The following is a 230,686-nucleotide window of genomic DNA, read 5'->3' on the forward strand; positions in this document are numbered from 1 at the left end:
GGCCTGGGGGCTGGTGTAGCGCAACGTCAAAGTGATCAAGATAAAGCGATTGCCGACCTGCAACAAAATGGGGCCCAATCTTATAATAAATCCCTGATGGATATTATGGAGAAAGCGGCTGAAATTATGCAGCAAATCATCGGTGTGGGGTCGTCACTGGTCACGGTTCTTGCTGAAATACTCCGGGCATTAACGAGGTAAATATGGTGCAAGAAATAGAGCAATGGTTGCGTCGGCATCAGGTGTTTACTGAGCCTGCATATTTAGGGGAGACCGCCATATTACTTGGGCAACAGTTTATATTATCGCCTTACCTGGTGATCTATCGTATTGAGGCAAAAGAAATGATTATTTGTGAGTTCAGGCGCCTGACGCCCGGGCAACCTCGACCACAGCAATTGTTTCACTTACTGGGACTTTTACGCGGGATATTTGTGCATCACCCGCAGTTAACATGTTTAAAGATGTTGATAATCACCGACGTTCTGGATGAAAAAAAAGCCCTGCTACGCAGGAAATTATTGCGCATCCTGACAGTAATGGGAGCGACCTTTACACAGCTTGATGGCGATAACTGGACAGTTTTATCCGCCGAGCATCTTATCCAGCGACGTTTTTAAATGACCTTCCTGACGTAAATCATTATCACGTGAAAATAACAATCAATAGGTATGATGATGAAAGAAGATCAGAAAAATAAAATACCCGAAGACATTCTGAAACAGCTATTATCCGTTGATCCGGAAACCGTTTATGCCAGTGGTTACGCCTCATGGCAGGAGGGGGATTATTCGCGCGCCGTAATCGATTTTAGCTGGCTGGTGATGGCCCAGCCATGGAGTTGGCGTGCCCATATTGCATTGGCTGGCACCTGGATGATGCTTAAAGAATACACGACGGCCATTAATTTCTATGGACATGCTTTAATGCTGGATGCCAGCCATCCAGAACCGGTTTACCAAACGGGCGTCTGTCTCAAAATGATGGGGGAACCCGGGTTGGCGAGAGAGGCTTTTCAAACCGCAATCAAGATGAGTTATGCGGATGCCTCATGGAGTGAGATTCGCCAGAATGCGCAAATAATGGTTGATACTCTTATTGCTTAAATAACAGAACGAAATATGAAAATTCATATTCCGTCAGCGGCAAGTAATATAGTCGATGGTAATAGCTCTCCTTCCGATATACAAGCGAAGGAGGTATCGTTTCCTCCCCCTGAAATTCCAGCCCCAGGTACCCCCGCAGCCCCGGTGCTGCTTACGCCTGAACTAATAAGGCAGCAGAGGGATTATGCGATACATTTTATGCAATACACTATTCGTGCGCTGGGTGCGACAGTCGTGTTTGGGTTATCGGTTGCTGCAGCGGTAATTTCTGGCGGGGCAGGATTACCCATTGCTATTCTTGCGGGGGCGGCGCTCGTGATTGCTATTGGGGATGCTTGCTGTGCGTATCATAATTATCAATTGATATGTCAGCAAAAGGAGCCGTTACAAACCGCCAGTGATAGCGTTGCTCTTGTGGTCAGTGCGCTGGCCTTAAAATGTGGGGCAAGTCTTAACTGCGCTAACACCCTTGCTAATTGTCTTTCTTTATTAATACGTTCAGGAATCGCTATTTCTATGTTGGTTTTACCTCTACAGTTTCCACTGCCCGCCGCTGAAAATATTGCGGCCTCTTTGGACATGGGGAGTGTAATTACCTCCGTTAGCCTGACGGCGATAGGTGCGGTACTGGATTATTGCCTTGCCCGCCGCTCTGGCGACGATCGGGAAAATTCTGTTGATGAACTTCATGCCGATCCCAGTGTGTTATTGGCGGAACAAATGGCATCGCTCTGTCAATCTGCTACTACACCTGCATTAATGGACAGTTCTGGTCATACATCTCGGGGAGAACCATGAAACCTGTTAGCCCAAATGCTCAGGTAGGAGGGCAACGTCCTGTTTACGCGCCTGAGGAATCACCTCCATGTCCCTCATTGCCACATCCGGAAACCAATATAGAGAGTGGTAGAATAGGACCTCAACAAGGAAAAGAGCGGGTATTGGCCGGACTTGCGAAACGAGTGATAGAGTGTTTTCCAAAAGAAATTTTTAGTTGGCAAACGGTCATTTTGGGCGGACAGATTTTATGCTGTTCCGCTGGAATAGCATTAACAGTGCTAAGTGGTGGAGGCGCACCGCTCTTAGCCCTGGCGGGAATTGGCCTTGCTATTGCCATCGCGGATGTCGCCTGTCTTATCTACCATCATAAACATCATTTACCTATGGCTCACGACAGTATAGGCAATGCCGTTTTTTATATTGCTAATTGTTTCGTCAATCAACGCAAAAGTATGGCGATTGCTAAAGCCGTCTCCCTGGGCGGTAGATTAGTCTTAACCGCGACGGTAATGACGCATTCATACTGGAGTGGTAGTTTGGGACTACAGCCTCATTTATTAGAGCGTCTTAATGAGATTACCTACGGACTAATGGGTTTTACTCGCTTCGGTATGGATGGGATGGCAATGACCGGTATGCAGGTCAGCAGCCCATTATATCGTTTGCTGGCTCAGGTGACGCCAGAACAACGTGCGCCGGAGTAATCGTTTTCAGGTATATACCGGATGTTCATTGATTTCTAAATTTTGCTATGTTGCCAGTATCCTTACGATGTATTTATTTTAAGGAAAAGCATTATGGATATTGCACAATTAGTGGATATGCTCTCCCACATGGCGCACCAGGCAGGCCAGGCCATTAATGACAAAATGAATGGTAATGATTTGCTCAACCCAGAATCGATGATTAAAGCGCAATTTGCCTTACAGCAGTATTCTACATTTATTAATTACGAAAGTTCACTGATCAAAATGATCAAGGATATGCTTAGTGGAATCATTGCTAAAATCTGAAGTTATTAGCGACGATGTTCGACGGTTGCTGCTGGAAATCATGTTTGCGGGCGTTAACCATAGCCTGATTTCCCAGGTACATGCGATGTTACCAGCGCTAACGGTTATTGTTCCGGATAAAAAATTACAGTTGGTATGTCTGGCATTATTGTTGGCGGGTTTAAATGAGCCGCTAAAAGCCGCGAAAATTTTATCGGATATTGATTTGCCAGAGGCTATGGCGCTGCGTCTGTTATTTCCTGCACCAAATGAGGGGTTTGAAAATTGAATATTTCTGATATGAGCGTAGTGCCTGTAAGCACTCAATCTTATGTAAAGTCCTCTGCAGAACCGAGTCAGGAGCAAATTAATTTTTTTGAACAATTGCTGAAAGATGATGCATCCACCAGTAACGCCAGTGCTTTATTACCGCAGGTTATGTTGACCAGTCAAATGGATTATATGCAGTTAACGGTAGGCGTCGATTATCTTGCCAGAATATCAGGCGCAGCATCGCAAGCGCTTAATAAGCTGGATAGCATGACATGAAGGTTCAGCGTATAGTATTTCTTACTGTCCTTACGTTCTTTCTTACGGCATGTGATGTGGATCTTTATCGCTCATTGCCAGAAGATGAGGCGAATCAAATGCTGGCATTACTTATGCAGCATCATATTGATGCGGAAAAAAAACAGGAAGAGGATGGTGTAACCTTACGTGTCGAGCAGTCGCAGTTTATTAATGCGGTTGAGCTACTTAGACTTAACGGTTATCCGCATCGGCAGTTTACAACGGCGGATAAGATGTTTCCGGCTAATCAGTTAGTGGTATCACCCCAGGAAGAACAGCAGAAGATTAATTTTTTAAAAGAACAAAGAATTGAAGGAATGCTGAGTCAGATGGAGGGCGTAATTAATGCAAAAGTGACCATTGCGCTACCGACTTATGATGAGGGAAGTAACGCTTCTCCGAGCTCAGTTGCCGTATTTATAAAATATTCACCTCAGGTCAATATGGAGGCCTTTCGGGTAAAAATTAAAGATTTAATAGAAATGTCAATTCCTGGGTTGCAATACAGTAAGATTAGTATCTTGATGCAGCCTGCTGAATTCAGAATGGTACCTGATGTACCCGTGAAACAAACATTCTGGATTATGGACGTGATCAACGCCAATAAAGGGAAGGTGGAGAAGTGGTTGATGAAATACCCTTATCAGTTGATGTTATCGTTGACAGGACTGTTAATAGGAGTGGGCATCCTGATCGGCTATTTTTGCCTGAGACGCCGTTTTTGAGCCGACCTGATCCCGAGGTGTTGCAACTTTATCGTTATTTCTGGCAACCTGCTCGTTACGCTGTACCGGAATGGCTTGATAAGCTGGGTTTTCATCCTTCAAACTGCTGGCGTTATGGCGATCGGCCCGAGTTGGATCGTCTTCTTGACAGAGCGTTAAATAGACTAAGGGGAAGCTCTGTTATTCCAGCCTGTTTAAATGACAGGCAAAAACGGCAGGTTCGTCTTGCGCCGCGTATATCGGCATTTGCCTTTGGGCTGGGATTATTCAAACTCAGGTGCAGTGACTATTTTATGCTACCAGAGTATCGGCAATTGCTTCTACAGTGGTTTAGCGAGGATGAGATCTGGCAGCTATATGGTTGGTTGGGGCAAAGAGATGGCAAATTACTTCCTCCGCAAGTGATGCAACAAACTGCATTGCAGATCGGTACCGCCATTCTTAATCGGGAAGCGCATGACGATGCGGTTTTACATGCGCTATTAGTATTATTACCCCCTCCGCAGCGTATACTTTGGCCGAAGACTTCTCTTACCGAGATTATCTTCATGGAGCATTTGCTATGAGTTTCACTTCACTTCCACTGACGGAAATTAACCATAAGCTACCCGCTCGAAATATTATTGAGTCACAGTGGATAACATTACAATTAACTTTATTTGCACAAGAGCAACAAGCTAAGAGAGTTTCACATGCTATTGTGAGCTCCGCTTACCGTAAGGCTGAAAAAATCATCCGAGACGCCTATCGTTATCAGCGTGAACAGAAAGTTGAGCAGCAACAAGAACTAGCGTGGTTGCGTAAAAATACGCTGGAAAAAATGGAAGTGGAATGGCTGGAACAGCATGTAAAACATTTACAAGACGATGAAAATCAATTTCGTTCATTGGTCGATCAAGCAGAGCATCATATTAAAAATAGTATAGAACAGGTTCTGTTGGCCTGGTTCGACCAACAGTCGGTAGACAGTGTTATGTGCCATCGTCTGGCACGCCAGGCTACGGCTATGGCGGAAGAGGGAGCGCTTTATTTGCGTATTCATCCTGAAAAAGAGGCATTGATGCGTGAAACTTTTGGCAAGCGGTTTACGTTGATTATCGAGTCTGGTTTCTCTCCCGATCAGGCTGAACTCTCCTCAACACGATATGCCGTTGAATTTTCACTTTCTCGTCATTTCAACGCGTTACTGAAATGGTTACGTAATGGTGAAGATAAAGGAGGTAGCGATGAATATTAAAATTAATGAGATAAAAATGACGCCCCCTACAGCATTTACCCCTGGCCAGGTTATAGAGGAACAAGAGGTTATTTCGCCTTCAATGTTAGCTCTCCAAGAGTTACAGGAAACGACGGGGGCAGCGCTCTATGAGACGATGGAAGAAATAGGAATGGCGCTGAGTGGTAAACTGCGCGAAAGTTATAAATTCACTGATGCTGAGAAACTGGAGCGCAGACAGCAGGCTTTGCTGCGTTTGATAAAACAAATACAGGAGGATAATGGGGCAACGTTGCGTCCGCTTACCGAAGAGAATAGTGATCCTGATTTACAGAATGCGTATCAAATTATCGCTCTTGCAATGGCGCTTACTGCCGGCGGGTTGTCAAAAAAGAAAAAACGCGATTTGCAATCGCAACTGGATACGCTTACAGCGGAGGAGGGATGGGAACTTGCCGTTTTTAGTTTACTGGAACTTGGCGAAGTGGATACCGCTACGCTGTCCTCGCTGAAGCGTTTTATGCAACAGGCGATAGACAACGATGAAATGCCCTTATCGCAGTGGTTCAGACGCGTGGCAGACTGGCCGGATCGCTGTGAACGGGTTCGTATTTTGCTAAGAGCAATAGCCTTTGAACTTAGCATATGCATCGAACCCTCGGAGCAAAGTCGTTTGGCCGCAGCATTAGTACGCTTGCGTCGTTTGTTGTTATTCCTTGGCCTTGAAAAAGAGTGCCAGCGTGAGGAGTGGATTTGCCAGTTGCCGCCTAATACATTACTGCCGCTACTACTCGATATCATTTGTGAGCGCTGGCTTTTCAGTGATTGGTTGCTTGATAGACTTACCGCTATAGTTTCTTCATCGAAGATGTTCAATCGGTTACTCCAACAACTTGATGCGCAGTTTATGCTGATACCTGATAACTGTTTTAACGACGAAGATCAACGTGAACAAATTCTCGAAACGCTTCGTGAAGTAAAGGTAAATCAGGTTTTATTCTGATACCTGGCTTTCAATATTTAGGTAAATTGGCGTTCTGGCTCATCATGAGGCGGCAGGATGGATTGGGATCTCATTACTGAACGTAATATTCAGCTTTTTATTCAATTAGCAGGATTGGCTGAACGGCCTTTAGCAACCAATATGTTCTGGCGGCAAGGACAATATGAAACCTATCTAAACTATCATAACGGTCGTATTCACTTATGTCAGATACTCAAGCAAACCTTCTTAGACGAAGATCTGCTTTTTAAAGCCTTAACTCACTGGAAACCTGCAGCGTTCCAGGGTATTCCTCAGCGATTATTTTTGTTGCGCGACGGGCTTGCAATGAGCTGTTCTCCTCCTCTTTCCAGCTCCGCCGAGCTCTGGTTACGATTACATCATCGACAAATAAAATTTCTGGAGTCGCAATGCGTTCATGGTTAGGTGAGGGAACCAGGGCGCAACAGTGGCTCAGTGTATGCGCGGGTCGGCAGGATATGGTTCTGGCGACGGTGTTATTAATCGCTATTGTGATGATGCTGTTACCTTTGCCGACCTGGATGGTTGATATCCTGATTACTATCAACCTTATGTTTTCAGTGATCCTGCTCTTAATTGCTATTTATCTTAGTGACCCTCTCGATTTATCGGTATTTCCGTCTTTATTACTTATTACTACATTATATCGTTTGTCACTCACAATCAGCACATCACGGCTGGTACTGTTACAACATAATGCCGGTAATATTGTGGATGCTTTCGGTAAGTTTGTCGTAGGAGGAAATCTCACCGTTGGGTTGGTCGTATTTACCATCATTACTATCGTGCAGTTTATTGTCATTACAAAAGGTATCGAGAGGGTGGCGGAAGTTAGCGCACGTTTCTCGCTTGATGGGATGCCAGGCAAACAAATGAGTATCGATGGCGATTTGCGTGCCGGAGTTATCGATGCAGACCATGCCCGTACATTAAGACAGCACGTCCAGCAGGAAAGCCGCTTTCTCGGTGCGATGGACGGTGCGATGAAATTTGTTAAAGGCGATACGATTGCCGGTATTATTGTTGTTCTGGTGAACATTATCGGCGGTATTATTATCGCTATCGTACAATATGATATGTCGATGAGTGAGGCTGTTCACACTTATAGCGTACTGTCAATCGGAGATGGTTTATGTGGACAAATTCCATCGCTGCTGATTTCCCTTAGCGCGGGAATTATTGTCACCCGTGTTCCGGGTGAGAAACGCCAGAACCTGGCGACAGAGTTGAGTTCTCAAATTGCCAGACAACCTCAGTCGCTCATATTAACCGCTGTGGTTTTAATGCTCCTCGCTTTAATTCCTGGCTTTCCTTTTATTACTCTCGCTTTCTTTTCAGCGTTGTTAGCATTGCCAATTATCCTCATTCGCCGCAAAAAGACTGTGGTTTCCGCAAATGGCGTCGAAGCGCCGGAAAAAGATAGTATGGTTCCCGGCGCATGTCCTCTAATCTTACGTCTTACCCCGACGTTACATTCTGCCGACCTGATTCGTGATATTGACGCCATGAGATGGTTTTTATTTGAGGATACCGGCGTCCCTCTCCCTGAGGTGAATATTGAGGTTTTGCCTGAACCCACCGAAAAATTGACGGTACTGCTATATCAGGAACCCGTATTTAGTTTATCTATTCCCGCCCAGGCGGATTATTTATTGATAGGCGCGGACGCCAGTGTGGTGGGTGATAGCCAGACGTTACCGAACGGGATGGGGCAGATATGTTGGCTTACAAAAGACATGGCCCATAAGGCGCAAGGTTTTGGACTGGACGTTTTCGCGGGCAGCCAACGTATCTCTGCCTTATTAAAATGTGTCCTGCTTCGGCATATGGGAGAGTTTATTGGTGTTCAGGAAACGCGTTATCTAATGAATGCGATGGAAAAAAACTACTCTGAGCTGGTGAAAGAACTTCAGCGCCAGTTACCCATTAATAAAATCGCTGAAACTTTGCAGCGGCTTGTATCAGAGCGGGTTTCTATTAGAGATTTACGTCTTATTTTCGGCACCTTAATTGACTGGGCACCACGTGAAAAAGATGTCCTGATGTTGACAGAATATGTCCGTATCGCGCTTCGCCGTCATATTCTGCGTCGTCTTAATCCGGAAGGAAAACCGCTGCCGATTTTGCGGATCGGCGAAGGTATTGAGAACCTCGTGCGTGAATCCATTCGCCAGACGGCAATGGGGACCTATACTGCGCTGTCGTCTCGTCATAAGACGCAGATCCTGCAACTTATCGAGCAGGCGCTGAAGCAGTCAGCCAAATTATTCATTGTCACTTCTGTCGACACCCGACGTTTCTTGCGAAAAATTACAGAAGCCACCTTGTTCGACGTACCGATTTTGTCATGGCAGGAATTAGGAGAGGAGAGCCTTATACAAGTGGTAGAAAGTATTGACCTTAGCGAAGAGGAGTTGGCGGACAATGAAGAATGAATTGATGCAACGTCTGAGGCTGAAATATCCGCCCCCTGATGGTTATTGTCGATGGGGCCGAATTCAGGATGTCAGCGCAACGTTGTTAAATGCGTGGTTGCCTGGGGTATTTATGGGCGAGTTGTGCTGTATAAAGCCTGGAGAAGAACTTGCTGAAGTCGTGGGGATTAATGGCAGCAAAGCTTTGCTATCTCCTTTTACGAGTACTATCGGACTTCACTGCGGGCAGCAAGTGACGGCCTTAAGGCGACGCCATCAGGTTCCCGTGGGCGAAGCGTTATTAGGGCGAGTCATTGATGGCTTTGGTCGTCCCCTTGATGGCCGCGAACTGCCCGACGTCTGCTGGAAAGACTATGATGCAATGCCTCCTCCCGCAATGGTTCGACAGCCTATCACTCAACCATTAATGACGGGGATTCGCGCTATTGATAGCGTTGCGACCTGTGGCGAAGGGCAACGAGTGGGTATTTTTTCTGCTCCTGGCGTGGGGAAAAGCACGCTTCTGGCGATGCTGTGTAATGCGCCAGACGCAGACAGTAATGTTCTGGTGTTAATTGGTGAACGTGGACGAGAAGTCCGCGAGTTCATCGATTTTACACTGTCTGAAGAGACCCGAAAACGTTGTGTCATTGTTGTCGCAACCTCTGACAGACCCGCCTTAGAGCGCGTGAGGGCGCTGTTTGTGGCCACCACGATAGCAGAATTTTTTCGTGATAATGGAAAGCGAGTCGTCTTGCTTGCCGACTCACTGACGCGTTATGCCAGGGCCGCGCGGGAAATCGCACTGGCCGCCGGAGAGACCGCAGTTTCTGGAGAATATCCGCCAGGCGTATTTAGTGCATTGCCACGACTTTTAGAACGTACAGGAATGGGAGAAAAAGGCAGTATTACCGCATTTTATACGGTACTGGTGGAAAGCGATGATATGAATGAGCCGTTGGCGGATGAAGTCCGTTCACTGCTTGATGGACATATTGTGCTATCCCGACGGCTTGCAGAGAGGGGGCATTATCCTGCCATTGACGTGTTGGCAACGCTCAGCCGCGTTTTTCCAGTCGTTACCAGCCATGAGCATCGTCAACTGGCGGCGATATTGCGACGGCGCCTGGCGCTTTACCAGGAGGTTGAGCTGTTAATACGCATTGGGGAATACCAGCGAGGAGTTGATACTGATACTGACAAAGCCATTGATACCTATCCGGATATTTGCACATTTTTGCGACAAAGTAAGGATGAAGTATGCGGACCCGAGCTACTTATAGAAAAATTACACCAAATACTCACCGAGTGATCATGGAAACTTTGCTGGAGATAATCGCGCGGCGTGAAAAGCAATTACGCGGCAAACTTACCGTACTTGATCAGCAGCAACAGGCGATTATTACGGAACAGCAGATTTGCCAGACGCGCGCTTTAGCAGTGACTACCAGACTGAAAGAATTAATGGGCTGGCAAGGTACGTTATCTTGTCATTTATTGTTGGATAAGAAACAACAAATGGCCGGGCTATTCACTCAGGCGCAGAGCTTTTTGACGCAACGGCAGCAGTTAGAAAATCAGTATCAGCAGCTTGTCTCCCGGCGAAGCGAATTACAGAAGAATTTTAATGCGCTTATGAAAAAGAAAGAAAAAATTACTATGGTATTAAGCGATGCGTATTACCAAAGTTGAAGGAAGTCTAGGGTTGCCATGCCAGTCTTATCAGGATGATAACGAGGCGGAGGCGGAACGTATGGACTTTGAACAACTCATGCACCAGGCATTACCCATTGGTGAGAATAATCCTCCTGCAGCATTGAATAAGAACGTGGTTTTCACGCAACGTTATCGTGTTAGTGGCGGTTATCTTGACGGTGTAGAGTGTGAAGTATGTGAATCAGGGGGGCTAATCCAGTTAAGAATCAATGTCCCTCATCATGAAATTTACCGTTCGATGAAAGCGCTAAAGCAGTGGCTGGAGTCTCAGTTGCTGCATATGGGGTATATAATTTCCCTGGAGATATTCTATGTTAAGAATAGCGAATGAAGAGCGTCCGTGGGTGGAGATGCTTCCAACGCAAGGCGCTACCATTGGTGAGCTGACATTGAGTATGCAACAATATCCAGTACAGCAAGGGACATTATTTACCATAAATTATCATAATGAGCTGGGTAGGGTGTGGATTGCAGAACAATGCTGGCAGCGCTGGTGTGAAGGGTTAATTGGCACCGCTAATCGATCGGCTATCGATCCTGAATTGCTATATGGAATAGCTGAATGGGGGCTGGCGCCGTTATTGCAAGCCAGTGATGCCACCCTCTGTCAGAACGAACCGCCAACATCCTGCAGTAATCTACCACATCAGCTAGCGTTGCATATTAAATGGATAGTTGAAGAACATGAGTTCCATAGCATTATTTTTACATGGCCAACGGGTTTTTTGCGCAATATAGTCGGAGAGCTTTCTGCTGAGCGTCAACAGATTTATCCTGCTCCTCCTATTGTAGTCCCTGTATATTTAGGCTGGTGCCAGCTTACATTAATTGAACTTGAGTCTATCGAAATCGGCATGGGCGTTCGGATTCATTGCTTTGGCGACATCAGACTCGGTTTTTTTGCTATTCAACTACCAGGGGGAATCTACGCAAGGGTATTGCTGACAGAGGATAACACGATGAAATTTGACGAATTAGTCCAGGATATCGAAACGCTACTTGCGTCAGGGAGCCCAATGTCAAAGAGTGACGGAACGTCTTCAGTCGAACTTGAGCAGATACCACAACAGGTGCTCTTTGAGATCGGACGTGCGAGTCTGGAAATTGGACAATTACGGCAACTTAAAACGGGGGACGTTTTGCCTGTAGGTGGATGTTTTGCGCCAGAGGTGACGATAAGAGTAAATGACCGTATTATTGGGCAAGGTGAGTTGATTGCCTGTGGCAATGAATTTATGGTGCGTATTACACGTTGGTATCTTTCCAAAAATACAGCGTAAACCTGATAAGAAAAATAATATGCGAACAATATAATAGCGTTCCAGGTCGTGTCATGAGAGATACAGTATGTCTTTACCCGATTCGCCTTTGCAACTGATTGGTATATTGTTTCTGCTTTCAATACTGCCTCTCATTATCGTCATGGGAACCTCTTTCCTTAAACTGGCGGTGGTATTTTCGATTTTACGAAATGCTCTGGGTATTCAACAAGTTCCCCCAAATATCGCACTGTATGGCCTCGCGCTTGTACTTTCCTTATTCATTATGGGGCCGACGCTATTAGCTGTAAAAGAGCGCTGGCATCCGGTTCAGGTCGCTGGCGCTCCTTTCTGGACGTCGGAGTGGGACAGTAAAGCATTAGCGCCTTATCGACAGTTTTTGCAAAAAAACTCTGAAGAAAAGGAAGCCAATTATTTTCGGAATTTGATAAAACGAACCTGGCCTGAAGACATAAAAAGAAAGATAAAACCTGATTCTTTGCTCATATTAATTCCGGCATTTACGGTGAGTCAGTTAACGCAGGCGTTTCGGATTGGATTACTTATTTATCTTCCCTTTCTGGCTATTGACCTGCTTATTTCAAATATACTGCTGGCTATGGGGATGATGATGGTGTCGCCGATGACCATTTCATTGCCGTTTAAGCTGCTAATATTTTTACTGGCAGGCGGTTGGGATCTGACACTGGCGCAATTGGTACAGAGCTTTTCATGAATGATTCTGAATTGACGCAATTTGTAACGCAACTTTTATGGATCGTCCTGTTTACGTCTATGCCGGTGGTGTTGGTGGCATCGGTAGTTGGTGTCATCGTAAGCCTTGTTCAGGCCTTGACTCAAATACAGGACCAAACGCTACAGTTCATGATTAAATTATTGGCAATTGCAATAACCTTAATGGTCAGCTACCCATGGCTTAGCGGTATCCTGTTGAATTATACCCGGCAGATAATGTTACGAATTGGAGAGCATGGTTGAATGGCACAACAGGTAAATGAGTGGCTTATTGCATTGGCTGTGGCTTTTATTCGACCATTGAGCCTCTCTTTATTACTTCCCCTATTAAAAAGTGGCAGTTTAGGGTCCGCGCTTTTACGTAATGGCGTGCTTATGTCACTTACCTTTCCCATATTACCAATCATTTACCAGCAGAAGATTATGATGCATATTGGTAAAGATTACAGTTGGTTAGGGTTAGTCACCGGAGAGGTGATTATTGGTTTTTTAATTGGGTTTTGTGCGGCGGTTCCCTTTTGGGCCGTTGATATGGCGGGGTTTCTGCTTGATACTTTACGTGGCGCGACAATGGGTACGATATTCAATTCTACAATGGAAGCTGAAACCTCACTTTTTGGCTTGCTTTTCAGCCAGTTTTTGTGTGTTATTTTCTTTATAAGCGGCGGCATGGAGTTTATATTAAACATTCTGTATGAGTCATACCAATATTTACCACCGGGGCGTACTTTATTATTTGATCGGCAATTTTTAAAATATATCCAGGCAGAGTGGAGAACACTTTATCAATTATGCATCAGTTTTTCTGTTCCTGCCATAATATGTATGGTATTAGCCGATCTGGCTTTAGGTCTTTTAAATCGGTCGGCACAACAATTGAATGTATTTTTCTTCTCAATGCCGCTCAAAAGTATATTAGTTTTACTAACGCTCCTGATCTCATTCCCTTATGCTCTTCATCACTATTTGGTTGAAAGCGATAAATTTTATATTTATCTGAAAGACTGGTTCCCATCTGTATGAGCGAGAAAACAGAACAGCCTACAGAAAAGAAATTACGTGATGGCCGTAAGGAAGGGCAGGTCGTCAAAAGTATTGAAATAACATCATTATTTCAGCTGATTGCGCTTTATTTGTATTTTCATTTCTTTACTGAAAAGATGATTTTGATACTGATTGCGTCAATAACTTTCACATTACAATTAGTAAATAAACCATTTTCTTATGCATTAACGCAATTGACTCATGCTTTGATAGAGTCATTGACTTCTGCACTGCTGTTTCTGGGCGCTGGGGTAATAGTTGCTACTGTGGGTAGCGTGTTTCTTCAGGTGGGGGTGGTTATTGCCAGCAAGGCCATTGGTTTTAAAAGCGAGCATATAAATCCGGTAAGTAATTTTAAGCAGATATTCTCTTTACATAGCGTAGTGGAATTATGTAAATCCAGCCTAAAAGTTATCATGCTATCTCTTATCTTTGCCTTTTTCTTTTATTATTATGCCAGTACTTTTCGGGCACTACCGTACTGTGGGTTAGCCTGTGGCCTGCTTGTAGTTTCTTCTTTAATAAAATGGTTATGGGTAGGGGTGATGGCTTTTTATATCGTCGTTGGCATACTGGACTATTCTTTTCAATATTATAAGATTAGAAAAGATCTAAAAATGAGTAAAGATGACGTAAAACAGGAGCATAAAGATCTGGAGGGAGACCCTCAAATGAAGACACGGCGTCGGGAAATGCAGAGTGAAATACAAAGTGGGAGTTTAGCTCAATCTGTTAAACAATCTGTTGCGGTAGTGCGTAATCCAACGCATATTGCGGTTTGTCTTGGCTATCATCCCACCGATATGCCAATACCACGCGTTCTGGAAAAAGGTAGTGATGCTCAAGCTAACTATATTGTTAACATCGCTGAACGCAACTGCATCCCCGTTGTTGAAAATGTTGAGCTGGCCCGCTCATTATTTTTTGAAGTGGAACGTGGAGATAAAATTCCTGAAACGTTATTTGAACCCGTTGCAGCCTTGTTACGTATGGTGATGAAGATAGATTATGCGCATTCTACCGAAACACCATAAATGCCTTTGGTATGCTTCTTCAGGCCACTGCGAAGGTTAAGAGGGGTAATAGCGTATAGAGCAGCGCGTTGATTTGTTTGACGATAAAGATGAGAGACTGAAAATAATCGCGTTTAGCCTGACACAAGCACCAGATAGCGTATTATAAAATTAAACAAGATAATGGATTGGTGCGTCTGAATGGACTCGAACCATCGACCCCCACCATGTCAAGGTGGTGCTCTAACCAACTGAGCTACAGACGCATTAAAATGATGGTGCGTTCAATTGGACTCGAACCAACGACCCCCACCATGTCAAGGTGGTGCTCTAACCAACTGAGCTATGAACGCAACGTTGTAGGTGACAACGGGGACGAATATTAGCGTCACAACTGCAATGAGGCAAGAGGGAAATCGCAATTTTCTTCCTGAAATCACCTGATTGCGGTGGAAATATGCAACATGTCGAGAAAATAGCCGCCATGCGACGGCTATCGTCGTATTATCGCGCAGCGCGCTGCAAAATGATGGCGGACGGCTGACGTTGTAGATAGCGCATCCGTAGCATCATTAACACCGCCGCCGAGGTCAGGCCGATGATGAACCCCATCCAGAAGCCTGCCGGTCCCATACGATCCACCACCAGATCCGTTAACGCCAGGATATAACCGCTGGGTAAACCTAACACCCAGTAGGCGGTAAAGGTGATAAAAAAGATGGAACGCGTATCTTTATAACCGCGCAGAATACCGCTGCCGATAACCTGTATAGAGTCGGAAATCTGGTAAACCGCAGCGAGCAGCATTAATTGCGCGGCAAGCGCCACGACCTCAGGGTTGTCATTGTAGAGCAAAGCAATATGCTTACGCAGAGTAACGGTAAAGATCGCGGTAACCACAGCCATACAAATGCCGACGCCTAAACCGGTACGCGCTGCGGTTTGCGCATCCAGCGTTGAGCCCTGGCCCAGACGATAACCCACTCGAATCGTTACCGCCGCAGCCAGCGACATCGGCAGTACGAACATCAGCGAGCTAAAGTTAAGCGCAATCTGATGACCCGCGACATCCACAATACCTAATGGCGAAACCAGCAGCGCAACGACCGCAAACAACGTCACTTCAAAGAACAGCGCCAGCGCAATCGGCAACCCCAGTTGAATCAGGCGCTTCATGACGACGCTATCGGGTTTGCCAAAGCCTGTTTCATTACGAATATCACGCATTGAACGCGCGTGTTTAATGTAAGAAAGCATGGCGATAAACATCACCCAATAGACCGCCGCGGTCGCAACGCCGCAGCCGATACCGCCGAGTTCAGGCATACCAAAATGGCCATAGATAAAAATATAGTTCACCGGAATATTCACCAGCAGGCCCAAAAATCCCATCACCATACCCGGTTTGGTTTTGGCAAGACCTTCGCACTGGTTTCGCGCTACCTGAAAGAAAAGGTATCCTGGCGCGCCCCACAGTAGCGCGCGAAGATAACCCACGGCTTTATCGGCCAGCGCCGGATCAATATTATGCATAGAGCGGATAATGTATCCGGCATTCCACAGGACGATCATCACCAGCACGGAGACAAAGCCCGCCAGCCAGAACCCTTGTCGAACCTGATGCGCGATACGCTCACGACGGCCGGAGCCATTGAGTTGCGCAATCACAGGCGTCAAGGCCAGCAGTAAGCCGTGACCAAACAAAATGGCGGGAAGCCAGATAGAGGTGCCGATAGCGACGGCAGCCATGTCCGTAGCGCTATAGCCTCCTGCCATGACGGTATCGACGAATCCCATTGCGGTCTGTGCCACTTGCGCAAGGATCACCGGTATCGCTAACGCTAATAACTGACGCGCTTCACTGGTATACTTCTGCACGTATTCACCTTTTATTTTGTTGTTATATGAAAGACTAAAAAGCCGCCGTAGTGGCAGCCAAAAGAAATAGCAGGGGAAATTTCAGTCTATTGTAGCGGGGTATTACTATTTCTCCAGCGAAAAAACAGTTGTTAACGGCGCATTGCTGGCAAGCTGTTTTTCCACCTGCTATTGTGCTGAACAGTTCTGCTTTTATTTATTTCAGGAGTTGAAGATATGTTTACGGGGATCGTACAGGGTACCGCGAAACTGGTATCGATTGATGAAAAACCCAACTTTCGCACCCATGTGGTGACGTTACCGGACTACATGCTGGAGGGGCTGGAGACGGGGGCGTCGGTAGCGCATAACGGATGCTGTTTGACGGTGACTGAAATAAACGGCAACCAGATAAGCTTTGATCTGATGAAAGAAACGTTGCGCATCACCAATCTGGGCGCGTTGAGGGTAGGTGATGAGGTCAACGTAGAGCGCGCCGCCAAATTCAGCGATGAAATCGGTGGTCATCTGATGTCAGGGCATATTATTACGACGGCGGAGATCGCGAAAATCCTGACCTCCGAAAATAACCATCAGGTGTGGTTTAAAGTGCAGGATGCGTCCCTGATGAAGTATATCCTGTATAAAGGCTTTATCGGCGTCGACGGCATCAGTTTGACCGTCGGCGAGGTAACGCCAACGCGCTTCTGCGTGCATCTCATTCCGGAAACGCTGGAACGTACTACGCTTGGCAGAAAAAAACTGGGTGAGCGTGTGAATATCGAGATCGATCCGCAAACGCAGGCGGTTGTTGATACCGTAGAACGCGTACTGGCTGCACGAGAAAATGCGGTCAGAAATCAGGCCGACATTGGCTAACGGAAAATAAGATTCCCCCGCATGAAATGCGGGGGAGATGATTAGCGAGGAACGCGCAGACCGTTTTCAACGCCGCGCGTAAATACCACCTGCCAAAGCTGGATATCACGCGCGCGAAACGCACCCGCGCAGGCGTTGAGATAATAGCTGAACATACGTTTAAAGCGCTCGTTATAATTGCCCGCAATCTCTGGCCAGGCATTGATAAAGCGCTCATGCCACGCCATCAGAGTCGTGTCATAGTCGGCGCCAAAGTTATGCCAGTCTTCCATTACAAAGTGTGATTCGCTGGCCTCGGCGATTTGACGAACAGACGGCAAACAACCGTTGGGGAAAATATACTTATTGATCCACGGATCGACATTATGATCGGTTTTTTTAGAACCAATAGTATGGAGCAGGAAAAGACCATCCGGTTTTAAATTCCTGTCAACAACCTCAAAATAGGTGTTGTAGTTTTTTGGCCCGACATGTTCGAACATACCGACGGAGACGATTCGGTCAAACTGATCGTTAAGGTCGCGATAATCTTCCAGGAGAATGGAGACATCCAGACCTTCGCAACGCGTCTGCGCCATTTTTTGTTGTTCAGCGGAGATCGTTACGCCCACCACGCTAACGCCATAATGGGTCGCCATATATTGCGACAGGCCGCCCCAGCCGCAGCCGATATCCAGCACACGCATCCCCGGTTGTAGCTGTAGCTTTTCGCAAATTAATTTCAGCTTGGCTTGCTGTGCCGCTTCCAGCGTATCGGCATCTTTCCAGTAGGCGCAAGAATATTGCATATAGGGATCGAGCATACGGGAAAAAAGGTCATTACCAAGATCGTAATGTTCCTTGCCGACAATCCAGGCGCGTTTTTTACTTTGTAGATTAATCAGACGCGCGCCGAGGATACGGAGCGTATCTTTAACATGGTGGGGGAGTTGATTTTCAAGACCGGCACGTAAGACTTTGCTGAAGAAAATATCCAGACGCTCGCATTCCCACCAGCCATCCATGTAACTCTCACCTAACCCCAACGATCCTTCCTGAAGGACGCGTTTAAAAAAATCGGGATTCTTAACACGAATGTCAGACGGGGCGGAACCATTAATTGTAATATCCGCGCGACTTAACAATTCGTTGGCGATTCGGTACCAGTTATCATCCGGTACGCTGACTTCTTCTATACACGATGAACTCATAGTTTCTCCATCACTGGACGGTGATCAGAACCTTAAAACAGCGTAGACGCTTTTTTGGCTTTGTGAGAAATCCCACGGGCAATTCCGTGAGCCAGTTATCCGACGTAGAACAGAGGAAGGGAGGAACCCTTGCCGAAAAGGCCATCCATGGTGAATCGGGAACGCTCCGGTTCCCGTTAATGCCTAATAATTATCGTAATATAAACAACCGTGAATCAGTATAGGCCGCAATTTTTGATGATTCAACCGAAAATTGTTAGCGTGCTAATTACCAGCGGTTAACAAGCTTTTAGTGAGACTTGTCGTGGGCGACATTGGCATGGTGAAATTCGGCCTCAGCGCACTCTGCATGAGACTGCATTTTGTAACCTAACGCCGCCAGAACAACGGTAGAGAGCATTACGCTGGTGGTAGTCAGTAGCGGCGTGCTGATGAGCCATGAAACCACCAGGCTTGCCAGGAAACATAACCCCAGCTGCAGCGTATTTTGTAGCGCCGCAGCGCGCCCAGTGGCTTGAGGGAAAGGGCGTAACGCTTGCGCGACGACGATAGGGTAGATGGCGCCATTAGCAATCGCCATTACGCAGAAAGGAATCAGGATCTCCACCAGTGAGGCATTATTCAGAAGGCCCGCTCCCCAGGTGGCGATAACGCTCAGCGCGTACAGCCCTAACAGCCACGGAAGCAATTGGTAGCCCTGCCATTTTTGTAGCGCCGCGCGGCAACCATATCCGCCAATCAGAAAAGCGATGGTTTGCGGAACATAGCTCAGGCCAATCACTGCCGGGCTGTAACCCATCGCGCTGAGAATAAACGGCGACCCTGTTAGCCACGCAAAAAAGCTGGCGGAACAGGCGGCATAAATCAGCACATTACCGCGATAGGTTTTAGAGCGTAACAACGTCGCGAAAGTGAGTTTATCCTGTCCCTCGGTACGCGCTTTTACCGATGGTTTTAAGCGCAGCGCCGGCAACATCAGCAACAACGTAATCACGAACAGGGTGGCGAAAATCGCCTGCCATGAGAAATGCGTCAGTATCCAGCTTCCCAGTAAGGGCGCAAGCGCCGGGGATAATCCCACCAGTGGCATGATCGTGGCGAAGATACGGTTAATTTTTTGCGAAGGATAATAATCGGTCACCAGCGCTTGCCAGATTACCGTTGCCGCGCAAACGCCGACGGCCTGCACAAAGCGCAGCGTCAGCAGTGCTGCCGCGCTTTCTACCCACAGCATCCCCAGACTTCCAAGTGCAAAGATAGATAACCCCAGCAGTAAAATCGGTTTACGGCCATAACGATCCGATAGCGGTCCCCAGAGGAGTTGCGCGACGGCAAAGCCAGCTAAAAAAAGGCTGAGGCTGGCGCTGACAGCGGCGGCAGGCGTTTGTAAATCCGCCTGTATGGCGGCAAACGCGGGCAGGTACATGTCCGTAGCCAGAAATCCCAGCACGCTAAGACCGGCTAACCAGACTAAAAAACCTTTTCCAGGTTGCATATTTGTTTCTCTTTCTTATCAGACAGACATTGTCGCAGAGTGTAGGGAGTGAAATTACGGTTGTGAAACGTTAATATTTGTCCAGTGAATTCAAAATTTTTGTAGGCAAATTATGTGGTCGGAATACTCGCTTGAAGTGGTTGACGCCGTGGCGCGCAATGGCAGTTTTAGCGCGGCGGCGCAGGAACTGCACCGTGTGCCTTCAGCAGTCAGTTACACCGTTCGTCAGCTAGAGGAGTGGCTGGCCGTACCGCTTTTTGTACGACGTCACCGTGATGTTGAACTGACGCCTGCTGGCGTCTGGTTTTTAAAAGAAGGGCGTTCTGTTATCAAAAAAATGCAGATCACTCGCCAACAGTGTCAGCAAATTGCTAATGGCTGGCGCGGGCAGTTAGCTATTGCGGTGGACAATATCGTCAGACCAGAACGTACCCGGCAGATGATCGTCGATTTCTATCGCCATTTTGACGATGTGGAACTGCTGGTTTTTCAGGAGGTGTTTAACGGCGTCTGGGACGCGCTCTCCGACGGGCGTGTCGAACTGGCGATTGGGGCGACGCAGGCGATTCCGGTAGGGGGGCGTTACGCTTTTCGGGATATGGGGACCCTGAGCTGGAGCTGCGTAGTGGCAAGCGATCACCCGCTGGCGTCGATGCCTGGGCCGTTAAGCGATGATACCCTGCGCAACTGGCCGTCGCTGGTCAGGGAGGACACTTCGCGAACCTTACCGAAACGGATTACCTGGCTGCTGGATAACCAAAAAAGGGTCGTCGTACCGGACTGGGAGTCATCGGCAACCTGCCTGTCGGCAGGACTATGCGTGGGAATGGTGCCGACGCATTTTGCCCGACAGTGGATAGACAGCGGAAAATGGGTGGCGCTGACGTTAGAGAATCCGTTTCCCGATGCGGCCTGTTGCGTGACGTGGCAGCAAAACGAGGCCTCGCCCGCGCTGGCATGGCTGCTGGACTATTTGGGCGATAGCGAAACGTTGAATCGGGAGTGGCTTCGGGAGCCAGAAGAGGCTCCCGACTGCGGGGATTAACGCCGATAGTCGCGGAACGGGCCGTCAGCGACCGAGCGACGCTCAACCAGGCGTGGATGAACTTCAATAGACTGTGACTCTTCACGCTTATTGACGATGCGATCCAGTAGCATATTAAATGCGGTTTCGCCTAAAGAGTCTTTGGGCTGGTGAATCGTCGTCAGCGCCGGGGTAAAGTAACGGGCGTTACGCACATTGTCATAACCGATCACCGAAACATCCTGCGGTACGCGAAGCCCCATTTCGTCAGCCGCGCAAAGCGCGCCCATCGCCATAATATCGCCGCCGCAGAAAACGGCGGTAGGGCGATGTGACTGCGATAAGATTTGCTGCATCGCGTGGTAACCGGATTCCGGCTCGAAGTCGCCCTGAACAATCCAGTTGTCCGGCACGTTGATCAGCGCCTCCTCCATGGCTTTCATGAAGCCTGCCAGCCGGCCCGCGCCGGTGTTGCGCTCCAGCGGGCCGGGAATAACGCCGATATCCCGGTGGCCGCGCTCAACCAGATAACGACCCGCCATATAGCCGCCTGCAAAGGCGTTATCAATCACCGTGTCGGTAAAATCGGCCTTCGCCTCACCCCAGTCCATCACCACCATCGGAATATGGCGATACTCTTCCAGCATGGAAAGCAGAGGTTCTGGATACTCAGAACACATCACCAGCAGGCCATCCACGCGCTTTTGCGCCATCATGGACAGGTAGGCGCGCTGTTTTTCCAGGTTATTCCAGGCGTTGCCTAAAATCAGCGTATAGCCTTTCTGGAAACAGTTTTTTTCAACCGCCTCGATAATTTCGGCAAAATAGGCCGCTTCGCTGCTGGTCGCCAGTAAGCCTATCGACTTGGTATGGTTAACCTTCAGGCTACGCGCGACGGCGCTGGGAGAGTAGTGTAGCTCTTTAATTGCCGCCCAGACCGCGTTACGCGTTTCTTCAGCGACAAAACGCGTTTTGTTGATTACGTGTGATACAGTTGTAGTGGAAACGTTTGCTCGTTTCGCTACATCTTTAATTGTTGCCATTACATTTCACTCCAGACCCTCGCTAAGCTCCTGAGAAACGCCAGGTAAACGTTTGCCTACACACACCCTAATCGCAACATCAGGGTTGCGGCACGCCGGAAAAACGACACGGAACGTCAGGAAGGGGTCAATGGCCGTTACGCTAATTCAGTAAGCCTGGAATTTTGTCTGATCTTGAGGAAAAGGGGAAGCGTTAAAAACAGTTATCAATATAAAACATGAGAGATTTTTGTGCGGGAATGTGCAAAAATGCGCTATATCACTTTTTGTGTGGGAATAAAAAGGAGAAAACTTGATGAGTACCGACCTGAAATTTTCGTTGATTACTACGCTGATTGTTCTGGGCGTGATTGTCGCAGGTGGATTAACGGCCGCTCTGCACTGATTTCCTCTCTTCTGAGGGTGGGCGTCTCCTCTATTCTATCCCTCTCTAAAACGCAGAAGGCGTACCTTCTGCGTACTCAGACTTATGCGGCGAGATTTTTCGCAACAAATTCCCAGTTAACCAGCGCCCAGAAATGCTCCAGATAGTTTGGACGGGCGTTGCGGTAGTCGATGTAATACGCGTGTTCCCACACATCAACCGTCAGCAACGGCGTTGCATCCGTAGTCAGCGGCGTACCGGCATTTGAGGTAGAAACGATAGCCAGTTTGCCATCAGCGCTTTTTACCAGCCATGTCCATCCGGAACCAAAGTTTTTGATAGCGGCATCGGTGAACTGCGCTTTAAATTCCGCGAAGCTGCCAAAAGATGCCGCGATAGCATCAGCCAGTTTCCCGGTCGGTTCGCCGCCAGCGTTTGGCGCCAGGCAGTTCCAGTAGAAGGTGTGGTTCCACACCTGAGCGGCGTTATTAAAGATACCGCCTTCGGAGGCGCGCACGATCTCTTCCAGCGATTTGCCTTCAAACGCCGTGCCTTTGATCAAATTGTTAAGATTGGTCACGTAAGTCTGATGATGTTTGCCATAGTGATATTCCAGCGTCTCAGCAGAAATATGCGGCGCCAGAGCATCTTTGGCATACGGTAATGCAGGTAATTCGAACGACATTGCTTCTCTCCTTATTATTAATATTGCGCACGCACAATAACCCTGGTGCGCGTAAGGATAGGGTAGCAAATTGAGAGGTGGCGCAAAAGAAGAAGTTATCCTGTCGTTAAACGACAGGATAAAATATTAGCGAATTGTTTTAGGCGTCATCACCCGACGGGCGCCGACATAATGACGCTGCCAGTACTCTTCGTTCAGTGAGGTGATCTTAATTTCCTGACCGCTGCGCGGAGACTGGATAAACTTACCGTTGCCGACATAGACGCCAACGTGATCGGCGGTGCCGCGCCCCTGCGTACGGAAGAACACCAGATCGCCGTTTTTCAACTCGCTACGCTCAATGGGCGCCGCGTCACGCAGGTGATACATCTCATTCGCCGTTCGGGGGATACGGATCTTCACTAAATCTTTATAGGCATAATACACCAGACCGCTGCAATCAAAACCGGTGCGCGGCGACGCGCCTCCCCAGTGATACGGTTTACCAATCTGATTCATGAGCTTGGACATCGCGGTTTTCGTCGCTTTTTGTACTTTTGCACGATGCGCATCGGCAATAGAGACCGGCAATGTTCCTTTCCCCTTCACGCAGTGCGGCTTACGGCCTTTACGCGTCGTGCATTTTTCCGTTACGTCGAGGGCGGCGATTGACGTGGGCGCGGTTCTGTTACGACGATGCGTCGTATGACGAGATTTTGTGGAGGCGGTGGTACGTTTTGGCGTAGAAGCGGAAGAAAAACGGCTGGTTTTTGAGGTTTTTTTTACGTTTTTTTTGCTGGTTTTACTGATCTTTTTCGTTGTGCTTTTCTTTTTATCTGCCGTTTTCGTGACATGAGAAACAGCAGGCGTCGCTTTGGCTTGCCTGGAAGCATGGGCCATTGGCGTAAAAGGGAGAGTAGTAAAAAGTAAAGCACAGAGCGTGATCGAGATTTTGTTTATCCGCGCCACTGAGCAATCCTCTGTTAAAGGCAGGCGATTCATGCCTGCGTATGATTTACAAAACCTGATAATTCTAATCTACAAAAGCACAGATTGGTAATTGCTTTTGGTTTCTGAAGCTGTGTTTCGTTAACAGATGTAAAAAAAATAGCAATTAATGCTAAACACGAACGCGTTATCTACAAATCACAGCGTGGCAACCCGCTTAAAAGATATTTTGTATACAACTTATTCCCGCAGACGGTAAAATAATAAGGCATGATGAAAATGTTATTTTCCGTTGCCAGCCTGACCCGTTACAATGACAGGCTTCAGTCGTAAAAGTAGTTTAAGGAAGCGAGACAATGAGCACCACTATCGAAAAAATTCAGCGCCAGATCGCTGAAAACCCGATTCTCCTGTATATGAAAGGTTCACCGAAACTGCCAAGCTGTGGTTTCTCTGCGCAGGCCGTTCAGGCGCTTTCAGCCTGCGGGGAACGTTTTGCCTATGTTGATATCCTGCAAAACCCGGATATTCGCGCTGAATTACCGAAATACGCCAACTGGCCGACATTCCCACAACTGTGGGTGGACGGCGAGCTGGTCGGCGGGTGTGATATTGTGATTGAAATGTATCAGCGTGGTGAGTTGCAGCAGCTTATTAAAGAAACTGCGGCAAAATATAAAACTCAGGAGCCGGACGCAGAGTAATCTGTGAAAGGAGAAAGCGACCTGTAAAGGTCGCTTTTTTACTGCCATCGTGAGCAAGAGTGGCGTTGTTAGCCTCGTTATTTGTCCGTCGGCAAAGGTAACGGCCAGCCGCCCAGGCGCTTCCAGCGATTGACGATTTCACAAAACAGCACCGCTGTCCGCTCGGTATCATACAAAGCGGAATGGGCCTTTTCGCCGTCAAACTCCATACCTGCCGCCAGGCACGCTTTTGATAACACCGTTTGTCCCAGCGCCAGTCCGCTCAATGCCGCAGTATCAAAGGTGACGAACGGATGAAACGGGTTACGTTTCAGCGAGGCGCGCCCTGCGGCGGCCATCATAAAACTGTGATCAAAAGTGGCGTTATGCGCGACCATAATGGCGCGGCTACAACCGCTTTCTTTGATACCTTTACGCACCATTTTGAAAATAGCGTGTAGGGCCTCATATTCACTCACCGCGCCGCGTAGCGGGTTAGAGGGATCGATACCGTTAAACGCGAGCGCTTCCGGCTGTAAGTTGGCTCCAGCGAACGGTTCCACATGGAAATGCAGCGTCATGTCCGGCATCAGCCAGCCTTGTTCATCCATTTTCAGCGTGATGGCGGCGATTTCGAGCAGCGCATCGGTTTTAGCGTTAAATCCTGCAGTTTCAACGTCGATGACGACAGGATAAAAACCACGAAAACGGTCGCACAGACCGGAAAGTTGAGCGTTATCGGACATCTGAGTCTCTTAATACGAAAAAATGCAGCGCGTATTATGGCAAATTTTACGCCGGGATGCAGTAAAACAACGGGCGCAGTGACCTGCGCCCGGCGGGGGATCAGTTACCCAGACCGCGGCCTGCGTCTTTAGCTTCAATCAATTCGATTTTATAGCCATCCGGATCTTCAACGAAGGCGATGATGGTCGAACCGCCTTTTACCGGCCCCGCTTCACGGGTCACGTTGCCGCCGTTTTGACGAATGCGTTCACAGGCTTCAGCAGCATTGTCAACGCTCAGCGCGATATGCCCGTACGCATTGCCCATGTCGTAGCTCTCAACGCCCCAGTTATAGGTTAGTTCGATGACCGCTTCTTCCGTTTCCGGACCATATCCCACAAAGGCCAGCGAGTATTTGTATTCCGGATTCTCACTGGTACGCAGCAATTTCATGCCCAGAACGTTAGTGTAAAAAGCGATGGAACGCTGCAAATCGCCGACGCGCAGCATAGTATGCAATAAACGCATTTTCGTTGTCCTTAAAATAGTCAAGATATTCAAAGTATAGCGGCGATGTGAGGCCGCTATCAATGAAATTACAGAGTAGGGTAGTCAGTGTAGCCTTCCGCGCCGCCGCCATAAAAACTTTCGGGACGCTGTGGATTGAGTTTCGCTTTACATTGCAGACGCGCTACCAGATCCGGGTTAGCGATGTAATCGCGACCAAACGCCACGGCGTCAATCAGCCCTTTTTCGATCAGATCTTCCGCTTTTTCTGGCGTATAGGCGCCAGCGCCGATGATGGGACCGTGGAAACGTGCGCGCACTTTTTCACGGAACGCGTCGCTGTACGGTTCGCCGCCCGCCCAGTCTGGTTCAGACATATGCAGATAAGCAATGCCGCGTTTGCCTAACGCTTCAATCAGATAAAGGGCGTCAGCTTCTTCATTCGGGCCGTTATCGACATTCTGGAAAGTGCCGACAGGAGAAAGGCGGATGCCGATACGGTCCGCGCCCCATTCCTTAATGCCGGCATCAACCACCTCCAGCACCAGACGGGCGCGATTCTCTACGCTGCCGCCGTACTGATCGGTACGGTGATTAGAAGACGGTGAGAGGAACTGGTGCAGCAGATAACCGTGCGCGGAGTGCAGCTCCACCAGATCGAAGCCTGCCTCTCGGGCATTGGCGATAGCCTGGCGGAAATCGTTGACGATCCCGGGGATCTCGTGAGTATCCAGCGCGCGCGGCGTGGAAGTCTCTACGCGGATGGCCTGGCCGTTTTCGTCACGCAAAGAGGTGCGGGTTCCCGCATTGATAGCGGATGGCGCGACGGGCGCTTGTCCGCCTGGTTGCAGGCTGGCGTGTGAAATACGGCCCGTATGCCACAGTTGCACCGCCATATGGCCGCCCTGGGCATGGACTCCCTGAGTGATTTTTTTCCAGGCGGCGATCTGCTCATCGCTGTGTAATCCCGGTGCGCCGGCATAGCCTTTCGCCTGTGCGGAGATTTGTGTGGCTTCGCTAATGATCAATCCGGCGCTGGCGCGTTGACGGTAATATTCCGCCATTAACGGCGTAGGAATGTCGCCCGGTTCAATACTCCGCAAACGCGTCAAAGGCGCCATAAATACGCGATTTGTCGCCGTGATGGCACCCACCTTGAGGGGGGTAAACAGTTTTGCTGATGACATAGTGGCTCCTGATATAAGTAGACCGGTCGTCTTGTAATAAAGGAAATAAAAACGCCTGTTACTGCTCAGGCGTTGCAATGATGGTCTTAACATGCGCCAACGCATTTTCCAGCGGCGCGGCGCTACGGGATATTTTGGCCTGCAAATTGGCGCCCAGCCACAGGGCATAAAGTACCTGCGCCTGTGGCAACGGCTGGCCGGTGAAATGTAAACAGTGGCTATTACGGCCATCTTCCAGCGCGCGTGCAAGCAGTGCCATGATCTCCTGCGCCCCTTTATCCATCGTAGAGCGCATATCCTCCGACAGATCGCAGACCTCCGCTGACAGTTTCACCGTCAGGCAACCGCTGATGGCGCCTTGCTGGCAAAACTGCTTTAACGTTTCCTGATACCAGGCGAGAAGACGATCGCGATGATTACCGGGACCGGAGGTGAAGTGCGCCGTAAGACGCTGATGATAGCAGGCGTAATGTCGCTCAAGCATGGCGACGCCGAAGGCTTCTTTCGAGCGAAAGTAGTGATAAAACGACCCTTTAGGCACCTGGGCGGTTTTGAGCAACTCGCTAAGCCCCATGCCGGTAAAACCCCGTTGCATACAAAGCTGCTCGCCGGTGGCCAGCAGATGTTCGCGGGTATCGTGTTCGGTTTGCTTATTCATGACAGGCAGTGTAGTAGACCAGTCGGTCGACTGCAAGCAGAGTTGCCATAATGTCAGTTAGCGTCTTCAATAGTCATAAGCGCCAAACGTTGAGGAGGGGATGTGGCCGAGCAGTTGGAGTTTTTTCCTGTAGCAAGCCCATGTCGCGGTATCTGCCAGTCTGATGAGCGTGGCTTTTGTCGGGGCTGTATGCGCAGCCGCGACGAACGGTTTAACTGGCAAAAAATGAGCGATGCCGAGAAACAAAATGTACTGCGGCTTTGTCGCCAGCGTTTCTTGCGTAAAATACGCGCAAATAAGCCTCTCCCATCGGAAGATCCTCAACAACCTTCACTCTTTTAAACGCGGAATTGCGTATACTCAACCTCATTATTCTCTATGAGGAATCTGTTATGGTTCAGCGTGTCACCATCGCTCCACAAGGCCCGGAGTTTTCGCGTTTTGTCATGGGTTATTGGCGTTTGATGGACTGGAATATGTCCGCGCGTCAGTTAGTGAGTTTTATCGAAGAACATCTGGATTTGGGCGTCACTACCGTTGACCATGCGGACATTTATGGCGGTTATCAGTGCGAAGCGGCGTTTGGCGAGGCGCTAACGCTGGCGCCGCATTTGCGGGAAAAACTGCAAATCGTTACCAAATGCGGTATTGCGACCACCGCCAGAGCGGAAAATAGGCTCGGTCATTATATTACCGATCGCCGGCATATTATTCTGAGCGCCGAACAGTCATTAAAAAATCTGGCGACAGATTATCTGGATATGTTGTTAATTCACCGTCCCGATCCGTTAATGGATGCGGATGACGTCGCCGAGGCGTTTCAACATCTGCACCAAAGCGGCAAAGTACGCCATTTTGGCGTTTCTAATTTTACGCCAGCGCAATTTACGTTGCTGCAATCGCGCCTGCCGTTCACCCTGGCGACCAATCAGGTGGAGATCTCGCCGGTTCATCAGCCTTTGTTGCTGGACGGCACATTAGATCAATTACAGCAACTGCGTATTCGTCCGATGGCCTGGTCATGTCTTGGCGGCGGTCGGCTGTTTAATGATGAGGCTTATCAGCCGTTGCGCCAGGAACTTTCCGTTATCGCGCAAGAACTCAACGCCAGTTCTATTGAACAGGTGGTCTATGCCTGGATTTTACGTTTGCCGTCGCAGCCGCTGCCGATTATTGGCTCGGGTAAAATCGAACGCGTACGCGCCGCACTAGAAGCGGAAACGCTGTCATTGTCGCGTCAACAGTGGTTCCGAATCCGCAAGGCGGCACTGGGTTATGACGTGCCGTAATCGTCAACTCGTTGACTTTCCGTTCATGTTTTCGCCAGTGGTTTACACTTAACAGACGACCACATGTAACGGAGGTTTTATGAAGCGATTAAGTTTAGCGATGGTGACGCTGCTGGCCTGTGCGGGTGCGCAGGCCGCCAGCGAGAAAGTAGAGATGAACCTGGTGACGGCGCAAGGCGTAGGACAGTCTATCGGCACCGTCGTCATCGATGAAACCGAAGGCGGCTTAAAATTTACCCCACACCTTAAAGCGTTACCGCCGGGCGAGCATGGTTTTCACATTCATGCCAAAGATAGCTGCCAGCCCGCGATTAAAGACGGCAAAGCAGTTGCCGCAGAGGCCGCTGGTGGTCATCTGGACCCACAAAATACCGGCAAGCATGAAGGACCGGAAGGCCAGGGGCATCTGGGCGACCTCCCGGTGTTAGTCGTTAATAATGATGGTATCGCCACCGAACCGGTTACTGCGCCGCGTCTGAAGTCTCTTGATGAAGTGAAAGATAAAGCGCTCATGATCCATGTGGGCGGCGATAACATGTCCGATCAGCCGAAACCGCTCGGCGGCGGCGGAATGCGTTACGCCTGCGGCGTCATTAAATAACCCGGAGACAGTGTTCCCTGCGCTGGAGCCTGTTCCAGCTGCGACAGCGAACAGTGTAAACGCCAGATAATCGCCGCCAGCTCATGCGCGGCGGGCTGATGATGATGTGCGAGCGTGTCGCAGATACGCTGTAATTCCTGTAGCGTGACGGCAAGCGGGCGTTGCTGCACGCCGCGCTCGCTCATCACATCACGCAGCAGGGATATACAAATATCCCGCACCCGGGAAAGCGGATCGGAACGCGACTCCCAGGCGCGCAGCTGCCACACCACATGCGAGCAGTTCAGCAGTACCACTCCCCAACGTAATAACCACCGGCGCGCCAGCGCATCCTGGCTATTGCTGAGCTGACTGACGTGATGATAGGTCAGCGATTCAAACTCGCTTTCGCTATGGGAAGGATGACGGCTAAGCTGATCGACGAAATCCCGGCGTAGCGCGCGGATATGGCGGCGACTTTTTACGGCATCGGAACCGGGGCGCAAAATCGCAAACGCCAGCCAGGAAATCGCGACGCCGACGATCTTGGCGGTATTATCGTTAAGGAAGTCGGCGAAGTCGTACACCGGCGGATTGGTCACGGCGATGAATGAGCCCATAAAAACGATAAGCTGCCCCCACAGTCCCGCCAGCTTAGGCATCTGCAGTTTAAGCAGTTGCATCGTGACGAACAGCGGAAAAAGGAAAAGCAAGAATTGCCACAGATCGGTGATTTGCACCATCAGGCCAAATTTCACCACGAAGCTGAATAAGGACAGCAGCACTAAAGTTCGCATCAATAAGGTGAGCGACTTAAACGGCGTGGCGACGATGGAGTAGAGGACACAACTGATCGCCGCCAGGGTTAATGCGCCGGGCCCGGATTCCCATTGCGCGCCAATACTCCAGGCGCCAATCACCGTGAGCGTGCAAAAGGTACGCACGCCGCTCCAGATGGCCTCTGCGTTATCCGTATGCCGCGCAAGGCCGGGAGTGCGGCGGATATGGATTTGATCCACCGGCGCGCCGCTTTCGATCAGATATAACTGGCGGCTGCTGCGCAGATATAAGTGGCAAAAATAGCGTAATCGCTGCCAGAACGCGAGGTGACGATAATCCTGTTCATCCTGCGGGCGTAGCGGCGCAATAATCCGCGCCACGGTGTAGCTGTCCGCGCGCGGTTTCGCCAGCGCAGCTAAGAGTTGTTCAATAACTTCGCGGCTGTTTTCCGGCGGCGTCGGCCAGTTTAAAAGCATTCTACGCAGACTGGAGATCACGCTGGTTAGCCGTAATTGCTGGTGTAACAATGCATTTAGCAATGCATTCTGGCGGCGAAAACGGTAGTGACTCCAGAAGGCCTGAATACGCAGCAGGTTCATGGTCAGGATTTGCCCAATGACGCCCTCATGCGCGGAGCGGATGGCGTCGGTAGTCTCCGGCTGCCAAAGTAGACTGGCATGTTCCAGCAAGCGCGCATGCATGTTTTTCAACGCGGTGAGCAGGGCTGTGCCATCCGATGTGCTGGGCAGGATCATCATCATCATGCCGCCACAGAGGATGCCGACGATAACTTCACATACACGTGCCTGGGCGATATCCCACAACTGCGTGATTTCTACAATATTAACCATCGGGAACGCGATGATTGCCGCCGTGTAGCCGGACAACTGGAAAGCATAAGCGGCATTATTGGTAAAATGCGCGCAGGCCCAGGTACAAAAACCGATCCAGGCGGCCATGCTAAATAAGAACAACCAGGGTTCATTCAGCGTATGGCCGGCAATAATTAACGCGGCGGTCGCGCCGAGTAAACTCCCGGCAATACGCCCCAGACTTTTACTGATTACGCCGCCTACGGTCGGAAAGCTCACCACTGCGGCCGAAGTCATCGCCCAGTAGGGCTCATCCAGATTGAGATAATAAGCGAATGTCAGCGCGAGACACATAGCAATGGTATTGCGCAACGCGTAACGCCACTGGCCGGAGGTCGCTTTAAACCAGGGCGTATTTCGCAGGGCCGGCAGGGAGAGTTTCATTACCGCTGTCCAATGGCTACGCTGCAGGTAGTGCCGGAGACGAGCGTGATATCCTGCGGCAAAGCGTCAAATTCGATACGTACCGGTACGCGTTGCGCCAGACGTACCCACGGTACGTTGGGTTTGATATCGGGCACTAAACCGGAGTCACTTTCCACGCTTTGGTCGTAAATAGCGCGCCCGATACTGCCAACGTGACCCTGTAACTTAATATTGCCACTATACAGTGTTATTAATGCAGGCTCACCTTCGCGGATATGGCGTAGTTTGGTTTCTTCGAAATATCCCATTACATAAAATGAATGGCTATCTACCAGGGCGAAAAGCGGCTTACCGGTACTGGCATAATCACCGGTACGCGTGGAAAGGTTGGTCACCCAGCCGGATACCGGCGCTTTTACTTCCGTCTGGCTAAGCTGCCACTGCGCCTGTTTTAACGTCGCCAGTGCGACATCTACGTTGGCCTGCATCGCTTTAACATTCAGATTGGCGCTATCCAGATCTTCAGCAGAGATGTAGTTACGCGATAAATGTCGACGTCGGTCGGCTTCATTATTCGCTTTTGCCAGATCGGACTGCGCTTTGGCCAACTGCGCCTGCGCGTTAAGTTCTGCAATATGGAAGGGCGTTTTATCAATGACAAAAAGAACGTCCCCGGCGTTGACGAACTGATTATCTTTGATATTGAGTTGGGTAATGCTGCCAGAAACCTGTGGCGTTACGCTGACCTGTTCCGCGCGGATTTTACCATCGCGCGTCCACGGTGACTGCATATAGTAATTCCATAACCACCACGCGGCCAGAACGGCGACGACGGCGACAATGAGAGTAGAAAAATATTTTATTGTTTTTAAGGACATATTTACCACGCGATCAGTAAAACGAGGCCCAGACATACGCAAAGCGTAAAGAGGGAGAGATCCATTAACAGGGGATGCCAGATTTCATCAGAGTATATCCGGTCACGCAGGAGTCGGTGAATAAACAACCAGATAACGAACCCAAGCGCAAAGGCTTTAAAGAATGGCGGAAAGTAAACAGATGCTCCCAACATGAGATCTTGTAAGGGCAATCCTGTGGCGTTGAGTATACACTTCACAAGCAATGTTCCTTTGCGTCAGACATCGATGCTTTGGTTTTAGCCAAAACCGAAGCTACAGGTGCCAGGTGCGCACTATGTCTGAAAAAATGTCTATTGGTAAGCAAATTTAGCAATACATTTGTTTTGAGAATACAAATACTGCACACTATTCTAAAATCAGCATAATAACTTAGCAAGCTAATTATAAGGAGATGAAATTGGAATCGCCACTAGGTTCTGATCTGGCACGGTTAGTGCGCATTTGGCGTGCTCTGATTGACCATCGCCTCAAGCCTCTGGAATTGACGCAGACACATTGGGTCACGTTGCACAATATTCATCAATTGCCGCCTGACCAGTCGCAGATTCAATTGGCTAAAGCGATAGGCATTGAGCAGCCATCGCTGGTACGCACGTTGGATCAACTTGAAGATAAGGGGCTAATTTCGCGGCAAACCTGCGCCAGCGATCGTCGCGCTAAGCGCATTAAACTGACCGAAAAAGCGGAGCCGCTGATCGCTGAGATGGAAGCGGTCATTCATAAAACGCGCGGTGAAATTTTGGCTGGGATTTCTTCAGAGGAGATTGAGATTCTGATTAAACTTATCGCCAAGCTTGAACACAACATTATGGAATTGCACTCTCACGATTGAGGTGCAGGGGCATACGTGTGGCCATGTGACCACACGTAAAGCCTGGTTTAGCGTGGAGAGACAGTAACCTGGCTGCCATTGCTGGCCAGCACGACACGCTGACCTGCCGAGAAACGCGTATTTCCTTGTTTCTGCACAACCATAATGGTGTTGCCATCGTCTTTACGAATTTCCAGTTCCACACCCTGGGTTTTATTCATTGCGCTCTGGACGCCCTGGCCCGCTACGCCGCCAGCCACCGCGCCTGCCGCGGTCGCCAGTGAACGACCCGTACCGCCGCCGATAGTGTTGCCGAGGAATCCGCCCAACACCGCGCCGCCGATAGCGCCAATCACGTTAGAATCATCACCGCCCTGAATTTGAACCGGACGAACGTTAACGATAGTACCGTACGTTACATTCTGAACTTGTTTAGCCTCGGATGCGGTATAAACATCACCCGAAAGGCTATCATTGTTAACACACCCCGCTAAGGATAACCCCATCAGTGAAACGGCCAGTACACGTTTAATCATTTACCCATCTCCTGTTCTTCACGAAACGCTATTTCAGCATCCCTATAGCTAAATTATATGGCATTTATGCAGTTAAGGTCATATCTTCTGCCAAAAGAATGTAAAAATCATAATCAGAAGTTAATTAACTAATCTTAAACGAAGTGGGAAGCAAGAAAAGATAGGTCATTGATATCCGTGGACGGCACGGCAAAAAACGTGACGCGGGCATCGCATTGCAAAATACGTTATGCCGAGTGTTAAGGCTTAACCCAGCTTAATAAGGAAGAGGTATGAAATCGGGCCGTTTTATTGGCGTTATGTCCGGGACCAGCCTTGATGGCGTGGATGTTGTACTGGCGGCAATTGATGAAACCATGGTTGCGCAACAGGCAAGTCTCACCTGGCCCATTCCCGTTCATCTGAAAAAAGGCATTCTCGATATTTGCCAGGGACAACCGCTTACGCTCTCGCAACTCGGCCAGCTGGATACCCAGTTAGGCCGGCTTTTTGCACAGGCGGTTAATGCGCTGTTAGCGCAACAACGTTTGCAGCCGCGGGATATCGTCGCCATTGGTTGTCATGGGCAAACGGTCTGGCATGAGCCGACCGGCGAGGCCCCGCATACGCTGCAAATTGGCGATAATAATCACATCGTCGCCCATACGGGGATTACAGTGGTCGGCGATTTTCGGCGGCGGGATATTGCGCTGGGCGGACAAGGCGCGCCGCTGGTGCCCGCTTTCCATCACGCGCTGTTGGGACATCCGACGGAAAAACGTATGGTCCTGAATATCGGCGGCATCGCCAATTTATCTCTGCTTTTCCCCGGACAGGCGGTGCGCGGGTACGACACGGGGCCGGGTAATATGTTGATGGATGCGTGGATTTGGCGACAATGCGCGCAGCCCTACGACAAAGATGCGGCATGGGCGAAAGAAGGTCAGGTTATTCTTCCCTTGCTGCAAAAGATGTTGCGCGATCCGTACTTTGCTGCGTCGGCGCCCAAAAGTACAGGACGCGAATATTTCAACTATGGCTGGTTAGAACGTCATCTTACGGCTTTCCCTGGTGCAGACGCGCGCGATGTGCAGGCCACGCTGGCTGAGCTGACGGCAGTCTCCATCGCCCAACAGGTGCTGCTCAATGGCGGCTGCGAGCGGCTGATGGTCTGTGGCGGCGGAAGCCGGAATCCGTTAGTGATGGCCCGTCTGGCGGCGTTGTTGCCCGGTATCGAGGTTTCGACCACCGATAAGGCGGGGATTAGCGGCGATGATATGGAAGCGCTGGCCTTTGCCTGGCTTGCCTGGCGAACGCTCGCGGGCCTGCCGGGAAATTTACCTTCCGTGACGGGGGCTACAGAAGCCAGTGTTTTAGGCGCTATTTACCCGGCTAACCCAATAACTCAGAGTTAACTGAATTTTTCCCGGACTCTATATCGGTAAACTAGCAAGGTCAGGAAGGGGCGTTTGCCCTTCCAGAAGCAGGAGAGCTTTCGGGATATGCCTATGAAAAAGATCGCAATAATGTGTTTACCTGTGCTGCTGACCGGCTGTAGCGTTTATCAACAATTTGTTGAACGTATGCAAACGGATACGCTGGAATACCAGTGTGATGAGAAGCCGCTTACCGTTAAAGTCAATAACCCGCGTGAAGAGGTCAGTTTTGTTTATGACAATAAGCTGCTGACCCTGAAGCAAGGAATCTCGGCCTCGGGCGCGCGTTATACCGACGGGATTTATGTTTTCTGGTCGCAAGGCGAGAGCGCCACGGTCTATAAACGAGACAGAATTGTGCTTAATAACTGTCAGTTACAAAATCCGAAGCGTTGAGATTTTCAGTATGGGGGCGCACAATAGCGCCACCCACTGATTATTTCTGATCAACGCCATGTCTGATAACGACCAATTGCAGCAGATCGCGCATCTGCGCCGTGAATACACGAAAGGCGGCTTGCGTCGCCGCGATTTACCCGCTGAACCGTTAACCTTATTTGAGCGCTGGCTTGGGCAAGCGTGCGACGCCAGACTGGCCGATCCGACGGCAATGGTCGTGGCGACCGTAGATGACAAGGGGCAACCGTACCAGCGTATTGTATTGCTCAAGCATTATGATGAAAAAGGCCTGGTCTTTTATACCAACCTGGGAAGCCGCAAGGCGCATCAGATTGAGCACAATCCGCGTATCAGCCTGTTATTTCCCTGGCATATGCTTGAACGCCAGGTGATGGTGACAGGCAAAGCCGAGCGTCTCTCCACACTTGAGGTGGTGAGGTATTTCCACAGCCGTCCGCGCGACAGCCAGATCGGCGCATGGGTTTCTAAACAATCCAGCCGCATTTCCGCGCGCGGTATCCTCGAAAGCAAATTCCTGGAGCTCAAGCAGAAGTTTCAACAGGGCGAAGTGCCGTTACCCAGCTTCTGGGGTGGTTTTCGCGTGAGTATCGAACAGATGGAGTTCTGGCAGGGCGGCGAACATCGTCTGCACGATCGCTTTTTATACCAACGCGACGACGGCGCATGGAAAATCGACCGTCTTGCGCCCTAAAGATGCAAAAATCTTGTTTTAAGCACTGGTGCGGATGAATCCGCCGTTTTATGCTATGTCTCTTTCGCGTCTGGCGAAAAGTCGTGTACCGGCAAAGGTGCAGTCGTTTTATACATGGAGATTTTGATGGCAAGCAGTAACTTGATTAAACAATTGCAAGAGCGGGGGCTGGTAGCCCAGGTGACGGACGAAGACGCGTTGGCAGAGCGACTGGCGCAAGGCCCGATCGCGCTCTATTGCGGCTTCGATCCTACCGCTGACAGCTTGCATTTGGGGCATCTGGTTCCATTGTTATGCCTGAAACGCTTCCAGCAGGCAGGGCACAAACCTGTTGCGCTGGTAGGCGGCGCGACCGGTCTGATTGGCGACCCGAGCTTCAAAGCCGCCGAGCGTAAACTGAACACTGAAGAGACCGTTCAGGAGTGGGTGGCGAAAATTCGTAAACAGGTTGCCCCATTCCTGGACTTTGATTGCGGCGAAAACTCCGCCATCGCGGCCAATAACTATGACTGGTTCGGCAGCATGAATGTGCTGACTTTCCTGCGCGATATCGGTAAACATTTTTCCGTTAATCAGATGATCAACAAAGAAGCGGTGAAGCAGCGTCTGAACCGTGACGATCAGGGTATCTCTTTCACGGAGTTCTCTTATAACCTGCTACAGGGGTACGACTTCGCTTGTCTGAATAAACTGCACGGCGTTGCCTTACAGATTGGCGGTTCTGACCAGTGGGGGAACATCACTTCCGGTATCGACCTGACCCGTCGCCTGCACCAGAATCAGGTATTTGGTTTGACCGTTCCGCTGATCACCAAAGCTGACGGCACGAAATTCGGTAAAACCGAAGGCGGCGCTGTCTGGCTGGATCCGAAGAAAACCAGTCCGTACAAATTCTACCAGTTCTGGATTAACACCGCAGATGCCGATGTTTATCGCTTCCTGAAATTCTTCACTTTTATGGACATTGAAGAGATCAATGCCCTGGAAGAAGAAGATAAAAACAGCGGGAAAGCGCCGCGCGCGCAGTATGTGCTGGCCGAGCAGGTGACGCGCCTGGTTCATGGTGAAGAGGGGCTGGTCGCGGCGAAACGGATCACTGAATGTCTGTTCAGCGGTTCACTGAGCGCGCTGAGCGAAGCTGACTTTGAGCAGTTGGCGCAGGACGGCGTACCGATGGTTGAAATGGAAAAAGGCGCCGACCTGATGCAGGCGCTGGTAGACGCCGAGCTCCAGCCGTCACGTGGTCAGGCGCGTAAGACTATCGCCTCCAACGCTGTCACTATCAATGGTGAAAAACAATCCGATCCTGAATACATCTTTAACGATGAGGACCGTCTGTTTGGCCGCTATACCTTATTACGTCGCGGCAAAAAGAACTATTGTCTGATTTGCTGGAAATAAGGCATTAAGTAACAGGGAGTGAGAAATCACTCCCTTATTTTTGATGTTCAGGTAAAAAAATGAAGAATATCCTCGCTATCCAGTCCCATGTTGTTTTCGGACATGCGGGCAACAGCGCCGCCGAATTTCCCATGCGCCGTCTTGGCGCGAATGTTTGGCCGCTGAATACCGTTCAGTTTTCTAACCACACGCAATATGGTAAATGGACCGGCTGTGTCATGCCGCCCAGCCATCTGACTGAGATTGTCCAGGGGATTGCGGACATTGGCCAGTTAGCGCACTGCGACGCCGTACTTAGCGGTTACCTGGGATCTGCCGAGCAGGGAGAACACATTCTCGGTATTGTGCGCCAGGTTAAAGCGGCAAATCCGCAGGCAAAATATTTCTGCGATCCCGTGATGGGGCATCCGGAAAAGGGCTGTATCGTGGCGCCTGGCGTCGCAGAGTTCCATGTGCGTTATGCGCTACCCGCCAGCGATATTATCGCGCCTAACCTGATTGAACTGGAAATTCTCAGCAAACATAGCGTGAATAGTGTGGATGACGCCGTGCAGGCGGCGCGCGAACTGATTGCTCAGGGGCCAGAAATTGTACTGGTAAAACATCTCGCCCGCGCCGGTTACAGTTCAGAACGCTTTGAAATGCTGCTGGTGACAGCGCAGGAAGCCTGGCATATTAGCCGTCCGCTGGTGGATTTCGGCTCACGTCAGCCGGTTGGCGTTGGCGATGTCACCAGTGGTTTATTGCTGGTCAAACTTTTGCAGGGCGCGACGTTGCAGCAGGCGCTGGAGCACGTTACGGCGGCAGTCTATGAGATTATGATCGCCACCAAAACGATGCAGGAGTACGAACTGCAGGTCGTGGCGGCCCAGGACAGGATCGCTAACCCTGAACATTACTTTAGCGCAACGCGGCTGTAATTATTGCTGCTAAAAAGAGGCCGGATGGCGGTACAGCGAGCTATCCGGCAACATGACATTAATTCAGTCCTTCCGCTTTAAGCGCTGCCGCAACGGTCGGTCTTTTTGCGACACGCTGCATATAACTTTCAATATGCGTTAACCCGTCCATATTCAGTTTTACGCCATAGGCCCAACGCAATACGGTAAACAGATAAGCGTCTGCAATGGTAAAACGCTGGCCGCAAATCCACTGGTCGTCTGAAAGCGACTCATCCACATACTGCAATTTCTTTTCCAGACCGGCGCGAACGGCGGGTTTAAGTGTTTCCGGCGTGTCAGGGCGGAACAGAGGGGTAAAGCCTTTATGCAGTTCCGTTGCAATATAGTTGAGCCATTCCAGCGTATGATAGCGAGCAAGACTACTTACCGGCGCCAGAAGCTGGCGGTCGGGAACGCTGTCGGCGAGATACTGCATAATGGCGACGCCTTCAGTCAACAGTGTGCCGTCATCCAGCAGCAGAGCCGGAACCTGTCCTTTAGGGTTGACTGCCAGGTAATCATCACCATTTTCCAGGCGTTTTTTTGCGAGATCGACGCCATCAAGCGTAAAGTCTTTGCCAATTTCGCGCAGGGTAATATGGGAAGCAAGAGAGCAGGCACCCGGTTTGTAGAACAGTTTCATCGGTAACTCCTTTTTGCTGAGGTTTAAAGTATGGTAGTGCGGGGACGAGCAAAAAAAAAGCCGCTAACGCACAGTTAGCGGCCTGAATGTTGTTTCCCGGAAAATTAAACTGTAGCGGCTTTAGAGCCTTTTTCAGCGGTATCATCGTCCTGGGTCATACGGTTCAGCTTAGGCGCTGTCAGCAGCATCAGGACGGCGATAACGGCGGTTGCTATGCCAATCTGCATAAATACGCGACCATAGACTTCCAGGGACATCAGCGGGTCAGTCACGTCGCTCGGCACAGCCATCAGGTTGGCGACATAACCGCCGATGATGTTAGCGCCTGCCGTTGTCAGGAACCAGCTACCCATGATGAAACCCATCAGACGCTGCGGAACCAACTGTGCGACCATTGCCAGTCCCAGACCGGAGATCATCAGCTCACCGATACTTTGCAGGCCGTAGCTCGCGATCAGCCAGTTTACGGATACGATGCCGGCATCGTTCGCAAATTTGGCGCCCAGCGGCAGAATCAGGAACGCGCCGGAACACAGCACCATACCAATGGCGAATTTCATCGGCATCGGCAGCGTATCGCCCATCCTGTTATAGATAGCGGCCAGAATCGGGCTGCCGATAATGATCCAGAATGGGTTCAGCGCCTGATACTGTTCCGGTTCGAACGCGATACCGAGAATAGAGTGCTCGACGTTACGAATGGCAAAGAAGTTCAGCGACGTCGGCATCTGGCTGTACAGTACGAAGAAGATAATCGCCTGCAGCATCAAAATAAAGGCGACGATCATTTTACGGCGAGCCGCGCCGTGCATGGAAAACGCTTCTTTACCGAAGATAATGACGATGCCAAGAGCGATTACGCCCAGCACCATACGCGCGATATCCTGGTTGTGCAGCAGCCAGGTGGCGACCGCAATCAGAACGACAATACCCACGATTGTCAGCAGCAGATTACGGAAGTTGATCGGTTCAAAGTCGGGTTTGGAACCGTAGCTTTTCACCCAGCGCTGGCAGAAAGCAAAGTTAACGACGGTTATCAGCATACCGACGACGCTAAGCGCAAACGCGGTGCTCCAGCCATAACGCGCCGCCAGCCACGGCGTCGCCAGCATAGAGAAGAAGGAGCCGATGTTGACGGACATATAATACATCGTAAATGCGCCGTCGAGACGCGGATCGTCCTTCGCGTAACAGGTAGACAGCAGGGAAGACGGGTTAGCTTTAAACAGACCGTTACCCACAGCGATAGCCGCCATGCCCATATAGACGATGCCAGCGTCATGACCAGACCATGCGACCAGCGCATAACCGATAGCCAGCACCACGGCACCCAGCATAATAACGCGTTTGGTGCCCAGAATTTTATCACCTAACCAACCGCCAATGGCGACCAGGCCGTACACCAGCGCACTGAAGGAAGAGAAAAGGGTGATGGAATCCGCTTCTGACATACCCAGTTGTTTTACCAGGTAGACGGCCATAATGCCTTGCAGGCCGTAATAACCAAAACGCTCCCATAACTCTATCGAGAAGATGAGATAGAACGCCTTCGGTTGTTTGAAAGCGTTCAAACTGACGCTTTCAGTTGGTTTTTTGTTTGCAGTAGACACTTTTACCTCTTTTTACGCCCCGTATTAACAGGGATTGTCTGGCGCGTGATGAGTCAGACTCATCCGTCCGATTGTTATATTGGAGGGGAAACGGCAGGTAATGTTCACTATCTTTCCTCTCCAGACAAGAGCTTTGTAATAATCTGTTACATATAACTCTTCTGGTTGAATCGTCCGATGTCAGAAATGTTATCCAGCGTTAAATTTCTTCATTTGAAGAATGGCAGATTTTTACACTGCAAAAAGGCCATTGGTTTGGGTGAAAGGCGATATCTTCTGCTATTTAAGGTGAAAAGCAGTGATATAGGCCATTATCTGAAAAAATGGCAGAGTAATATTTTGTAGTGAAAACAGGGCGTCAGTCTATCCGGTTGTAAATGTAACCTTAGATGTCATTAAATTTCACATGAAGTTATCAAAGTGATCCTGATCACGGATAGATAGAAATTTTTGCGATTAAAAAAATGATTAACCTGACGTGGAGGGAAAACGAAAGCACATTACATCAGAAAAAGGACAGAGACTGGAATGATTGATGGCTAAAATAGATCCAGGCCGCAGGTGGGAGCGCGCTGGCGTGACGGACGCGCTCCGGGCATATCAAATATCGACTTTTTCTTTGTATTCGCAAAGGTCTTCAATGAGGCAGGAGCCGCAGCGGGGTTTTCGGGCGATACAGGTATAGCGGCCATGCAAAATTAACCAGTGATGGCAGTCCACTTTGAACTCATTCGGCACCACTTTCAGTAATTTCTCTTCTACCTGCTCGACATTTTTACCCGGTGCGAACTGTGTTCGGTTGCATACACGAAATATATGCGTATCAACGGCGATGGTCGGCCAGCCGAAGGCGGTATTTAGCACCACGTTAGCGGTTTTACGCCCCACGCCGGGAAGCGCTTCCAGCGCCGCCCGATCCTCCGGCACTTCGCCATTATGCTTGTCCAGTAAAATACGGCAGGTCTTAATCACGTTTTCCGCTTTACTGTTAAATAAACCGATGGTTTTGATATAGGATTTCACGCCTTCTACGCCCAGTTCCAGCATCGCGGCTGGCGTATTGGCGACCGGGTAAAGTTTGGCGGTAGCCTTGTTCACGCTGACGTCGGTTGCTTGCGCGGAAAGCAACACGGCAATCAGCAACTCAAACGGCGACGTGAAATTGAGTTCCGTTGTGGGGTGCGGATTGTTGTCGCGCAGGCGCGTCAGAATTTCCAGCCTTTTTGCTTTGTTCATCAGACTTTCCCTGTTTCACCTGCCGGAACAGCGGAAGGCGCGGTTTCGGCGCGGCGTTTCTTCATTTTTTCATCAATAAGATATTTTACCGCCAGCATGAGCCCCAGGCCGATAAACGCGCCTGGCGGCAGCATCGCCAGCAGGAAAGGCGAGTCGGTGTGAAATATCTCGACCCGTAATACTTTTGCCCAGCCTCCCAGCAGGCTATCCGCGCCATCGAAAAGCGTACCATTCCCGAGGATCTCGCGCAGCGAACCCAGCACGAACATCGCGCCTGTCGCGCCCATGCCGATGGAAAAACCGTCCAACGCGGAAAGCCACGGTCCTTTTTTCGCGGCAAACGCTTCGGCGCGACCGACAACAATGCAGTTCGTTACAATCAGCGGAATAAAAATCCCTAAAGACTGATATAAACCGAACGCATACGCATTGATCAGCATCTGTACTGCGCTTACCACCGAGGCAATGATCATAACGTAAATCGGGATACGGATTTCTGCCGGCGTCCAGCGACGTAGTGCGGATACCGTAAGGTTGGTCAGCGTTAATACCAGCGTTGTGGCCAGACCCAGCCCCAGAGCGTTGGTTGCCGTAGACGTCACCGCCAGTAAAGGGCACAGGCCAAGTAGCTGCACCAGAGCAGAGTTATTTTTCCATAACCCCTGAACAACAATGTCTTTTATTTCGCTCATGGCTATTCTCCACAGGCGGTTAAATGGGGGAGCTGAGCGGGCAGTGATTCGGCGTACAGCCCGGCGCGTTTAACCGCATTCACCACGGCGCGCGGCGTTATTGTCGCCCCGGTAAATTGATCAAAATCACCGCCATCTTTTTTCACCGCCCAGTGCGTATCATTTTCACCGCTGATGGTTTTACCGCTAAAGTGGGTAATCCAGTCAGACAAACGGCGCTCAATTTTATCACCTAACCCTGGCGTCTCATGATGTTCCGTCACGCGCGTCCCCAGGACGGTACCGTTGAAATCTGCACCAACAATAAGCTGGATAGCGCCGGAATAGCCATCTGGCGCGGTGGCCTCAATGATGGCTGCTACGGGTTTATCATCCTTGCGAGCGATAAAAACACGATGTGTGCCTTTGCCGAGGGCGGGCGCATCGACCAGATAACAGCTATCTTGCAGATTATTATTGTAACGATCTGGCGGCAATACCTGATCGAACAGGGCATGCTGTTGTTGCAGCGCTTGTTCGTGGATGGTTGATTTTGTCATCTGATTAATCACCGCAGTCAATCCCGTAGAACCTGCGGCAAAAAGCGCCAGCGTAATACCGTGTTTACGAATCGTTTTCAGCATGGTTTATCCTTTGCGATGTCCATAGACGCGGGGGCGCGTGTAGTAGTCGATCAGAGGAACCGTGATATTCGCCAACAGGACAGCAAAAGCAACGCCGTCCGGATAGCCGCCGAAGCTACGAATCAGCCACACTAATACCCCAGCCAGCGCGCCGAAAATTAAACGTCCACGGTTGGTCGTGGAGGCGGTAACCGGATCCGTCAAGATAAAAAATGCGCCCAGCATGGTGGCGCCTGACAGCAGATGAAGCTGCGGCGAGGCCAGCGTAGCGGGCGAAAAAAGCCAACCTAACGCGGCGCATAGCGCCAGCGTCAGTAGAAAACTGACCGGGATATGCCAGCGGATAGCTTTTTGCCACAGCAGGAATACGCCGCCGACAAGCCAGGCGAGGTTAACCCACTGCCAGCCCACGCCGGCCAGAGCGCCGCTGTATATCGGGTACTGCATAATTTGCTCAACGGAGTGCCCGGCGCGCAAGGACGTTTTAAACGTATCCAGCGGCGTCGCCTGGCTGATACCGTCAATACCAATACGTAGCAGTGTCATATCGCCGCCGCTGGCGGTATGCCCGGTAAAAATCATCCGCAACGTGTCCAGCATATCGGGCGTTGTTGCGGCTATTTCATAAGGCGGCAACCAGCTTGTCATTTGCACCGGAAAGGAGATTAAGAGCACCACGTAACCGATCATTGCCGGATTAAAGGGGTTTTGTCCCAGCCCGCCATATAACTGTTTAGCGATAATAATGGCGAATCCGGTTCCCAGCACGACCATCCACCAGGGCGCGAGCGGAGGGATGCTGACCGCCAGCAAAAGCCCCGTCAATAACGCGGAATAATCCTGTAGGTGACTGGCGACCGGTTGTTTGCGCAGTCTAAGGACAATGGCTTCCGCGACGAGCGCCGTGATGGCAGCCAGAACGATCTGGAAAAGCGTTCCCCAACCAAAAAACCACGTCTGCGCGGCAATCCCCGGCAGAGCGGCGATTAATACCAGCAACATGATTCGCGATGTCTGGCGCTGGTTATGGGTATAAGGCGAGCTTGCGATTCTGAATACCATTTAATCCTCGTTAACTACCTGCTGCTGTGCTGCTTTTTTTGCCTGAACGCGGGCGATCGCCGCAGCAACCGCGGCTTTACGCGGGTCGGCCGGTTCGACAGGTTCGCTTCCGGCCTGCTGCTCCTGCTTGCTGGCTTTGGCGCGGGCGATGGCCGCTTCCACTGCGGCTTTGCGCGGATCGACCGGTTCGGCAGGTTCGCTTCCGGCCTGCTGCTCCTGCTTACGGGCTTTGGCGCGGGCGATAGCCGCTTCCACTGCGGCTTTACGCGGATCGACCGGTTCGGCAGGTTCGCTTCCGGCCTGCTGCTCCTGCTTGCGGGCTTTGGCGCGGGCGATAGCCGCCTCCACCGCGGCTTTGCGCGGATCGACCGCTTTGGCAGGTTCGCTTCCGGCCTGCTGCTCCTGCTTACGGGCTTTGGCGCGAGCGATAGCCGCCTCCACCGCGGCTTTACGCGGATCGACCGGTTCGGCAGGTTCGCTTCCGGCCTGCTGCTCCTGCTTACGGGCTTTGGCGCGGGCGATGGCTGCCTCCACTGCAGCTTTACGCGGGTCGTCGCCGGGTATCGCGCTGTCAGCCATCGGATGAGTGGCTTGTTTAGCGCGCGCTTGCGCTTTACGCGCTTCACGGGCCGCGATGACGGCGCTATTGTCTGGCAGACTACCCGCCTGAATAACCACCGGTTGCGTGGCCTGCGCCTGTTTCTCTTTTACCCGCGCCAGCGCAGCGGCAATGGCATCCTGATCTTTTGCCGCTGGTTGTACCGCTGCGCTCTTGTGACGTGCAAGGCGGGCGGCTTTTTCGCGCTCCAGTCTTGCCTGACGAGCCTCAAAACGTGCTTTGGCTTCGGCGGCGCGTTTTTCTTCAAGCCTGATCGCATTAATCTCCGCTTTTTCCTGACGGAAATATTGGACGAGCGGAATATTACTGGGGCAGACCCAGGCGCAGGCGCCGCATTCTATACAATCAGCAATATGGTGAGCGGTAGCCTTGTCATGCTGCTGCCCTTTGCTGAACCAATAAAGCTGCTGCGGTAAAAGGTCGGCAGGGCAAGCGTCAGCGCAAGCGCTGCAACGAATACAGCTTTTCTCTTCCTGAGGCGCTCCCATTTCAGTCACGGATGGCGCCAGCAGGCAGTTGGTGATTTTTACGACCGGTACGTCAAGCCAGGGAAGGGTGAATCCCATCAACGGGCCGCCCATGATGACCATCTGGTCAGCAGAAGGGCAGAACCCGGCATCGTTAAGCAAATGACGAACGGGAGTGCCGAGCCGCGCCCAGACGTTACCCGGGCGGCTTACCGCGTCACCCGTTAAGGTGACGACGCGTTCTGTGATCGGTTCGCCGTCAATCACGGCGCGTTTAACGGCATACGCCGTACCGACGTTTTGCATCAGCACGCCAATATCAGAGGAGCGCCCGCCGTGGGGAACCTGTTTTCCCGTCAGTATTTGGGTGAGCTGTTTTGCGCCGCCGGAAGGGTATTTGGTTGGGATCACACGTAACGAAATATCGTGGGCGTCAGCCAGTACGGCACGCAGCATGGAAATAGCCTGCGGTTTGTTATCTTCAATGCCGATTAAAACCTCACGCGGTTGCAGAATATGCGCCAAGATGCGAATACCTTCCACAATCTGCGCGGCGCAGTCCTGCATCAGACGATCGTCCGCCGTAATGTAAGGTTCGCACTCTGCGGCATTGATAATAAGCGTGGTGATTTTATCGCCGCCGCCCTGCAATTTAACGCCGGTGGGAAACCCTGCGCCGCCAAGCCCGGCAACGCCATACTGATGAATGCGTTCAATGAGCGCTTCACGGCTGTGGGCGCGGTAATCAGACCAGCCCTCGCGTTCAATCCAGCGGTCTTCGCCGTCGGCATCAATGATGACGCTTAACTCCGCCAGCGCCGAAGGATGTGCCGTCGAGTGGGGGGCAATAGCGATAACCGTCCCGGAGGTGGGCGCGTGTACCGGCAGCATTCTCCCACGTCCACGGGTAAGCGCCTGGCCGCGTAGCACGCGATCGCCGACGCTAACGCACAGCTCGCCCTCAGCGCCAATGTGCTGTTTTAAAGGGATAACAAAGCGCGGCGCTAAAGGCACCTGGCGCAGCGGCGTGCCGTTTGACTGGGTCTTCATCTCGGGCGGATGAATACCACCGTCGAAATCCCAGATTTTATCTTTTCTGAAAGCGGAAAATAGTTTAAGCATGTTGTTCCACGGGAATGATGCGAACGGGAATGGTGTTCAAATCCCATTTCCAACTGTCGGGCGTCTCATTCACCGGACGTAATTCGATGCAGTGCGTCGGACACGGATCGACGCACAGATTACAGCCAGTACAGAGATCGCTCATGACCGTGTGCATGGCGCGCGTTGCGCCAACGATGGCGTCAACCGGGCAGGCCTGAATGCATTTTGTGCAGCCAATGCAGTTATTTTCATCAATAACTGCCAGCATACGTACTGGCGCGGCCTGCTGTTCTTCACCATCGCATGGTTGCGGCTCTACGTTTAGCAGCTCTGCCATTTTCAGCATGACGGCTTCGCCGCCGGGCGCGCAACGATTGATTTTCTCGCCCTGGAGACCCACGGCTTCGGCGTAGGGGCGGCAGCCGGGATAGCCGCACTGACCACACTGGCTCTGCGGCAAAATCGCATCGATTTTTTCAACAACCGGATCATCTTCAACCGCGAATCGGCGGGAGGCATAACCCAGAATGGCGCCGAACACCAGGCCCAGAAGGGTCAGGGCGCCAACGGCAATCCAGATAGTATTCATTACAACTTCACCAAACCACTAAAGCCCATAAAGGCCAAAGACATTAATCCTGCGGTAATCAATGCTATCGCGTTACCACGAAAAGGGGCGGGCACATCCGCCACGGCAAGGCGTTCGCGGATGGCGGCGAACAGAACCATCACTAATGAAAAACCGACGGCGGCGGAAAATCCGTACAGCGCCGACTGAAGAAAGTGATGACCGAGATTAATATTCAGTAACGCTACGCCCAGAACCGCACAGTTAGTGGTAATCAGTGGTAAGAAGATGCCTAACAAGCGGTATAACGCCGGGCTGGTTTTCCGTACAACCATTTCGGTAAATTGCACGACCACAGCAATGACGAGGATAAAGGCCAGCGTCCGCAGATAAATCAGATCCAGCGGAATAAGTATCCAGGTGTCGATAAGCCAGGCGCATATCGACGCCAGCGTCATGACAAAGGTCGTCGCGAGGCCCATCCCCATGGCGGTTTCCAGTTTTTTGGATACGCCCATAAAGGGACAAAGGCCCAGGAATTTGACCAGTACAAAGTTATTGACCAGTACAGTTCCGACAAAGAGCAGCAGGTAATCAGTCATGTTTCGGCCTGAAATAAAAAAGCCGCCTATTATCTGTCAAACTACCACAGGCGACAACAGGTTAACTGTAGGGTTATTACGGATTAACAAACGTTGTTTTAACGCGCGCTGAACGTTTGAGATAAGGCACAATGAGCGCCGTCGCCAACAGTGGGAAGAGTAACTGACGCACGGCAAAGGCATCTGAGACGGGCGAAAAGGCAAATGCTTTAACCGCCAGTAACACCGACACCAGCAGCCAGATAATGTAATGCTTCGGCACGCAGCGTCTGCGCTTGAAGAATGCGATCGTCAACCACAGGGTATAGTACCACATGGCGATAGCGGTAATAAATGAAATGCCCCATAGCAGTAAATTACCGGTTTCCTGTCCGCTAAGCGTCTTGAACGTTTGCGGTGTGGCAAGCGCCATAACGTAGAGTAATAACGCCAGCGAGGCGCTCAACAACGCGACTAACAGCCAGGCTAACGGGCCAAGAAGCCAGCCTCCAATTCGTTGTGGCGGTGTTGTAGTCATATCTTCTCCGGGGTTACGCGCATTAACGGCCATGCCGCTCATTTTGGGGCAAATATTATAAGGTTTTTGATGTTAAACGCTACTTTCTTTATTGCACATAGCGCCAGACGGATTGCGGAACCTGACCTACATCAAACAGGCGTCCTCCGGAAACCAGTTCGGCACGGCGGTGATCTGCAGCGCGATACATATTAACAATGTCCATGTCATCAGTAAGGGTATAGTTAAGGTGGTCGAACAGTTTTTCCAGACTTTCGAGCGAACTAATTTTGCGGAATTTTAATAGATAATCCTGAACAGTCATATAAAGTTGATCCATATTTAATATAATGCCAACGGAGTAGTCACTGATAAAAAATAAACAAAACCGCACCAGTGAGAGGTCAGGGGTGCAGGTAAAAAGGGAATATTCTTACCGGTAAAGAGTCAGGCGCCACAGGGCGCCTGGGGCGAAAGGTTAACGCGCTTTCCTACAACAGGCAATAAACGTCAGACCAGATAGGACATATTTCGTTTTTTTTGCCGGTTTTTGACTTTCTTTGCACGCCCCGGGGCGCCGCTGACCGTACCACGCGAAAATGCCTTTACATTATCTGACGCTTACTTCTTCTGAACGGAAGCCGTGGGCTCTGGTGGTTGGTAATTGTCAATATGGTTGGCAATACCTAAAAGAATGACTGAGATAACGAGAACTATCCACCCAGTTAATTCAATAAGACGATTCATTATTGACGACATTTGCTTTGATTTATCCATAAACACAGGGGGTAAATGTTACTTTCCTGGCGAACGGTCGGCAAGAGGGAAGCAAACGATTTCAGCCTCTGTTCTGTAACAAGTTAATCATTTGATGCTACGTTGATGGTCAGGACGCTATTGCGGCTAATCGCACGATGGTGTGGAATAGCGATATCTAAAACCGGAGGCAGTGAGATGAATGACAAAATCCGCGTTGGGTTAATCGGTTATGGCTACGCCAGTAAAACCTTTCATGCGCCCTTAATTATGGGAACGCCAGGGCTAGAGCTTGCGGCGGTATCCAGCAGCGATGAAACAAAAGTGAAAGCAGATTGGCCGGCGGTTTCCGTGGTCTCTGAGCCCCGACATTTATTTAACGATCCGCATATCGACCTGATCGTGATCCCAACGCCCAACGATACCCATTTCCCGCTGGCGAAAGCTGCGCTGGAAGCCGGTAAGCATGTGGTGGTTGATAAACCCTTTACCGTGACACTGTCACAGGCGCGAGAATTGGATGCGCTTGCGCGGAGCACTGGCCGGGTGCTTTCCGTCTTCCACAACCGACGCTGGGACAGCGATTTTTTGACGCTGAAAGCCTTGTTGGCGGATGGCGTGCTCGGCGAGGTGTCCTTGTTTGAATCCCACTTTGATCGCTTCCGTCCCCAGGTGCGCGACCGCTGGCGCGAGCAAGGCGGGCCGGGAAGTGGTATCTGGTACGATCTGGCACCGCACTTGTTGGATCAGGCCATTCAACTTTTTGGCCTGCCGGTCAGCATGACGGTGGATTTAGCGCAGCTGCGTCCGGGTGCGCAATCTACAGATTATTTCCACGCGATTTTATCCTACCCCCAGCGCCGCGTGATTTTGCACGGTACGATGCTGGCCGCGGCGGAATCCGCGCGATACATCGTTCATGGTTCGCGCGGTAGCTATGTAAAATATGGCCTCGATCCCCAGGAAGAACGGTTAAAAAACGGCGAGCGTTTACCGCAGGAAGACTGGGGATACGACATGCGTGACGGCGTATTGACCCTGGTTGAGGGAGAGACGCGCAAAGAAGAGAACTGGCTTACGTTGCCGGGTAACTATCCGGCATATTATGCCGCCATCCGCGATGCGTTAAACGGTAACGGTGAAAATCCCGTGCCGGCAAGCCAGGCGATTCAAATTATGGAGTTGATTGAACTGGGCATGGAATCGGCAAAACATCGCGCGACGCTGTGTCTTGCCTGAGATGTCGCATTTCTCCGCCTGTGATAGCATTAAACCGCAGGCGGAGAGAGGACGTTAGCATCAATAAAGCAATCTTACGCCGCGGCCACTTTTTCGCGCAGCGCACGTTTTTCGTCATCGCTCAGAAAGGCGATTTCCAGACCGTTAATCTGCGCCTGGCGAATCTGTTCGCGGCTCAATCCTGCCGCTGGCGCGGCGACGTGATATTCATGGATAATATCTACGCCCTGAACAGCCGGATCGTCCGTATTAAGACTGGCGAGAACGCCATGCTCAAGGAAGGTTTTGAGCGGATGGTCTGCCAGCGATGCGACGGTACTGGTCTGAATATTCGAGGTCAGACAGGATTCAATACCGATACGCTGCTGTGCAAGAAAATCCATTAACGCGCGATCTTCGACAGCTTTTACGCCATGTCCGATACGTTCGGCCCCCAGTTCGCGAATCGCCTGCCAGATACTTTCCGGCCCTGCGGCTTCGCCAGCGTGAACGGTAATATGCCAGCCCGCATCGCGCGCCCGATTAAAGTGCGACAAAAACAGACTGCCGGGAAAGCCCAGCTCATCACCGGCTAAATCCAGCGCGGTGATTTTTTCTCTGTGCGCCAGCAGCGCATCAAGCTCCTGTAAACATGCCGCCTCGCCGAAGGTACGGCTCATAATGCCAATGAGTCGCGCCTCGACGCCAAACGTGTTACAGCCGTCGCGTACTCCGTCGATAACGGCTTCAACCACGCCTGCGATCGGTAACTGATGCGCCATCGCCATATAGCCGGGCGAAAAGCGAAGCTCGACGTAATGCAGGCCGTTACGTGCGGCATCTTCAATATTTTCAAAGGCCACACGGCGGCAGGCGTCAAGCGATGCCAGGACTTTTACCCCCCAATCGAGCTTCGTGAGAAAGCTTACTAAATCGGGTTCGGTTGAGGTGACCTGGACATGCGGAATCAGCGTTTCCAGCGTTTGGGCGGGAAGGGCGATGTTGAACTGCCGACCAAGATCCAGAATTGTTTGGGCGCGAATGTTGCCATCAAGGTGGCGGTGGATGTCAGTCAAAGGAAGCGTAATATCAATCATGGGCGCACTCAATTTTTAATAAAAGTGCGCACCATTATACTACAGATTGATAATGCTCTGGAAATTTTGCAAAAACGGAGTCATTACGTTGCAACTTCGCGAGAGCGCGGGAGAAATTTTGTATCATTCTCTTTAACGCGCCCCGGTTAGCTCACGGGGGCCGTCTCTGTTATCGCCTCTCAGGATAAAGGGTCAACCCCCCGCTTGTAGACAGTATCAGCGAACGGTGCGGATAGCGTTAATCAATCCGTTGACGCCTTTTTCAAGTTTCAGGCGAGGGCATCCGGCATTCAGACGCACAAATCCCCGGCCTTCTGCGCCATAGGTATCGCCGGGCATAATGGCGACTTTCTCCTGATGAATGAGCGTGTGCTGTAATTTTTGATCGTCAATGCCGAGTGGACGGAGATCAATCCAGGCCAGATAGGTCGATGGCGGCGCTTGCCAGTTCAACGTCGGAAAGGCGCCATTCAGCGCCTGCTCAATATAGCGCATATTAGCCGCCAGCGAGGCGCGTAACGCATCCAGCCACGGCGCGCCGTGCTGATACGCGGCAATATGCGCCGTGAGTGAGAGCACTGCTGGCGAAGAGAGGCCGTCGCGCCCTTTTAAGGCGGCCAGGTAGCGTTCACGGCTTTCACTATTTTCAATGATTCCATAAGCGCCGGTTAATGCCGGAATGTTGAAGCTTTTCGAGCCGGAGGAGAGCAGCGCCCAGTCTCCGCGCGCGACATTGCTCCAGGGAATATGCGGCTGGTTTCCCCATACCATATCCATGTGAATTTCATCGGAAATCACCCGTACGCCATGGCGCTCGCACAGCGTTGACATCGTTTCCAGCTCGTCACGCGTCCACACTTTACCGGTGGGATTTTGCGGACTGCACAGCAGCAGGATTTTGCTTTCCGGACGCGCCAGCGCCGCCTCCAGTTTGGCCATATCGCAATACCAGGCGTTGCCTTCTTTCTCCAGCGGGACGGGAGTGACGATGCGATGGTTGCCTTCAATCGCTTTATAAAAAGCATCGTAAGCGGGGGTATGAACTACCACGCCATCGCCTTCGTTGGACCACTGGCGGATAAGCGCGGACGCCATATAGATAACGGAGGGGCCGTATACGAGGGAGTGGGCATCTATCGTGGTCTGATGGCGTGTCGCAAACCAGTGGGTAATCGCCCCTAAAAACGCCTCATTTTTCCAGCGGCTATAGCCCAGCACACCGTGGGAAAGGCGCTGGTTTAGCGCCTCCAGGATACACGGCGCGGTGGCAAAATCCATATCCGAGATCGTAAAGGGGAGCAGATCGGCTTCGCCAAAACGATCGGCGACATAATCCCACTGCGTACACCATGTCCCGCGACGGTCAACTTCCTGTGAAAAATCGAACATATCTCTTCCTTATGCCTGAACGGTATTCATCAGACCAACCATTTCATCTTTTACCGACTGAACCTGCGGGCCGATAACCACCTGCAAATTATGCTGATTGAGCTGTACGACGCCTATCGCACGATTGTCCTTCAATGCCTGGACATCGACAAGCGACATATCTTTCACGGACAGACGTAGGCGGGTGATGCAGTTGTCCAGACTCACGATGTTTTCCGTGCCGCCTAATGCCGCCAGGATAGCAGGCACGTTGTAGCCGGATTTTCCTGGCGCGCCAGCGATCGCTTTTTCAATGCTGGTGGCGATCTCCGCTTCGCGCCCCGGTGTTTTGAGGTTAAAGCGTGTAATGGCGAAGCGGAAAATGAGGTAGTAAACCGCAAACCAAATCGCCGCCACTACCGGAACCAGATACCATTTTGTTGACAGACCATGCAGGATGCCAAACACCACAAAGTCAATAATATTGCCATCCGTATTGCCGATAGTGACGCCGAGAATAGCCATGATGGTGAAGCCCAGCCCGGTCAGCAGAGCATGAATAACGTACAGCACTGGCGCTACGAACAGGAACAGGAATTCCAGCGGCTCCGTTGTACCGCCGACAACGCAGGCGATTAAACCGGAAATCAATAATCCTTTAATTTTAGGGCGGTTTTCTGGACGGGCACAGTGGTACATTGCCAGCGCGGCGCCCGGCAACCCACCGAGAAACGCCGGCATTTTGCCTTGCGATAAGAAACGAGTGGCGCTTTCAGAGAAGCCGTGCGTCGTTGGGCAACTGAGTTGGGCCTGGAAAATAGTCAATGCGCCGCTCACGGTATGCCCGCATACCTCTTGCGTACCCCCCGCCTCGGTGAAGCGAATCAGCGCTACCAGAATATGGTGCAGACCAAAAGGCAACAGCAGGCGCTCGCCGGTGCCGAAAATCATCGGTCCAAAGTCGCCGGCGCTATTGATGATATGACCCAGTCCACTAATTCCCATCGCAAAAACCGGCCAGACGAGCGGGATAACCAGGCCGACAAGCCCCATCACAACGGCGGAAACGATAGGTACAAAACGCGTACCGCCGAAAAAAGCCAGCGCATCCGGCAAACGAATGGTATGAAACCGTTCATGCAGCATCCAGACAATAATACCAGCGATAACGGCGCCGAGGATGCCGGTATCGATAGAGGGGATGCCCAGAATATTTTGTACGTTATTGGCTTTCAGCACCGCCGCATCGGTGGTCGGCAGAATGCCTTTTGCCGTGAGCCAGAAGTTGACTGCAAGGTTCATGACCGCATAACCGACAAACCCGGCAAACGCGGCGACGCCTTTGTTTTCCCGCGCCAGACCGAGCGGAATCGCGATACAAAACATCACCGGCAGGAAGCTAAAGGCAAAAGAACCTACTTTACTCATCCAGGTGAAGATAGGCTGTAGCAAGGGATTACCCAGCACGGGGAGCAGGGTGATAACGTCGTGGCTACTGAGCGAGCTGCCGATACCGAGCATAATGCCGCAGAACGAGAGCAAGGCGACGGGCAACATAAACGTTTTGCCCAGTTGCTGGAAAAATTCCCATAGCGTTATTTTTGGCGTGGTTTTCGTCGTCATCTAACGACTCCTTGTTAATAAAGGCCGGTGTCAGGTTATGATGGCGAAAAGATGAAACGTTTTATCAAATTTTAGTGCGGCATTAATCACATTACTGACCGATAATAACGCGTATAAAGATAACGGATAGGTAAAACGTTTTATCTGTCAGATTCTGGAGCGATTTGTTGACATGGCTATCGCCAAAAAAATCACTATCCACGATGTTGCGCTGGCGGCTGGTGTGTCGGTGAGCACCGTTTCCTTAGTGCTGAGCGGCAAGGGGCGAATATCGGCCGCGACCGGCGAGCGCGTGAACGCGGCAATTGAACAACTGGGTTTTGTGCGTAACCGCCAGGCGTCCGCGCTGCGTGGCGGGCAAAGCGGCGTTATCGGTTTGATCGTGCGTGATTTATCGGCACCCTTTTATGCCGAATTGACCGCCGGGTTAACGGAAGCGCTGGAAGCGCAAGGCCGTATGGTTTTTCTCCTGCACGGGGGGAAAGATGGCGAACAGCTAAATCAGCGTTTTACCATGCTGCTTAATCAGGGCGTGGATGGCATGGTGATCGCCGGTGCGGCGGGTAGTAGCGAAGCGCTGAGAGCGCAGGCCGACGCACAAGGAATTCCGGTGGTGTTTGCGTCACGCGCCAGCTATCTTGATGATGCGGATACCGTTCGGCCTGACAACATGCAGGCGGCGCAGCTCCTGACGGAGTACCTTATTCGTCAGGGCCATCAGCGCATCGCCTGGCTGGGAGGACAAAGCGCATCTTTAACCCGTGCGGAGCGCGTGGGCGGCTATTGTGCGACGTTGTTAAAATACGGTCTACCGTTTCACAGCGAGTGGGTCGTGGAATGCGCTTCCAGTCAGAAACAGGCAGCAGAAAGCATTACTGCGCTGTTGCGATACAATCCGACCATTAGCGCTGTCGTTTGTTACAACGAAACCATTGCGATGGGGGCGTGGTTTGGCCTACTGAGAGCCGGACGACAGAGTGGCGAGAGCGGTGTCGATCGTTATTTCGAGCAGCAGGTGTCGCTGGCGGCGTTTGCTGATGTGGCGGAGAACGCCCTCGACGACCTGCCGATTATCTGGGCCAGTACGCCGGCGCGAGAAATAGGCTATACCCTGGCCGAACGAATATTGCAGCGTATTGCTCACGACGAGCACCATGTGCGGAGTCAAACGATAGCCGCTCGCCTGGTAACGCAAAAGTAGAGGCTGCGCGTCGTTCGGCGCAGACCGGGTGCAGCGTCGCGACACCCGGCAAGGCGATTATTGTTGAGGCAGCGCCGGAACGTCCGGAACGGAAAGCGCCGGCATTCCAAACAGGCCGACAAAGTCTTCCAACGGCATTTTTTGTCCGTTGAGCGTGATCTGGCCATTGGCGTACTGCAAACTGGAGGCGATAGTATTATCCTTCAGCGTTGTCAGTCGGAACATCTGACCCATTGCGGACAGCCCCTGCACCTGCTGTTTTGCCAGTTTTTCCGCATCATCCTGCTGATAGCCTTCCAGTTTTGCTATCTGCGTCATAAACTCGACCGCCATGTCCATCGGAATTGCCAGTTTCGCATCCAGCGATTTCACGGAGCGGTCGACTTCCTGCGCCAGCGTTTGTGGTTGTGCCGTTGTGGTTGCCGGATCTTTGAGGAACAGCGACAGATTCAGCGTGGTTTCCCCTTTGGCGTTTTTCCAGCTAAGCGGCGCCAGAGTCAGTACCGGATCGCCTTTTAACAGCACGGGGAGAGCGCTAAAGAACGCTTCAGTGACTTTTTGCTGATAAAGCTCAGGATTCTGCGCCACGTCCGGCTGATTCAACAGCGCCTGCGTTTGCGCATGATATTGCTGACTAAACTGGTGCCAGGCTTCGCCGTCGATTTGACCGACTTTCAGCGTTAATTTACCGCTGCCCAAATCCTGATTCTGCACTTTCAGGCTGTTAAGCGAGTAATCCAACTGGCTGTTAATGGTTTTTCCGTCGTTGACGAGATCGGACTTGCCGGCAATTTCCATCCCTTCCAGCACCGCCATCTCTTTACCCTCAATGGCGATGGACAGTTTATCCAGCGTTAACTTTTGGTCGCCTACACGCTCGCCAAAGCTTGCCAGCTTACTGGTACCGTCTGTTTTCAAATTATTAAAGGTGAGTTGGACCTTCTGATTATATTCGTTAACGGCATCGACCAGGCCGCTCTGCGCTTCGCCCGACAGCGAAACCACATTACCGTCTTTATCGGCGTTAAGCTGGAACTCGCCGCCGCTAAAGGCGACCTTTTCACCGGCATTCTCGTAGTTTAACGGCTTGAGAGAGATATCGGAGCGGGTATCGCCGCCATAACCAATGCGGGTATTGATAACAAAGGGCGCGTCGCCTTTCGCGATATCAAAGAGGGGTTTTGCCGCATCGTTATTCACCAGAGTGGTTTTTACCGACGCCATAGAAGGGATCAGATTGAGCGTTTTGAGCTGGGCGAGCGGGAAGGGACCATGTGAAACGGACTCGTCCAGCACAATGCTTTGCCCGGGTTTCAACCAAGTAGTGTCTGCGCCGGCAACCGGTTTGACAACCAGTTGCAGATGGCTACTGAACACGCCACGCTGGTAGTTTTGATAACTTAATTCGACACCGGCCTCCGGCGCAGTACGCTTGAGCTGTTCATTGGCCTGAGTCACCATTTCTGAAAGATGGTTCTCCAGCTTTTTCCCCGTATACCAGGCGCCGCCTGTCCAGACGATGCCAAGTGCAATTACTACACCTGCAGCTACCAGTGTTTTTTTCATATCAATTGTCCATAAAAATGAAACCAGGCGGATTAAACCGCCTGGAGGAGTTTTACGTCTGTTATAAGCTTAGCAAGAGTTGTTAAAAAATTCAGTACGTTGCTACAGCTTGTTATAAACACGCGCTAAACGGCCTGTGCCGCTGGCGTTAACCGGAGACTCATCCGCGCCGATAAAGGCCGATTCACCCGGCTTCAGTACCAGACGCTGTTCATCTTTACGTAACACCGCCTCACCCTCAACGCAGAACAGAATCGCGGCGCTGTGTTGGCCGATGCTCGTCTCCTGAAGCGCCAGGTCGTGCAGTGAAAAAGCAAAATCGTCAACCGGAATTGGGAAGTCCAGCTCCGCGCCGCTTTTTACCGGGGCAGTCAGCAACTCGCTGGCAGGCTTAGGTTCGAACTTCACGTTCGCGACCAGCTCAGGGATGTCGATATATTTTGGCGTAAGGCCAGCGCGCAGAACGTTATCGGAGTTCGCCATGACTTCCAGCGCAACGCCCTGCAGATAAGCGTGAGGCGTTTCGGCAAACAGGAACATCGCTTCGCCGGGATTCAGTTTGACCACATTCAGCAACAAAGGAGAGAAAAGCCCGCTGTCGTCAGGATAATACTCTGAAATCACGCGGATCGTTTGCCACGGTTCGCCTTGCTGGCTGTTAAGCGCCGCTTTGAGTACGGCTAACGCGCGGGATTTTTCTTCGCCTTGCATATTCAACAGGCTGGCGAAAAGCTGGCTCAGACGTTCAGCGTTTGGCGCCTGCAAAAAGTGGGCGATAGCGGAATGCGCGCCAGCGACAGGTTGCAGTAAAGAGACAATGTCAGAAAATTCGCGGAACGCGTTCATCGCCAGGAAAGGCGTCAGGGCAAAAACCAGCTCTGGTTTATGGTTAGGATCTTTATAGTTCCGCTCTGCGGCATCCATGGGGATACCCGCCGCATTTTCTTTCGCGAAACCGATTTCGGAGTTGCGTTTATTCGGGTGCACCTGAATAGAGAGCGGCTGCGCGGCGCACAGTACTTTAAACAGAAACGGCAGTTCGCCGAAATGGTTGGCTACCGCTTCGCCCAGCATGGCGGTTTTATTCTTTTCGATGGCGTCACGCAGGGAGACGGTTTCGCCGTTGGCGGTGGTGATTCGCGAGCTGCTTTTGGGATGCGCGCCCATCCAGAGTTCAGCCATTGGCTGCTGCTGCGGATTGGCGATGCCATAAAGTTCCGTTAACGCAGTTTTACTTCCCCAGGCATAGTTTTGCACTGAGTTAATGAGTTTTTGCATTATCAAGCCCTGTTTCAATGTGGAGATCAATGGGAGGTATTAAACCAAGAAACCCGCATGAAGTAACCTCCGGGCGTAAAAAGTCGTACTTGTCTCAGTTTTTGTTAAAAAATTGTGTAGGATAGTGTTACTCGCTTTGAGTCGGGCAATGGAACACCTGCCCAGAGAATAACCATACCGAGCGGTAAGTGAGAGCACAATGTCAAACAAACCCTTCTTTTATCAAGACCCTTTTCCCCTCAAAAAGGACGATACCGAGTACTACTTGTTGACCAGCGAACATGTTTCCGTCGCCGAATTCGAAGGACAAGAGATCCTGAAAGTCGCGCCGGAAGCGCTAACGCTGTTGGCGCGTCAGGCCTTCCACGATGCGTCTTTTATGCTACGTCCCGCGCATCAGCAGCAGGTGGCGGATATTCTGCGCGATCCGCAGGCCAGTGAAAACGACAAATATGTCGCGCTGCAATTCCTGCGAAACTCCGATATCGCGGCCAAGGGCGTGTTGCCCACCTGCCAGGATACCGGTACGGCCATTATTGTCGGCAAAAAAGGCCAACGCGTCTGGACTGGCGGAGGTGATGAAGCGGCGCTGGCTCGCGGCGTATATAACACCTATATCGAAGATAACCTGCGCTATTCGCAAAACGCGGCGCTGGATATGTACAAAGAGGTCAATACCGGTACTAACCTGCCGGCGCAGATCGATCTCTACAGCGTCGATGGCGATGAATATAAATTCCTCTGTATCGCTAAAGGCGGCGGATCGGCGAATAAAACCTACCTCTATCAGGAGACAAAAGCGCTTCTGACGCCGGGTAAGCTTAAAAATTATCTCGTCGATAAGATGCGTACGCTGGGCACCGCCGCCTGTCCGCCGTATCACATTGCGTTTGTCATTGGCGGCACCTCGGCGGAAGCGAACCTGAAGACCGTTAAGCTGGCCTCGGCAAAATACTATGATGCGCTACCGACCGAAGGCAATGAACACGGGCAGGCCTTCCGCGATATTGAACTGGAAAAAGAATTGTTGCTTGAGGCGCAAAATCTTGGCTTAGGCGCGCAGTTCGGCGGCAAATATTTCGCTCACGATATTCGTGTCATCCGATTGCCGCGCCACGGGGCATCGTGTCCGGTAGGTATGGGCGTGTCCTGCTCCGCGGATCGAAACATTAAAGCGAAGATCAACCGGGAAGGGATCTGGATCGAGAAGCTGGAGCGCAATCCCGGTAAATATATTCCTGAGGCGCTGCGCCAGGCGGGAGAGGGCGAGGCGGTGCGCGTTGATCTTAACCGTCCCATGAGCGAGATACTGCAACAACTGTCGCAGTATCCGGTATCAACGCGCCTGTCGCTGAACGGCACGATTATTGTGGGCCGCGACATCGCGCACGCTAAACTGAAAGAACGGATGGACAGAGGCGAAGGTTTGCCGCAGTACATCAAAGATCATCCTATCTATTATGCGGGGCCGGCAAAAACGCCGGAAGGGTACGCCTCCGGGTCGCTTGGGCCGACTACCGCAGGACGGATGGACTCTTATGTTGATCAACTCCAGTCGCAGGGCGGCAGTATGATCATGCTGGCGAAAGGCAACCGCAGCCAGCAGGTGACCGATGCCTGTAAGAAACATGGCGGCTTCTACCTGGGCAGTATCGGCGGCCCGGCAGCCGTTCTGGCGCAGGGCAGTATCAAGCGCCTGGAGTGCGTGGAATATCCTGAACTGGGTATGGAGGCTATCTGGAAAATTGAAGTGGAGGATTTTCCGGCCTTTATTCTGGTGGATGATAAAGGTAACGATTTCTTCCAGCAGATTCAGTCATCGCAGTGCGCGCGCTGCGTTAAGTAATGTCGCCGCCCTGCGGGGCGGTAACATGATTCGCTATTTTGCCGGAGAACGGCGCAAGCGCCTTATCCGGTCTACACCGTTGTGTTGTTATCGTTAATACTCATAAGACCGCAAACATGTGAGCAATATCGACACATGATCTCATCAACTTGAGTAAGGAGCAGGTAATGGTAACGGTACGCCGCGAGAAAGATTCAATGGGCGCGATTGAAGTCCCGGCAGATAAACTGTGGGGGGCGCAGACTCAACGTTCGCTGGAGCATTTTCGGATTTCCACGGAGAAAATGCCCGTCTCGCTCATTCACGCTCTGGCGTTGACCAAGCGCGCCGCTGCGAAGGTCAACCAGGACTTAGGGTTGTTGGCGGCGGAAAAAGCCAGCGCGATTATCCAGGCGGCTGATGAAGTGCTGGCGGGAAAACATGCTGATGAGTTTCCGCTGGCGATTTGGCAGACCGGGTCCGGTACGCAAAGCAACATGAATATGAATGAAGTGTTAGCGAACCGCGCCAGTGAAATTTTGGGCGGCGTTCGCGGTATGGAGCGCAAGGTGCATCCCAATGATGACGTCAATAAGAGTCAAAGCTCAAACGATGTGTTCCCAACCGCCATGCACGTGGCGGCGTTACTGGCGTTACGCGAACACCTCATCCCGCAATTATCCGCATTAACGGATACGCTTCGCGATAAATCCCACGCTTTCGCCGATATTGTCAAAATTGGCCGTACTCACCTGCAGGACGCGACGCCGCTCACCTTAGGCCAGGAGATTTCCGGTTGGGTAGCCATGCTGGAACATAACCTCAGACACATTGAGCACAGTTTACCGCACGTCGCGGAACTGGCGCTCGGCGGAACCGCAGTAGGGACAGGGCTTAATACTCACCCGGAATATGCCCGGCGCGTGGCCGAGGAACTGGCGACGATTACCGCAGCGCCGTTTGTTACCGCCCCGAATAAATTCGAAGCGCTGGCGACCTGTGACGCGTTGGTACAGGCGCATGGTGCATTAAAAGGACTGGCGGCCTCGCTGATGAAAATCGCCAACGATGTTCGCTGGCTGGCGTCCGGCCCGCGCTGCGGCATTGGCGAGATTGCTATCCCGGAGAATGAGCCAGGCAGTTCCATTATGCCTGGTAAAGTGAATCCGACCCAGTGTGAAGCGGTAACGATGCTATGTTGCCAGGTGATGGGTAACGATGTGGCCATCAATATGGGGGGCGCATCGGGCAACTTTGAGCTCAACGTCTATCGTCCGATGGTTATCCATAATTTTCTGCAAACGGTGCGCCTGCTGGCCGATGGCATGGCGAGCTTCAATCAACACTGTGCGTCAGGAATCGAGCCAAACCGCGAGCGTATTACGCAGTTGCTGAATGAGTCGCTGATGCTGGTCACTGCGCTCAATACGCACATCGGTTACGATAAAGCGGCGGAGATTGCGAAGAAGGCGCATAAAGAAGGGCTGACGCTCAAAGCCTCAGCCGTGGCATTAGGATACCTTAGCGACGAGGAGTTCGACGCCTGGGTACGTCCGGAGTTGATGGTTGGCAGTATGACGCCGGGACGTTAATCCGCCACATACAGGTGCAGTCGCGGAATAATCAGTCGCAGCGGCTGCGCCTGTGGTTTAAAACGGTGCTGAATATTATCGGCGTCATAGTTTTCCAGCCCGCCAATATCCGGCACACCAGCGCCGTTGTCCGTGTTGATTAATGCGATAATCGGCGTGGGGCAGGCGTGTTGCACCTGTTTCTGCTGGCCTTTATACCAGATGCGGGCGATCGGCTGTACTTTAACCGGACGCTTAATCTTGAGTCGGGCCTGCTGCGGTAAGGCAGCGATATCCTGATATTCCCGCTCCAGCTTGAATTGCCATTGTTCGCGCGTCCACGGCGGGACGCTGCGCGGTGACGCAAGGCTTTTTTTCAACTGGCTCAGAACCTCATCCCGGCTTAAATTTTTAATAATATGTTTATTTGCCCAGCCGAAACGTATGGTAGCGGGGTTATTGATAAGCGTCAGCGTGCGGTAAGCGTTCAGCGTAATTAAGCCGGGTAGATGCCGATGCACCCACTCAAAACGTGCCGCTGAGGGAAGACCGGACTCTACCGTAACCATCTGCTCGAAGGTGGTTTTCAACTGGTTAATGCGCTGTACCTGATTTTCCAGATCTAACTGTGTCGCATTATCCACTTGATAGCATAAGACGCCAGGCAGGCGGACGGCGGCTTTACTGCTGCGGTTTTCGGACTGCTGTTGAATAAACAAATGGCGATAGTGACGTAGCGCCAGCGTTTCGGCCTCTTTCCCCAGATGTTGCGTGACCTCGATAGTGTCCAGCGGCGCATGTTCCGCCTCTTTGGTCACCTGCGGCAGTGAAAAGACACGGGCGATAAGTAGCGAATGCTGCTGTAGATTATCCGTCAGCGCCGCCAGGTGTTGTTCTATCTGGCGGAAAGTGCCATTCAGGCGTTCAACGAGATCGTAGCGGGACATGGTATTACTCACTTTAGTTACAACATACTATCTGTATAGCACAGTTCCCGCCGCTCAACCAGCGTGCAAAATACGTCAGGCAGCGGTCATGTCGGGCATCGCGTGCCAGACCGGCCAGTGAAAGCTAAATTTTGCGCCGCCCAGTTCGCTCTCGTCACAGACGACGCTACCGCCCATCGCCAGGGCGATAGAGTGTACGATGGCGAGTCCAAGCCCGCAGCCGCCTGTCGCCCGGTCTCTACTGGGGTCGAGTCTGACAAAAGGTTCAAATACGCGCTCTCGGGCATCCGCTTCAATGCCGGGGCCGTCATCTTCGACTATCAACGCTGCCTGACTGCCGTCGAGTAACAGACTGACCTGAACGGTGGTACGACTGTAGCGCAACGCATTATTCAGCAGGTTATCCAGCACTCGCGACATTAACCGCATATCAAGCGCGCCATAATCGCCGATTACACATGTGAGAAGGTTTACGGCGCGTTCCGGGGTCACGCTCTGCACATCCTGCAAATGCGCGAGCAACCAGGCGGGGAGGTCGGGTTCGGTCAACATCAGTTCATTTTGTGGTCGGTCAAGGCGCGCATAGGTGAGCAGTTCTTCAATCAGCGCTTCCAGTTGACCAATATCGCGATTGAGCGCCTGTGATTCCGGCGGTGTAAGGTTTTCACTCATTTCAAGCCGATAGCGTAAACGTACCAGCGGCGTGCGAAGCTCATGGGCGATACCGTCAATCAGCTGTTTTTTACTGGCGATCAGAGCATTAATATTATCCGCCATCTGGTTGAACGCGACGCCCAGACGTTCGAAACTGGAACCATTATCGAAATGCAGGCGTTCAGTCAAATGACCCTCGCCAAAGCGCTGCGCGGCGGATTCGAGCCTGAGCATTTCTTGCCAGTGCGGGCGCATCCAGATAAACACAGGAAAGGCGAGAGAAAAGGCAATGAGCGCCATTAAGGCGATATCCAGCAGTCGCATTTGATGCAGGAAATAGAGGTAGGGAACCGGGCCAACCGCCAGGACGTAATGGCTGCGCGGGATACGCTGAATAAAGGTGTATTGATCGTCAAGCGCGACAATATCGCCTTCACGCAGTCGCTGCGTGGTGGCGGCATCAAGCTTATAGTGATTTAACGGTTCAACGCGTAAATCGAAAGAGAGGTTCAGGTCCATCTCTTTTAACGTTTTCCCCCATTCACGCGGCGGAATTTCCCGCAGTTCGCTGCGCATCAGATAGAGCGAACTTTTCATCAGATCGTCGAGCGATTGCCTGCCCGCGCGTTCGGCAGTGAATTTGTACACCAGTCCGACCAATAAGGTCATGACCAGAAAACAGACGAACAGCAAAAGGTAAAACTGCACAAACAGCTTTTTCATCAACGCCCACCGGATCTCAATACATTAACTCTATCGCGGCGCTGGCGGAAAAGATTTCCCGTCAGCGCCGCTGGTGGGTTATAAAAGCAGGCTTTGCGTCAACTGACAACCTCATTGTCCGGCGTTAAGGTCCGGACTTTCGTGAACAATGCGTCCATCGACAAGCGTCAAAACAGCACGAATGGTATCAATTCTGTCTTCCGGCATCGTCATAAATGGCTGATTTAGTACCGCCAGATCGGCCTGTTTTCCGACGCTAAGCTGGCCCCGGTGTTGTTCGGCAAAGGCGAGCCAGGCGGCATGACGTGTATATAACGCTAGCGCTTCCAGACGCGTGAGCCGCTCGCTGGCGGGTTTACGTACGGAACCGCCTGACGCTATACCGGTGATATGATATTCGATAGCGTGCCAGACACCGGCAATGCCAATACGCGTCGAATCGGTACCGCCAGCTACGACAAGCCCTTTATCCAGCGCTAGTCGAACCGGCGGCGAATTGTCCGTCGCGCCGGGTGGATTGGCGTCACGGATGGCAAGCCCCTCAAAGTAAGGCCCCATTTGCACAGTGTATGCCAGGCCCAGCTTACGCATTCGCTCAAGCGTCTGTGGCGAACCGGTATTCAGATGCGCAATAGACCAGCGGAGAGGACGCAGATCGTACTGCTGCGCTACCTGCTCAAAAATCGTCAATATCGCGTCGGCGCTGTCATCGGTATAGGCGTGGATCTCAAGCGGTATTCCCCGTTTTGCCGCAAACGTCGCGACCTGGCGAAGCGCGGTTTTATCCTGCTCTGAGGAAGAAAATCCTGGGGCCATCCGCACGCCGTCATTCATTCCGGCCACCAGGCTTTCCCCCAGGCCAAGAAAAGCCAGTTGCCCGTCATCGGCACGCGCCGGGCGAAAGGCCATCAGGTTGCTGAACCACTGCGCTTCATGACCTTTAGCTTCCGGCTGTACCGGAATGCGATACCCCACGCGCAGCGGTAAATCCCCCTGGTTTCGCATTGCAAATAAAGGCTCATAAGCGGCGGCAGGCCCGGCAGAGGGGTCAATGATGCCGGTCACGCCGCGAGCGTTCATATCAGCGAAAAATTGTCGCAGACCGCCCTCGCGATCGGCGTTACTACTTATGCTGGCAAAAAGCTGGTTAAACGCGGCGATGTCACCAAATAATTTCCCCGTGGCGCTACCTTTTGTGTCGCGCTCTACGCGGATTCCCGCTAAATCAGGAGGAGGGGTGTCGTTAAGGCCAAGTACGTCTATACCGCGCTGATTCACTAACGCATAGTCGTAAAGATACTGAATATAAGCCGGATGATCGGGAAGGGCGTGGCTCAGTTCGGCTACCGTCGGCGCCCGGTTTTCTGCAAATTGTGCCGGTATCCACGATCCCACTACGGCTACCCATTGATCGCGGGGACGACGGTTAGCGTCGGCGCGTAATTTATCCAGCGCGTCTTTAAGCGAAGGGCTGTTGTACCAGTAGGTTTCGAATGTCCAGGTTTGTCCGCCGCGAATGGCGTGAATGTGGGTATCGGTCAGGCCGGGTATCACGGTTTTACCCTGTAAATCGATGGTACGGGTATGGTCGCCGCGCCATTCATTTGTCGCCGTATCACCGCCAATCGCCACAATCCGCGAGCCGGAAATCGCCAGCGCGCTGGCCTGCGGCTGGGCATCATTCAGAGTGATGATATTACCGTTATGCAAAATAATATCCGCTGCCGGGCGGGCGGCGGTGGCTGCGCCTGTGGCCGTGAGCAGAAAGAGAAGCGCGGTTCTGGAAATCAGAGACGGGACGAGACTGATCATTAGCATGTTCCTTTTGTCGGGCGATAAGCAAACCATAGAGAGCGAACAAGAATTGTTCAATCTGTGCCCAGGGAACAGTGCGTTCTGTTTTTAGAACGGTGGTGATAAAAAAAGAAAAGCCCGCCGAAACGGCGGGCTTGAGAAGAGTTAATGAATAATTAGAACTGGTAAACCATACCCAGCGCGACGATATCATCAGTGCTGATACCGGCATCTTTATAGAACTGGTCGTCATCATCCAGCAGGTTGATTTTATAATCAACATAGGTGGAGAAGTTTTTGTTGAAATAGTAGGTAGTCCCAACAGAAACATATTTAACCAGGTCTTTATCGCCTTTGGTACCAGCAGGGCTTGCTGCTGTGCCAGGCATATTCAGATCCTTACCTTTAGACATCAGGAAAGAAACTTCAGGACGCAGACCGAAATCAAATTGGTACTGTGCAGTTACTTCATAGTTCTGAGTTTTATTCGCTACGCATGAGCTGCAATCGTCATTGCCGTAAGGCGTCATATTACGGGTTTCTGAATACATTGTGGCCAGATAGATATTATTGGCATCATATTTAGCACCAACAGTCCATGCATCCGCTTTATCACCGCCAGCGGTAGAGTAATTAACCTGCTCATTAGTACGATCGGAAGTGGTATATGCCGCGCCGAAACTTACGCCCATACCCAGATCATAAGTTGATGAGATACCGAAGCCGTCACCGTTAGCGTTCTTCACGTTACGATCGCCGCCGTTATTAGTGCCTTCCTGCTCATGAGAAACCTGGTTTTCATTGGCACCCTGATATTGCAACGCGAAGTTCAGACCGTCTACCAGACCGAAGAAATCAGTGTTACGGTAGGTGGCCACACCGTTAGCACGACCGGTCATGTAGTTGTCAGCGTAAGTATAGGAGTCGCCGCCGAACTCAGGCAGCATATCGGTCCAGCCTTCCACGTCGTACAGGACGCCGTAGTTACGACCATAGTCGAATGAGCCGTAGTCGCCGAATTTCAGGCCGGCGAATGCCAGACGAGTCCAGGAATTAGCACCTTCGCCTTCGGTAGTGTTAGCCTGAACGTTATATTCCCACTGGCCGTAACCGGTCAGTTGGTCGTTAATCTGTGTTTCGCCTTTAAAGCCGACACGCATATAGGTCTGATCGCCATCTTTAGAAGAGTCATCAGAGAAATAGTGCAGGCCGTCTACTTTCCCGTAAAGGTCCAGTTTGTTGCCGTCTTTGTTATAAATTTCAGCGGCGTGTGCCGCGCCAGCAGCCAGCAGAGCCGGGATGACAAGTGCCAATACTTTTCTTTTCATTTTTTTATCCTTAAAAACTTAACTTATTTGCAAAAGATTGAACTTCTACAGATTCGTTGAATCAAAGGCATCCTAATCTGAATAATATTATTTCAGCAAATGCTAACTTTTCTTATATGTTATTAATTAATACAAAAGTTACTGTCGGAAACGCATATATTTATGGTGAATATATTTGTTATTATATATTCATGATTATGATTTGTTTGATTTCACAATTTGCGAAAAAAGACGGTAATATAGCGCCGGGCAAACATTTTGTTATCAATTTTGTGAACTGGATTCGAGTTTTTTTAATTTAATTTTCTTGAGCGAAAAAGACGTAATGATGAGCCGCAACGCAGAGAAAACGGTAATAAAGGGGCCGTTTCGACTAATAAAAATAGCATTCATGTATACAATGTCTGTTTTTTGAACAGTGGCGGTGATGAGCATCGCCACTATGATTTGATAAAGGCAGGTAAAATCTGCAGCTAACTTATCCCGTCGTTTCGTCCCAGGCATGAGGGGCAAAAAGATAGCCTTTATTGCGAATGGTCTTTATACGATAGGGCTCAGCAGCGCTATCCAGCAGTTTCTTACGCAGGCGGGAAATCGCCACATCCACGCTGCGATCCAGACCATCATAATTGACGCCGCGCAGCGTTTTTAGCAACGCGTCGCGATCCATAATTTGTCCGGCGTGTGTCGCCAATTCCCAGAGCAATTCAAAATCGGCGGTGGAGAGCGATATGAAATCGCCATTGAGCTGGACCGCCCGGTTAAGGGGATCGATGGTTAACGCGCCAAAACGCAGCGCTTTATGCGGCGTAAGCGCGCTCTCCTGAAGACTTTTTGCCTGTTGCGTTTGTTCGCTTTGCCGCAGGTGTAAGCGCAGACGCGCCAGCAAAACGGCCGGAGGCGTGGTTTTGAGGATGTAGTCGCAGGCGCCCATCTCCAGCGCCAGAATATGATTCATATCACTGTCCAGCGAGGTGAGCAGGACAATCGGGCCTTGCCAGCGGTGGCGTAAATCGCGGCATATCGTCATGCCATCTTTACCTGGAAGCATAATATCCAGTAAAACCAGATCGGGCTGAGTGGTGAGGATAAGATCCTCCGCCCGGTCACCACGCGGCTCAACAATGACATCAATATCATGTTTCGCCAGATAAGCGGCAATGAGAGAACCCACTTCAGCGTCGTCTTCAACAAATACAATGCGGTTCATATTATAAATGGAGAATAGAAAACGCCAACATACACCGCCTCTGTTTTCCCTTCCATAAATCTTTTCTAAACGAGAGCGGTTCCGTTATGCTACACGCTGTTGTTATTAGCGTGTTAAGGCAAGGTAATGGGACTCGTGATTAAAGCTGCCCTGGGGGCGCTGGTCGTCGTATTGATTGGTCTGCTGTCAAAAACGAAAAATTATTATATCGCCGGATTAATTCCTCTGTTTCCAACGTTTGCGCTTATCGCGCACTATATCGTGGCCAGCGAGCGGGGCATCGACGCGATGCGTACCACCATCGTCTTTAGCATGTGGTCGATCATTCCTTATTTCATTTATCTTGCAACGCTATGGTATTTCAGTGGTGTGATGCGCCTGCCCGTCGCGCTTGGCGGTGCGGTGGTCTGCTGGGGGCTAAGCGCGTGGCTGCTGATTTTTTGCTGGATTAAATGGCATTAATATTGGCAAAGACCGTGGTTTCCCCATCGTAATACAGACGGATATTACGATGGGGAGGTTGTTAACCCACCAGCATCCACGTAGCCGGAACCGCCGCGACCAGCAATAAACCAATCAGCACGACTTCCTGACGATTTAATACATTGTCATGCTTGTGCGTCCGACGCGCATACAGGAAAACCAGTAATCCAGGCGCGTACAGTACGACGGACAGCAGCAGGTGCATAGGGCCCGACGCATATAATAACCATAAGCCATAAATACAGGCTCCGATACCGACCGCCCGATGGAGGGGACGCGTTGCAATCTTCAGCAGAAATGCGCCGACCAGAAAGTAGGGCACCAGAATCATTTCTGACGCAATCGTCAATAGCGTGTTGTAGTCTGAACCGGTAAGCCAGATCAGCACCAGACAGATTTGCACACAGATATTGGTGAGCCATAACGACGCAGAAGGCGCGCCTTGCGCATTTTGTCGCGCGAAGATGCCCGGGAAGGATTTATAGGCTGCCGCCAGAAATGGCACCTCCGCCGCCATGATAGTCCAGCTTAGATAAGCCCCGCAGACAGACACAATCAGTCCCGCCGCAATAATAATTTCTCCCCACGGCCCCATCATTTTCACCATCAGACCGGCCATCGACGGGTTGCGCATCTCCGCCAGTTCCGGACGCGCAAGAACGCCAAGAGAAAGCAGCGTGACCAGGAGATATATTCCCAGCGCTGCGAGTACCGCCAGTAGCGTGGCGCGGCCTACATCGCGTTTATTTTTCGCTCGGGCCGAGACGACGACGGCGCCTTCAACGCCAATAAACACCCACAGCGTAATAAGCATGGTGTTCTTGACCTGTTCCCATACGGGAATACCGAGCTCAACACCGGTGAAGTCCAGTGTGAAGGTATCCAGTTTGAACATCATGATAGCCAGCACAATAAACGCGCCGAGCGGCAACAGTTTCGCCAGAGTCGCGACCAGATTGATGCTGGCTGCCGTTTGTACGCCGCGCAGGATGAGGAAATGGACAATCCAGAGCAGGACTGAAGCGCCGACAATAGCCTGCCAGGTATTACCGTCGCCAAACAGACGCAGCGCAGGCGTATCGGTAAAGAAACTCAGCGCTGAAAAGACGATAACCAAATAGGATACGTTGGCGATGACCGCGCACAGCCAATAGCCCCAGGCAGAACAAAAGCCAATCAGTTCGCCGAAGCCTTCGCGGGCGTAAGTAAAGATACCGCCGTCAAGCTCGGAGCGAATGCGTGTGAGGATTAACATGGCGAATGCCAGTAAGAGTATCCCCACGCCGGTAATGGCCCAGCCAATTAACAACGCAGCCGGACTGGCAACGGCGGCCATATTCTGGGGCAGACTGAAAACACCTGCGCCAAGCATTGAGCTTAAAACCAGCGCGGTCAGCGCGCTCAGTCCCAGTTTTTTTTCCATTGGTATCCAGCTATAAAAATGAAATTGGAAGAATAATTATTATGGCAAAACGCATAAAAATGGTGAAAGCCACTAAGGCGCGGGATTTTACGGAGAGAAGGGACCGCATGCAACGGCCTGGATAAGATTTATCGCCAAAAAAGCGAAAAGTGAGATTCATCGCGATATTTGACGGAACTGGCATCCCGCGAGAAAGTGCCTGATAGTGGCTTATCAGGCCTGCCGTTGAACGATCGTGTAGGCCTGATAAGGCAGGTATGCCGCCATCCGGCGAGAAGCCTGATGGCGACGCGCGCCTTATTTATAGAGGTCGGCGCTGATGGTGATGTTATTGCCGCGCTCCTGCCACTGACGCGTAATATGATAATACTTAGCGCCTTTCTTCGCCGCGCGTTTGGCGACCTGGTAGGAGATTTCTGTCATATTGCCGTAGTTGCCGGTGAACTTAACGCTGTCGAAAGGCACCATCATCGCAGCCGTCGCTTTATTCAGCTCCTCAACTTTTGTGCCATCCGGAAGTGTGACAGTGTAACGCCCACCTTTGGTGGATTGCGTTTCGAAGAAACGGCCTACTTCGGCGCTCGGCGAGGCTGACGTAGCGACGCCTGGAATTTCGACTTTCTTCGCAGCTTCGCCGCCCTGAGCCAGCGCGGCGCGGCCAGCTTCAGAGTCTGCCGGAATAGCGTCCGGGCTCTGGACGATGCGTTTTTTCGCATCTTGTTTATAGATAAATGCAGTGATGCGCTGGTTTCCGCCCTGATTCGCATCCACCTGACGAACAATATAGAAAGCGTATGCGTCTTTCTGTTTCGCCGCTTTCGTAATGGCATCGTTAACTTCCGGCTGGCTACGGTAGAAGCCCTGAACGGTGACGGTGTCATACGGTTCTAATTGTACGGCCTGGTCTTTCGGTAATTCCACGATGCCATTAATGACACGATTTTTGGGCGCGTCGGCTTTCGGCGCGTCGGCTTTATACACGTCCGCCACAACACGCCAGTTACCACTGTTGCCGAACTCCGAGGTGTCGACAACATAGAAGGAGGCTGCGCCTTCTTTATCTGCGCGGCGGGACACGGCGGAGACCGCATCGCCAATAGCATTAAAACGACCGGTAATAACGATGCGGTCATAAGGTTTTAGTGCAGCCGCTTGCTCCGGCGTCAGTTCTGTTGCTGCATGGACAGAAAAAGCAGCCGCAGAAAGCAGAGCCGACGCCAGGAGAGTGTTCTTAAGCTTCATAAAAATAATCCTTCGCCTTGCGCAAACCAGGTACTGGTATTGTTATTGACTAGAAACGTGGCTGATTATTGCATTTAAACCATATGGATGTCTGCGGGATTTTTCACGCATCGTGTCATGTATCCTATCTTTGATGATAACATTTGCCGATATGTCGAAAAAAACGGCGTCCGGGTGGCTAAGCTAATGAAGCGCATAAATTTAATAAGTTAATTTAATGTTAATTTCTTGATATCGACAGAGGTTTAATGATGTTTTACTGTCAAATTTGAGCGAATTATCAGCCCTCGCAGGCCATTTTCAAGGCATTATGGCTGCTTAGCGGCTGAATCGTTCATGTTTTGCAAATTTGATAAAAAATTCTGTTTTTTGGCGCTAGATCACAGGCGTTATTTTCAGTAGGTTATAGAGAGTTTGTAACGGTTTTATTCTGCTGGGGTAACATTTACCTCAAACGCGGGCAGGCGTACGCTTCTCGCGCTTACTGACAAACCATCATCAAAAATACCGATGGAAGGGAACATTTATGCGAATTGGCATACCAAAAGAGCGGTTACCCAATGAAACCCGTGTCGCTGCGACGCCGAAAACGGTAGAGCAGCTACTGAAGCTGGGGTTTAGCGTCGCTATCGAAAGCGGGGCGGGTCAACTGGCAAGTTTTGACGACAAAGCGTTTGCGCAGGCTGGCGCGGATATTGTAGACGGCAATGCTATCTGGCAGTCGGAAATTATTCTCAAGGTTAATGCGCCTGAAGAAGATGAAATCGCTTTACTGAACCCCGGGACTACGCTGGTCAGTTTTATCTGGCCTGCGCAAAATCCTGGGTTAATGGAGAAACTTGCCGAACGTAAGGTTACGGTGATGGCGATGGACTCCGTGCCGCGTATTTCCCGCGCGCAGTCGCTCGACGCGTTAAGCTCAATGGCGAATATCGCGGGTTATCGCGCCATTGTAGAGGCCGCGCATGAATTTGGACGCTTCTTTACCGGGCAAATCACTGCCGCCGGGAAAGTGCCTCCGGCGAAGGTGATGGTGATTGGCGCGGGCGTAGCCGGTCTTGCGGCTATCGGCGCGGCAAACAGCCTGGGGGCGATTGTCCGCGCGTTTGACACTCGTCCTGAAGTCAAAGAGCAGGTCCAGAGTATGGGGGCTGAGTTCCTCGAACTGGATTTTAAAGAGGAAGCCGGTAGAGGCGATGGTTACGCCAAAGTGATGTCCGAGGCGTTTATCAAAGCGGAAATGGCGCTCTTTGCCGCCCAGGCCAAAGAGGTCGACATCATTGTTACCACCGCGTTGATTCCGGGCAAACCAGCGCCGAAGCTGATTACCCGCGATATGGTCGATTCTATGAAGGCCGGCAGCGTGATTGTCGACCTGGCCGCGCAGAACGGCGGTAACTGCGAATATACCGTCGCTAATCAGGTTGTGACGACGGACAATGGCGTAAAAGTGATTGGCTACACCGATCTACCGGGGCGTTTGCCGACGCAGTCATCCCAGCTTTATGGCACCAACCTGGTTAACCTGCTGAAGCTGCTGTGCAAAGAGAAAGACGGCAATATTGACGTGGATTTTGACGATGTCGTGATCCGTGGCGTGACGGTGATTCGCGACGGCGACATTACCTGGCCTGCGCCGCCAATCCAGGTTTCCGCGCAGCCACAGGCCGCGCCTAAAGCAGCACCTGCGCCAAAAGAGCCGGAAAAGCCCGCTTCACCCTGGCGGAAGTATGCGTTAATGGCGCTGGCGATCATTCTTTTTGGCTGGCTGGCCGATGTCGCGCCAAAAGAGTTCCTCGGCCATTTTACCGTGTTTGCGCTCGCCTGCGTGGTTGGTTATTACGTGGTGTGGAACGTGTCTCATGCGCTTCATACGCCATTAATGTCGGTGACCAACGCAATTTCAGGGATTATTGTTGTCGGGGCATTATTGCAAATTGGTCAGGGCGGCTGGGTCAGCTTCCTGAGCTTTATCGCGGTGCTTATCGCCAGCATTAATATTTTCGGTGGCTTCACCGTGACTCAGCGTATGCTGAAAATGTTCCGGAAAAACTAAGGGGTAACACATGTCTGGAGGATTAGTTACAGCTGCATACATTGTTGCCGCGATCCTGTTTATTTTCAGTCTTGCCGGGCTTTCAAAGCATGAAACGTCCCGCCAGGGGAATAACTTCGGTATTGCCGGGATGGCGATCGCGTTGCTGGCGACCATTTTCGGGCCGGATACCGGCAACGTGGCATGGATTCTGGTCGCCATGATTATTGGCGGCGCGATTGGCATCCGCATGGCGAAAAAAGTTGAGATGACCGAGATGCCGGAGCTGGTCGCGATTCTGCACAGTTTCGTGGGCCTGGCGGCGGTACTGGTTGGCTTTAACAGCTATCTGTACCATGACGCCAGTCTGGCACCGGTGCTGGTGAATATCCATCTGACCGAAGTCTTCCTCGGTATCTTTATTGGCGCAGTCACTTTCACTGGATCGATCGTAGCGTTTGGTAAACTGCGCGGCAAAATCTCTTCTAAGCCGTTGATGTTGCCTAACCGTCACAAAATGAACCTGGCGGCGCTGGTTGTTTCTTTCCTGTTGCTGCTGGTTTTTGTTCGTACCGAAAGCGTGGGTCTACAGGTACTGGCGCTACTGCTGATGACCATTATCGCGCTGGCGTTTGGTTGGCATCTGGTCGCTTCTATCGGCGGGGCGGACATGCCGGTGGTTGTTTCAATGCTGAACTCCTATTCCGGTTGGGCTGCCGCGGCGGCTGGCTTTATGTTAAGCAACGATTTGCTGATTGTGACCGGCGCGCTGGTCGGTTCGTCAGGCGCGATCCTGTCTTACATTATGTGTAAAGCGATGAACCGCTCTTTCATCAGCGTTATTGCCGGTGGGTTCGGTACTGACGGCTCCTCAACAGGCGACGATCAGGAAGCTGGCGAACATCGCGAAATCACAGCGGAAGAGACCGCTGAGATGCTGAAAAACTCCCACTCCGTCATTATTACGCCGGGGTACGGGATGGCGGTGGCGCAGGCGCAGTATCCGGTGGCGGAAATCACCGAAAAACTGCGTGCGCGCGGTATCAACGTGCGTTTCGGCATTCATCCGGTGGCGGGGCGCTTGCCCGGTCATATGAACGTGCTGTTGGCGGAGGCGAAAGTGCCTTATGACATCGTGCTGGAAATGGACGAAATCAATGATGATTTTGCCGATACCGATACCGTGCTGGTGATTGGCGCGAACGATACGGTGAACCCGGCGGCGCAAGACGATCCCCGCAGCCCGATCGCCGGTATGCCGGTTCTCGAAGTGTGGAAAGCACAGAATGTCGTGGTCTTTAAGCGTTCAATGAATACTGGTTATGCTGGTGTGCAGAACCCGCTGTTCTTTAAAGAGAATACGCAAATGCTGTTTGGCGATGCCAAAGCCAGCGTGGATGCAATTCTGAAAGCGCTTTGATCTTTTAAACGTGCGGCGGCCTCTTCGGAGGCCGTTTTTATACACTTCATCCTTTAAGCTGTCTCTTTGTTGGCTGCGCTCGGAAACCCCGGTCACATCGTTATCTATGTTCCCGGGGATTTCTTCCCTTGCCGCCGCGATGCATCTTGAATGATTTTGTGTATATATTGCATTTTATCTTTTGTTTAAATCGCTAAGCAGAACGGCGATACTCTGCCCGCCGGTGGTCTGTTCGAGGGCGATTTTGACAATGATGGTTAACGGAACGGAGAGCAACATGCCCACCGGACCTAATAGCCAGCCCCAGAAAATTAACGACAAAAATACCACTAAGGTTGAAAGGCCTAAACCACGTCCCATGATACGTGGCTCAAGGATATTGCCGAAGACCAGATTAATCAGCAGATAGCCTGCCAGCACCAGCAGCGCATCATAAAACCCGTTAAATACCAGCACCTGGATAATAGGCGGCAGGGCAGCGAGCACCGATCCAATATTAGGGATATAATTCAGCGCGAAGGCCAGTAGACCCCAGACAAAGGCGAAGCGGACATCCAGCGCGGCCAGCATTCCCCATGCGACCAGCCCCGTCACGATACTGATCGCTGTTTTTAGCACCAGATAATGGGAAACGCTATCAAGCGCGCGTTGAATTGCCGCCATGCCCTCTACCGGACGGCTCATCATCTGCTGCAGTTTTTCAGGCAATTGTGGAACCTCCAGCAGCATAAATACCACGGTCAATAACAATAAAAAGATGGACGACATGGCATTGGACAGCTGGGTGAGCAGGTTCGTTACCAGAGTCATGGCGGCGTTTGGATCGATATATTTCGCCAGCTCATCAACCGACACGCCAATGCCTGCTCGCTGTAACCACGGTTCAATACGTTGCAACGGTATCACCAATGAGGAGCGATATTGTGGTAGGGTACGAGCCAGTTCATTTAATGATGTCCCCAAATAGGCCAGTAGCAGTACCATTAACATAACAATAATCACAATGAGCAATGATACGGCGATAACGCGCGGAATTCGGCATCGGGTCATCCGTTGCACAACGGGATTGAGAACGACTGCAATAAATAACGCCAAAATAAAGGGAACAATGATATCTGCGGCGAAGCGGATACCGCTCAGAATAACCACCAGCATTCCCAGCATAATGACGATTTTTAGACCATTGAGCGTGATGATCGGTTTTGCCATATCAGTCCCTGTTTTCTGATGCCGACTCGAATAATAATGTGATGTCGGTCGACCTGTTCTGGTTAAAATCAAACACTTCAGGTAAAGAAGTGAAAATATTTTGAGTTAATTCCTGGCTTATGATACAAATCAGGCGTGTTCAACTACCGAGGACAATTATCATCCGCGATGACGAGAAGCAACACTGCGGATAATTGTAATATTATGGACAATATGTTCAGCGCTTTTTTCTCCACGCAAACGCATCTTCACTCTACCTCCTTTTTCCTGCTTATTGGCGAGCAGCACTGGCGTAACGCACTTTAGTCTCTCACTTCTACCTGAGCTGGCGCAACGCGCTGTGCTAACTGATTTTATTTTTTAGTTTGCTGCGTGCAGCAGACTCGAAAGAGTATATTCTCATGCAGGAGAAGTGTCATGTTTTACTGGATTTTATTAGCTCTGGCTATCGCGACTGAAATTACCGGCACGCTCTCAATGAAATGGGCTAGCGTGGGTAATGGCAATGCGGGTTTTATTTTAATGCTGGTGATGATCACGCTGTCATATATATTTCTTTCTTTTGCGGTAAAAAAGATTGCCCTGGGTGTGGCGTATGCCTTATGGGAAGGGATCGGCATTTTATTTATTACCATTTTTAGCGTGCTGCTATTTGATGAAGCATTATCAACCATGAAGATTGCCGGCTTGCTGACGCTGGTCGCCGGCATAGTATTGATCAAATCAGGGACACGTAAACCCGGCAAACCGGTGAAGGAGGCGACTCGTGCAACAATTTGAATGGATACACGGCGCCTGGCTTGGGCTGGCAATAATGCTGGAAATCGCGGCTAACGTACTGTTGAAATTTTCGGACGGCTTTCGCCGTAAATGCTATGGCATCTTATCGCTTGCCGCTGTTCTGGCCGCCTTCAGCGCGCTTTCCCAGGCGGTTAAAGGGATAGACCTGTCGGTGGCGTATGCATTATGGGGCGGTTTTGGTATTGCCGCCACGTTGGCGGCGGGCTGGGTGCTCTTCGGTCAGCGCTTAAACCCCAAAGGCTGGGTTGGCGTGATATTGCTGCTCGCCGGAATGGTCATGATCAAATTTGCCTGAGACGATCGCTGCCTGTCGATTCAGGCAGCGATTCCCGCATTAATCCTGCGCCAGAGCTTTCAGCTTATCGCGAAAGCCGGTGACGGATATGGCGCGGTTATCGGCACGCCAGCGATCTTTAGCCGCAGGGGCGGAGCTTTGTACGCCAATGAGCTGCCATCCGCTATCCGTGTGCAATAAGAGCGGCGAGCCGCTGTCGCCAGGTAACGTGTCGCACTGGTGTGAGAGTACGGCATTTTGCGCCCAGCCGGTCACGACGCAATCCTGATGGGAATAAAGCGCATTCAGATGATCTTCCGGATAACCGGACTGCGTGACTTTTCGGTCTGCGGCTTTCAACGCCGCAGTAAGCGCCGCTTTATCGCCGGTAAATAAAGGCACTGGCGTGATACCGGAAGGTGGGTAGCGCAATATTACCAGACCAAAATCCCAGCTTGCCGCGGCAGGCGGCACAATCCAGCCATCGCCATCCGCTTTCAGACGTCGGCCCAGCGACGGTTCAACGCGGCCTTCAATGCCGTGGATTTCATAGCGCCATACACCTTTTCGCGCCACAAAACGCAGCGCAACCGCCTTGTCTGGTTTTCCTTTCGGTGGCGTTAGCAGGCAGTGACCTGCTGTCAGGGCGATATGCGGGGAGATAAGCGTTGCCGTACACAAATTACCGCTGGCGGTCTCTAGTTGCCCGATGGCATCCCACGGCGATTGGGTAGGATCGGCGACGGGCACCCGATCGTCATGGTTAAAAAAAAGCGTTTTGACGTCGCTGGCATCCGTGGCGTCTGTTTCAGCCCCCCTGGCTTTCGCCATAACCGGTAAAAAACACACTATGCCCAGTAATACAGCAATGGTTTTATGCATATCACACTCTGGTGGGTAATTATGATTATTAACAACAAACCCTCAGTACTACTATAGACGTGACGGTAAGAAAGTGGGAGTAAAATCAGATAACTACACTCAGGAAAGATAGAAATGCGTGGCAATAACGGCGCATAAAATAAGCACGATAAGAATGAGCTCAAAGCGGTAGCGAGACACTTTTTTGCCCTCCCGGAAGGCGGCGCTAAACCAGAACAATTTAGCGCCGTAAAAACGGGCGCGGGGGCGCGCCGCAGCATGTTACGACTTACGCAGCCGGTTGAGTAGTTGGTTTTGACGTGGTTTTGGCTGGCGCTTTACCACCTTTTTTCTGGTGTTTTTTAGCCGCCTGCGCTTTTTGCTCAACGGTTTTTTTATGCTGTTTTTTGTGGTGCTGGGTGGTCTGGGTTGTTTTGGCAGGCGTTGCGGTTTTCGCAGGCGTTGCAGTCTCAGCCGCGAATGCTGCGGAAGAGAGACCCATTGCAGCGGCAACAACCAGAGCTAATACTTTTTTCATTTTGATACCCTCGATTTGGTTTTCATTCAACCCCACTGCGGGGCCGGTGAAATGACTATATCGCTGTTATCAAAAGGCTTCCGTGAGTGATTGGTTTCGGCATGTAACGCTATGTACAATCCCCCGGTAACGCGATGTCAGCCCCCACCATAATAGGTAGCTTTACGTTACCGGCCGTTATTTTTGGTCGCAGAGTCGGTAATATTCGCTCTCCAGAATAACAAGTACACCGTATATGAATCCGATAATCTGGGTGGTATTTACGCTTCTGGCGCTGGATGCAATCAGAGAAGTCATGGGAGTATCAAGCTTGACAGGTCTGTGGTAAACAGTGAGTCGTGGCGTGAAACCAGCCCGGCGATAGCGCACGTTGCTATCGCCGGATTATTTCTTTTCAGGCGTGAAGACGATGATGTAACCGCGTCCCGACCAGGATGGCCAGCACCAGCATTAGCGCGATAAAACCGCCTACGCCGTTCCAGCCGTAACTATGCCAGAATACGCCGCCTAGCGTCCCGGCGATACTGGACCCCAGATAATAGCTGAAAAGATAAAGTGACGAGGCCTGTCCCTTCGCCCGGCGCGCACGCGGGCCAATCCAACTACTGGCCACGGAGTGCGCGGCGAAAAAGCCGGCGGAAAAAAGCAGCATTCCGGCAAAAATCAGCCAAAGCGAGGTAAAAAGTGTCAGTAAAAGCCCGCCCAGCATTACTGCGATAGAGAACAGCATCACCGGCCCCCGGCCATAGCGTGAGGTCATTGCGCCAGCTTTCGGCGAGCTCCATGTGCCGGTGAGATAGGCTACGGATAACAGTCCGACCACGGCCTGGCTTAATTCCCAGGGGGAGAGCATCAGGCGATAGCCAATGTAGTTAAACAGGGTGACGAATGCGCCCATCAGTAAAAAGCCTTCCGCAAACAGCAGAGGTAACCCCCGATCGCGCCAGTGGAGACGGAAATTAATAAATAGCGTTTTAGGCCGTAGCGACGTGGGACGGAAATGTTGTGAGGCGGGTAAAATCTTCCAGAACATCAGCGCGGACGCCAGCGCAAAGCATCCGATGGCCGCCAGCGCGATGCGCCAGTTAAAAAAGTCGGTCATGACGCCGCTTAATAAACGCCCGCTCATCCCGCCGATGGAATTACCGCTAATATAGAGCCCCATGGAGAAAGCGACAAAGCTGGGATGGATTTCTTCGCTCAGGTAGGTCATTCCCACCGCGGCGACGCCGCTTAACGATAGACCGATCAGCGCACGCATAATCAGAATACCATGCCAGCTGGTCATCATGGTTGATAACAATGTGCAGCAGGAGGCTAATAACAAGGCGGTGACCATCACCGGTTTACGGCCTATCGCATCAGAAAGCGGGCCAGTAAAAAGTAAGCCGATAGCCAGCATGGCGGTAGAAATAGAAAGTGAAACGCTGCTGCTGGCGGGGGAGACGCCAAACTCCTGGGAAAGTACCGGTAATATAGGCTGAACGCAATAAAGGAGCGCGAAAGTCGCCAGACCCGCGGAAAAAAGGGCCAGCGTGACGCGCATGAAAGGTGCTGTACCGCGTTTTATAAATTGAACCGGCTGAGAATGGCGTTGTTCATCGATATCGCTCGCCGTGGCGTCATCGAGAATAGTTGTACGACTCACGTTAAATCCTTGCTTTACATCTCCGTCAACAGGAGACGGGTATAACCGACATGTAAAGCATAGAAAAAGCAAAATATTCTGTCTAATATATTAATTGTCTCAAATAAGACGTTAAAAATATGAATATCGAATTACGTCATTTACGTTACTTTGTGGCGGTAGCAGAAGAACTGCATTTTGGTCGCGCCGCCGCGCGCCTCAATATCTCGCAGCCGCCGCTCAGTCAGCAGATACAAATTCTGGAGCAGCAGGTCGGCGCGCGATTACTGGCGCGGACCAACCGCAGCGTAGCGTTAACCGCCGCCGGGCGCCAGTTTCTGGTGGACAGCCGACACATCCTGAGTCTGGTAAACGACGCCGCCGCTCGCGCCGAGCGGTTGCATCAGGGCGAAGCGGGTGAAATCCGTATTGGCTTTACGTCTTCAGCGCCTTTTATTCGGGCGGTATCGCATACCTTTTCGCTGTTCCGCCAGTCCTATCCGGGAGTGCATATGCAAACGCGTGAAATGAATACGCGTGAGCAAATCGCGCCGCTCAACGAAGGCGTACTGGATATTGGCTTGCTGCGGAATACGCCGCTGCCCGACACACTTAATCGCGAGGTGATTTTGCATGAGCCGCTTATGGCCATGATCCCGCGCGAACATCGGCTGGCGCAAAAGCCGGTCGTCAGTCTGACAGAGCTGGCGGAAGAACCTTTCGTCTTTTTCGATCCACATGTCGGAACGGGCCTCTACGACGATATTCTCGGCCTGATGCGGCGCTATAACCTGTCGCCGACCATCACGCAGGAGGTTGGCGAGGCAATGACCATTATCGGTCTGGTGGCGGCGGGGCTGGGTGTCTCGATTCTGCCGGCATCCTTTAAGCGTGTACAGATGAGCGAGATGCGCTGGGTTCCCCTGGCGGAAGAGGACGCCGTATCTGAAATGTGGCTGGTATGGCCAAAGCATCATGAACAGAGTCATGCCGTACAGCGGTTTTGCCAACTGCTATTACTGGCTGCCCGACGGGATTAATTACGCTTTAAAAGGGTGAAAATGTGCAGTTAATCACACGGCTAAGCAAAAAGTTGACGGCGAGTATTGAAGTGTTTCACCATAGCACACAGATTATTTCGGAGCGCGAAAATAAAGGGAGTGAGCGGTGGTTGCTGATAGTCAGCCTGGGCATATCGATCAAATTAAGCAGACCAATGCTGGCGCAGTGTATCGCCTGATTGATCAGCTCGGACCGGTATCGCGAATTGACCTGTCTCGTCTGGCGCAGTTGGCGCCTGCCAGTATTACGAAAATTGTTCGCGAAATGCTGGAAGCGCATTTGGTTCAGGAACTTGAAATTAAAGAGGCGGGCAGTCGTGGACGTCCCGCCGTCGGGCTGATGGTGGAAACAGAAGCCTGGCACTATTTATCTATTCGTATTAGCCGTGGCGAAATTTTCCTTGCGCTGCGCGATCTTAGCAGCAAACTGGTGGTAGAAGAGTGTCTGGCGCTGCCGTTAAACGAAGCCACGCCGTTGCTTGAGCGAATTATTACGCACGTTGATCGGTTTTTTACCCGCCATCAGCAGAAACTGGAGCGTCTGACCTCCATTGCCATTACGTTACCGGGCATTATCGATACCGAAAACGGCGTTGTGCACCGGATGCCGTATTACGAAGATGTCAAAGAGATGCCTTTGGGAGATGCGCTGGAGCGGCACACCGGCGTACCGGTTTACATCCAGCATGATATTAGCGCCTGGACGATGGCAGAGGCGCTTTTTGGCGCCTCACGCGGCGCGCGCGACGTTATCCAGGTGGTGATTGATCATAATGTGGGGGCGGGCGTTATCACCGACGGTCATTTGCTTCATGCGGGCAGTAGCAGTCTGGTAGAGATTGGGCATACCCAGGTCGATCCTTATGGTAAGCGCTGTTATTGCGGTAATCATGGCTGTCTGGAGACCATCGCCAGCGTCGATAGCGTGCTGGAACTTACGCAGCTTCGGCTTAATCAGTCGATGAGTTCAATGTTGCACGGCCAGCCGTTAACGGTAGATTCACTGTGTCAGGCGGCGATGCAGGGAGATCTATTAGCAAAAGATATTATTAGCGGCGTTGGCGCGCATGTCGGACGCATTCTGGCTATCATGGTGAATTTATTTAATCCGCAAAAAATTCTTATTGGTTCGCCGCTAAGTAAAGCGGCTGATATCCTTTTTCCGGCCATTGCTGACAGTATCCGTCAGCAGGCGCTGCCCGCCTACAGCAGGAATACGGTAGTGGAAAGCACGCAGTTTACCAACCAGGGCACGATGGCCGGGGCGGCGTTGGTAAAAGACGCGATGTATAACGGCTCTTTGTTGATTCGTCTATTACAGGGTTAACATTTTTTAACTGTTGTACAAAAATTTGCGCTAACTCAAGCTGATTGCCCTTGCCATATCTTAGACTTTCTCCACTGTATTATTTTCCTGGCTTATATTTTCGAAGCATAACGGTGGAGTTAGTGATGCTGAAGCGTTTCTTTATTACAGGTACAGACACTTCTGTTGGGAAGACGGTGGTTTCCCGCGCATTACTACAAGCGTTAGCGTCGGGTGGTAAGAGCGTTGCAGGGTATAAACCTGTCGCTAAAGGGAGCAAAGAGACTCCAGAAGGGATGCGCAACAAAGACGCGCTGGTATTGCAAAGCGTCTCTTCGCTGGAGTTGCCGTATGAGGCGATTAATCCGATCGCGTTAAGCGAAGAAGAAAGCAGCGTCGCGCATAGCTGTCCTATAAATTACACCTTGCTGTCCAACGGCCTGGCGAGTCTGAGCGATAAAGTGGACCACGTGGTTGTGGAGGGCACTGGCGGCTGGCGTAGTTTGATGAATGATTTACGTCCATTGTCCGAATGGGTGGTACAGGAACAGTTACCGGTATTGATGGTGGTAGGGATTCAGGAGGGGTGCATTAATCATGCGCTACTGACTGCGCAAGCTGTCGCTAACGATGGACTGCCATTAATTGGCTGGGTGGCGAATCGTATCAATCCTGGCCTGGCGCATTATGCTGAAATTATTGATGTGCTTGGGAAAAAACTGCCAGCGCCGCTGATTGGCGAGTTGCCGTACCTGCCGCGCGCCGAGCAGCGTGAGCTGGGGCAGTATATTCGTTTGTCAATGCTCGGCAGCGTGCTGGCGGTAGATAGAATCATGGCGTAACGTTCGCGAGAGCACTGACGCGACTACACAGGCAATCAGCAGACCGGGGAGTAACTGATACTCCCCGGTCATTTCACAAATCATCAGGGTGGACATTATCGGCGCATGGGTTGTCGCCGCCAGTAGCGTCGCCATACCCGCCAGCCCCAATAAAATTGCTATTTCATCCGAGCCTGGAAGCCAGAATCCCCATATCCGACCCAGAAACATTCCAATTGATAATCCGACAAATAATGTTGGCGTAAAGACGCCGCCCGGCGCGCCAGAGCCGCTGCTGGCGAGCACCGCCAGGATTTTGCACACAAAAATTCCGCCAATCAGCGAGAATAGCGGCGGAGAGAGCAAAAATGATTGTACGACGCTATAGCCGTTTCCCCATACCGTGGGCGTGAGTAACGACAGTAATCCGACAATAAGCCCGCCCAGCGCCAGTTGCCAGGGCGGGGACAATTTTAAGCGTAAGAAACTATTATGGCTGGCCGTCATCAGCCACATCAGCAACGGACCGCACAGACCGGCGACCAGGCCGGTACTGACTATCATGACGTACTCCCGCGCGTGGAGATCAACGGTCAGATGTACGGTATAGAGTAGTGAATCGCTACCGTTTAATACATGGGTGGTTAGTAGGGCGACGACGGCGGAAACGACAACCGGGCCGAGGGAAGCCAGCATTAAGGTACCGAACAGGATTTCCGCGATAAACAGGCTGCCCGCCAGCGGCGCATGGTAAGCGCCCGCCATGCCCGCAGCGGCGCCGCTGGCGATCCATAATTTCCATTCCTCACGCGGCGTGAAGCGTCGGGCAAAGCTGGATGCCGCCAGCGAGGCGAGGAGGATCATTGCGCCTTCGCGACCAATTGCGCTGCCGCTGACCACGACCAGCAGCGAGGCCAGCGATTTCACCAGACTGGCGCCAACGTCAAATTGCCCGTCGGTTTGCAATGCTTCCATATAGTCAGTGGGCGCATGGGGGCGCTGTTGGTTCATTTTTTGCCACCCCCACAGCAACAGGCCAGCGGCCAGGCCGCCAAGCGCCGGCGTAATCAGCCGTCGCCAGGGCGAAAGCCCCTCAGCCGCATTCACCAGACTGCCGGTGTCATTACTCAGGAAAATCCACTCCAGCAATTGCATCGCATGACGGAAGGCGGCGACAGCCAGCGCCGCGAGAATACCGATGAGCGTAGCGATCAGCAGGCGACGAAACATCGCGCGCAGATCCGGGTAAGCGTGTAAACGATGCATGAGCGGGTAAACAGGGAGTTTCAGGATAGCCTATTCTGCGGGGAAATGGCGTCAGACGCAAAAGCACTATGTGCCATATAATATTGCGTACAATAATGATATTGCCGGATAGCGAGAGGCCATCCGGCGGCAACGTTAGCTGCTTTCGTGAATATTTAGCGCCCGACGCGTGCGGCCTGAGCTGAGATAGTCGGCGATGTAATCCTGAGAGATTTCACCGTGATAGCGTCCGTCTTCATCAACGATCGGCATCCAGCTGGTATTACTTTCGTACAATCTGGACAGCACAATACGCAGATTATCTTCCGCTTTGCCCGTAATACGGAAAGGATGGGTGATATCGGCGCAGATTCCGCTGGCGTTCCGCGCTTCCCGGCGCTTCACAAATCCCAGTGGCTTACCGTCGTTGTCAATGACGGTAATGGCGCGAATATCGTGATCATCCATAATGCCGAACGCCTCGCTTAACGGCGTGGAAGGCCGCGCGGTAATGGTTGGCTGTTGGTCGGTAACATCGCCTGCGGAGACCAGTAGCAAACGCTTTAACGTTCTGTCCTGACCGACAAACGACCCGACAAACTCGTTAGCCGGTTTGGCCAGCAGTTCATCAGGACTGGCGCACTGTACAATTCGCCCCTGACGGAACACGGCGATACGGTCGCCGAGTTTTAGCGCTTCGTCGATATCATGGCTGACCAGCATCACGGTCTTTTTTAGCTTACGCTGCATATCCAGAAACTGGTTCTGGATCACTTCGCGGTTAATTGGGTCCACCGCGCCGAAGGGCTCATCCATCAGCAGTACCGGCGGATCGGCGGCCAGAGCGCGGATCACGCCAATACGCTGTTGCTGTCCCCCGGACATCTCCTTTGGATAGCGATGCAGAAATTTTCTGGCATCCAGCGCCACCATGTCCATCAACTCTTCGGCGCGTTGCTTGCAGCGTGCTTTGTCCCAACCCAACATGCGCGGCACAACGGTAATATTTTCTTCAATCGTCATATTAGGAAACAGGCCGATTTGTTGGATAACATACCCAATATTGCGGCGTAGCGTTACCGTATCCATATCGTTGGTATTCTCGCCGTTGATAAGAATATTACCGCTGCTGGGCGCGATCAGCCGGTTGATCATCTTTAACGTGGTGGTTTTGCCGCAGCCGGAGGGACCGAGTAAGACGCACATTTCGCCTTCCGGCACGTTCAGGTTGACGTTGTCGACGGCTTTTAGCGGCTGACCCTTTTTCTGTACAAATTGTTTGGTGAGATTTTCCAGTTTTATCATTATCGTATCCCCTTAGGTGTCAGTACGACTTGCAGACGATGCAACAGCCAGTCAAGTACAATTGCCAGTAGACAGATCATCAGCGCGCCGGCAATTAACATGCGAATATCGCTGCCGCTAATGCCGTTTAACAGTAGCAGCCCCAGACCGCCAGCGCCGATCACCGCGGCAATCGCCATTACGCCGATATTCATCACTACCGCGGTGCGGATACCCCCGAAAATAACCGGTAGGGCCATTGGGATTTCGACCCAGCGCAGCCGTTGCCAGAAAGTCATACCGATGCCGCGTCCCGCTTCACGCAGACCGGGCGGCAAACTATCAAGCGCAGTATGGGTATTACGGACAATCGGCAGTAAAGAGTAGAGAAAAACGGCCGTCACGGCGGGCAGAACGCCAATACCATGTCCGATCAGCGAAAAGAGCGGGATCATTAATCCAAACAGCGCGATAGACGGAATGGTAAGAAGTAGCGTGGCGGCGCCCAATATCGGCGTTGCCAGCCATTTGTGGCGTACAATCAAAACGCCTAACGGTACGCCGATGATAATCGCCAGACCGACGGCCAGCGCGACCAGCCAGAGATGCTGAAAGGTAAGGCTGGCGAGATAGCCTGCGTTATCCAGCATATAATGTATCGTATCCATAGGCGCTCCTTACAGCAGACCTTTGTCCTGCAAAAATTGATGGGCTACCTGTTGCGGCGTGCGATGCTCGATATCGACCTGGGCGTTTAGGGTCGATATCACATCGTTATTGAGCAGGCCGGAAAGGGTGTTTAAGGCGTCATCAAGGCCAGGATTGGCTTCCAGCACCTCTTTACGCACTACGGGCGTGACAGCGTAACTTGGGAAGAAGCCTTTATCATCTTCCAGCACTTTCAGATCAAACCCTTTCACCCGTCCGTCGGTGGTATAGACCAGCCCGGCGTCAACCAGCCCATCCCGAACGGCGTTATAGACCAGCCCTGGGTCCATCTGTCGTATTTGCGGGCGATCGAGCTGCATCTGATAGGCTTGCTGAAGGGGCTTCATTCCGTCGCTGCGCCCGGCAAATTCCAGATCGAGGCCGAGCATCCAGTTGTGGTCAGGATCGTTCTGCCGGACCTGTTCGATTTTTGCCACCATTTGCGAGATGGTGGTGATATTTTCCGACTCGGCGCGTTTGCGCTGCATCGCGAACGCGTAAGTATTGTTCATGTCAGCCGGTTTGAGCCATACCAGGCCCAGCTTCGCATCCAGGCGTTTTACCGTGTCGTAGGTTTCCTGTGGACTCATGCGCTTATCGATACGGTTGAAAATAATCAGCGATGTACCGGTGTATTCCCAGGTAATATCAATTTGTTTATTCACCATCGCATTACGTGAAATCACCGCGGCGATATTGGTTTGCGGCTGAACCTGAAAGCCTTTCTTCTGCAAATACTGAACGGTCATAGCGGAAAGAATATGCTGCTCGGTAAAGCTTTTGGTGGCGAGAACCAGCGGCGCGGCCTGCGTCTGGCTACTGAACAACAGCGTTGCGGCAAGCCATCCTAACAGGTGTTTTTTGAATCTCATTTAACGCTCCTTATTGTTATTTATGCGTTCAAACGGTATGAGGGCTAAGGCGTCGCCCAAACCAGGCAAGCAGAGTGTCAAGAATCAGCGCGAATAACGCCGTGGCCGTTGCGCCGAGGATCAACGTCGGAAAATCGTTGAGATAAATTCCCGGGAAAATCAGCTCGCCGTAGCTGCTGGCGCCGATCAGAAAGGCCAGCGGCGCGGTGCCGACATTGATGGCGGTCGCGATGCGAATACCGGACAGCATCACTGGCCACGCATTAGGTAGCTCTACCTGGCGAAGCCGCTGCCATTTTGTCATCCCAATCCCGTTCGCCGCTTCAATCAGTGAGGCGGGAACGGAACAGAGGCCCGCATAGGTATTGCGGACGATAGGCAGAAGGGAGGCCAGAAATAGCGCGACAATGGCGGGCGTATCGCCGATCCCGATAATCACCATCGCTAAGGCCAGAACGGCCAGCGGCGGCAAGGTATTACCAACATTAAAGATTTGCATGACATATTCAGCAAATCCTTTTGCCGCAGGTCGGCTGAGTAAAATCCCACTCGGGATACCGACCAGTAAAGCAAAAAACATGGACGTAAAGACCAGCATCAAATGCCGTTGTCCGAGATACAGCAGATCGACCTGACGCGCTTTCAGCGTCTCCAGACCGATTCCCCAGATAAACAGCGCCAGTAACAGCAAAATGACGATAGTGAACCCAAGTACGCGTTTTAGGGTGAGGGTGTGCATTGCGGTGTGTCTCCCTGTTTGCATGTGTTATGGCGACGTTAAGAGTCGCGTGTTGTTATGCCATGTTCCGGCAGGGTACTTTGAGCTATAGCAACAGGTTGGGAAGGATTCCAGCGGAGCGTGATGTTTAACACTGTTAAACATCTATTAACAATTATGTTTTGCCCTTATGCGGCTTCGCGTGAACATTCACGATAAAGAATTATCTTAAAAATAGAAACGTAGTGTGACGTTGTCACTTTTTGTAGATAAAAATAGGCCGCAATGGGAGAAAAGGCAGGTAAAATCCTGCCTTTTGTGGGGATTAACGGAATAACGGTTTTACAGCGACGGGAATAATGAGTTGAGCTTGCCATTGCGCCAGAGTCAGACGCGCCAGTTGCCCCAACGCCTGATAAAACGGATGCCCGGCATGATCGATAAATACGTCCAGAAAGCGGGACGACCACGGAAACAGATGCCAGGCCAGGAGTTGTTCGCATTCATGATGACGGTCATTCTCGGCAAGCCAGGCCGCCAGCAGCAACAGCGACCCAAAATGATCTTCTGGCTCGTTTTGCTGCATTTCAAACTGAATTCCGTTTTCGCGCATCCACTGACGTAGCGCCAATGTAGAATCGCCAAATAATACGCTCTCACGATCCAGCCAGACGGAACCCCACGGCGGAGACGGCAGAGCGTAAGGGCCGATAAACAGACGCTGCCAGGCCTGTGGCAACGACTCTTCGCTGTGGGTCTTAAACATAGCCGCCACAGGCGCAAGCGCCTCGGCATCAAGCGGCCACTGCGCCTGCCAGTCGTCGGTTAATAGCGCCTGAACCAGAGGAGCGGTTTCGTGGCTTTCCGGCGAATAATAAAACAACGCGCCGAGAACACGCGCCGTTACTGCAAAATCATCACGTTGTAAAAAAGTGGTCATTCAAACAATCCCGAAAGGTGCGGGTCGCCCCGCACGCATAAATTAACCTGCGACGGCCATACCTACGGTCATATGCAGGCCATAAAAAAGTCCGCGGCCAATAATTTCGCCCGCCAGCACCAGCACGACACCGAGCAGCAAACCAACGGTATGCGGTTCGCGGCGACGGATTAGCGGACATAGCCAGCAGCCTAATCCGGCAGCAAGCAAGACAATGCGCCAGACCTGTAGCATACCGTAATCCGGTGCGAGATGGCTGGCCTGTTGCACGGAACTGTGAATGGTTGAGAGAGACAGCCCTTGTAGTACGATGACCGCCACGCACACCACCAACGCCAGGCCGCTAATACTGGCAAACGTCACGCTGCAAAATGGGACGCGCGCGATGCGTAGCAGTAGCGCCGCAAACACCGGGCCGCACAGGAATGCCGTGAGGGAAAAGGCCAGCGTGGTGTAGCCATTATACCAGGTTGGCACGGTATCTATCTGATAAACGAGCGTCATTGCCCAGATGAATGCAACGCCGAGCGCCATACTGACCAGCAGCCACACTTTACCCAGCGCCGGGGGCATTTTACCGAGTACCGCCACCAGCCACCAGATGCCGCCTACGGCAAAGAACACCGATCCTGCGGCGATTTCATTACTCAGTGCGGAAGCGCCTACGCGGTTAAGCGAGTTAAACGCACGCATCGGCGAGCCGAGATGCATAATCGACGCGAGGAATCCCACTCCCATCACCAGCCACAGAAAAAACATGCTGCGCACGATGCGCTGACGGGCGATGGTATCGTCTTTTGCCGTCAGCCAGCCCAGTCCGCTAACGATTAACGCGCCGACCACGCACTGACCAAAGACCGTGAAGATCATCAACGGCCATTCATGCCATCCACTTCCCATCTTATACCTCCTTCGGATTGGCCAGATAACCGGTAGTGTCCCCGGTCGGGCGGCTGTTGGCGTTGGGTTTAATCACAATATTCGGCTTCGTGAAATGCGCGCGCGGCAGCGGCGCGACGGCAGCCAGCTCACCGTGTTTTTTGCGCAGTTCGTCGATAGGACCAAAGTCCAGCGCCCGCAGCGGACAGGATTCGACGCAGATAGGCTTTTTGCCGTCGGCGACGCGATCATAACAGCCGTCGCACTTGGTCATATGACCTTTGGCCGCGTTGTACTGCGGCGCGCCGTACGGGCAGGCCATGTGGCAGTAGCGGCAGCCGATACAGACCTCTTCGTTCACCACCACAAAACCGTCATCGCGCTTGTGCATCGCGCCGCTCGGGCAGACTTTGGTACAGGCCGGGTCTTCGCAGTGGTTACAGGAGATGGAGAGATAGTAGGCAAAGACGTTCTGGTGCCAGACGCCGTTATCTTCCTGCCAGTCGCCACCCGCATACTCATAAATGCGGCGGAAGCTGACATCCGGGGTCAAATCTTTGTAGTCCTTGCAGGCCAGTTCGCAGGTTTTGCAACCGGTGCAACGGCTGGAATCAATAAAAAATCCATACTGGGTTGTCATGGGTTACTCCTTACGCCTTTTCAACCTGAACAAGATTACTGTGTGACGGATTACCTTTCGCCAGTGGGGAAGGCCGGTGCGACGTCAGAATGTTAATGGAGCCGCCGCGATCGACTTTGTCGCCAAACATGTCGGCATTTAACCAGGCGCCCTGGCCGATAGCGGTGACGCCAGGCAATATGCGCGGCGTGACTTTTGCCGGAATGAGCATCTGTCCGTTCTGGTTAAAGACCCGCACGGTGTCGCCGTGCTGAATGCCGCGCGCTTGCGCATCAATCGGGTTGATCCAGATCTCCTGCGGACATGCCTGTTGCAGGACGTCGATATTGCCGTAGCTGGAGTGGGTACGCGCTTTATAGTGGAAGCCGGTTAGCTGTAGCGGGTAGCGCTGACGAAGCGGATCGTCCCAACCGTCAAAGCCTGGCGTATAGGCGGGTAAAGGATGGATAATCTCATCTTTCTTCAGCTCCCACGTGTTGGCGAGGGTTGCCAGACGCTCGGAATAGATTTCGATTTTACCGGACGGCGTTTTCAGTGGGTTGGCGGCAGGGTCTTCGCGGAAGGCGCGGAAAGCGACGTAGTGCTCCTCCGGGCATTTTTTCTTGAAAATCCCTGTCTGTTTCATCTCTTCGTAATCCGGCATTTCCGGGTTACGCGCTTTGGTTTTTGCGTGCAGGTATTTGACCCACTCATGCTGCGTGCGGCCTTCTGTGAAGGTCTGGTATACGTCCGGACCAAGCCGTTTAGCCACTTCACTGAGCGTCCAGTAAATGGGCTTTCTTTCAAATTTCGGCGAGGTGGCGGGCTGACCAAGAATGACATAGCCCATATTGCCTGCGGATTCGTGGGAAATCAGATCTTCCTGCTCGGTCGGCATTAAATCAGGCAGCAGAATGTCGCAATATTTTGCCGACGCGGTCATAAAGTGCTCGATGCCGACGATCATTTCACATTTACTGTCGTCCTGAAGCACCTCGTGGGTGTGGGCGATATCGCCATGCTGATTGATCAGCGTATTACTGGCGTAGCACCACAAAAATTTGATCGGCACGTCGAGCTTGTCTTTTCCCCGCACGCCGTCGCGTGTGGCGGTCATTTCCGCGCCATGATCGATAGCGTCGGTCCAGGTAAAGACCGAAATCTGGGTTTTTACCGGGTTCTCCAGCATAGAAAACCATTCGACGCCCAGATCCCAGGTGCCTTCGCGCACGCCGGAATTACCGCCATTTATGCCGACGTTACCGGTGAGTACAGACAACATGGCGATTGCGCGTGCGGTCTGCTCCCCGTTAGAGTGGCGTTGCGGTCCCCAGCCCTGGCAAATGTAAGCCGGTTTCGCCGAGCCGATTTCCCGCGCCAGTTGAATGATTTTTTCCGCCGGAATACTGGTAATCTGCGCGGCCCATTGCGGCGTTTTAGCAATACCGTCTTCGCCCTGACCCAAAATATAGGCTTTATAGTGCGCGTTACGCGGGGCCGAGGCGGGCAGAGTGGTTTCGTCGTAGCCGATGCAGTATTTATCCAGAAACGGTTTATCAATAAGATCTTCGGTAATCAGCACCCAGCCGATTGCCGCCGCCAGCGCGCCATCGGTACCTGGGCGAATCGGCAGCCACTCGTCTTCGCGGCCGGCGGCAGTGTCGTTATAACGCGGGTCAATGACGATCATCCGGGCGTTGGAGCGTTCGCGCGCCTGTTCGACATAGTATGTCACGCCGCCGCCGCTCATACGTGTTTCCGCGGGGTTATTGCCAAACATCACCACCAGTTTTGTATTGGCGATATCATCCGGACTGTTGCCGTCGTTGCCGCCGAACATATAGCTCATGGCCGCGCTGATTTGGGCGGTGCTGTAGCTACCGTAACGGCTGAGATAGCCGCCGCAGGCGTTCATCAGGCGATACGGTACGTTAGAATTGGTGATATTGCCGCCGTCCACGCCGGTACCGTAAAGCACATGTACCGCTTCGTTGCCGTAGTCCTTGAGGATACGTTTCAGGTTATCGCCGATGGTATCCAACGCTTCATCCCAACTGATACGTTCGAATTTGCCTTCTCCACGTTTACCAACGCGTTTCATCGGATATTTCAGGCGATCGGGGTGGTTCATCCGGCGACGAATGGAACGACCGCGCAGGCAGGCGCGTACCTGATGGTTGCCATATTCATCGTTGCCCGTGGTATCTGATTCAACCCAATATACGGTGTCATCTTTTACGTGCAGGCGTAGCAGACAGCGGCTGCCGCAGTTAACGGTACATGAACTCCAGACCGCTTTTTCTGCCACATTGCCAGATGCGAGGTCTGCTGCGGCGTGGGCGATGCGGGAGAACGGAAGGGTGAAAGCGCTACTGGCAAGCGCAAGGCTACCGATAGCGGAGGTTTTTACCAGGCTTCGTCGGCTGATACTGGCCGCCATTAATGCCTCAGGGTTGGTGATTTTCATAACAGCTCACTATGCTCATCCAAAAAGAGTTTTAAATGTCGTTGTGTTCGCAAAACGGGGAGCTCCGGGCGCGTAAAAACGTCCCGGAGCAGGCGGCTTAGATTTTTTCGATTTCCACCAGATTTGTATGTTGAGGATTCCCTTTTGCCAGGGGGGAAGGACGCAGCGTCGTGAGCGTATTGATGCAGGCGCCGTGGTCAATTTTATCGCCAGCCATATCCGCATTATGCCATGCGCCCTGACCCATCGCGCTGACGCCCGGCAGAATACGCGGCGTGACTTTGGCGGGTAGACGCACCTCTCCACGATCGTTAAAGACGCGAACCCTGTCGCCATTCGCGATACCGCGTTTTTGCGCATCGAGCGGATTTATCCACACCTCCTGGCGACAGGCGGCCTGCAGAACATCAATATTGCCGTAGCTTGAATGGGTACGGGATTTATAGTGAAAGCCAAACAGCTGTAGCGGGAAGGTGCTCCGTTTCGGATCGTCCCATCCTTCAAAAGTAGGGGTATAAATCGGCAGTGGGCTTATCACGTCGCCTTCCGCCAGCTCCCAGGTACTGGCGATGTGAGCGAGTTTGCTTGAGTAGATTTCGATTTTACCGGACGGCGTTTTTAACGGATTGGCCTGCGGATCTTCACGAAATTTTTTATAGGCGACAAAATGGCCGTTGGGATCTTTACGTTTATAGATGCCCATTTTTTTCAGCTCGTCATACGCGGGCAATGCCGGATCTCTTGCCTGCATTTTGGCGTACAGATATTGCAGCCATTGCGCCTGGGTACGGCCTTCGGTAAACCGCTGATACACATCGTCGCCGAGGCGTCTGGCGATTTCGCTGAGTACCCAGTAGATGGGCTTGCGCTCGAACTTAGGCGTCGTCGCCGGTTGAATAAAAATCAGATATCCCATATTGCCGGCGTAATCATTGGGGATGATATCTTCCTGTTCGACGGTCATGAGATCCGGCAGTAAAATATCGGCGTACTTCGCGGAAGAGGTCATAAAATTGTCGATGACCACAATCATTTCGCATTTCGCTTCATCCTGAAGAATTTCATGGGTTTTATTAATATCCGAATGCTGATTAATCAGGGTGTTGCCAGCGTAGTTCCATAGAAATTTGATCGGGACATCCAGCTTATCTTTGCCGCGTACGCCGTCGCGCAGGGCGGTCATTTCCGGGCCGCGCGCAATGGCGTCCGTCCAGCTAAAGCAGGAGATGGCGGTTTTAACGGGATTCTCCAGGACCGGCAGACGTTCAATGGTAATGGTGTAAGTGGATTCGCGTGCGCCGCTATTACCGCCATGAATGCCGACGTTGCCGGTCAGAATCGGTAACATGGCGATGGCGCGAGCGGTTTGTTCGCCGTTCGCCTGACGCTGCGGTCCCCAACCCTGACAGATGTAGGCCGGCTTGACGCTACCTATCTCGCGCGCCAGTTTGATAATCCGATCGGCGGGGATGCCGGTAATGTGTGACGCCCACTGCGGCGTTTTGGCGATACCGTCCTCGCCCTGGCCCAAAATATAAGCCTTATAATGGCCATTGGGGGGCGCGTCAGCCGGAAGGGTCTGTTCATCGTAGCCGATGCAATAGTTGTCGAGAAAAGGCTGGTCAACGAGATTTTCGTTAATCAATACCCAGGCAATTCCCGCCACCAGCGCGGCGTCGGTGCCGGGGCGAATCGGTATCCACTCGTCTTCACGTCCGGCAGCGGTATCGGTATAGCGCGGATCTATCACGATCATGCGCGCATTTGAGCGTTCACGCGCTTGCTCCAGAAACCAGGTAATGCCGCCGCCGCTCATGCGTGTTTCAGCCGGATTATTGCCGAACATGACCACCAGTTTACTGTTTTCGATATCAGACGTGCTGTTGCCGTCGTTGGAGCCATAGGTGTAGGGCATGGCGCAAGAAATTTGCGCGGTACTGTATGAGCCGTATTGATTCAACGAACCGCCGTAGCAGTTCATCAAACGCTTCACCGGCGAGGCGGCAGGCGACGAGCGGGTTATGTTGCCGCCTACGATGCCGGATGAATAGTGGATATAAACGGCTTCATTGCCGTAGGTCTCTACGGTCTTTTTCAGGCTGGCGCTAATGGTGTCCAGCGCTTCCTGCCAGCTAATGCGTTCAAATTTGCCTTCGCCGCGGCGGCCAACGCGTTTCATGGGATAGTTAAGGCGATCCGGATGGTTAATGCGCCGACGGATTGAACGGCCCCGCAGACAGGCGCGAACCTGATGATTACCGTAGACATCGTCGCCAGTATTATCAGTTTCAACCCACCAGACTTCATTATCTTTTACATGCAGACGCAGGGCGCAGCGACTGCCGCAGTTGACCGAACAGGCGCCCCAGACGATTTTATCTTCTTCGTTGCGCATGGCCTGCTGCACCGCCGCGGCCGCGGTACGCATCCCAAACGGTAAAGATACGCCTCCGGCAGCCAGCGCCAGTGAGCCAAGCGCCGCTGATTTCACTAACGTCCTGCGGCTAACGCCTGTTTGTTGCTTTTCTCCGGGCATCACTCACTCCATTGTCGTTATTATTTCGCTATATATTGATAACTATAACGAAATTATTAACATGCTAATGATGTAATGAGTTTACCCCTTTGGGAGTAAGGATTATTAATCCATGTCAAAGAGCGTTACCCTCCGGACCCGGAGGGCAGGAGGAGGTTATTGCGGTTCGGCGGATGAACCGTCCTGAGCGGGAGAGGTATTGGCAGGCGCATTGCCGCTGTTGGTGCGGGTATAAAGAATTTTATGCGTGTCGTTCGCGCAATGGCCCACCACCTGTGAGTCCGGCTGATCGGCCTGGTCGTTAGGAACGATAGTGAGCGTAAAATTATCCGCCGGCACGCCGTTATTGATGATACGTTGTTCAATATCGCTTTTTACTCTCTCGCACGATCCCGGTGCCGCCATCACCAGCGAGGGGGCGCTAACTAACGCCAGAGCGGCTATTGCAGTTGCGATTTTCATCATGAACTCCTGTGATTAATGACGATGTTCTAAGCTTAGCATTTTTCGTGTAAATAACTGTATTTGCTAATATGATGATAAATATCTTTTCATCCTGGTGATACGTGTGAAGAAACCCCTTTTACTGACGTTATTGTGCATGATACTGGCAGGTTGTGATAACCCGAAATCCCTTGAGTCTTTTACGCCGGAAATGGCCAGTTTTTCGAACGAATTTGATTTTGATCCATTACGTGGTCCGGTAAAGGATTTCAGCCAGACATTGATGAGTGAGAATGGCGAAGTGGCGAAGCAGGTCATCGGTACGCTTTCACAGGAAGGCTGTTTTGATACGCTTGAGTTACACGATCTGGAGAATAATACGGGGCTGGCGCTCGTGCTGGATGCCAATTATTACCGGGATGCTCAGACGCTGGAAAAAAAGGTGCAGTTACAGGGGAAGTGCCAGCTGGCGGCGTTGCCTTCGGCGGGCGTGACCTGGGAAACGGACGACAACGGTTTTGTGGTATCGGCGACGGGCAAAGAGATGAAAGTCGAGTATCGCTATGATAGCGAAGGTTATCCGCTAGGTAAGACAACCATAAACTCGCAGAATACGCTCTCTGTGACGGCAAAACCCTCCGCGGACCCGCGTAAAAAGCTGGATTACACGGCAGTCAGCCGGGTGGATGATCGACAGGTCGGCAACGTCACACAGAGCTGCGAATATGATGCGTACGCGAACCCTGTTGACTGCCGGCTTGTTATCGTCGATGAGAGCGTTAAGCCGGCAGTGTCCCACCATTACACCATTAAAAATCGTATCGATTACTACTAAACCGGGCGCGGTGCGACTCTCCGTGACTGCCGCGCCGCGTTTACTGCGCGGTGGGTTTCAGGAGCGTAGAACCGGACGTTTTATGTTCATCCAGATACTGCTGCTGGAAGATACACATGCGGATGGTGTTACGGTATTCGCCGTTAATGAAGAACTCATGAATCAGCTCGCCTTCTACTCTAAAGCCGAGTTTACGGTAGATGTGAATCGCTTTTTCATTCTCTTTATCGACGATCAAATACAATTTATAGAGATTGAGTACGGTAAATCCGTAATCCATCGCCAGTTTGGCCGCGCGTGACGCCAGGCCTTTTCCCTGGTACTCCGGCGAGATAATAATCTGAAATTCCGCCCGCCGATGCACATGGTTAATTTCCACCAGTTCTACCAGCCCGGCGTTTTCACCATCGCATTCGACGACAAAGCGCCGTTCGCTTTGGTCGTGGATGTGTTTGTCGTAGAGATCCGACAGTTCGACAAAAGCCTCATACGGCTCTTCAAACCAGTAACGCATAACGCTGGCATTATTATCAAGCTGGTGGACAAATCGTAAATCTTCACGCTCAAGCGGGCGCAGTCTGACCTTGTAGTCACTTGTCATACTGTATCCTTACACTTCCTTTTAGTTATCCTGCATCAGGGCGTAATAACGCGACCTGTACGACGATCCAGACACCGCAGCGTATTGGGTTCCCAATAGGCGTTGATGTTGGCGCTTTGCTCGCATTTATCGCGGTTATCAAAGGCGGCATCGGCTTTGTCCCACTCTTTTTCTGCGCGGGTATTCACTTTCTGGCGCAGACTGCGAGTGTCGTTCCATTGTTCCTTTTCCATCGCCGCTTCCTGACGACTTTGTGCGCTATCTCCTGATTCAATCACCAGTTTACTGGTTTCAGCGAATGCGGAAGTAGTATATACAACGGCCGCCAACGTAAGCATTGCCGTCAGGCACAGGCGTTTGCTCAGCGTATTGTTCATCACAACATCCTTTCATTAGAGGGGAAAAAGCGGTAAACCACCTGTAAATTCTACACCAATCCTTATGCCTGGCATATACACAAGAATGGCCGGATAACCGTAACGATATTCTGTTGTATTATCACTTATCATTTCGTAACCAAATGAATCTCATGCTAAAGACGACTCTGCTTTTCTTTGTCACCGCCCTCTGTGAAATCATTGGATGTTTTCTTCCCTGGCTATGGCTTAAGCGCGGCGCCAGCATGTGGTGGCTTCTGCCCGCCGCCGCGTCACTTGCGTTATTCGTCTGGCTTTTGACCTTGCATCCGGCGGCGAGTGGGCGGGTTTATGCGGCTTACGGTGGGGTATATGTCTGTACTGCGCTCCTGTGGTTACGTGTTGTCGATGGCGTCCGGCTCACGGTTTATGACTGGTGCGGCGCGCTGATCGCGCTGTGTGGAATGCTGATTATCGTCGTCGGATGGGGACGTACGTAACATTGCCGCGCGACCAGAACATTTTGTGATCTGGCAGCGCTTTTTACATTAATATACTTGTATGGTAGTAGCTCAGTTGGGTAAATTTCCTGCATCCCATAATGCGATGTAAGGAATAAACATGAAGATTGTAGGGGCTGAAGTTTTTGTTACGTGTCCAGGGCGTAACTTCGTCACCTTAAAGATAACCACGGAAGACGGGATCACCGGTCTGGGGGATGCCACCCTGAACGGACGCGAGCTCCCGGTGGCCTCGTACCTTACCGATCACCTGTGCCCACAGCTCATCGGGCGGGATGCTCGCCGCATCGAAGATATCTGGCAGTTCTTCTACAAAGGCGCGTACTGGCGCCGTGGCCCTGTCACCATGTCCGCCATTTCCGCGGTTGATATGGCGCTATGGGATATTAAAGCCAAAGCCGCCAATATGCCGTTGTATCAGTTACTCGGCGGCGCTTCTCGTGAAGGCGTCATGGTGTATTGCCATACCACAGGCCACACCATCGACGATGTGCTGGAAGACTACGCGCGTCATAAAGAGCAAGGGTTCAAAGCAATCCGCGTGCAGTGCGGCGTTCCGGGGATGAAAACCACCTACGGCATGGCGAAAGGCAAGGGGCTGGCCTATGAGCCCGCGACAAAAGGCCAGTGGCCGGAAGAACAATTGTGGTCAACGGAAAAGTATCTCGATTTTACGCCAAAGCTGTTTGACGCCGTGCGTAATACGTTCGGTTTTAATGAACATCTTCTGCACGATATGCATCACCGACTGACGCCTATTGAGGCTGCCCGCTTTGGCAAATGTATTGAAGACTATCGTTTGTTCTGGATGGAAGACCCGACGCCGGCTGAAAATCAGGCGTGCTTCCGCCTCATCCGCCAGCATACGGTCACGCCGATTGCGGTAGGCGAAGTCTTTAACAGTATCTGGGATTGCAAACAGCTCATTGAAGAGCAATTGATTGACTATATCCGCACCACGCTTACCCATGCCGGTGGTATTACCGGGATGCGCCGCATTGCCGATTTTGCCTCGCTCTACCAGGTGCGTACCGGTTCGCATGGGCCGTCCGATCTGTCGCCGGTTTGTATGGCCGCTGCATTACATTTCGACCTGTGGGTGCCTAACTTTGGCGTACAGGAGTATATGGGCTACTCCGAACAGATGCTGGAGGTTTTCCCGCATAACTGGACGTTCGAGGGCGGCTATATGCATCCGGGCGACAAGCCAGGACTGGGCATTGAGTTCGATGAAAAACTGGCGGCGAAATATCCGTACGATCCAGCCTATTTGCCGGTGGCCCGCCTGGAAGACGGCACACTGTGGAACTGGTAAGGAGCGAAAAATGAAAAGCATCGTAATCGAAAAACCGAATACATTAACTATCGAAACGCGCGCGCTTCCGCAGCCTGCGCCGGGCGAAGTTCGTATTAAAGTGAGACTGGCGGGTATCTGCGGTTCCGACAGTCATATTTATCGGGGACATAATCCCTTTGCAAAATATCCCCGTGTCATAGGCCATGAATTTTTCGGTGTCATCGACGCGGTAGGCGACAACGTCAATCACGACCGGATAGGAGAACGGGTATCCGTCGATCCGGTGATCAGTTGCGGGCATTGTTACCCTTGTTCAGTCGGTAAACCCAATGTGTGTACCTCGCTGGTGGTGCTGGGCGTGCATCGTGACGGCGGTTTTAGCGAGTATGCGGTGGCGCCGGCCCGTAATGCTCATCGCATACCGGACAACATCGCAGATCATCATGCCGTCATGGTTGAGCCGTTTACCATTGCGGCAAATGTGACGGGGCAGGTGAATCCAACCGAGCAGGACGTGGCGCTTATCTATGGCGCTGGCCCGATGGGACTGACGACCGTACAGGCGCTGAAGGGGGTTTATCAGGTTAAAACGGTCATAGTCGTTGATCGCATTGAAGAGCGTTTAGCTATGGCGAAGCAGAGCGGCGCTGACTGGACCCTCAATAATGGTCAACATTCACTGGCGGAATTTCTACAGCAGAAGGCGCTAAAGCCGACCTTGATTGTCGATGCCGCCTGTCATCCCGCTATCCTGCAAGAGGCGATTACCCTCGCATCGCCTGCGGCACGCATTGTCCTGATGGGATTTTCCAGCGACCCGTGTGAGATTGTACAGCAGGGTATTACCGGAAAAGAGCTGGCTATTTATTCATCGCGTCTTAATGCCAATAAATTCCCGGTCGTGATTGACTGGCTGAATAAAGGGCTTATTGATCCGGATAAGCTGATAACGCATACATTTGATTATCAACATGTCACCGACGCGATTGAGCTTTTCGAGAAAGACCAGCGTCAATGCTGCAAAGTCTTACTCACGTTTGCGAAATAATATAAATAATTGCGAGTAAGTGGTACGCATCTTACCTCTTAGAGATTGCCTATATGACACAAATAAAGCATGAACGATCGACTCAGGATTTAGTGCGCGCTGCCGTATCTGGCTGGTTAGGCACCGCGCTTGAATTTATGGATTTTCAGTTATATTCACTAGGCGCGGCTCTGGTCTTCCATGAGATATTTTTTCCGGAACAGTCTGCCGCGATGGCGCTTATCCTGGCAATGGGCACCTATGGTGCAGGTTATATAGCCAGAATCATCGGCGCCTTTGTTTTTGGTAAAATGGGCGACCGCATCGGACGAAAAAAAGTGTTGTTTATTACCATCACCATGATGGGGATCTGCACCACGCTGATTGGCGTACTGCCGACGTATGCGCAAATCGGCATTTTTGCGCCAGTATTACTGGTGACATTGCGAATTATACAGGGGCTGGGCGCCGGGGCGGAAATTTCCGGCGCGGGTACCATGCTGGCCGAGTATGCGCCGAAAGGAAAGCGTGGCATCATTTCCTCGCTGGTTGCGATGGGCACCAACTGCGGTACGTTGAGCGCGACGGCGATCTGGGCGGTGATGTTCTTTGCGCTTGAACGCGAACAGCTGATCGCCTGGGGATGGCGTATTCCTTTCCTGGCGAGCGTCGTTGTCATGATATTCGCGATCTGGCTGCGAATGAATCTGAAAGAAAGTCCGGTATTCGAAAAAGTAAGCGAAGGCGAAAAATCGCCAGCGTTAACGTCTGCGTCAGAAAATACATTGGGCGCGATGTTTACCAGCAAATCTTTCTGGCTGGCCACCGGTTTACGTTTTGGACAGGCGGGGAATTCCGGGCTTATTCAAACCTTCCTTGCCGGATATTTAGTTCAGACGTTATTATTTAACAAATCTATCCCAACCGATGCGTTAATGATAAGTTCCGTAATTGGGTTTATCACTATCCCACTCTTGGGGTGGTTGTCCGATAAATACGGTCGTCGGCTGCCGTATATAATATTGAATATCTCCGCGATTATTCTCGCCTGGCCGATGCTGTCTATTGTGGTAGATAAAACGTATAGCCCTGGCGTAATTATGGCGGCGCTCATTGTTATTCATAACTTTGCCGTGCTGGGATTATTTGCGCTGGAAAACATCACCATGGCGGAAATTTTCGGATCGCGTAATCGCTTCACCCGGATGGCGATTTCAAAAGAGGCAGGGGGGCTGGTGGCGGTCGGTTTTGGCCCCGTCCTCGCAGGAATCTTTTGTAACATGACCGATTCCTGGCTGCCCATCTTAATTATGCTGGTGCTCTACTCGTGTATTGGTCTGATTTCTGCGCTGTTGATGCCGGAGGTCAGAGATCGCGATCTGAGCTTGCCTGAGGATGCGGCGGAAGCGACAGCGGCAGAGAAGTTACGCCACTCCGCAACTCAGACGAGTTAAATCGTGTCGGCGGTATGGCCGGAACGCTAATACGGTTTCGGCCATGCTGTCCGGTCACTTTTGTTTAATTAGCGTAAATCCAAATGCACCAGGGCAGGCGTTACTCTGCGACTGTTCCGCTTTCAGAATATAGAGGTTATAAAATGCAAAACAGGCTTTTATCGGCAAAGGCGACGCTTCCTGATTACGATCGCGCGGCGCTGGCGGCGCGGATGGTCCATCTCGGTTTTGGCGCGTTTCATCGCGCGCATCAGGGGGTTTATACAGATATTCTGGCTGCGGAGCAGCATAGCGACTGGGGCTATTATGAGGTTAATCTTATTGGCGGCGAACAGCAGATTGCCGATCTAAAGCAGCAGGATAACCTCTATACCGTGGCGGAGATGTCGGCGGATGCCTGGACGGCGCGTGTGGTGGGCGTCGTCAAAGCGGCGTTGCATGTCCAGGTTGATGGTCTGGAACGTGTGCTGGCGGTGATGTGCGAACCGCAAATAGCGATTGTGTCTCTGACCATTACCGAGAAAGGGTATTGTCATTCGCCAGCCACGGGCCAACTTCTGCTGGAGCATCCCATGATTGCCGCCGACCTGCAAAATCCGCATCAACCGCTAACGGCACCGGGTATTATTGTCGAAGCGTTAGCGCGTCGTAAAGCCGCAGGCTTACCGGCATTTACCGTGATGTCCTGCGATAACATGCCGGAAAATGGGCATGTGACGCGTCAGGTTGTGACGGCTTACGCCCGGGAGGTGGATGCGGAACTGGCGATATGGATCGAGCAAAACGTGACATTTCCGTCAACCATGGTTGATCGGATTGTCCCTGCGGTCACGCCGGAGACGCTGGATAAAATCGAACAACTGACCGGCGTGCGCGATCCGGCGGGCGTTGCCTGTGAACCGTTTCGCCAGTGGGTGATAGAAGATACGTTTGTGGCGGGTCGTCCGCAGTGGGAAAACGCGGGCGCGACGTTGGTCGCCGACGTGGTTCCGTTTGAAGAGATGAAACTGCGGATGCTTAACGGCAGTCATTCATTCCTGGCTTATCTGGGGTATCTTGCCGGCTATCAGCATATTAATGACTGTATGGATGACGACAACTATCGTCTGACCGCGCAGGCGTTAATGTTACGCGAGCAGGCGCCAACGCTGAAAGTCCAGGGGGTAGATTTACAGCGTTATGCCGATCAGTTGATTGCGCGTTACCGTAATCCGGCGCTGCGTCATCGTACCTGGCAGATTGCGATGGATGGTAGCCAGAAACTTCCGCAGCGTATGCTGGACTCCGTTCGCTGGCATCTTGCTAATCATAGCGATTTTGATTTGCTGGCACTGGGCGTGGCGGGGTGGATGCGTTACGTTGGCGGCGTGGATGAGCAGGGCAAGGCGATCGACATTAGCGATCCGCTATTGCCGGTTATTCAGCGCGCCGTGGCAAACAGTGAAGAAGGCGCAAGTCGTGTTAAGGCGCTGCTGGGAATGGCTGAAATTTTCGGCAACGATTTGCCGCAGGCGGCGCGGTTTACGCAAAAAGTGCAAGAAGCCTATGACAGTTTACTGACATATGGCGCGAAAGCGAGCGTGGCGAAATATGCCGAGCGGTTGAAATAGCGCAACAGAGACCCGGTAGCATTATGCTACCGGGAAGGCCGGGGCGGTTCTTAGCGGCCAGTGGTATCAGTTCATGCCAAGACGAATCAGTTCGACCGGCGCGAATTTACCTTCACAACCTTCGACAATCACCGTTTTGCCGCGGCGAATTTGACCTGCATCCAGACCTTCGCTCTCAATGGCTTTGATAATCCCGGTATGACCCGTGCCGCTTATCATGACCCGGCTACCGGTAGTGATTGCGTTACGGTTACGATCGTATGTCATCATGGTGTTTTCTCCTTTCAAACTTACAGCCAAAGCCCGCAGGTTTCCCCGCATGACGGGCGACATATAAATACGCTTCTCGTTGCGGATTTTTTTTGTTTTTGATCAAGCTCACGGCTTTTTAGGCGGGAATGTGCAGGGTGAGAAAGCGGAGAAGGCGTCTCACCCCGACGTTAAAGGGGGGTTAGTCTTCGCTAAACCAGCCGCTGTTTTCCTGACGGATAAGCTGAACGGATTCGCTAATTTCCTGCAAATGCTGGGTCATTGCGCTCTCAACCGCATTGCCGTCACGATTTTCCAGCGCGGAGAAAATATCATGGTGCTGGCGCAACAACATCTCCGGCGGAGAAACATGATCCAGACTCATATAGCGAACCCGGTCGATTGTCGCTTTGATATTTTCAATGGTATCCCACGCTAACTGGCAATCGGCGATCTGCGCCAGCTTTTGGTGGAAATCGTCATCAAGCTGGAAAAAATCATCAATCTGTTTGCGCTCGATGGCAATATGTTGCAGGTGCAGGTTTTGCGCCAGCTGATAGCACTGGTTGTCGGTGATCATCGCCGCCGCACGGCGGACTACCGCGCATTCGATCGCCTGCCGAACAAAGCAGCCATTCTGTACCTGAGAAAGCGAAATCTTATTCACATAACTACCGCGCTGAGGGCGGATCTGAATCAACCCATTTTCCGCCAGCTTTATAAAAGCCTCGCGCACCGGTTGACGCGAAACGTTAAAACGGGTTGAGACCTCTTTTTCTGATAGCGGCGTGCCAGGCGGGATAAGACAATGCACGATATCACGCCGAAGAATACGGTAAATTTGCTGGTTGACAGGCTGTGTAGGGTTAAGCTGCGTTTCGACGGTCATTCATTCTTACTTTTTAGGCGGTTGACCCGGATACTCTACCACTTTTCCGTGGTGGTCTATACCGATCATGTTTCTGGTTGCAGATACGTTTGCCAGGGATTACCCGGCCCGCAGACCGGGTATAACCCCTTAGCTACGGTGGACGCTGAGCCCTGCGAAGGATTGGGTAACAGGCATCATTTCAACGGTATTAATATTCACATGCGCGGGGAGCGTGGCCACCCACCATACCGCTTCGGTAATGTCTTCTGGCGTGAGCGCGGTGGTATTTTCGTAAGTTTTACCCGCTTTCTCATCGTCGCCTTTGAAACGGACGCTGGAAAACTCGGTACCGCCAACCAGACCCGGTTCAATGTCGGTCACGCGAACCGCCGTGCCGTGTAAATCCGTGCGCAAATTCAGGCTAAACTGGCGCACAAAGGCTTTCGTCGCGCCATAGACGTTGCCACCAGCATAAGGCCAACTGCCGGCGGTTGAACCGATGTTAATGATATGACCGCGATTACGTTCGACCATTCCTGGCAGCACGGCGCGGGTCATATAAATTAAGCCTTTATTATTAGTATCGATCATAGTTTCCCAGTCTTCTACGCTGGCTTTATGCGCCGGTTCAAGACCCAGCGCCAGACCGGCGTTATTGACCAGCACATCAATATCGCGCCACTGCGCAGGCAGAGAGGCCATCATCTCTTCGATGGCCGCGCGGTTGCGCACGTCCAGTTGGGCGGTCAATACGTTCTCGCCAAGCTCATCTTTTAACGCTTGCAGGCGTTCATGACGACGTCCCGTGGCAATGACTTTATGTCCATTCTCAACAAAACGGCGTGCAATGCACTCGCCAAACCCTGCGGTTGCTCCAGTTACTAAAACGATCATCACACAGTTCCTCAACGCTTTTTGTGTTGTATTACCATAGCACGCGGCGTTTATGAAAGGGTAATCCTGGTTAACACGGTTGCGGTCAGCATAGGGGGAAGCTTACTCTTATGATCAACCTATTTTCAGGAGTGAAAAATGTCGACGAATCCTTTGTTAGACCAGAGTATGTTGCCTTATCAGGCACCGCGTTTTGATCGGATCAAAGATTGCCATTATCGTCCTGCTTTTGATGAGGGCGTGCGGCAAAAACGCGTGGAAATCGAGGCCATCGTCAATCATCCGGCGGCCCCTGATTTTACGAATACGCTTCTGGCGCTGGAGCAAAGCGGGGCGCTTCTGTCACGCGTCACCAGCGTTTTTTTCGCGATGACGGCCGCGCACACTAACGATGAACTCCAGCGGTTGGATGAGGCCTTTTCTGCCGAGCTGGCGGCGCTCTCCAACGATATTTATCTGAATAGCGCGTTATTCGCTCGCGTGGATGCCGTCTGGCAACAGCGTCACTCACTGGGGCTGGATGATGAGTCGCTACGGTTGGTCGATGTGATCCATCAGCGTTTTGTGTTGGCAGGCGCGCAGCTTGCCGAAGAGGATAAAGCGCGACTGAAGGTATTGAATACTGAATCCGCGACCTTAATGAGTCAGTTTAATCAGCGTCTGCTGGCGGCAAGTAAAGCGAGCGGGCTGGCGGTCGATGACGCGCATTGCCTGGCAGGATTAAGCCCGGAAGAAATGACCGTCGCTGCTGAAGCGGCGCGTGAAAAAGGCCTGGAGGAGCGCTGGTTCATTCCGCTCCTTAATACGACGCAACAGCCTGCGCTTGCTACACTGCGCGATCGCCAGACTCGCGAAAATTTATTCGCAGCGTCATGGACTCGGGCGGAAAAAGGAGATGCCCACGATACCCGCGCTATCGTTCAGCGTCTGGTAGAGATTCGTCGCTGTCAGGCAAAACTGCTGGGTTTCCCCAATTATGCCGCATGGAAAATGGCCGATCAGATGGCGAAAACGCCGCAAGCCGCACTGAGCTTTATGCGTGGCATTGTGCCGCCAGCGCGTCAGCGTGTACTCAATGAACAGGCGGAAATTCAGAACGTCATTGAGGGTGAGCAGGGCGGCTACACCGTTCAGGCCTGGGACTGGATGTTCTATGCCGAACAGGTACGGCGGGAAAAATATGCGTTAGATGAAGCGCAACTGAAGCCCTATTTTGCCTTAAATACGGTCTTGCAAGAGGGGGTTTTCTGGACCGCCAACCAGCTATTCGGCATCACCTTCGTCGAGCGTTTTGACATTCCGGTGTATCACCCTGATGTTCGGGTGTGGGAGATTTTCGATTCCGATGGTGTCGGCATGGCGTTATTTTATGGCGACTTCTTCGCGCGGGACTCGAAAAGCGGCGGCGCGTGGATGGGGAATTTTGTCGAGCAATCCACACTCAATGAAACCCGGCCCGTTATATACAATGTTTGTAACTATCAGAAACCGGTTGATGGGCAGCCTGCATTACTGCTTTGGGACGACGTTATTACGCTCTTCCATGAGTTTGGTCATACGTTACATGGTTTGTTTGCCGTCCAGCGCTATGCCACGCTTTCAGGTACCAATACGCCCCGCGACTTTGTCGAGTTTCCGTCCCAGATTAATGAGCATTGGGCGAGCCATCCACGTGTGTTCGAACGCTACGCGCGTCATGTCGACAGCGGTGAAAAAATGCCTGCTGATTTACAGGAAAAAATGCGCAAGGCGAGTTTATTTAATAAAGGTTACGATATGACTGAATTGCTCGGCGCCGCATTGCTGGATATGCGCTGGCATATGCTGGAGGAGAGCGTAGCAGAGCAGTCTGTCGCTGAGTTCGAGCAGCAGGCGCTGGCCGCCGAGCATCTTGATTTACCGGCAGTGCCGCCCCGCTATCGCAGCAGTTATTTTGCCCATATCTTCGGCGGCGGCTACGCAGCGGGATACTACGCCTACCTGTGGACGCAAATGTTAGCGGATGACGGTTATCAATGGTTTGTAGAGCAGGGCGGCCTGACGCGTGAAAACGGGCAGCGTTTTCGTGATGCTATCCTTTCCCGGGGGAATAGTACTGATTTAGAAACGCTTTATTCAGCCTGGCGTGGACATGAACCGCATATTGACCCCATGTTGCAATATCGTGGGCTCGATCGCTAAGCTGATACGGTTGTTCGGCACTGTCGAACAACCGCCTGAAAATGAATCCTGCACTTCTGATGACAGCCAGTTAAATTTATGGGGTTAAGTTGTCTGAATATAACAAGGGCGTGCATTCGGATTTTTCTACTTATTTTACCGTGGTGGCTTGATTGCCAAAGATTTATTACCGCTTCGCTGTTGATGTTTTCAAAAAATATATTTTCTGCCATGTGGTGGTATTATGTAAATAATGCAGAAATGAATTTGACACTGCGCACAGGGCGACTAGATTTAGAACTGTATCACATGATATGAGAAGACATATCATATTTAAAACGCAACATCATCATGAGGATTATATTATGGCAGAACATCGCGGCGGTTCCGGTAATTTTGCAGAAGATAAAGAGAAAGCCTCAGAAGCAGGTCGTAAAGGCGGCCAGCATAGCGGTGGGAACTTTAAAAACGACCCACAGCGTGCATCTGAAGCGGGTAAAAAAGGTGGCCAGAATAGCCACAGTGGCGGACGGAAATCCGGCAATTAATTTTACTCCTGATATTTCGTAAATATATTCTGAAATATTGCGCATACGATGCGGGCCATAGGCTCGCATTTTTTTATTCTGACCGTGAGTTATTCTGACCGGTCAGATGAAATTATTTTTTATGCTTTCTTCGTTAACAGAAAAAGCAATTCAGCGAGGGCGAAGCGTACGCATTTTTCCAATACTTCCTGACAATCTCCGTTGAAATGTTGTCGGCTTGTAAAAGTTGTATTGTTAATATTCCAGGCAAACCAAACGGTGCCCGCCGGCGTGCCATCTTCGCCGCCTTCCGGACCGCCATAGCCGCTGATCGCTATGCTGATATTGACCTCAGCCTGATCCTTAGCGCCCTGTGCCATTTCAGTAACGACCGCTTCGCTGACGGCGGTATGTTCGGCAAGACTGTGGCGTTGTACGCGCAAGATTTTTGCTTTGGCTTCATCAGTAAAGGTGACATAACCCACACCGTAAAATGAGGGCGTATCTTCTGCTGCGCACAATGCTGAAGCCAGTTTCCCGCCAGTGCAGGATTCTGCAGTGGTCAGACGGAGTTTCTGGTTAACCAGTAAATCACCAAGTTTTTTTGTCAGGCTATCGACGGTTTCGGCTTCATCAAGGGTGACAATATCGTGCTGTTCTAATCTCATCGTTTATTTTTCCGTTACAGAGACAAATGAAATCTGTTCGTTCTTCTCAAGTATGGCATATTTATTTTATGACATTGTCAGTAAATGATTATTTTATCCAGTTACCAACAAACCCGTTGTTGCATAACTTGCTTACTTTCTTACGGCGATAACTGTCATTGATTATGCGTAAGGCCATTATCCTCAAAAAATAAAGCCGATTATTCTGAATTGCTATCAAGACGTTGATGCATATGACTTCAGCGATGTGGCGAGTTAACTATTACGCCGTTACGCTTTCGTGCTCACCGGCGCTGATATCGGTTGCATATTAATCCGGATGGGTTGATTTTATTGCTTAATATCCTGCGGGTAAATTCATGTTTGTAAAAACTAAAAATAGCGGCCAGACTTAATACGTCAAATAGACGTTATTAAGGAGAGAGCATGAAACTACCGGTGGCTGCATTTTTAAGTTTGCTGATAATGCCTTACGCGCTAGCGGATGATCAAGGGGGATTAAAAAAAGACGTGGCACCGCCGCCGCCTCATGCTATTGAGGATGGTTATCGCGGTACGGATGATGCAGAAAAAATGACCATCGAACAGGCAAAAACCCTGCATGATGGCGCGACCGTTTCGCTGCGCGGCAACCTTATTGATCATAAAGGCGACGATCGCTATGTATTTCGTGATAAATCCGGCGAGATTAACGTGATAATTCCTTCCGCCGTATTTGATGGGCGGGAAGTTCAGCCGGATCAAATGATCAACATTAACGGTAGTCTGGACAAGAAAGCGAAGGAACCGCTTGTTCGCGTGAACCGACTGCAAAAATAACGCGCGCTAACCGGCAATCTCCAGGTCAGCCATACGAGGCACGCGGCTGGCCTGATACCATGGGTCTTGTAAAAGCGCCTGGGGGACAAAAAGGTCCCATAATGTCTTATTCAGGTCTGGTTGCGTATCGTTTAAGCTTCATTGATATTGACGGTGCTACAGTCATTAGCGATCCGTTATCCTCGCAAGAATTTGCCCGGTAGCGTATAAGCAAAACACAAATCTATCCATGCAAGCATTTACCGCTGGTGAACCGGCGGTTTTTTTTGCCTGCCATCCAGACAAAAGCGGCCCCTTGCGCAACGATGCAGCAAGGGGCCGGCTCTGCGAGGGATTATCTCCGTTCATTAATCATCCCATTTGTGACTGAACCAGGCGGCCAGAAATCCGGAAAATAAAATAATTCCTAATACAACGATAAAAAGGTTAATACTGCCTAACATCTCGTTTCTCCTTATTTTAGCGTGCATCCTCTTTTTTTAAAAAACCTCGTACAGACTATAGTACTAATTTATACTTAAGCAAAGTCTGAATTGCGTATTTATTTTACTGGAAGGGTAAAGCATTAGAATATTTTCGTCAGCGCCCAGGAATATTCCTGAATTACCGCAGTGACAGCAGATAATTAGCCTGCAATATATAGGGTTAACCCGGTGCGCCAGAAACTGCGCACATCACTGGCTGCAGATAATTAACAGGTGATAGCCTGTTGCGTAGGGGTAATCCGCATTCCTTTTAACATCAGTGCCCAGGCGAACACAATGGCGATTATCAGGACAACGAAAAGCGACCAGGCGGGAAGTGTCGTCAGGATGACGCCGCTGGCCAGCGGGTTTACCGCCGCACCCAGCCAGCCCAGCGATTGCGCTGAAAAATAGCTGGCTTTCATCCCGGCAGGCGCAATGTTGTCAATTAACATATATTCGCCGGGGGCATAAATAATTTCGCCAATCGTGAATACTGCCGCTGAAAGCCCCCAAAAAAACAGATTGTCGCCTGAAAAAATAAATCCGATGAGCCCAGCGATAAAAAAGACGGTGCCGGTCGTCATCATTGGTCGAATATTGACGGCGGTAAGTCGACGGCCCACGGCGTATTGCAAACTGACCACAATAACCGCATTAACCGGCAGGACGACGGCTACCACTTTTTCCGCGAAGCCGCTATCGGCAACGACCATAACGTACTGTGAAATACAGGACGCAAAGGCGCCCCCCACAAAGGAGGCCAGAAATGCCGAAAGCGTAAACCACAATAATGCTTTGTCGCGCAGCAGAACGGAGGGAGACCAGATAGCGGCATTTTTCCCCTCGCTGGCGGCAACCGAACGTGTCACCCATACCTGAATAAAGACCAGCGGAAATGCGGAACAGATAGCGGCAAGCCAGAAGGGTAAATTGATGCTTTGCATCACCAGCAGCGTGCCGAGCGGCGGGCCAACCGTCCAGCCGATATTGAGTACGGTATAGTTGAGCGAAAAAATCCGTGTTTTTGTTGTCGCGGTGAGATTATCGGCGAACCAGGCCTTCAGGACGGTAGAAAAAACCGAATAGGCGCAGTTAATAAGCGCAAAAAGCAGGACAACCAGTACGACATTATGCACCATTGGGATGGCGATAAATCCGCAGGCGAAGGCGATAATCGCGAGTAACATGTAGCGCTTTTTATCAAACTTGTCCGCCAGAATTCCAAAGCCAAGACTAAAAATGACGCCAATCGTTAACGCGCTGGTCAGCGCGTAGCCAATCAGATCCACGCCTAAACCGTACTGACGGTTAAGATAGATGGTCATAAAGGGGAGCGTGGCGCCGCGTCCAATTGTCAATAACAGCGATGAGGCGAGTAGAGCCAACGTCGAACGTCTCAATCCTGGATTCATTTTTCCTGCCTGAAATGGAGGTTACGTATCGGGACGTTTTAATCTACCGTGCCCGCAAAAGCATGATGTCTATACGCTATAGCGTAGTCTTAACATACCATAACGCAGGATTTTGCCCATCGTGTGTTGTTCAATGCCATGCTCACGGTAAAAAGAAAAGTCCTGTTATGGCGCACTGATTTCCGATAACTTACCTTTTTACAAAATTTTAATAATGACAGGGGCCGATGATGTCGCGTAAAGACGGTTTTTTGGCGTTACTGGTGGTTGTCGTATGGGGGCTCAATTTTGTTGTCATCAAAGTAGGCCTGCACCATATGCCGCCATTATTGCTGGCAGGATTACGATTTTTACTGGTGGCGTTTCCGGCAATTTTCTTTGTCGCCCGGCCTAAAGTCCCGCTTACGCTGTTGCTGGGCTATGGCCTGACGATAAGCTTTGGGCAGTTCGCCTTTCTCTTTTGCGCGATAAAGTTTGGTATGCCCGCAGGACTGGCGTCGTTGGTATTACAGGCGCAGGCCTTTTTTACCATGGCATTGGGGGCGTTTGTTTTTAGTGAGCGGTTACAACGTAAGCAGTTAGCGGGGATCGCCCTGGCGATTATAGGTGTACTGGTATTGATTGAAGCCAGTCTCAACGGACAGCATATAGCGATGTCGGGATTTATGCTGACACTGGCGGCGGCATTTAGCTGGGCCTGCGGCAATATCTTTAATAAAAAAATTATGCAACATAGTCCGCGCCCGGCGGTGATGTCGCTGGTGGTCTGGAGCGCGCTGATCCCGATCCTGCCGTTCCTGCTGTCATCGCTGCTACTGGAGGGGGCGGAGCACATTACGCAAAGCCTTATTACCATCGATATGACGACGATATTGTCGCTGCTTTATCTGGCTTTTGTCGCCACTATACTTGGCTACGGCATCTGGGGCACGTTACTGGGGCGCTATGAGACCTGGCGCGTGGCGCCGTTATCATTGCTGGTGCCCGTAGTCGGGCTGGCGAGCGCCGCGGTGTTACTCGGGGAAACGTTGACCGGGATGCAACTTGCGGGCGCAGTACTGATTATGGCTGGACTCTATATCAATGTGTTTGGATTTCGTGTGCGCCGTACTGCGCGCGTCAGGGGATGAGGCATTATGTTACTAAGAAGACAAACGCTAATTTCAGACTATGCCGCGAGGTAATAGCGACGAACTCGTATAGCCAGACGGTACTAAAAAAATGCCCCGCAAAACGGGGCAAAGAGGTTAAAGGTGTTGGTCGTTATAATAGGGCACGCCTAATTCATCTGACTTATCGCTGTTCACGCTCACGGGGTGAAGGTCATTTGGCGGATCGCCTACACAGGGCAGCAGCATCACATCGCGGCTATTTTGCGCTACAGGTAACAAAGTTTGTTCTGCAATGCCATATCCGGAGGCGATAAGTAACAGACCCGGCAGGGCGGGAAACAGCATTTTCATGGTGCTCTTCGCGTGGCGCATAAACAAACTAGTAGTTGCCATGGTTCAGCGGCAGCATATACCGTGATTCGCCATGCATATTGGTGATCCGGTATTTGTGTGGCGGCACATCAAAATAGTTTTTGAACGTCCGGGTCAATGTTTGCTGTGACTCAAAGCCATAGCGTTCCGCCAGATAGAGAATGGGCTCGTTGCTCTCTTTTAATTTTTGCGCGATTTCCGTCATTTTACGGCTGCGGATGTATTGGCCTAATGAATGACCGGTCTCTTTTTTAAACATCCGTTGCAGGTGCCATTTGGAATATCCTGAACGCTCAGACACTTTTTCCAGTGAGAGCGGCGACTCCAGGTTATCCTCGATCCAGTCCAAAATGCTATGAATAGTAATAGCGTCAGTGTTGCGTCTGGACATCGTCATACCTCTTTTTTGTCTACGGCAGAATTTTCTTGAGCAAATACTCAAGCGTTGCCACTTCGTCCGCCGTTAAGTTTTTTGTTAATTCCTGATGCAGGTCTTGCCCTGGTCGTTGATGACATTGCTCACAAATTGCCGCGCCGTCCGGCGTTAGCTTCACCAGTACGCCGCGTTTGTCATTAGGATTCGGCAGTCTTTCGATCCAGCCTTTGCACAGCAGGCGGTCGAGCATCCGCGTCAATGCGCCGAGATCGACAGACAGCACTTTTTTAAGTTCAACCGGGGTAATACATCCCGCGCAGCGTATCGAGCACAGCACTTTAAACTGTGTTGCGGTGATATCCAGCGGGGATAAATAGTTATTTAACAGGCGATCTTTTTTTTGATTTACCATGTAGATCAAGCGACCCAGCGGAATGATTTCATTGAACAGATCACTGGTGCTTTTCAAAATGGTTGCCCCGGCAAGTAATTAGTTTCGTCAGATACTATTGCCCAGGCAAGTATAAGTCAACTAAATGAATTGGCCGATGCCACGATTTGCTAAAAGGCGTCCGGGGTATTGTGCTGTGATAACTTGTAACTAATTGATAATTACAGGTTATATGTTGTAGAGGATATTAATTCGCACACTGGCGAAATGGCGCGCCTGGGCAATTTCACTTTATACTTCCGGTTCATGAAACGCTGATGGGTAAGAGATAGTATTATGATGGATTTGTTTAAAGCGATTGGATTGGGGCTGGTCGTACTGCTCCCGTTAGCCAATCCGCTAACCACCGTGGCGCTGTTTCTTGGCCTTGCGGGCAATATGAATAGTGCGGAACGCAACCGGCAGTCCTATATGGCTTCGGTTTATGTCTTCGCTATTATGATGGTGGCGTACTATGCCGGGCAGTTAGTCATGAACACCTTCGGTATTTCGATTCCAGGGCTACGGATCGCCGGGGGGTTAATCGTGGCGTTTATCGGCTTCAGAATGCTTTTCCCGCAGCAGAAGGCGCATGAGTCGCCGGAAGCGAAAAGCAAATCGGAGGAGCTGGCAGACGAACCGACGGCCAATATTGCGTTTGTTCCACTGGCTATGCCAAGCACCGCAGGACCGGGGACCATCGCAATGATCATCAGTTCCGCTTCCACAGTGCGTCATGGCGGCGAGTTTCCCGACTGGGTCATTATGGTCGCGCCGCCGATTATTTTTCTTGCCGTGGCGGTGATCCTGTGGGGATGCTTACGCAGTTCTGGCGCTATTATGCGGCTGGTGGGGAAAGGGGGGATTGAAGCGATCTCCCGCTTAATGGGATTCCTGCTGGTGTGTATGGGCGTGCAATTTATTATCAACGGCGTGTTGGAAATTATTAAAACGTACCACTAAGGCGCATTTTCGTCTGCCGGAAACCTGTTCCCGGCAGACGAATGTCTTAATGCGGTTGTTCTTCCAGCGTCACTGGCCATTTGCGGAATATGAGCACAGCCCATACCAGCGCGGCACAGGCGGGTATAGCGCCAATATAGCCGATGGCCGACATTGACCAGTGCAAACTCACCTGATTGCCTACCAGCGCGCCAGCGCCAATACCAATATTAAAGATGCCTGAAAATAGCGCCATTGCGACATCGGTCGCGTCCGGGGCCAGCGCCAGTACTTTCACCTGCATACCGAGCCCTATCACCATAATCGCGATGCCCCAGAAAATGCTCAGTATGGCCAGATGCGCTTCGCTATTCGCCGCAGGCAGCAGCAGAAGCAGACAGATAACCAGCAGGGCAATAGCGATACTGACGAGCGACGAGGCATGGCGATTACCCAGTTTACCAAACACAAGGCTGCCGATGATCCCGGCGCCGCCGAGGATCAGTAACAGGACGGTAGCAAAATTCGCACTGAGCCCGGCGACATTCTGAACGAACGGTTCAATATAGCTATAAGCGGTGTAATGCGCAGTCACCACAACGACGGTCAGTACATAGAGGCTCATCAGCGCCGGGCGCCGGAATAGCAAAGGTAAACTTTTTAGTGAGCCGGAATGCTCGCTCGGCAATTTCGGTAGAAGCTTAATCAGACATAGCAGCGTAATTAATGCGCCCATGCCGATGGCAAAAAAGGTGGTGCGCCAGCCAAAATACTGACCAACAACGCGACCTATCGGCAGCCCAAGCACCATGGCCAACGCGGTGCCGGTCGCTATCAGACTTAATGCCTGAGCGCGTTTCCCGGCAGGGGCCAGGCGGATCGCCAGCGAGGCGGTTATCGACCAGAAAATAGCGTGGGCGAAAGCGATGCCAATACGGCTAATGACCAGCACGGTAAAGTTCCATGCCAGAAAGGAGAGCACATGGCTGGCAATAAACAAAACAAACAGACAAATGAGTAGCTTACGGCGCTCCATTTGACTGGTAAGAAGCATAAAAGGCAGCGACATGACGGCAACTACCCAGGCGTAAATGGTTAGCATGATGCCGACCTGCGCGGTTTGCATATGAAAGCTTTCAGCAATGTCTGATAGCAAACCAACCGGCACAAATTCTGTGGTATTGAAAATAAAAGCGGCAATAGCAAGCGTAACTACCCGTAGCCACGCGACCTTGCGGGAAACTGGATTGATTGTCATAAAAATATTTCGGGTTAGTTGCGAGAAGGTGAGGCCGCGATCTTAAAACGTTTACTGGCGAAAAGACAATCATTTTGTGACCTGCTTCTCATTTACTTCGCAGGCCGTTTCGTCTTCAGTCGACGCTCGCCAGTTGGGCGTTAAGTAACTCGATAAAGGCCTCAAGCTGGCGCGTCATCGCCCCGCGCCGCCACATTAGCCAGGTGCTAAGCCAGCGCCACTTCTCCGCCAACGGCCAGGCTTCCACCTGATGATGTCCTGGCATGCTGTTGAGCATACTTGCTGGCATCAGCGCAATACCTGCGCCGGCAATTACGCACGCCAACATTCCATGATATGACTCCATTTCGTGAATCGTACCGGGGGTCGCGCCATCGGCATGAAACCAGCTTTCGAAATGCCGTCGGTAAGAACAGTTGGCGCGAAAAGCATAGATGTTATAACCATTCACCTCGCTGGCCCGCGAAACGACGGAATGGCCGTGTGGCGCGACGATCATCATCTCTTCCTGGTAAGCCGGTATACCTTCCAGCCCCGGATGCATTAGCGGGCCATCAATAAAGGCGGCGTTCAGCTTTCCCTCGAGCACGCCATCCAGCATGGCGCCGGAAGGACCGGTCGTTAACGCGAACTGAATTTTAGGGTAACGCTGGTTATAACCCGCCAGCAGCGCGGGGATACGTACGGCGGCAGTACTTTCTAACGCGCCGAGTGAAAACAGTCCTTGCGGTTCCTCTCCGGCAACCACCATGCGGGCTTCATCGACCAGCGCCAGGATCTGCTGGCTGTAACGTAAAAAGTTATGCCCGGCTGGTGACAGCCTGAGTCGCTGGTTTTCGCGAATAAACAGAGAGACGCCCAGGTCGGCTTCAAGCTGGCGGATACGCGTGGTCAGGTTGGACGGAACGCGGTGCACTTTTGCCGCCGCCTGCGTAATGCTGCCCGTCAGAGCGACAGCGTTAAACATTTCCAGTTGCGTCAGGTCCATGGTTTTCTCAATTCGTGAATAGTCTGGTTAATATTATTCATTTTTCAGAAAGGGTAAAGGGCGTCATGATGGTACAACTCCCCTGATAACGAGAGAAAGAACATGACCATGATAACTGCAACACAGGCGTTATCCGTGAATCCTGCGACCGGCCAGACGCTGGCGGCAATGCCCTGGGCTAACGCGCAAGAGATTGAACATGCGCTGAGTCTGGCGGCGAGCGGTTTCAAAAAGTGGAAAATGACATCGGTAGCGCAACGGGCGCAAACATTACGTGATATTGGTCAGGCGCTTCGCGCTCATGCAGAAGAGATGGCGCAATGTATTACGCGTGAAATGGGTAAACCCATAAAGCAGGCGCGTGCGGAAGTGACGAAATCCGCCGCGTTATGCGACTGGTATGCGGAACATGGCCCGGCAATGCTGAATCCTGAGCCTACGCTGGTAGAAAATCAGCAGGCGGTGATTGAATACCGTCCGCTGGGCGTCATTCTGGCGATAATGCCGTGGAATTTTCCTTTATGGCAGGTGTTACGCGGGGCAGTGCCGATACTGTTGGCGGGGAATAGCTACTTGTTAAAACATGCGCCCAATGTCACGGGTTGCGCGCAGATGATAGCCCGAATCTTGACGGAAGCCGGTACTCCTGCTGGCGTCTATGGATGGGTGAACGCCAATAATGAGGGCGTGAGTCAGATGATTAACGATCCGCGAATCGCGGCGGTGACGGTGACCGGTAGCGTGCGCGCCGGCGCGGCGATTGGTGCTCAGGCTGGGGCGGCGCTGAAAAAGTGCGTACTGGAACTGGGTGGCTCGGATCCGTTTATTGTACTCAATGATGCCGATCTCGAGCTGGCGGTAAAAGCCGCGGTTGCAGGACGCTATCAAAACACCGGACAAGTCTGCGCCGCCGCCAAACGTTTTATTGTCGAAGAGGGCATTGCGCAGGCGTTTACCGATCGTTTTGTGGCGGCTGCCGCAGCATTAAAGATAGGTGATCCTCTGGTTGAAGAGAATGACCTGGGGCCGATGGCGCGCTTTGATCTGCGTGATGAACTCCATCAACAGGTGCAGGCTTCCGTCGCCGAAGGTGCACGGTTACTGTTGGGCGGCGAGAAAATCGCCGGGGAGGGCAACTATTATGCCGCGACCGTTCTGGCGGATGTCACACCTGACATGACGGCATTTCGTCAGGAACTTTTTGGGCCTGTTGCCGCCATTACCGTTGCAAAAGATGCGGCGCACGCCCTCGCGCTGGCGAATGACAGTGAGTTTGGCCTGTCGGCGACGATCTTTACCGCCGACGATACGCTGGCCGCGGAGATGGCGGCGCGTCTTGAGTGCGGCGGGGTATTCATTAATGGGTACAGCGCCAGCGATGCGCGTGTGGCATTCGGCGGGGTGAAGAAAAGCGGCTTCGGTCGTGAGCTTTCGCACTTTGGTTTACACGAATTTTGTAATGTGCAGACCGTCTGGAAGAACCGCGTCTAATCGCCCTGACGTCGCGTGGCGCCCTCTGCTATACTCGCAGGCCTTTTCAGACCTGCGAGCAAGGAGCATGTTGTGGCCAGGGCCATGGATAATGCAATTTTAGAGACGATTTTACAGCACGTTCGCCCCCTCATTGGCCAGGGCAAAGTCGCTGACTATATTCCGGCATTAGCGTCCGTCGAGGGTTCAAAGCTGGGGATAGCGATTTGTACCGTGGACGGGCAGCATTATCAGGCGGGCGATGCGCACGAACGCTTCTCTATTCAGTCTATTTCGAAAGTGCTTAGTCTGGTGGTGGCGATGCGTCATTATCCGGAAGAGGAGATCTGGCAGCGCGTCGGAAAAGATCCTTCCGGCTCGCCGTTCAATTCGTTGGTTCAGTTAGAGATGGAACAAGGCATCCCGCGTAATCCATTTATCAATGCGGGCGCGCTGGTGGTATGCGACATGTTGCAAGGGCGGCTTAGCGCGCCGCGTCAGCGGATGCTGGAAGTTGTGCGCGCGCTTTGCGGCGTATCGGATATTACGTATGACGCTACGGTCGCGCGCTCTGAATTTGAGCATTCCGCCCGTAACGCCGCTATTGCCTGGCTGATGAAATCATTCGGTAATTTTCATCATGATGTGCCTACCGTGTTGCAAAATTACTTTCACTACTGTGCGTTGAAAATGAGCTGCATGGAACTGGCGAGGACGTTTGTCTTTCTGGCGAATCAGGGCGAGGCGTTTCATCTCGACGAGCCGGTAGTTACCCCCATGCAGGCCCGGCAGATTAATGCGCTAATGGCGACCAGCGGTATGTATCAGAATGCCGGAGAGTTTGCCTGGCGGGTGGGATTGCCCGCTAAATCCGGCGTGGGCGGCGGTATTGTCGCCATCGTGCCGCATGAAATGGCGATTGCCGTCTGGAGTCCGGAGCTGGATCCTGCAGGAAACTCTCTGGCAGGCATCGCCGCGCTTGAACAATTAACACAAACGTTAGGACGTTCGGTATACTGATGAATGCGCTTGAACCGCTCTTTGCCCGCCTGGCGCGATCGACATTTCGTTCGCGTTTTCGTCTCGGGATAAAAGAAAGACAATATTGCTGGGATAAAGGCGCGGAGGTAATTGATAAACACGCCGCCGATTTTATCGCCCAGCGACTGGCACCAGCTCACCCGGCGAATGATGGTAAGCAAACGCCGATGCGGGGCCATCCGGTATTTATCGCGCAACATGCGACGGCAACCTGCTGTCGCGGGTGCCTGGCGAAGTGGCACCAGATACCTCAGGGAGAACCGCTGAGCGAAGCGCAGCAACAGTATATTGTCAGCGTTATCCATTACTGGCTGGTCATACAAATGAATCAGCGGTAGAGCAGCGCGTCGTTGCTGACGCTTTCCCCGATAAATCACCCTATACCACTGATAGCAGCCGTTGACCGTCATATATCTCATGTGCTGAAGTGTCTTTTTAGTTACAACATACATTTGGTTGTTTTTTTTTTCAATGCCTGTCGGCACTGTGCAAAAAAATGTTCTACAGGGCAGGGGATCCGTGTATCACCAGAAGCTTGCAACCTTGATCTGGATCACGTTTAATGACAGTGCTTTTTCACCTGCTGAAGATAATCATGATCGTTAGACCACAACAGCACTGGATTCGCCTGATATTTGTCTGGCATGGTTCCGTGTTATCTAAAATCTTTTCACGACTACTCCTTAACTTTCTTCTTTCTATCGCCGTTATTATCATGCTGCCCTGGTACACAATGCTGGGTATTAAGTTTACCCTTGCGCCGTTTAGCATACTGGGCGTCGCTATCGCCATTTTTCTGGGGTTTCGCAATAATGCCTGTTATGCGCGTTACGTTGAAGCCCGACATTTGTGGGGGCAGTTGATGATCGCTTCACGCTCAATATTGCGTGAGGTGAAAACAACCTTACCTGATGAACGCGGTATCGAGGATTTTGTTCGGTTACAAATCGCTTTTGCCCACTGTTTACGTATGACATTGCGTCGACAGCCTCAGACGCAAGTTTTGGGCAACTATCTTGACCAGGGCGCGTTACAGAAAGTTGTCGCTTCCCATTCGCCCGCTAATCGTATCTTATTGCTGATGGGAGAGTGGCTGGCGATTCGCCGCCGCAGCGGAAAGCTTTCCGATATTTTATTTCATAGCCTCAACAACCGTTTAAATGATATGTCGTCAGTGTTGGCCGGCTGTGAACGCATCGCCAACACGCCGGTGCCTTTTGCCTATACGTTAATTTTGCATCGTACGGTTTATCTTTTCTGCATTATGTTGCCATTTGCACTGGTGGTTGATCTGCACTATATGACACCGTTTATTTCGGTGCTTATTTCTTATACGTTTATCGCGCTGGATGCGTTAGCGGAAGAGTTGGAAGATCCGTTCGGTACTGAAAATAATGATTTACCGCTGGATGCGATATGCAATGCGATAGAAATCGATTTACTGCAAATGAATGATGAAAGGGATATTCCGGCAAAACGGATACCGGATAAGCGCTATCAACTGACCTGAGATCGTCTTAACTGGCGCAGAATGTTCATCTGCGCCATAACCTGAAGAGCAAAGCTTAATAGCCTTCTCCAACGCCGGTTTTGGCTGGACCGGAGTAGTGGACATGAACGATTCGCCATCCTGTGTTTGGTATCTTCGCCCACACCTGGCTTTCGCGGCCTGTCGTGTGTTGAGTCTGCCCATTATCACGGCGTACCGCGGTAAAATGCCAGTCGAACTCTGCAACGGCGGCATTGCCATACACATGAATAGCAGGGGGAGCGTCCAGTTTTAATGTGCGTTTGCTGAAGGTTTTACCCATAGTGGCGCCATAAAAATTTTCAGCGATCTGCGACCATCCGCGTTCGTGACCGCGTGGATGAATAAAACTGGTTTCCGGTGAAACATAAAAGAGCTGCTTGCCTAACGTTGGGTCTGCCTTATCTATTGAATAAAGGTAGCGGTTAATACCTTCTGTAATTTCTTGTTTAACGGTCGACGTAGCTTCATTTTGTGCGGCGGTTGGCGTTGCCGCTGATGCCGATGACGCCATCAGAGTTAACGTTATCGCGGCGGCCGAAAACAATAGTGACGTTTTTTGCATAATAGTTATACCCATATGGTCTGTTTTTGAGACGCTTTATCTTTCCTGTTACGTTCACCTTTATACTAAAGGAGCATGGCTCACGAACAATAAAAAACATCCTTCTATAAAATTACCCCGAAAAGGGAGTAGTGCAATTAAGAATATCGTATTTGTTTGTAACGGCATGACTCAAAATATCAACATTTAGAGTTTCAGTATTGTTGTTGTCCCTTGATTTGTTTTTGTATTTATTACCGCTGGTAAATAGTTAATCTTATGAATAGTGATACACAAATGACCGTTTGCGCTATGTGATAATTAACCATAGTAAAAATACACGAAGCGAAGAAGTGCTATTTCAGTAGTACTGATATTTTCATAACGCTAATTTAAAAATAAATGTAAACGTAACAAATTATACACAAAAATAAGGAGGGCTATGACCTCAACTTTCTTGATTATGATTCCGTCTTAATGAATGCCAGCCGAGTGTTCAGTGCCATTCTCGCCCTGGCATCCCCGACCGTAAGCCAGTTCTCTACGGGTAACCTCCTTGTTATTACAGCAGAAAACAGGGCATATCATTGATGTAGCCATGCTTAACTTGCATTTTAACATCGCTAATACATAGCAAGCTAATATTACACTTTGAAACTTAACGCACGGTAATTGTTAGTGATATTGTCCTGGACAGTTCCGCGAGCAGGCTTTGCGGAAAGTCCAAAAATAAGACAAATAAGGCATATAAAATGAAAAAAGTAGTGGTGTTATCTGCGGTAGCCGCAGCCGTAATGATGGCTGGAGCCGCCAACGCAGCAGAAATCTATAACAAGGATGGCAATAAACTGGATTTGTATGGCAAGGTCGACGGCCTGCATTATTTTTCCAGTAATCATAGTACGGATGGCGATCAATCTTATATCCGTATGGGTATTAAAGGCGAAACTCAAATTACCGATCAACTAACCGGTTTTGGACAGTGGGAGTATCAGGTCAACGCCAATCGTCCGGAAGATGGTGACTCCAGCGGTTCCCCGCAAAGCTGGACGCGTCTCGGTTTTGCTGGTTTAGCATTTGCCGATATGGGGTCTGTTGATTATGGTCGTAACTATGGCGTGTTATACGACATTGGTTCATGGACTGACGTACTGCCTGAATTTGGTAATGATTCGTATGAAGCTTCCGATAATTTTATGACCGGACGCGCGAATGGCGTTCTGACTTATCGCAATAATGATTTCTTTGGTCTGGTTGATGGTCTGAATATTGCGTTGCAGTATCAGGGTAAAAATGACGGCCTGTCGAAAGAAGGCGATCCTTTAAGTAATAATGCCAGAAAAAGTATCGCGTACCAGAATGGCGATGGTTTCGGGGCATCAGCGACATATGATTTGGGCATGGGGGTGAGCCTGGGGGCAGCCTATACCAGTTCCAAACGCACGCTTGATCAGATGACGCAAGATAAATACGACAATGGTGACCGCGCTGAAGCCTGGACTGGCGGCGTGAAGTATGATGCCAATAATATTTACCTGGCGGCAAACTATACCCGTACTTATGATATGACCTATATGGGTGATACATTGGGCGGCTTTGCACATAAAACCGATAACTGGGAAATGGTAGGGCAATATCAATTTGATAATGGCTTACGCCCGTCACTGGCGTTCCTGCAATCCAGAGCCAATGATGTTGATGGACTGGGTTCGTTCGACCTTGTGAAATATATTGATGTGGGTTCCTATTACTACTTCAATAAAAATATGTCCGCGTATGTTGACTACAAAATCAATCTGCTAAAAGATGGCAACCCATCGAATCCTAATACAGACAACACCGTGGCGCTCGGCTTAGTCTACGAGTTTTGATAAAACTTGCTGATTAAGACAGTTTAGGGATACCCTCCTTTTCCCAAAACTGTGTCACTGCTTAACCTTTATTATTGTTAATTTATTCTTTTATTATTTCAGGACGCTTCTGGCGTCCTTTTTTATTGACTATTCGTTGACTATTCGACTTCGATCTCGCGAATGCGCATTCTGCTACTGTCATCTATCTGCACTTTGCCTGAATGACAAAAGGGGCAACAGAGTGTGGATGTTTGAGAGGTGAAGGGTTGATTACAGGACAGACACCAACCTTGCGCCGGTGCGATAGTAATATGGAAACGCGCATTGTCAGCAAGGGTATGACGAGCGGCGACGTCCAGGCCAAAATGCAGCGCCGGCACCTCAACACAGGCCATAACGCCAATCTCCAGCCAGACTTGCTTTACCTTGCTGAACTGGTGATTTACTGCCTGTTCCTCCAGCAATTCGATAATATTTTGCGCCAGGGCTAATTCATGCATGGGCCAGCTCCTTCATTCAACAATATTTACGGCGACACAAGGATCAATTACCTGTAACTGTTGCGACCACAATGAGAGTGGAATAGTGGCCAGTTCGCGAGCAATGACGCCGTCAAGTTGGGCGTGACGTGTGGTTGGCGAGATAATACGGTAATCAAGAATATTGCCTGACGTCGTCAGTCTGGCCTGATGAACTAACCATCCTCGCGCGGTTTCCACTACCGCTATTTTCCATTCGCCATCATCAAAACGATTCCAGCGCAGGGTAGGAAGGGCGCTCAAACTTCGGGCGAGCGTAATGCAGCGGGCCAGCAGACGTAGCGCAGTCGTTTTTCCGCTAAGACAACAGGCTGACAGTAGCGGATATTCGATAGCCAGAGGCGAGACATCCAGGGGACCAGGGGTTATTAACGTATGGTCCGGGGACGACGCCATCGGTAGTGTTGGTGTAATGATATTCTGTACTGCCGCCAGCCAGCGGGAGGTTTCAGAACGTTCTTGCAAAAACCAGGCTTCCCAGCCCTTTACGCCAGCGGCAAGCCAGGTCTGAGGATCATCGTCAAAAAAGATTGTGCTTGCCAGCGGGGATAACTCTCCGCGACGTAACAACGCCCATTCTTCAGCGGTTGCCTGTCGGTGGCTAAACAGGGGGAGCCAGTCGGTCAACGCGCGACGGAGCGTTTCTCGCGCCAGCTCTTGTTGTGCGGCCTGCATATCTGGCTTCTCTTCAGGAAACAACAGTAAAGCCGCCGCTGCGCTGTGTGCCTGAGCGCACAACGTAAACAAACGTGAAATAAGCGTCTTCGCGTATACCGGCGTTGCGCCCTGTAACAAACGACTGATCGGCGCCTCCTGCCAGATAATCCGTAGCGGGTGAGAATAGACGGTCAATCTTTGCACGAATTATTACCTTCATCGATCACCATAAACCCGGACTTACTGGTTTCGCAAACCGGACAGCACCAGTAATCAGGTAACTGGCTGAAGGGCACGCCGGGTGGAATTTGCCATACGTCATCGCCCAGCGCAGGGTCGTAAACCCACCAACATACTTTGCACTCCATGCGCACCACTGGCTCATTTTCTGTGACCGGGTATTCTTTCAACCATTCCAACGTATTTTTTAGCCCCGCGTAGGCATCTTCGATATCGTCGATGCCTGCAACGGCGATATCAGGAATGTCCGCTATCTCAATCATATCTTGCAGTAATGTGTTCATATCATTGAAATAATTGACCCGCCATACGCCGGGAAAATGCGTGCTTACAATCCGGCATTTACCATATCCGCGTGAAAAAATAGCGCTACAGCCTTCGCCTAAAAAATGATCCAGATACTCGCGATCGGCATCGTTTACTGGCAACAGCGTTAAGTTAATGATATGCGGCTCTTTTACCGGCTGTTTTACGCGCTCGGCTATTTCATGCGCGATAAAGGCGCCATTCATCAATCCCGCCGGTTGTGGCGGCAATTCTGGCGTAATCGGCGGCTGCGGATGCGTCTGCCAGATGCTCTCCGGGATCGGGCCAATGATAATTTCATCGGCAACCCGTTGCTGGTCAGCGTTATATTCACGTACACGCCAGACGCCCGTAAAAACCGTCTCCTGAATACGCTGTTCTTTTCCATCGGATAATAGTACCCGGGCGGAGATTTCACCTTCGCCGAGCAGTTGATCCAACAAACCGCTATTCTGTTGCTCAGTGGCATTCAGCTTATAGCTCAGGGGAAATGGGAGCGTTGCCACCGGGTTATCCATATCGCGAATAAGCGTAGTCAGGACATGTCTGGCAACACGAAGCTCAGCGGGCAGCGCCTGTTCCGGTAAAACCGGCGTCAGTGGGAGATTAATGCCGGCGGGGATGGGAAGAAAGTTAAAGTCTTCCTCTTCTGGCTGCGAGCCTGGTCCGGCAATATTAACGACTGGAATAGTTCTGGAATGATTCACGTGTGTTACCTTTCATTCTATTGCGTGATAACGGGAATATCCTGACGATAGCCCGGTGTGGTCAGCAATGCGACCACCCGCTGAGAGTATTCTTGCCAGCTATATAATCCCGCCAGACTGCCGACAAAACGGTGCTGGCGAAAGAAAAGCAGCGCCGGATATTTCAGAATGCGATACTCCCGGGCGATCAGTTCACTCTGTTCGCTATCCGCAAATGCCGCGGTATAAGACGTCGCCGGAAATTGCTTGAGGATCTCCGGGATAATGACCCAACTGTCGGCGACTTCCGGATGTTTGTTGGGGTCGCTTTGCAGCAAAACCAGCAGAGTCGGATGCGTATTAATCAACGACGGGAGCGTTTGCGCATCGGTAACCAGAAAGCCTTTATCCGCCAGTGGACAAACAGGATTTTGGGGTGAGATAGTCATTTTTTTAAATGCTCCGGTAATTCAGGCGTGCGAGACAATAAATCGGCAAAACCGGTCAGCGGATCGCTTTGCGTGAGCATGGCCTGTTCCAGTGAGTCCAGCGCCGCCAGTACCTCAGCGGCTTCCGCTTCGTCCATTTCTCGTCGTGCTGCGCCGCCAAATGTCAGCAGCCATGCGCCTGCTAAGGGGGGAGTCACAAGCCGAATATCAACGTCGATAAGCTCGCCGTGTCGGTCGCGGCATTTGGCGAACCACTGACCGGGTGAAATAACCTGCACAGGAACGCCGATACACATTATGATTTCTCTCTCTGTAGCACCCGAATATCGCCGACCCGGCAAGCGCTTTGCGCATCTGGCCGTTCATCTTCGTAGCGTTCCATACACAGGCTGTAATGATTGAGTCTCTCAGTGGGCAAGTCCGTTGAAGAGGCGGTGATACCCCATTGCGCCAGCACTTCCTGCGCGAGATAGACCGCAGGCATCAGTTGCGCCTTTACCTGCGGCGTAAGACTTCCACCATAGTCATCCAGACATTCCGGCTGCACGCCAATCAGCACAATCTCCGATAACTGGCCGCCGGTTAATTGCAGCAATGCCAGCACTTCAGAAAAACTGGTCTGATGTAAACTGAGTTTTTTCGCCGTCAGATAGGCGGGAACCTGTTCATCACGAAACATCGCCAGCGAACCTGGCGCCATACCAAAATCGATAGCATCCATGATTAACAGTTTTTCGGTCTGTTGCAGCCAGGGCAGCAGCGCCAGCCCCTGCGTACCGCCATCAACAACGTCAACTTTCTCGTTATCGGCATACTGTTCAAACAGCTTTTCCGCCGCTCTGACGCCAAACCCTTCATCTGCCCAAAGCAGGTTGCCAAGCCCTAAGATTGTTACTTCTGCCATTGTTATCACCTGAACCAGCGCCAGCCGCTTATCATGACGGAAATCACGCTTTGTCGGCTCATAATGTCTTCACGGATAGCGGTATAAACATGCGCAATGACGAAGGCGATAATGAACCACATGCCCAGCCGGTGCCAGAAATGTAGCGCGAGGCTATCGTTGCCAGTCAGGCGAATCATCCAGCCAAACCATTGATACGCCCAACTGTCTGTTCCAAGTCCTTCGCCATAGAGCGCAAAGCCGCTACACACCATCAGTACGGACATCCAGAAATAGAACATTACCGCCAGTCCCGCTACCGGATTATGTCCATAGTAACGATGGGCCTCTTTTTCGAGGAAAAAATACCAGCGGATTTCGCTGATAACGCCTTTGCGCCAGGCGCGGCGCCAGAACGGAACCAGAAACATCTCCCTGGCGTACTCATTGCCGACACATGCCCAGTAAATACGAAACAGCAGCGCGACAGTAAAAATATACGCCGTGGTAAAATGGATCAGTCGTATCCAGCCCATCCAAAACATAAAGGTCGCTTCACCTTGAATCGATGGCAGGGGGCGGCCAATGAAATATCCTGTAACAGCCAGGACGACAATGGATAACGCTGTGATCCAGTGCCATAAACGGACCGGCGCTTCATAGATATAGTACCCCTGGCTGGTTATTTCTTTGAGATGCATTGAGACCTCCGAATCGTCGTCATCGTACCTGAACCCTGACCAGCTCCCCTCCATGATTATCAATAACATGGGTGGAGCAGGCCAGGCAGGGATCGAAGCTGTGCAGAGTACGTAAAATCTCCAATGGTTGATCGGGAACGGCGAGTTTAGTCCCCATTAACGCCGCTTCGTACGCGCCAATTTGACCTTTATCGTCACGTGGTCCGGCATTCCAGGTTGTCGGTACCACACACTGATAGCTGTCGATTTTCTGATTTTCAATTTTTATCCAGTGCCCCAGCGCGCCGCGCGGCGCCTCGCTGAAACCAACGCCTTTTGCCGATGTAGGCCAGGTATCGGGTTCCCAGAGAGTGACGTTTGCCGTCGCCGTATCGCCGGACTTGAGGTTACGCATCAGACGATCGAAGAAATATTGCAGCGTATTGCCTGCCCATACGGATTCCAGCGCACGCGCGGCAGTACGTCCTAATGTAGAAAAGAGCGCTTCTTTAGGCAGCTTTAATACACTAAGCAGTTGATCCACGGGTTCTTTAAATTCCGGTTTATTTTGATGATATCCAATCAGATAACGCGCCAGCGGACCTACCTCCATCGCATGTCCCTTCCAGCGCGGCGATTTAATCCATGAATATTTAGCGGACTCATCCACCTGTTCGATAAAGGTTTTTGTGCCTTTATAGTGTTCGCCCATGACCAGTTGCGGTTCGGTCAGACCATCCCACGGATGCAGGCCCTTATCGTTATTGCCGTTACCATAGGTATACCAGGAGTGAGTGACAAACTCCTGAATCTCATCGGGGGCGGTTAAATCGACAGGATGAATTTCGTCGAAACGACCGTTAATGATAGCCCCACGCGGAAGCAGAAGATTACTGGCGGAATAATCGTTAGGGTTATCCGGAAACTCGCCATAAGCCAGCAGGTTCATGCTCGATAACCCGCCGCCGATTTTTGCCCAGTCTTTGTAATAACTGGCAATCAGCAAGACGTCCGGAAGATAAACCTGTTCGCAGAACTGGCGAGCTTTTTGGATGATGGAACTGACAAGGTTCAGGCGTTCCATATTCACTGCGCCGACCGCGCCCGTTTCGTCAAGGTTGATGGCGCAAGGAACGCCGCCCACCAGCCAGTTAGGATGCGGGTTTTTACCACCGAAAACGGTGTGAATTTTTACGATCTCTTTTTGAAAATCGAGTGCTTCAAGATAGTGGGCGACCGCCAGCAAATTGGCTTCAGGCGGAAGTTTCATCGCCGGATGTCCCCAGTAGCCATTACGGAAAGGGCCAAGTTGACCGGACTCGATAAACCGCTTCAGTCGATTTTGCAAATCGCGGAAATATCCCGGCGAGGATAGCGGCCATGCGGAAAGGCTTTGCGCGATGGCGGAGGTCTGATGCGGGTCGGCTTTCAGGGCGGCAACCACATCAACCCAGTCCAGCGCGTGCAGATGATAAAAATGCACCAGGTGATCGTGAACGTGTAGCGTAGCCTGCATCATATTACGGATACAGTTTGCGTTGTCCGGAATCGCGATTCCCAGCGCATTTTCTACGGCACGGATTGAGGTCAGAGCGTGTGTACCGGTGCAGACGCCGCAAATGCGTTCAACGAATGCCCAGGCGTCTCGCGGATCGCGACCTTTCAGGATAACCTCCAGGCCGCGCCACATGGTGCCGGTCGACACGGCGTTAGTAATGACATTATTACTGTCGATATTCACTTCGCAGCGCATATGCCCTTCGATGCGAGTAACCGGATCGACCACAATTCGCCGTCCGCTATTGTCCAGCGTAAAACCCTGAGTCTGATAAGGATATGCCATAATTATTTTTTCTCTTCCGGAGCGTTTTCTGATGACGTGTTGTTTTTATTGCGGGCATGTTTTATGGCGCTCACCGTGGCGTGAGCGATGGCGGCAGCGCCCGCGACGCCAGCAACGCCCATTCCGATTTTATCGGCGGTAGCCTCAATGCCGGTTTGCGGAATGCCCGTTGCCCGGCTGTAAAAAGAACCGTAATCCCAGAATCCATCTTCCGAACATCCGAGGCATCCATGACCTGACTGGATAGGAAAAGAAACACCATCATTCCAGCGAACGGTTGAACAGGCGTTATAGGTGGTCGGGCCTTTACAGCCCATCTTGTACAGGCAATACCCTTTTCTGGCGCCTTCGTCATCCCACGCTTCCACAAACTGACCGGCATCGAAATGCGCGCGTCGGTAACATTTGTCATGAATTCGCTGGCCATAAAACATTTTTGGTCGTCCAAGACGATCAAGGGGAGGGATGCGATCAAATGCCAGCATATAGGTGATAACGGCGGACATCACTTCAGGTATAGGTGGGCAGCCTGGCACTTTAATAATGGGTTTATCGGTAATTAATTTGTGAACCGGCGTGGCTTTAGTTGGGTTGGGACGGGCTGCCTGCACGCAGCCCCATGATGCGCAGGACCCCCAGGCGATAATCGCTTTAGCATCCGCGCTGACGCGTTTTAACTTCTCCAGGAACGGCTCACCAGCCAGTATGCAAAACATCCCATCTTCATTCAGCGGCGCGTTACCTTCCACGGCAACGATATAATTTCCTTTGTACTCGCGCATCACATCCGCCAACGCCTGCTCGGCTTGTTGCCCTGCGGCGGCCATAATGGTGTCGTCATAATCCAGGGAAATGAGCGACAGAATGGCATCTTTTGCCAACGGGTGCGCAGAGCGAATGAAAGATTCGGTACAACAGGTACATTCAAGACCATGCAGCCATATCACTGGCGTACGCGGTTTATTCTCCAGGGCATAAGCTATCTGAGGAATCATCGAACTGCTCAGGCCTAAAGACGTTGCGGTAAGGCTGCAAAACTTGAGGAAGCTACGCCTTGTCACGCCGTGTCTACGCATAACTTGATAAAATGTATCTTGTGTTTGCATAACGTTTATCCCAAACCACTATAGTTAGTGTGGGCATCATATGTTGCATTTCTTGTCTTTCTCAACGTGTTTTAGTAGCAATTATGTTTCTAATTCGTAACAACCGATTACATGTGTGCTACTCACATTACTCAAAAACATAAATTAATTTAATGTTATTGGTGATGTGGAGTAAATATAGCGTTGTGATGGTATCTCTTAATGTTGATAAGAAACCGTGTTTTTTATTTATAACATGATGGGATTTTTTTAAATGGTCACACGGATAACGCGTTTCATATTAGTTCGCTGTGTTTAACTCTCCTTTAAACCCGTCAGTTAAATTTATTAGCTTGTAAAATAAGATCACAATTAATTACGTGCTGCATAACCATTGATAGGTTTAATTTAATATATTCATCCAATCCATTTTACAAACAAGGAGAGCATGATGAAAAAAAGTAAAGCAATGTTATTTATCGCTCCGGCGCTGTTTTCATACGCCCTGGCTGCACAGGCCTGCACAACCCTTGCTATTCAGGATAAACAAGGCGATGTTTTTCATGGACGTACGCTGGAATATATGCAGGATTTACCCTCATGGTTAACGTATTATCCGGCGGGAACGCAGTTTGATAAAAAAACGCCGGATGGCAGTCAGGGAGTGAGCTATCAGGCGAAATATCCGATACTGGCCATTACTTCCACCATCACTGATGGCGATAGCAGAGACATACTTGAAGGCATGAATAGCGCGGGATTGTCATTTAGTGAAAACATGATCATGAATGCGCAGTTGCCGCCATTGCCCGCGAGTGAATATAAACAGGCAATTCCTGTCACCTCGTTGGGAGAATGGGCGCTGGCCCGTTTTGCTACTGTCGGCGAGGTAAAACAGGCAATAAAAGAGGGTAAATTCTGGTCACCGGAACTGCATCGGTTTGGCGATCTGAAATCGCCATTTCATTATGCGTTTTACGACAAGAAAGGAGGAAGCATTGTCGTTGAAGTGGAAAATGGCAAATTCCATGTCTATGACAATCCCACTCGCGTGATGACAAATGGTCCCGCATTCCCCTGGCATCTGACAAATCTGAATAACTATACGCAATTAACCAATGTGGACCGCTCTTCAGGCACACTGGGCGGGATAAAAGTGATGCAGCCTGATAGCGGGATTGCTATTGCAGACTTGCCATCGTCCGATACGTCGGTTTCCCGTTTTATACGCGGCGTTTATTACACCACATATGCGCCGCAAGCGACATCCGCCCACGATGCAATGAATACGCTTGCGCATATTATGAGCCGTTTCGATCGTCCGAAAAATATTACGGTTGATTATATGGGGAGTGAAGGGGAAGGCAACGCCACCCGCAAACCGGTCTCAGAATATACGGTTTGGACAACGCTGTCTGACTTAACGCACGGTGAGATGATGGTGCGCGGCTACAATGATATCAACTATAAAACCTGGTCTCTTTCTCAGTTTAAGAACGCGACTGCGCCCGTGTTCGAGAAAATCAACGTCAAAGGATAAATCGCTCGTCTCGGTTTAGGTTCCCCGGTAGTCTCAGCGAAGGTAATGGAGACTACCGGCGGTTGCTTCTCTTTATCATGCACGGTAATTAATTATCACGATCACCAGCGCCAGGATGGTATGCTAAATCCATTCAAAATCCCCTGGATATGGATTGGAGGGCGCATGGTTATACCTGAGGTCAGGCAGGAGAGGCTCTATCAGAAGATAGCCAACCTCATCATTAAGCTGATCAATGATAATATTTTTCCCCCGGGAACTTTTTTACCGCCAGAACGCGAACTGGCAAAACAGCTTGGCGTGAGCCGCGCCTCCTTGCGAGAAGCCCTTATTGTACTGGAGATCTCCGGATGGATCGTGATTCAGTCCGGTAATGGGGTTATCGTTTCAGATAAAAAACACCTTGCCAGCGACTATACCATCGAAGAAATTCTCTCTACTCGCGAGCTGGTCGATAGCCATTGTGCGCGCTTAGCCGCACAAAACGATAACGTTGACGTCATCAACCAAATAGAGGCGATTTATCATCGTATGGATCAAGCCATTAACGATAATAACGTCCACGGCTTTTACTCGCTGGATAAAGAATTTCACCTTGCGATCTCTGAGGCCAGCCGTAACCGGGTGTTGTTCGATATGTCCCGTATGTTATGGGAACAACGGATTAATATCCCTTATGCCGGGCTTGATGAGCAGTCTGGAGACAGAAATGTTTTACTTAATCTCAACAAACAACATAAAGCGATAGTGGATGCGATGCGCCAGTCTGATGCTGACAGCGCCTATGAGGGATCGCTGGAACATTTACGCTATGTGAGAAAGATTGTCGGCGGCTAAGTTTGTCGATGAATAACACCGCATGGCGGTCATGCCATGCGGTAGAACTCGACGTAAATCAATGGAAAACAGCATTAATCTTTAAGTAGCGCTCCGGATAGCGATCAAGTTCTTTAACTGCATCAGGGATCTCATCAAGATTGACGACCTTACTGACAACATCTTGCGGATTAATCTCCAGCGTAGACAGCATACGTAATGCCTCATCAAATTCACCGGCACTGGTGCGGGAGCCGCGTAAATCCAGTTCTTTATAGGTGATCAGGTTCGTCGGCAGCGACGTTTCCTGTTTTGGCCATCCGGTAAACGAAATACGACCAGCAAACGATGCTAAATCAAGCGTATTTCGAATAGCGCTATTTGCGCCGGAAGCTTCTATCACGACCTGCGCCATGGTGCCGTGGGTGATATTTTTAATAGCGTCGATAACCTGATCGTCAGCGGCGTTCAGCACATAAGGAACGCCAAGCTTTTGCGCATAGCGTAGCCTTTCTTCCACAATATCGATCAGAATAGGCGTTGCCTTGTAATGTCGCGCGCTTAATGCCGCCATAAGACCAATGGCCCCCGCGCCGATGATGGCAACATATTCCCCGGCCTTAACGTTTGCCCGGTGCAGCGCGTGCAGAGCGATGGTCAGCGGTTCTGCCAGCGGCGCCATTTCAGAAGGCACGTTATCTGGTATTTTATGAATTAAATGTGCGGGATGAGTCACCACCTCCTGCATTGCGCCATCGACATGCACGCCAATGACGTTTAAATTTTCACAACAGTTAGTTCTGCCGACAGAGCAAGGGTAGCAGTGACCACAATAAATATAGGGGTCAACAATCACGCGGTCGCCTTTTTTAATATTGTCCGGCATTCCGGTGCCTTCCTGAAGAACAATTCCGGTCACTTCATGCCCGATAATTCTTGGGTAAGTAACAAGTGGGTTCGTTCCACGAAAAGCCCCGATATCCGATCCGCAAATGCCTGCGGCATCAACCTTAATTAATACTTCATTTTCTTTCTTATGGGGATAATCTACCCAGCGGGTTTCAACTTCACCAGGCTTATTAATGAACACAGCTTTGACTTTCATTGGCTTTGAATCCTTTACTTTTTACAAACACGAAGACCAACAGGCTTGAAACGATAGCGATAGCACCAGCCAGATAGAACGCATAGTCATATTTACCGCTAAATTGAACGATAAAACCGGTGACAAGCGGACCGATAATGCCAGATATATTAGCCAGGCCATGCATGGCTCCGCCGACGCTCCCTACCTTATCTTTATGAACAACATCCTGAATAACCGCCCAATAAATTGGGCCCGTTAAATAGAGCAGGAAGAGGGAAACTGACATGAGCGTAATTGCGCTACCAATAGTGCTAACGGTACCGGAAACGGCAACACATACCGCCGCGCCTGCCAGGCATACGCCCAGAATAAGTCGACGTGAGAGCAGAGCATTACCGGTAATCCGATAAATTACATCAGAACAGACGCCGCCGAGCACCATACCAATGGCGCCGATGACCCAGGGAATTACCGTGGCGATACTAATTTCTTTAATATCGAGATGTAACGAATGGTTCAGGTAACTTGGGAACCAGGTCAGGAAGAAAAAAAGAATATAGTTGTAGCTGAAAAAAGCCAGAGTTGTCGCCCACACCATTGGTTGTTTCATGTAATAGCCGAGTGAAGGTGTAGCCCGGCCATCATCAGATAAAATAACATCCTCATGATTTTCAAAATCAATGCGTTCTTCCGGCGCCAGGCGTTTACTCATTGTTGGCTTATCGCTAACGATAAAGTACCACAGTAGTACCCAGACCAGGCCAAATAAGAAAATAATGCCAAATGCGGGGCGCCAGCCTAAGGATAACGCCAACAGGCCCACTATCGGCCCGGACACCGCGCCGCCGAGCGGGGAACCGGCGCTAAAAATTCCGATCGCCGTGGCAGACTCCTTTCGGGAAATCCAGTTATTGATGATTTTATTTCCGGCAGCGCTGACCGGTCCTTCAGCCATACCGAAAAGAACGCGCACGATAAGCATTGTCCACAATCCGGTGACTAAACCAGTTAAGCCACAAAATACAGACCATAGTAACGCTGCGATGAGAAAAACCGTTTTTGGCCCAACTTTATCGCTGGCCCAGCCACCAATAAAATTAAACAGGGCGTATCCGATAAAAAATGCGCTGAAGATCATTCCCATCTCCGCGGCGTTAAATCCTAACTCCTTTTCGATCAAGGGGGCAGTTATCGACAATGCTGAACGATCCATATAGTTGAGCATGTAAACTATAAATAGAAGAAAAACGATAAGCCATCCCATTGTTTTTCTTTTCATGATTAATCCTCTTATTGTGGTCTAGCGGCCTGACCACAATATTTTAAGGTTATTTTCAAATCACCTCTCTTGTGGTTAGAACGTGATCAATATAACAAAAATTTATCGCAGAGGATTTTTATCCATCGCAAGCGTGATGGATAAAATTATTTAAAATCAGACAATTACTTGAAAATTCAATCGGGGATATCGTTTTCCCCTAATCCACGCCCCGGTAACGTTTGACATGCGGCGTTAACGGAAGGTGGTGCTGTCTGGGGGTATTTTTCATCGGGCGTAATATAAACCTGACTCGTGGCGACATAGCCATCATTAAAAGTGGCTTCGATATAGGTAGCTTCCCAACCTGTCTTCGGTTCATTTAACGTAATACTGATCTTATTGTTGGCGGGAATATCTATTGTAAGCGGCTGATAGCGGATGCCACAGGCATAACGGAAATCACGCGCATTTGGATTGTTGGCTGTCCAGCGAACGACTTTTACCGGCGCTTCTGAGAAATAGACCGTAAGAAGATGGTGGTGAATAAGGCCGATCAACTGTGGTAATGTTTTTTTACTTTGAAACCTATTAATAAATGGAACGAGGCTTTCTTCAGCGAACTGGTTAATTGAGTAGTGGTTCATATTAGGCACTATACGTAATGATTTTACGCCAGGAAGTTTGCTATAATAAAAGCGAGTATTGTCTGGTACGAAAAAATCATCGCCGCTTGCATTAATAATATATTTCGGTATTGCAAGGCGGGGTTGATAAATAGTGTTGAGATATCTTAACGGATCTATTATTTGCCTTAGCTGGGTAAATGTGGGGGATTTTATTTTCTCATCTATGCCTTGCTGGTAGTAGGGGTAGAATGTAATGGGCCAATTTCCACCGTATGATTGATAAATATGCTCAAGTGAAGCATCAATATCAAGTAGATCAATGGCGAAGGGAACAATTGCTTCAACATCAGGATCGGCAATAGCTGACAACCAGGTAGTCCACCCACGCTTTGAAATACCTGTAATGATAAAGGAATTTATATTCCATTGCGTTAACTCCTTTTTTGCTAATCTCATCGCTTGCGATAGGGCAGTGACCATAGGAATATTTAAGGGCATTAACTCACGTTGCTCCGGCGCTTCCATAAATAATGCCCAGCTTCGGGAAACGCTCTCGTCCTCTTTCAGTGGTTTTTTATCATCCTGAAAGGTTAAATATTGGTTAGGTATATCACTCACTGATATTACGATGGTATTCGTTTCACGGGCGATGCTTGCCAGTGTTTCCTGGGGGAAATCACCGGGTTTACCAGTGATTTGTACGCCTTTATCATAATTAATTCCGTTGTTTACAACCACCAAAGCATGGTGCTCTTTTGCCGTTTCAGGGATATAAATATCAACGTTATGTCGCCATTGCGCAGGGGTTACCATGTCATCTGGCGACCAGTGTTGCGATAATAATTCATAGTGTCTGACTACAACCTGTGCTAATGGAGCTGTACTAATCAAGGTATATTTTAGCGATGTGCCTGAAATCTTCTCCCGGTAGTCGGGGAGAACATGAGACAAATCACACTCCGGGCTGTTTCGACAAAAGAAGATGTTGTTATGAAGTAGTGTATAAACTTTTGTAGAAATAAAAAACAGTACGATAACAACGAGATATATTTTTTTCATGCTTTCCCCGCGCTTTACAAGGGCAAATGCCAACCAGCATAATTTCCATAAATACCTCTTAAACATTCAATATAAGTACAATACTTTTGATAAATAAGGGAAGAAGGGAGTAATAATGCTTGTGACGTTGTCACATTATTCTGTTTCTGGTTTCGCTATTAGCACTGAACTTTTTGAAAGGTAAATCATTGCCGTCACCAGACCAATAATGGCGACAGAGATAGCTATACCGATCCAGACACCATACAGGGCATAACCCAGGACAAATCCGCCCAATACGGGGGATATAAAATCAGCGATTGCGATTAATGCCTGCGCCGTTCCGATGACGATACCTTGTCGGGCAGGCGATACATGGACGGACAAGGCGGCAAGATAAGTGGGTTTGGCTAGCGCATCAGCGATACTAATACAAACGATAGCAAAAATAAGCACTGGTATGGTCGTGGCGATACCCGCAGTGAGAAATCCAGTACAAAGAAGGGCGAAGATTAGAATAATTAGCTTTCGCTCCGAAAAATATTGGCTCACCCAACCTAACAGAAATAGCTGAACGAAAATATTAATAACCCCGTCCGCCATTAACAGGTAGCTTAACGCTTTTGGCCCAAAGGGAAGCCCATTCCAGATGAAGGTGTCAGAAAGAAAAACAGGTAATTGTGAAGAGTACATGCCATAGGCGAAGAAATGACAAAGCATTACGATGATTAAGACGCGAAGGACTGGCATCTTTAAAATAGCGCGGGCAGAGAACGCCGCTATTTTATCTGCGGTACGTGATGTTGTGGACGGGTCTTTTAACCCCCAAATCGCGACCAGGGCAGACCCAAGGACAAGTATAAAGGCGGCGTAGATCGGCGCGCTCAGACTGATACGCGATAGCCACCCTGAAACGCCTGCCCCGACAATACCGCCTAAACCAATGCAGCCTGTGAGGATACCGATTGCCTGGCGCCGATTTCTGACGTGCGTACAATCGGCAATATAAGCTGCGGCGGCTGACAAATTCCCGGCGCTAATGCCAAAAAGCGTGCGGGCGAGCAGGATAAACAGGATACATTGCGCGTTGGCGAGTAATAGTAAACTTATCGCCGCAATAGCCAGCGTGACAATCAGTATTCGCTTGCGGCCAACGCGATCGGAAAGGTGGCCAATCAGGGGCGCTGCACAAAATTGGCTAAAAGCCTCAGTGGCGATGATGATTCCAATGATAAGCGGCGAACCGCCCATCTCGCGGATATAAAAAGGCAGTACCGACATCACTGCCGCTGTACTGGCGGCGTAAAGGCCGACAAGCAGGAAAACAGGCAAAATACGCCGCTTGTTGAGCGGGGTGATAGTTTCGCTGTCGGTGTTCTCATAGACATTAGTATTCATCTTTAATCCCTATGGCAAAACGAGAGAGATAATTTTCAATATCGTTGCTCTGTTTGCCGTGAAAGAATGCGCCGACATAGCCATCGGGTCGGATCAGCACGCATTGACCCGGCGCCAGATGATAGGACTCCCGGAAGTGCCCCAGGGTATCGATGAGCTCGTCCTGCTCGCCAATGTGATGAATACGCAGACCTCGCCGCGCATCGATGACCTTACCGTGGGTTTCGTAGGCCAACAGATTCCAGTCCGGACCTTGTAGTAACTGAAATAATCGTAATGATTGGCCGCCGGCGCCCAAAAGAGGAGCATCCGGCGCTCTTTCTCCCGCTTGTAACCCATGCTGACGTTCGGGCAACGTGTGGGCTAAGGGGGAGTTGGTATACTGGATGTCAAGTTGTTGAACGTCGCGTTCTCGTTTGATGCCGCCCTGTTTTTGAGAGTCAAGTAATCGGGTGGAAAGGTGGAGCAGTGATTCGGCTACCGGGCGGCGTTCCTGTTCATAGCTATCGAGAAGCTCTTCTCCTGCGCCCCGCAGCGAGGCTGCCATTTTCCATCCCAGGTTATAGGCATCCTGGATGCTGGTATTTAACCCTTGTCCACCCGTCGGCGGATGCACATGAGCGGCATCACCGGCTAAAAATACCTTACCCACACGGTAATGTTCCGCTATGCGCGCATTCATCTGGTACTTCGATACCCAGGGAATCGAATGGATGCGAACATCCGTCCGCCCGATTCGCTCAGTAAGAAAAGCCGTGAGCACGTCGGCTGAGAAATTCTGCGAGTCGTCCGGGGCCAACAACGCCTGGATTTGAAAGAGCTGCGTGCCGGCGAGAGGGCAAATCGTTATCATCCGCGCCATATCGCCATCGTTAAAATGGTGCCATACATCCCGGTTCAGACCGGAAAGTGAAGCGTCAGCCACAAGCGCATGGATTCCCAACGTACGGCCGGGGAAGCTGACGCCTAATTTTTTTCTGACAAAGCTTCCGCCGCCATCCGCGCCTATCAAATAATGCGCGATGATGACCTCTTCTCCAGCCGGCCCGGCAACATACGCGGTGACCGTGCGTGGGGTTTGCGCAAAATGTCGTAACTCGCAGCCGAACTCCACCCGATGTCCCCATGCTTTTAATTGCTCCCGCATAATCGTTTCTGTCACGTTCTGTGGAACCATCAATGGCAGATGGTAGGGTTCGGCGTGGGTCGGTTTTGTATGATGCGCAATATCTGAATCTACATAGCTTCCGTCGTGACGGTAGGTTCGTAATCGGGGATAGAGCCCGCCGGCGGCGACCACTTTATTGAGTATTCCAAGATCCTCGAAGATTTCTTGCGTTCGCGGCTGAATACCTTTACCGCGGGAGCCGATAAAAGGCGTCGTTCTTTTCTCAATCAGGCGAAATGAGACCCCGTGACGCGCCAGTTCGATGGCTAAAGTAAGCCCGGTAACGCCAGCGCCGCAGATCAGTACATCTGTAGTGGTGTATCTTGTCATCGTCTCTCCGATATGTGTATTATGCACATAAGAGGAGACATGCTATGTCAGAAAATAAAAATGTGCAAGATACACATATTTCCGAGCAAATGAAGGCGCTTCACGGTGCGTTGATTCGCGTGGTGAGCGCGCTTAACCGGCCTCGTAATGATGAGAAATTAATTGCAGAGGCGGGGATTCAACTCGATCGTGCGCTATTTTCGATCCTTATTAGTATCGAACGTTTAGGGCCGATTGGCGTTGTTGAGTTAGCCGAACGTGCTGGTCGTGATTATACGACGGTAAGCCGACAGGTCGCCAAACTGGAGAAGCTGGGGTTGATAATACGGCAGCATAATGCCATCGATCGTCGTATACGCGAGGCCGTTATCTCCCGGACAGGAAAGGCGTTGACGGAGCGTATAGACGCTGCGCGAGAGCAAATGGGCAAAGTTGTTTTTAAAGACTGGCCTCAGGATGAACTTGATGTCTTTGTTCGGTTAATGCAAAAGTTTGCCGATGCAATGGATAGCGATGCTTCAATGCCGGAATAAGCAAAAGAAAAGGGCGGTCAAATCCGATCGTCCAGCTTAATATCGATATCTGACATTGATTAAATAGCCAGCAAAGTAAATATAACAACAACATTTATCGAGTTAATTTTCACCCTTTGAAAGCCCAACGTATACTGCAGAATACGGCTATATAACAATCGCCGTATCAATGGTTTTTCAAAGGGTAAATATATGCTTACCGAAAAATATGATTTTCGCATTACCGATCAGATGACTATCCCACTCAGACCTCATTGGATAGCCAATGATTCATACAGGGAAAAGTGTAAAATGCTTGTCCTCAACCGGAGTAAAGGGGAAATTCATAAGGTAGACTTTAGTAAAGTAACAGATTATATCAAAGAAGGTGATGTAATCTGTTTTAACGACAGTACTATAATAAACCATATGTTTATCTGTAAAACAAGATGGAATAGATTAATTAAAATTGTTTTAGAGGGGTTTTTACCAAATAATAGAGTAATTATTTCCGGACTTTTAAAAGAAAGGCTTAACGCGTATGATGTTTTCTATTTGGTTGATAACCCTGAAATTTCCATTAAGGTAGAGCAAAAGTTTAGCGAAGAGAGCCAGTACCGAGCCGTCGTAGAAAATCATGAGGCCTTAATTTGCTATTTAGCCAGTCATGGTGAGCGTCTTGATGAGTATGTGGATTCCAGCTTATTTTATAAATATCCAGATGCTTACCGTTCCGTTTTTTCTAAAAAGTATGGTTCTTTGGAAATACCTTCTGCCGGCATTCATTTTACCTGGGATCTTATCCAAAGAATCAAAGATAAAGGTGGGTTAATATCTTTTATTACTTTACATGTTGCATCAACAGAAATGTTGTCCAACAGAAAAATACAAACAAAATGTGTAGAGGAAGTGACTATCAACGAAGAATACTACGAGGTTCCGCAAGCAACAGCGGATATCATTAATACTGCGAAGCAAAATGGCGGACGTATTTTTGCCGTAGGAACTACCGTTACACGATGCCTGGAGTCCGCGTATTCGAGGGAGCACAATTGCCTCAAAGCAAGTTCTGGCTGGACTGCGCTTTATATACATCCAGGCTACCAACTGAAAGTGGTTGACTGCCTGCTAACGAACTTACATCAGCCAAAAACGACGCATATGGTGTTAACCGGTCAATTTGCTGGGGTTGATCTACTCATGAAGGCCTATGCCTCAGAACATATCCAGTCATGTAAGTTCGATATGTTTGGTGATTGCATGTTAATCATACAGGATGAAGGGCAGGGATGAATAAAATAAAACCGGTACACATAATGCTACCGGTTTTACCGAGAATAAGCATCAGGGGATTCGGGCAATAACCTTTATTTCGAAATCAAAGCCGGCCAGCCAGGTAACGCCAACAGCGGTCCAGTTAGGATAAGGGGGATGGGCAAATATCTCCTGTTTCACCGCCATAACGTCGTTAAGTTGTTGCTCTGGATCGGTATGGAATGTGGTGACATCCACTATGTCATCGAATGTGCATCCTGCTGCAGTCAGTGTTGCTTTCAGGTTTTCAAAAGCAAGCCTCACTTGTTTTTGAAAATCAGGCTCCGGCGTGCCGTCTGTGTGACTGCCTACCATACACAACGTAGGCCATAGTTTCATATACGTGACATATGTCAAGGTGCAGTCACATAAAAGAACTGAGCCTGTTTGTCGTATCGCTTGACGGGGAAAGAGAGCATTTCCTGAGTGATTAGCTTCTGTGTTGTGTCACTTTGTAGACGGCATCATTTTCACGCTTTCCAACACCAATGACAGTTACCGTGATAATTTCATCTTCGACGCTGTACACCAGTCTGTATCCTGCACCACGCAGCTTAATTTTGTACTGATCCTTTCTTCCATGTAATTGAGAAGCCGGAACCCGAGGGTTTTCAAGCCGTTCCCTTAGCTTTTTTTTAAACTGTTCCTGTATGGTATGACCCAGTTTTTTCCACTCTTTTAGTGCTGATTCGTTAAATGCCAGCTTATAAGTCATCAATGTTGACCTCAATGACGCGTTCATTCGCACGCTCATCGATAATACGACCGAGTTCTTCATCCTCAAGAATATCCATAAGATGAGCATAAAGTGCCGGAGGCACACAGTAGAAAGCCGGTTCATTACGGTTAAGAATGGCAACTGGAGCGCCATCTCCGGCATTGAAAGTTCCCATTGGATCACGTTTCAGTTCTGTAATGCTTGCTGCAGTAGTCGTTAAAATTTGAAATGCCATAATTTACCTCCTGGTTGATGACTAAATATAGCACCTTTAATAGTACTAATAAAAGCATCCTTCACGAAGGGGATTCAGCGCCAGCCCGGTCAGTGATGCGGGCAGCTGACGGTTTTTTCAAGGCTAAGTTCAGATGTCCAGAACCTCGCTTGTGACCACTGAAACCGGCGTTAATAACTCGCCAACCCTTATCAAGCGTGATGTAACAACCGAAGTCAGCCTTGCAGATGGTGATATTATTTTACTTGGTGGCCTTGCTGAACAGTCGGATGGATTATTCTGGCCTCTGACGTGTCGCAGGCAGGGATTACAACCGTATTGCCAGAGATATGGTAAGTGATGCTCTTGAACAGCGGATTTATGAACTGGTAAGAAGCCATGATGGAATTTACCTCTTTAAGAAAAAAGAACTGACACCGTCAACAGATTTGGATTCAGATTTACGGTTAGAAGATGATGAAGCACTGGCATTGATGGATGATTTTTTTACGACATTCAATGTAGATAAAGGGAATTTCTCGATCACAACATACTATCCGCCAGAACCACCGCTAAAGCATTTGCTTAATCCGTTTCGCAAAAACGATATTCCTCAGGTGCCGGAGTTCACGATAGGTATGCTCATTGCGTCTGCCAGGTCTGGTCGCTGGTTGTATACTGATTCACGCTGGGGGACTGCTTTTCGCCCTCTGCCATTCTAATGCGCATAATGTATATTATGTTAAATGCACCAGAACATTTAAAAGACATGTTAAGGCGGCTGGATTCGTGCATGTCAAAAAACTTCTGGCCCATAAGTTTGATCCCTTCCCTGCCGTGACGCTGAGCGAATTCTGTTGATTTGCACCCGCTATTCCTGCACACGATTTCACGCAGCACACGCCGCTCAGGCATAAAAAAACCGGCTATTGTGTTCGGTTCGTCATTGTCAGTGTGTCAGTCCAGGATGAAATCGTCGCGCAGCGTATCAGCGAGCGCCCACGGCATTTCAGACGTAAAACTCTTTTCATCAAGGCCTGTTTCACGCGCTGCAGATAACACGGCATCGCCGTAGGACTCAACAGCCATTTCCGACAGTTCCCGTTTTAATGACGGGCTTTTTTCCATGCGCTGACATGGGCTAAAAAATCAATGGGAACCTCATTTCATGAGGTTTGATTATTCACTGTCTGCCAATATCTTGCATTCACACTCGCCACCTACACCGGCGGCGGTCAAACATAATCGGTTCGTATATTAACGTCGCGCCTGGCATGACCTGCACATGCGTAACCGTATCGCCTGGCCTGTTTGTTTTTGTATACGACGCCGCCGAACATCCAAAAAGGTTGCGAAGAATTGGTAGCGATTTTACAAATGACATGTCTTACCTCAACCACCCGGTAAAAGTCATATATCGATAGCAGTATGTTACTCCAGATAAAACAATCAGCTCAGAAAGGGATATGTTCCAGCAGACAGGAATGTTATAAGGAGCTTCCCCCTTCGACACAAATAATGGTTGAGGACTAAGAACAGATGCAGCTGAATATGCTGGAAGCCATGAATATTTATGTCAATGTGGTAGAGCAAGGGAGCTTTATCCGCGCGGCGGAGGTGCTTGAACTGCACCGCCCTGCTGTTACCCGCGCCGTTCAGAATCTGGAACATGATCTGGGCGTTAAGCTCCTGCATCGTACAACACGACAGGTCAGTATGACGGATGAAGGGGAAGAGTTTTACCAGCGTTGCCTGTCGCTCTTAAGTGAGCTGGACGACGTCCGGCGATTATTTTCCCGCACGCAACCGCCGAAAGGTCGCCTGCGCCTTGACGTCCCTATTACACTCGCCCGGGCAGTCATCATTCCGGCTCTTGGAGATTTTCAGAACCGATACCCGGATATTGAGATTGTACTTGGTACGTCCGATCGCAAGATTGATTTGATTGCCGAGCGTGTGGACTGCGTCATCCGACTTGGTGAGCTTAATGACTCCAGTTTTGTTGCCAGACGTCTGGGAACGGCAGCCATGGTGACCTGTGCTGCGCCATCTTATCTTGCGAAGCATGGCACGCCGCACTCTATCGATGAGCTGATGACGTCCCACCGGGCTGTAAATTTTTTCAGTAATCACAGCCTGCAGATAATGGAGTGGAAATTCACGGTTGATGGCAGTATTGCGTCAATAAAAGTTCCCTCCAGCATCCTGGTAGACAATTCAGAAGCGTTTCTTTCATGTGGGCTGGCGGGGTTGGGGATTCTACACGGATTGCGTCCGTCGCTTGCACCCTTTATTGCCAGTGGAGAGCTGACAGAGATCCTCACTGATTTCCCGCCCCCGCCAAAACCGGTTTCACTGCTTTACCCGGATCGTCGGTATCTGGCACCTAAAGTTCGTGTATTCATCGACTGGCTGTGCGAGGTTTTTGGTCCGGATGCACATCTCTGATAACGCTCTTTCGTGCATATCCGACCTGGCTATTGTTACTTTATCAGTAATTCTGTTTTAAAGATTGGATAGTTTTTCGTAACAATAAAGAGGCTTAAGATCTTCTTCAGATTAATTAACTACCACAGTCGCCTAAAAGGCTGGCTGAAAATTTGTTCGAAGGAGATCACGTCATGAAGTACAACCGTATCTGCCAGATTCTGGGTATCGAAAAACCTGTTATACAAGGCCCATTGTCCTGGCTTACCGATGCAAGACTGGTTGCAGCCGTAAGCAACGCCGGTGGTTTGGGTGTGCTTGGCCCAAATGCGGGCTTAACAGCGGAAACTGCTGTATCAACGCCTGAAGAAACAGCAGAAAAAATGCGTGAAGAAATTCGTAAAACCAAAAAACTTACCGAAAAACCATTCGGGGTGAACCTTATTCCAACCCCTGAAAACGACATCTGGACTCCGCCTATCCTACAGGTAATAAAGGAAGAGGGAGTAAAAGCTGTTGTTTATACCGGTTACGGAGAAGGAGCTATTATCACTTCGCTGTTTAATGAACTAAAAGCGTCGGGTATTGCAATTATTTACCGCGATATTAATCCGACACCTGAAAATACACGTTTAGCGGAAAAAGCCGGCGCCGACATTATTGTTGCAACAGGTTTTGATGAAGGTGGCACATTGCCTGGCACCGCTCTTGGCACCTTTTCGATCGTGCCGCTGATTGCGGACTCGGTGAAGAGTGTTCCCGTCATGGCTGCAGGCGGGATTACCGATAGCCGTACCGCCCGTGCTGCCCATGCGCTGGGAGCAGAGGGTGTCTTTGCTGGTTCGGTGTTTATTGGGACAGAAGAAAGTCGTGTACCACAGTCAGTAAAGGATAAAATCATTAATGCTAACGGCCTGGATTTGCTGCTTTTCCGTACCCTGCCAGATTACTACCGCTCACTTCCTGGCAAGCTGGCTGACAAGCTCGTGTCGATGGATAAAGCTGGTGCAAGCAATGAAGAACTGGCCCAGACGATGGGAGGTTTACGCGGGTTGCGTATCGGCATGCTGGAAGGTAATACAGATGAAGGATACATTGCGCTGGGCACGGGCATTGGAAATATCCGCAGCATCAAGAGCGTAGCTGAGGTCGTGAACGAGCTGGCCATTTGTTAAGGGCAGAACACTGCAAAAATAATCGAACTTTGCGAAACGGCCTGGCGCGCAGCGGCCCTCTGACACAAGATGTGGTAGTGTTTTCAGACATTGAAACGCCATAGGCTGTATTCCTCCCCTACCCTGTGACTACCGGCTCACCACCGGACAAGCCGCTGTGCTTATCAGCAAAGCCGAAATGATTGTTTGAGTAACTTTACGACAATTGCTTCAAAAACTGACTTCCGCTACCAGACGGTATACACAGTATGACTATTTCTTTTTATATGCCCCATACAAAAGCGATACGGGTGTTTTTTCTAATATCTGGATTTCATTTTTATGTGCTTTATGTTCACTAAAAATATCTGCCAGACTTTTACCTCCAAAGGCCAGGCCAATTCCCGTTGCTGCTGCTGAAAGTAATGTCAATTGCGGCATGGCAAGTGAAGCTATACCTAACGTGGCTGTTCCTGCAAAAATTAATCCAGATGAGATCTTTTTTTTCTTTGAATTCTTAATGGCTGATTCATGCGACTTTCCATACTCTTCGACCACATTGATTAAATGTTTTGAAAAATTATTTGCCGCATCTTGCATTTGATCTGGTGTTTTTCCTTGCAAGTCATGCCTCGAGATTCTTAGTTCATGCCTTAAGGATTCCAGTTGACCTCTTTCTCTAATCTTTTTTAATTCCAGATCGGAAAGCGCAGTAAGGAATTTTACTTCCGCGGCTGAAAGGCCCATTGTAATCGCTTGCTCTTCAGAAGAAAGAGGATTTAATTTACCATAATCCTTGACCAACTGCTCCGTAGTCCATTCATGTAAAAACATATGGTTACTATAAATAACTGGATCAATGCCTAATAGTGTTGCCGATAATTGAGTTGATCGCTGTGCATAAATTGCACCTTCAACCTTACCCAGTAAGGTTCCTATAGCTGACGGCAGATCGTAATCCAGAAGATCTACCTCTCTTGTTGTAAAACTCTTTAAATCTGTATCGTAAACCCAGACTTCTTTTTCGATGTTATTGAAATTATTAAGCAATGTTTTTAATAATTCTTTATTTATTAGGATCTTCTGGAATGTTTCTTCATTTCTCCCAAAGTGCTCAAGAAACGCTAAATAAGTAGCGTAATCCATTTTTCTATCTTTAAAAAAGAGCTGACTTAGAAAAGCGGCAGATTGTTCATGATTGCGTTCTTTATCAAAATCTAGTAATTCAGGAACGATTAGAAAAATTGGATAATCATCATCAATAGTCATAAATGGGATGGCGCGAAATAGATTGGAAACATGTTCAAGTAATACCAACCTGCGCATGCGGACATAACTATTATCTGGTGGCAATGACAAAAATGAATGCAGAGAGCTAAGAGAAGGAAAATGTAATGGATCAACCATTATGATGCTATCAAAATAAATTCCCAGAGATCTAAGGTGATTAGATATGTTATAACCAAACCGTTGAATCGGAAGTAATAATCGATAACTTTTAGACGCCCGCACTTCTGTTATAAGCGCCGCAGCGTGAGTATCCCAAAATTTATTTAGCAACACCATTAGGTTTGTAAGTTGATTATCTAACTCGGGAGAGCTAATTAGCTCTTTCAGGATGAATCTACGTAATTCTTTCAGTTCTAAATTTCTAAATGCATATTTATATTTTTCAGAAAAAGCGTTTTCCATCAATAAAACATATTCATTCTGTATGCTTTTTGTAATACTACTCATCATCTATCTCCGAACCACCACGCAACGATTTCCCAGTGTAGTGGTTCTTATCATGTGTATATTGTTAGTCATGTTATCGTAGAAAATTCAGTGGTCAATAACTCATTGAGGTAGCTACTAAAATTTGCAGTTACCAGGATTTAGGATGATTTTAAAAATGTTTATAAATTCAGGCTGCGCCGCAGCGATTGCACTGATTTCCACGTAACATGATAATCAATGGCTTTGATACCCTTTAAACGAACAAATATGAGCTTAACATGGCGACAATAAAGGATGTTGCATCCATGGCCGGTGTATCAACCGCGACTGTATCACGCGTCATTAACCAGACCGCGTGGGTTGAACCCGTCACGCGCGAACGTGTAGAGAAAGCCATGCGCGATCTCAATTATCGCCGGAATGCCGCCGCTATCGCGCTGGCGAAACGTAGCGGCGATATGCTCGGATTGTTAACCGGCAATCTGGCCGATCCTTTTTTTGCCCGCCTTGCTCGCGGCGTAGAAGATGTTTCTCGTAAGCAGCAGTATCGCTTGATGGTATGTAGCGGCGGCCACGACGAAGAAATGGAAAAAGCGGGACTGGATTTTCTGGTTAATCAAGGCTGTGAGGCTATTGTTGTACACGCCAGCCGATTACCGGATAAAGAGCTGCTGCGCTACGCAGCCCATTTTCCAGCGCTGGTTGTTGTTAATCGTTATATCGCCGGTATGGCCAACCGGTGTATCTGGCTGGAAAATCGCAGCGCCGCCAGGGAAGCGACCCGATATCTCCTGGCGAACGGGCATCGGCGCATTGCCTGTGTGACATCTGACTTGCCAATTATTGATCGTCAGGAACGCCTTGATGGTTACCGTGAGGCGCTGGAAGAATATGGTATTTCTCCAGACCCTCGCTGGGTGATTAGCGTTCCGTTTAACGAAGAAGGCGGCGAGCGGGCCGCGCATCAACTTATCAATAGCGGGCTTCCCCTTACGGCAGCGGTCACGTTTAACGATGTGATGGCCGCTGGCATTATGCGTATTCTTCATCAACGCGGCGTTCAGCTTCCGCAACAGCTCTCTATTGTCGGCTTTGATGATGTGGTGCTGGCCCGGTATCTTTATCCGGCGTTAACAACAATGCATTATCCGGTCGAACAAATGGCGCGTTGTGCCGCGCAACTGGCGATACAGTTATACCAGGGCATTACGCCGCCGCCCAGCAGCAATCATTTCAATGCCGAACTGGTGATCCGCGATTCTGTCGCGCCCTATTTTTCACGATGAATGCGTCGTCAACAGTAAAAACTGTGATGACTATCAAATTTACCCTTCTCATGTAATCGGTTACATGGACGAAAGTAATGGATCACAGTAGTGAGAAGCGTATCCCCCTACCCTTGAGCTACCTTACTGACCGGAGCTCCATTATGAGTGCATCACAAAACAAGAAGAAAACGCTGTCATTGGGTTTAGCGCTAATCCCAGTCATCTCCATGTTGTTATTGTTGATTATCGGTTACGGCATCATGGGGCTACGTATCGAACCGCTCCTTCTGTGCTCTGCGGCGGTAGCGGCAGGCATTGCATGGTGGCAAGGATACTGTTGGGAAGACATCATCAACTCAGTGGTGGATAAGCTGGCTAAAGCAATGCCGGTTATCATGATCCTGATCTGCGTGGGCGGTTTGATTGGCACCTGGATGTTTAGTGGCACCATTCCCTACATGGTGTACTGGGGGCTAAAACTCATAAGCCCGGAATATATTTTGATTGCAGCCTTCTTTTTAACCAGCGTGGTCTCCGTCTGTACCGGTACATCGTGGGGGTCCGCCGGGACGGTTGGCGTTGCGTTAATGGGGGTTGCCGCCGGGCTGGACGTGTCTCTTGCAGCAGCAGCTGGCGCCGTCGTTTCTGGCGCTTATTTCGGCGACAAAATCTCACCCTTGTCCGACTCGACTAACTTTGCCGCGATTGTCGCAGATACTACTCTGTTTGAGCATATTCAGCATTTACTTTGGACGACCCTGCCAAGTTTCCTGCTTGCCGCCGTGGTTTATCTTATCGCCGGACACAGTAATATGCTGGGCGAGGTGGCCACGCCGCAGCGCGTTACGGACATCATCCACTCGCTGGAGTCGCTATACCATTTTAATATTGTTCTTATTTTGCCGCCGGTGATCGTACTGTGGGGCGCAATTCGCAAGAAGCCTGTCATCCCATTAATGTTAAGCGCCTGCGTACTTGCCTTGTTCCTCGGCGTCATCATGCAGGGACTGAGCATCAAACAGGGACTGGACGCTTTCATTGATGGATTTGATATCGCCATGTTCCCACAAGGCGCAGAAGGTGTCGTGGCCGATGTTCCGCGCCTGCTAAACCGGGGCGGAATGTTCTCGATGATGGGAACAATACTGTTAGTTTTCTGCGCTTTTTCATTTGCCGGAGCGCTAACGTTAACCGGCGCGTTAACGATCATCATTAACCGACTGCTGACCATTATTCATAGCGTTGGTCAACTCATTGCCGCCACTATCGGCACCACAATTTTGGTCACAGGAGCGACCAGCGACGGTAAACTGGCATTGTTAGTTCCCGCCGAACTGTTTAAAGATGCCTATCGTCGTATGGGGCTGGATACTAAAAACCTTTCACGGACGATAGAAGATGCCGGTACCGTTATCGAACCTCTCCTGCCGTGGACTTCGGCTGGCGTCTACATGGCAACCACGCTGGGCGTTAGCACGCTTGATCTTCTGCCCTGGGCTATCCAGTGCTATGCGGCGATCTTCTTCGCATTAATTTATGGTTTTAGCGGAATTGGTATTGCCAGAACTGCCTCCGCTTCAGAAAAGTCGCCGCAAACGTCAGTGACGAAATAATAAGGAAACAAGATGGATTTTAACCAGATTATCAATCGCAACAATACTGGTTCGGTAAAGTGGGATTTTATTGAGCGTCACTTTGGCGATGGCGCAGGGAAACTGCTGCCGATGTGGGTTTCTGATTTCGATTTTGCCTGCCCGCCTGAGGTTCAGGCGGCATTGCATCAGCGAATCGAGCACGGCGTATTTGGCTATAGTGAACGTGATGAGGCCTATTTTAACGCCCTGCTTCACTGGTTTTCGTCACGCCACCAGCTCACGTTAAAACAGGAATGGGTATGCAGCGTGGAAGGCGTCGTACCAGGGTTGGCGCTCTTAGTGCAAATGTTGACGCATCCAGGCGACGGCGTAGTGGTACAGGGACCATACTATGGCTCCTTCGCCAAAATAATCACGCTTAATGGTAGAAAACTGCTGGAGAATCCCCTTAGCGAGTCGCCGGACGATGGCTACCAGATGGATTTTTGCCAACTGGAAAGGCTGTTTCGCCATGAGCGCCCTCCGCTGATGATTTTGTGTAATCCACATAATCCAACCGGGCGTTGCTGGTCGGCCAACGAGCTGGAGCAACTGCTTTTATTATGTGAAGCTTATGATGTCACTCTCATCTCGGATGAAATATGGGCCGATCTATTGCTGCCCGGCGAAACCTTTACCTCGGTACTGCATTTAGGGGAGCGCTGGCATAAACGGGTCATCTCCGCCACTGCGGCCAGCAAAACATTTGGCTTATCGTCGTTGCGAATTTCTAATTTTCTCATTCCCGATCCTACGCTTCGCCAGCGTTTTCTGTCTCGTCTGGACGCTCATGGGCTGGACGTCTTTAACGCCCTCTCCGTTCAGGCGGCGACTACCGCATGGAATGAAAGCAGACAGTGGCTGGATTCGCTACTGGATTACCTGGCGGAAAACCGCCGCTGGTTTGTTGAACAGGCGACAGAGCACCTTCCCTGGGCAAGAATTGTCCCGGCGCAGGGAACCTATTTATTATGGATGGATTGTAAAAAACTGGGACTGGATGACGAACAGCTAAAATGGGTAATGGCGGATGTCGCGGGTATTGCTCCTTCAATGGGCAGCGGCTTTGGCCCGGCGGGCAGCGGATTTATCCGTTTAAATCTGGGATGTCCACGTACCTACCTTGAAATGGCAATAGACGGCCTGAAGCGAATATCGGTGAAGACAATCAAAGGAATACCAACACCAACAGGCGGATGAATTTTTCGGGCGGTAAACTGACACCGGTGTTATTTCTGCGGCATGATATCGCCTGAGCGCCAGTAAAAAACCGGCCATCAAGGCCGGTTGGGTCCGGAGCGCGGTTTTACTATCAGGGGCGTCTGAATAACACGATACTGCGCCCGGCCAGATCGAAATCCATTTCTTCGGTAATCCGCATTCCCTGCTGCGCGTTATCGGCAGTCGTCAGTTCAAGTACCCAGCCGCTTTCTCCCCACATCGGAATACGGAACGGTACGCTGCCTTCAAACGGATTGAAAAGCAGTAAGGCGTCGTGCCAGATCCCCGCTTCCGGCTGAAGATCGGGTCGACTAATACATACGCCTATCGTCGATCCCTCATCCCATTGTTCGGATTGCTGCGCCCCTCCGCCGGCGTTAAACCAGCGGATCTCCAGACCGTCACGCCAGCTCTCCCGGCGCAGCAACGGTTGCGTGGCGCGCAGTTGAATCAGATGACGGGTAAACTCCCGTAGCGCATTGGCGGTTTCCGGCAAATTATCCCAGTGGACCCACGATATTTCACTGTCCTGACAGTAGCCATTGTTATTGCCCATCTGACTGCGGCCAAACTCATCGCCCGCTAATAACATCGGCGTGCCGTGCGAGAAAAGCAAGGTGGTCAGGAAATTACGTTTCTGTTGCTCGCGTATCGCATTGATGCCTTCGTCGTCGGTTGGCCCTTCTGCGCCATAGTTACAGGAGCGGTTATCATTATGCCCGTCATTATTATCTTCGCCATTGGCTTCATTATGTTTGTCGTTATAAGACACCAGATCGTTCAGCGTGAAGCCGTCATGGGCAGTAATAAAGTTAACGCTTGACCAGGGGCGACGGCCGCGCAAATCATAGAGATCGCCGGAACCCAGCAGGCGTGCAGCGAAATCATTTGTGACGTTGTCACCTTTCCAGTATTCGCGCACCGTATCGCGGTATTTATCATTCCATTCGCCCCACCCTGGTGGAAAACCGCCAACCTGATAGCCGCCCGGTCCGATATCCCAGGGTTCGCCAATCAGTTTCAGTTTTGCCAGCACCGGGTCTTGCGTTACCGCATCAAAAAAGCCGCCTCTCTGATCAAAGCCTTCCGGCTCACGACCAAGAATGGTGCCCAAATCAAAACGGAAGCCGTCGACATGCATTGACTCCGCCCAATAGCGAAGCGAATCCATCACCATTTGCAGTACCCGTGGATGAGAGGTATTGACGGTATTACCTGTCCCTGTATCGTTAATGTAATAGCGATGCTGATCGGGCATGGTGCGATAGTAAGAGAAGTTATCGATACCTTTAAATGACAGCGTGGGACCAAGCTCATTCCCTTCTGCCGTATGGTTATAGACCACATCCAGTATCACTTCGATGCCGGCATCATGGAAAGCGCGCACCATATCGCGGAATCCCTGAATACCTTTTGGACCATAGTAGCGCGTCGCCGGTGCAAAAAAGCCCAGCGAGTTGTATCCCCAGAAATTTTTCAGTCCTTTATCGAGCAGATGCTGATCGTCCGGGAACCAGTGAACGGGTAAAAGCTCGACGGAGGTAATCCCCAGACTTTTAATGTAATCCACGCTGGCTTTATGCCCCATGCCCTCAAACGTACCGCGTAGAGGCTCAGGGATCGCGGAATTAAGCTGGGTAAAGCCTTTTACATGCGTTTCATAAATAATGGCGTTCGACCACGGTATGGAAGGCCGTTGTCTATCCTCCCAGTTAGCCTCAGCCGGATCAATCACCCGGCATTTAGGCGTAAATGGCGCGCTATCCTGGTCATCAAAGGTCAAATCTTTATCGTCATGAAGTAATTGATACGCGAAATGCGCATCGTTCCACTGAATATCGCCCACCAGCTCACGGGCATAAGGGTCAATAAGCAGCTTGTTGGGGTTAAAGCGATGACCATTTTCCGGGTCATAAGGACCGTAAACGCGGTACCCATACAGCGCGCCGGGCTGCAACTTCGGGACATAGCCGTGCCATATTTCGTCGGTATACTCCGGTAACTCCAGACGAGCGATTTCATGCTCCCCGCTCGGATCGTAAAGACAAAGCTCGACGCGTTCCGCATGGGCGGAAAAAATAGCGAAATTCACGCCTTCGCCGTCATAATTCGCGCCAAGCGTATGGCTGTATCCTGATCTGATTTCAAAAGCCCTGTTTGTTGTCATTCTCTTTCTCCACCCACGGTAAACGTTGTCCTGTCACGGCACATCAACACATAAACTCAGTCGCTCATTAAAACCAGTACGCCGCCCTGATGTGAGGCCAACGACAGGTGTTCACCAGGCATTAACCTCTCCTGGGTAAGCACATTGCGATAACGATGCTGATTAAGCTGTCCGGGTATAATAATGTCGGTTCCTGACCAGAAACCGCTATGCGATTGTGACAATAAGCCGTCACATTCGGCGAACACCAGTCGGGGCGCAACAACAATCAGCGCATCATCATGATTGACTCTGGCGTAAGCGATGACCTTGTCGGCACGCTGACCAACAGCCCGCAGCGGTATATAGTCGCCAAAACGGAAGAGCTCATGATTCTGCTGACGCAGACGCAGTAATGCGGCTGTGACATACTGATTCACCTGCCCGTTCAGCCAACTCTCTTCGCGCGAGAAAACTCCCGGCGTTAGTTGGTCTAACTGCTGCGCCAGCGTGGCGAAATCCGGTTCGCGGCGGTTGTCGGGATCGACAAGACTAAAATTTAACGCCTCGCTCCCCTGATAGATATCAGGTACCCCCGGCGCGGTTAATTTGATAACGGTCTGCGTCAGGCTGTTAACCAGCCCTGCGCGGATGAAGGGTTGCAAGGAACGATAAAAATCCTGCAAAAATGTCTGATTATCCGGCGCCAGTAAATAACGGGCGTAATCAAGCATTGCCGTTTCGTAAGCCTCATTACTGTCCACCCAATCGGTACGTAGCTTCGCTTCGCGTAGCGCTTTCTCCACAAAGGCTTCAAAGCGTATTTTCAGCGCGTTTAAACCTGTTTCGTCCTGTGGTTGTAGCATCGGGGGCCAGACGCCGGTCAGCGCCTGATATAACATCCACGTATCCGCCGATTTTGGCGCAGTGCCATCATTCAAAAATTTGACATGGGTCTGGTTCATCTGCCGCCAGCGGGCAAGGCATTCGCTCCACTGTTCCGGCGCTTCGGTAAGCGTATACAGCCGTGCTCGCGCATCCTCGCCTCGCTTGGTATCGTGGGTCGACGTACCGGATAACGCATCAGGCTGTCGCGCCTGTCGGGTTTTCATCTCATGGTGAAAGCGTTCAATGGAGAAGTGATGCGTGACGGGCTCGGCGCCGACTTCATTTAACGCCAGTCCCATGTTTTGACGAAAGAAAAGCGTATCCTCTACCGATTTCGCCATCAGCGGACCGGTGAGTTGTTGGAACCGAATGCGAAACTGTGTCGCCTCCTCCAGGCTGGAGGTGGGAACATCGCCGGTAAGAAGGCGGCTCAGAAATGTAAGCGCTTCTGGCTGCGGAGGGTTTTCAAGCGTCTTTACCCGTTCCACAATACGGTGTAACAGGCAAATATCGGTCGGCGGTAGCCCTTCTGCCGTGCCGTAAGTGCGATATACGGGAAAGGCAATTAATAACTCGCGTAACGCCTGCCGAACGACGCTCTCTTCCTGTGCGATCTGTAGCTCGCTGGCAATCGACAGCGCAAGCGCGAGCAGCCGGGTAAATTCCCCCTCGAAATTGCGATCGACCATCAGCAATTTAGCTGCCCGTAATTCCGCCCGCATATCCACTGGCGCGCCTGTTACGGTCTCGTAAGCCTGGCGCAGATTGTCTATCTTCTCATCGTCAACCAGCACCTCCGCCAGCGAGGCGATGAATTCATAGCCTGTGGTGCCGGAAACCGGCCAGTCATCAGGAAGTTGCTCGCCTTTAGCGAGAATTTTTTCCACGGTGATATAGCACGCCGGCCCCACTTCCTGACGTAAACGCGCAAGATAGGCTTTCGGATCGACAAGGCCGTCGATATGATCGATACGTAAACCGTCAACCGCCCCCGTTCTGACCAGCTCCAGAATCAGCCGATGTGTATCGTCGAAGACGGTTTTATCTTCCACCCGCATTCCTACCAGCCCTGTGACCTCAAAGAAACGCCGATATGAAAGCGAGCGAGCAGCATCGCGCCAGGACATTAATTTCCACGGCTGGCGCTCATGCAAATCAGCAATAGCGGCTTTATCGGTAAGCGCCAGTATTTCGGCCTCGCGCCCCTGCCACGTCGCCGGCGCAAGCGGATAATAGTTATCATAATAGGCGAACGTGGGGTTACCCGTAGCGGGATCGGGCTTGATCGCAATTTCTCCGTTTTCCAGCACGGCGTCAAACGTGTCGCCTAAAAAAGGCAGCGTCAGTCGGCGCGACCAGTCAATATCGAAATGGCGCGCGTAACGGCTCTCCTTGCCATATTCAAGCACGTCGCGCCACCAGGCGTTTTCCAGCGAGCTGGCCATGTGATTAGGCACAATATCGATGATCAATCCCAGACCTTGCGCTTTAAGTTCGGCCACCAGTCTTTCAAATCCTTCGCGCCCGCCAATAGAAGGCTCAATCTCATTCGCATCGGTGACATCATAACCATGCGTTGACGCTTTGGTGGCGGTAAAGATGGGTGAGGCATAAAGATGGCTGATACCCAGATTTTTAAGATAAGGCACCAGCGCCGCAGCGCGATCGAAGGTCATGCCATTGCGAAACTGAAGGCGATACGTTGCAGTTGGGATCATGATGCAGACTCTCCCTGGGCTAAGCGGACAATAAGAGAATGTTGGGAAAGCGACCCGGTGGATTCATTCGGCCAGGCGAAGAGAGTCTTACCCGGTAAATCGGGCAGTAATACCGTCGTGGCGCTAATATTCAGCGCCAGTGACAGTGTTCCTCCCGGAAAACGCCAGCTAACGGCAATAAACCCGGGCGCGGTTTGCAATACCGTTCCTGAGCTCTCACGGGCAGCGGACAACAGCGGTACGATATGCTTCTGGCGCAAAAGCAGTAGTTCGCGGGTAAACGCCAGCCACGCTTTACCCTCTTCACTGTGCTGTTGCTTCCAGTTAAGTTTTGAGCGTTGAAAGGTCTCTGGCGCATTCGGGTCCGGAACATTTTCCCCTGCATGATCGGCAAACTCTTTTGCGCGACCTTCACGAACGGCGCGGGCTAAATCCCCATGGAAATCGGTAAAAAAAAGAAAAGGACGGCTTTCGCCATACTCTTCGCCCATAAAAAGCAGCGGAATATGCGGTGAAAGCAGCAACGTGGCGAGCAATACTTTTGTTCGTTCAGCACCTGCCAGGGTTATCAGTCTGTCGCCCTGGGCGCGGTTACCGACTTGATCGTGATTCTGAATAAAATCCACAAAGGCGACCGGGGGTTGTCCGGTACTTTTTACGCCGCGAGGTTCGCCGGTTTGTGGTGAAATTTCTCCCTGATAAGCGAATCCTTCGGCCAGCGCTCTTGCGAGGTGTTTTTCCGGGGCATCAGCAAAATCGTTGTAGTAGGCCTGGGTCTCTCCGGTCGCAAAAACGTGGACGGCATTATGAAAATCGTCATTCCATTCGGCGGTAAACAGCGGCGCATTGCCACCCTGATCACGGGGATGCAGAGAAATAATATTGCGGCTATCTTCGGTAGTCAGATGAATGGGTCTGTCGGTAATGTCTTCCCGAATACGTTGTGCGATTTCAACCAGCACATGCTTTGCGCTACTGTCTTCAATCTGATCGATAGCGTCAAAGCGTAAGCCGTCGAGATGGTATTCTGTCAGCCAGTATAACGGCGCCTCGATGATATAGCGCCGCACGGCGTCGACATCATAGGCGATACCATTTCCCCACGGCGTCATGCGCTCTTTGTGGAAAAACGCCGGTGCCAATAGCGGTAAATAATTTCCCTCCGGGCCGAAATGGTTCAGCACAATATCCAGGACGACGGAAAGACCATACCCATGCGCGGCGTCAATAAACGCTTTGAAATCATCCGGCGTCCCATAGGCTGAATGCGGCGCGTAAAGCAGTACGCCGTCATAGCCCCAGCCGCGTTCGCCGCCAAATTGCGCAACGGGCATCACTTCAATAACGGTAACGCCGAGTTCAGCGAGATAAGGCAGCTTCGCTATTGCGGCGCGGAAGGTGCCTTCCGGAGTGAACGTGCCTGTATGCATCTCGTACACCACGGCCTGCTCCCAACGGCTACCTTTCCACCCGGTGTTGCGCCACGCGTAGCTGCCTGGATCAACCACATATGACGGACCGTTGACGTCAGTTTTTTGGGCGCGGGAAGCCGGATCGGGGACCACCATGCCATCGCTGAGTACAAAATTATACTCCGTACCTGGCGTCACCCCGGAGACGTCCAGCGTAAACCAGCCGTCACCGCTCGCCTGCATTTCCTGGTCTTTACCCGCAAGCCTGAGCATAACCTTTTGCTGACCGGTGGCCCAAAGACGAAAGCGGACAACATCAGCGGCGATATATTCAGCCCCCCAGCTTTTGCAAAAAATTTTTGAACTCATTTATCGCTCCGTTTAACCCATAACCTCTACAGCATCCGAAGAACAAGCATAGACTATGGGGCTAATCTTTACGTGACACTGTCACTTAACAGGCGTTCTTTTTCGTATCTGCGTGTAAAAGCGTGGAATTATTGTCGGGATTGCTCAGATGTACCGAAGTGCGCGGTATCGCCTCGCCCGTGTTCGCCAGCGCCCTGAACACGCTGTAGCTGGATAACCTCTCCCTGCTCCCAGGCGTTAGCCCCCTTGATAACGGGATGTTCAGGCAGATCCTGCCGCTCGCGTTTAATGGCCTGGGTATCAATTCCCAGACGGCGATCCCGATCGGCCAGCAGCGCGGGGTCAAGCTGCCCGTCGCCAGTAAAGCCCATCATCAGCGCAGGGATACCCATTGGCAGGGTTTTATCCCGGTCGGTATGCCAGGTGTGCCAGGTCTTGCCATAGGTATTAACAATCTTACTCATCAACGCCTTATCAGTGACCTGCGGTAAGCCAGGCGCCACCAGGCTACCGGATTTCACCTCGTACTGGTGGCTGTGCCACAGTTTTTTCTCCTCGGGAGGAAGCGTTTTAAATAAACGTTCGCTGATAATGTACTCCACCCCCATCAGGCGCGCGTTTTTCGTATTGCCGTCGTAAATCACCGCCTGCATGACATCTTCGTTCAGGACGGTAACGTAATGGTGCGCTTCCATCTGTCCGTTTTTATCACCGCTATAAAAATGGAACCCGTCAAGGTAGGTACTGATGGCATCGACAGGTGGTCTGGATTGAATAGCCGCCGCGCCTGTTTCCAGGGTACGTAATTTGGCAGATGTTTTTTCCCCGGGAATAGGCGTTTGCGGCGGCGTATTATTGGCGCCACATCCGGCCAGAAAAGGAATGATAAAGAGTGCCAGCGGTAAAATTTTCATTAGGTCTCCATATAGTGAAAGGGCTCTAATGAAAATAGTGCAATACCACGTGATTGGTAGAAGAAATGGAAGATGTTGTTTGTGACAGTGTCACAAATAGTAAAACCCGACACACAGGCCGGGTTTTGATATCAGTTTACTCTTATTTTGAGAGTTCTTTCTTGATTTCGTCTTTTATTTTGCTTAATTCACTCTGCGGGTTTTTCTTACAAAGCTCAACGGCTAGCGGCACTGCTGTCGTCTCAGTTTCCTGGAAATCAACGTAGTCCCCGCCTTTAAAATCTTCATCTTCATTCAGCACCCAGAAAGCGACTGGCGCCATCGTCTGCGGATTGAGGTCAACAAACTCCTGGCAGCTCATACCTTTAGGCGTAACGTTTGTTTTAGTAGTATCTGTTGCCGCATTCACGCTAACACTGGTTACCAGCGCTGCCACGATAATACCTGCTGTAGCAAGGGAGAATTTATTCATTGTTGTTGCTCCAATAATTATATAAATAACCTCTACATCTGCGCGTTAACCCGTTAATGTAGAACGCAGAAAATAATACCCCTCCTCTCTCAGGAATAAAGATCACCCTCCGTGATATGGCTATTATTGATATTTACGTTGACTGATTTTGATGTTTGATGAATAAAGCAACATGGCGAGCAGATTTTAGGGCGAAAAAGTAGACCACGACAATAGCAAATGACGAGGTATGCGCTACGTTGAGCTGATGAAAGAGAACTTCGCTCTGACATGCTGTCGCAATCGCGCCAGCCAGACACAAACGGTGGGCAGAACAAACATCGTAAACAGATTGCCTGTCAGCATTCCGGAGGCAACCACCAGCCCTGGCCAAAACGGCTTGCGGCGTCTACGCCGCTGGCGAACCCTATCAGGGCTAAACCAACCACTATTGCCCCGGTAGTCATCAGCACCGGGCGCAATCGGATCTACAATACAATTTCATAGCATTTACAGATAGTCGGACAATTTCAGGTTTCCGTAATCATAAAAAACACCTTTCGTACACAAACTGTATACTTCCAGTAGATTTATTGTTATTTAGCACTATAACTGCAAGCAGTTGAATCCAAAGGGTAATAATTCAGGCATTATTGGAAGGGTAATTTACATTATTAAGATAAATAAATGCTTATCGGTGAAGTGAGCGACGTTTAAGTTTTGTTGTAACCACGGCTTTATACTTTTTACGAGTGCTATTTTTTTTGGCTAATTAAAAGGTAAAGTTAATGAAACTATCCGTAACATTGGCGTTTTTCGGTTACATGATGGCATCCAGTTTAGCACAAGCTAGCGATATCAATATGTGGCGTGAACCCAAACCTGTTGTGAAAGAGGGTAAATATTACAGCTTAATCATGGATCGTGGCGAGTTGCAGAAAGCAGTAAAAAGCAGCAATAACAACTATCTCTTTTCCGAAAAAGGTGCAGGAGTGAAACCGCTGGTATTGATCGGCTCTCCGGTAGAGATTAGCGAATTTATGTTGCAAAATAAAACTCGCAGTATTGAAAACCACATTAAAGGTCTACCTGACATTTATATTGGAGTGACAAAATATAAACCCAAACAACGTTTTACCGGCTTATTTCCGCTGCAGGATATATTGACTCAAACTGTTGATCAGGTATCGAAATTTGTGCCCGGTACCGATATCACCGATGCGGTGGGAATCCCCGCCGACCTAAAAGCATTACAGCAAGCTATTTTGGCTATGAAGCCAAAAGATAAAACCAGCAACAATATACTGTACGTCAAATTTAGCTACTTACCGGAAGATGGGATGGTGAAAGTAGGAAGCAAAACAGTTTCTTTTGGTCGTATTCTGGAGAAAATGCAGCAGAGTAATCGTACCCTGCGTAGATAAGCAGGAAGTTGGCAGTATTTCCAGCTTCTGGAATGTTAACTTAAGCTACAAAAGCTGCCTGGAGGTAATAGGTAGAAATAAGTTATAAAACAATAGCTTAATTGCAATTTATATATTTAAAGAGGCAAATGATCATGACCGGAATATTTGCAGAACAAACTGTAGAGGTAGTTAAAAGCGCGATCGAAACCGCAGATGGGGCATTAGATCTTTATAACAAATACCTCGACCAGGTCATCCCCTGGAAGACCTTTGATGAAACCATAAAAGAGTTAAGCCGTTTTAAACAGGAGTACTCGCAGGCAGCTTCTGTTTTAGTTGGTGATATTAAAGTTTTGCTTATGGACAGCCAGGACAAGTATTTTGAAGCGACACAAACTGTTTATGAATGGTGTGGTGTCGTGACGCAATTACTCTCAGCGTATATTTTACTATTTGATGAATATAATGAGAAAAAAGCATCAGCCCAGAAAGATATTCTCATCAGGATATTAGATGATGGCGTCAATAAACTGAATGAAGCGCAAAAATCTCTCCTGGCAAGTTCACAAAGTTTCAACAACGCTTCCGGAAAACTGCTGGCATTAGATAGCCAGTTAACCAATGATTTCTCGGAAAAAAGTAGTTATTTCCAGTCACAGGTGGATAGAATTCGTAAGGAAGCTTATGCCGGTGCTGCTGCAGGCATAGTCGCCGGTCCATTTGGATTAATTATTTCCTATTCTATTGCTGCGGGCGTGATTGAAGGGAAATTGATTCCAGAATTGAATAACAGGCTAAAAGCAGTGCAAAATTTCTTTACTAGCTTATCGGCTACAGTGAAACAAGCGAATAAAGATATCGATGCGGCAAAATTGAAATTAGCCACTGAAATAGCAGCAATTGGGGAGATAAAAACGGAAACCGAAACAACCAGATTCTACGTTGATTATGATGATTTAATGCTTTCTTTACTAAAAGGAGCTGCAAAGAAAATGATTAACACCTGTAATGAATACCAACAAAGACACGGTAAGAAGACGCTTCTCGAGGTTCCTGACGTCTGATACTTTTTCATTCGCTCCGTGTACTTTTAACGCCCGATAGCGTGAAGAAAATGAGAGAGGGAGAAAAAGCGATATTCAACAGCCCGATAAACAAGAGTCGTTACCGGGCTGGCGGAGTTATCAGGCGTTAAGCTGGTAGTCGAGGGTGATTTCCGCATTCAGAACCTGCGATACCGGGCACCCGGCTTTTGCTTTCTGGATGATTTGATCGAAAGTTGAAGCATCAATATCTGCTACCGCGACTTTGCTTTGTAGCGCAATTTTGGTAATGGCGAAGCCCGCCTCCACCTTATCAAGCGATACGTCAGCGGTGGTGTCAATGGATGTCGGCGTAAATCCAGCCTCTCCCAGCATGAGTGATAGTGCCATGGAGAAACAGGCCGCATGTGCGGCGCCAATTAACTCTTCCGGGTTGGTCCCCTGCGCGCCTTCGAACCGGGTATTGAATCCATACGGTTGTTGATTAAGCACGCCGCTTTCTGTTGATACGGTACCTTTACCCCGTTTGATGCCGCCTTCCCAGTGTGCCTGACCTTTCTTATGGATTGTCATTTTTGCTCTCCTGTTGGCTCAAAAAATAAAGTATAGACCATGCTGCTAATCTGCGTTGTCCATGCCGATGGATGTAGCATGTTGTCAATTACCCGCACTTCAGATATAGAAAATAGTTGTATGCTTTTTCAGTGATGGATATTAAATCAACAGGCCTCCCTTTCTTTAAAGAATATATCCCTCCTTTTATCCTTACGTTTTCTTCCGGAAGCGTATTCCACTATGTTTATTTTTATTCAAATTAAGATTTGTCTTATCTCGTTGTAATAAAAGATAAAAATCGCAATAAGTAGCCTTTTAAATGTATATTAATTGACCACTATTTGTATGAGGATATGTAATTGGCAAACGTAATATATTTTCTTCTGGGGTAAACAATTAGAGTTCCGCCTTGCGTTAAAATAACTCCAGGACTAATCTTAACCACAGCCGCAAAAATATTTGCCATGCTGAATACGAATTAATTTTCTGCGAGCCGTACTAAATAAATACATGTTCACGGAGGCATTATATGTTTACTTATCACTCAGCAAATACCTCAGCAGCACAACCGGCCCTGGTCAACGCGATTGAACAAGGATTACGCGCGGAGTTAGGCGTTGTCACTGAAGATGATATTTTAATGGAGCTGACCAAATGGGTTGAGGCTTCCGACAATGACATCCTCAGTGACATCTACCAGCAGACCATCAACTATGTGGTAAGCGGGCAGCACCCTACTCTGTAAAACCTGCTATGCTGTATCGGCAACCTTAGGGGTTACGTTTCTTTCGCGTAAGCGAATTTGTCCTTAAAACTAGCAACAGGATTGAGGAGTTAACATGAAATCGAACCGTCAAGCTCGTCATATACTTGGACTGGATTACAGAATTTCCAACCAGCGTAAGGTTGTTACTGAAGGCGACACCAGCAGCGTGGTGAATAACCCAACCGGCAGAAAGCGCCGCGCCGATAGCCAAAAGTAATCGTACAGTCCTGAAATGACGTTAAACACCATTGCATCTGCAATGGTGTTTTTGTTTATAGGAATGACCTTAACGTCTCACAATGCTTTATACTCAGGGTCGGTTCCCTGGTGGAAGGCAATATATGATGATAAACGACGGTGCCAGGGACAGTTATTCGAAAAAGAGTGAGTAACATGGAAACTACAACCAAGAAAGCACGTTCCCTTTATATCCCTTACGCTGGCCCTGTATTGCTGGAATTCCCCCTGTTAAACAAAGGCAGCGCTTTTAGCGTAGAAGAGCGCCGCAACTTCAATTTGTCAGGGCTGCTGCCGGAGGTCGTCGAGTCGATTGAAGAACAGGCCGAACGCGCCTGGCTCCAGTATCAGGGGTTTAAAACAGAAATCGATAAGCATATTTACCTGCGTAACATCCAGGATACCAACGAAACGCTCTTTTATCGACTGGTGCAAAACCATCTTGAAGAGATGATGCCGGTTATCTATACCCCGACCGTGGGCGCGGCCTGTGAGCGCTTCTCTGAGATTTATCGCCGGGCGCGCGGCGTATTTATCTCTTATCCGAACCGTCACAATATGGACGACATTTTGCAGAATGTGCCTAACCACAACATTAAAGTTATTGTGGTGACGGATGGCGAGCGGATTCTGGGGCTTGGCGATCAGGGCATCGGCGGGATGGGGATCCCTATCGGTAAGCTGTCATTATACACCGCCTGCGGCGGCATTAGTCCGGCCTATACCCTTCCCGTTGTGCTGGATGTCGGCACCAACAATCAACAGTTACTCAACGATCCGCTTTACATGGGCTGGCGTCATCCGCGCATTACCGACGATGAGTATTATGCGTTTGTCGATGAGTTTATTCAGGCCGTTAAGCAGCGCTGGCCAGATATCCTGCTACAGTTTGAAGATTTCGCGCAGAAAAACGCAATGCCGCTGTTGACGCGCTATCGTGATGAGATTTGCTCCTTTAACGATGATATTCAGGGCACCGCAGCCGTGACCGTCGGTACGTTGATCGCCGCCAGCCGCGCTGCCGGCAGTCAGCTTAGCGAGCAGAAAATCGTTTTTCTCGGCGCGGGTTCCGCCGGATGTGGGATTGCTGAACAAATCATCGCGCAGACTCAGCGTGAAGGTTTAAGCGAAGACGCCGCTCGACAGAACGTTTTTATGGTCGATCGCTTCGGCCTGTTGACGGACCGGATGCCTAATTTATTGCCGTTCCAGGCAAAACTGGTGCAGAAATGCGACAATCTCCAGCACTGGGATACCGAAAATGACGTGCTGTCGCTGCTGGATGTGGTGCGTAACGTGAAGCCGGATATTCTGATCGGGGTTTCCGGCCAGACCGGGCTCTTTACTGAAGAGATCATCCGCGAGATGCATAAGCATTGCCCTCGCCCGATCGTCATGCCGCTCTCTAATCCCACCTCTCGCGTGGAGGCCACGCCACAGGACATTATCGCCTGGACGGAAGGCAACGCGCTGGTGGCAACCGGCAGCCCATTCTCGCCGGTCATCTGGAAAGATAAGGTTTATCCGATCGCACAATGTAATAACGCCTATATTTTCCCCGGCATCGGCCTGGGGGTTATCGCTTCCGGCGCATCGCGCATTACTGATGAAATGCTGATGTCAGCCAGTGAGACGCTGGCGAAACATTCTCCGCTGGTGAATAACGGCGAAGGATTAGTGTTGCCAGCGCTTAAGGACATCCAGGTCGTGTCGCGCGCTATCGCTTTTGCCGTAGGCAAAATGGCGCAGCAACAAGGCGTAGCGGTGAAAACCTCAGCGGAAGCGCTGCAACAGGCGATTGACGATAACTTCTGGAAACCGGAATACCGCGACTACCGTCGGACTTCCATTTAATACGTACCCGGCGGTGAATGCCGCCGGATATCACTTTCTTCTTTAGTTTTGGTGAATCTGTCGACACCCCTGAATTCCTTTCCCTGCTTATTTGTCAAGCTACTAATATTAGCCACCTTTATGTATTGAACGGGGATTTATCAGGATAATCCTGGCTAAACTATTACATTGTATTTCTGCCGCCTTGCATAACTCATCAGAAATATTAATCCTAAAGAGGTAATAGCACCTTACCTGCTATTACCTGCTATGCAGTTCACTATTAATAAAAGGAGAAGGTTATGAAAGCTGCTGTTGTCACACAAGATCATCAGGTTGATGTTACTGAGAAAACGCTGCGTCCCCTTCGCCACGGTGAAGCTTTGCTAAAAATGGAGTGCTGCGGCGTATGCCATACCGATCTACACGTGAAAAACGGAGATTTCGGTGACAAAACCGGCGTCATTCTGGGACACGAAGGCATTGGCGTCGTGGCGGAAGTCGGTCCTGGTGTCACCTCGCTGAAACCCGGCGATCGCGCGAGTGTCGCGTGGTTTTATGAAGGATGCGGACACTGTGAGTATTGCAATACGGGCAATGAAACCTTATGCCGCAACGTGAAAAATGCCGGTTACACGGTAGATGGCGGCATGGCCGAAGAGTGTATTGTCGTCGCGGATTATGCGGTGAAAGTACCGGAAGGTCTGGACTCTGCGGCGGCAAGTAGTATTACCTGCGCGGGCGTTACCACCTATAAAGCGGTGAAGATTTCTCATATTAAACCTGGCCAGTGGATTGCCATCTACGGTCTGGGCGGTCTGGGTAATCTGGCCTTGCAGTACGCGAAAAACGTCTTCAATGCGAAAGTGATCGCCATTGATGTCAATGATGGACAACTGAAACTGGCCGAGGAAATGGGCGCAGATCTGACCATTAATTCACGCACGGAAGATGCGGCTAAAATTGTGCAGGAAAAAACCGGTGGCGCGCACGCAGCGGTGGTTACCGCGGTCGCTAAGGCGGCGTTTAATTCCGCAGTAGATGCCGTTCGCGCCGGAGGTCGCGTGGTGGCAGTCGGGCTGCCGCCAGAAGCCATGAACCTTGATATCCCTCGCCTGGTGCTGGATGGCATTCAGGTTGTCGGTTCGTTGGTGGGGACACGCCAGGATCTGACCGAAGCCTTCCAGTTCGCGGCGGAAGGAAAAGTCGTACCAAAAGTCGCTTTACGTCCGCTTGAAGATATCAACGTTATTTTTAAAGAGATGGAACAAGGGCAAATTCGTGGCCGTATGGTCATCGATTTCCGTCGTTAAACGATTTGCTGCGGTCGTCTGAGTATACAGACAGCAGATGAAAACAAGGCGCTACGAGGATAGCGCCTTGTTTATCAGATCGCGAAAGAATTACTGAATACCTTCTTCGCTCTCTTTTTTTGCTTCCGCCTTCTCGATTTCACGATACCAGCGTGGATGATGTTTCTTCGCCCAGCGACGGCTGACCTTCCCTTCGATCATGCCTTTAATCGAGCCTTTCACCCAAAATGCCATATACATATGGATGAGGATCGCGTGCATTAAAATAATGCCCGCCGCCGCATGAATTAACAGGCTATAACGCACCACCTGCATGGGGAAATACTGCGCGAAATACGGACGCCAGATAATCACGCCAGTCACCAGCAGCACAAAAATCATGCTCATAATGGACCAGAACATCATCTTCTGTCCGGCATTGTATTTGCCGACATCCGCCACCTTATGCTCATTGCCTTTCAATACTTCGACAATATTTTTCAGCCACGGAATGTCTTTTTTATCCGGGATGTTGTGGTGGACGAAACGCACGAACATAAACATCAGCGCGATGAAGATGGCAATACCGAAGAACGGGTGCAAAATCCGTCCCATCTGCGGCGTGCCAAAGGTTTGCGTCAGCCATTGTAGCGTCGGGAAGAAAAACGAAATCCCCGACAGCGCTACCAGGAAGAAGCAGATCACCACCGTCCAGTGACAGGCGCGGTCGACAAATTTCGTGCGCACAATCATTTTCGACTTACTCATGATGATCCTCCTCATCGTCGTCCGTTTCTTTATTCGGGCCAATACCGATGTAGTGGTAAATCAGACCGGCGAAAGTGGCGATGAAGCCCGCTGCGGCCAGCGGTTTTAGCGCCCCTTTCCACAGATTGATTGAGGTATCGATCTGCGGATCTTTCGGCAAGCCGTGGTACAACTCCGGCTGGTTGGCATGGTGCAGCACATACATGACGTGCGTACCGCCGACGCCCTGCGGGTTGTAGATACCGGCATGTTCAAAGCCACGCGCTTTTAACTTCTCCACGCGTTGCTCACCCAGTTCCAGCATCTCTTTTTTGGTGCCGAAGTGAATAGCCCCGGTCGGACAAGTTTTGACGCAGGCCGGTTCCTGGCCCACGCTGACGCGATCGACGCAGAGCGTACATTTATAAACGCGGTTGTCCTCTTTGTTGAGGCGCGGAATATTAAACGGACACCCGGCGATACAGTAACCACAGCCGATACAGTGTTCAGATTGAAAATCAACAATCCCGTTCGCGTACTGGATGATAGCCCCGGCAGATGGACAGGCTTTAAGACAGCCTGGATCTTCACAGTGCATACAACCATCTTTACGAATCAGCCACTCCAGCTTGCCGTTCTGCTCGGTTTCGGTAAAGCGCATCACCGTCCAGGACTTGGCGCTGAGATCGGCAGGGTTATCGTACACCCCGACACAATGACCAACGTTATCGCGAATATCGTTCCACTCAGAACAGGCTACCTGGCAGGCTTTACAGCCGACACAGGAGGAGACGTCGATCAGTTTCGCGACTTCGGCTTTGTAATCACGCGCCTGTGGAGGCGGCGTGATGGCGTTTGTTGCGGACCGTTTAATAATGTCCTGCGTTTCCATAGACATATGTTCGCCTCCCTTACGCCTTCTCGATGTTAACTAAAAACGCTTTGTATTCCGGCGTTTGCGAGTTGGCATCACCGACATTTGGCGTCAGAGTATTGGCGATATAGCCTTTGCGCGCGACACCCTCAAAGCCCCAGTGAATCGGGATCCCCACCGTTTCAACCTGCTGACCGTTGACATGCAGGGTGCGAAGACGACGAGTTACCACCGCGACCGCGCGAATAAACCCGCGTTTACTGCTCACCTTCACATAGTCGCCGTTAGCAATACCTTTCGCTGCCGCCAGCGTCTCACTGATCTCCACAAACTGTTCCGGCTGAGCGATAGCGTTAAGTAGCGCATGTTTGGTCCAGGTATGGAAATGCTCTGTGAGGCGGTAAGTCGTGCCCACGTACGGAAACTGCTCCTTCTTACCCATACGCAGCGCATCTTCTTCATACAGACGCGCCGCCGGGTTCGAGACCACATTCGGGTGCAGCGGGTTAGTGCCCAGCGGCGTTTCCATCGGCTCGTAGTGCTCAGGGAACGGTCCTTCCGCCATCTTATCAATAGCAAACAGACGTCCCAGCCCTTCCGACTGCATGATAAACGGATTGGTCCCGCTCCCCGGCGCCGCGTTGTTAAAGTCCGGAATATCGTTCCCTGTCCACTTCGCGCCGTTCCACTGGATCAGCATCCGTTTTGGATCCCACGGTTTACCCTGCGGATCCGCCGAAGCGCGGTTATACAATACGCGACGGTTTAGCGGCCACGCCCACGCCCAACCCAGTGTATTGCCAAGCCCTGACGGGTCGGCGTTATCACGTCTGGACATCTGGTTGCCCTGCTCCGTCCAGCTACCGGTATAAATCCAGCAGGAGGAGGATGTCGTACCGTCATCGCGCAGTAATGCAAAACTGCTCAACAACTGGCCTTTCCTGGCAAGCAGTGTACCGTTGGCGTCATAGAGATCTTCCAGCGCATAGCCGTTGTTCTCTTTCGCCACTTCTTCCGAATGCGGTTCATCCGGCTGCTTGTAGTTCCAGCTCATCTTCAATAGTGGTTCGGCGCCTTTACCGCCTTCTGCGCGATACATTTCACGCAGACGATGGTAAATACCGGCCAGAATCTCGCCGTCGTTACGCGCTTCGCCCGGCGCGTCCTGACCCTTCCAGTGCCACTGTAGCCAGCGACCGGAGTTAGCGATAGAGCCATCCTCTTCCGCAAAACAGGTAGACGGCAGACGGAAGACTTCGGTCTGAATCGTTGTCGGATCGACATCGTTAGATTCGCCGTGGTTCTGCCAGAATGTTGACGTTTCAGTCACCAGCGGATCGATAACGACCAGATACTTCAATTTGCTTAAGCTTTGCACCACTTTGTTTTTGTCCGGGAAGGACGCCACCGGGTTAAAGCCCTGACAGAAATAGCCGGTGACTTTCCCGCTATCCATCATGTTGAAATATTTGATCACGTCATAGGACTGATCCCACTTAGGCAGCCAGGCAAAACCCCAGTCATTCTCTTTCTGCGCCGCATCGCCATAGAAAGATTTCATCAGGCTGACGAAGAACTTAGGATAATTACCCCAGTAGTTGACCTGATCGGCCAGCGTCGCTTTGGGGGTATTCGCGGCCAGATAAGTTTGCAGATCGGCCTGTTTTTCTGACGGTAGCGTCAGGTAACCCGGCAGGCTGGTGGAGAGCAGTCCTAAATCCGTTAAGCCCTGAATATTAGAGTGGCCGCGCAAGGCGTTCACACCGCCGCCAGCCATCCCCATATTGCCGAGCAGCAACTGGATCATCGCCATGGTACGGATGTTCTGCGCCCCGACGGTATGTTGCGTCCAGCCCAGCGCATACAGGAAGGTGGTAGTGCGATCCGGAACGCTGGTAGAGGCCAACACCTCACACACCTTCAGGAAGTCCGCTTTCGGCGTACCGCAGATGTTTTCCACGACGTCCGGCGTATAGCGCGAAACGTGCTGCTTCAGCAGATTCCACACACAGCGTGGGTGCGTCAACGTTTCATCACGTTTGGCATAGCCGTTTTCATCGAACTGGTAGTTCCAGGAGGATTTATCGTACTGACGCTTTTGGGCGTCATAGCCGCTGAAAAGACCGTCATCAAAGGCAAAATCATCCCGCACCAGCAGGCTGGCGTTGGTGTAATGCTTAACGTACTCAGCGTTGATTTTGTTATTTTCGATCAGGTACAGCAACACGCCGGACAGAAAGGTAATGTCTGTACCGGAACGTATTGGCGCATAGATATCCGCCACCGACGCCGTACGTGTAAAGCGTGGATCAACGACAATCAGCGTCGCATCGTTATTGTTTTTCGCTTCCATCGCCCAGCGGAAACCCACCGGATGCGCTTCTGCGGCATTGCCGCCCATCACCATAACGACGTTGGCGTTTTTAATATCCACCCAGTGGTTGGTCATCGCACCGCGACCAAATGTTGGAGCAAGACTTGCTACCGTTGGTCCGTGTCAGACGCGCGCCTGGTTATCTACCGCCAGCATACCGAGAGAACGGGCAAACTTCTGCGTCAGCATACCCGTTTCATTGCTGGCCGCCGAGGCGCACAGCATCCCGGTAGAGAGCCACCGGTTAACCGTGACGCCCTGCTCATTCTTTTCAATAAAGTTGGCGTCACGGTCGGCTTTCATTAATTTAGCAATACGAGTGAAAGCGTCATCCCAGCTAATGCGCTGCCACTTGTCGGAACCCGGCGCGCGGTATTCCGGATAGCGTAGGCGATCTTCACTGTGAACATAATCCAGCAAACCGGCCCCTTTCGGGCACAGCGCGCCACGGCTTACCGGATGATCCGGGTCGCCTTCAATATGGTAAATCGCTTCTTTCGCGTTTTTTGCCCCATCTCCCAGGCTATACATTAATAGCCCGCAACCTACGGAACAGTATGTGCAGGAGTTACGGATCTCTTTTGCGCGCAACAGCTTATAGTTTCGCGCCTGAGCCAGGGCCATTTTAGGGGTAAAACCCAGTGCGGCCACCGTTGTTCCCGCCATACCGCCCGCGCAGATTTTAAAAAATTGTCTGCGGCTGACGTCCATTGCTTTCCTCTTTTTTCCACGGATGCACGCCTCCTTCGAACTGCATCAAAACCTCAGTCCAGGATGCGTGTATAACTTCGCGAGGAAACTAACAGCAAAATCGATAACTTTTTTGCGTCAAATCAATATTGAAACGGTTCCGCTATTAAATAGCCCTATTTTTAAACTGCAATAACTCCAGGGAGGTACTAAAAAATGACACTGCATGGCATCGCCCTCGGAAAAAGTGCTATAAGTGGCAGTTTATTTTGCGCGGTATTCAGGACAGTCACAAAGCATGACATCACAAAAAGCAACGCTAATAGGGCTTGTTGCCATCGTTCTGTGGAGCACGATGGTTGGGTTAATTCGCGGCGTCAGCGAAGGTCTCGGACCGGTAGGCGGCGCAGCCATGATCTATTCATTAAGCGGCCTGCTGCTGATTTTTACCGTCGGATTACCTGATATCCGTCGTTTCCCGGGGCGATACCTCATCGCAGGCAGCGTACTGTTTGTCAGTTATGAAATATGCCTGGCGCTTTCTCTCGGTTATGCCGCCACTCGCCATCAGGCTATCGAAGTCGGCATGGTTAACTATTTATGGCCCAGCCTGACCATTCTGTTTGCCATTCTTTTTAACGGGCAAAAAACTAACTGGCTTATTGTGCCTGGATTGCTTATTGCACTTACTGGCGTTTGCTGGGTTCTGGGGGGCGAGAATGGTCTTAATCCAGGAGAAATTATCAGCAATGTCGCCACCAGTCCGCTAAGTTATTTACTGGCATTTCTTGGGGCGTTTATATGGGCGACATACTGCACGGTCACCAATAAATATGCGCGTGGTTTTAACGGTATCACCGTCTTTGTGTTACTCACCGCCGTGGCGCTGTGGTTCCACTATTTTCTTACTCCGCAACCTGCCATGATATTTAGCCTACCGGTGATTGCTAAACTTTTTACCGCGGCATTAACGTTAGGGTTTGCCTACGCCGCATGGAATGTGGGCATACTTCATGGCAATGTGACTATCATGGCCGTAGGGTCCTATTTTACCCCCGTCATGTCCTCTGCTCTGGCAGCGCTGTTACTCAGCTCACCACTGTCATTCTCCTTCTGGCAAGGCGCAGTCATGGTTTGCGTAGGTTCGCTACTTTGTTGGCTGGCAACGCGGCGGCGCTAATAGCGACGGGCGGGCCGATGTTGATATTAAATCGACCCGCTGCACCTTGACACTCTTCATAACACAACTACGCTTTTATCTATCGCCTGTGTGTATTTGACGATTTTTCATTTTCACGTGCTCCCCCTGCGCCATACCAGGATGCGCTGGTAAAAAATACGGATTTTATAAAATCGTTAAATATGTTAATGTGATGATATAATTTTATTAACAAATATATAATTAACGCTAGCTGGCAACTGTATTAGTGCATATAATAATCAGTCGTTACTACCAAAAATAAAACCATAAACAGCCCAATAGTCCCATCCGAAAATATATCTTATTAGACAGTCCCTATTTAAATTAATACTCTCAAATGTATTAAGGAGATCTCGATCACACAAATTAAAATAATTTGTAATCTTATGAAACTTATTATTGAACTTATGCCACTCCGTCATTTAAAAATAGTCTGCCATTGACAAACGCCTCGTTTAACAATGGTTGAGGAAACACGCTAAGAAAATTATAAGGATTATTAAAATGAAACTTAAGTTAGTGGCAGTGGCAGTGACTTCCCTGTTGGCAGCAGGCGTTGTAAATGCAGCCGAGGTATATAACAAAGACGGCAATAAACTGGATCTGTACGGTAAAGTTCACGCTCAGCATTATTTCTCTGATGATAACGGAAGTGATGGTGACAAAACTTACGCGCGTCTGGGCTTTAAAGGCGAAACGCAGATCAACGATCAGTTAACCGGTTTTGGCCAGTGGGAATATGAATTCAAAGGCAACCGTACTGAAAGCCAGGGCGCTGACAAAGACAAAACCCGTCTGGCGTTTGCTGGTCTGAAATTCGCTGACTACGGTTCTTTCGACTACGGTCGTAACTACGGCGTTGCTTACGACATCGGCGCATGGACCGACGTTCTGCCAGAGTTTGGTGGCGATACCTGGACTCAGACTGACGTCTTCATGACTGGCCGTACTACTGGTGTTGCCACCTACCGTAACACTGACTTCTTTGGCCTGGTTGAAGGTCTGAACTTTGCCGCGCAGTACCAGGGCAAAAATGACCGTGACGGCGCGTACGAGTCTAACGGCGACGGTTTCGGTCTGTCCGCAACGTATGAGTACGAAGGTTTTGGCGTAGGTGCGGCCTATGCGAAGTCTGACCGTACTAACAACCAGGTGAAAGCAGCGAGTAACCTGAATGCTGCGGGTAAAAACGCTGAAGTCTGGGCTGCTGGTCTGAAATATGATGCGAACAACATCTACCTGGCGACCACCTACTCCGAAACGCTGAACATGACCACCTTCGGTGAAGATGCAGCGGGTGATGCGTTTATCGCGAATAAAACCCAGAACTTCGAAGCGGTTGCTCAGTATCAGTTCGACTTCGGTCTGCGTCCGTCCATCGCTTACCTGAAATCCAAAGGTAAAAACCTGGGTACTTACGGCGACCAGGATCTGGTTGAGTACATCGATGTCGGTGCTACCTACTACTTCAACAAAAACATGTCCACCTTCGTTGATTACAAAATCAACCTGCTGGACGACAGCGATTTCACCAAAGCGGCTAAAGTGTCTACTGACAACATCGTTGCTGTTGGTCTGAACTACCAGTTCTAATTTTGTTGTAGTCTGAATACAAAGCCAGTCCTTTCAGGGCTGGCTTTTTCTCTTGATGTAGACTCGGTCATAAGGAGTATGCCGTGCAGACGTTCACTGGTCGTTGTCTTTGCGGACAGAGCCATTTTACCGTTGACGTCGAAATGCTGGATGTCTATGCCTGCCATTGTACGCTGTGTCAAAAATGGTCGGGTGGAATAGCCATGTATCTGGAAGCCTGCGGGCAACCACAGCTAGACCCCCTTTCCCCGGAACCGCCATACTTTTCATCCTCTTCACGCGGCGAACGCTACTTCTGTTCCGGCTGCGGGTGTCCGCTGTGGTTTCGGCTTACCGATACCGATCGCTATTTTATTCCCTGGACCTTACTGGAACTGAACGAAGTTGATCGCCGTCGGCTGATTCTGGCTGCGGAAATTTATACCGAAACCCAGCCTGCTTTCTGGCGACTGACGGGGCAATACGCACGCCTCAGCGGTAAAGAGGTTGAGGAAATGGACTCCCCCTGCCAGCTAGCGCATTAAGCGCTTATCTCACCAGGCGTTATGTTATCGGCGTTGGGCTTTTGCCAGGCTGAACCACATCCCTACCGCCAGCAAAAGAAGCATACTCCCGGCGCTGCTTAACGCCACGCTATGCGACCAGATAAAGGCATGTCTGGCGGCGTCCAGTATTGCCTGCCCCTGCGTGGGCGGTAGGCTATTCGCCAACTGCACGGCTTCTCCCATTGAAGATGACGCTCTGGCAATCTCTTGCGCCTCAAGCCCGGCAGGCAGACGGATAGACGCGGAGAAGCTACGGCTTAACAATAGACCGAAAATGGCAATGCCCAGTCCCGCGCCCAGTTCATAAGCCATCGTTTCTATCGCGCCGGCCGCCGCCGCTTTTTCTGCCGGCGCAGCGGCCATAATTGCCGACGTGGAAGCCAGCAATGCGCTGGCGGCGCTAAATCCCAGCAGCGCCATCAGCCCCCAGGCCTGCCATTGTTGGGTGCTGAAATCCGTCATCGCCAGGCCATAAAAACTCAGCGCGCTTAACGCCATGCCGCCCGTCGCGACCAGCCGTAGTCCCAGACGCGAGACCAGCACGCCCGCAATCGGCCCGCTGAATCCACTGGCGACCATCACCGGCAGCATAAATACCCCGGCCTCATAAGGCGATAGCCCGTGAACAAACTGCAGCTCTTGCGCCATCAGCAGCTCAAAACCCACCAGAGTGATCATCGCGGTCATCGCCATCACGACGCCGCTCAGGATAATGCGATGGGTAAATAGTCGCATATCAATCATCGGACGCGATGTCGCAAGCTGTGTGCGGATAAAGAGTCCCAGGAGCAGCGCGCCGGTAAGCAGGGTAAACGAGATGACCCACAGCGACAGATGCCCTTTCAGCGCGGTTTTAGCGCTATAGACCAACAGCAAAATGGCAATAATCAGCATCACCGCATGGCCAAGATTGAGCGGTTGATCGCGACGGCCCGCCTGGCGAGGAACATAGCGGGCGGTTAAGCCCATGACGACCAGCACAATCGGCACGTTGATCAGGAAAACCGATCCCCAGTAAAAATGCTCTAATAATATGCCGCCGATGAGCGGCCCAAACGCCGCTCCGCCCGAACCTACCGCTGCCCAGACGCCCAGCGCCATGTTGCGATGCTTCTCTTCACAAAAGGTGGCGCGTATCCCGGCCAGCGTCGCCGGTACAATCATCGCCGCGCCAATAGCCAGTAATACCCTGGTGGCAATAAGCCAACTGGCGGTATGCGAAAACGCTGCCGCCAGTGACGCCAGGCCAAAGAGCGTCCCGCCCAGCATCAGCAGGCGTTTAAAACCGATACGATCGCCAAGCGCGCCCATCGGCAACACCATGCCAGCCATAACCAAAGAATAAATATCAATGATCCACAGCAGCTCGTTGCCGCTGGCCCCCAGTGTCATACTCAGTGTCGGGGCGGCGACATGCAAGACCGTGGCATCAATGGCGACAGGAATATAGACCAGCACAATAATGACTAACGTTAACCACTGACGAAACATAACTCTCCCTTCAAAAACTCAAATTTGGACGCTTGTCCAGCTTCAGGATCCTACGGTAAGTTGAACGAATGTCCAGCTTTTTGTTACACTGCGCGCATTGGCTAATGTGGGGAAAATATGAGTTACCTTAACCGGGATGAACGCCGCGAAGTGATCCTGCAAGCGGCGATGCGCGTGGCGCTGGCAGAGGGGTTTACCGCCATGACGGTGCGACGAATCGCATCAGAAGCCGATGTCGCCGCCGGCCAGGTGCATCACCACTTCAGCTCGGCGGGCGAGCTCAAAGCGCTGGCCTTTGTCCATTTGATCCGCACCCTGCTTGATGCCGGGCAAGTTCCGCCGCCCGCCACCTGGCGTGCACGGCTTCACGCTATGTTGGGTAGCGAAGACGGCGGCTTTGAGCCTTACATAAAATTGTGGCGAGAGGCGCAAATTCTGGCCGACCGGGATCCGCACATCAGAGATGCTTATCTACTTACGATGCAGATGTGGCATGAGGAAACGGTCACAATTATTGAGCAGGGCAAACAGGCAGGAGAATTTACGTTTACTGCTAACGCCACGGATATCGCCTGGCGGCTTATCGCACTGGTGTGCGGGCTGGACGGTATGTATGTGCTGGGTATTCCGGAAATGGCCGATCCCGCGTTTAAATACCATCTGGATCGGATGATTACGCTTGAACTCTTTGCGTAAAGTTACAAATAATTTAATAAAAATAACTTTTAATTTACAAATAGTAACAATTAAGAAACATCATATCTCCTCTTCGCGCCGCGCTGGCCTGGTTTTTTATCTATTCTTTCACTCAATATTCTAAAAAAACTTCAATAAGTTCTCAAAAGAGCGCGTGACGCTCTGTCTCTTTTTTGTGTTTTTTCTCAAATGATATGCGCATGTGAGGGGTAAAATGACACGACAAAACGAGAATTATAACCGTTATCTCTTGAGTGACTGGCGACCCGAAAATCCAGCCTTCTGGGAGAATAAAGGGAAAAGCATCGCCAGGAGAAACTTATGGATTTCAGTAAGTTGTTTGCTCCTGGCATTTTGCGTCTGGATGTTGTTTAGCGCTGTTGCCGTCAACCTCAATAAAATTGGATTTAATTTTACCACCGACCAACTCTTTTTATTAACCGCATTACCTTCTCTTTCCGGCGCAATATTACGCGTTCCCTACTCCTTTATGGTGCCACTGTTTGGTGGGCGTAAATGGACCGTATTAAGTACCGTAATATTGATTATTCCCTGCGCCTGGCTGGGATTCGCCGTGCAAAATCCTGCCACCCCTTTCGGGGTATTTATGCTCATAGCTCTGTTGTGCGGTTTTGCGGGGGCAAACTTCGCGTCCAGTATGGGCAACATCAGCTTTTTCTTTCCAAAAGCCAGACAAGGTAGCGCGTTGGGTATTAACGGCGGCCTGGGAAATCTTGGCGTCAGTGTGATGCAGTTGCTTGCGCCGCTGGTTATTTTTCTGCCGATATTTACTTTTTTAGGCGTCCGGGGCGTGCCGCAACCTGATGGCTCCCTGCTCGCCCTCACTAACGCCGCCTGGATCTGGGTGCCGTTACTGGCTGTCGCGACGCTTGCCGCCTGGTTTGGTATGAACGATATCGGCAGTTCAAAAGCGTCTGTCGCCTCGCAATTGCCGGTGCTAAAACGTCTGCACCTGTGGCTGCTTAGCCTGCTGTACCTGGCGACATTCGGGTCATTCATCGGCTTTTCCGCAGGTTTCGCCATGCTCGCCAAAACGCAATTTCCCGACGTAAATATTCTGCAACTGGCGTTCTTTGGCCCCTTTATCGGCGCGCTGGCGCGTTCGGCAGGCGGCGTGATCTCCGATAAATTCGGCGGCGTTCGCGTAACGCTCATTAATTTTATCTTTATGGCGCTGTTTACCGCCCTGCTATTCCTCACGCTGCCAGGATCCGGCGCAGGCAGCTTTAGCGCGTTCTATCTTGTTTTTATGGGCCTGTTTTTGACAGCGGGTCTCGGCAGCGGTTCTACCTTCCAGATGATTGCGGTGATCTTCCGTCAGATCACGCTCTACAACGTCAAACTGCGCGGCGGGAGCGATGAGCAGGCGAAGCGCGAAGCGGTGACGGATACCGCCGCCGCACTCGGTTTTATCTCCGCTATTGGCGCTGTGGGCGGCTTCTTTATTCCAAAAGCGTTTGGCACCTCTTTGGCCTTGACCGGCTCGCCGGTGGGCGCCATGAAAATCTTTTTGCTGTTTTACATCGCTTGCGTCCTGCTGACCTGGCTGGTCTACGGGCGTCGTAAGCCTAAACAACAATAACAACATACGCACCTGTAGGACGGCCATCCGGCAATGGTTTAACGCCAAATCGACAGGATGGCGGAAAATTTATCGAAGCAGGAGAAATGTCATGAGTAAACTGTTGGATCGCTTTCGTTACTTTAAACAAAAAGGCGATACCTTTGCCGACGGCCATGGTCAGGTGATGTATACCAACCGCGACTGGGAAGACAGTTATCGCCAGCGCTGGCAGTTTGATAAGATCGTGCGCTCAACCCACGGCGTCAACTGCACGGGCTCCTGTAGCTGGAAAATTTATGTCAAAAACGGTCTGGTGACGTGGGAAACTCAGCAAACCGACTACCCGCGCACGCGTCCCGATTTGCCGAACCATGAACCGCGCGGCTGCCCGCGCGGCGCCAGCTACTCCTGGTATCTCTATAGCGCCAATCGTCTGAAATACCCTCTGGTGCGTAAGCGGCTGATAGAACTGTGGCGCGAGGCCCTTTCCCGGCACAGCGATCCGGTACTGGCATGGGAATCGATAATGAACGACCCGCAGAAATGCCAAAGTTACAAACAGGTGCGCGGACATGGCGGCTTTATTCGTTCGAACTGGAAAGAGCTGAATCAGCTCATTGCCGCCGCTAACGTCTGGACAATCAAAACCTATGGCCCGGATCGTGTGGCGGGGTTTTCACCTATTCCAGCAATGTCGATGGTTTCTTACGCCGCCGGAACACGTTATCTGTCATTGCTTGGCGGTACTTGTCTGAGTTTCTATGACTGGTATTGCGATCTTCCGCCCGCGTCTCCAATGACCTGGGGCGAGCAGACTGACGTGCCGGAGTCCGCCGACTGGTATAACTCAGCCTACATTATTGCCTGGGGCTCTAACGTGCCGCAGACGCGTACCCCGGACGCCCACTTCTTTACCGAAGTGCGCTACAAAGGCACCAAGACAATCGCCATCACCCCGGACTATTCCGAAGTCGCTAAACTGTGCGATCAGTGGCTGGCGCCAAAGCAAGGTACCGACAGCGCGCTGGCGATGGCCATGGGTCACGTCATTTTAAAAGAGTTTCATCTCGATAATCCCAGCGACTATTTTCTTAACTATTGCCGCCGTTATACCGATATGCCAATGCTGGTCCTGTTGGATGAGCGCGCAGACGGCAGTTATGTACCGGGGCGTATGATGCGCGCGTCGGATCTGGTGGATGGACTGGGAGAAGCCAATAATCCGGAATGGAAAACCGTCGCGCTCAACAGTACGGGCGAACTGGTCGCGCCCAACGGTTCTATCGGTTTTCGCTGGGGCGAAAAGGGAAAATGGAACCTGGAACCGGTGGCGGCGGGCGTCGAAACTGAACTGTCGCTCTCTTTACTTGGTCAGCATGATGACGTGGCGGGTGTCGCTTTCCCCTATTTTGGCGGCAACGAAAACCCACATTTTCGCAGCGTACGGCAGGAACCGGTGCTGGTACGTCAGTTACCGGTGAAACGCCTGGCTCTGGCGGACGGTCGCGAGCGGATGGTCGTCAGCGTTTACGATCTGGTGCTGGCTAATTATGGGCTGGATCGTGGTCTGGATGACTGCCATAGCGCCAATAATTATAACGACGTAAAAGCCTACACGCCGGCCTGGGGCGAACAGATTACCGGCGTGCCGCGTCGACATATCGAAACTATTGCGCGTGAATTTGCCGAGACCGCCCATAAAACTCATGGTCGTTCGATGATCATCCTCGGCGCGGGAGTGAATCACTGGTATCACATGGATATGAATTACCGTGGGATGATTAACATGCTGGTGTTCTGTGGCTGTGTTGGACAAACCGGCGGCGGCTGGGCGCACTATGTCGGCCAGGAGAAGCTGCGGCCGCAAACCGGCTGGCTGCCGCTGGCCTTCGCGCTGGACTGGAATCGCCCGCCGCGTCAGATGAACAGTACCTCGTTTTTCTACAACCATGCCAGCCAGTGGCGCTATGAAAAACTGACTGCGCAAGAGTTGCTGTCGCCGTTGGCCGATCCGGCTAAATTTTCCGGACACCTGATCGATTTCAACGTGCGCGCGGAACGTATGGGCTGGCTACCCTCGGCGCCGCAGCTTAATCTTAACCCGCTCAGCGTGAAAGCGAGCGCCGATAAAGCCGGGCTGTCTGCGGCGGATTATACCGTGCAGGCGTTGAAATCAGGCGCTATCCGTTTTGCCTGCGAACAGCCTGACAGTGGTCATAATCACCCGCGAAATTTATTTGTCTGGCGCTCTAACCTGCTCGGCTCCTCCGGGAAAGGTCATGAGTACATGCTCAAATATCTGCTGGGCACCGACAGCGGTATCCAGGGCGAAGCGCTGGGTTCCAGCGAAGGAATTAAGCCTGAAGAGGTGGAATGGCAGTCCGCCGCGATTGAGGGCAAGCTCGATCTGTTGGTCACGCTTGATTTCCGTATGTCCAGTACCTGTCTGTTTTCCGATATCGTCTTGCCGACCGCCACCTGGTATGAAAAAGACGATATGAATACCTCGGATATGCATCCGTTTATCCACCCCCTTTCCGCCGCGGTCGATCCTGCCTGGGAATCCAAAAGCGACTGGGAGATCTACAAAGGTATAGCCAGCGTCTTTTCTGAGGTGTGTGTCGGACATCTCGGACAGGAAACCGATGTGGTGTTACACCCGCTCCAGCATGATTCCCCGGCGGAACTGGCGCAGCCATTTGATATTCTCGACTGGCGTAAAGGCGAGTGCGAACTTATTCCGGGCAAAACCGCCCCCAATATCGTCGTGGTTGAACGCGATTATCCGGCCACCTATGAACGTTTTACCTCGCTGGGTCCCCTGCTGGATAAATTAGGCAACGGCGGTAAGGGGATTGCCTGGAATACGCAAGATGAAGTCGATTTCCTCGGTAAGCTCAATTACACCAAACACGATGGCCCGGCGAAAGGACGTCCGCGCATCGACACCGCGCTGGATGCCTCGGAAGTGATTCTTGCCTTAGCGCCGGAAACTAACGGCCAGGTGGCGGTGAAAGCCTGGCAGGCGCTGGGCGAGATGACCGGGCGCGAGCACACCCATCTGGCCATCAATAAAGAAGATGAGAAAATTCGCTTTCGTGATATCCAGGCGCAACCACGCAAAATTATCTCCAGCCCGACCTGGTCAGGACTGGAAAGCGAGCATGTCTCTTATAACGCCGGATATACCAACGTACATGAACTGATCCCGTGGCGCACGTTGTCGGGGCGGCAACAACTCTATCAGGATCATGCGTGGATGCGCGCTTTTGGCGAAAGCCTGGTGGCATATCGTCCGCCGATTGATACCCGCAGCGTCAGCGAAATGCGAGAAATTCCGCCCAACGGTTTCCCGGAAAAAGCGCTTAACTTCCTGACGCCGCACCAGAAATGGGGAATTCACTCCACCTACAGCGAAAACCTGCTGATGCTGACCTTGTCGCGCGGCGGGCCGATTGTCTGGATTAGCGAAGCCGATGCCCGTGAATTGGGTATTGAAGATAACGACTGGATTGAAGCCTTCAACGCTAATGGCGCTCTTACCGCTCGTGCGGTGGTCAGCCAGCGCGTTCCGCCGGGTATGACCATGATGTACCACGCCCAGGAGCGGATTATGAACATTCCGGGTTCGGAAGTGACCGGGATGCGCGGCGGGATCCATAACTCCGTGACCCGGGTCTGTCCAAAACCGACGCATATGATCGGCGGCTATGCGCAACTGGCTTACGGCTTCAACTATTACGGAACCGTGGGTTCGAATCGCGATGAATTCATCATGATCAGGAAGATGAAAAACATTAACTGGCTGGATGATGAGGGCCGGGATCAGGTACAGGAGGCGAAAAAATGAAAATACGCTCACAGGTTGGGATGGTACTGAATCTCGATAAATGTATTGGCTGTCACACCTGCTCCGTCACCTGTAAAAACGTCTGGACCGGACGTGAAGGGATGGAATACGCATGGTTCAATAACGTCGAAACTAAACCGGGCATCGGCTATCCCAAAAACTGGGAAGACCAGCAGGAGTGGCAAGGCGGTTGGGTTCGTGATGTTAATGGCAAGATAAGGCCCCGTCTGGGCGGCAAAATGGGGGTAATTAGCAAAATTTTCGCCAACCCGGTGATTCCGCAAATCGATGATTACTATGAACCCTTTACCTTCGATTATCAGCATTTACATAATGCGCCGGAGAGTAAGCATCAGCCCACTGCCCGCCCTCGTTCACTGATTGACGGAAAACGGATGGACAAGGTGATCTGGGGGCCAAACTGGGAAGAGCTGCTCGGCGGCGAGTTTGAAAAACGCGCCCGCGACCGTAACTTCGACAACATACAAAAGGAGATGTACGGTCAGTTCGAAAACACCTTCATGATGTACCTGCCGCGCCTGTGCGAACACTGCCTCAACCCCAGTTGTGTCGCCACCTGCCCAAGTGGCGCTATTTATAAGCGTGAAGAAGACGGCATCGTGCTAATCGACCAGGATAAATGCCGGGGCTGGCGTTTGTGTATCAGCGGCTGCCCGTACAAAAAAATCTACTTTAACTGGAAGAGCGGCAAGTCTGAGAAGTGCATATTTTGCTATCCACGTATTGAATCCGGCCAGCCGACCGTTTGTTCGGAAACCTGCGTCGGGCGCATTCGTTATCTTGGCGTTCTGCTCTACGACGCCGACAGGATTGAAGAAGCGGCCAGTACCGAACACGAGACAGATTTGTATGAACGTCAGTGCGATGTGTTTCTCAATCCGCACGATCCGGCGGTCATCGAAGAGGCGCTTAAACAGGGCATCCCGCAAAACGTCATCGACGCCGCCCAACGGTCGCCGGTGTACAAAATGGCGATGGACTGGAAGCTGGCGCTTCCGCTGCACCCGGAATACCGTACCCTGCCGATGGTCTGGTACGTACCGCCGCTGTCGCCCATCCAGTCATACGCCGACGCGGGCGGGTTGCCGCACAATGGCAATATTCTGCCGGCGGTGGAGACGCTGCGTATTCCAGTCCAGTACCTGGCCAATATGCTCAGCGCGGGCGATACCGGTCCGGTCATTCGGGCTCTAAAGCGGATGATGGCGATGCGCCACTACATGCGCTCGCAGACGGTTGAAGGCGTGACGGATACCCGCGCGATTGACGAAGTGGGTCTGAGCGTACAACAGGTTGAAGAGATGTATCGCTACCTGGCGATTGCCAATTATGAAGATCGTTTTGTCATTCCCACCAGTCACCGGGAAATGGCGCGCGATGCCTTTCCGGAGCGCAACGGCTGCGGCTTTACTTTTGGCGACGGTTGCCACGGGTCGGATACCAAATTCAACCTGTTCAACAGTAGCCGTATTGATGCCATCAATATCACCGAAGTGCGTGATAAAGCGGAGGGGGAGTAATGCAAGTCCTCAAAGCGATTGGCCTGTTGATGGAGTATCCGGACGACGAGTTGTGGGAATATCGGGATGAAGCGCTTGCCCTTATCCAACACGATGCGCCAATGCTGGCCGACTTCACTCGCGAGCTGCTTTATGCGCCGTTACTGGATAAACAAGCAGAATGGTGCGAAGTGTTTGACCGCGGGCGCGCCACTTCATTGCTGTTATTCGAGCATGTTCATGCGGAGTCCCGCGATCGCGGCCAGGCGATGGTCGATTTGTTAAGCCAGTATGAAACCGTGGGCCTGCAGCTCAACTGCCGCGAACTACCGGATCACCTGCCGCTCTATCTGGAGTACTTAAGCGTGTTGCCGGAAGCGGAAGCTCTCGAGGGATTACAGAATATTGCCCCTATTCTGGCGCTGCTGGGCGGTCGTCTGAAACAGCGAGGAGCGCCGTGGTATCAACTGTTTGACGCCCTGCTGACGCTGGCGGGCAGTACGCTTACAAGTGACAGTGTCACAAAGCAAATTGTTCAGGAATCGCGGGATGATACCCGTCAGGCACTGGATGCCGTCTGGGAAGAAGAGCAGGTGAAGTTTATCGAAGATAACGCCACGACCTGTGACAGTTCACCGTTACACCATTATCAACGACGCTTTAGCCAGGACGCGGCGCCGCAGTACGTCGACGTCAGCGCGGGAGGCCCGAAATGATACAGTACCTGAACGTCTTTTTTTACGACATCTACCCCTATATTTGCGCCACGGTATTCTTCCTCGGCAGTTGGCTGCGCTATGACTACGGACAATATACCTGGCGCGCGTCGTCCAGCCAGATGCTGGATAAGCGTGGGATGGTGATATGGTCGAATCTGTTCCATATTGGCATTCTGGGGATCTTTTTTGGCCATCTGTTCGGGATGCTGACGCCACACTGGATGTATGCCTGGTTCCTGCCGATTGTGGTAAAACAACAAATGGCGATGATCCTCGGCGGCGTGTGCGGCGTATTAACGTTGATCGGCGGCGCGGGATTACTGTGGCGTCGTCTGACCAATCAGCGTGTGCGGGCGACATCCACTACACCAGATATTATCATCATGAGCATTTTGCTGATTCAGTGCCTGCTTGGCCTGAGCACCATTCCGTTTTCGGCGCAATATCCGGATGGCAGCGAAATGATGAAGTTGGTGGGCTGGGCGCAAAGTATTGTCACCTTCCGCGGCGGGTCTTCGGAAATGCTGAGCGGTGTGGCGTTTGTTTTCCGCGTTCATCTGGTGCTGGGAATGACTATTTTCCTGCTCTTCCCGTTCACCCGTCTGGTTCATGTCTGGAGCGCGCCGTTTGAGTATTTCACCCGTCGCTACCAGATTGTTCGTACCCGCCGCTAATTCTCTTTGCCCGGGGCGTACGCTTACCGGGCAAAGAAAAACGCCTGGGCGTCGTCATTCGGCAACGCGCAGGCTATGATGATTCTTCAGCCAAAGGAGAACATCAATGAAACCGCAGATTTACCATGTTGACGTCTTCACCAGCGAACCCTTTCGCGGCAACTCTGCTGGCGTTGTCTTACATGCGGATACGCTAAGCGACGCGCAGATGCAGCTGATTGCCCGTGAGCTTCGTCACTCGGAAACCGCCTTTTTGCTAAAAAGCGAAGAGAGTGATGTGCGCATACGCTATTTTACACCGACAGTAGAAGTCCCCATCTGTGGTCATGCCACCGTGGCCGCGCATTATGTTCGGGCAACGGTACTGGGATTGGGAAACACCACCGTCTGGCAAACCTCGTTAGCGGGCCCTCATCGTGTTGAAATTCATGCCGAACACAATGACTATCGCATCACGCTGGAACAAGGTCAGCCCTCTTTTGAACCACCGCTAGTCGGAGAAATTCGGGCTGCCATCATCACCGCGCTGAACCTGACTGAAGATGATATCGTGCCGGGAGCGCCAATTCAGGTGGCTTCAACAGGACATGCAAAAGTGATGATCCTGCTCAAACCAGACGTTGATATTGATGCCCTTTCTCCGAATCTGGCAGCCCTGACGGCAATCAGCCAGCAAATTGGCTGTAACGGCTTTTTTCCTTTCCAGATTCGTCCGGGAAAAAACGAAACCGATGGGCGAATGTTTTCCCCGGCGATAGGGATTGTTGAAGATCCGGTAACGGGAAACGCCAATGGCCCGATGGGAGCATGGCTCGTCCATCATGGCCTGATGGCGCATGACGGTAAAACGCTGCAGATTCAAGACCATCAGGGGCGCGCTTTAGGCAAAGAGGGTACTGTTGATGTTACCGTCACCATTCGCGATAACCAGCCGGAAAACGTCACCATCTCCGGCCAGGCGGTCATTCTGTTTCATGCCGAATGGGCCATTACTTTTTAATCTTTGTCTGGCCCGCAAATCCTCACGGCAAAAAATTATTTTCCCGCCTCCGGATGGGTATCAAATGCAGCCATTACCGCGGCCAGCTCCGCCTCGGTAAAACCGTGCTTTACATCATTTACGCCGAGACCAAACTGCTGCTGAAGTAACTGATACAACGACGGTACATCCGGTATATTGACCTGTTCAACGGCATGTCCCTGGTGGTAACGCGTGAAGTGGAAATTCGTTAATGTCAGCTTGCCGCCATCAGGCAAATGGCGGCACATCAACAAATGATGACGAAAATGGGATTGCGGCCAGTGAGCCGACCAGAAATTGCCCATCACATGATCGCTCTGCTGCTGCACCCCCAGATCAAAACAGTACATCGACTGCCAGTGCTCATGGTGGCGGAATTGTAAAATCCATGTGCTCCCCTCCTGCATCAGGCGGTATTCGCCATGCGGCGTTTGCTGGGCAATTTCAGCCTTCAGACGAAGCGGCGCGGTTAGCGTTTGGCCGCCAAACCCCACGTCAGCGATCCACTGCTCATCCTCAACATCAACCAGCAGCAAACGGTGCGTGCGCGGCGGTAAACTGGCGGGATGAGACAGAATGACCCGCCCCAATAAGCTTCGGACGTTAAAACCGATGTCGCGTAACGCACGTTCAAACAGGCCATTCAGTTCAAAACAGTATCCACCGCGTCGGGCATAAAGCAGTTTCTCCTCTAATGCCGTCTCATCGAGCTGTATTTCACGAGGCAGTAGCACATCCAGATTTTCAAAAGGAATCGCGCAGTTGTGCGCTAAGTGAAGCGTTCTGAGCGCTTCAACCGTAGGAACCCCCAACGGCTGACAATGTAATCGCGTAAAATAAGCATGTAAAAAAGAGGTCATCTGAGGCTTCCATTAACATTAATGCTTGCGTTCGGCACACAGGCTGAGGCGGATATCGCTGCGCAACAGGATACCCTATCCGTGGAATAGCGTTGGATACTTTTGAAAAAAATAAGACAGGCCGGCTACAGCGCCGGAGGTACGTGGGATTTTGGCCTACAAACGGAAATCGGTTCTGAGAATCTCTTTGCGACACGCCGCCAAAATAGCGGCGTGTTAAAATTTTTAACGCCAGCTCAGCGAGTCTGATTTCTAACAAAACTGGCTAAACATAAACGCTTTTTAATAATTGTCCAAATAGTTATGGTAACGATCTTTTATGTCGGCCGCCCGTTGCGCTTTCGCCTCCGGCATGTCGCTGGCCCGATCGGTATAATATTTTAAACTCGGAATGGCGCCTAATGCCTGAGGTAAGGCATTATATGCTGCTATTCGCTCTCTGACGGTTTTATATTTTTCATCAATATCATAATTATAGTACGCTGGCGCTTCTAAAAAGCCCTCTTCCAGTCTCATACAGATATCTTCAAAGGACCCCTTAACCTCAACGGTATGTTCGCCATCCGATATCCTGACGATTGGCTCACGTCCAGCCATCAGCGAGAGTTGTTCGAATGTTAACCTCCGACCATCAGAAAGGTCGACATCTATAGTATACAGCCCATCACACACAGCATCAGCAAGGTGATTATGGATATTCCCTGCATTGGCACAGAACTCCTCAACTTTAGGCGTAACATTGCAACAATGTTCAATTACTCTTGTAAATCCGTAGGCCAGTCCTGCGGTAAGCACCCACAAGATGCCTTTCATGATTTTTGTTGATAATTTATTTTCATAATCTCCTGCAGCAACATGAGGTAGCTTATTTCCTGATAAAGCTCTGGCATAGGTAGAAACTGATGTATGTGGCATATCCTGCTCCTTCAAATTTTGCTCAATAGCTTTATATGTCCTACTCCTCTCTCATTATGACGATATGTCAATCAACAAAATTGCTCAAAGGCATATATTTTCAGGAGAAAATGAGAATAACAGGCGCAACGGCCTTATCTTATGCTGCTGCAATATCGTCAGGTAGTTTACCGTTCGAGGTTATATCTATGACCATAAATCCCACAAGTGATTAGCGCTGGTTAATTATTGCGCAACGCAAGCACTGCGGATTTGTGCTGGCGTCTTATCTGGCTGAATCGTGACCACACCGCACCACATCTGACCACACAAATAAACTCGACATTCTCATTTTGTTCTTTCCGTATGTTTTGCGTCATTTAACAATTGCAGGTAGGATGCTCCGCCGGCGGTTTTATCCCTGTCACAGAATCAGGGAAAAGCGGCATTCGCCATTGCAGGCAATCGATTGGTGAGCGCCCGTCGCGGCATAAGGAATTTTTCTGTCAGGACAGGCTATAACAGGTAACGTAATGAAAACACAGACTACGCACGCCGCAGAACAACATGCGGCGAAACGACGCTGGCTGAACGCCCATGAAGAGGGGTATCACAAAGCGATGGGGAATCGTCAGGTTCAGATGATTGCTATCGGCGGCGCGATTGGCACCGGTTTATTTTTAGGTGCAGGCGCCCGATTGCAAATGGCCGGACCGGCACTGGCGCTGGTCTATCTGATATGCGGCATTTTTTCTTTTTTCATTTTACGCGCGCTGGGCGAACTGGTATTGCATCGCCCTTCCAGCGGGAGTTTCGTCTCCTACGCCCGTGAATTTTTGGGTGAAAAAGCGGCCTACGTCGCAGGCTGGATGTACTTTATTAACTGGGCGATGACCGGGATCGTCGATATCACCGCAGTGGCGTTATATATGCACTACTGGGGCGCATTTGGCGACGTTCCGCAATGGGTGTTCGCGCTCGGTGCGTTAACCATTGTCGGTACCATGAACATGATCGGCGTAAAATGGTTTGCCGAAATGGAGTTCTGGTTCGCGCTGATAAAAGTACTCGCCATTGTTATCTTCCTGGTGGTAGGCACGATTTTTCTCGGTACCGGTCAACCGCTTGAGGGTAATGCCACCGGTTTTCACCTGATTACAGATAATGGCGGCTTTTTCCCGCACGGCCTGTTGCCCGCGCTGGTACTGATTCAGGGCGTAGTGTTCGCCTTTGCGTCGATTGAACTGGTCGGTACCGCCGCTGGGGAGTGCAAAGATCCACAGACGATGGTGCCAAAAGCCATCAATAGCGTGATCTGGCGTATTGGTCTTTTCTATGTAGGATCGGTCGTATTGCTGGTTTTGCTGCTGCCGTGGAACGCCTATCAGGCGGGGCAAAGTCCGTTTGTCACCTTCTTTTCTAAACTTGGCGTGCCTTATATCGGCAGTATTATGAATATCGTGGTGTTAACCGCCGCGCTTTCCAGCCTGAACTCCGGGCTTTACTGTACGGGGAGAATTTTACGTTCAATGTCGATGGGGGTTTCCGCGCCGAAATTCATGGCGAAAATGAGCCGTCAGCATGTGCCCTATGCGGGTATTCTGGCGACTCTGGTGGTTTACGTGGTCGGCGTATTCCTGAATTACCTGGTCCCCTCCCGCGTGTTTGAGATCGTTCTTAATTTTGCCTCGCTCGGCATTATCGCGTCGTGGGCGTTTATCATGGTGTGCCAGATGCGTTTACGCCAGGCGATAAAAGAAGGCAAAGCCGCAGACGTCAGTTTTAAACTGCCCGGCGCGCCTTTTACCTCCTGGCTAACGCTGCTGTTTTTACTAAGCGTGCTGGTACTCATGGCGTTTGACTACCCGAATGGAACTTACACTATCGCCTCGTTGCCGCTGATCGCCATTCTGCTGGTTGCCGGCTGGTTTGGCGTGCGACGTCGCGTGGCGGAGATCCATCGAACTGCGCCAGTAACGGCGGATTCGACAGAGAATGTCGTATTGAAAGAAGAAGCAGCGACATAACATTCCCCTTCCCCGGCAGCCCCAGGCCTGCCGGGTTTAATGCGCGTTGCCGCCAACACCGCATCGCGCCCAATGCTTAGTCAGCCTTAATCAACTGCGCCACATCATTGCTGTTAATTTCCCGCTGGTTGCCTTCCTGATCGGTATAACTGGTCATCCCCGTCTCTTTATCTAACTGCGGCTTACCCTGAGTTACGATCGTTTGCCCATTCTTCGTCGTCATCACATAGTTGGTTGTGCAACCCGCAAGCATAAAAAACATCATGCCCAAACCTGAGCATATAAATAACTTTTTCATATTTTCCTCGTGAATATAATGAGTTAACTACAGCAAAAAGGCAGTGTAATTCTCACAGAATCATCAGGCTATCGGCGGGGTGTAACGAGGCGTATCGGTGCGTTTAAAGAGATGACTGGAGGGGTTTCCCCCTCCATACCCTATTTACAAAGCAATGCGAATAACATCATCCGGCTGCGTCGCTTCCTGTTCACGTGTCGATTTCTGCTTCACGCTGACGTAGAGCGTTTTACCATCTGCCGATAGCGCCAGACTATTCGGGTACGTCGGCGTATCGAACGTTTTAACAACGTTATAGGTCTTCGCATCGATCACGCTGACCTGCCCTGCCTGACGATGTGTCACATACGCCTCGTTACGTGTCGGGTTAAACAGGACGGCCAAAGAAGCAGGCGCCGCGATTTTGGCAAGAATATTGCCATTACGGGTATCGACAACCAGAACCTCAGTCGCCTTCGAGTCGGTGATAAACGCGCGATGACCTGCGGTATCGAGACTCAGGTTAATAAAGAAGTGTTCTTTACCGTCATCCAGCAACTTCTTACGACTGAGAATTTTATTGCTGGCGGTATCGATGGTGATAAATTCACCATCCGCATTGGTGGTGTACAGGCGTTGCGCTTTACTGTCGAGCGCCAGACCCGTACTCATTTTGCCGGTATTTTCGATCGTCGTTTTCAGTTTGATGGTTTCGCCATCCACTACCCAAATAGCACTCTCTTTACCAACACCGCTAATGTAGATCGTGTTGGTCGCCGCATCGGCAACCAGCTCACGGGGCTGTAACGGACGAACCTCTTCAGTACGTTTGCGCGCATCAAGTACCAGACGACCTTTTACATCACCCGTTTTGGCATCAATCGCGGTAACAGCGCTGTTAATGGTATTGCCAAACCACAGCGTTTGGGTCGCGGCATTGATGGTGGCGCCGAACGGCTTGAGATCGTTATGAATCGCTTGCGTGATTTCCAGCGTCACCGGGTCGAGACGATAAACTACGCCGCCTTTATCCAGTTTACGGCTTTGCGATGTAGCCAGCCAGAGCGCGTTTTCTTGCTGACTCCAGGCCATCTCATAAGCGCCTTTGCCTACCGCTTTACGCAGCATGTCTTCCGCCGCCAGCGTGCTAAATGAGGATGCGACGAGGAGCGAACCTAACAATAAAGAACCACGCAGGCGCGGCGAAAAAAGATGACGTAAGTGCATGACGACTCCCTTTGATAAAAACGTGTATAGCTGCTTCACACTACTTCGCTGCGCGGGATCTTCGTTCCGCACTTATTATAAGTTGAGAATAATAATCATTATTTATCAAAAAGTGGAGCTTTTCCTCGCCTGCGAATGTCATGGCTCTTAAATACCGCACATTTTCTTAACTTAATGTGCGATTAAAATTTCAAAACTTTACATATTGACTACCCTTAATGTCACGTTTTCCGTTGATACGCTTACATTTATCCGGCATTTTCATGAAAATTATTTCCGTTAGACAGCGACTTTATCCCGCCCTCTTATTGCCTCTGACCTTCTCCCCGGTTCTTCAGGCCGCCAGCGCGCCCAATGAACAAACCATGATAGTCACCGCAACGCCGCAAACCGTATCCGAACTGGATACACCTGCCGCCGTTAGCGTCATTGAGGGAGAAGACATGCGTCTGGCGACGCCGCGCGTCAATTTATCTGAGTCTTTAACCAGCGTCCCGGGATTGCAGGTGCAAAACCGGCAGAACTACGCGCAGGATCTGCAAATCTCTATCCGCGGATTTGGCTCGCGTTCCGCCTTTGGCGTGCGCGGCATTCGTCTGTATGTTGATGGCATTCCCGCCACCATGCCGGATGGGCAAGGCCAGATTTCGAATATTGATATTAACAGCATACAAGACGTTGAAGTGTTACGCGGCCCTTTCTCAGCGCTATACGGCAATGCTTCCGGCGGCGTGATAAATGTCACCACCGAAACCGGCAAACAGCCGCCTACCCTTGAGGCCAGCAGCTACTACGGCAGTTATGGAAGCTGGCGCTATGGGCTAAAAGCCACGGGCGCGATGGGTGACGGCACACAGCCAGGCGACGTGGATTACACGGTATCGACTACCCGTTTCACCACCCACGGCTACCGCGATCACAGCGGTGCGCGAAAAAATCTGGCTAATGCCAAACTGGGCGTTCGCCTTGACGATGTCAGTAAACTCTCGCTGATTTTTAATAGTGTGGACATTAAGGCGGACGATCCCGGCGGACTTACCGAATCTGAATGGAAAGCCGATCCGCAACAGGCGCCGCGCGCTGAACAGTACAATACGCGTAAAACCATCAAACAAACTCAGGCAGGATTGCGTTATGAACGTCAGCTCAGCGCGCAGGATGATATCAGCGTGATGGCCTACGCCGGAGAGCGGGAAACCACGCAATACCAGTCTATTCCCCTGGTGGCACAGCTAAAACCAGCTCAGGCTGGCGGCGTAATTACACTGCAACGCCACTATCAGGGCATTGATTCCCGCTGGACTCACCGGGGAGAATTAGGTGTGCCGGTCACCTTCACTGGCGGAGTAAACTATGAAAACATGAGCGAAAACCGCAAGGGTTACAATAACTTCCGTCTCAACAACGGCACCCCTGAGTTTGGGCATAAAGGCGATTTACGCCGGGATGAGCGTAACCTGATGTGGAATGTCGATCCTTATCTGCAAACCCAGTGGCAGCTTACGCAAAAACTCTCGCTGGATGCTGGCGTGCGCTACAGTTCCGTGTGGTTCGATTCTAACGATCACTATATCGCGCCCGGCAATGGCGATGACAGCGGCGACGCCAGCTATCACCACTGGCTACCCGCCGGATCGCTAAAATATGCGTTAACTGACGCCTGGAATCTCTATCTTGCTGCCGGTCGCGGATTTGAAACTCCCACAATCAATGAGCTTTCTTATCGCGCTGACGGCCAAAGTGGGTTCAACTTTGACCTCAAACCGTCGACCAATGATACGGTGGAAGTCGGCAGTAAAACGCGGATTGGCAATGGCTTGTTGACCGCCGCGTTATTTCAAACCGATACCGATGATGAAATTGTCGTCGCCAGCAGTATGGGAGGACGCACTACCTACAAAAACGCGGGCAAAACACGCCGCCAGGGCGCAGAACTCTCGTTGGACCAGCGCTTCGCCGGCGACTGGCGGGTGAAAGCATCATGGACCTGGCTGGATGCGACCTATCGCAGTAACGTTTGTCAGGGGCAAAACTGTGATGGAAACCGGATGCCCGGCATCGCCCGTAATATGGGATTCGCCTCATTAGGTTTTATCCCGGATGAGGGGTGGTACGCCGGAACAGACGTTCGCTATATGGGCGATATCATGGCCAATGATGAAAATACCGCCAAAGCGCCTTCGTATACCGTTGTTGGACTAAATACAGGGTATAAATTTAATTACAGTCAGCTTACCGTCGATATTTTTGGGCGGGTAGATAATCTATTTGATAAAGAATATATCGGTTCAGTGATCGTTAATGAATCTAATGGCCGATATTATGAGCCAGCGCCAGGGCGTAACTATGGCGTGGGGATTAATCTGGCATGGCAATTTGAATAAATATCCGGCAAATATCCGGCAATAGCGGGGAATCCCCGCTATTGATAAGTCATAGTTACATGAAGTACTGATTTTTAATCGTCGCTACGTTTTGTTGCAAAACGTTCTGTAGGCAGTGGCGACTGGCTTCTTTATCACCAGTCACTAACGCATTAAGCAATTTTCTGTACAGATTAACGCCGTTTTGATAATCATCAAGTTTAAAATTATCATATAAAAAATGCAGGCTTGGCCCCAGGCGTACCCATAATTGCTCGATCATGGCATACAGCGTTGGCATATCCGCGTAGTGGTAGATCTCAAAGCGGAATGCGCGGTTGGCCAAAAGAATTTTCTCCATAACGCCACTTTCCAGCGCCTGTTGAAATTCATCTAATAGCGCATTCAGCGTCTGCTCGCGATCCGGAGTAATCTTACCCGCAGCGGCGACCACCGCCATCTCCTCCAGGGCAGTACGAATCGTATTAATTTCCAGCAAACTTTCCAGCGAGATCTCCGGCACCATAAACGCCTGTGCTGGCGCCACCGCCAAAGCACTGGAAGAGACCAGCCTTAACAGAGCCTCACGCACCGGCGTAATACTGACGCCTAACTCTTGAGCGATATTTTTAGTGATAAGCCTTGCGCCTGGTTTTAATGCGCCAATAGACAATTGATGCTTTAACCGATTTTCAACCTGTGTGGTCAGGCTTATATGTTGTGTTTTTTCCGTACCCGGCATTTTCCTTCCTTCACCTCTTGGCAGAACAACATCGCAATCGAGTCCCGAAGAAGTTTCGGAACTTAATTGTAAAAAAGATAATCCAGGCCTGAACGGCCAAATAAATAAAAGTGATAATTTACTTGCGTGATATTCTCATCTTTTACAACAATACAGGTTTCTTTATGGCAACCGTTTTATCTCCGTCATTCCTTCATGTATCGAGATTTTTGACCGGTTCAGGCCGCTGAGGGAGATAAGCTGCCCCACCGCGATCTGAATGATGAATATAAGTAAAGCCGGAATTTTAAAATTTGCACATTTTTATGGCGACATAATGCCGCCATTTTTTCTTTACGCATCGTCCGCTAAACGTATCACGACTTTGCCAAAGTTCTTCCCCGCCAGCAGCCCCATAAACGCTTCTGGCGCATTTTCCAGCCCATCAGTAATCTGCTCCCGGTAATGTATTTTCCCTTCTTTTATCCAACGCCCCATTTCTTGCTGAAACTCATGTATCCGGTGACCATAGTCCTGGTTGATGATAAAACCTTGCAGGCGAATACGCTTTTTAAGTAATGTTGCCATCAGCAGAGGCAGTCTGTCTGGACCGTCCGGCAACGCTGTCGCATTGTAGCCGCTGACCAGACCGCAGAGCGGAATCCGCGCCGACGTATTCAGTAGCGGTAAGACGGCGTCAAAGACTTTACCACCGACATTCTCATAATAGATATCGATACCCTGCGGGCAGGCCTGCGCAAGCTGTTGTGGGAAATTATCAGCGTGATGATCAAGGCACAGATCAAATCCCAAAACGTCTGTCGCATGACGGCATTTTTCCGCGCCGCCAGCAATACCCACGACCCGGCAGCCCTTCAGCTTGCCAATTTGCCCAACCGTTGCGCCTACTGGGCCGGTGGCGGCGGCGACAACCAGCGTTTCGCCCTCTTTCGGCTGGCCGATATCCAGTAACCCCATATAGGCGGTAAACCCCGGCATTCCTAAAATACCCAGCGACCAGGAAGGATGTTGCGGATTATCACCCAGCTTTACCAACCCTTCGCCATCTGAAATGTCATAATCCTGCCAACCATTGTAACTCAACACCCATTCGTCTGGTCGGTAATCAGGATGGTTTGACGCGACAACGCGACTAACCGTACCGCCAACCATAACGCAGCCAGGTTCAACAGGCGGCGCATAAGAGGGTTCATCGCTCATGCGGCCACGCATATAAGGGTCGAGTGATAAAAAAACGGTACGCAATAGCACCTGCCCTTCACCGGGCGTCGCGACGTCATCTTCTTCGAGGCGGAAGTTATCCATCTGCGGCGCGCCGTGGGGACGCGAGGCCAAAACCCAACGACGATTTCGGTTGGTCTGTTGCTTCATTCTATTCTCCTCATGCCTGGCATAATCCATCAATAATAGTCGAACATTAGCTTTCTGAGGGAGTTAAACACTCTCAGATATCAGGCTGTGCGCTTTTATGAACGACTTTCCCCCCTCCTCGCTAAACATAAATTCTTGTGCTAATTCGTTGATTTATGCCGCCTTCAATAGTATTTCTAACACTATCGTAAACATTCCCTGGGGTTCCCTATGACGATTCGCTTTGCCGATAAAGCAGACTGCGCCGCGATTACCGAAATCTATAACCATGCGGTATTACATACTGCGGCCATCTGGAACGATCGGACGGTCGATACGGATAATCGCCTTGCCTGGTATGAGGCCCGTCAATTACTGGGCTATCCGGTGCTGGTAAGCGAAGAAAATGGCGTAGTGACTGGCTATGCATCATTTGGCGACTGGCGCAGTTTTGACGGTTTTCGCTATACCGTCGAGCACTCGGTTTATGTTCATCCGGCGCACCAGGGGAAAGGACTGGGGCGAAAACTGCTCAGCAGACTGATCGACGAAGCCCGACGCTGCGGCAAGCATGTGATGGTGGCCGGTATTGAGTCACAGAATGCCGCCTCAATACGCCTGCATCATTCGCTGGGATTTACCGTCACCGCGCAAATGCCGCAGGTCGGCGTAAAATTTGGCCGTTGGTTAGATCTTACGTTTATGCAGCTCCAGCTTGATGAACACGCCGCGCCGGACGCCTGCTGATGAACCAGTCGCTGACGCTTATCTTTTTGATCGCCGCCGGCGTCGGGCTGGTGGTACAAAACAGTATTATGGTGCGTATTACGCAGACATCATCGACGATTCTGATCGCTATGCTGTTGAACTCGCTGGTAGGGATCGTTTTATTTGTGACGATATTGTGGTTTAAGCAAGGCGCTGCGGGCTTCGGCGAGCTGGTCGCCAGCGTGCGCTGGTGGACATTGATCCCCGGTCTGCTGGGGTCATTTTTTGTATTTGCCAGCATTAGCGGGTATCAGAACGTTGGCGCCGCGACGACTATCGCGGTACTGGTCGCCAGCCAGTTAATCGGCGGACTGGCGCTGGATATCGCGCGTAGCCACGGCGTCACGTTACGCGCAATGGTCGGGCCGGCGTTCGGCGCGCTGTTGCTGGTCATTGGCGCATGGCTGATTGCGAAGCGCCAGTTTTAATGGGTTACAGGATCGTGCCGCCTTTGGTGAGCTGTTCGCGGCGCGCGTCCCGATCTTCTTGATATTGCCTGCCGTGATGCGCGATAGCCGTGCGCAAACGCTGCTGCTGCACATAACGATCTTCGCGACGTAATTCAGCGTCATCGCTCAAGGCAATCAGCAATTCATTCATATGGGCAATTACGCTCTCCGCGATAGCGGCATCCACGCGGGCGCTCACTTCCTCCAGGTGCGACATAAGCTCTCCTACTCTTTATTCTGTAACAGCATGATTCGCCTATTATACGCGTTATTGTCGCCCGATGCGGTAATTCGCCGCCGCCCTCCTGATTTAACTTACGTCAAGTGAAAACACGGGGCTTAATAGACCGAGAATTCGCGCCTTTTTGCCTTTCTTCCGCCGTTTGCTTGCGTATAGACCCCGTAAAGTAGACGCGTGAAGAAGTCTAAGGGATAACAACGTGGCAAAATCTCTCTTGCGCAGCGGCAATCTGGATGATTATCAGGCCGTGGGCGGCGGCGGTCAGGCCGTATTTGAATCAGCATTGCAAATTCGCGAAACGCTTCGTCTGCGTAAACAGCAGGCGATGGTTGACTGTCTGGCGATTCCGCAACTTAACGATAATGGCGATCGGGTTGACTGGTATTCGCCGATTGAAGGTCAGGCGATAGCGTGGAAAGCGGCTGACGAAGAGACACGTTCTCGGGCTTTACGTTATTTAGCCAGCACTTTTGAAAGCGCGGCTGCACTCAGTCGCAAAAGTCTGCAATCCGGTAAAACAGCGCTTCAGCTATTTGGATCGCTACTTGAGAAAGCGACGCAATTTCCCGGCGAAAATCATGTTTTCCTGGTTAACGGCAAACCGGTTATCACCTTCTGGGGATTCGTTAATCTCAACGAAAATACACGCGATGATGTGCTGGACTGCCTGCGGATAACCGAGGCAATCCCCGACATCCCTCTGGTCGAGCCGGAGCCGGAGCCCGAAGAAAAGCCGCTGGTAGAGGCGGCGTTTAGTCAGGCGGATGAACCCTTGTTAACGTCTGTCATTGAGCCGCCGAAAATGCCGGAGGAACCTGTTGCGCCGCCCGTTATCGTTAGCGAGCCGAAGCCGGCCACACCCATCCCGGTTGCTGAGGCGAAAAGAGCTCGCCGTCTACCGCTGTGGAGCTTACCTGTCGCTGCCGTGGTTATCGCCGCCGTCGCCACGCCTTTTTTCTGGCCATCTTCATCCGTTGACGGGGCCTCTCCTGTTCGCGCCGCGCCTGTCGCTACCGCGAAAACTGACGTTACCCCATTGCCTGAACTCACCGCGCATTTGCCGCTGCATCGCGCTGAGGTGACGCCCGCCCCCAAAGCGGCGCCGTTGCCGGAAGCGCCTGTTATTATTGCCGCTATCCCCAAAGACGCACTGGTGATGGACAGTACGCAGATGAAGCTTGGAACCACGCGCTTTTTAAACGGTAGCTGGCGGGTCAGCGTGGATGTCAAAGATCCGATTACCGGCAAGCCGCCCTCTCTGCGTTATCAGATCCAAAATAACAAAGGTATCGCGCGCGTAGTACATGGCGATAACGTGGTTTGTCGGGCGGAAATTTTCTCTGGTCTGCATCAAACGGGCGAGCTGATGATTAAAAGTCGCGGCAATGCGCGCTGCACCGACGGTTCACGTTATCCGATGCCGGAAATTACCTGTAAAGCAGGCGTCAATGACGTCGCAACCTGTACCGCCCGTTATGGCGACCACGCGGCAATTCCGTTGACGTTTAAAAAGATAGGTGCCTGATTTTATGTTGGTCAATCTGTGTGATTACAAACAGAGCGTCACGCTCATTGCAAACAGCGGCGTCCAGTTTCTTGATTTTGGCTTAACGCCGCAAGAGTCGGCCCACTACGGACGTTTTGTGCGCAAAACGGCAAACGGCCCGCTACTGCGCCTCGATTTTGATCTGACCAGCGGGCGCTACACGTTGCCAGGACGTGCTGGCGGCCAACCCGAAGTCGTGAAACCGGAAAGCACTCAGACGCTGCACTATTCTCTGGATGTACTCGACGGGATCTGGCTTCCCCTGCCGTTCCTGCGTTTTAATCCGCCGCGTACCTTTATTGACGGGCCGGATAACTGGGCGCGCATTCAGGTACGTAAACTCAGCGAGCCAGATAGCGCCGGAAACACACACCGCATCACCCTCGCCTTCGACAGTCAACTGGCCAAAAATATGCCTGCGGCGTTGGCGCCTTGCGAAAACGATCTGCTCAATGGCACACGTTTTGCGCTCGCCTGGCGCGATGAAGAAGTTGCCGATTTTCTTGACCAGACATGGATTGACGGCTGGCTGCGCGAGTCGTTTCTTCAGTATGCCTCACAGGTGGAAAACCGTTCGGAACAGGCCATACAACAAGCGCTGCGTAGCTTTGAGTATCAGGCGCACTGGTTGAATTTACTGACGCTGTTAGGCGAACAGCTTACGGTGCCGGAAGTAAAGTTTGTGACACATACGTTAAGCACGCCCGCAATCCCGGTCGATCTGATTCTGGATGTCGGCAATACGCATACCTGCGGCGTCTTGATCGAGGATCATGGCGATGCGAATGACGGGTTACGCCAGACGGCAGAGCTTCAGGTGCGTTCTTTAAGCGAGCCGCAGTATCTGAACGATCCTTTATTTACCAGCCGGGTGGAATTCTCGGAATCGCGCTTTGGCAAGCAACACTTTTCTGTCGAAAGCGGACGAGACGACGCCTTTGTCTGGCCTTCCATTGTGCGTGTGGGCGACGAGGCTCGCGCCCTTGCTATGCAGCGTGTGGGCACCGAAGGCAGCAGCGGCATCTCCAGCCCGCGCCGCTACCTGTGGGATGAAACCCCCGCCTTGCAGGACTGGCGTTTTAGTCAGATCCACGGTAAAACGCAGCGCGAACCGCTTGCCACCGCGTTTCCGCTGATGAATCTGATGAACGACGACGGACAGCCGTTATTCCGCCTGCCGCATGAAGAAAGGCTACCGGTTTTTTCGCCGCAATACAGCCGTAGCACCTTGATGACGCATATGTTGTGCGAAATTCTGGCTCAGGCGCTGGGGCAAATTAACAGCGTCGCCACCCGGCTGCGACTCGGCTTTCCCGCCGCGCCGCGCCAGCTACGCACCCTGATTTTAACGCTGCCTTCCGCTATGCCGAAACAGGAGCGAGAAATTTTCCGCCAGCGAATGTTTGAAGCGCTGGCGCTGGTCTGGAAAGCCATGGGCTGGCATCCGCAGGATGAGGATTTCACCACGCCTAAGCAGCGTGAAAAAAGCGTGGTGCCGGTACCAGAAATACAGATGGAATGGGACGAAGCAAGTTGTGGCCAACTGGTATGGCTTTATAACGAAGCCATTTCGCATTACGCCGGGCGTACCGAATCCTTTTTTAATGCACTCGCCAGACCGGATCGCCAGCCTGAACCCGGCGTCGTCCCCGGACGCGCGTTGCGCGTGGCATCGATTGATATCGGCGGTGGCACGACGGATATGGCGATTGTTCACTATCAGTTAGATGACGGCGTGGGGGCCAATGTAAAAATTACGCCTCATCTCCTGTTTCGCGAAGGTTTTAAAGTCGCCGGGGACGATCTGCTATTGGATATCATTCAGCGTTGCGTACTCCCTTCCCTGCAAACGGCGTTGCAACGAGCAGGCGTTACGGATGCCGCCGCCCTGCTGGCGACCTTATTTGGCGATTCGGGACGAATTGATACTCAGGCCATTTTGCGCCAGCAAACGGCGCTGCAATTATTTATGCCGCTGGGCCATGCGGTACTTTCCGCCTGGGAGCAAAGCGACATTAACGATCCGTTTGCCGGTTTACATGCGACATTTGGCGATCTGCTGATCCGCCGCCCAACGAGCAACGTGATGAACTATATCCAGCAGGCGATCGATCATGCCTTACCGTCTGGTTCGCCGACATTTGATATATTCAATGTGCCGTTGCAAATCCAGTTTAGCCAGCTTCAGGAGGCTCTGCTGGCCGGTCAGTTTACGCTGACAACGCCGCTTCATGCGGTCTGCGAAGCGATCTCCCACTATCACTGCGATATCTTGCTGGTGACGGGGAGACCGACCTGTTTACCCGGCGTACAGGCGCTCATCCGGCACTTACAACCGGTGCCGGTTAATCGCATTGTGTGGATGGATAAGTATCAGGTACATGAATGGTATCCCTTCAGTCAGCAAGGGCGTATCGGCAATCCAAAATCCACTGCCGCGGTAGGCGCGATGTTATGCAGCCTGGCGCTGGACTTACGTCTGCCGCGTTTCAATTTTAAAGCGGCTGATATCGGCGCGTATTCGACTGTGCGTTATCTCGGCGTACTGGATAATACCGTTAATACGCTTCGCGATGAAAATATCTGGTATCACGAGATCGATTTGGATAAACCCGGCGCAACGCTGGACGCTCGCCTGCATTTTCCGCTACGTGGCAACGTAACGTTGGGCTTTCGTCAACTGGCGAACAGTCGCTGGCCTGCGACCCCACTCTATTGCCTGAGCATTAATTCCGCCGAACTGGCGAAAACCATCGCAGGCGACGGCGTACTGAATGTGCGACTGAAATTACGCGGCAGTAGCAAAGATAGCGCCCCGGAATCGTTCATATTAAGTGATGCCTGGCTCCAGGACGGAACGCCGGTCGCCGCCGATGCGCTGACATTAAAATTGAATACGCTGGCTGACCGTCGCCACAGCGGCAGCCACTACTGGATAGATAGCGGGAGTGTATACCTGAAATGACAAAACCGTTAAACGCCACCCAGGCTGTTATCGAGTGGGTTAACAACACGCGCCGTTACGCAACGCGACTGGATGACGAAGCCGACGCTCTGCTGGCGCAACTTACGCTTGCCGCGGCGGATGAGTCAGCGCTCAACGCCGCCTGCGCATCACATGGCTGCGTTGGTCTGTACGGGTATGCGCAATCCGCAAAAGCGCATCTGTTAACGACGCTATGCGGTAACGAGAATGGCAAGCTGGAAATTATCACGCCGGACCGTGACTATGATTATTTCAGCCACATCAATCCGGGCCATGCGCCAGCGAATATGGCTATTCGCTTTACGCGCGACATTTTTTCAAACGAGAACAGCTGGCCGTTGCGCCTGCGCTTGATCAGTGAAGCCGAACTGGTGCAGATCTTTATTGCCTGGACCAGCTCGTCCCACATTTGTCGCCAGGTCGAAAAATCCATTATCACATCACGCCTGGAGAAATGGCAATCGCTTCGCCAACCGCAGCCCGTCCCCGGCGTTACCGCTGAAGAGGTCGCGACCATCGCGAGTTTCTGGCGCTCTTGTCTTCCGTCCGCCAGACAACATATTGATGATGCGACATGGCAACACTTTGCCTCGCTCTTGCCTGCGCTGGATCTCACGACACGGGCGCACGCCTGGGCATTACTGTGGGGAGAGCAACCGGAGATCACCCAGCAATGGCTGGCGCTGGCGCATATGTTGCAACAAACCAGCCATGCCGGGGAACTGGCGGCGCCGCTCAGCCTGCTGGTCGATCATTTTGGCTTACCGGCGGAAAACTTCCTGACGCAAATGGCGCTAACCGCCAGCGATACGCAAAGCGATGTGGTGGTGCATCCGGTTAAGGAAGGCCGACTGCTCAATGCGGTCAGCCTTTCGCTTGATTCTCTGGCGCTGCTTACCCGCGAACTGGTGCTAACCGTTGAAAACAGCGTACTGGATAATGTTGATTTACTGGATATTCCGGTCGCGCCAGACAGTCATCCTCATCCGTTATGGCGGGCGAAATTAGGCTGGATGCTGGCCCATTACCGTCAACAGGTACAGCCCGATGTTCTGGTAATTTGCAATGCTCTGGCATCTCGCTCGCAAACATCCGCCGCCGCCCGTCACTTACTGGAGTGGGTTAACGCCACGCAGCCGCAGCATGAATCAGCGTTACCCGGCGTCGTCTGGGCTATTACTCCACAGGATGCCCGTTTTGCCACCCAGCAAAATCTGGATGAAGCCGTCCAGCAGTTGATGGGTAAACCTGGCGTGCATTGGGGAACGCTGCAGGCGCTGGATAAACACAGTATGCAGCGTTTGGTGGAATGGTTATCGCAGGCGACATCGGCACCACAGCGACAGGCGCGCTTACAGGCGTTACGCGAACAACTGCGAGGCCGCGTGCGCGATCTGTTACCGATGTTTGATGACGCGCAGCTACCGGTTGAAACCGTGATCCGGCGTCTTCAGGCCCAGGCCGCCAGACATGGCGACCTGCTGGCCGGGCTGTTACCGCCGGTACAGAACTTCGAAGCGTTGCTGCGCACCCGACAGTCGCGAGAAGAACAGGTCAGCGGTTTATTTAATGACGCGATCGATCTCTTTGCCGACGAACCAACGCGCGCTTCAGCGTCAGAAGGTCATGAAACAGGCTACCAGGCGCACAAAATGTGGATCAATCATCTGCGCCAGTGGGCCCACTGCCGGGATAATGCGCAGCGTCTGGGTCTGGAACCGCAGATGCTCAACGCCGTGGCGGAGATTTTAATTACCGCCAGCTATCGCCTCGGTTTACCTCAGCAGTTACAGAAAACCATGCAGCGCGAGGAGGTGAGCGGCGCGCAGCTTCATGCCATCATTGGTAACTTCATCGCCTGGCTCGGCTACACAAATATCGAGGAGGCCCAACGCCCGGCCAGCCGCGTTCAGAAAGGCGCAGCCATTTTCGCCGCAACGTCGCGTTCGACAATGTTGCGTCTAACAAAGCTTGACGAACAGCCCGTTCACGCCGCCAGCCGCTATGTCTATGACTGGCTTGTTGCGCTGTATACCCTGGCCAATGAGAACGCAGGATATCGGCATCCGCAGGACGTTACCGACGTAGACAGAGAGCAATTAATTGCCCTGATAGCCTGACCTGGCGGAAAAACCATGCCCGGTAACCTGTATCGGGCTTGAGGTCAGAAAAGCGAAAACAGCAACGCGACGGGGAAACTTATCGGCCATGTCGCGCCAACCAAAAAGGCGCTCAGGAAACGAATTCGTTTTTTGTCATGAGTCAAAAACCAGGTGATCAGGAATGATATCACCGCCATGACGGCGTAAAAAATTAATATCTTTTGAAAGAGGGTCATATCAGGCATCCGCGCCAACCAGAGGAAAAAACGCGCGCAATATGCTCTTTTTATTTGACACACATCAAGGTTTGTCAGCCTTAACAGCAAAACGTTCTCAATGCACGGCTCCGCTCACAGAATATCCTGTTTACGTATTATTGCGGATCTCGCCAACCCGTACTATACCCATAGGGGTTATGATGAAAGGTGGCGAAAATGAATGTTTCCAGTAAAACCGTCGTGCTGATTAATGTCTTTGCTGCTGCAGGACTTTTGGGTCTGATCTCGTTGAGATTCGGCTGGTTTGCTTGAGGTGTTCAACCTTTGAGTACTTGCTGCGCATGTTGGCGGGGAGGTCCCCCTCTCCGCCAACACCCGCCTATTTTTTCATGATTTTTCTGAACAGTAAATGATCCTTAATGCTTAACCATGATGTGGCGGACAAGAGTGTAGTCTTCCAGACCATACAATGACATATCTTTGCCGTATCCCGACTGTTTTTGCCCTCCATGCGGCATCTCGCTAACCAACATGAAATGGGTATTAATCCAGGTACAGCCATACTGCAATCTGGCGCTAAGCCGGTGCGCCCGCCCGACGTCCTGAGTCCAGACGGAGGATGCCAGACCATAGCGAGAATCGTTGGCCCACCTCAGAACCTGATCTTCATCATCAAAGACGGTTATACTGACCACCGGGCCGAAGACCTCGCGTTGCACGATGGCATCTTCCTGTTTTGCGTCTGCCAGCAACGTCGGAGCGAAATAGTAACCTTTACCTTCCGTTTGACTTCCGCCAGTAATCACACGGATATGGCTGAGGGCCTTCGCCTCCTCTACAGCCGCTGTGACGCGCTTCAGGTGCGCCAGCGAACTTAACGGCCCCAGCTCTGTCGACTTATCCTCCGGCGCGCCCATTTTCAGGCTGCTCACCGCGTTCCCTAGCTTTTCGACCAGCGCATCATAGATACCGCGCTGCGCATATATACGGCACGCCGCAGTACAATCCTGTCCGGCATTATAGAAACCAAAAGTCCGGACGCCCTGCGCCACCGCATCCAGATCGGCGTCATCAAAAACAATCACCGGGGCTTTACCACCGAGTTCCATATGCGTACGTTTTATCGCTGGCGCAGTATGGCGCAGAATATGCTCCCCGGTCGCGATAGAACCGGTTAAAGAGACCATGCGTACTTTTTCATGGCCGGTCAATACATCGCCAACAGTCTGCCCTCGTCCGAACAGGACATTGAGCACCCCCGGCGGAAAGATATCCTTCGCCAGCGCGGCAAGTTTAAGCGCCGTCAGCGGCGTGATTTCAGAAGGCTTAATCACCACGCAGTTACCTGCCGCCAGCGCTGGCGCCAGCTTCCAGGCCGCCATCATGAGCGGATAATTCCACGGCGCGATAGAGGCAACCACGCCAATCGGATCCCGGCGGATCATCGACGTATGTCCTTCCAGATATTCGCCCGCCGCCAGCCCACTCAAACAACGGGCCGCGCCGGCAAAAAAGCGAAAAACATCCACGATTGCCGGAATTTCATCATTAATTACGCAGTGCAAAGGCTTACCGCAGTTTTGCGATTCAAGCCGGGCGAACTCAAGGGCGTTTTGCTCGATGCTGTCCGCCAGTTTTAACAGACATTCCGCCCGTGCTTTGGGTGTGGTCTGCCCCCATTCGGCAAACGCGCTATCGGCGGCCAGCACTGCGGCGTCAACCTGCGCGGGCGACGCTTCCGCAATCTCAAGTATGACCTCGCCTGTCGCCGGGTTATAAACAGACTGCCTTTCTCCCTCGCCGTCCACCAGCACGCCATTAATCAGTAATTGATATTGCATAGCATTTTCCCATATCGTCATTAATCGATTTCCGGCGAACGGGCCGCCGCTTTCCTAAAAATAGACGGCGCGCCAGATGCTCACCCGGCACACTCGGGAAATTTAGTCAGGTTGTGAGCTGACACGCATTCCACCTCACACAAGGCTTTTAGCGCGCAGCATCTCGCGAATCAGGCTGCCAAGCTGTTTTACGGCCTGTTCTTCCCGTTCTCCCCAATGCCATGCGGTGTTAAAACGAAAGAAACGCGTCCAGGCGCCGGACGTTGAAAACATTTTCCCCGGCGCGATACTGATAAGGTGTTCAAGCGCTTTGGCGCTAAGTTCACCGGCATCAAGCTGCTCAGGTAGCTCCAGCCAAAGAAAATAACCGCTATCGTTATGGTGAATTTTTACTTCCGCCGGGAGATGGCGCAAAAGGGTTTGCCAGGCTTGCTGTTTACGTTCGGCAAGCTGCCTTCGCAATCGGCGCAGATGCGCGTCATATCGACGTGTCGAGAGATAATCCACTAACGCCAATTGCATGGGGGAACTGGTGGATAATGTGCTCATTAACTGCAAACGCTGAATTTGTCTGGCATGGCTTCCTCCCGCAACCCAGCCAATGCGAAAACCGGGAACCAGACATTTGGAAAAAGACGAACAATGCAACACGGTATCGTCGCGATCCCATGCTTTGGCGGGCAGAGGTTTCTCGCGGCCAAAGTAGAGTTCGCTATAAACATCATCTTCAATTAGCATCACGTTATGGTGCGTGAGTAACGCAACCAGCCGCGCTTTTTTCTCAGCGCTCAGCGTGAACCCTAACGGATTCTGGCTGTTGGTCATTAACCAGCACGCTTTCACCGGATATTCCTGTAACGCTTGTTCCAGCGCCATAAGATCGATACCTTCTTTAACATCGGTGGGTATCGACAACGCTTTCAGGCGCAATCGCTCCAGGGCCTGTAGCGCACCGTAGAAACAGGGGTTCTCCACCACCACCCAGTCTCCCGGTGCCGTCACCGCCTGTAAACTAAGATTCAACGCTTCCAGCGCGCCGGCGGTAATGACAATCTCGTCAGGAGAAACGGTAATCCCCTGCTGCGCGTAACGGCGTGCTATTGCATAGCGCAATTCTGCATTACCTGGCGGCAAATTTTCGATGACGCTCATTGCCGTCGCGGTTTTACTGACCTGCGCCAGAGATCGGTTCAATTGCGGCAAGGGAAACAGACGCGGATCGGGAAACGCTGAAGCAAAAGGCACCACTGAGGTATCACGGCTGGCCTGCAGCATCTCAAAAATATAGGTATTGATATCTACGGCTTCATCCCGAATAACGTGCGCTGCCGTCGCGACTGACCGACAAACCGGATGCGGCGCGACATAATAACCGGATTGCGGACGGGCGATAATCCGTCCCTGACTTTCCAGCAACTGGTACGCATGACCGACAGTCATAAAACTCATGCCGCTACTGGCGACCTGCTCCCTCAGCGAGGGTAATCGATCGCCGGGCTGCCAAACGCCAGAGGCGATTTGTTCTCTAATTTGCTCCGCCAGACGTTGATATTTTTTCATTATTCGTTCTCATTGAGCGCTGCTTGCAGGTGGCAACCGCAGTGTATATCAGTTGTTAAAATTAACAACGATTTGCTAACTGTTATGGTGCTTTCCAACAGGCGTAATGATTAGATTTCGCAACAAAACGCCGTTTCAGGGTCTCTGCTTAACGGGAAAGTCAAACCAGGTGTTCGGGTATGGTTCATGAGTAAGGGAGAAGTGCCACCATTCAGTATCCAGTGGCGTAAAGCCCGCATCACGCATCAATGTTTGTAATAACAACCTATTTGCGCGTTGCTGAGCGGTAAGCATGGCATTATCGGGATGGGATAACGGACTAAAACAGTCAAAGCCGGTACCAAAATCCAGACTATTATCTGGCGAGCGTTGTGCCGCGGACGCAGTACAATTCACCAGTGGTCGTCCGGGATGGTATATCGGTATTTTACTGTCGAGTGGAACAATCGTTAGATCAAGCGTACTTCCCCGACTGTGGCCGGATCTGGCGGCAAGATAACCTTCCTCAAACAGACGCTTTTTCTCTACCAGCGGATAAAATTCGTTTTTCATTTGGTTTTGAGAAGGATCTTTGGCCCACGCGATAAAGTCATTCACTGCGCTTTGCGGACGATAGCAATCATATATTTTTAAGGTAAGTCCGAAGGGGCGTAAACGATCGGCGACCTGCTTCACTGCGTTCGCGGCTGGTCGTGTTAACAGGCAAACAGGCGCGTTATAGCCTTTAATGGGGCGACCAACAAAGTTATGGGAAGTGAAGTATCGCATGTCTACCTGTACGTCGGGGGCGACCGTAGTAATATCGACAAAGTCTTTTGGCTGGTGGAGATCAATATGGTTTTCAGCTGACATTGCCTGAACGGACAACAGGCTGAACAGGAGGAAAGAAGATACGCATTTTACCATATGTTACACCTCGCGAGAGTCACAGGGGTGATTATGTATTTGAGCAGGTAAAGATTAGCGGACAGCGCTTAAACAGATGGTTAAAATAAACATCATTCCCCCCTGTAATCTGTGCCTTATCACAAACGGAGAGGTTATATTTTGCTTATATGACCATTACGCCGCCTGTTCTATACCCAAAATAATTCGAGTTGCTTAAAGGCGGCAAGGGAATGAGTCCCAGGAGCACAGATAACGATGTGTTTTCACAAAGGCGAGTCTACCTGACCAGAAAGGTTATTTGATAATCAGTAGTACAGTTGTTGTCGCCTTCCATAACTAAATAACATTGTTTCGCCAAAGATAAGACCACTATATAGTCAGGAAGGCAATTAGTGAGGAACGCGTCGATTGTCGGCGATAATGCATCTGAAATTACGATTCACCGCAGTTGTTCAAACACATAGAATCCCCCTCGAACCGAGATAATTCGGTCTGCTGCTCATAGCCATTATTCAGTAAGAAAGCAGGTTGCAGCGGCGGATCACGGGCGTGAAGAAAAATCCTGAGCCCCAAACTTTTTGGACAAGCGCTGAACCTGCCGTATACTTTTACTTAACGTACACTCCGCCATAAAAATAAACCCTGCGATGATACCGTAATGCCACAGGCATAACTTAAGGATATGCCATAAATCAAGCGAAGCATGATTTAACTTCTCAGTGATTGCGATAGTCTGTACAAATATTATGGGATGAAATAATAAGACGCCTAACAAAAATATCCCTGCCACGATCATGGCAAGTAACTGAAAAAAAGCCCATCCGATAACGAAACGGTAAAGTAACAGCAATAATAGCCGTCCACATTTTCTTAGCCATTCTGACTGCAAAATGCCCCAGGATGCTGTCTTTTCGTGAATTTCACCATCTGATTTCTTCATTTTGAGCCTCCTCGCAGGTTTTTATAATTTTATCGCCCAACTGGAAATAAATCCGTCAGCTAATCGTTACAACAAATATAATTAAGACAGAAACTAAAGAGTAAGGCATTTATATCATAAGTGCTATCAGTATTGGCCTTCTGCCCTACCGCTAAATATCTCATTGTTGTTAGCCTAATAATACTTTCAGTTTAACTTCTTATAAGAAAATTTCTACACGGTTGAGCAACAATTTACTTTATCTAAAAATAATATAGCGTGTAATTAATCATTACTTATGGTACATGATGATGTGAAAATTAAGAAAACCGTTTTAGTTTCATTCGTTTTACCTGACATACTTCATGTCCAGGAGGCGTGGGCATGACTAAAACTACGGGTCAATTTGAACGTTCAGGATAAAGCAAAAATCAGGTGTTTCACCGATAGGCAAACCGATGGGCAACATGGGATAATATTTTGAATACCACCTATTCCAGTAATGAAGTATTATATACTCACTTGTGGTCTAAATTATGCCAATTACTATCGGGAGAGGGTTTTTAAAGAGTGAGATGTTTTCTCAAAGTGCCATCTCTCAACGCTCCTTCTTTACGTTACTATGGGAAAAGATTAAAGATTTTTTCTGTAGCACGCGAAGATCCGCTGCCGATCAATATATAAATGAATTATGTGATGTTGCCTCTCCGCCTGATGCGCAACGTTTATTTGATTTATTTTGCAAGTTATATGAATTATCATCACCATCATGCAGAGGAAATTTCCATTTTCAGCACTATAAAGATGCTGAGTATCAATATACAAATCTCTGCATTAAAGATGACGAAGATATTCCGTTATGCATTGTGATACGTCAGGATCACTACTATTATGAGATAATGAATAGAACAGTGCTCTGTGTTGATACTCAGTCTGCCCACCTGAAAAGATATTCTGATATTAATATAAAAGCTAGCACTTATGTTTGTGAACCACTATGTTGCTTGTTCCCTGAGCGGTTACTACTCTCGCTATCCGGCGGTATAACATTTTCCGTTGACCTAAAAAATATAAAAGAGACGCTTATCGACATGGCAGAAAAGGGTAATTTATGTGACTGGAAGGAACAGGAAAGAAAAGCCGCCATCTCCTCCAGGATTAATCTGGGCATCGCCCAGGCAGGTGTACCACCTATTGACGACGCTATTAAAAACAAAATAGCCGCAAAGGTTATTGAGAATACTAACTTAAAGAATGCAACATTTCATGCAAATCATACACAAAGCTCAGTTACTCAACTAGTTTATTCATGTTTGTTTAAGAATGAGATATTAATGAATATGCTTGAGGAAAGTTCCTCTCATGGCCTGCTATGTTTAAACGACCTTGTTGAATATGTAGCGTTACAAGTTCATAACAGCCTTTTTTCTGAAGATTTATCTTCACTCGTTGAAACAACAAAAAATGAGGCTCATCACCAGAGTTGACCACACCATAAATAGTATGGCTTACAATCCCCTGGCAATACCAAAACCATCTAATACAATAACTTTAAATATATACTTCCATGGAATAATGGATTTACTATGGAGCGAATTGGCTCATTATTTTTATAATTGAGATACTGAGTATTAAGTATATTTTCTCATACAACTTATCGCACTTATTGACAAACTGTTTTCGCTAATTTGAAGTGTTGAATAATAACTCAAAGAAATTATTGGCATCATAGCCTCACGACGTAACTGGAAGGTGGCATGATGCTTACAAAAACGTTATCAGTAGTTTTACTGACCTGTGCGCTGTTTTCAGGCCAGTTACTGGCGAAACAGCAAGACCACGCATTCGTATGGTTTGCGACGGGAGGGCACCAGCTTAGACACGAAGCCGACAGCGATGAATTACGGGCGGCAGCGGAAGAATCCGCGGAAGGCTTGCGCGAGCACCACAACTGGCAGAAATCGCGCAAACCAGAAAGCTATTTTCGTTAATTAAACGCCCCTGCGCTTCGGCAGCGTTTTCATCAGCGCTTCAGGGCTCACTGAAGCGACAACGCTGCCGGGCTGGGGCATTTTTAAGATGTGGTTTTTAATTTTGCCAATGACATGCATTTCGCAAGGGCGGCAGTCGAATTTTAGCGTCAGTACCTCATCGCCATGCACCAACTGCATCGGCGTGGCTTTCCAGCTCTTAATATTTCCTTTCGCCTGCTTTGGACAAAGGTTGAACGCAAAACGCAGGCAGTGTTTGGTGATCATGACCGGTACCTCGCCCTTCTCCTGATGCGCCTCATAGGCCGCATCAATCAATTGTACGCCGTAACGGTGATAAAATTCCCGCGCTTTGTGGTTGTAGACATTAGCGAGAAAGCTGAGATGCGTTTGCGGGTAGACCGGCGCAGGCTGCGCCACGGGTTTCCGACGACCTCGTTGATAATGGGCCAGCCGCGCCGCGTCAAGCATATCAATCGCCTCCCGACGGAACTGATTGAGCAGGCTATTTGGCACGAACAACGCCGCCGGTAATGTCACCTGCATATCACGCGCGTAGTAAGGCGTCTGTCCCAGCTTCGCCAGTCCGGCTTTTAGGTTATTCAACGCTTTTTCAGAGTTGTTGGCTTCCTCAAATACCCCGTCAAGCGTATGCGTGATGCAGACACCGTCTTCACTGGTCAGCGTCAGAATAAGCTGTTCCTGCCAGCCGCCCAGCATGATATCAACCGCCACACGGCGCTCACTGGAGGTTTTTGTCAGCGCTTGCTGCCAGTTATGCTCCAGATTACGATTCAACGGATGATGCGGACGGACTTTATGCAGGTCGGCAGGCATATCATTTGGCCAAACGCGGTAGCGGTTATGACCGGTTTTCTCCACCGTATTGGCGCGAAAACCTACCACTTCACGCTTAATCAACACGTTCAGACCATCGCCATTCGCCAACGGCTCCGTAGCTTCTACGTCGAGATAATCCTTCGCCACATTCAGCACCTCACCTACCGGCAAGCCAATAAATTTTGGTGAATCAAATGCGCCAATATCACCTTTACGCGCGTTAACAAAATAGTCGGTGCTGCCGCGATGGAAGGTTTTCTCCGTGGAGGGAACAAAAAAGTGTTCGGTCCGACCAACCGACGCACGCGCCAGATCGCCACGTTGCTCGATAATCGCGTCCAGCATCTGACGATAATGCGCGGTGATGTTTTTGACATAGCTCATGTCTTTATAGCGCCCTTCAATCTTGAAGGAACGTACGCCTGCATCGATCAACGCGCCGAGGTTAGCCGTTTGGTCGTTATCTTTCATCGATAGCAAATGTTTTTCGTAAGAGACCACCCGCCCCTGATCGTCTTTTAACGTATACGGTAAGCGACAGGCTTGCGAACAGTCGCCCCGATTGGCGCTGCGCCCGGTTTGCGCATGAGAGATATAACACTGCCCAGAATAAGCGACACACAGCGCGCCATGAATGAAGAACTCAATCGTGGCGTCAGTAGCCTGATGAATAGCCGCTATCTGACTCAAATTAAGCTCGCGCGCCAGTACAATCTGTGAAAAACCGACATCGGCAAGAAACTTCGCTTTTTCCACGCTGCGAATATCACACTGTGTACTGGCGTGAAGCTCAATCGGCGGGATATCCAGTTCCAGAATGCCCATATCCTGCACAATCAGCGCATCCACCCCGGTGTTGTACAAATCGGTGATTAACCGCTGCGCGGGCTCCAGCTCATCATCATGCAGGATAGTATTCAGCGTGACAAAAATCCTGGCGCCGTAACGGTGAGCAAACGGGACCAGATCGGCGATATCGCGCAGACTGTTACTGGCGTTATGACGTGCGCCAAAACCGGGTCCGCCGATGTAGACGGCATCTGCGCCATGCAAAATCGCTTCGCGAGCAATTGCGGCGTCACGGGCCGGACTTAACAATTCGAGATAGTGAGGTTGCTGGCGCATACAGTCTTTCTTATCCAATAGCAGCGAAATGGCGGCTATTGTAGTCAGAAGCGCAAACTAACGAAATAGTTTTCCCGCTTAATCACGCGGGTAATGGATCAGCGAGTGAAAATGAACCGTCTGGTCACTGCTGTTGCGATAGGTATGCGCCGTATCGCCGGCAAAACGCAAACCTTTACCGGCGTCTATGGTTTGCCATACCCCACCAGTACACATGTCCAGCCGACCCTGAATCACCACCACATGTTCGATAACGCCGGCTTTATGCGGCGCTGATTCGCTGACCGCGCCAGGCGCCAGCAATAGAGAAAAATAGTCAAAACAGAGTTCAGGGTCCCACGGAAACAGCGGTGTGATTACCATCGCTTGCTGCTGGGGATCGAAGGTTGGCGGAAATTCGGCCTGCGGAGGCGAAATAAACATTGAGAATGGAACGTTCAGGCCCGTCGCAATTTTCCACAGCGTTGCGACTGTCGGGCTGGATTCATTACGCTCTATCTGCCCTAACATGGCTTTTGAGACGCCGGAGATCTCCGCCAGACGCGATAAACTCCAGCCTCGCTGATGGCGTAACGTTCTTAACGTGGTCGCCAGATAGTGTGTCAGGTTATCCATTTTTCCCCCCAGTAAGACCATAGCGTATCACTTGTACGCTATAACGCACAATGCTACATTGACTGACCGTTATAACGCACAAGAGGCGATCATGCGTCTGTTATCACTGCCGTTACCTACTGTATTATCTGGTCTGGTCGCCGTTCTGGTCGGCTATGCAAGTTCCGCCGCCATTATCTGGCAGGCGGCGCTCGCCGCTGGCGCAACACCCGCAGAGATCGCCGGCTGGATGACCGCCCTCGGTATAGCCATGGGCATAAGCACACTAACGTTAACCTTGTGGTATCGTGCGCCGGTTTTAACCGCCTGGTCAACGCCTGGCGCCGCTCTGTTGGTAACAGGGCTTCAGGGATTATCGTTGCCAGACGCGGTGGGCATATTCATTGTCGCCAATGCCCTGATTGTGCTGTGCGGCGTCACGGGATTGTTTGCGCGTTTGATGCGGATAATCCCCCATTCTCTTGCCGCCGCAATGCTGGCGGGAATACTGCTACGCTTCGGCCTGCAGGCGTTCGGGACGCTCAACGGAGAGTTTGTCATGTGCGGCGGTATGCTATTGGCGTGGCTACTCTTTAAAGTATTCGCGCCCCGCTATGCCGTTATTGCTGCCATGGTGATGGGAATAACGGTGGCGCTCATCCAGGGTAAGGTGGCGATGAGCGGTATTCATTTCGCGCCGGTGTGGCCCACCTTCGTTCCCCCCCACTTTTCATTCGCGCAAAGCCTGAGCGTCGCGGTACCGCTCTTTCTGGTGACGATGGCATCGCAAAACGCCCCCGGCGTCGCCACAATGAAGGCGTCTGGCTATCAGCTTCCTGTCTCTCCGTTAATGATTTTTACCGGATTGCTGGCGCTGCTGCTTTCGCCATTTGGCGTTTATTCTATCTGCATTGCCGCCATTACAGCCGCCATTTGTCAAAGCCCGGACGCGCACCCCGATCCAACGCGTCGCTGGTTAGCGGCCGCCGCCGCAGGCGTTTTTTATTTACTTGCCGGGTGGTTTGGCGGTTCGATAACCGCGCTGATGGTCGCCCTGCCGGTTAGCTGGGTGCAAATGCTGGCTGGTCTGGCACTGTTAAGTACGATTAGCGGTAGCCTGTATCAGGCGCTTACTCACGAAAATGAGCGTGACGCGGCAGTTATCGCATTTCTCGTCACCGCCAGCGGGCTAACGCTGATGGGCATCGGATCGGCATTCTGGGGGTTGATCGCTGGCGGGATAGGCTACGCTGTATTAACGAGAACGCGCGCCCATCGTTGTCTGGCTGATGGCGACCGCTAATCTGCCGGGGTTTGCGCCATCTTGCGATGGCGCCGCAGAACTATTTTTTGTTAACGTCAAACATAGAGGTATCCGTCGCCATATCATCCACGACCTGTTTCAACGTCTCAAACGCCATTGGCGTACTGGAATTACTCAGGTCTTGACCTTCACCCTGGCGCACTACCTTGACGACCGGCTTGTTGGTCGCGGCATCTATCAGCTCACCCTCAAAATAAAGGTGGGTATCCATGGTTCGGTGGCCCGTCGCCATTTGCGTGCCTGCCACAATCAGCGCTACAGGGATTACCTCATAGAATTGTAGCCCTTCTTTGCTGGTATCCACGCCCGTAATCGCCCCGCGGAAAATCAAACTGCGCGGCCCTGGCGTCGTGACCAGCGGTTTGCGCTGTTCAATTGCTGATTTTACTTTACTGTTCGTATAAGCCAGCAGTTTATCAAGAACTTGCTGCCCGACCTGGGTCGTTGGCTTGGGGACGGGATAGTACGTTATCGGATTGTAAACAATGTTGTCATAGTTAGAGTCATTGAAATGTGGATCTACCCAGCGCAACACCGGTTTTCCCGTGGCGGAGGTAGTTTCCTGCAGGTCCGAATAATTTTTTAAGAATCCAGAATACTTATCCGGCTGTGTGACTTTGGACGCACAGCCGGATAACGCCAGCAAGCCAGTAAGCACTGCAACTTTAAATAAAGTATGAGTACGCATGAAACGATCCCTTTAGTCTTCGCAATGATGCAAAGGAAATAATAGCAAAACGAAATCATTCTGGATGCACTAAAAATGGTAACGACAGCACAATTTGAACGCGGCGCCCGACAAAAAAATGCCGAACGCAGCGAGACTTACAGAACTTGCATCGGTCAGGCCGGTTTTCTCGCCAGCATCGTAGCAAAGCGCAGTTTGATACGGTTGCCGTTTTCGTCCGTGCGGTGAAGCTCGCCGACATCTTCGTTGTATTTCAGCATGTCCCATCCTTCGTAATAGCGGCGTAATTCGCCTTCTTTAAAAGCGAACGGGAATCCCACCGTACAGGGAAAGTCCGGCGTATCCATTGCCGCAACAATCAAATTATACCCGCCGGGTTTTGTGCAGCGTTGCATATTGGCAATTAAACCGGGAATGGTTTGCGCCTCAAGAAACATCATAACCACCGTCGAGAGAATAAAATCGTACTCGCCGTCAAAGGTCAATGTATTCAGATCGACAATGTCGGTTTGCAGATTATCCAGCCCTTCTGCCGCTTTAATACGCTCAAGGTTAGCCATACTGGCCGGATTTTTATCCCATGCGGTAACGTCATAACCGTTCGCGGCCAGATACAGACTATTGCGGCCATTGCCGCATCCCAAATCCAGCGTTCGGCCCGGCGCGACAACCTTTGCCGCCGCCAGCACATCCGAATGCGTGCGGGTTAATCCATATTTCTCAGTAAAGTAATTTTCGTCACGAACGGTCATTTTTTTCCTCCGTTTTCAACAGTGCAGCGCGCTCAGTGCGAATAAGCAACGTCCCCTGCACCAGCAATAGAAATGTACGAACCAGCAATAAGGCGATAATAGCGTTAGTGAAAATAAACAGCGGGACGGCCAGAATATGGAAAAGCCCTGATTCACTACCGTGACCAAGATGTAACCCCGTGGTCGCCAGCGCGGAAACGCCGAACGAAAAACTCCAGAAAGAAGCATTAAACGGTTGTGATAAATACCAGGGCATTAATCGCAGCATAAATAAAAGCTGTAACAGACCGTAGCCGAATAGCATTTTCGCCAGCGTGTCGCCCTCCCCGCCATTGACGCTCAGCCAGGCGCTACAGGCGACCAGCGCGGGCGCCAGTTGGATACCCAACGACGTACGCAGCACCGCCGGTAATTCGCCGCAGCTACGCAGTCGCTGCAAAATAACCGGTTCCAGACTTAACCACGAAAAGACACCTGCGCCTAAAAACACCAGTCCGGCATCATTGTAACCGAGCGCTCCACAGGCCATGGCGCTGATAAAATTATTCGCTACCGTGGGCAGATAAAGCCCCGGGGTTGTCGCTTCTTCCGGATGCGCTCCGCGCCAAAGTCCCGCCGTCTGCCATGCGGCATACGCCAGTTGTATGACGACCCCCACGCTGAATAGCGCAACGGCCAACGGGCGATACCAGGGAACGAAGCCGATCGCGACCAGCATCGTGGTGGCGGGAAACAGGCTGACAAAACTGCTCATTACCGGATGTCGCACTTCAGCCATCACGCTATGGGGAAAGCGCACCAGACGGCTAAGGAACGCCAGGGTCAAGAGTGCCCAAATAATCATCGCCAGGATCACCATGATGTCGCCGGGCCAGTGGCTTATTGCCCATATCTGGCTGGCATAACGCCAGGCGAATCCCATACCGATAGTGCCAAGGACGATGCCAAAATAGCCCGCAGGCAGATTGAGCACGCGATCGCTCTGCTTGTGATTACGCATTTTGTTTAATTTATAAAGTATATTTGAAATGCATTTTATGGAATTTCTGGTTGTTTCGCCAGTACCTTTGCTACGGTTATCTTAATCGTTCACACGGAATTTCCCTATGATCAAATATCGACTGAGTGAAGAACCTCGTGCTTTTACTTATCAGGTAGACGGTGAGAAGAAAAGCGTCTTATTACGACAAGTTATTGCCGTAACGGATTTTAACGATGTTAAAGCCGGAACCTCCGGCGGCTGGGTTGATGCCGATAATGTGCTGTCACAACAGGGGGATTGCTGGATTTATGATGAAAACGCGATGGCCTTTGCGGGCACGGAAATTACGGGTAACGCGCGTATCACGCAGCCGTGCACGCTCTACAATAACGTGCGAATAGGCGATAACGTCTGGATTGATCGCGCTGATATCAGCGATGGCGCACGGATAAGTGACAACGTCACCATTCAGTCCTCTTCCGTGCGCGGAGAGTGTGCGATTTATGGCGATGCCCGCGTGTTAAACCAGTCAGAAATTCTCGCCGTTCAGGGACTAACGCATGAACATGCGCAGATTTTACAAATTTACGATCGCGCCACCCTGAGCCATTCGCGGATTGTCCATCAGGTACAGCTTTATGGCGACGCCACTATCACACACGCTTTTATTGAGCACCGGGCGGAGGTCTTTGATTTCGCGCTCATCGAAGGCAACAAAGACAATAATGTCTGGATCTGTGACTGCGCCAAAGTCTATGGCCATGCGCGGGTTATCGCCGGCACAGAGGAAGATGCTATCCCTACCCTTCGCTACAGCTCGCAGGTAGCGGAACATGCGTTAATCGAAGGCAACTGTGTGTTAAAACATCATGTGCTGGTAGGCGGACATGCAGAGGTACGCGGAGGCCCGATTTTACTGGACGACCGCGTGCTGATTGAAGGCCATGCCTGTATACAGGGCGAAATTCTGATTGAGCACCAGGTCGAGATTAGCGGACGGGCGGCGGTGATAGCGTTTGACGGCAATACTATTCACCTGCGCGGCCCAAAAGTGATCAATGGCGAGGATCGTATTACGCGTACCCCCTTAGTCGGTTCCCTTTAATCCGCATCAATAATGCGGGCATACATATTAACGTCGTGATAGTCGCCGTTAAGATACTCGGCCTGTTTCATACAGCCTTCCAGCGTAAAATGGTTGCGCCGTGCGACCGCATTACTGGCCTGATTATCAACGCGGCATTTAATGACGAAGCGCCGAATATCGCCGCGCCGGGCATAATGTGTCATCAGCGCCTGTAATGATTGCGACATTATCCCTTGTCCCTGGAGGGACTCATCCAGCCAGTAACCGATATAGGCGGCTTTGTTTACCGGTTCGATGGCATTAAATGAGAGTACGCCCGCCATCTCATTCTGGCAGAAAATCAGGTACATTTTGGCGTAACCACGCTGGTGCAACAGTATATTACCCTGCACATGCTTACGCGTTTCCTCCTGCGACGTGACATATTGCGGCCAGTCGAGCGACTGTTGTAGCCACGTTTTGTTTTTGAGTACCAGTTGGTGCAGCGCCGGAACATGACTTTCATCTGCCGCTTGCAGTTCCAGCGTCGTGCTAACAGGAATAATTTCCACCATCGCGTTGCCCTTCTTCGTTGTTGGTCGTGATCACATAAATAGCCTGGTTTACCGATAACCCGCAGGTGATATGAGCGTTTTTATTGTATCGCCATCACATTATTTTTTATTGGCCCTATTTAGCGTATTTCCGCGTGACACATTTCACACTTATCCAACCATTCTCCGCCTATAAAACGCTCAACGACTGATTGTTTTATCACCACGGAGACGCCAATGACCTTTTCTGTGCAGGAAACGCTTTTTTCTTTACTGCGGCTAAACGGGATTTCAGGACATGAAAGCAGTATTGCAAACGTTATGCAGCACGCGTTTGAACAGCAGGCCAAAGACGTCTGGCGGGATCGCTTGGGCAATGTCGTCGCCCGTTATGGCAGCGATAAATCCGACGCGCTTCGCCTGATGATTTTTGCGCATATGGATGAAGTGGGTTTTATGGTACGCAAGATCGAACCCTCCGGTTTTTTACGTTTTGAACGCGTGGGCGGCCCGGCGCAAATTACTATGCCCGGTTCGATTGTGACGCTTGCCGGACGTTCAGGCGATATCATGGGCTGTATCGGTATTAAAGCATATCACTTCGCGAAGGGTGACGAGCGCACCCAGCCACCCGCGCTCGATAAACTCTGGATTGATATCGGCGCAAAAGATAAAGCGGATGCCGAACGAATGGGTATTCAGGTGGGGACGCCAGTAACCCTTTACAACCCGCCGCACTGTCTGGGCAACGACCTGGTATGCAGTAAGGCGCTGGATGACAGGCTGGGGTGTACGGCGCTACTGGGCGTCGCCGAGGCCCTCGCCTCCACACCGCTTGATATCGCGGTATTCCTGGTCGCGTCGGTACAGGAAGAGTTCAATATTCGCGGCATTATTCCCGTTTTACGACGCGTGCGCCCCGACCTGGCGATTGGTATTGATATCACCCCATCCTGCGACACGCCTGACCTGCAGGATTACTCGGATGTGCGGGTCAACCACGGCGTCGGCATCACCTGTCTGAACTATCACGGACGCGGTACGTTGGCGGGACTGATTACGCCGCCGCGTTTGCTGCGGATGCTGGAGACCACCGCGCACGAAAATAATATTCCCGTACAGCGAGAAGTCGCGCCAGGCGTCATCACCGAAACCGGCTACATTCAGGTTGAACTGGACGGTATTCCCTGCGCCAGCCTTTCTATTCCTTGCCGCTATACCCACTCGCCAGCCGAAGTCGCCAGCCTGCGCGACCTGACTGATTGTATCCGTTTACTGACTGCGCTGGCCAATATGTCGCCAGAACAGTTTCCCATTGAGCCTGAAACAGGCGCTACACAAGAGGCACGACCATGATGAAAAAGATCCTTGTGGCATGTGGTACCGGCATGTCGACATCAACCATGATTGCACAAAAACTGCAGGACTTTCTTGCGGAGCAAGGCATTGCGGCAACCACGGCGCAATGTTGTCTGAATGAGATCCCGTTGAACTGTAACGGTATGGATCTCATCGTAACGTCCATGCGTACGCACAGTGACTATGGCATCCCGACGCTCAACGGCGCCGCCCTGCTGACAGGCATCAACGACGACGCATTAAAACAAGAAATCAAGGCGCTGTTAACACAATAAAGGGGGCATTATGTTTGATTACATCCTGTCTCTCGGCGGCACCGTCTTTGTGCCCATCATTATGATTATCATCGGCTTAATCTTTCGTATTCCCTGGCTGCAGGCGGTGAAAGCCGGGGTGACGGTCGGCATCGGTTTTGTCGGCATGGGGTTGGTGATCGTCATGGCGATCGACAGTCTCAGTCCGCCGATTAAAGTGATGATTGAGCGTTTTGGCCTGACGCTGCATGTGTTTGACGTCGGCGCCGGGCCCGCGTCCGGCGTCGGCTATGCGACGGCCATCGGCGCTATGATCATTCCCGTTATCTTTCTGCTCAACGTCGGTATGTTGGTGACTCGTCTGACCAAAACCATGAACGTTGATATTTATAACTACTGGCACTACGCCATTACCGGAACGGTCGTCCAGTTGATGACCGGCAGTCTGATTTATGGCGTACTGGGCGCGATTTGTCACGCCGCCTTGTCGTTGAAAATGGCCGACTGGACGGCGAAACGAGTACAGAACATTGTGGGTCTGGAAGGGATTTCTATTCCGCAAGGGTATGGCTCCAGTTCCGTGCCGTTGTTCGTATTGCTGGATGCGATATACGAAAAAATACCGTTTATGAAAGGACGCAATATTGACGCTCAGGAGATCCAAAAACGGTATGGGATGGTCGGCGACCCGGTGATCATTGGCGTTGTTCTCGGGCTGATCTTCGGACTTGCCGCAGGCGAAGGCTTTAAAGGGTGCGCAACCTTAATGATTACCGTGGCGGCGATTATGGTGCTGTTTCCGCGCATGATTCGCCTTATCGTTGAGGGATTAATGCCCATTTCCGACGGCGCGCGTAAGTTCTTCCAGAAACACTTTAAAGGGCGCGAAGTCTTTATCGGTCTGGATACCGCAGTGACGTTAGGCCACCCGACCACCATCGCGGTTGGACTGCTGTTAATTCCCATCATGTTAATTCTGGCGAGCATACTGCCGGGCAATAAAGTCCTGCCGCTGGCTGATTTACCGGTTGCGCCGTTTTTTATCTGCATGGCCACGGTTATTCATCGCGGCGATCTGATTCGTACTCTGCTCAGCGGCATCATTGTCATGATTACCGTTCTGCTGATCGCCACCCAGTTCGCACCGTACTTTACCGATATGGCGCTCAAAGGCGGCTTTAGCTTCGCCGCTGAAAACGCGCAAATTACCGCGCTGTCGGTGGGAAATATGTTTGGCTGGTCAATATCTGAATTGATGTCGCTGGGCATGATTGGCGTGGTTATTGTGGTCGGCATTGTCGCCAGCATCATACTTGTCTTACGTAAACGTGAACTACCGGAATAAGGAGCAACCCAGAATGAGTTGGCTAAAAGAGGTAATAGGAACAGAAAAAGCCGTTATCGCCATGTGCCATTTACGGGCGTTGCCGGGCGATCCCGGGTTCGATACCAGGAAAGGCATGAACTGGGTAATTGACCGCGCCCATGACGATTTAATGGCGCTACAAAATGGCGGCGTGGATGCAGTGATGTTCTCCAACGAATTTAGTCTGCCTTATTTAACGAAAGTCAGACCGGAAACGACCACCGCGATGGCAAGAATCATCGGTCAGTTAATGAGTGAAATCCGCGTACCGTTTGGGGTAAACGTGTTGTGGGACCCTGTGGCCTCGTTTGATTTAGCGATGGCGACCGACGCAAAATTTATCCGCGAAATTTTCACCGGCGCTTACGCCAGCGATTTTGGCGTCTGGGATACGAATGTCGGCGAAACCATTCGCCATCAGCATCGCATCGGCGCAGGCCACGTGAAAACGCTGTTTAACATCGTTCCGGAAGCGGCGGTGTATCTGGGAAACCGGGATGTCTGTTCAATTGCGAAATCGACCGTATTTAACAATAACCCCGATGCCCTGTGCGTCTCGGGGCTGACGGCGGGCGCCCGCACGGATAGCGCCATACTGAAGCGGGTAAAAGAGACCGTTCCCGACACGGTCGTGCTGGCGAATACCGGGGTGTGTCTGGAAAACGTTGAGGAGCAGCTCTGCATTGCCGACGGATGCGTAACGGCAACCACGTTTAAAAAAGACGGCGTCTTCGCCAACTTTGTCGACCAGGCGCGCGTGGCGAAGTTTATGGAGAAAGTACGCCATATCCGACAATAAAATGGGGATAAGCAAAACGCTTATCCCCTGCAGAGAGCGATAACTCTTCTGCCGATCTCCGTCGCCTTCGCCAAAAGACACGCCGGGGATCGGTTCCAGAGTAACCCGAACCGGCAAGGAGTCAACGATCGATGATTAATGATGTTAAGTGGGTTCAGGCGCAACGCCATGCCAGCGACTGGCGACACGCGCTGGATATCGCCGTTCGTCCGCTGATTACCTTCGGCGCGGCGGCCCCCTGCTACCTGGACGGTATTATTGAGAACACCCTTAAATGGGGGCCATATTATCTTATCGCGCCGGGGATTGCGCTGCCCCATGCCAGACCAGAGCAAGGCGCCAACCATAATCAAATCAGCGTCACTACGTTAGCAACGCCGGTCGCTTTCGGCAATGCGGATTGCGATCCCATCTGGCTGTTGCTTTGCGCCAGCGCCACGGATGCCGAAGCACATATTCGCACCATTCAACGCATCAGCCAGTGGCTCGACTCGCCGGAAAGCGTCGCGATGCTGCAAGATGCGCCAAATGACGCCGCGCTTTTCGCGCAATTAACCGCATTGCGCTGATGGAGGTTCCGATGATCCTGCACCCTTCACTGGCCTCCGCCGATCCGCTGCGCTATGCCGAGGCGTTGACCGCTTTACACGATGCGCCTCTCGGCTCGCTGCATCTGGATATCGAAGATACCAGTTTCATCAACAATATTACCTTCGGTATGAAAACCATTCAGGCAGTCGCACAACACACTCGCCATCCGCTCTCATTTCACCTGATGGTCTCATCACCGCAACGCTGGCTACCCTGGCTTGCAGCTATCCGCCCCGGCTGGATTTTCATTCATGCCGAAAGCGTGCAAAACCCCTCGGAGATTCTGGCGGATATTCGCGCTATCGGGGCGAAAGCAGGACTGGCGCTTAACCCGGCAACGCCGCTATTGCCTTATCGTTATCTGGCATTGCAACTGGATGCGCTGATGATCATGACCAGCGAACCCGACGGGCGCGGGCAGCAATTTATCGCCGCGATGTGTGAAAAAGTGAGTCAGAGCAGAGAGCATTTCCCTGCTGCGGAATGCTGGGCGGACGGCGGTATTACACTTCGCGCCGCACGGCTGCTTGCCGCCGCAGGCGCACAGCATCTGGTGATTGGCCGGGCGTTGTTCACGACGGCGAACTATGATGTGACGTTGTCACAATTCACCGCGCTATAAAGGAGTCATATGCTGATGAGCCAACAGCGCCCCGACCGTATCAAACAGATGTTGCATTACCTTTGGCAACACAGGCACCTCTCAACACAACAAGCTATTGAACTTTTTGGCTATGCAGAGGCAACCGTGCGCCGGGATTTTCACTATATCGCCAGCCGTTATCCCGGTATGGTTCGCGGCCATGGTTGTATTGACTTCGACGACAGTACGGAAGATAAAGAATATGTTTTCGACGTTAAGCGAACGTTACAAAGTGAGGCGAAACGCGAAATCGCCGCCCTCGCCCGCACGTTCATCAAAGATGGAGACTGCTTTTTTCTCGACTCCGGCTCCACCTGTCTGGAACTGGCAAAATGTCTGGTCGACGCCAAAGTAAAAGTCATTTGCAATGACATCAAAATCGCTAATGAACTGGGTGGCTTCCCACACGTAGAGAGTTACATTATCGGCGGACTGATTCGCCCCGGTTACTTTTCGGTGGGCGAGAGTCTGGCGCTGGAGATGATTAACGCCTTTGCCGTTGAACGCGCCTTTATCTCCTGCGATGCGCTGTCGATTGAAACGGGTATCACCAACGCTACCATGTTTGAAGTGGGCGTTAAAACGCGCATTATTCAGCGCTCACGCGAGGTCATATTGATGGCCGATCACTCAAAGTTTGATACTGTAGAACCCCATGCGGTGGCGACGCTGTCCTGTATTACTACCATTCTTAGCGACAGTGCGCTCCCGTCTGCTATCGCCCGACGTTATCAGCAGGCGGGATGCCGTCTCATCATGTCAGACCCCTCATCAGGAGCGTGTTAATGGACATCAGGCACATGAACAAAACCCATCTGGAGCACTGGCGCGGATTGCGAAAACAGCTCTGGCCTGGTCACCCGGATGACGCCCATCTGGCGGACGGCGAAGAAATTCTGCAAGCCGATCATCTGGCATCATTTATTGCGATGGCAGACGGGGTGGCGATTGGCTTTGCGGATGCCTCAATCCGCCACGATTATGTCAATGGCTGTGACAGTTCGCCCGTAGTTTTCCTTGAAGGTATTTTTGTTCTCCCCTCGTTCCGTCAACGCGGCGTAGCGAAACAATTGATTGCAGCGGTGCAACGATGGGGAACGAATAAAGGGTGTCGGGAAATGGCCTCTGATACCTCGCCGGAAAATACAATTTCCCAGAAAGTTCACCAGGCGTTAGGATTTGAGGAAACAGAGCGCGTCATTTTCTACCGGAAGCATTGTTGAGGGAAATCATACAGGAAAAGGTCGGGTATAGTACCCGACCTTTATATTACTGGGGCAGCTCTTTTTCAGTTAACAAGCGTGTCGTTTTCACTTGTTCAATATTCCTGGCACCACCCAACATCATGTTAATTGTCAGCTCTTTGTTTAGCTGTTCAATCACTGATGCCACACCCTGAGCGCCGCCAAGATTAAGACCGTATAATACAGGCCGGCCAACCGCCACAATATCCGCCCCGCTGGCTAACGCTTTGAATACGTGCGAACCACGGCGTACTCCGCTGTCAAAAATAACAGGCACTCGCTTGTTGACAACTTTTGCAATCGCAGGAAGCATATCGAATGAGGACGGCCCGCTGTCTAATTGACGACCACCATGATTAGAAACCCATATTCCTGCGGCCCCGGCCTGGATAGCAATTTCAGCATCCTCCGGCGACTGAATGCCTTTTACGATAACCGGCAGACCGGAAATACGATGTACATAGGCAATATCCTCCGGCGTAAAGGCTTGTTTAGCCTGCGCGTAAATTTCACTTATCCCTGCCCCTTTGCCGGTTTTTGAACCATCGTCATTTTTTCTGGCGAACATTTCCAGGTTTGCAAAGCCCAACGGGAACTGGAAGTTATTTTTAATATCTTCTTCCCGATAGCCACCGACAGGCGAATCTACGGTCAGAATAATCGCTTTAGCGCCATGCTTTACCGCTTGTGCAAGAATAAATTCGTTAAATTGATTATTCTTACTCATATAAAGCTGGAAGAAGAACGGATTTTTCCCGGAAACGTTAGCCACCTCTTCGATGGTCTTGTTGCCATAAGTACTCAACGAGAAAATCGAACCGACCTGCGCCATGCCTTTCGCCGTCGCCAACTCTCCGGAGGCGTGGGCCAGGCCCTGCGCTGCCATCGGTGCCTGGATTATAGGCGTTTTAAGCGGAATACCCAGTAGCTGCGTTGATAAATCGATCTCTTTTAACTCAATGCCCTGTAATACGCGCGGCATAATATATTTTTTGTCAAAGCTTTCGGTGTTGCTGCGAAGGTTATTCTCATCTTCGGCTCCACCGCGAATATAACCAAATGCCCCTTTCTCCATTCTGGCCTGAACGCGCGCTTCCAGAGAGGCTACGTTCGTCATTTTTATTGCTTTTTCGTCCGTGCTGGCTTTGTACTCTTCAGCATAAGCCAGGCCTGACGTTGCCAACATCGCCAGCGAGGCCACTACCCGAATGAGGTGATTAGTTTTCATCATCATTCCCTTTATTGCTTAACCGCTTCTGCCTGGATTTTTATATCGACAACTTTCGTCATCCCCATATCGACCAGATAATCTACCCCCCACTGGGTGCGATCTATTTGCGTGACAAAATCACCACCGCAAACCTGCGCCTTGAATATCGGGCTCATATAACAGCCAAACTTGGTGGTGGTTAAGGTGACGGGCTTAGTTACTCCCTTCATTGTTAGCAAACCGTCAATAGAGACTGGTTTATTATCGTCAAAATGCCATTTTGTCGATTTAAATACTATTTCTGGATATTTTTCCGCATCCAGAATATCGCTACTGCGGATATGGTTATCAAACGCCTCCACCCCGGTATTTAAGGCACTCACGGGAATCGTCACGCGCATCTCTGCGACTTGCTTTTCCGGCTGATATTTCAGTTCGCCGCTAATAGCATAAAACCCGCCATGATTGGTTGAGGTCTGGAAATGATCGATATTAAATACCGCATTAGTATGCATATTATCAAATTTATATACATCTGCATGAGCAGCACTTAATAAACCCAGAGACAGGACAGCACCAAGAAAACTCTTTTTCATTATATTCACTTTATATCTTAAATAAGGTGAAGCTATCTTAATGTTCCCTGTCCGCAGGATCGAGAGGGATAAACAGGAAGGACTGTTGCAAAAATAGAACGATGGAAAGGCCGTGTCACAAAAACAGCGGCTCACGAATGGGTTTATGCCAGGGCAATTTCCGCAACCTGTACCGCCCTTGTGGCGGTACAGAAGGCAAACTGACTAACGCATGATACGATCGTCGACATAACGGCGCTTATCCGGCGCGGGCGGGAAATACTGATACAGCCAGGTTTCGCTGATAGCCTCCCCCTGGCAGCGCAGGAACATACGCATATCCACCGGTGCCGTAGAATCCGAGGTCGGATACCAGTCAAACTGGATACGATAACCGTCGAAAGGCTCAACGTAGAGGATCTCAATCTGCTTCGCCTCGCCACTGGAAAGCGTAATTACCGGCTCAATGCCTTTTGGCGCGGCCGCTTTCAGATCGCCGCCGACAAAATCAATAGCAAAACGGCGCGCCCATTTATCCGGGTAATGTTCGCCCGGCGCCCAACCTTCGGGAAAGCCGCCCATCCCTGTACGGGTCGCCATGACCCGCGCAAGCGGCGATTGTACCGGCGGCTGCGCGCTCCAGTACAAACGATAATTAAACGCCAGCGTATCCCCGGCTTTGATCGCTTTTTCCGGCTGCCAGAAACAGACCACATTATCCAGAGTTTCGCCAGTGGTTGGGATCTCCATCAGGCTAACTGCGCCTTTCCCCCACTTACTGCGTGGCTCCACCCACAGGCTCGGACGTTTGTTGTACCAGCCCATCACATCCTGATAATGCGAGAAATCGCGATCGAGTTGCAGCAGGCCGAACCCTTTTGGGTTATCGTCCATATATGCATTGAACTGCAATTTCTGCGGATTATTCAGCGGGCGGCAAATCCACTCGCCGTTACCCCGCCACATCGCCAGCCGATCGGAGTCGTGAATTTGCGGGTGAATGGTGTCGCATACCCGACGTTCATTATTCCCACAGCTAAACATACTGGTCATCGGCGCAATGCCAAGTTGCTTTATATCTTTACGGGCGTAGAGATGGTTTTCTACATCCATGATCACCTGCGTTTTTTCGCAATGGATCACAAATTTATACGCGCCCGTCACGCTGGCGCTGTTCAGCAGAGCGTAAACGGTAAATGTAGTATCGCCCGGCTTCGCGGTGTCAAACCAGAATGCGGTGAAGTCAGGGAACTCTTCCTGACCGTCAGTATAGGTATCTATCGCCAGCCCGCGAGCCGACAGGCCATACTGATAAGTATCATCTACCGCCCGGAAATAACTGGCGCCCAGGAAGGAGACGACATCGCGCCGCGCCAGTTCCGGCGCTTTAAAGACACGGAAACCGGCGAAACCGAGATCGCTCTGCCCTTCCAGTTGTGTCGTATCGACGCCGGCATCGTTGTATTTAAACAGTTCCGGGCGAAAATGAATCTCGCGAGCAAGATGCGTCGTCGTATCAACGGAAAACATGCGTACGCGACGACGAAAGCCCATCCCTACGTGGAAAAACTGAATATCGAGCTGCCGGTTGGCAACACCGTTCCAGAGTGAATGCGCCGCGTCATACTGAATGCTGTTATAGGCCTGCGGCGTCAGATTGGCGAGCGTATCCGGCAAGGGTCCCGGCGCGCCGCCCCAGGGCTTTTTCGCTAACGCCTGGGCCATTGATTGCAGACCAGCAAAATCAAAACGGACAATTTTACCATCCGCAATATCGGATTCCGCGGCAAACGCCGCCTGAGAAAAGAGG

Annotated in this window: 226 protein-coding genes, 2 tRNA genes and 5 pseudogenes (2 of these 233 running past the window's edge); 112 read left to right on the forward strand and 121 right to left on the reverse strand. The window is 51.0% G+C overall.

Features of this window, described 5'->3' with window-relative positions:
* From sseD to ssaU, 22 genes are all read left to right on the forward strand, one after another.
* A protein-coding gene (gene sseD, locus NA624_RS01780) for an SPI-2 type III secretion system translocon protein SseD (RefSeq protein WP_000388320.1) crosses the window boundary here: on the forward strand, positions 1 to 201 show its 3' portion. Its footprint begins 387 nt before the window's first position; only the last 201 of its 588 coding nucleotides appear in the window; the start codon falls outside the window, past its left edge; the stop codon is at positions 199 to 201.
* Positions 202 to 203: 2 nt separating this feature from the next.
* The gene (gene sseE, locus NA624_RS01785; protein WP_000249602.1) at positions 204 to 620 is read left to right on the forward strand and encodes an LcrR family type III secretion system chaperone SseE; all 417 of its coding nucleotides are present in this window, start codon (positions 204 to 206) and stop codon (positions 618 to 620) included.
* Between the two features lie 51 nt (positions 621 to 671).
* Positions 672 to 1,106 (forward strand): SycD/LcrH family type III secretion system chaperone SscB, encoded by a 435-nt coding sequence (gene sscB, locus NA624_RS01790; protein ID WP_000979963.1) that lies wholly within the window; start codon positions 672 to 674, stop codon positions 1,104 to 1,106.
* A 15-nt stretch (positions 1,107 to 1,121) separates the two neighbouring features.
* A complete protein-coding gene (sseF, locus tag NA624_RS01795; RefSeq protein WP_000690726.1) occupies positions 1,122 to 1,904 on the forward strand; it encodes a type III secretion systems effector SseF in 783 nt (260 codons plus the stop codon).
* Positions 1,901 to 2,590, forward strand: a complete 690-nt coding sequence (gene sseG / locus NA624_RS01800) for a pathogenicity island 2 effector protein SseG (RefSeq protein ID WP_000805853.1) — start codon at positions 1,901 to 1,903, stop codon at positions 2,588 to 2,590. Before sseF ends, sseG begins: the two co-directional genes overlap by 4 nt.
* Before the next feature lie 93 nt (positions 2,591 to 2,683).
* A complete protein-coding gene (gene ssaG, locus NA624_RS01805; RefSeq protein ID WP_000350226.1) occupies positions 2,684 to 2,899 on the forward strand; it encodes a type III secretion system needle filament protein SsaG in 216 nt (71 codons plus the stop codon).
* Positions 2,877 to 3,167, forward strand: a complete 291-nt coding sequence (locus NA624_RS01810; RefSeq protein WP_000444713.1) for an EscG/YscG/SsaH family type III secretion system needle protein co-chaperone — start codon at positions 2,877 to 2,879, stop codon at positions 3,165 to 3,167. Before ssaG ends, NA624_RS01810 begins: the two co-directional genes overlap by 23 nt.
* An 11-nt stretch (positions 3,168 to 3,178) precedes the next feature.
* The gene (gene ssaI / locus NA624_RS01815) at positions 3,179 to 3,427 is read left to right on the forward strand and encodes a SctI family type III secretion system inner rod subunit SsaI (RefSeq protein WP_023194623.1); all 249 of its coding nucleotides are present in this window, start codon (positions 3,179 to 3,181) and stop codon (positions 3,425 to 3,427) included.
* The gene (ssaJ, locus tag NA624_RS01820; protein WP_000868146.1) at positions 3,424 to 4,173 is read left to right on the forward strand and encodes an SPI-2 type III secretion system apparatus lipoprotein SsaJ; all 750 of its coding nucleotides are present in this window, start codon (positions 3,424 to 3,426) and stop codon (positions 4,171 to 4,173) included. The genes ssaI and ssaJ overlap by 4 nt, the downstream gene beginning before the upstream one ends.
* Before the next feature lie 17 nt (positions 4,174 to 4,190).
* Complete coding sequence (locus NA624_RS01825) at positions 4,191 to 4,739, forward strand: type III secretion system domain-containing protein (RefSeq protein WP_001531605.1); 549 nt, start codon at positions 4,191 to 4,193, stop codon at positions 4,737 to 4,739.
* Entirely contained in the window at positions 4,736 to 5,410 is a 675-nt protein-coding gene (gene ssaK / locus NA624_RS01830) for an SPI-2 type III secretion system apparatus protein SsaK (protein ID WP_000011206.1), read from the forward strand. Before NA624_RS01825 ends, ssaK begins: the two co-directional genes overlap by 4 nt.
* Positions 5,376 to 6,392, forward strand: a complete 1,017-nt coding sequence (ssaL, locus tag NA624_RS01835) for an SPI-2 type III secretion system apparatus protein SsaL (RefSeq protein ID WP_000238886.1) — start codon at positions 5,376 to 5,378, stop codon at positions 6,390 to 6,392. The genes ssaK and ssaL overlap by 35 nt, the downstream gene beginning before the upstream one ends.
* Before the next feature lie 57 nt (positions 6,393 to 6,449).
* Positions 6,450 to 6,818 (forward strand): SPI-2 type III secretion system apparatus protein SsaM, encoded by a 369-nt coding sequence (gene ssaM / locus NA624_RS01840; protein WP_000383700.1) that lies wholly within the window; start codon positions 6,450 to 6,452, stop codon positions 6,816 to 6,818.
* Positions 6,803 to 8,848, forward strand: coding sequence for an SPI-2 type III secretion system apparatus protein SsaV (gene ssaV / locus NA624_RS01845; protein ID WP_001258230.1), 2,046 nt, complete (start codon positions 6,803 to 6,805; stop codon positions 8,846 to 8,848). The genes ssaM and ssaV overlap by 16 nt, the downstream gene beginning before the upstream one ends.
* Positions 8,838 to 10,139 (forward strand): SctN family type III secretion system ATPase SsaN, encoded by a 1,302-nt coding sequence (ssaN, locus tag NA624_RS01850; protein WP_000787226.1) that lies wholly within the window; start codon positions 8,838 to 8,840, stop codon positions 10,137 to 10,139. The genes ssaV and ssaN overlap by 11 nt, the downstream gene beginning before the upstream one ends.
* Before the next feature lie 2 nt (positions 10,140 to 10,141).
* Entirely contained in the window at positions 10,142 to 10,519 is a 378-nt protein-coding gene (gene ssaO / locus NA624_RS01855; protein ID WP_000449092.1) for an SPI-2 type III secretion system apparatus protein SsaO, read from the forward strand.
* Positions 10,500 to 10,874 (forward strand): SPI-2 type III secretion system apparatus protein SsaP, encoded by a 375-nt coding sequence (gene ssaP, locus NA624_RS01860; protein ID WP_001223304.1) that lies wholly within the window; start codon positions 10,500 to 10,502, stop codon positions 10,872 to 10,874. Before ssaO ends, ssaP begins: the two co-directional genes overlap by 20 nt.
* On the forward strand, positions 10,855 to 11,823 hold the full coding sequence (gene ssaQ, locus NA624_RS01865) for an SPI-2 type III secretion system cytoplasmic ring protein SsaQ (RefSeq protein ID WP_000944198.1): 969 nt from the start codon (positions 10,855 to 10,857) through the stop codon (positions 11,821 to 11,823). The genes ssaP and ssaQ overlap by 20 nt, the downstream gene beginning before the upstream one ends.
* Positions 11,824 to 11,890: 67 nt before the next feature.
* Positions 11,891 to 12,538, forward strand: a complete 648-nt coding sequence (gene ssaR / locus NA624_RS01870) for an SPI-2 type III secretion system export apparatus protein SsaR (protein WP_000056367.1) — start codon at positions 11,891 to 11,893, stop codon at positions 12,536 to 12,538.
* Positions 12,535 to 12,801 (forward strand): SPI-2 type III secretion system apparatus protein SsaS, encoded by a 267-nt coding sequence (ssas, locus tag NA624_RS01875; protein WP_000999982.1) that lies wholly within the window; start codon positions 12,535 to 12,537, stop codon positions 12,799 to 12,801. Before ssaR ends, ssas begins: the two co-directional genes overlap by 4 nt.
* Positions 12,802 to 13,581, forward strand: coding sequence for an SPI-2 type III secretion system apparatus protein SsaT (ssaT, locus tag NA624_RS01880; RefSeq protein ID WP_000068770.1), 780 nt, complete (start codon positions 12,802 to 12,804; stop codon positions 13,579 to 13,581).
* A complete protein-coding gene (gene ssaU / locus NA624_RS01885; RefSeq protein WP_001291707.1) occupies positions 13,578 to 14,636 on the forward strand; it encodes an SPI-2 type III secretion system apparatus protein SsaU in 1,059 nt (352 codons plus the stop codon). The genes ssaT and ssaU overlap by 4 nt, the downstream gene beginning before the upstream one ends.
* 168 nt (positions 14,637 to 14,804) lie before the next feature.
* Here ssaU and NA624_RS01890 read toward each other — a convergent pair.
* From NA624_RS01890 to mdtK, 3 genes are all read right to left on the reverse strand, one after another.
* A tRNA-Val gene (locus NA624_RS01890) sits at positions 14,805 to 14,881 on the reverse strand.
* Positions 14,882 to 14,891: 10 nt separating this feature from the next.
* Positions 14,892 to 14,968 (reverse strand) — tRNA-Val (locus NA624_RS01895).
* A gap of 151 nt (positions 14,969 to 15,119) precedes the next feature.
* Positions 15,120 to 16,493 carry a multidrug efflux MATE transporter MdtK gene (gene mdtK, locus NA624_RS01900; RefSeq protein WP_001175081.1) on the reverse strand — a complete coding sequence of 458 codons (1,374 nt, stop codon included), beginning with the start codon at positions 16,491 to 16,493 and terminating at the stop codon, positions 15,120 to 15,122.
* Between the two features lie 216 nt (positions 16,494 to 16,709).
* On the opposite strand from mdtK, the gene NA624_RS01905 reads away from it, so the two are divergent.
* Positions 16,710 to 17,351, forward strand: coding sequence for a riboflavin synthase (locus NA624_RS01905; protein WP_000493971.1), 642 nt, complete (start codon positions 16,710 to 16,712; stop codon positions 17,349 to 17,351).
* Positions 17,352 to 17,392: 41 nt separating this feature from the next.
* Here the strand turns inward: NA624_RS01905 and cfa are convergent, their stop codons facing one another.
* A complete protein-coding gene (cfa, locus tag NA624_RS01910) occupies positions 17,393 to 18,541 on the reverse strand; it encodes a cyclopropane fatty acyl phospholipid synthase (protein ID WP_000098879.1) in 1,149 nt (382 codons plus the stop codon).
* 289 nt (positions 18,542 to 18,830) lie between these two features.
* Entirely contained in the window at positions 18,831 to 20,036 is a 1,206-nt protein-coding gene (gene punC, locus NA624_RS01915) for a purine nucleoside transporter PunC (protein WP_001182317.1), read from the reverse strand.
* A 112-nt stretch (positions 20,037 to 20,148) separates the two neighbouring features.
* Between punC and punR the strand changes: the two genes are divergently transcribed.
* Complete coding sequence (punR, locus tag NA624_RS01920) at positions 20,149 to 21,081, forward strand: DNA-binding transcriptional activator PunR (protein WP_000269522.1); 933 nt, start codon at positions 20,149 to 20,151, stop codon at positions 21,079 to 21,081.
* On the opposite strand, the gene purR is transcribed toward punR, so the two are convergent.
* Entirely contained in the window at positions 21,078 to 22,103 is a 1,026-nt protein-coding gene (purR, locus tag NA624_RS01925) for an HTH-type transcriptional repressor PurR (RefSeq protein WP_000190993.1), read from the reverse strand. The genes punR and purR overlap by 4 nt on opposite strands.
* Positions 22,104 to 22,398: 295 nt before the next feature.
* Here purR and cydH point away from each other — a divergent pair, with 295 nt between their 5' ends.
* Positions 22,399 to 22,488: a cytochrome bd-I oxidase subunit CydH gene (cydH, locus tag NA624_RS01930; protein WP_000102277.1), complete on the forward strand. Its 90-nt coding sequence runs from the start codon at positions 22,399 to 22,401 to the stop codon at positions 22,486 to 22,488.
* An 82-nt stretch (positions 22,489 to 22,570) separates the two neighbouring features.
* Here the strand turns inward: cydH and sodB are convergent, their stop codons facing one another.
* Together sodB and NA624_RS01940 are read right to left on the reverse strand one after the other, a co-directional pair.
* Complete coding sequence (gene sodB, locus NA624_RS01935) at positions 22,571 to 23,152, reverse strand: superoxide dismutase [Fe] (protein WP_000007294.1); 582 nt, start codon at positions 23,150 to 23,152, stop codon at positions 22,571 to 22,573.
* A 126-nt stretch (positions 23,153 to 23,278) separates the two neighbouring features.
* The gene (locus tag NA624_RS01940) at positions 23,279 to 24,100 is read right to left on the reverse strand and encodes a C40 family peptidase (protein WP_001543058.1); all 822 of its coding nucleotides are present in this window, start codon (positions 24,098 to 24,100) and stop codon (positions 23,279 to 23,281) included.
* A 335-nt stretch (positions 24,101 to 24,435) separates the two neighbouring features.
* Between NA624_RS01940 and grxD the strand changes: the two genes are divergently transcribed.
* On the forward strand, positions 24,436 to 24,783 hold the full coding sequence (gene grxD / locus NA624_RS01945; protein ID WP_000108176.1) for a monothiol glutaredoxin 4: 348 nt from the start codon (positions 24,436 to 24,438) through the stop codon (positions 24,781 to 24,783).
* Between the two features lie 77 nt (positions 24,784 to 24,860).
* Here the strand turns inward: grxD and rnt are convergent, their stop codons facing one another.
* From rnt to NA624_RS01965, 4 genes are all read right to left on the reverse strand, one after another.
* Positions 24,861 to 25,508, reverse strand: a complete 648-nt coding sequence (rnt, locus tag NA624_RS01950) for a ribonuclease T (RefSeq protein ID WP_001282271.1) — start codon at positions 25,506 to 25,508, stop codon at positions 24,861 to 24,863.
* A gap of 100 nt (positions 25,509 to 25,608) precedes the next feature.
* On the reverse strand, positions 25,609 to 26,016 hold the full coding sequence (gene gloA / locus NA624_RS01955) for a lactoylglutathione lyase (RefSeq protein WP_001237787.1): 408 nt from the start codon (positions 26,014 to 26,016) through the stop codon (positions 25,609 to 25,611).
* Between the two features lie 68 nt (positions 26,017 to 26,084).
* Positions 26,085 to 27,182, reverse strand: coding sequence for an alkene reductase (locus NA624_RS01960; protein WP_000092927.1), 1,098 nt, complete (start codon positions 27,180 to 27,182; stop codon positions 26,085 to 26,087).
* Between the two features lie 58 nt (positions 27,183 to 27,240).
* Positions 27,241 to 27,840 carry a TetR/AcrR family transcriptional regulator gene (locus tag NA624_RS01965; RefSeq protein ID WP_001041823.1) on the reverse strand — a complete coding sequence of 200 codons (600 nt, stop codon included), beginning with the start codon at positions 27,838 to 27,840 and terminating at the stop codon, positions 27,241 to 27,243.
* 102 nt (positions 27,841 to 27,942) lie between these two features.
* Here NA624_RS01965 and NA624_RS01970 point away from each other — a divergent pair, with 102 nt between their 5' ends.
* From NA624_RS01970 to sodC2, 3 genes are all read left to right on the forward strand, one after another.
* Positions 27,943 to 28,182: a DUF1289 domain-containing protein gene (locus NA624_RS01970; protein ID WP_001538148.1), complete on the forward strand. Its 240-nt coding sequence runs from the start codon at positions 27,943 to 27,945 to the stop codon at positions 28,180 to 28,182.
* 50 nt (positions 28,183 to 28,232) lie between these two features.
* On the forward strand, positions 28,233 to 29,129 hold the full coding sequence (locus tag NA624_RS01975; protein WP_000250721.1) for an aldo/keto reductase: 897 nt from the start codon (positions 28,233 to 28,235) through the stop codon (positions 29,127 to 29,129).
* Positions 29,130 to 29,208: 79 nt separating this feature from the next.
* On the forward strand, positions 29,209 to 29,730 hold the full coding sequence (gene sodC2, locus NA624_RS01980; RefSeq protein ID WP_000826816.1) for a superoxide dismutase [Cu-Zn] SodC2: 522 nt from the start codon (positions 29,209 to 29,211) through the stop codon (positions 29,728 to 29,730).
* On the opposite strand, the gene NA624_RS01985 is transcribed toward sodC2, so the two are convergent.
* The 3 genes from NA624_RS01985 to NA624_RS01995 are packed head-to-tail and all read right to left on the reverse strand — an operon-like array spanning position 29,706 to position 32,844.
* Positions 29,706 to 31,745: an FUSC family protein gene (locus NA624_RS01985; RefSeq protein ID WP_000777612.1), complete on the reverse strand. Its 2,040-nt coding sequence runs from the start codon at positions 31,743 to 31,745 to the stop codon at positions 29,706 to 29,708. The genes sodC2 and NA624_RS01985 overlap by 25 nt on opposite strands.
* The gene (locus NA624_RS01990) at positions 31,745 to 32,605 is read right to left on the reverse strand and encodes an efflux RND transporter periplasmic adaptor subunit (RefSeq protein ID WP_001527784.1); all 861 of its coding nucleotides are present in this window, start codon (positions 32,603 to 32,605) and stop codon (positions 31,745 to 31,747) included. Before NA624_RS01990 ends, NA624_RS01985 begins: the two co-directional genes overlap by 1 nt.
* 2 nt (positions 32,606 to 32,607) lie before the next feature.
* A complete protein-coding gene (locus NA624_RS01995) occupies positions 32,608 to 32,844 on the reverse strand; it encodes a DUF1656 domain-containing protein (RefSeq protein WP_000649755.1) in 237 nt (78 codons plus the stop codon).
* A gap of 194 nt (positions 32,845 to 33,038) precedes the next feature.
* Here NA624_RS01995 and slyA point away from each other — a divergent pair, with 194 nt between their 5' ends.
* The gene (gene slyA, locus NA624_RS02000; RefSeq protein ID WP_000764550.1) at positions 33,039 to 33,479 is read left to right on the forward strand and encodes a transcriptional regulator SlyA; all 441 of its coding nucleotides are present in this window, start codon (positions 33,039 to 33,041) and stop codon (positions 33,477 to 33,479) included.
* A 47-nt stretch (positions 33,480 to 33,526) separates the two neighbouring features.
* On the opposite strand, the gene slyB is transcribed toward slyA, so the two are convergent.
* The gene (slyB, locus tag NA624_RS02005; protein WP_000597179.1) at positions 33,527 to 33,994 is read right to left on the reverse strand and encodes an outer membrane lipoprotein SlyB; all 468 of its coding nucleotides are present in this window, start codon (positions 33,992 to 33,994) and stop codon (positions 33,527 to 33,529) included.
* Positions 33,995 to 34,266: 272 nt separating this feature from the next.
* Here slyB and anmK point away from each other — a divergent pair, with 272 nt between their 5' ends.
* From anmK to pdxY, 5 genes are all read left to right on the forward strand, one after another.
* Positions 34,267 to 35,388: an anhydro-N-acetylmuramic acid kinase gene (gene anmK, locus NA624_RS02010; protein WP_000835021.1), complete on the forward strand. Its 1,122-nt coding sequence runs from the start codon at positions 34,267 to 34,269 to the stop codon at positions 35,386 to 35,388.
* Between the two features lie 87 nt (positions 35,389 to 35,475).
* A complete protein-coding gene (gene mliC / locus NA624_RS02015) occupies positions 35,476 to 35,805 on the forward strand; it encodes a C-type lysozyme inhibitor (RefSeq protein ID WP_001132086.1) in 330 nt (109 codons plus the stop codon).
* Positions 35,806 to 35,863: 58 nt separating this feature from the next.
* Positions 35,864 to 36,520, forward strand: a complete 657-nt coding sequence (pdxH, locus tag NA624_RS02020; RefSeq protein ID WP_001282334.1) for a pyridoxamine 5'-phosphate oxidase — start codon at positions 35,864 to 35,866, stop codon at positions 36,518 to 36,520.
* 126 nt (positions 36,521 to 36,646) lie between these two features.
* Positions 36,647 to 37,921 (forward strand): tyrosine--tRNA ligase, encoded by a 1,275-nt coding sequence (tyrS, locus tag NA624_RS02025; RefSeq protein WP_000168626.1) that lies wholly within the window; start codon positions 36,647 to 36,649, stop codon positions 37,919 to 37,921.
* Positions 37,922 to 37,980: 59 nt separating this feature from the next.
* Positions 37,981 to 38,841 carry a pyridoxal kinase PdxY gene (pdxY, locus tag NA624_RS02030; protein WP_000789740.1) on the forward strand — a complete coding sequence of 287 codons (861 nt, stop codon included), beginning with the start codon at positions 37,981 to 37,983 and terminating at the stop codon, positions 38,839 to 38,841.
* 58 nt (positions 38,842 to 38,899) lie between these two features.
* Here the strand turns inward: pdxY and gstA are convergent, their stop codons facing one another.
* From gstA to blr, 12 genes are all read right to left on the reverse strand, one after another.
* Positions 38,900 to 39,505 (reverse strand): glutathione transferase GstA, encoded by a 606-nt coding sequence (gstA, locus tag NA624_RS02035; protein ID WP_000765727.1) that lies wholly within the window; start codon positions 39,503 to 39,505, stop codon positions 38,900 to 38,902.
* Between the two features lie 104 nt (positions 39,506 to 39,609).
* The gene (gene dtpA / locus NA624_RS02040) at positions 39,610 to 41,115 is read right to left on the reverse strand and encodes a dipeptide/tripeptide permease DtpA (RefSeq protein ID WP_000100911.1); all 1,506 of its coding nucleotides are present in this window, start codon (positions 41,113 to 41,115) and stop codon (positions 39,610 to 39,612) included.
* A 600-nt stretch (positions 41,116 to 41,715) separates the two neighbouring features.
* Entirely contained in the window at positions 41,716 to 42,351 is a 636-nt protein-coding gene (gene nth / locus NA624_RS02045) for an endonuclease III (RefSeq protein WP_001030318.1), read from the reverse strand.
* A complete protein-coding gene (locus NA624_RS02050; RefSeq protein WP_001289628.1) occupies positions 42,351 to 43,043 on the reverse strand; it encodes an electron transport complex subunit E in 693 nt (230 codons plus the stop codon). The genes nth and NA624_RS02050 overlap by 1 nt, the downstream gene beginning before the upstream one ends.
* Before the next feature lie 2 nt (positions 43,044 to 43,045).
* Complete coding sequence (gene rsxG, locus NA624_RS02055; protein WP_000920817.1) at positions 43,046 to 43,666, reverse strand: electron transport complex subunit RsxG; 621 nt, start codon at positions 43,664 to 43,666, stop codon at positions 43,046 to 43,048.
* 3 nt (positions 43,667 to 43,669) lie between these two features.
* The gene (rsxD, locus tag NA624_RS02060) at positions 43,670 to 44,728 is read right to left on the reverse strand and encodes an electron transport complex subunit RsxD (RefSeq protein WP_000231885.1); all 1,059 of its coding nucleotides are present in this window, start codon (positions 44,726 to 44,728) and stop codon (positions 43,670 to 43,672) included.
* Positions 44,729 to 46,936, reverse strand: a complete 2,208-nt coding sequence (gene rsxC, locus NA624_RS02065) for an electron transport complex subunit RsxC (RefSeq protein WP_000915619.1) — start codon at positions 46,934 to 46,936, stop codon at positions 44,729 to 44,731.
* Entirely contained in the window at positions 46,929 to 47,507 is a 579-nt protein-coding gene (rsxB, locus tag NA624_RS02070) for an electron transport complex subunit RsxB (RefSeq protein ID WP_001092600.1), read from the reverse strand. Before rsxB ends, rsxC begins: the two co-directional genes overlap by 8 nt.
* Positions 47,507 to 48,088: an electron transport complex subunit RsxA gene (rsxA, locus tag NA624_RS02075; RefSeq protein ID WP_000133179.1), complete on the reverse strand. Its 582-nt coding sequence runs from the start codon at positions 48,086 to 48,088 to the stop codon at positions 47,507 to 47,509. Before rsxA ends, rsxB begins: the two co-directional genes overlap by 1 nt.
* A 76-nt stretch (positions 48,089 to 48,164) precedes the next feature.
* The gene (locus NA624_RS02080; RefSeq protein ID WP_000214061.1) at positions 48,165 to 48,605 is read right to left on the reverse strand and encodes a DUF2569 domain-containing protein; all 441 of its coding nucleotides are present in this window, start codon (positions 48,603 to 48,605) and stop codon (positions 48,165 to 48,167) included.
* Between the two features lie 88 nt (positions 48,606 to 48,693).
* Positions 48,694 to 48,909: a transcription modulator YdgT gene (ydgT, locus tag NA624_RS02085; RefSeq protein WP_000217946.1), complete on the reverse strand. Its 216-nt coding sequence runs from the start codon at positions 48,907 to 48,909 to the stop codon at positions 48,694 to 48,696.
* Positions 48,910 to 49,205: 296 nt separating this feature from the next.
* Positions 49,206 to 49,331: a division septum protein Blr gene (blr, locus tag NA624_RS02090; RefSeq protein WP_001708800.1), complete on the reverse strand. Its 126-nt coding sequence runs from the start codon at positions 49,329 to 49,331 to the stop codon at positions 49,206 to 49,208.
* Positions 49,332 to 49,538: 207 nt separating this feature from the next.
* On the opposite strand from blr, the gene NA624_RS02095 reads away from it, so the two are divergent.
* Positions 49,539 to 50,579 carry an oxidoreductase gene (locus tag NA624_RS02095; protein ID WP_000998242.1) on the forward strand — a complete coding sequence of 347 codons (1,041 nt, stop codon included), beginning with the start codon at positions 49,539 to 49,541 and terminating at the stop codon, positions 50,577 to 50,579.
* Between the two features lie 74 nt (positions 50,580 to 50,653).
* Here the strand turns inward: NA624_RS02095 and add are convergent, their stop codons facing one another.
* The 3 genes from add to malX form a co-directional block, all read right to left on the reverse strand.
* Positions 50,654 to 51,655 carry an adenosine deaminase gene (add, locus tag NA624_RS02100; protein ID WP_000565564.1) on the reverse strand — a complete coding sequence of 334 codons (1,002 nt, stop codon included), beginning with the start codon at positions 51,653 to 51,655 and terminating at the stop codon, positions 50,654 to 50,656.
* A 216-nt stretch (positions 51,656 to 51,871) separates the two neighbouring features.
* Positions 51,872 to 53,044 carry a MalY/PatB family protein gene (locus NA624_RS02105; protein ID WP_000459425.1) on the reverse strand — a complete coding sequence of 391 codons (1,173 nt, stop codon included), beginning with the start codon at positions 53,042 to 53,044 and terminating at the stop codon, positions 51,872 to 51,874.
* A gap of 9 nt (positions 53,045 to 53,053) precedes the next feature.
* A complete protein-coding gene (malX, locus tag NA624_RS02110) occupies positions 53,054 to 54,646 on the reverse strand; it encodes a maltose/glucose-specific PTS transporter subunit IIBC (RefSeq protein ID WP_000208905.1) in 1,593 nt (530 codons plus the stop codon).
* 172 nt (positions 54,647 to 54,818) lie between these two features.
* On the opposite strand from malX, the gene NA624_RS02115 reads away from it, so the two are divergent.
* Complete coding sequence (locus NA624_RS02115) at positions 54,819 to 55,847, forward strand: Mal regulon transcriptional regulator MalI (RefSeq protein ID WP_000951918.1); 1,029 nt, start codon at positions 54,819 to 54,821, stop codon at positions 55,845 to 55,847.
* Between the two features lie 57 nt (positions 55,848 to 55,904).
* Here NA624_RS02115 and NA624_RS02120 read toward each other — a convergent pair whose 3' ends face one another.
* Positions 55,905 to 57,413 (reverse strand): YdgA family protein, encoded by a 1,509-nt coding sequence (locus tag NA624_RS02120; protein WP_000753340.1) that lies wholly within the window; start codon positions 57,411 to 57,413, stop codon positions 55,905 to 55,907.
* A 102-nt stretch (positions 57,414 to 57,515) separates the two neighbouring features.
* Positions 57,516 to 58,691, reverse strand: coding sequence for a mannose-6-phosphate isomerase (gene manA / locus NA624_RS02125; protein ID WP_001170611.1), 1,176 nt, complete (start codon positions 58,689 to 58,691; stop codon positions 57,516 to 57,518).
* 199 nt (positions 58,692 to 58,890) lie between these two features.
* Between manA and fumB the strand changes: the two genes are divergently transcribed.
* Together fumB and fumC are read left to right on the forward strand one after the other, a co-directional pair.
* Positions 58,891 to 60,537, forward strand: coding sequence for a class I fumarate hydratase (gene fumB / locus NA624_RS02130; protein WP_000066609.1), 1,647 nt, complete (start codon positions 58,891 to 58,893; stop codon positions 60,535 to 60,537).
* Between the two features lie 167 nt (positions 60,538 to 60,704).
* Positions 60,705 to 62,108, forward strand: a complete 1,404-nt coding sequence (fumC, locus tag NA624_RS02135) for a class II fumarate hydratase (RefSeq protein ID WP_000259117.1) — start codon at positions 60,705 to 60,707, stop codon at positions 62,106 to 62,108.
* Here the strand turns inward: fumC and tus are convergent.
* The 5 genes from tus to rstA form a co-directional block, all read right to left on the reverse strand.
* Positions 62,105 to 63,034: a DNA replication terminus site-binding protein gene (gene tus / locus NA624_RS02140; RefSeq protein ID WP_000092497.1), complete on the reverse strand. Its 930-nt coding sequence runs from the start codon at positions 63,032 to 63,034 to the stop codon at positions 62,105 to 62,107. The two genes, fumC and tus, sit on opposite strands and share 4 nt — an antisense overlap.
* Positions 63,035 to 63,109: 75 nt before the next feature.
* Positions 63,110 to 64,411, reverse strand: coding sequence for a two-component system sensor histidine kinase RstB (gene rstB / locus NA624_RS02145; protein ID WP_000732943.1), 1,302 nt, complete (start codon positions 64,409 to 64,411; stop codon positions 63,110 to 63,112).
* 111 nt (positions 64,412 to 64,522) lie between these two features.
* Entirely contained in the window at positions 64,523 to 66,229 is a 1,707-nt protein-coding gene (locus NA624_RS02150) for an amidohydrolase (protein WP_000928679.1), read from the reverse strand.
* 152 nt (positions 66,230 to 66,381) lie between these two features.
* Complete coding sequence (ompC, locus tag NA624_RS02155) at positions 66,382 to 67,533, reverse strand: porin OmpC (protein ID WP_000824316.1); 1,152 nt, start codon at positions 67,531 to 67,533, stop codon at positions 66,382 to 66,384.
* Between the two features lie 478 nt (positions 67,534 to 68,011).
* Positions 68,012 to 68,743, reverse strand: coding sequence for a two-component system response regulator RstA (gene rstA / locus NA624_RS02160; protein ID WP_001080048.1), 732 nt, complete (start codon positions 68,741 to 68,743; stop codon positions 68,012 to 68,014).
* Between the two features lie 126 nt (positions 68,744 to 68,869).
* Here rstA and NA624_RS02165 point away from each other — a divergent pair, with 126 nt between their 5' ends.
* The gene (locus NA624_RS02165) at positions 68,870 to 69,205 is read left to right on the forward strand and encodes a GlpM family protein (protein ID WP_000524877.1); all 336 of its coding nucleotides are present in this window, start codon (positions 68,870 to 68,872) and stop codon (positions 69,203 to 69,205) included.
* Between the two features lie 61 nt (positions 69,206 to 69,266).
* On the opposite strand, the gene NA624_RS02170 is transcribed toward NA624_RS02165, so the two are convergent.
* Both NA624_RS02170 and ydgH read right to left on the reverse strand, forming a co-directional pair.
* On the reverse strand, positions 69,267 to 70,649 hold the full coding sequence (locus tag NA624_RS02170) for an amino acid permease (protein WP_000412353.1): 1,383 nt from the start codon (positions 70,647 to 70,649) through the stop codon (positions 69,267 to 69,269).
* A 297-nt stretch (positions 70,650 to 70,946) separates the two neighbouring features.
* A complete protein-coding gene (gene ydgH / locus NA624_RS02175; RefSeq protein WP_000769292.1) occupies positions 70,947 to 71,891 on the reverse strand; it encodes a DUF1471 family protein YdgH in 945 nt (314 codons plus the stop codon).
* A gap of 526 nt (positions 71,892 to 72,417) precedes the next feature.
* On the opposite strand from ydgH, the gene pntA reads away from it, so the two are divergent.
* On the forward strand, positions 72,418 to 73,947 hold the full coding sequence (gene pntA / locus NA624_RS02180) for a Re/Si-specific NAD(P)(+) transhydrogenase subunit alpha (protein WP_001219353.1): 1,530 nt from the start codon (positions 72,418 to 72,420) through the stop codon (positions 73,945 to 73,947).
* 10 nt (positions 73,948 to 73,957) lie between these two features.
* Positions 73,958 to 75,346, forward strand: coding sequence for a Re/Si-specific NAD(P)(+) transhydrogenase subunit beta (gene pntB, locus NA624_RS02185; RefSeq protein WP_000014056.1), 1,389 nt, complete (start codon positions 73,958 to 73,960; stop codon positions 75,344 to 75,346).
* A gap of 174 nt (positions 75,347 to 75,520) precedes the next feature.
* Here pntB and NA624_RS02190 read toward each other — a convergent pair whose 3' ends face one another.
* Entirely contained in the window at positions 75,521 to 76,555 is a 1,035-nt protein-coding gene (locus NA624_RS02190) for an AI-2E family transporter (RefSeq protein ID WP_001118268.1), read from the reverse strand.
* A 135-nt stretch (positions 76,556 to 76,690) separates the two neighbouring features.
* On the opposite strand from NA624_RS02190, the gene NA624_RS02195 reads away from it, so the two are divergent.
* The 3 genes from NA624_RS02195 (at position 76,691) to mdtI (ending at position 77,651) form a co-directional block, all read left to right on the forward strand.
* Positions 76,691 to 76,861: a protein YdgV gene (locus tag NA624_RS02195; RefSeq protein ID WP_001539987.1), complete on the forward strand. Its 171-nt coding sequence runs from the start codon at positions 76,691 to 76,693 to the stop codon at positions 76,859 to 76,861.
* 111 nt (positions 76,862 to 76,972) lie between these two features.
* Positions 76,973 to 77,335, forward strand: a complete 363-nt coding sequence (gene mdtJ, locus NA624_RS02200) for a multidrug/spermidine efflux SMR transporter subunit MdtJ (RefSeq protein WP_000500278.1) — start codon at positions 76,973 to 76,975, stop codon at positions 77,333 to 77,335.
* Positions 77,322 to 77,651, forward strand: coding sequence for a multidrug/spermidine efflux SMR transporter subunit MdtI (mdtI, locus tag NA624_RS02205; protein ID WP_001183821.1), 330 nt, complete (start codon positions 77,322 to 77,324; stop codon positions 77,649 to 77,651). The genes mdtJ and mdtI overlap by 14 nt, the downstream gene beginning before the upstream one ends.
* 39 nt (positions 77,652 to 77,690) lie before the next feature.
* On the opposite strand, the gene NA624_RS02210 is transcribed toward mdtI, so the two are convergent.
* Positions 77,691 to 78,512 carry a trypsin-like serine peptidase gene (locus NA624_RS02210; RefSeq protein ID WP_000549649.1) on the reverse strand — a complete coding sequence of 274 codons (822 nt, stop codon included), beginning with the start codon at positions 78,510 to 78,512 and terminating at the stop codon, positions 77,691 to 77,693.
* A gap of 268 nt (positions 78,513 to 78,780) precedes the next feature.
* On the reverse strand, positions 78,781 to 79,029 hold the full coding sequence (asr, locus tag NA624_RS02215) for an acid resistance repetitive basic protein Asr (RefSeq protein ID WP_000756317.1): 249 nt from the start codon (positions 79,027 to 79,029) through the stop codon (positions 78,781 to 78,783).
* Positions 79,030 to 79,264: 235 nt separating this feature from the next.
* Here asr and NA624_RS02220 point away from each other — a divergent pair, with 235 nt between their 5' ends.
* Entirely contained in the window at positions 79,265 to 79,357 is a 93-nt protein-coding gene (locus NA624_RS02220; RefSeq protein ID WP_001068154.1) for a KPN_01571 family protein, read from the forward strand.
* Between the two features lie 66 nt (positions 79,358 to 79,423).
* Here the strand turns inward: NA624_RS02220 and NA624_RS02225 are convergent, their stop codons facing one another.
* Positions 79,424 to 80,677: an MFS transporter gene (locus NA624_RS02225; protein ID WP_000091792.1), complete on the reverse strand. Its 1,254-nt coding sequence runs from the start codon at positions 80,675 to 80,677 to the stop codon at positions 79,424 to 79,426.
* A 119-nt stretch (positions 80,678 to 80,796) separates the two neighbouring features.
* Between NA624_RS02225 and NA624_RS02230 the strand changes: the two genes are divergently transcribed.
* The 3 genes from NA624_RS02230 (at position 80,797) to bioD (ending at position 83,865) form a co-directional block, all read left to right on the forward strand.
* A complete protein-coding gene (locus NA624_RS02230) occupies positions 80,797 to 81,696 on the forward strand; it encodes a LysR family transcriptional regulator (RefSeq protein WP_001019577.1) in 900 nt (299 codons plus the stop codon).
* 127 nt (positions 81,697 to 81,823) lie between these two features.
* Complete coding sequence (mlc, locus tag NA624_RS02235; RefSeq protein WP_000225087.1) at positions 81,824 to 83,044, forward strand: sugar metabolism global transcriptional regulator Mlc; 1,221 nt, start codon at positions 81,824 to 81,826, stop codon at positions 83,042 to 83,044.
* 125 nt (positions 83,045 to 83,169) lie between these two features.
* Positions 83,170 to 83,865, forward strand: a complete 696-nt coding sequence (gene bioD / locus NA624_RS02240) for a dethiobiotin synthase (RefSeq protein WP_000919210.1) — start codon at positions 83,170 to 83,172, stop codon at positions 83,863 to 83,865.
* Here bioD and clcB read toward each other — a convergent pair.
* The 11 genes from clcB to NA624_RS02295 all read right to left on the reverse strand — a co-directional run bounded on the left by clcB (position 83,821) and on the right by NA624_RS02295 (position 96,577).
* Positions 83,821 to 85,110 (reverse strand): voltage-gated ClC-type chloride channel ClcB, encoded by a 1,290-nt coding sequence (gene clcB, locus NA624_RS02245; RefSeq protein WP_000554918.1) that lies wholly within the window; start codon positions 85,108 to 85,110, stop codon positions 83,821 to 83,823. The genes bioD and clcB overlap by 45 nt on opposite strands.
* A 135-nt stretch (positions 85,111 to 85,245) precedes the next feature.
* Positions 85,246 to 86,394, reverse strand: coding sequence for an osmoprotectant ABC transporter ATP-binding protein OsmV (gene osmV / locus NA624_RS02250; RefSeq protein WP_000593091.1), 1,149 nt, complete (start codon positions 86,392 to 86,394; stop codon positions 85,246 to 85,248).
* Positions 86,394 to 87,041, reverse strand: a complete 648-nt coding sequence (gene osmW / locus NA624_RS02255; RefSeq protein WP_000379674.1) for an osmoprotectant ABC transporter permease OsmW — start codon at positions 87,039 to 87,041, stop codon at positions 86,394 to 86,396. Before osmW ends, osmV begins: the two co-directional genes overlap by 1 nt.
* Positions 87,042 to 87,050: 9 nt before the next feature.
* A complete protein-coding gene (gene osmX / locus NA624_RS02260) occupies positions 87,051 to 87,953 on the reverse strand; it encodes an osmoprotectant ABC transporter substrate-binding protein OsmX (RefSeq protein WP_001211193.1) in 903 nt (300 codons plus the stop codon).
* A gap of 28 nt (positions 87,954 to 87,981) precedes the next feature.
* Complete coding sequence (gene osmY / locus NA624_RS02265) at positions 87,982 to 88,692, reverse strand: osmoprotectant ABC transporter permease OsmY (RefSeq protein WP_000557304.1); 711 nt, start codon at positions 88,690 to 88,692, stop codon at positions 87,982 to 87,984.
* 304 nt (positions 88,693 to 88,996) lie between these two features.
* Positions 88,997 to 89,611, reverse strand: coding sequence for a Tat proofreading chaperone DmsD (gene dmsD / locus NA624_RS02270; protein WP_000206565.1), 615 nt, complete (start codon positions 89,609 to 89,611; stop codon positions 88,997 to 88,999).
* Between the two features lie 42 nt (positions 89,612 to 89,653).
* A complete protein-coding gene (locus NA624_RS02275; protein WP_000534707.1) occupies positions 89,654 to 90,511 on the reverse strand; it encodes a dimethyl sulfoxide reductase anchor subunit family protein in 858 nt (285 codons plus the stop codon).
* Position 90,512: 1 nt separating this feature from the next.
* On the reverse strand, positions 90,513 to 91,130 hold the full coding sequence (gene dmsB / locus NA624_RS02280; protein ID WP_000213064.1) for a dimethylsulfoxide reductase iron-sulfur subunit DmsB: 618 nt from the start codon (positions 91,128 to 91,130) through the stop codon (positions 90,513 to 90,515).
* Positions 91,131 to 91,140: 10 nt separating this feature from the next.
* On the reverse strand, positions 91,141 to 93,576 hold the full coding sequence (gene ynfF / locus NA624_RS02285; protein ID WP_000705287.1) for a selenate/tellurate reductase subunit YnfF: 2,436 nt from the start codon (positions 93,574 to 93,576) through the stop codon (positions 91,141 to 91,143).
* 97 nt (positions 93,577 to 93,673) lie between these two features.
* A complete protein-coding gene (ynfE, locus tag NA624_RS02290; protein WP_001117610.1) occupies positions 93,674 to 96,112 on the reverse strand; it encodes a selenate/tellurate reductase subunit YnfE in 2,439 nt (812 codons plus the stop codon).
* Positions 96,113 to 96,268: 156 nt separating this feature from the next.
* On the reverse strand, positions 96,269 to 96,577 hold the full coding sequence (locus NA624_RS02295) for a DUF1161 domain-containing protein (protein ID WP_000975514.1): 309 nt from the start codon (positions 96,575 to 96,577) through the stop codon (positions 96,269 to 96,271).
* Positions 96,578 to 96,680: 103 nt separating this feature from the next.
* Between NA624_RS02295 and NA624_RS02300 the strand changes: the two genes are divergently transcribed.
* Complete coding sequence (locus NA624_RS02300) at positions 96,681 to 97,391, forward strand: YnfC family lipoprotein (RefSeq protein WP_000743114.1); 711 nt, start codon at positions 96,681 to 96,683, stop codon at positions 97,389 to 97,391.
* A gap of 40 nt (positions 97,392 to 97,431) precedes the next feature.
* Here the strand turns inward: NA624_RS02300 and speG are convergent, their stop codons facing one another.
* Both speG and NA624_RS02310 read right to left on the reverse strand, forming a co-directional pair.
* Positions 97,432 to 97,992, reverse strand: coding sequence for a spermidine N1-acetyltransferase (gene speG, locus NA624_RS02305; RefSeq protein ID WP_000199997.1), 561 nt, complete (start codon positions 97,990 to 97,992; stop codon positions 97,432 to 97,434).
* A gap of 35 nt (positions 97,993 to 98,027) precedes the next feature.
* Positions 98,028 to 98,369, reverse strand: a complete 342-nt coding sequence (locus NA624_RS02310) for a DUF1283 family protein (protein ID WP_001066440.1) — start codon at positions 98,367 to 98,369, stop codon at positions 98,028 to 98,030.
* Positions 98,370 to 98,521: 152 nt separating this feature from the next.
* Between NA624_RS02310 and NA624_RS02315 the strand changes: the two genes are divergently transcribed.
* The 5 genes from NA624_RS02315 (at position 98,522) to NA624_RS02335 (ending at position 104,257) form a co-directional block, all read left to right on the forward strand.
* Entirely contained in the window at positions 98,522 to 98,848 is a 327-nt protein-coding gene (locus NA624_RS02315) for a YnfA family protein (protein ID WP_000921387.1), read from the forward strand.
* A 121-nt stretch (positions 98,849 to 98,969) separates the two neighbouring features.
* Positions 98,970 to 100,184, forward strand: a complete 1,215-nt coding sequence (gene rspA / locus NA624_RS02320) for a starvation-sensing protein RspA (RefSeq protein ID WP_000706265.1) — start codon at positions 98,970 to 98,972, stop codon at positions 100,182 to 100,184.
* A 10-nt stretch (positions 100,185 to 100,194) separates the two neighbouring features.
* Entirely contained in the window at positions 100,195 to 101,214 is a 1,020-nt protein-coding gene (locus NA624_RS02325; protein ID WP_000836501.1) for a Zn-dependent oxidoreductase, read from the forward strand.
* A 53-nt stretch (positions 101,215 to 101,267) separates the two neighbouring features.
* Positions 101,268 to 102,647, forward strand: a complete 1,380-nt coding sequence (locus tag NA624_RS02330; protein WP_000192119.1) for an MFS transporter — start codon at positions 101,268 to 101,270, stop codon at positions 102,645 to 102,647.
* 143 nt (positions 102,648 to 102,790) lie between these two features.
* Positions 102,791 to 104,257, forward strand: a complete 1,467-nt coding sequence (locus NA624_RS02335) for a mannitol dehydrogenase family protein (RefSeq protein ID WP_001181248.1) — start codon at positions 102,791 to 102,793, stop codon at positions 104,255 to 104,257.
* A 66-nt stretch (positions 104,258 to 104,323) separates the two neighbouring features.
* Here NA624_RS02335 and ydfZ read toward each other — a convergent pair whose 3' ends face one another.
* From ydfZ to ydfG, 3 genes are all read right to left on the reverse strand, one after another.
* Positions 104,324 to 104,527 (reverse strand): putative selenium delivery protein YdfZ, encoded by a 204-nt coding sequence (gene ydfZ, locus NA624_RS02340; protein ID WP_000989267.1) that lies wholly within the window; start codon positions 104,525 to 104,527, stop codon positions 104,324 to 104,326.
* Between the two features lie 181 nt (positions 104,528 to 104,708).
* Positions 104,709 to 105,395, reverse strand: a complete 687-nt coding sequence (locus tag NA624_RS02345) for a GntR family transcriptional regulator (protein ID WP_000215562.1) — start codon at positions 105,393 to 105,395, stop codon at positions 104,709 to 104,711.
* Positions 105,396 to 105,524: 129 nt separating this feature from the next.
* Entirely contained in the window at positions 105,525 to 106,271 is a 747-nt protein-coding gene (gene ydfG / locus NA624_RS02350; RefSeq protein ID WP_000636564.1) for a bifunctional NADP-dependent 3-hydroxy acid dehydrogenase/3-hydroxypropionate dehydrogenase YdfG, read from the reverse strand.
* A 138-nt stretch (positions 106,272 to 106,409) separates the two neighbouring features.
* Between ydfG and dcp the strand changes: the two genes are divergently transcribed.
* Together dcp and NA624_RS02360 are read left to right on the forward strand one after the other, a co-directional pair.
* A complete protein-coding gene (gene dcp / locus NA624_RS02355) occupies positions 106,410 to 108,452 on the forward strand; it encodes a peptidyl-dipeptidase Dcp (RefSeq protein WP_000106279.1) in 2,043 nt (680 codons plus the stop codon).
* 344 nt (positions 108,453 to 108,796) lie between these two features.
* Positions 108,797 to 108,979 carry a general stress protein gene (locus NA624_RS02360; protein WP_000807642.1) on the forward strand — a complete coding sequence of 61 codons (183 nt, stop codon included), beginning with the start codon at positions 108,797 to 108,799 and terminating at the stop codon, positions 108,977 to 108,979.
* A gap of 119 nt (positions 108,980 to 109,098) precedes the next feature.
* Here the strand turns inward: NA624_RS02360 and NA624_RS02365 are convergent, their stop codons facing one another.
* Positions 109,099 to 109,626 (reverse strand): 2-oxo-tetronate isomerase, encoded by a 528-nt coding sequence (locus NA624_RS02365; protein ID WP_001235362.1) that lies wholly within the window; start codon positions 109,624 to 109,626, stop codon positions 109,099 to 109,101.
* Between the two features lie 426 nt (positions 109,627 to 110,052).
* On the opposite strand from NA624_RS02365, the gene NA624_RS02370 reads away from it, so the two are divergent.
* Positions 110,053 to 110,445, forward strand: a complete 393-nt coding sequence (locus NA624_RS02370) for a YdeI family stress tolerance OB fold protein (protein WP_000775494.1) — start codon at positions 110,053 to 110,055, stop codon at positions 110,443 to 110,445.
* A gap of 347 nt (positions 110,446 to 110,792) precedes the next feature.
* Here NA624_RS02370 and mgtS read toward each other — a convergent pair whose 3' ends face one another.
* Positions 110,793 to 110,888 (reverse strand): protein MgtS, encoded by a 96-nt coding sequence (mgtS, locus tag NA624_RS02375; protein ID WP_000901531.1) that lies wholly within the window; start codon positions 110,886 to 110,888, stop codon positions 110,793 to 110,795.
* Positions 110,889 to 111,136: 248 nt separating this feature from the next.
* Entirely contained in the window at positions 111,137 to 112,324 is a 1,188-nt protein-coding gene (ydeE, locus tag NA624_RS02380) for an efflux MFS transporter YdeE (protein ID WP_001068050.1), read from the reverse strand.
* Between the two features lie 227 nt (positions 112,325 to 112,551).
* Here ydeE and eamA point away from each other — a divergent pair, with 227 nt between their 5' ends.
* Positions 112,552 to 113,454, forward strand: a complete 903-nt coding sequence (eamA, locus tag NA624_RS02385) for an O-acetylserine/cysteine exporter (protein ID WP_000987754.1) — start codon at positions 112,552 to 112,554, stop codon at positions 113,452 to 113,454.
* Between the two features lie 117 nt (positions 113,455 to 113,571).
* Here the strand turns inward: eamA and marB are convergent, their stop codons facing one another.
* Genes marB through marR form a run of 3 tightly spaced genes read right to left on the reverse strand, consistent with a single transcriptional unit; the run spans position 113,572 to position 114,653 of the window.
* On the reverse strand, positions 113,572 to 113,787 hold the full coding sequence (gene marB / locus NA624_RS02390; RefSeq protein ID WP_000783049.1) for a multiple antibiotic resistance protein MarB: 216 nt from the start codon (positions 113,785 to 113,787) through the stop codon (positions 113,572 to 113,574).
* 28 nt (positions 113,788 to 113,815) lie between these two features.
* Entirely contained in the window at positions 113,816 to 114,199 is a 384-nt protein-coding gene (marA, locus tag NA624_RS02395; protein WP_000091194.1) for an MDR efflux pump AcrAB transcriptional activator MarA, read from the reverse strand.
* 19 nt (positions 114,200 to 114,218) lie between these two features.
* Positions 114,219 to 114,653, reverse strand: coding sequence for a multiple antibiotic resistance transcriptional regulator MarR (marR, locus tag NA624_RS02400; RefSeq protein WP_000843434.1), 435 nt, complete (start codon positions 114,651 to 114,653; stop codon positions 114,219 to 114,221).
* A 258-nt stretch (positions 114,654 to 114,911) separates the two neighbouring features.
* Here marR and NA624_RS02405 point away from each other — a divergent pair, with 258 nt between their 5' ends.
* Positions 114,912 to 115,577 carry a MarC family NAAT transporter gene (locus NA624_RS02405; protein ID WP_000968968.1) on the forward strand — a complete coding sequence of 222 codons (666 nt, stop codon included), beginning with the start codon at positions 114,912 to 114,914 and terminating at the stop codon, positions 115,575 to 115,577.
* Between the two features lie 46 nt (positions 115,578 to 115,623).
* On the opposite strand, the gene NA624_RS02410 is transcribed toward NA624_RS02405, so the two are convergent.
* Together NA624_RS02410 and ptrR are read right to left on the reverse strand one after the other, a co-directional pair.
* Complete coding sequence (locus tag NA624_RS02410) at positions 115,624 to 116,814, reverse strand: sugar transporter (RefSeq protein WP_000154613.1); 1,191 nt, start codon at positions 116,812 to 116,814, stop codon at positions 115,624 to 115,626.
* Between the two features lie 115 nt (positions 116,815 to 116,929).
* Entirely contained in the window at positions 116,930 to 117,802 is an 873-nt protein-coding gene (ptrR, locus tag NA624_RS02415) for a putrescine utilization regulator PtrR (protein WP_000366541.1), read from the reverse strand.
* A 102-nt stretch (positions 117,803 to 117,904) separates the two neighbouring features.
* Between ptrR and sad the strand changes: the two genes are divergently transcribed.
* The 4 genes from sad to NA624_RS02435 all read left to right on the forward strand — a co-directional run bounded on the left by sad (position 117,905) and on the right by NA624_RS02435 (position 121,823).
* On the forward strand, positions 117,905 to 119,293 hold the full coding sequence (gene sad, locus NA624_RS02420) for a succinate-semialdehyde dehydrogenase (protein WP_000177852.1): 1,389 nt from the start codon (positions 117,905 to 117,907) through the stop codon (positions 119,291 to 119,293).
* Positions 119,294 to 119,365: 72 nt separating this feature from the next.
* Positions 119,366 to 120,292: a glutaminase B gene (gene glsB / locus NA624_RS02425; RefSeq protein ID WP_439040248.1), complete on the forward strand. Its 927-nt coding sequence runs from the start codon at positions 119,366 to 119,368 to the stop codon at positions 120,290 to 120,292.
* The gene (locus tag NA624_RS02430; RefSeq protein WP_000992449.1) at positions 120,292 to 120,651 is read left to right on the forward strand and encodes a DUF4186 domain-containing protein; all 360 of its coding nucleotides are present in this window, start codon (positions 120,292 to 120,294) and stop codon (positions 120,649 to 120,651) included. The genes glsB and NA624_RS02430 overlap by 1 nt, the downstream gene beginning before the upstream one ends.
* 257 nt (positions 120,652 to 120,908) lie before the next feature.
* Positions 120,909 to 121,823, forward strand: a complete 915-nt coding sequence (locus NA624_RS02435; protein WP_023197575.1) for a bestrophin family protein — start codon at positions 120,909 to 120,911, stop codon at positions 121,821 to 121,823.
* A 55-nt stretch (positions 121,824 to 121,878) separates the two neighbouring features.
* Here the strand turns inward: NA624_RS02435 and NA624_RS02440 are convergent, their stop codons facing one another.
* Positions 121,879 to 122,421 (reverse strand): YybH family protein, encoded by a 543-nt coding sequence (locus tag NA624_RS02440; protein ID WP_000513119.1) that lies wholly within the window; start codon positions 122,419 to 122,421, stop codon positions 121,879 to 121,881.
* 716 nt (positions 122,422 to 123,137) lie between these two features.
* Here NA624_RS02440 and ompC (NA624_RS02445) point away from each other — a divergent pair.
* Positions 123,138 to 124,256: a porin OmpC gene (gene ompC / locus NA624_RS02445; RefSeq protein WP_000758335.1), complete on the forward strand. Its 1,119-nt coding sequence runs from the start codon at positions 123,138 to 123,140 to the stop codon at positions 124,254 to 124,256.
* Between the two features lie 140 nt (positions 124,257 to 124,396).
* On the opposite strand, the gene hypA is transcribed toward ompC (NA624_RS02445), so the two are convergent.
* Genes hypA through NA624_RS02490 form a run of 9 tightly spaced genes read right to left on the reverse strand, consistent with a single transcriptional unit; the run spans position 124,397 to position 131,627 of the window.
* The gene (gene hypA, locus NA624_RS02450) at positions 124,397 to 124,738 is read right to left on the reverse strand and encodes a hydrogenase maturation nickel metallochaperone HypA (protein WP_000544772.1); all 342 of its coding nucleotides are present in this window, start codon (positions 124,736 to 124,738) and stop codon (positions 124,397 to 124,399) included.
* 12 nt (positions 124,739 to 124,750) lie between these two features.
* On the reverse strand, positions 124,751 to 125,638 hold the full coding sequence (locus NA624_RS02455; protein WP_001189408.1) for a hypothetical protein: 888 nt from the start codon (positions 125,636 to 125,638) through the stop codon (positions 124,751 to 124,753).
* On the reverse strand, positions 125,626 to 126,687 hold the full coding sequence (locus NA624_RS02460) for a hydrogenase expression/formation C-terminal domain-containing protein (protein WP_001016757.1): 1,062 nt from the start codon (positions 126,685 to 126,687) through the stop codon (positions 125,626 to 125,628). Before NA624_RS02460 ends, NA624_RS02455 begins: the two co-directional genes overlap by 13 nt.
* Positions 126,688 to 126,704: 17 nt before the next feature.
* A complete protein-coding gene (locus NA624_RS02465) occupies positions 126,705 to 127,115 on the reverse strand; it encodes a hydrogenase (protein ID WP_000155988.1) in 411 nt (136 codons plus the stop codon).
* Positions 127,112 to 127,411 carry a HypC/HybG/HupF family hydrogenase formation chaperone gene (gene hypC / locus NA624_RS02470; RefSeq protein WP_000334912.1) on the reverse strand — a complete coding sequence of 100 codons (300 nt, stop codon included), beginning with the start codon at positions 127,409 to 127,411 and terminating at the stop codon, positions 127,112 to 127,114. Before hypC ends, NA624_RS02465 begins: the two co-directional genes overlap by 4 nt.
* The gene (hybD, locus tag NA624_RS02475) at positions 127,411 to 128,019 is read right to left on the reverse strand and encodes a HyaD/HybD family hydrogenase maturation endopeptidase (RefSeq protein WP_000852666.1); all 609 of its coding nucleotides are present in this window, start codon (positions 128,017 to 128,019) and stop codon (positions 127,411 to 127,413) included. Before hybD ends, hypC begins: the two co-directional genes overlap by 1 nt.
* Positions 128,020 to 128,024: 5 nt before the next feature.
* On the reverse strand, positions 128,025 to 128,768 hold the full coding sequence (cybH, locus tag NA624_RS02480; protein WP_000924456.1) for a Ni/Fe-hydrogenase, b-type cytochrome subunit: 744 nt from the start codon (positions 128,766 to 128,768) through the stop codon (positions 128,025 to 128,027).
* Positions 128,719 to 130,521: a nickel-dependent hydrogenase large subunit gene (locus NA624_RS02485; RefSeq protein ID WP_000331200.1), complete on the reverse strand. Its 1,803-nt coding sequence runs from the start codon at positions 130,519 to 130,521 to the stop codon at positions 128,719 to 128,721. The genes cybH and NA624_RS02485 overlap by 50 nt, the downstream gene beginning before the upstream one ends.
* A 2-nt stretch (positions 130,522 to 130,523) precedes the next feature.
* The gene (locus tag NA624_RS02490; protein WP_001194450.1) at positions 130,524 to 131,627 is read right to left on the reverse strand and encodes a hydrogenase small subunit; all 1,104 of its coding nucleotides are present in this window, start codon (positions 131,625 to 131,627) and stop codon (positions 130,524 to 130,526) included.
* 427 nt (positions 131,628 to 132,054) lie between these two features.
* Between NA624_RS02490 and NA624_RS02495 the strand changes: the two genes are divergently transcribed.
* Positions 132,055 to 133,146 carry a choloylglycine hydrolase family protein gene (locus NA624_RS02495; RefSeq protein ID WP_000976505.1) on the forward strand — a complete coding sequence of 364 codons (1,092 nt, stop codon included), beginning with the start codon at positions 132,055 to 132,057 and terminating at the stop codon, positions 133,144 to 133,146.
* A gap of 45 nt (positions 133,147 to 133,191) precedes the next feature.
* Positions 133,192 to 133,983 carry a FadR/GntR family transcriptional regulator gene (locus NA624_RS02500; RefSeq protein WP_001518759.1) on the forward strand — a complete coding sequence of 264 codons (792 nt, stop codon included), beginning with the start codon at positions 133,192 to 133,194 and terminating at the stop codon, positions 133,981 to 133,983.
* 58 nt (positions 133,984 to 134,041) lie between these two features.
* On the opposite strand, the gene NA624_RS02505 is transcribed toward NA624_RS02500, so the two are convergent.
* The 5 genes from NA624_RS02505 to NA624_RS02525 all read right to left on the reverse strand — a co-directional run bounded on the left by NA624_RS02505 (position 134,042) and on the right by NA624_RS02525 (position 140,870).
* Positions 134,042 to 135,067 (reverse strand): zinc-binding alcohol dehydrogenase family protein, encoded by a 1,026-nt coding sequence (locus NA624_RS02505; RefSeq protein ID WP_000864935.1) that lies wholly within the window; start codon positions 135,065 to 135,067, stop codon positions 134,042 to 134,044.
* Positions 135,042 to 136,328, reverse strand: coding sequence for an MFS transporter (locus NA624_RS02510; RefSeq protein WP_000824240.1), 1,287 nt, complete (start codon positions 136,326 to 136,328; stop codon positions 135,042 to 135,044). The genes NA624_RS02505 and NA624_RS02510 overlap by 26 nt, the downstream gene beginning before the upstream one ends.
* Before the next feature lie 176 nt (positions 136,329 to 136,504).
* Positions 136,505 to 138,061, reverse strand: coding sequence for a PhoPQ-activated pathogenicity-related family protein (locus NA624_RS02515; RefSeq protein WP_000476909.1), 1,557 nt, complete (start codon positions 138,059 to 138,061; stop codon positions 136,505 to 136,507).
* Between the two features lie 69 nt (positions 138,062 to 138,130).
* A complete protein-coding gene (locus tag NA624_RS02520) occupies positions 138,131 to 139,372 on the reverse strand; it encodes an MFS transporter (RefSeq protein WP_001095734.1) in 1,242 nt (413 codons plus the stop codon).
* Positions 139,362 to 140,870, reverse strand: a complete 1,509-nt coding sequence (locus NA624_RS02525; RefSeq protein WP_000199412.1) for an FAD-dependent oxidoreductase — start codon at positions 140,868 to 140,870, stop codon at positions 139,362 to 139,364. Before NA624_RS02525 ends, NA624_RS02520 begins: the two co-directional genes overlap by 11 nt.
* A 44-nt stretch (positions 140,871 to 140,914) precedes the next feature.
* Here NA624_RS02525 and NA624_RS02530 point away from each other — a divergent pair, with 44 nt between their 5' ends.
* Together NA624_RS02530 and NA624_RS02535 are read left to right on the forward strand one after the other, a co-directional pair.
* Positions 140,915 to 141,403 carry a MarR family winged helix-turn-helix transcriptional regulator gene (locus NA624_RS02530; RefSeq protein ID WP_001293632.1) on the forward strand — a complete coding sequence of 163 codons (489 nt, stop codon included), beginning with the start codon at positions 140,915 to 140,917 and terminating at the stop codon, positions 141,401 to 141,403.
* A 192-nt stretch (positions 141,404 to 141,595) separates the two neighbouring features.
* Positions 141,596 to 142,675, forward strand: a complete 1,080-nt coding sequence (locus NA624_RS02535; RefSeq protein WP_000954700.1) for an S-adenosylmethionine:tRNA ribosyltransferase-isomerase — start codon at positions 141,596 to 141,598, stop codon at positions 142,673 to 142,675.
* Positions 142,676 to 142,726: 51 nt separating this feature from the next.
* On the opposite strand, the pseudogene NA624_RS02540 reads toward NA624_RS02535, so the two are convergent.
* The 3 genes and pseudogenes from NA624_RS02540 to NA624_RS02550 form a co-directional block, all read right to left on the reverse strand.
* Positions 142,727 to 143,008, reverse strand: a pseudogene (locus NA624_RS02540) (RidA family protein); the annotation flags it as partial.
* A gap of 118 nt (positions 143,009 to 143,126) precedes the next feature.
* On the reverse strand, positions 143,127 to 143,411 hold the full coding sequence (locus tag NA624_RS02545) for a type II toxin-antitoxin system RelE family toxin (RefSeq protein WP_000221344.1): 285 nt from the start codon (positions 143,409 to 143,411) through the stop codon (positions 143,127 to 143,129).
* On the reverse strand, positions 143,401 to 143,649 hold the full coding sequence (locus NA624_RS02550) for a type II toxin-antitoxin system Phd/YefM family antitoxin (protein WP_000885424.1): 249 nt from the start codon (positions 143,647 to 143,649) through the stop codon (positions 143,401 to 143,403). Before NA624_RS02550 ends, NA624_RS02545 begins: the two co-directional genes overlap by 11 nt.
* A gap of 148 nt (positions 143,650 to 143,797) precedes the next feature.
* Here NA624_RS02550 and NA624_RS02555 point away from each other — a divergent pair.
* Both NA624_RS02555 and NA624_RS02560 read left to right on the forward strand, forming a co-directional pair.
* Positions 143,798 to 143,920 (forward strand): annotated as a pseudogene (locus NA624_RS02555) (type II secretion system protein GspD); the annotation flags it as partial.
* A 58-nt stretch (positions 143,921 to 143,978) separates the two neighbouring features.
* Positions 143,979 to 144,350 (forward strand): DUF1493 family protein, encoded by a 372-nt coding sequence (locus NA624_RS02560; RefSeq protein WP_000253080.1) that lies wholly within the window; start codon positions 143,979 to 143,981, stop codon positions 144,348 to 144,350.
* Between the two features lie 235 nt (positions 144,351 to 144,585).
* Here NA624_RS02560 and NA624_RS02565 read toward each other — a convergent pair whose 3' ends face one another.
* A complete protein-coding gene (locus NA624_RS02565) occupies positions 144,586 to 144,756 on the reverse strand; it encodes a DUF29 family protein (protein WP_000415762.1) in 171 nt (56 codons plus the stop codon).
* Positions 144,757 to 145,167: 411 nt separating this feature from the next.
* Here NA624_RS02565 and NA624_RS02570 point away from each other — a divergent pair, with 411 nt between their 5' ends.
* Together NA624_RS02570 and NA624_RS02575 are read left to right on the forward strand one after the other, a co-directional pair.
* Complete coding sequence (locus NA624_RS02570) at positions 145,168 to 146,076, forward strand: LysR family transcriptional regulator (protein WP_001176637.1); 909 nt, start codon at positions 145,168 to 145,170, stop codon at positions 146,074 to 146,076.
* 173 nt (positions 146,077 to 146,249) lie between these two features.
* Positions 146,250 to 147,230 carry an NAD(P)H-dependent flavin oxidoreductase gene (locus tag NA624_RS02575; protein WP_000876807.1) on the forward strand — a complete coding sequence of 327 codons (981 nt, stop codon included), beginning with the start codon at positions 146,250 to 146,252 and terminating at the stop codon, positions 147,228 to 147,230.
* 252 nt (positions 147,231 to 147,482) lie between these two features.
* Here the strand turns inward: NA624_RS02575 and NA624_RS02580 are convergent, their stop codons facing one another.
* Positions 147,483 to 148,949: a hypothetical protein gene (locus NA624_RS02580; protein WP_000987832.1), complete on the reverse strand. Its 1,467-nt coding sequence runs from the start codon at positions 148,947 to 148,949 to the stop codon at positions 147,483 to 147,485.
* A 257-nt stretch (positions 148,950 to 149,206) separates the two neighbouring features.
* Here NA624_RS02580 and NA624_RS02585 point away from each other — a divergent pair, with 257 nt between their 5' ends.
* The 3 genes from NA624_RS02585 to NA624_RS02595 all read left to right on the forward strand — a co-directional run bounded on the left by NA624_RS02585 (position 149,207) and on the right by NA624_RS02595 (position 153,030).
* On the forward strand, positions 149,207 to 150,214 hold the full coding sequence (locus tag NA624_RS02585) for a LacI family DNA-binding transcriptional regulator (protein ID WP_000201080.1): 1,008 nt from the start codon (positions 149,207 to 149,209) through the stop codon (positions 150,212 to 150,214).
* A 143-nt stretch (positions 150,215 to 150,357) separates the two neighbouring features.
* Positions 150,358 to 151,809, forward strand: coding sequence for a Na+/H+ antiporter NhaC (gene nhaC / locus NA624_RS02590; RefSeq protein WP_001276632.1), 1,452 nt, complete (start codon positions 150,358 to 150,360; stop codon positions 151,807 to 151,809).
* 12 nt (positions 151,810 to 151,821) lie between these two features.
* A complete protein-coding gene (locus tag NA624_RS02595) occupies positions 151,822 to 153,030 on the forward strand; it encodes a MalY/PatB family protein (RefSeq protein ID WP_000347157.1) in 1,209 nt (402 codons plus the stop codon).
* Positions 153,031 to 153,142: 112 nt separating this feature from the next.
* Here NA624_RS02595 and glgX read toward each other — a convergent pair whose 3' ends face one another.
* The 6 genes and pseudogenes from glgX to NA624_RS02625 form a co-directional block, all read right to left on the reverse strand.
* On the reverse strand, positions 153,143 to 155,218 hold the full coding sequence (glgX, locus tag NA624_RS02600; protein ID WP_000210591.1) for a glycogen debranching protein GlgX: 2,076 nt from the start codon (positions 155,216 to 155,218) through the stop codon (positions 153,143 to 153,145).
* Positions 155,219 to 155,274: 56 nt separating this feature from the next.
* Positions 155,275 to 157,803 carry a malto-oligosyltrehalose synthase gene (gene treY, locus NA624_RS02605; RefSeq protein ID WP_000613163.1) on the reverse strand — a complete coding sequence of 843 codons (2,529 nt, stop codon included), beginning with the start codon at positions 157,801 to 157,803 and terminating at the stop codon, positions 155,275 to 155,277.
* On the reverse strand, positions 157,800 to 159,584 hold the full coding sequence (gene treZ, locus NA624_RS02610; protein WP_000095560.1) for a malto-oligosyltrehalose trehalohydrolase: 1,785 nt from the start codon (positions 159,582 to 159,584) through the stop codon (positions 157,800 to 157,802). The genes treY and treZ overlap by 4 nt, the downstream gene beginning before the upstream one ends.
* Before the next feature lie 128 nt (positions 159,585 to 159,712).
* Positions 159,713 to 160,498, reverse strand: coding sequence for an OBAP family protein (locus tag NA624_RS02615; RefSeq protein WP_000698605.1), 786 nt, complete (start codon positions 160,496 to 160,498; stop codon positions 159,713 to 159,715).
* Positions 160,499 to 160,640: 142 nt separating this feature from the next.
* The gene (gene hdeB / locus NA624_RS02620; protein ID WP_001032161.1) at positions 160,641 to 160,970 is read right to left on the reverse strand and encodes an acid-activated periplasmic chaperone HdeB; all 330 of its coding nucleotides are present in this window, start codon (positions 160,968 to 160,970) and stop codon (positions 160,641 to 160,643) included.
* A gap of 234 nt (positions 160,971 to 161,204) precedes the next feature.
* A pseudogene (locus tag NA624_RS02625) lies at positions 161,205 to 161,437 on the reverse strand (efflux RND transporter permease subunit); the annotation flags it as partial.
* Between the two features lie 300 nt (positions 161,438 to 161,737).
* Between NA624_RS02625 and NA624_RS02630 the strand changes: the two are divergent.
* Both NA624_RS02630 and hlyE read left to right on the forward strand, forming a co-directional pair.
* On the forward strand, positions 161,738 to 162,373 hold the full coding sequence (locus NA624_RS02630; RefSeq protein WP_000778345.1) for a hypothetical protein: 636 nt from the start codon (positions 161,738 to 161,740) through the stop codon (positions 162,371 to 162,373).
* A gap of 134 nt (positions 162,374 to 162,507) precedes the next feature.
* Positions 162,508 to 163,419, forward strand: a complete 912-nt coding sequence (hlyE, locus tag NA624_RS02635) for a hemolysin HlyE (RefSeq protein ID WP_001545517.1) — start codon at positions 162,508 to 162,510, stop codon at positions 163,417 to 163,419.
* A 120-nt stretch (positions 163,420 to 163,539) separates the two neighbouring features.
* Here the strand turns inward: hlyE and NA624_RS02640 are convergent, their stop codons facing one another.
* A complete protein-coding gene (locus NA624_RS02640) occupies positions 163,540 to 163,971 on the reverse strand; it encodes an OsmC family protein (protein WP_000152317.1) in 432 nt (143 codons plus the stop codon).
* Positions 163,972 to 164,482: 511 nt separating this feature from the next.
* Between NA624_RS02640 and bdm the strand changes: the two genes are divergently transcribed.
* The 4 genes from bdm (at position 164,483) to adhP (ending at position 168,102) form a co-directional block, all read left to right on the forward strand.
* Positions 164,483 to 164,698, forward strand: coding sequence for a biofilm-dependent modulation protein (gene bdm / locus NA624_RS02645; protein WP_000495700.1), 216 nt, complete (start codon positions 164,483 to 164,485; stop codon positions 164,696 to 164,698).
* A gap of 94 nt (positions 164,699 to 164,792) precedes the next feature.
* Positions 164,793 to 164,936, forward strand: coding sequence for a stationary-phase-induced ribosome-associated protein (sra, locus tag NA624_RS02650; RefSeq protein WP_000841559.1), 144 nt, complete (start codon positions 164,793 to 164,795; stop codon positions 164,934 to 164,936).
* Between the two features lie 176 nt (positions 164,937 to 165,112).
* A complete protein-coding gene (locus NA624_RS02655; RefSeq protein WP_000450511.1) occupies positions 165,113 to 166,810 on the forward strand; it encodes an NAD-dependent malic enzyme in 1,698 nt (565 codons plus the stop codon).
* A 281-nt stretch (positions 166,811 to 167,091) separates the two neighbouring features.
* Positions 167,092 to 168,102 carry an alcohol dehydrogenase AdhP gene (gene adhP, locus NA624_RS02660; RefSeq protein ID WP_000642447.1) on the forward strand — a complete coding sequence of 337 codons (1,011 nt, stop codon included), beginning with the start codon at positions 167,092 to 167,094 and terminating at the stop codon, positions 168,100 to 168,102.
* 90 nt (positions 168,103 to 168,192) lie between these two features.
* Here adhP and fdnI read toward each other — a convergent pair whose 3' ends face one another.
* The 3 genes from fdnI to fdnG are packed head-to-tail and all read right to left on the reverse strand — an operon-like array spanning position 168,193 to position 172,787.
* Positions 168,193 to 168,849, reverse strand: a complete 657-nt coding sequence (gene fdnI / locus NA624_RS02665) for a formate dehydrogenase-N subunit gamma (RefSeq protein WP_000045657.1) — start codon at positions 168,847 to 168,849, stop codon at positions 168,193 to 168,195.
* The gene (gene fdxH / locus NA624_RS02670) at positions 168,842 to 169,726 is read right to left on the reverse strand and encodes a formate dehydrogenase subunit beta (RefSeq protein ID WP_000061599.1); all 885 of its coding nucleotides are present in this window, start codon (positions 169,724 to 169,726) and stop codon (positions 168,842 to 168,844) included. Before fdxH ends, fdnI begins: the two co-directional genes overlap by 8 nt.
* Positions 169,727 to 169,739: 13 nt before the next feature.
* Positions 169,740 to 172,787 (reverse strand): formate dehydrogenase-N subunit alpha, encoded by a 3,048-nt coding sequence (fdnG, locus tag NA624_RS02675; protein WP_077905441.1) that lies wholly within the window; start codon positions 172,785 to 172,787, stop codon positions 169,740 to 169,742.
* 277 nt (positions 172,788 to 173,064) lie between these two features.
* On the opposite strand from fdnG, the gene yddG reads away from it, so the two are divergent.
* From yddG to NA624_RS02690, 3 genes are all read left to right on the forward strand, one after another.
* Positions 173,065 to 173,946: an aromatic amino acid efflux DMT transporter YddG gene (yddG, locus tag NA624_RS02680; protein WP_000203795.1), complete on the forward strand. Its 882-nt coding sequence runs from the start codon at positions 173,065 to 173,067 to the stop codon at positions 173,944 to 173,946.
* A gap of 525 nt (positions 173,947 to 174,471) precedes the next feature.
* Complete coding sequence (ompD, locus tag NA624_RS02685; RefSeq protein ID WP_000769035.1) at positions 174,472 to 175,560, forward strand: porin OmpD; 1,089 nt, start codon at positions 174,472 to 174,474, stop codon at positions 175,558 to 175,560.
* Positions 175,561 to 175,703: 143 nt separating this feature from the next.
* Positions 175,704 to 176,084 (forward strand): GFA family protein, encoded by a 381-nt coding sequence (locus NA624_RS02690; RefSeq protein ID WP_077905442.1) that lies wholly within the window; start codon positions 175,704 to 175,706, stop codon positions 176,082 to 176,084.
* A gap of 24 nt (positions 176,085 to 176,108) precedes the next feature.
* On the opposite strand, the gene smvA is transcribed toward NA624_RS02690, so the two are convergent.
* Entirely contained in the window at positions 176,109 to 177,596 is a 1,488-nt protein-coding gene (smvA, locus tag NA624_RS02695; protein WP_000489731.1) for a methyl viologen efflux MFS transporter SmvA, read from the reverse strand.
* Between the two features lie 117 nt (positions 177,597 to 177,713).
* Here smvA and NA624_RS02700 point away from each other — a divergent pair, with 117 nt between their 5' ends.
* The 7 genes from NA624_RS02700 to NA624_RS02730 all read left to right on the forward strand — a co-directional run bounded on the left by NA624_RS02700 (position 177,714) and on the right by NA624_RS02730 (position 187,640).
* Complete coding sequence (locus tag NA624_RS02700) at positions 177,714 to 178,292, forward strand: TetR family transcriptional regulator (protein ID WP_000121049.1); 579 nt, start codon at positions 177,714 to 177,716, stop codon at positions 178,290 to 178,292.
* A gap of 214 nt (positions 178,293 to 178,506) precedes the next feature.
* Complete coding sequence (locus NA624_RS02705) at positions 178,507 to 179,895, forward strand: NarK family nitrate/nitrite MFS transporter (protein WP_000198265.1); 1,389 nt, start codon at positions 178,507 to 178,509, stop codon at positions 179,893 to 179,895.
* A 91-nt stretch (positions 179,896 to 179,986) separates the two neighbouring features.
* Positions 179,987 to 183,727, forward strand: a complete 3,741-nt coding sequence (locus NA624_RS02710; RefSeq protein WP_000040414.1) for a nitrate reductase subunit alpha — start codon at positions 179,987 to 179,989, stop codon at positions 183,725 to 183,727.
* Entirely contained in the window at positions 183,724 to 185,268 is a 1,545-nt protein-coding gene (narH, locus tag NA624_RS02715; protein ID WP_000702595.1) for a nitrate reductase subunit beta, read from the forward strand. The genes NA624_RS02710 and narH overlap by 4 nt, the downstream gene beginning before the upstream one ends.
* Entirely contained in the window at positions 185,268 to 185,963 is a 696-nt protein-coding gene (narW, locus tag NA624_RS02720) for a nitrate reductase molybdenum cofactor assembly chaperone (protein WP_001197700.1), read from the forward strand. The genes narH and narW overlap by 1 nt, the downstream gene beginning before the upstream one ends.
* Complete coding sequence (narI, locus tag NA624_RS02725) at positions 185,960 to 186,640, forward strand: respiratory nitrate reductase subunit gamma (RefSeq protein ID WP_000617110.1); 681 nt, start codon at positions 185,960 to 185,962, stop codon at positions 186,638 to 186,640. The genes narW and narI overlap by 4 nt, the downstream gene beginning before the upstream one ends.
* A gap of 106 nt (positions 186,641 to 186,746) precedes the next feature.
* Positions 186,747 to 187,640 (forward strand): PhzF family isomerase, encoded by an 894-nt coding sequence (locus NA624_RS02730; protein WP_000804309.1) that lies wholly within the window; start codon positions 186,747 to 186,749, stop codon positions 187,638 to 187,640.
* A 35-nt stretch (positions 187,641 to 187,675) separates the two neighbouring features.
* Here NA624_RS02730 and nhoA read toward each other — a convergent pair whose 3' ends face one another.
* The gene (nhoA, locus tag NA624_RS02735) at positions 187,676 to 188,521 is read right to left on the reverse strand and encodes an N-hydroxyarylamine O-acetyltransferase (protein ID WP_000200324.1); all 846 of its coding nucleotides are present in this window, start codon (positions 188,519 to 188,521) and stop codon (positions 187,676 to 187,678) included.
* 282 nt (positions 188,522 to 188,803) lie between these two features.
* The gene (locus NA624_RS02740) at positions 188,804 to 189,436 is read right to left on the reverse strand and encodes a hypothetical protein (protein WP_001120853.1); all 633 of its coding nucleotides are present in this window, start codon (positions 189,434 to 189,436) and stop codon (positions 188,804 to 188,806) included.
* Positions 189,437 to 189,948: 512 nt separating this feature from the next.
* On the opposite strand from NA624_RS02740, the gene ansP reads away from it, so the two are divergent.
* Complete coding sequence (ansP, locus tag NA624_RS02745) at positions 189,949 to 191,442, forward strand: L-asparagine permease (RefSeq protein WP_000857115.1); 1,494 nt, start codon at positions 189,949 to 189,951, stop codon at positions 191,440 to 191,442.
* Between the two features lie 76 nt (positions 191,443 to 191,518).
* Here ansP and NA624_RS02750 read toward each other — a convergent pair whose 3' ends face one another.
* Positions 191,519 to 191,740, reverse strand: a complete 222-nt coding sequence (locus tag NA624_RS02750) for a YgdI/YgdR family lipoprotein (RefSeq protein ID WP_000732362.1) — start codon at positions 191,738 to 191,740, stop codon at positions 191,519 to 191,521.
* A gap of 144 nt (positions 191,741 to 191,884) precedes the next feature.
* Entirely contained in the window at positions 191,885 to 192,946 is a 1,062-nt protein-coding gene (locus NA624_RS02755; RefSeq protein WP_000550636.1) for a YncE family protein, read from the reverse strand.
* A 263-nt stretch (positions 192,947 to 193,209) separates the two neighbouring features.
* On the opposite strand from NA624_RS02755, the gene pqqU reads away from it, so the two are divergent.
* Positions 193,210 to 195,330 carry a TonB-dependent receptor PqqU gene (gene pqqU, locus NA624_RS02760; protein WP_000692031.1) on the forward strand — a complete coding sequence of 707 codons (2,121 nt, stop codon included), beginning with the start codon at positions 193,210 to 193,212 and terminating at the stop codon, positions 195,328 to 195,330.
* Positions 195,331 to 195,385: 55 nt separating this feature from the next.
* On the opposite strand, the gene mcbR is transcribed toward pqqU, so the two are convergent.
* Both mcbR and NA624_RS02770 read right to left on the reverse strand, forming a co-directional pair.
* On the reverse strand, positions 195,386 to 196,051 hold the full coding sequence (mcbR, locus tag NA624_RS02765; protein ID WP_001119592.1) for a colanic acid/biofilm transcriptional regulator McbR: 666 nt from the start codon (positions 196,049 to 196,051) through the stop codon (positions 195,386 to 195,388).
* Between the two features lie 333 nt (positions 196,052 to 196,384).
* A complete protein-coding gene (locus NA624_RS02770) occupies positions 196,385 to 197,422 on the reverse strand; it encodes an NADP-dependent oxidoreductase (protein WP_001517827.1) in 1,038 nt (345 codons plus the stop codon).
* Positions 197,423 to 197,632: 210 nt separating this feature from the next.
* On the opposite strand from NA624_RS02770, the gene mddA reads away from it, so the two are divergent.
* Together mddA and NA624_RS02780 are read left to right on the forward strand one after the other, a co-directional pair.
* The gene (gene mddA / locus NA624_RS02775; RefSeq protein ID WP_000155373.1) at positions 197,633 to 198,148 is read left to right on the forward strand and encodes an L-methionine sulfoximine/L-methionine sulfone acetyltransferase; all 516 of its coding nucleotides are present in this window, start codon (positions 197,633 to 197,635) and stop codon (positions 198,146 to 198,148) included.
* A complete protein-coding gene (locus tag NA624_RS02780) occupies positions 198,148 to 198,597 on the forward strand; it encodes a DMT family transporter (RefSeq protein ID WP_001076565.1) in 450 nt (149 codons plus the stop codon). Before mddA ends, NA624_RS02780 begins: the two co-directional genes overlap by 1 nt.
* Before the next feature lie 4 nt (positions 198,598 to 198,601).
* Here the strand turns inward: NA624_RS02780 and NA624_RS02785 are convergent, their stop codons facing one another.
* Positions 198,602 to 198,835, reverse strand: coding sequence for a YdcY family protein (locus NA624_RS02785; RefSeq protein WP_000018720.1), 234 nt, complete (start codon positions 198,833 to 198,835; stop codon positions 198,602 to 198,604).
* A gap of 223 nt (positions 198,836 to 199,058) precedes the next feature.
* Here NA624_RS02785 and srfA point away from each other — a divergent pair, with 223 nt between their 5' ends.
* The 3 genes from srfA to srfC are packed head-to-tail and all read left to right on the forward strand — an operon-like array spanning position 199,059 to position 205,511.
* The gene (gene srfA, locus NA624_RS02790; protein ID WP_001129947.1) at positions 199,059 to 200,384 is read left to right on the forward strand and encodes a virulence-associated effector SrfA; all 1,326 of its coding nucleotides are present in this window, start codon (positions 199,059 to 199,061) and stop codon (positions 200,382 to 200,384) included.
* A 4-nt stretch (positions 200,385 to 200,388) separates the two neighbouring features.
* A complete protein-coding gene (locus tag NA624_RS02795; RefSeq protein WP_000960834.1) occupies positions 200,389 to 203,370 on the forward strand; it encodes a virulence factor SrfB in 2,982 nt (993 codons plus the stop codon).
* A complete protein-coding gene (srfC, locus tag NA624_RS02800) occupies positions 203,367 to 205,511 on the forward strand; it encodes a virulence-associated effector SrfC (RefSeq protein ID WP_000165622.1) in 2,145 nt (714 codons plus the stop codon). Before NA624_RS02795 ends, srfC begins: the two co-directional genes overlap by 4 nt.
* 44 nt (positions 205,512 to 205,555) lie before the next feature.
* Here the strand turns inward: srfC and NA624_RS02805 are convergent, their stop codons facing one another.
* Positions 205,556 to 205,729, reverse strand: coding sequence for a GhoT/OrtT family toxin (locus tag NA624_RS02805; protein ID WP_001522647.1), 174 nt, complete (start codon positions 205,727 to 205,729; stop codon positions 205,556 to 205,558).
* Between the two features lie 198 nt (positions 205,730 to 205,927).
* Here NA624_RS02805 and yncL point away from each other — a divergent pair, with 198 nt between their 5' ends.
* Positions 205,928 to 206,023 carry a stress response membrane protein YncL gene (gene yncL / locus NA624_RS02810; protein ID WP_001103198.1) on the forward strand — a complete coding sequence of 32 codons (96 nt, stop codon included), beginning with the start codon at positions 205,928 to 205,930 and terminating at the stop codon, positions 206,021 to 206,023.
* A 104-nt stretch (positions 206,024 to 206,127) separates the two neighbouring features.
* On the opposite strand, the gene patD is transcribed toward yncL, so the two are convergent.
* The 5 genes and pseudogenes from patD to ugtL form a co-directional block, all read right to left on the reverse strand.
* On the reverse strand, positions 206,128 to 207,573 hold the full coding sequence (gene patD / locus NA624_RS02815; RefSeq protein WP_000158095.1) for an aminobutyraldehyde dehydrogenase: 1,446 nt from the start codon (positions 207,571 to 207,573) through the stop codon (positions 206,128 to 206,130).
* A 114-nt stretch (positions 207,574 to 207,687) separates the two neighbouring features.
* The gene (gene ycdR / locus NA624_RS02820; RefSeq protein WP_000760687.1) at positions 207,688 to 209,112 is read right to left on the reverse strand and encodes a GntR family transcriptional regulator YdcR; all 1,425 of its coding nucleotides are present in this window, start codon (positions 209,110 to 209,112) and stop codon (positions 207,688 to 207,690) included.
* A 135-nt stretch (positions 209,113 to 209,247) separates the two neighbouring features.
* On the reverse strand, positions 209,248 to 210,018 hold the full coding sequence (locus tag NA624_RS02825; RefSeq protein ID WP_000237721.1) for a M15 family metallopeptidase: 771 nt from the start codon (positions 210,016 to 210,018) through the stop codon (positions 209,248 to 209,250).
* Between the two features lie 259 nt (positions 210,019 to 210,277).
* Positions 210,278 to 210,509: pseudogene (locus NA624_RS02830) on the reverse strand (hypothetical protein).
* Between the two features lie 32 nt (positions 210,510 to 210,541).
* Positions 210,542 to 210,940 carry a regulatory protein UgtL gene (gene ugtL / locus NA624_RS02835; protein ID WP_000747901.1) on the reverse strand — a complete coding sequence of 133 codons (399 nt, stop codon included), beginning with the start codon at positions 210,938 to 210,940 and terminating at the stop codon, positions 210,542 to 210,544.
* A 515-nt stretch (positions 210,941 to 211,455) separates the two neighbouring features.
* Between ugtL and sifB the strand changes: the two genes are divergently transcribed.
* The gene (gene sifB / locus NA624_RS02840; protein ID WP_001122939.1) at positions 211,456 to 212,406 is read left to right on the forward strand and encodes an SPI-2 type III secretion system effector SifB; all 951 of its coding nucleotides are present in this window, start codon (positions 211,456 to 211,458) and stop codon (positions 212,404 to 212,406) included.
* A 273-nt stretch (positions 212,407 to 212,679) separates the two neighbouring features.
* Entirely contained in the window at positions 212,680 to 212,910 is a 231-nt protein-coding gene (locus tag NA624_RS02845; RefSeq protein WP_000956438.1) for a DUF2554 family protein, read from the forward strand.
* Here NA624_RS02845 and NA624_RS02850 read toward each other — a convergent pair whose 3' ends face one another.
* Together NA624_RS02850 and NA624_RS02855 are read right to left on the reverse strand one after the other, a co-directional pair.
* Positions 212,911 to 214,875, reverse strand: a complete 1,965-nt coding sequence (locus NA624_RS02850) for a peptidase U32 family protein (RefSeq protein WP_001249763.1) — start codon at positions 214,873 to 214,875, stop codon at positions 212,911 to 212,913.
* 78 nt (positions 214,876 to 214,953) lie between these two features.
* Positions 214,954 to 215,490, reverse strand: coding sequence for a helix-turn-helix domain-containing protein (locus NA624_RS02855; RefSeq protein ID WP_000369544.1), 537 nt, complete (start codon positions 215,488 to 215,490; stop codon positions 214,954 to 214,956).
* A gap of 91 nt (positions 215,491 to 215,581) precedes the next feature.
* On the opposite strand from NA624_RS02855, the pseudogene NA624_RS02860 reads away from it, so the two are divergent.
* Positions 215,582 to 216,759, forward strand: a pseudogene (locus tag NA624_RS02860) (benzoate/H(+) symporter BenE family transporter).
* Positions 216,760 to 216,812: 53 nt separating this feature from the next.
* On the opposite strand, the gene NA624_RS02865 reads toward NA624_RS02860, so the two are convergent.
* From NA624_RS02865 to tehA, 3 genes are all read right to left on the reverse strand, one after another.
* Positions 216,813 to 217,481 carry a DUF3313 domain-containing protein gene (locus NA624_RS02865; protein WP_001259021.1) on the reverse strand — a complete coding sequence of 223 codons (669 nt, stop codon included), beginning with the start codon at positions 217,479 to 217,481 and terminating at the stop codon, positions 216,813 to 216,815.
* Positions 217,482 to 217,636: 155 nt separating this feature from the next.
* Positions 217,637 to 218,233 carry a tellurite resistance methyltransferase TehB gene (gene tehB / locus NA624_RS02870; protein ID WP_000218275.1) on the reverse strand — a complete coding sequence of 199 codons (597 nt, stop codon included), beginning with the start codon at positions 218,231 to 218,233 and terminating at the stop codon, positions 217,637 to 217,639.
* Entirely contained in the window at positions 218,220 to 219,233 is a 1,014-nt protein-coding gene (gene tehA, locus NA624_RS02875) for a dicarboxylate transporter/tellurite-resistance protein TehA (protein WP_001243996.1), read from the reverse strand. Before tehA ends, tehB begins: the two co-directional genes overlap by 14 nt.
* Before the next feature lie 106 nt (positions 219,234 to 219,339).
* Between tehA and ydcK the strand changes: the two genes are divergently transcribed.
* A complete protein-coding gene (ydcK, locus tag NA624_RS02880) occupies positions 219,340 to 220,320 on the forward strand; it encodes a YdcK family protein (RefSeq protein ID WP_000599085.1) in 981 nt (326 codons plus the stop codon).
* Here the strand turns inward: ydcK and rimL are convergent.
* The gene (rimL, locus tag NA624_RS02885) at positions 220,317 to 220,856 is read right to left on the reverse strand and encodes a 50S ribosomal protein L7/L12-serine acetyltransferase (protein WP_000229299.1); all 540 of its coding nucleotides are present in this window, start codon (positions 220,854 to 220,856) and stop codon (positions 220,317 to 220,319) included. The two genes, ydcK and rimL, sit on opposite strands and share 4 nt — an antisense overlap.
* 216 nt (positions 220,857 to 221,072) lie before the next feature.
* Here rimL and NA624_RS02890 point away from each other — a divergent pair, with 216 nt between their 5' ends.
* From NA624_RS02890 to aac(6'), 8 genes are all read left to right on the forward strand, one after another.
* Complete coding sequence (locus NA624_RS02890; RefSeq protein WP_000144624.1) at positions 221,073 to 222,191, forward strand: M42 family metallopeptidase; 1,119 nt, start codon at positions 221,073 to 221,075, stop codon at positions 222,189 to 222,191.
* Positions 222,188 to 222,469 carry a PTS sugar transporter subunit IIB SgcB gene (sgcB, locus tag NA624_RS02895; RefSeq protein ID WP_000976132.1) on the forward strand — a complete coding sequence of 94 codons (282 nt, stop codon included), beginning with the start codon at positions 222,188 to 222,190 and terminating at the stop codon, positions 222,467 to 222,469. Before NA624_RS02890 ends, sgcB begins: the two co-directional genes overlap by 4 nt.
* Before the next feature lie 10 nt (positions 222,470 to 222,479).
* Complete coding sequence (sgcC, locus tag NA624_RS02900; protein ID WP_000460835.1) at positions 222,480 to 223,793, forward strand: PTS sugar transporter subunit IIC SgcC; 1,314 nt, start codon at positions 222,480 to 222,482, stop codon at positions 223,791 to 223,793.
* Positions 223,794 to 223,806: 13 nt separating this feature from the next.
* Positions 223,807 to 224,613: a BtpA family protein SgcQ gene (gene sgcQ, locus NA624_RS02905; protein WP_000118619.1), complete on the forward strand. Its 807-nt coding sequence runs from the start codon at positions 223,807 to 223,809 to the stop codon at positions 224,611 to 224,613.
* A 131-nt stretch (positions 224,614 to 224,744) separates the two neighbouring features.
* Positions 224,745 to 225,182, forward strand: a complete 438-nt coding sequence (sgcA, locus tag NA624_RS02910; protein WP_000606454.1) for an SgcA family PTS sugar transporter subunit IIA — start codon at positions 224,745 to 224,747, stop codon at positions 225,180 to 225,182.
* Positions 225,183 to 225,193: 11 nt separating this feature from the next.
* Positions 225,194 to 225,826 carry a ribulose-phosphate 3 epimerase family protein gene (locus tag NA624_RS02915; RefSeq protein ID WP_000600602.1) on the forward strand — a complete coding sequence of 211 codons (633 nt, stop codon included), beginning with the start codon at positions 225,194 to 225,196 and terminating at the stop codon, positions 225,824 to 225,826.
* A 15-nt stretch (positions 225,827 to 225,841) separates the two neighbouring features.
* Positions 225,842 to 226,633 (forward strand): DeoR/GlpR family DNA-binding transcription regulator, encoded by a 792-nt coding sequence (locus NA624_RS02920; RefSeq protein WP_024134423.1) that lies wholly within the window; start codon positions 225,842 to 225,844, stop codon positions 226,631 to 226,633.
* Positions 226,633 to 227,070, forward strand: coding sequence for a cryptic aminoglycoside N-acetyltransferase AAC(6')-Iy/Iaa (aac(6'), locus tag NA624_RS02925; RefSeq protein WP_000354600.1), 438 nt, complete (start codon positions 226,633 to 226,635; stop codon positions 227,068 to 227,070). Before NA624_RS02920 ends, aac(6') begins: the two co-directional genes overlap by 1 nt.
* A gap of 46 nt (positions 227,071 to 227,116) precedes the next feature.
* On the opposite strand, the gene NA624_RS02930 is transcribed toward aac(6'), so the two are convergent.
* The 3 genes from NA624_RS02930 to NA624_RS02940 form a co-directional block, all read right to left on the reverse strand.
* The gene (locus NA624_RS02930) at positions 227,117 to 228,319 is read right to left on the reverse strand and encodes a lactate oxidase (RefSeq protein ID WP_000856051.1); all 1,203 of its coding nucleotides are present in this window, start codon (positions 228,317 to 228,319) and stop codon (positions 227,117 to 227,119) included.
* Between the two features lie 11 nt (positions 228,320 to 228,330).
* Complete coding sequence (locus NA624_RS02935; RefSeq protein ID WP_001024315.1) at positions 228,331 to 228,906, reverse strand: YceI family protein; 576 nt, start codon at positions 228,904 to 228,906, stop codon at positions 228,331 to 228,333.
* 195 nt (positions 228,907 to 229,101) lie between these two features.
* Positions 229,102 to 230,686 carry the 3' portion of a glucan biosynthesis protein D gene (locus tag NA624_RS02940; protein ID WP_001081958.1) on the reverse strand. 71 nt of this gene lie beyond the right edge of the window, so 1,585 of the gene's 1,656 nt are visible here — the last part of the coding sequence; the start codon falls outside the window, past its right edge; it ends in the stop codon at positions 229,102 to 229,104.

The organism is Salmonella sp. NW38 (assembly GCF_051807745.1).
In the GTDB taxonomy this organism is placed as follows: Bacteria; Pseudomonadota; Gammaproteobacteria; order Enterobacterales; family Enterobacteriaceae; genus Salmonella; species Salmonella enterica.

Coding starts and splice junctions, on each gene's coding strand:
- sgcB (WP_000976132.1), top strand. CDS start 222,188: ATGATGAAAAAGATCCTTGTGGCATGTGGTACCGGCATGTCGACATCA.
- hdeB (WP_001032161.1), bottom strand. CDS start 160,970: ATGAATAAATTCTCCCTTGCTACAGCAGGTATTATCGTGGCAGCGCTG.
- ssaV (WP_001258230.1), top strand. CDS start 6,803: ATGCGTTCATGGTTAGGTGAGGGAACCAGGGCGCAACAGTGGCTCAGT.
- osmY (WP_000557304.1), bottom strand. CDS start 88,692: ATGCACACCCTCACCCTAAAACGCGTACTTGGGTTCACTATCGTCATT.
- NA624_RS02365 (WP_001235362.1), bottom strand. CDS start 109,626: ATGAGATTAGAACAGCACGATATTGTCACCCTTGATGAAGCCGAAACC.
- NA624_RS02405 (WP_000968968.1), top strand. CDS start 114,912: ATGATGGATTTGTTTAAAGCGATTGGATTGGGGCTGGTCGTACTGCTC.
- ssaO (WP_000449092.1), top strand. CDS start 10,142: ATGGAAACTTTGCTGGAGATAATCGCGCGGCGTGAAAAGCAATTACGC.
- NA624_RS02915 (WP_000600602.1), top strand. CDS start 225,194: ATGATCCTGCACCCTTCACTGGCCTCCGCCGATCCGCTGCGCTATGCC.
- mgtS (WP_000901531.1), bottom strand. CDS start 110,888: ATGTTAGGCAGTATTAACCTTTTTATCGTTGTATTAGGAATTATTTTA.
- ansP (WP_000857115.1), top strand. CDS start 189,949: ATGAAAACACAGACTACGCACGCCGCAGAACAACATGCGGCGAAACGA.
- ugtL (WP_000747901.1), bottom strand. CDS start 210,940: ATGAAGAAATCAGATGGTGAAATTCACGAAAAGACAGCATCCTGGGGC.
- yddG (WP_000203795.1), top strand. CDS start 173,065: ATGACATCACAAAAAGCAACGCTAATAGGGCTTGTTGCCATCGTTCTG.
- NA624_RS02335 (WP_001181248.1), top strand. CDS start 102,791: ATGCAAAACAGGCTTTTATCGGCAAAGGCGACGCTTCCTGATTACGAT.
- NA624_RS02785 (WP_000018720.1), bottom strand. CDS start 198,835: ATGTCGCACCTGGAGGAAGTGAGCGCCCGCGTGGATGCCGCTATCGCG.
- NA624_RS02655 (WP_000450511.1), top strand. CDS start 165,113: ATGGAAACTACAACCAAGAAAGCACGTTCCCTTTATATCCCTTACGCT.
- NA624_RS02115 (WP_000951918.1), top strand. CDS start 54,819: ATGGCTATCGCCAAAAAAATCACTATCCACGATGTTGCGCTGGCGGCT.
- tus (WP_000092497.1), bottom strand. CDS start 63,034: ATGTCCCGCTACGATCTCGTTGAACGCCTGAATGGCACTTTCCGCCAG.
- pdxH (WP_001282334.1), top strand. CDS start 35,864: ATGTCTGATAACGACCAATTGCAGCAGATCGCGCATCTGCGCCGTGAA.
- rstA (WP_001080048.1), bottom strand. CDS start 68,743: ATGAACCGCATTGTATTTGTTGAAGACGACGCTGAAGTGGGTTCTCTC.
- NA624_RS02325 (WP_000836501.1), top strand. CDS start 100,195: ATGAAAAGCATCGTAATCGAAAAACCGAATACATTAACTATCGAAACG.
- sgcC (WP_000460835.1), top strand. CDS start 222,480: ATGTTTGATTACATCCTGTCTCTCGGCGGCACCGTCTTTGTGCCCATC.
- NA624_RS02845 (WP_000956438.1), top strand. CDS start 212,680: ATGCTTACAAAAACGTTATCAGTAGTTTTACTGACCTGTGCGCTGTTT.
- NA624_RS02690 (WP_077905442.1), top strand. CDS start 175,704: ATGCTGGATGTCTATGCCTGCCATTGTACGCTGTGTCAAAAATGGTCG.
- speG (WP_000199997.1), bottom strand. CDS start 97,992: ATGACAAGTGACTACAAGGTCAGACTGCGCCCGCTTGAGCGTGAAGAT.
- NA624_RS02560 (WP_000253080.1), top strand. CDS start 143,979: ATGGTAAGTGATGCTCTTGAACAGCGGATTTATGAACTGGTAAGAAGC.
- NA624_RS02545 (WP_000221344.1), bottom strand. CDS start 143,411: ATGACTTATAAGCTGGCATTTAACGAATCAGCACTAAAAGAGTGGAAA.
- ptrR (WP_000366541.1), bottom strand. CDS start 117,802: ATGGACCTGACGCAACTGGAAATGTTTAACGCTGTCGCTCTGACGGGC.
- ompC (WP_000824316.1), bottom strand. CDS start 67,533: ATGAAAAGAAAAGTATTGGCACTTGTCATCCCGGCTCTGCTGGCTGCT.
- narW (WP_001197700.1), top strand. CDS start 185,268: ATGCAAGTCCTCAAAGCGATTGGCCTGTTGATGGAGTATCCGGACGAC.
- NA624_RS02485 (WP_000331200.1), bottom strand. CDS start 130,521: ATGGCATATCCTTATCAGACTCAGGGTTTTACGCTGGACAATAGCGGA.
- slyB (WP_000597179.1), bottom strand. CDS start 33,994: ATGATTAAACGTGTACTGGCCGTTTCACTGATGGGGTTATCCTTAGCG.
- NA624_RS02095 (WP_000998242.1), top strand. CDS start 49,539: ATGAATGACAAAATCCGCGTTGGGTTAATCGGTTATGGCTACGCCAGT.
- rsxB (WP_001092600.1), bottom strand. CDS start 47,507: ATGAATACTATCTGGATTGCCGTTGGCGCCCTGACCCTTCTGGGCCTG.
- NA624_RS02580 (WP_000987832.1), bottom strand. CDS start 148,949: ATGATGAGTAGTATTACAAAAAGCATACAGAATGAATATGTTTTATTG.
- NA624_RS02595 (WP_000347157.1), top strand. CDS start 151,822: ATGGATTTTAACCAGATTATCAATCGCAACAATACTGGTTCGGTAAAG.
- NA624_RS02310 (WP_001066440.1), bottom strand. CDS start 98,369: ATGAACAATACGCTGAGCAAACGCCTGTGCCTGACGGCAATGCTTACG.
- NA624_RS02360 (WP_000807642.1), top strand. CDS start 108,797: ATGGCAGAACATCGCGGCGGTTCCGGTAATTTTGCAGAAGATAAAGAG.
- sra (WP_000841559.1), top strand. CDS start 164,793: ATGAAATCGAACCGTCAAGCTCGTCATATACTTGGACTGGATTACAGA.
- sgcA (WP_000606454.1), top strand. CDS start 224,745: ATGATTAATGATGTTAAGTGGGTTCAGGCGCAACGCCATGCCAGCGAC.
- NA624_RS02805 (WP_001522647.1), bottom strand. CDS start 205,729: ATGACCCTCTTTCAAAAGATATTAATTTTTTACGCCGTCATGGCGGTG.
- NA624_RS02565 (WP_000415762.1), bottom strand. CDS start 144,756: ATGGAAAAAAGCCCGTCATTAAAACGGGAACTGTCGGAAATGGCTGTT.
- ompC (WP_000758335.1), top strand. CDS start 123,138: ATGAAAAAAGTAGTGGTGTTATCTGCGGTAGCCGCAGCCGTAATGATG.
- treZ (WP_000095560.1), bottom strand. CDS start 159,584: ATGAGTTCAAAAATTTTTTGCAAAAGCTGGGGGGCTGAATATATCGCC.
- sodB (WP_000007294.1), bottom strand. CDS start 23,152: ATGTCGTTCGAATTACCTGCATTACCGTATGCCAAAGATGCTCTGGCG.
- fdxH (WP_000061599.1), bottom strand. CDS start 169,726: ATGTCTATGGAAACGCAGGACATTATTAAACGGTCCGCAACAAACGCC.
- mcbR (WP_001119592.1), bottom strand. CDS start 196,051: ATGCCGGGTACGGAAAAAACACAACATATAAGCCTGACCACACAGGTT.
- rspA (WP_000706265.1), top strand. CDS start 98,970: ATGAAGATTGTAGGGGCTGAAGTTTTTGTTACGTGTCCAGGGCGTAAC.
- punC (WP_001182317.1), bottom strand. CDS start 20,036: ATGCAACCTGGAAAAGGTTTTTTAGTCTGGTTAGCCGGTCTTAGCGTG.
- yncL (WP_001103198.1), top strand. CDS start 205,928: ATGAATGTTTCCAGTAAAACCGTCGTGCTGATTAATGTCTTTGCTGCT.
- NA624_RS02755 (WP_000550636.1), bottom strand. CDS start 192,946: ATGCACTTACGTCATCTTTTTTCGCCGCGCCTGCGTGGTTCTTTATTG.
- NA624_RS02930 (WP_000856051.1), bottom strand. CDS start 228,319: ATGAAAACTAATCACCTCATTCGGGTAGTGGCCTCGCTGGCGATGTTG.
- tehA (WP_001243996.1), bottom strand. CDS start 219,233: ATGCGTAATCACAAGCAGAGCGATCGCGTGCTCAATCTGCCTGCGGGC.
- gstA (WP_000765727.1), bottom strand. CDS start 39,505: ATGAAACTGTTCTACAAACCGGGTGCCTGCTCTCTTGCTTCCCATATT.
- NA624_RS02520 (WP_001095734.1), bottom strand. CDS start 139,372: ATGAATACTAATGTCTATGAGAACACCGACAGCGAAACTATCACCCCG.
- ompD (WP_000769035.1), top strand. CDS start 174,472: ATGAAACTTAAGTTAGTGGCAGTGGCAGTGACTTCCCTGTTGGCAGCA.
- NA624_RS02705 (WP_000198265.1), top strand. CDS start 178,507: ATGACACGACAAAACGAGAATTATAACCGTTATCTCTTGAGTGACTGG.
- NA624_RS02120 (WP_000753340.1), bottom strand. CDS start 57,413: ATGAAAAAAACACTGGTAGCTGCAGGTGTAGTAATTGCACTTGGCATC.
- mddA (WP_000155373.1), top strand. CDS start 197,633: ATGACGATTCGCTTTGCCGATAAAGCAGACTGCGCCGCGATTACCGAA.
- ssaP (WP_001223304.1), top strand. CDS start 10,500: ATGCGTATTACCAAAGTTGAAGGAAGTCTAGGGTTGCCATGCCAGTCT.
- rstB (WP_000732943.1), bottom strand. CDS start 64,411: ATGAAAAAGCTGTTTGTGCAGTTTTACCTTTTGCTGTTCGTCTGTTTT.
- NA624_RS02700 (WP_000121049.1), top strand. CDS start 177,714: ATGAGTTACCTTAACCGGGATGAACGCCGCGAAGTGATCCTGCAAGCG.
- blr (WP_001708800.1), bottom strand. CDS start 49,331: ATGAATCGTCTTATTGAATTAACTGGGTGGATAGTTCTCGTTATCTCA.
- rnt (WP_001282271.1), bottom strand. CDS start 25,508: ATGTCCGATAACGCTCAACTTTCCGGTCTGTGCGACCGTTTTCGTGGT.
- NA624_RS01985 (WP_000777612.1), bottom strand. CDS start 31,745: ATGAAACTCTCCCTGCCGGCCCTGCGAAATACGCCCTGGTTTAAAGCG.
- NA624_RS02050 (WP_001289628.1), bottom strand. CDS start 43,043: ATGAGCGAAATAAAAGACATTGTTGTTCAGGGGTTATGGAAAAATAAC.
- ssaR (WP_000056367.1), top strand. CDS start 11,891: ATGTCTTTACCCGATTCGCCTTTGCAACTGATTGGTATATTGTTTCTG.
- sseG (WP_000805853.1), top strand. CDS start 1,901: ATGAAACCTGTTAGCCCAAATGCTCAGGTAGGAGGGCAACGTCCTGTT.
- sseE (WP_000249602.1), top strand. CDS start 204: ATGGTGCAAGAAATAGAGCAATGGTTGCGTCGGCATCAGGTGTTTACT.
- NA624_RS02640 (WP_000152317.1), bottom strand. CDS start 163,971: ATGACAATCCATAAGAAAGGTCAGGCACACTGGGAAGGCGGCATCAAA.
- NA624_RS02865 (WP_001259021.1), bottom strand. CDS start 217,481: ATGCGTACTCATACTTTATTTAAAGTTGCAGTGCTTACTGGCTTGCTG.
- ydfZ (WP_000989267.1), bottom strand. CDS start 104,527: ATGATGACATACGATCGTAACCGTAACGCAATCACTACCGGTAGCCGG.
- NA624_RS02495 (WP_000976505.1), top strand. CDS start 132,055: ATGATGAAAAAAAGTAAAGCAATGTTATTTATCGCTCCGGCGCTGTTT.
- rsxC (WP_000915619.1), bottom strand. CDS start 46,936: ATGCTTAAACTATTTTCCGCTTTCAGAAAAGATAAAATCTGGGATTTC.
- ssaL (WP_000238886.1), top strand. CDS start 5,376: ATGGTGAAGATAAAGGAGGTAGCGATGAATATTAAAATTAATGAGATA.
- cybH (WP_000924456.1), bottom strand. CDS start 128,768: ATGTTATTGATAATCATGGAGGGGAGCTGGTCAGGGTTCAGGTACGAT.
- osmW (WP_000379674.1), bottom strand. CDS start 87,041: ATGGATACGATACATTATATGCTGGATAACGCAGGCTATCTCGCCAGC.
- NA624_RS02190 (WP_001118268.1), bottom strand. CDS start 76,555: ATGGCAAAACCGATCATCACGCTCAATGGTCTAAAAATCGTCATTATG.
- ssaN (WP_000787226.1), top strand. CDS start 8,838: ATGAAGAATGAATTGATGCAACGTCTGAGGCTGAAATATCCGCCCCCT.
- hlyE (WP_001545517.1), top strand. CDS start 162,508: ATGACCGGAATATTTGCAGAACAAACTGTAGAGGTAGTTAAAAGCGCG.
- NA624_RS01975 (WP_000250721.1), top strand. CDS start 28,233: ATGGTTCAGCGTGTCACCATCGCTCCACAAGGCCCGGAGTTTTCGCGT.
- purR (WP_000190993.1), bottom strand. CDS start 22,103: ATGGCAACAATTAAAGATGTAGCGAAACGAGCAAACGTTTCCACTACA.
- ydgH (WP_000769292.1), bottom strand. CDS start 71,891: ATGAAGCTTAAGAACACTCTCCTGGCGTCGGCTCTGCTTTCTGCGGCT.
- ssaU (WP_001291707.1), top strand. CDS start 13,578: ATGAGCGAGAAAACAGAACAGCCTACAGAAAAGAAATTACGTGATGGC.
- NA624_RS02370 (WP_000775494.1), top strand. CDS start 110,053: ATGAAACTACCGGTGGCTGCATTTTTAAGTTTGCTGATAATGCCTTAC.
- dmsB (WP_000213064.1), bottom strand. CDS start 91,130: ATGACAACCCAGTATGGATTTTTTATTGATTCCAGCCGTTGCACCGGT.
- pntB (WP_000014056.1), top strand. CDS start 73,958: ATGTCTGGAGGATTAGTTACAGCTGCATACATTGTTGCCGCGATCCTG.
- osmX (WP_001211193.1), bottom strand. CDS start 87,953: ATGAGATTCAAAAAACACCTGTTAGGATGGCTTGCCGCAACGCTGTTG.
- NA624_RS02440 (WP_000513119.1), bottom strand. CDS start 122,421: ATGGGTATAACTATTATGCAAAAAACGTCACTATTGTTTTCGGCCGCC.
- ssaQ (WP_000944198.1), top strand. CDS start 10,855: ATGTTAAGAATAGCGAATGAAGAGCGTCCGTGGGTGGAGATGCTTCCA.
- treY (WP_000613163.1), bottom strand. CDS start 157,803: ATGATCCCAACTGCAACGTATCGCCTTCAGTTTCGCAATGGCATGACC.
- marB (WP_000783049.1), bottom strand. CDS start 113,787: ATGAAAATGCTGTTTCCCGCCCTGCCGGGTCTGTTACTTATCGCCTCC.
- NA624_RS02295 (WP_000975514.1), bottom strand. CDS start 96,577: ATGATGAAAATCGCAACTGCAATAGCCGCTCTGGCGTTAGTTAGCGCC.
- NA624_RS02330 (WP_000192119.1), top strand. CDS start 101,268: ATGACACAAATAAAGCATGAACGATCGACTCAGGATTTAGTGCGCGCT.
- NA624_RS02170 (WP_000412353.1), bottom strand. CDS start 70,649: ATGGAAAAAAAACTGGGACTGAGCGCGCTGACCGCGCTGGTTTTAAGC.
- NA624_RS02515 (WP_000476909.1), bottom strand. CDS start 138,061: ATGTTTAAGAGGTATTTATGGAAATTATGCTGGTTGGCATTTGCCCTT.
- ydgT (WP_000217946.1), bottom strand. CDS start 48,909: ATGACTGTTCAGGATTATCTATTAAAATTCCGCAAAATTAGTTCGCTC.
- sscB (WP_000979963.1), top strand. CDS start 672: ATGATGATGAAAGAAGATCAGAAAAATAAAATACCCGAAGACATTCTG.
- NA624_RS02730 (WP_000804309.1), top strand. CDS start 186,747: ATGAAACCGCAGATTTACCATGTTGACGTCTTCACCAGCGAACCCTTT.
- punR (WP_000269522.1), top strand. CDS start 20,149: ATGTGGTCGGAATACTCGCTTGAAGTGGTTGACGCCGTGGCGCGCAAT.
- srfC (WP_000165622.1), top strand. CDS start 203,367: ATGACAAAACCGTTAAACGCCACCCAGGCTGTTATCGAGTGGGTTAAC.
- hypC (WP_000334912.1), bottom strand. CDS start 127,411: ATGTGTATCGGCGTTCCTGTGCAGGTTATTTCACCCGGTCAGTGGTTC.
- NA624_RS02150 (WP_000928679.1), bottom strand. CDS start 66,229: ATGCTAATGATCAGTCTCGTCCCGTCTCTGATTTCCAGAACCGCGCTT.
- NA624_RS02510 (WP_000824240.1), bottom strand. CDS start 136,328: ATGAAAAGAAAAACAATGGGATGGCTTATCGTTTTTCTTCTATTTATA.
- eamA (WP_000987754.1), top strand. CDS start 112,552: ATGATGTCGCGTAAAGACGGTTTTTTGGCGTTACTGGTGGTTGTCGTA.
- nth (WP_001030318.1), bottom strand. CDS start 42,351: ATGAACAAAGCAAAAAGGCTGGAAATTCTGACGCGCCTGCGCGACAAC.
- clcB (WP_000554918.1), bottom strand. CDS start 85,110: ATGCATCGTTTACACGCTTACCCGGATCTGCGCGCGATGTTTCGTCGC.
- cydH (WP_000102277.1), top strand. CDS start 22,399: ATGAGTACCGACCTGAAATTTTCGTTGATTACTACGCTGATTGTTCTG.
- NA624_RS02750 (WP_000732362.1), bottom strand. CDS start 191,740: ATGAAAAAGTTATTTATATGCTCAGGTTTGGGCATGATGTTTTTTATG.
- nhaC (WP_001276632.1), top strand. CDS start 150,358: ATGAGTGCATCACAAAACAAGAAGAAAACGCTGTCATTGGGTTTAGCG.
- rsxA (WP_000133179.1), bottom strand. CDS start 48,088: ATGACTGATTACCTGCTGCTCTTTGTCGGAACTGTACTGGTCAATAAC.
- asr (WP_000756317.1), bottom strand. CDS start 79,029: ATGAAAAAAGTATTAGCTCTGGTTGTTGCCGCTGCAATGGGTCTCTCT.
- rsxD (WP_000231885.1), bottom strand. CDS start 44,728: ATGGTATTCAGAATCGCAAGCTCGCCTTATACCCATAACCAGCGCCAG.
- hypA (WP_000544772.1), bottom strand. CDS start 124,738: ATGCATGAATTAGCCCTGGCGCAAAATATTATCGAATTGCTGGAGGAA.
- sad (WP_000177852.1), top strand. CDS start 117,905: ATGACCATGATAACTGCAACACAGGCGTTATCCGTGAATCCTGCGACC.
- manA (WP_001170611.1), bottom strand. CDS start 58,691: ATGCAAAAACTCATTAACTCAGTGCAAAACTATGCCTGGGGAAGTAAA.
- NA624_RS01965 (WP_001041823.1), bottom strand. CDS start 27,840: ATGAATAAGCAAACCGAACACGATACCCGCGAACATCTGCTGGCCACC.
- mliC (WP_001132086.1), top strand. CDS start 35,476: ATGCCTATGAAAAAGATCGCAATAATGTGTTTACCTGTGCTGCTGACC.
- NA624_RS02615 (WP_000698605.1), bottom strand. CDS start 160,498: ATGAAAATTTTACCGCTGGCACTCTTTATCATTCCTTTTCTGGCCGGA.
- ssaT (WP_000068770.1), top strand. CDS start 12,802: ATGGCACAACAGGTAAATGAGTGGCTTATTGCATTGGCTGTGGCTTTT.
- patD (WP_000158095.1), bottom strand. CDS start 207,573: ATGACGATATGGGAAAATGCTATGCAATATCAATTACTGATTAATGGC.
- pntA (WP_001219353.1), top strand. CDS start 72,418: ATGCGAATTGGCATACCAAAAGAGCGGTTACCCAATGAAACCCGTGTC.
- ssaG (WP_000350226.1), top strand. CDS start 2,684: ATGGATATTGCACAATTAGTGGATATGCTCTCCCACATGGCGCACCAG.
- bdm (WP_000495700.1), top strand. CDS start 164,483: ATGTTTACTTATCACTCAGCAAATACCTCAGCAGCACAACCGGCCCTG.
- narH (WP_000702595.1), top strand. CDS start 183,724: ATGAAAATACGCTCACAGGTTGGGATGGTACTGAATCTCGATAAATGT.
- ydfG (WP_000636564.1), bottom strand. CDS start 106,271: ATGATCGTTTTAGTAACTGGAGCAACCGCAGGGTTTGGCGAGTGCATT.
- NA624_RS02275 (WP_000534707.1), bottom strand. CDS start 90,511: ATGGGAAGTGGATGGCATGAATGGCCGTTGATGATCTTCACGGTCTTT.
- NA624_RS02575 (WP_000876807.1), top strand. CDS start 146,250: ATGAAGTACAACCGTATCTGCCAGATTCTGGGTATCGAAAAACCTGTT.
- NA624_RS02710 (WP_000040414.1), top strand. CDS start 179,987: ATGAGTAAACTGTTGGATCGCTTTCGTTACTTTAAACAAAAAGGCGAT.
- pqqU (WP_000692031.1), top strand. CDS start 193,210: ATGAAAATTATTTCCGTTAGACAGCGACTTTATCCCGCCCTCTTATTG.
- nhoA (WP_000200324.1), bottom strand. CDS start 188,521: ATGACCTCTTTTTTACATGCTTATTTTACGCGATTACATTGTCAGCCG.
- NA624_RS02410 (WP_000154613.1), bottom strand. CDS start 116,814: ATGACAATCAATCCAGTTTCCCGCAAGGTCGCGTGGCTACGGGTAGTT.
- sifB (WP_001122939.1), top strand. CDS start 211,456: ATGCCAATTACTATCGGGAGAGGGTTTTTAAAGAGTGAGATGTTTTCT.
- NA624_RS02345 (WP_000215562.1), bottom strand. CDS start 105,395: ATGACCGTCGAAACGCAGCTTAACCCTACACAGCCTGTCAACCAGCAA.
- ssaM (WP_000383700.1), top strand. CDS start 6,450: ATGGATTGGGATCTCATTACTGAACGTAATATTCAGCTTTTTATTCAA.
- ydcK (WP_000599085.1), top strand. CDS start 219,340: ATGATCAAATATCGACTGAGTGAAGAACCTCGTGCTTTTACTTATCAG.
- NA624_RS02525 (WP_000199412.1), bottom strand. CDS start 140,870: ATGACAAGATACACCACTACAGATGTACTGATCTGCGGCGCTGGCGTT.
- NA624_RS01960 (WP_000092927.1), bottom strand. CDS start 27,182: ATGTCATCAGCAAAACTGTTTACCCCCCTCAAGGTGGGTGCCATCACG.
- NA624_RS02530 (WP_001293632.1), top strand. CDS start 140,915: ATGTCAGAAAATAAAAATGTGCAAGATACACATATTTCCGAGCAAATG.
- NA624_RS02855 (WP_000369544.1), bottom strand. CDS start 215,490: ATGGATAACCTGACACACTATCTGGCGACCACGTTAAGAACGTTACGC.
- hybD (WP_000852666.1), bottom strand. CDS start 128,019: ATGGCAGAAGTAACAATCTTAGGGCTTGGCAACCTGCTTTGGGCAGAT.
- ynfF (WP_000705287.1), bottom strand. CDS start 93,576: ATGAAAATCACCAACCCTGAGGCATTAATGGCGGCCAGTATCAGCCGA.
- NA624_RS02570 (WP_001176637.1), top strand. CDS start 145,168: ATGCAGCTGAATATGCTGGAAGCCATGAATATTTATGTCAATGTGGTA.
- NA624_RS02105 (WP_000459425.1), bottom strand. CDS start 53,044: ATGTTCGATTTTTCACAGGAAGTTGACCGTCGCGGGACATGGTGTACG.
- cfa (WP_000098879.1), bottom strand. CDS start 18,541: ATGAGTTCATCGTGTATAGAAGAAGTCAGCGTACCGGATGATAACTGG.
- NA624_RS01905 (WP_000493971.1), top strand. CDS start 16,710: ATGTTTACGGGGATCGTACAGGGTACCGCGAAACTGGTATCGATTGAT.
- NA624_RS02230 (WP_001019577.1), top strand. CDS start 80,797: ATGAATATCGAATTACGTCATTTACGTTACTTTGTGGCGGTAGCAGAA.
- slyA (WP_000764550.1), top strand. CDS start 33,039: ATGAAATTGGAATCGCCACTAGGTTCTGATCTGGCACGGTTAGTGCGC.
- fumB (WP_000066609.1), top strand. CDS start 58,891: ATGTCAAACAAACCCTTCTTTTATCAAGACCCTTTTCCCCTCAAAAAG.
- ssaJ (WP_000868146.1), top strand. CDS start 3,424: ATGAAGGTTCAGCGTATAGTATTTCTTACTGTCCTTACGTTCTTTCTT.
- NA624_RS02630 (WP_000778345.1), top strand. CDS start 161,738: ATGAAACTATCCGTAACATTGGCGTTTTTCGGTTACATGATGGCATCC.
- sgcQ (WP_000118619.1), top strand. CDS start 223,807: ATGAGTTGGCTAAAAGAGGTAATAGGAACAGAAAAAGCCGTTATCGCC.
- rsxG (WP_000920817.1), bottom strand. CDS start 43,666: ATGCTGAAAACGATTCGTAAACACGGTATTACGCTGGCGCTTTTTGCC.
- sseF (WP_000690726.1), top strand. CDS start 1,122: ATGAAAATTCATATTCCGTCAGCGGCAAGTAATATAGTCGATGGTAAT.
- ycdR (WP_000760687.1), bottom strand. CDS start 209,112: ATGAAAAAATATCAACGTCTGGCGGAGCAAATTAGAGAACAAATCGCC.
- NA624_RS02825 (WP_000237721.1), bottom strand. CDS start 210,018: ATGGTAAAATGCGTATCTTCTTTCCTCCTGTTCAGCCTGTTGTCCGTT.
- mdtJ (WP_000500278.1), top strand. CDS start 76,973: ATGTTTTACTGGATTTTATTAGCTCTGGCTATCGCGACTGAAATTACC.
- NA624_RS02430 (WP_000992449.1), top strand. CDS start 120,292: ATGAATGCGCTTGAACCGCTCTTTGCCCGCCTGGCGCGATCGACATTT.
- NA624_RS02850 (WP_001249763.1), bottom strand. CDS start 214,875: ATGCGCCAGCAACCTCACTATCTCGAATTGTTAAGTCCGGCCCGTGAC.
- ssaK (WP_000011206.1), top strand. CDS start 4,736: ATGAGTTTCACTTCACTTCCACTGACGGAAATTAACCATAAGCTACCC.
- rimL (WP_000229299.1), bottom strand. CDS start 220,856: ATGGTGGAAATTATTCCTGTTAGCACGACGCTGGAACTGCAAGCGGCA.
- fdnI (WP_000045657.1), bottom strand. CDS start 168,849: ATGAGTAAGTCGAAAATGATTGTGCGCACGAAATTTGTCGACCGCGCC.
- marA (WP_000091194.1), bottom strand. CDS start 114,199: ATGTCCAGACGCAACACTGACGCTATTACTATTCATAGCATTTTGGAC.
- NA624_RS02585 (WP_000201080.1), top strand. CDS start 149,207: ATGGCGACAATAAAGGATGTTGCATCCATGGCCGGTGTATCAACCGCG.
- narI (WP_000617110.1), top strand. CDS start 185,960: ATGATACAGTACCTGAACGTCTTTTTTTACGACATCTACCCCTATATT.
- NA624_RS02505 (WP_000864935.1), bottom strand. CDS start 135,067: ATGAAAGTCAAAGCTGTGTTCATTAATAAGCCTGGTGAAGTTGAAACC.
- NA624_RS02465 (WP_000155988.1), bottom strand. CDS start 127,115: ATGACTATCTCACCCCAAAATCCTGTTTGTCCACTGGCGGATAAAGGC.
- dcp (WP_000106279.1), top strand. CDS start 106,410: ATGTCGACGAATCCTTTGTTAGACCAGAGTATGTTGCCTTATCAGGCA.
- adhP (WP_000642447.1), top strand. CDS start 167,092: ATGAAAGCTGCTGTTGTCACACAAGATCATCAGGTTGATGTTACTGAG.
- NA624_RS01990 (WP_001527784.1), bottom strand. CDS start 32,605: ATGTCCTTAAAAACAATAAAATATTTTTCTACTCTCATTGTCGCCGTC.
- osmV (WP_000593091.1), bottom strand. CDS start 86,394: ATGATAAAACTGGAAAATCTCACCAAACAATTTGTACAGAAAAAGGGT.
- ssas (WP_000999982.1), top strand. CDS start 12,535: ATGAATGATTCTGAATTGACGCAATTTGTAACGCAACTTTTATGGATC.
- add (WP_000565564.1), bottom strand. CDS start 51,655: ATGATTGATATTACGCTTCCTTTGACTGACATCCACCGCCACCTTGAT.
- NA624_RS02500 (WP_001518759.1), top strand. CDS start 133,192: ATGGAGACTACCGGCGGTTGCTTCTCTTTATCATGCACGGTAATTAAT.
- NA624_RS02435 (WP_023197575.1), top strand. CDS start 120,909: ATGATCGTTAGACCACAACAGCACTGGATTCGCCTGATATTTGTCTGG.
- NA624_RS02315 (WP_000921387.1), top strand. CDS start 98,522: ATGCTAAAGACGACTCTGCTTTTCTTTGTCACCGCCCTCTGTGAAATC.
- malX (WP_000208905.1), bottom strand. CDS start 54,646: ATGACGACGAAAACCACGCCAAAAATAACGCTATGGGAATTTTTCCAG.
- NA624_RS02550 (WP_000885424.1), bottom strand. CDS start 143,649: ATGGCATTTCAAATTTTAACGACTACTGCAGCAAGCATTACAGAACTG.
- NA624_RS02210 (WP_000549649.1), bottom strand. CDS start 78,512: ATGCATAAAACCATTGCTGTATTACTGGGCATAGTGTGTTTTTTACCG.
- NA624_RS02490 (WP_001194450.1), bottom strand. CDS start 131,627: ATGCAAACACAAGATACATTTTATCAAGTTATGCGTAGACACGGCGTG.
- bioD (WP_000919210.1), top strand. CDS start 83,170: ATGCTGAAGCGTTTCTTTATTACAGGTACAGACACTTCTGTTGGGAAG.
- anmK (WP_000835021.1), top strand. CDS start 34,267: ATGAAATCGGGCCGTTTTATTGGCGTTATGTCCGGGACCAGCCTTGAT.
- NA624_RS02780 (WP_001076565.1), top strand. CDS start 198,148: ATGAACCAGTCGCTGACGCTTATCTTTTTGATCGCCGCCGGCGTCGGG.
- dmsD (WP_000206565.1), bottom strand. CDS start 89,611: ATGACCACTTTTTTACAACGTGATGATTTTGCAGTAACGGCGCGTGTT.
- fumC (WP_000259117.1), top strand. CDS start 60,705: ATGGTAACGGTACGCCGCGAGAAAGATTCAATGGGCGCGATTGAAGTC.
- tehB (WP_000218275.1), bottom strand. CDS start 218,233: ATGACCGTTCGTGACGAAAATTACTTTACTGAGAAATATGGATTAACC.
- ynfE (WP_001117610.1), bottom strand. CDS start 96,112: ATGCCCGGAGAAAAGCAACAAACAGGCGTTAGCCGCAGGACGTTAGTG.
- NA624_RS02535 (WP_000954700.1), top strand. CDS start 141,596: ATGCTTACCGAAAAATATGATTTTCGCATTACCGATCAGATGACTATC.
- NA624_RS02920 (WP_024134423.1), top strand. CDS start 225,842: ATGAGCCAACAGCGCCCCGACCGTATCAAACAGATGTTGCATTACCTT.
- NA624_RS02740 (WP_001120853.1), bottom strand. CDS start 189,436: ATGCCACATACATCAGTTTCTACCTATGCCAGAGCTTTATCAGGAAAT.
- grxD (WP_000108176.1), top strand. CDS start 24,436: ATGAGCACCACTATCGAAAAAATTCAGCGCCAGATCGCTGAAAACCCG.
- gloA (WP_001237787.1), bottom strand. CDS start 26,016: ATGCGTTTATTGCATACTATGCTGCGCGTCGGCGATTTGCAGCGTTCC.
- ydeE (WP_001068050.1), bottom strand. CDS start 112,324: ATGAATCCAGGATTGAGACGTTCGACGTTGGCTCTACTCGCCTCATCG.
- NA624_RS02795 (WP_000960834.1), top strand. CDS start 200,389: ATGTTGGTCAATCTGTGTGATTACAAACAGAGCGTCACGCTCATTGCA.
- glgX (WP_000210591.1), bottom strand. CDS start 155,218: ATGACAACAAACAGGGCTTTTGAAATCAGATCAGGATACAGCCATACG.
- pdxY (WP_000789740.1), top strand. CDS start 37,981: ATGAAGAATATCCTCGCTATCCAGTCCCATGTTGTTTTCGGACATGCG.
- sodC2 (WP_000826816.1), top strand. CDS start 29,209: ATGAAGCGATTAAGTTTAGCGATGGTGACGCTGCTGGCCTGTGCGGGT.
- NA624_RS02080 (WP_000214061.1), bottom strand. CDS start 48,605: ATGACTACAACACCGCCACAACGAATTGGAGGCTGGCTTCTTGGCCCG.
- NA624_RS02770 (WP_001517827.1), bottom strand. CDS start 197,422: ATGAAGCAACAGACCAACCGAAATCGTCGTTGGGTTTTGGCCTCGCGT.
- NA624_RS02165 (WP_000524877.1), top strand. CDS start 68,870: ATGGGACTCGTGATTAAAGCTGCCCTGGGGGCGCTGGTCGTCGTATTG.
- tyrS (WP_000168626.1), top strand. CDS start 36,647: ATGGCAAGCAGTAACTTGATTAAACAATTGCAAGAGCGGGGGCTGGTA.
- NA624_RS02220 (WP_001068154.1), top strand. CDS start 79,265: ATGAATCCGATAATCTGGGTGGTATTTACGCTTCTGGCGCTGGATGCA.
- NA624_RS02890 (WP_000144624.1), top strand. CDS start 221,073: ATGACCTTTTCTGTGCAGGAAACGCTTTTTTCTTTACTGCGGCTAAAC.
- smvA (WP_000489731.1), bottom strand. CDS start 177,596: ATGTTTCGTCAGTGGTTAACGTTAGTCATTATTGTGCTGGTCTATATT.
- ssaI (WP_023194623.1), top strand. CDS start 3,179: ATGAGCGTAGTGCCTGTAAGCACTCAATCTTATGTAAAGTCCTCTGCA.